The following is a 225,050-nucleotide window of genomic DNA, read 5'->3' as shown; positions in this document are numbered from 1 at the left end:
AGCAGGCCATGCGCCAGCAGCATGAACGCCAGGAGCGGCGCCAGGCGCATGGCCGGCAGCAAGGCCGGCACGCCAATCAGGCGGCCATTATCCAGGGCCGACAGAAAGAGCGCAGCGAGGGCTCGGCCGGCCGGTTGCGCCAGCAGCACACGGTGGCGCAACACCGTCTCGACCAGCAGGTGCGCGAAGCGGCGCTACAGGTCGAGGACTCTGCCCTGATTGCCTTGCAGGCGTTGCCGACCCCTCTGGTGACCCGTCGGTGTGTGGCAACACTCGAGGCTGTGACGCTGCCCTTTGTCAGTCTCGCCCTGCAGCGCATTGACCTGCTGCTGGGCGGCCAGCAGCGGATCGGTGTGGTCGGCGCCAATGGTTGTGGCAAATCCACCCTGCTCAAGGTATTGGCCGGCCACCTCATGCCCTTGGCCGGCACATGCCATGTCACGCCTGACACTGTTTATCTGGACCAGCAACTGACCCCGCTGGACCCGGCGCGCACGGTGCTGGAGCAACTACAGAGCGTCAACCGCCAGGCAAGTGTCAGTGAGCTGCGCACCCGCCTGGCGCAGCTTGGCCTGGGTGCGCGTAAGGCCGAGTCGCCCAGCGGCCGGCTCAGTGGCGGGGAGCGACTGAAAGCTGCGCTGGCCTGCGTGCTGTATGCCGACCCGGTGCCACAACTGGTGTTGCTGGATGAGCCGGGCAACCACCTGGACCTGCCTTCGATCCAGGCGCTGGAAATCCTGCTGCGCGGCTATCAGGGCGCGTTGGTGGTGGTGTCCCATGATCAGGCGCTGCTGGACAACCTCGGGTTGACCCATTGCTTGCTGGCGAGCGAACAAGGGTGGCGGCTTGACGCGTGGCAGGGAGCGTCGACCGCATGACATGAGGAGTGAGATAAAAGAGCGTGATCCCGGATACTGCTGCACGGACTCAACCCTGAGGCAGCCCGTCATGTTCGCCGAGTCGCTGGTGCCTGGCCGTCAGCGCCTGTTTGAACAGCGCATCGGCGCATTCCATCAACAGCCGCGCCAGATCGCTCAACGCGACCTCATCGCCTTTGTTCACGGCGGCCAGATCGATAACTTGCGTACGCCGGGTACGCTCGGACAGGGCTTCCCAACTGCGCATGACGCCGGCGTATAGCGCATTGGCCATGAACTGCTTGTCCTGCGCCTCATGTGCCTGGGCATTGTTGATGGGGCGTGAATGGGGAAGACGACGGCGTTGGATCAGGCGACATTTCCGGCACAGCGTTTTCAGCGGTGCAAGAGGGCGCTTGTGCCCGTTGGTCGGGGGAGGCTTGCGAATCATGAGCGTATCCAGTCCTTGCGACGGTGCCGTTGATGCAGCATGGGATAAACGCCTGCATTCAAGTGAACGCTATAGCGTGTAGTGCGATTGTACCCATTCAAGTGAAAACCCTTTGTTTTGTAAAGGGTCGCGTCATGGAGCTGAGCAAGGCAATTGGTATGGCGCTCAAAGAGGCCAGAGATACCAACAAGCTCACCCAGGAAGACTTTGTCGGCGTCAGCGGCCGGACCTACCTGTCTGAAATCGAACGAGGGCTGAAAAGCCCGACCCTTGAAAAACTCGATCAACTGGCCAGGCACATCGGTATTCATCCGCTGGAATTGCTGGTGGCCTGTTATGCCCGGGGCGACATCCTGGCGGCGACACAAGCGCTGAAACTGTGCCGGATCCGTGTGCTGTTACAGGGCCCTTTCCAGATTCATCGGCGTTGCTTGCTGCAACGTTGCAGGATTGATCTGGCGTTGAGCATTTACTGGCCTTGAGGGCAATGCCCTCGCACCGGGCGCCGTGTTCTGCTCCTGATGTCGACCGCATCACACAGGGCGATCAGGCACTGCCTGATCCCCCGGCCATGTCGCTTCAATGCGTCAGCATCAACACCTGATCAAGCTTGCACGAGGAAACCTGCCCGTCCAGGCCCCAGTGATCACAGGTATAGGTGCCGCTGCGCAGTGCCTTGCCTTCGTCGTCATGGACCGCGATCACGGCATTCCACAATGAGGCTTTCGGCGCTTCGCTTGCCGGGTCAAGGCAGAGCAGGTGAGTGGGCTGGTAGACGCCTTCAAGCTCATAACCCTGATGCCCGACGACCATCAACCAGTGTCCCTCAAGCTTTGACCAGCTCACGCTGAGCAAGGGAACGGCATGGTTCTCGATGGCCTCCTGTATGGCGGTCACCAGTTCGCGCTTGTTGCCCTTGACCAGCTCTGGCGCAATGCCTTCGGCACGAAAGTGCCAGCTCAGGTTGATCAGGTCTTCTGTAGAGGTGCCTTGAGAAATCAGCGCGCCGTGTTCCAGCAGCGCATTGCGGAAACGGCCCACACGGCTACGCCCATCCGAACTGCCCATATTGGCGACATCTTCGCGCTCCAGCGCTCCCAAGGTGATCAGCCCCATCATCAGGGCGTAAGGACCACAGGCCCCATCGGCGTCGCCCTGGCGCATGTGTACCAGCCCTGAGCCTTCTGCGGCACAGGTGGTGGGACCTTCGGGTGATACCAGCAGCCAGGGACTGACGAACATCGTGTTCATGAGCAATATCCTTGTTTCATCGTCTCGAGAAGAAATTCTGCCGGCCTCGGAAACACCACTGGCCGGGTGTTTTCCGGACCTTGTCCTTACGTCCTGAACACACTCAACCCGCCCTTGAGCGCCCGCGCGGTACTGCCCAGCGCCGTGGCCGAGTCATGGATTGCGGCAATGCCCTGATGGGTGTGCTCGAAGGTTTCGTGCATGCCGCCCAGGCGGCCCGAGATATCAGTGACGGCGTGCTGGATCTCTTCGCTGCTGGCCAGGGCGCGATCCATCGTGTCACTGACCTGGCCCATCTGCTGCACCAGTCCGTCAATCACATCCAGGGCGCCATCGGAAGTCACCGCCAGGGCGCGCGACTGTTCGGCCGTACTGCCCATGCGCTGGGCGATCTGGCGGATACCGTTGGTGACGGCATTGATCACCTGATTGGCATCGTTGAGCACGCGCTGGGTTTGTGCGGCCAGCGTGCGCACCTCGTCGGCGACCACGGCAAAACCACGTCCGGCTTCGCCGGCACGAGCGGCTTCGATGGCCGCGTTGAGGGCCAGCAGGTTGGTCTGGTCGGAAATGGCCGCGACCATCTGCAGCACCTTGCTGATCTGCTCGGCTTCACCGCTCAGGCGACTCAGGTCGCCGGCCAGTTCGATGTTGGCCGAGGTGCTTTGATGCACATCGCTGATCAACCGCTGCAGTTCCTTGTGGGTACGGCTCAGTTCGCCGATCGCCGACTCCAGGTCGACCCGTACCGTACCGGCCAGGCTGGAGGATTGCTCGGCGGACTGGCGGATCGAGTGGCCATCCTGGTTGATTTCGGCCAGTTGGCCACCGGCCTGCTGGATGCGCCGGGCAGTGGCATCGGCCAGTTGCAGGAAGGTGTCGGCCAACTGTTGATTGTTGTCAGCCATGCCCGAGGCACTGCCCAGGGTCTGGCGCAGGTCCTGCAACAGGCTGGAGAGGTGCTGGCCCATGCGGCCCATTTCGTCGCCGGTGAGCACTGTCACTGTGGTGGACAAGTCGCGCTGCTCGGCGATGTGGTTGAGCTGGCCGGTGAGATGGTTGATGCCATACACCAGCATGCGCGCTGCCAGCCACGACAGCAGTAAACCGACGATAAAGGTGGCCGCACCGATCAGCAGCAGGCTATTGAGGCTGTCACTGATCGCCTGCGCCAGCGCCGCAAGCGTCACATCCACGCCCACGACATAAGCCTGGCCGCTGGCGCTGCGCAGAGGCAGGAAAATCGAGCGGAAGCTGCCGTAGCTGTCGGTGTATTCATCAAATTGCACCTGCCCGCTGCGCGCGGCCTTGATCACGGCGGGGCTGGCGTCCTTGTAATGCTCCATGTGCTTTGAATAGGTGCCGCTGGCAATGTCCTGGGCACTGGCACCGTCGGCCAGGTAAAACACCCGGTCCTGATCATCGACCATCAGGCTGTAGGCGAACTTCAGGTCCACCTCGGCTGCATAGGCGCCCAGGTTGCGCACCTGGGCCAGGTATTCACCGTCCTTCAGCCCTGCGGTCTTGCGCGTACGCTCAAGGTAATCCTCTCCCAGCAGACGTGGCACCGCATAGGCGGCGGTGCGCAAGCGGCTATCGATCTGCTGGCGGATATCCTGGGACTTGGCGTACTGGGCGTAACTGATGAAGGAGGCAATGCTGATCAGATTGACCACGGTAAGCGCGAGCAACAGCTTGGTTTGCAAACGAACGTTACGCAAAAACATGGCGGTGAGATCCAATGGGTGCCTGGCAGTCCGAGCTGGGCAATTGTCATTGTGTCGTGCCGTTGATCGGAAACTTTAATGGCACTTTGCCAATATCCGGTTGTCGTGTCGTTTTGAGTGAGAATCAGCACTGTTTGCGACAGTTTCCTGATGCCGCCGATCGTGTCGGTGTGAGTATGGCGAACCTGGCCACCGTATTCATGGATGGCCTATGCGCTGAAGTTTCCGGGCCTGCCCGGTGTTGGCATCTTGCCGAGAGCGGCTTGTACGCGCCTGCGCCGGGCCGTATCGTGGCCCCCTCGATGACTGCCCGACAGGAAGGACCCATGACTGTGCCCCATCGGCTCAACGCACCGGATCGGGATGAGCTGGAGACCCTCGCGCATCGACTGGCCAACGAGGCCGGCACGACCTTTATCGTTCAGTTTTCTTCGCCAGAGCAGTACCCGGCGGATGTGCTGCATCTGCTGGATGATCTGTGTGCACGTTACGCCGAACGTATCGATGTGCGTTTCTACGGACACTATGCGGATGCCTGCTTTGACGGCCACACCTTGCAGGCGTTGCCGCATGTGCGTGTCCTGACGCTCGACTGCCTGTATCAGTTCACCGGGCTTGAGGCGATCAAGGCGCTTGCGCACCTGAGCAGCCTGGCCATCGGCGTCGAGAAATTCGACCTGAACCCTGTCGTGGCTTTCGAGAACCTGCAAACGCTGTGTGAGCTCAGGCTTTCGCAATTCACCGGTCCCAAACTGGACCTTGCGCCGGTCAGCACTATGTCACGCCTGCATGCCTTGCACCTGAGCGCGCCTGCGCAAGGGCTTGAGCCGCTGCGCCAGCATGCCGCCCTGGCCACGCTGAGCCTGTATCGGCAGCCCGCGACCATGACATTCGAGGGGGTATCGACCCTGGCCGGTCTCAAAGACCTGTCGATTGGTTTCGGCAGCCGCAAAGCCATGCCGGAACTGTGCAGTGACAGCGTTGAGCGGATGTCGCTGCTGCGGGTTCGCGGCCTGGGCCAGTTCGATCCTGGCCGGTTTCCCGGGCTGCAGGCACTGGAGATCGAAGACCAGCCGCACCTTCAGGACCTGGTGATCGAGCACACCCCTGGCTTGCACACGCTGAAACTGTCCAATCTCAAGGCTTTGTCGAACCTGCAGGGCCTGGGCCAGTCGTCGCTGGCACACCTTGAGGTCTACAAGACACCGGCACTGGATCTGCTGGGGCTGCTGAACGGTCCGCTGCCCGCACTGGAGTCGCTCAAACTGATCTCAGGCAAGCGCAAGCTCGACGAGCAGATCATGGCCCGGCAGAACGCACTCGGTATCCCCAGGCCGGTGTTCGGCCCTGCCTGAGCCTGTTTGCACCACGACTCGCCAGCTGATGCAGGCCCGCCCGGCACAGCCCCAGGCCGCCTGCTGACCTGCGGAAAATGGCGGATTGCCGGTAAATTTTACGCCGAATTTACAGAGTCTCCGGAGCAGGCATCCGATACTGGGCGGTCATGATCTGAAATGCTCTGTTATGTCCCTCGCCGCACTTCGGCTTATCGGTTTTATCCTGGGTATTTTTCTGATCACGCTGTCCATCAGCATGGTTGTTCCCCTGATCACGCTTGTGGTCCATGCGCGTAGCGACGACGTGTCGGCCTTTCTCTGGTCCGGTCTGATTACGCTCATCTGTGGGCTCCTGCTGATCGTGCGGGGGCGCCCGCAGAGCGGCCAGCTTCGTCCGCGGGATATGTACCTGCTGACCACTGGCAGTTGGGTGGTGGTGTGCACCTTCGCGGCATTACCCATGGTGTTCATCAGTGATATCAGCTACACCGATGCATTCTTTGAAACCATGTCCGGCATCACGACCACCGGCTCGACGGTGCTCACCGGCCTGGATAGCGCTTCTCCGGGCTTGTTGATCTGGCGCTCCATGCTGCATTGGTTGGGAGGCATCGGTTTTATCGGCATGGCGGTCGCGATCCTTCCCCTGTTGCGGGTGGGCGGCATGCGTCTGTTCCAGACAGAGTCTTCTGACTGGTCCGAGAAAGTGACGCCGCGCTCGCATGTGGCCGCCAAGTACATCCTGCTGCTGTATCTGGGGCTGACCGGTATCGGTACCCTGGCGCTGTGGCTCGCGGGCATGACGCCGTTTGAGGCGGTCAACCACGCCATGTCGTTGATCTCGACCGGGGGCTTCTCGACGTCGGACGCCTCGCTTGGGCATTGGACGCAACCCTCGATTCACTGGGTGGCCGTGGCAATCATGATCCTGGGCAGCCTGCCATTCACCTTGTACGTCGCGACGCTGCGTGGCCATCGGCGCGCGCTGATCAACGATCACCAGGTGCGCGGGTTCCTCGGGTTCTTGCTCGTTACGTCGCTGGCGGTGGGAACCTGGCTGTGTGTCCATAGCGATTACGGATGGTGGGATGCGTTTCGTATCGTGGCTGTCAATGTGACCTCGGTCGTCACCACCACGGGCATTGCTGTTGGCGACTACACCTTGTGGGGCAGCTTCTCGGTCTTGCTGTTTTTCTATCTGACCTTTGTGGGCGGCTGTTCCGGCTCTACGGCGGGCGGTCTGAAAATCTTTCGCTTTCAGCTTGCTGGCGCGCTGCTGGTCAGCAGCTTGAAGCAATTGATCCACCCCCGTGCGGTGATTCAGAAAAAATACAACGGTCATCCCATCGACGAGGAGGTCTTGCGCTCGCTTTTGACCTTCTCGTTTTTCTTTACCATCACCATTGCCGTCATTGCCTTGGGCCTGGCCCTCATCGGGCTCGACTGGACCACCGCCTTGAGCGGTGCCGCCACGGCGGTGTGTAACGTCGGGCCGGGGCTTGGGACGATCATCGGGCCGGCCGGTAATTTCTCGACACTGCCCGATGCAGCCAAATGGCTGCTGACCGTGGGCATGTTGCTGGGGCGGCTGGAAATCCTGACGGTGCTGGTGCTCATCACGCCGGTTTTCTGGAGGTATTGAGCCTGCTTGTCGCATGCAGGCGCGTCCGGCGACGGCCCGTCCAGGCCGTTACTGCGCGCTGTGCACCACCACCAGCAACTCGGCCTGTTCGTCTGAAACGGTGCGCAGCCGGTGGGATTTCTGCGCATTGAAATGCAATGCGTCGCCCTCATCCAGCGTCTGTCGCTCGTGACCAAAGTCGATTTCGACACGGCCTTTGACCACGTAAATGAATTCCTCGCCGAGGTGTTCCTTGAACGCCGAATGGCCAAACGAGCGGGGCGGATAGACCAGAAACGGCAACAGCGCCCGATGGCCGATATGGCGCGCCAGCGGTACATGAGCCGGTGATACCCCCGCATCATTGGGCTCACGCTGCTGGCGACGCACCAGGCTGTAACCTTCGGCCGGCAAGGCTTCGGTGCTGAACAGTTCCTCGGCCTGAGCGTTCAGCGCCTTGGCCAGCCTGAGCGCCACCGCAATGGACGGCGAGCTCAAGCCTCTCTCCACCTTGGACAGGTAACTCTTGGTCAGCCCGGTCTGCTCGGCCAGTTGCTCCAGGGTCATGCCCATCTTCTTACGCAAGATTCTCAGCTGTACCGCCATCCAACGCAGTTCCTTGAAAAATGACACAAGGGTTGTATATGACACAAAGTGTCATTATGATTGTTTTGTGTCCTGAGCAGTCGTTGCCGCGACTGCCCGGAAATTGTGACTTGCCTCGATCAGGTACTGACCATGTCCACGACCTTGCAAACCCCAAAAGACCAACTCGTCAAACACGCAGAACAACAGATGCAGAGCGCGCTGGTCGACAACGATTACAGCGTAAGACAAAAGCTTGCACTGACTTGTCGGATTCTGTTCGACGGCGGCCATGATTCGGGACTGGCCGGCCAGATTACTGCGCGGGCCGAGACGGCCGGGACCTATTATACGCAGCGCCTGGGCCTGGGCTTTGACGAGATTTCAGGCTCCAGTCTGCTGGTGGTCGATGAAGACCTCCAGGTGCTCAAGGGCCAGGGCATGGCCAACCCGGCCAATCGCTTTCACAGCTGGCTGTACCGCGCCCGTCCGGACGTGAACTGCATTATCCACACGCATCCGCTGCACAGCGCCACGCTGTCGATGCTGGAGGTGCCGCTCGCCATTTCCCACATGGACACCTGCCCGCTGTTCGATGACTGCGCCTTTCTCAAGGACTGGCCGGGCATTCCGGTGGGTAACGAAGAGGGCGAAATCATTTCCAGGGCCATCGGCGACAAGCGCGCCATCCTGCTGGCTCACCACGGCTTGCTGATTGCGGGCGGCTCGGTCGAGGAAGCCTGTGTGCTGGCCTTGTTGTTCGAGCGCGCCGCCAGAATGCAGTTGCTGGCCATGGGTGCGGGGGAGATCCGTCCCATCCCCGAGGCATTGGGCCAGGAAGCTCACGACTGGATCTCCACCGCCAAACGTCACGGCGCCGCCTTCAACTACTACGCGCGGCGCGCACTGCGTGCCCACGGTGATTGCCTGGCCTGATTCCTCTCTACTCACTGATCAAAATGACCAAGGTGCCTGCATGTCTACTTCCGTAATTCGTGGCGTTATCGGCTACACCATCACCCCGTTCAAGGCCGATGGTTCACTTGATCTGCCTGCCCTGGGGTTGTCCATCGACACACTGATCGCTTCTGGCGTGCATGCCATTGCGCCTCTGGGCAGCACCGGGGAGGGGGCTTACCTGTCGGACGCCGAATGGGAATCGGTCGTGCGTTTCAGCCTGGAGATCGTGGCCGGCCGCGTCCCGACCGTCGTCAGCGTTTCAGACCTGACCACGGCGCGCACCGTACAGCGCGCCCGCTTGGCCGAATCCTGCGGTGCCACAGCGGTCATGGTGCTGCCGGTGTCGTACTGGAAGCTGACCGACGCGGAAATCGTCGATCACTACAAGGCCATCGGCGCGGCCATCGAGCTTCCGATCATGCTCTACAACAACCCGGGCACCAGCGGCACTGACCTGTCGGTGGACCTGATCCTGCGCATTGTGCGTGAAGTGAGCAATGTCACCATGGTCAAGGAAAGCACAGGCGACATTCAGCGCATGCACCGCCTGTTCAAGGCTACGAACGGTGAGGTGGCCTTTTATAACGGTTGCAACCCGTTGACGCTCGAAGCGCTGGTGGCCGGCGCGACCGGGTGGTGCACGGCGGCGCCCAACCTTATCCCCGAGTTGAACCTGGCACTGTGGGAGGCGGTTCAGAGCGGCCAGATGGAACAGGCGCGGACGCTGTTCTACCGCCAGTACGACATGCTGGAGTACATCACGCGCCGCGGTTTGCCGACCACGATCAAGGCCGGTCTGAAGATGCAGGGCCTTGAGGTCGGTGCTCCGCGCCTGCCACTGCAACCGCTCGATGCTCAAGGGTGTGGCTTGCTCAAGGGGTTGCTGGACGAGTTGGCGTCGCAAGTCTGATGAACCTGAATCGGCAAGCGAGGGTAAAACCGTGAACGTCCATTTCGTGATGCATGAATCGTTTGAAGCGCCCGGTGCTTTTGCAGACTGGGTCAGTGCCCGAGGCTTCCAGGCGAGTTATTCGCGTGTTTATCAGGGCGATGCACTGCCCGGTGATGCCGGCTCGTTTGATTTGCTGGTGGTGCTGGGCGGTCCGCAAAGCCCGGCCACGACGCAGGCGCAGTGCCCGCACTTCAATGCCTTTGCCGAACGTGAGCTTATCAACAAGGCCATCGCGGCAGGCCGGATCGTTATCGGGGTCTGCCTGGGAGCGCAGTTGATCGGTGAAGCACTGGGGGCCGCGTTCAGCCACAGCCCTGAAAAGGAGATTGGCAAGTTCCCGATCTTCCTGACCGAGGAGGGCCTGGCTGACCCGAAGTGTTCACACTTCGGGAAGACCCTGGACGTCGGCCACTGGCACAGCGACATGCCAGGGCTTACGCCGGACGCCAGGATCATTGCATACAGTGAGGGGTGTCCGCGCCAGATCATCGCTTACAGTGATCGGGTGTACGGTTTTCAGTGCCATATGGAGCTCACCCGGCCTGTCGTGGAACGGTTGATCCAGGCGTCTGGCCACGAATGGCTGACATCAAGGCACGCACGTTTCGTACAGCAGCCAGAGGCACTGCGGGCCAATGATTACGCGCAAATGAATCAGAAGCTGTTTGTCTTTCTCGACAGGCTGGTCGAGCAGTCCCGGGCGGTATGAAGCGACCGGCACCTCTCGACGGCGTGTGCCCGGTTTCAAGTCACAGCGGGCTGCCTCACCTTGCGACTCAAGCCGGGCGTGTTGCCCGTAATGCGCTTGAATGCACGGCTGAAAGCAGCCTGGGAGGTATAGCCCAAACGCTGCGCTACCTCTTCGATCGGGAGCCTTTCGAGGGTCAGCCACTGGCTTGCAAGCCGCATTCGAAGTTCGGTGACATAGCGCAGCGGGGCCATGCCAATCGTCATCTGGAAGCGGTCCGCGAAGGCCGAGCGTGAGGTATTGCAGTGCTCTGCCAACTGCGCAACGGTCCAGTCGCGGCCCGGTTGTTGATGCAGCGCCAGCAGTGCACCGGCCAGGCGTGGATCGCGCAAGGCGGCGACCAGTCCAGAAGCATTCCCGCAGGCGCACTCCACCCAGCCGCGCACAACCATGGCGGCCACCACGTCGGCCAGACGCGCAAGGATACCGGCGAAGCCGATACGTGCAGCGCTTACCTCGCGTTCCATGGTGGCCAGGATCGGCACCAGCCCGGGGTAACGCTGGCCACCGGCATCAATCAGCATCAGGCCCGGCATCAGCCTGCCAAGGCCGTGGATACTGCCCAGTTCAAATTCCATACAAGCACTGAACAAAAGGGTACTCGGCGTGGGGCTGGCATCGGTTCCGGTCTCCACCGCGCTGACGGTGTCACCGAGGGGGGCGCCGTCCAGATCGTCGATGTCTTGAACAGGCTGGTCTGCATGAGAAAACAGCTGATGGGCCGCGCCGTGGGAGATAAACACGGCGTTGCCGGCAGACAGCGCGTAGGTGGTGTCGTCCTCCATTCGCAGCACCGCATTGCCAATGGCCATGAAGTGGAACCAGGCATGCCCGGGTTTTTCCGTGAAGCCCAGACCGAAGGCAGGGCCCGCCTGGATACGCCGGTACTGGACACCACGCAGGCGCATGCCGCGCAACAGTTCGTTGATGAGATCCGAGGAGAGAGCAAATTGATCATCAGGCATCGGTCAGGTGTTTCGGTCAAAAACCAGAGATTTTCGATCATAGATCATCCAGCTTTCGGCGCCTAGACTTCGGTTCGCAATGAAGATTGGGAGATTCGTGCAATGACCGATTGTGTATGTAATGCCGTACCCGACCGCCATCCCGGCATCGATTCGGATGTAGAGCCTGCAACCCCCGCGTGGATGGCCGTCTTCTCGTTGGCCTTGGGGGTGTTCGGATTACTGACCGCTGAGTACCTGCCAGCCAGTTTGTTGACGCTGATGGCGACTGACCTGGGCGTGTCCGAAGCGCTGGCTGGCCAGGCGGTAACGGTAACGGCAGTGGTAGCGCTGTTCGCCGGCTTGTTGGTGCCAGGCCTGACCCGCGGCATCGACCGACGTTGGGTGTTGCTGGGATTTTCCATGTTGATGGTCGCGTCCAATCTGTTGGTCGCCATTTCCTCCAGTTTCGCGGTGCTGTTGCTGATGCGCATCTTGCTGGGTATCGCCCTTGGCGGGTTCTGGAGCATGGCGGCGGCGGTCGCGATGCGTTTGGTGCCGAGTGCTCTATTGCCCCGGGCGCTATCGATCATTTTCAGCGGCATTGCCGTCGGGACGGTCGTGGCAGTGCCGCTGGGCAGCTATCTGGGCGGGCTGTATGGCTGGCGCAGCGCATTCTTTGCAGCGGCGGCGGTGGGCATGGTGACCCTGGTGTTCCAGTCGCTCACGCTGCCGCGCCTGGCGCCGCGCCGGCCGGCAAGACTGCGCACTGTTTTTGAGGTGTTGCAGCGCCCAGGCATCGCCATGGGGATGTTCGGTTGTGTGCTGGTGCACAGCGGGCACTTTGCGATGTTCACCTATGTTCGGCCCTTCCTTGAAGGGACTACCGGCATTGGCCCGCAAGGACTGTCACTGATGTTGCTGGGGTTCGGGGTGGCGAACTTCGTCGGCACGCTGTTGGCCGGGAAGCTGCTGGAGCGCCACCCGCTGGCCACGCTGGTGTTGATGCCCGCCCTGGTCGGCGTTGCAGCCCTGGCGCTGGTGCTGTTGCCGGCCTCGCTGCCAGGGCAGGCGCTCCTGCTGGCGATCTGGGGCCTGGCCTTTGGTGGTGTGCCGGTCGCGTGGTCGAACTGGGTCGCCAGCGCGGTACCTGATCAGGCGGAAAGTGCCGGAGGCATGGTGGTGGCATCGGTGCAGTCGGCCATCGCCACGGGCGCCGCCGCAGGCGGTGCACTGTTCAGCCTCGGTGGCAGCACAGGCGTATTTATAGCGGCGGCTGTGCTGATGCTGCTGGCCGCGTTGCTGATTGCGCTGCGCGTCCGCGTCCCGGCCCCTTCTGTCCAGGGGGCTCACCCGCCCAAGCCCGCGTTGCACGTTTGATCCGGTTGGTCCAACCGCTTCGATCCCGTCACCAGGAGATACTCCATGAACAATACGACGTCTCATCAAGGACGCCTCAAGTCGTTGCGCGCAGCCGGTATCGGCAATGCGCTTGAATGGTTCGACTGGACCCTGTACGCCACCTTTTCGGTGTACCTGGCCCGCAATCTGTTCGACAAGACCGATGCGCGCTCGGCGATGCTCGCGACGCTTGCGGTGTTTGCGGTTGGCTTTGTCGCACGCCCTGTCGGCGGATGGTTGTTTGGCCGACTGAGCGACCGACTGGGGCGCCGGACCATCATGGTGCTCACCATGCTGCTGCTTGCGATCAGCAGCCTGGGTATCGCGCTGATCCCTGACTATCAAAGCATCGGCCTGTATGCCTCGGTCGCGTTGCTGTTTTTTCGGCTTATGCAGGGGCTCGCCCATGGTGGCGAGACCGGCGTCTCCTACACCTATGTCGCCGAGATCGCTCCAAGCAAACACCGGGGATTATGGTCGAGTTCGGTCTATGTGGGGGTGACGCTCGGGGTGATGGCGGCGACGGCCGTGGCGGCGACACTCACCTGGCTGCTGGGTGCGCAGGCCATGGGCGACTACGGCTGGAGGATTGGCTTCGCCATTGGTGGCGTACTTGGCATTTATGCGCTGTTTCTGCGCCGCAGTGCGCAGGAATCCGATGTGTTCGTCGCGCAGCAGGGGCAAGCGCAGCCGTCGCGCAAGCTGACCACCGCAGAGGTGCTACGCGTCGCGCGTAACATCGTCATGCTGGCAGCCGCAGCCAATGTCACTTACTACGCCTGGGTCACGTTCGGCGCTTCGACCGCGATTGCGCAGGGCATGGACGCCACGGGTGCTTATGTCGCCAGTCTTCTCGCACAGATCCTCTGTGTGTGCTGGTTGCCGGTCTGCGGCATGTTGTCCGATCGGGTAGGCCGCCGACCCATGGTCATTGCCTGGGGGCTGGGCGTGATCGTGCTGACCTATCCACTCTCGATCATGGTGACCACTGAGCCCTGGACGCTGTTCCTGGCCCAGGTGCTGGGGCTTGGTGCCTGGTCGTTGATCGCGGCGATTTTCCCTGCGGTGCTGTCCGAGCAGGTCCCTACCCAGGCACGGGCCCAGGGCGTCGGCTTGGTCTCGTCGGTGTCCGTGGCGATCTTTGGCGGCACGGCCCCCTATCTGCACAACTATCTGGGTGGCGCCGACCTTGGCTATCTGTACGTCAGCTATGTCATCGGGTTGGGCGTAGTCACCGTCCTGGCAGGGGTGCTGATCGACGAAACGGCGGGCATCGATCTTGCGCAGATCAAGGCGCCTGGTACTCGACTCAGCGTAAACCCATTGGCTTGTCGAGCCGCAGAATCAGCCGATCAAGGGAGTGCACATTAATGAACGCAACCGACCTGAAAAAAGCCGCTGCGCGAGGTGAGCGACCGGGCGCCGGCGTGACGGTCAGCCAGATTTCAGGACCGCGCCAGGCCGCACGCGAGACCTGGGTTGAAGTCCCTTCAGCGTCCGGCCCGGCGGCCGCCTGGTGCTACTCGGATCGCCGCGCCTATAGCCCGGGTGATTCGGTTTGCCTGTATCTGTCGTCGAACTGCCCGCAAGTGAGGCTCAGGATCTATCGCGATGGCGCCATTGCCCGCACGCTGCACACCACCGACAGCCTTGATGCGCGATTCCACCCCCTGCCTGAACGGGCCTATGAGCATGGCTGCCAGTGGCCCGTCTTCATGCAATGGTCAATCCCGGCGGATGCCGAGCAGGGCGGCTATATAGTGGAAGTTCAGGACGGTACTGGCAGCGTCCTGGGGCATCATCTGTTTATCGTCAAGGCGCTGCGCAAGCGTATCGATGCCTTGGTGCTCGTCGCGGCCACATCGACGTGGGCCGCTTATAACGACTGGGGCGGTGCCAATCATTACTTTGGCCTTCACCCCGGTACGCCGCGCGGCCGCTCACCCTTGCTGTCGGCACAGCGTCCCTGGGCGCGAGGGCAGGTGTGGCTGCCTGAGGATGCACCACGTTGCGTCAACGCGAACCGGCCCCGCCAGCCAGGCCCGGCGCGCTATGAATTCATCGAGTGGGCGGGCCTTAACGGCTACGCCAAGTACTACGCGCTGGCGGGGTGGGCGTCTTACGAGAGGCCCTTTCTGATCTGGGCCGAACAGCAAGGTTATCCGGTGCATATCCTGACCCAGGACGACTTGCATCATGATCCGCATGCGCTTGAGGGCTACGCCTGTGCCGTCTTCGTCGGGCACGATGAGTACTGGACGCGGGAAATGCGCGACCATGTCGATGCCTTTGTCGAGGAGGGCGGCAAGGTCGCGCGCTTCGCCGGCAATTTCATGTGGCAGATTCGCCTGGAGGATGAGGGGCGCCGGCAAGTGGCCTACAAGTACGATGCCGGTGCGCTCGATCCTGTGGCGGCTACCGAGCCTCACCGGCTGACGGGGGCCTGGGAAGATCCGAGGGTCAATGACCCCGGGGCAACGACTTTCGGGGTGAATGCGCTGCGCGGGATATACGGCAGCTTTGGGGGCATGGCGCCGCGCAACCCGCGCGGGTACACGGTCTTCAGGCCTGGGCACTGGGCGTTCATGGGGACGGGCCTCGGCTACGCGGACATGTTCGGAGACGAAGCCAACATTTTTGGCTATGAGGTCGATGGCCTGGAATACACCTTCATCAACGGCCTCCCGGAACCGCTCGGCACAGACGGGGCGCCCTGCGGGTTGCAAATTCTCGCCATGGGCTGGGCGACCAATGCCGAGCATGGCCGGTCCGAGGATGTCTATTCATTCATGCTCGGCGATGGCGATGCTAGGTTTCGTGCGTCCATCCTGGCGCCCGACCTGAGCGACGCCAGCATCGATGTGCATAGCCGCGGGGCCGGCATGGTGGTGCACTTTCACAAAGGTCGAGGTGAAGTCTTCACCGCCGCCACGTGCGAATGGGTACATGGGCTCAAGCAGGCAGACGTTTACACGGTGACGATCACAAAAAATGTGCTTGAGCGTTTCTTGCGTACTGCACAGGAGGTCCGCTGAACACCTTGAATCCGAGCCACGGGGCCTGAATGGGTGAGCGGCCTGGGCCTGAAACGAAAGGCGCTGCCCTGAAACAGTAAAACCGCGCAAAGGCGCGGTTTTACTTGGGGTTCTCAGTGTTTCAGAACACACCCTGAAACTTGATGGACCGATCAGACGTTGAAACGGAAGTGCAACACGTCACCGTCCTTGACGATGTAGTCCTTACCTTCCAGACGCCATTTACCGGCTTCTTTGGCCCCGGCCTCACCCTTGAACTGGATGAAGTCGTTGTACGCCACGCATTCGGCGCGGATGAAGCCTTTCTCGAAGTCGGTGTGGATCACACCGGCTGCCTGTGGCGCGGTGGCGCCGACCTTGACGGTCCAGGCGCGTACTTCTTCAACGCCAGCGGTGAAGTAGGTCTGCAGGTTGAGCATTTCGTAACCGGCGCGAATCACCCGGTTCAGGCCAGGCTCTTCCAGGCCCAGGGCTTCCAGGAACATGTCCTTTTCTTCGCCGTCATCGAGTTCGGCGATTTCCGCCTCGATCTTGTTGCACACCGGCACCAGCATCGCGCCTTCTTCTTCGGCGATGGCGCGAACCACATCCAGCAACGGGTTGTTCTCGAAACCGTCTTCGGCGACGTTGGCGATGTACATGACCGGTTTGGTGGTCAGCAGGTGGAAGCCGCGGATGACGGCTTTCTCGTCAGCGCTCATGTGCTTCATCAGGCTGCGCGCAGGCTTGCCTTCGGTGAAGTGGGCGATCAACTGTTCCAGCAGGCCTTTCTGGACCACGGCTTCCTTGTCGCCGCCCTTGGCGTTGCGCGTGACTTTCTGCAGTTGCTTCTCGCAGCTGTCGAGGTCGGCGAAGATCAGCTCAAGGTCGATGATCTCGATGTCGCGCTTGGGGTCGACGCTGTTGGAAACGTGAATCACGTTCTCGTCTTCGAAGCAGCGCACCACGTGGGCGATGGCATCGGTTTCGCGGATGTTGGCCAGAAACTTGTTGCCCAGGCCTTCACCTTTGGACGCGCCAGCCACAAGACCTGCGATGTCGACGAATTCCATGGTGGTCGGCAGGATGCGCTTGGGGTTGACGATCGCCGCCAGGGCCGCCAGGCGTGGGTCCGGCATAGGCACGATGCCGCTGTTCGGTTCGATGGTGCAGAAGGGAAAGTTCTCTGCCGCGATGCCGGATTTGGTCAGGGCATTGAACAGGGTGGACTTGCCGACGTTAGGCAGGCCGACGATGCCGCAATTGAATCCCATGGTGTTCCCCTCGTGTGATGTCAGGCCTTCTGGCTGTGCAGGTTTTTCATCGCGCGGTTCCATTCACCGGCGAGGATGTCCGGCAGCACGCCGAGGGCAAAGTCGATACTGGCGTCGATTTTTTCCTGTTCGGCGCGTGGCGCACGACCCAGGACAAAACCGGACACCTTGCTCGCATCGCCCGGGTGGCCGATGCCGACCCGCAAGCGATGGAAAGTATTCTGGTTACCGAGCTGCGCGATGATGTCGCGCAGGCCGTTGTGGCCGCCATGACCGCCGCCAACCTTCAGTTTGGCAACGCCTGGGGGGAGATCGAGTTCGTCGTGGGCCACCAGGATTTCATCGAGACCGATGCGGTAGAAGCCGGCAAGGGCTGCCACGGCCTGGCCGCTGCGGTTCATGTAGGTGGTGGGGATCAACAGACGAACATCCTGACCCTGGTGCGAGAAGCGCCCGGTCAGGCCAAAGAATTTGCGCTCGGCGACGAGATTGACCCGTTCAGCCGCAGCCATACGCTCAACGAAAAAAGCCCCTGCGTTATGCCGGGTCTGTTCGTATTCGGCGCCTGGATTTCCCAGGCCAACGATCAGTTTTATGGCGCTCACGACAGGGGCTCTTCCTTGGAGTTGTGGATAACATCGGCCGCGCGGGGCGGCGGTGGACAAAAATGGCTCATTTACCGGTGTAAACGCTGCGATTCAGGCCCGCGATGTTATCAGAGCAACTCGGCGTTACCAGGTAATGAAAATTACTCGGCAGCGCCTTCTTCACCTGCTTCTTCTTCAGCAGCAACACGTGGCGCGTGAACGTTGGCGATTGCCAGGTCGGTGCCGTGTGCCAGTGCTACGAACTCGACGCCTTTAGGGGCCTTGAGGTCGGACAGGTGAATGATGGTGCCGATTTCAGCGTTGCCCAGGTCAACTTCGATGAACTCAGGCAGGTCTTTCGGCAGAACGCTCACTTCCAGCTCGGTGGTAGTGTGCGAGATCTCGCCGCCTTTCTTGACCGGGGCTTCTTCGTTGATGAAGTGAACCGGAACCAGAGCGGTCAGTTTCTGACCGGCAACGACGCGGACGAAGTCAGCGTGCAGTACGTGACCCTTGGCCGGGTGACGTTGCAGGGCCTTGATCACGATGTCCTGCTTCTTGCCGCCGACGTTCAGCGAGATAACGTGGCTGAAAGCAGCTTCGTTCTCGATCAGTTTGGCGAGTTCCTTGGCCAGCAGGCTGATGGACTCAGGGGCCTTGTCACCACCGTAGATAACGGCAGGAACCTGGCTGGCGAGACGACGCAGGCGGCGGCTCGCACCTTTCCCCAGGTCGGAACGCACTTCAGCATTCAGAGTAAAATCGTTCATGTTGTATCTCCAAAATAGCCATATTCACCCTGGCGTTTGCGACCAGCGCCAGGGCGATACGGGCAAAAAAGCCCCGCCCTGACCGAATGTCAGGGCGGGGCGCTTTTCGAGGCGGGATGCAGGCTTCGGGCAGGGCCCTTAGCGGAACATCGCGCTGATCGATTCTTCGTTGCTGATGCGGCGAACCGCTTCAGCAACTACCGGCGCGATATCCAGTTGACGGATACGGCTGCAGGCTTGTGCGGCGGCGGACAACGGGATGGTGTTGGTCACCACCAGTTCGTCGAGCACGGAATTTTCGATGTTCTCGATCGCACGGCCCGACAGCACAGGGTGTGTGCAGTAGGCGAAGACCTTGGCCGCGCCATGCTCTTTCAGAGCCTTGGCGGCATGGCACAGGGTACCGGCAGTGTCGACCATGTCGTCGACCAGGATACAGGTGCGCCCTTCGACGTCGCCGATGATATGCATCACTTCGGAGTGATTGGCTTTCTCACGGCGTTTGTCGATGATCCCGAGATCGACACCCAGTGACTTGGCAACAGCACGTGCACGCACGACGCCACCAATGTCCGGGGAGACAATCATCAGGTTTTCAAAGCGCTGGTCTTCGATGTCGTCGACCAGTACGGGCGAACCGTAGATGTTGTCGACCGGGATATCGAAGAAACCCTGGATCTGGTCAGCGTGCAGATCAACCGTGAGCACACGATCGATCCCCACCACGGTGAGCATGTCAGCAACCACTTTGGCGCTGATGGCAACACGTGCGGAACGCGGGCGGCGATCCTGGCGGGCATAACCGAAGTAGGGAATCACAGCAGTGATCCGGGACGCTGATGAACGGCGGAAGGCATCTGCCATCACGACGAGTTCCATCAGGTTATCGTTGGTCGGTGCGCAAGTCGGCTGGATGATGAAGACGTCTTTACCGCGAACGTTTTCATTGATCTCAGCGCTGATTTCGCCGTCGGAGAACTTGCTGACGGAGACATCACCCAGAGGGATATGCAGCTGACGTACTACACGCCGAGCCAGATCGGGGTTGGCATTCCCCGTAAAGACCATCATCTTGGACACGCGCAGTACCTGGAGGCTGAGGGTAACCTGGATGAGTATAGAGAAAATGGCAGGGGCGGCTGGATTCGAACCAACGCATGGCAGGATCAAAACCTGCTGCCTTACCGCTTGGCGACGCCCCTGTAGGTGATGCTGATGAGTGCCTGGCACTCTGTTCCTGTTACAAATTTTGCAGTGTCCGGTGCAATAACGAAGTATTGCTGCCTTTGGCTACAAACCCTGTAAGGGTATCTGCAAGAAGGGCCGAGACTTTATCAGCTTCAGCTTTGTTTGGGAAGGCCCCAAACACACAACTTCCAGTTCCAGTCAGTTTTGCATCGGTATATTTACCGAGCTGTTTCAATGCGTTAGACACTTCTGGATAACGCCTTTCAACCACTGCCTGACAGTCATTTCGACCGTTTCCCTCGGGAACGGGGCGCACTTTAATGGGCTTGGAATCACGTGTCAACAAAGGATCTGAAAATATTTCTGCAGTACTTACAGCCACTTGTGGCACCAGTACCAGATACCACGGTTCTTCGGGGGTTACCGGGGTCAGGATTTCGCCCACGCCTTCGGCAAAGGCGGCCTGCCCGCGAATGAACACCGGCACGTCTGCTCCCAGGCTCAGGCCCAGTGCAGCGAGGCGGTTTTCATCCCAGCCCAGTTGCCACAGATGATTGAGGGCGAGCAGGGTGGTGGCGGCATCCGAGCTGCCGCCACCGATGCCGCCGCCCATGGGCAGGCGCTTGTCGAGCCAGATGTCGATGCCCTGTGTGCAGCCCGATTGCTGTTGCAGGGCACGGGCGGCGCGCACGATCAGGTTGCTGTCGTGGGCTACGCCTGCGATGTCGCTGTGCAGGACCACCTGGTCGTCTTCACGCAGGGCAAAGCCCAGTTCGTCGCCATGGTCGAGAAACTGGAAGATCGTCTGCAGCTCGTGGTAACCGTCGGTACGACGGCCGAGGATGTGAAGCATCAGGTTCAGCTTGGCCGGGGCCGGCAGGATCAGTTGCGGTGCAGCCATGCTCATTGCCCCAGCTTGCGCGGTTGCCAGTCCTTGACCACCAGGGTCACGTCCAGGTCCTGGCCATGCAGCTTGACCCGCTCGGGCAGCCAGTAGCCGTTCTGCTCGATATAGCTCAGGTATTCGACCTGCCAGCCATCCTGCTCAAGGCTGGCCAGGCGACTGTCGTCGTCCAGTGTCAGGCGGCTTTTGCTGTCGGGGGCCGGCAGCCCGCGAATCCACCACACCAGGTGCGAGACGGGCAGTTTCCAGCCCAGTTGCGCTTCAAGCAGGCTTTCCGGGGTGGTGGCTTCAAAGCGGCCCTGGTTGGCCACTTCCAGGCTCACTGCGCCTTCACGGCCGGTGAGGCGGGCGGCGCCGCGACCCAGGGGGCCGGACAGGCGAATATCGTAGTACTCCTGGCGCTGCAGCCAGAACAGCGTGCCGCTGCCGGAGTCTTTCGGCGCACGGATGCCGACCTTGCCGTTGATCTGCCAGCCGTCCAGGCCTGTCAGTTGCTGTTTGTGCACCCGCCATTGCGCGGGGTCGCCCTTGCCTTGCAGGGCTTCGCGAGAGCCCAGGCCGGTACAGCCGGCGAGCAGGGCAATGAGGGTGACAACGATGAAGTGGCGCAAATACATGGATTCAAAGGGTCTCTGAGCCGGTCAGGCGCAGCAGGGTACTGCGCAGGATCGGGCTGTCGGGTTGTTCTTCAAGGGCCTTGGCCCAGACCTTGCGGGCTTCGCGCTGTTGACCTTTGGCCCACAGCACTTCGCCCAGGTGGGCGGCCACTTCATGGTCGGGGAAACGTTCCAGCGCCATGCGCAGCAGGCGTTCGGCTTCGTCCAGGTTGCCCAGCCGGTAGTTGACCCAGCCCAGGCTGTCGAGCACGGCCGGGTCATCGGGGTTGAGCTGATGGGCTTTTTCGATCAGGTCGCGGGCTTCGGCATAGCGGGTGGTGCGATCGGACAGGGTATAGCCCAGGGCGTTGAGGGCCATGGCGTTTTCCGGCTCACGCGCCAGGATCGCGCGCAGGTCGGTCTCCATCTGCTTCAGATCGTCACGCTTTTCCGCCAGCATGGCGCGGGTGTACAGCAGGTTCAGGTCGTCCGGGTACTGCTTGAGCGCCTTGTTCAGCACTTGCCAGCCACGGTCGGCGAGGTTGTTGGCGGTCAGGGTCTCGGCTTCGATCAGGTACAGCTGAATGGCGAACTCCGGCTGTGCGTCACGGGCTTCACCCAGGCGGCGCGAGGCTTCGGCGGCGTTGCCGTTGCTGATCAGAATGTCGCTCTGACGCAGTTGTGCCGGCAGAAAGTCCGTGCCGGGGCCGACCTGCTCGTACTCGTTCAGCGCGCCCTGCGGATCATTGCGCTCTTCCTGGATGCGGCCAAGGTTCAGGTGTGCGGTGTCGACATGTGCATCGCGTGCCACCAGTTCCTCAAGATAACCGGCGGCCTCGTCCCAGGCCCTGGCTTCCAGGCAGACCAGGGCCAGCGACAGGCGCAGGTCATCGTCGTCCGGGTATTGCTTGAGCAGGTTGGCGAACTGGATCTTGGCGTCATTCATGCGGTCCTGTTCGACCAGCATGCGTGCATACGTCAGGCGCAAGCGCTTGTCGTCGGGGTATTTCCTGATGCTTTTTTCCAGGATCGGCAAGCCTTCGTCGCCGCGCCCCAGGCTTTGCAGCAGGCGGGTGCGCAGCAGGATCGGTGCGATCTCGCCCTCTTTGGGCGGGTTGTCTTCCAGCAGCTTGAGCGATTGCTCGGACTCGCCGTTCTGTTGCAGCAACAGAGCCTTGCCGAAGATCAACTGGCCGTTACTGGGGTACTTGGCCAGCAGGCGGTCGAAGCTCTTGATCAGGCCGTTGCGGGTGCCGGTGTCGGTTTCGGCGGCCGCCAGGGCGAGAAAGTCGAAGTGCGTGTCGCCCTGGCCTTGCAGGACGCGCTCCATGTACAGCATCGAGTCGTCGTAGCGGCCGGCACGGGCCAACTGGATGGCAGCCGCGCGCTGCGACTCGAGGTTACCCGGATCGTTGCGGGCCCAGATCAGGGCGGTGTCGAGTGCGGCCTGGTCGGCGCCCAGGTATTCGGCAATGCGAAAGGCCCGCTCGGAGACCGCCGGGTCTTGCGTATTGACCGCCTGGGTCACGTAATTGTCCAGGGCGATGTCAAAACGATTGCGTTGGCCGGCCAGCTCCGCACTCAGCAGGCTGAACATGGCCTCCTGGGTGAACGAGCCGTAGACCGTCGGCTTGGCTTCGGGCGCTGGAGTCGAGTCTTTCTGGGCCTGCGCCGGCGTTTCGGGTGTGGCCATGGACTGGCAACCGCCGAGCAGAACGAGGGCGAGGAACAGCGCTGAAGATCTAGTCATATAAGGAGGAGCGGCTACCTGCGGTTTGGCGCATCATGACACAAGGCTGTCGGCAAAACCCACAGCCGCCTGAAAATCTGCTGGTGGGACCGGCGAGCGGCGTTGCGGGTGCCATCAGCTGTGCCATCCGGCCCCGATTCTAGTGGGACAATAATATGCGGTGGTTGTTCTAAGTCTATCGAAGTAGGACAATTGCCGGCTTCATGTCACAACCAGCGACCCTGAATGGCCTTCCTTGCACTTGGTATCAACCATAAGACTGCCTCGGTAGACGTCCGCGAGCGCGTGGCCTTTACGCCCGAGCAGTTGGTTGAGGCTCTGCAACAGCTTTGCCGCCGCACCCACAGCCGGGAAGCGGCGATCCTGTCGACCTGCAACCGCAGCGAACTGTATATCGAGCACGAGCACCTGGCCCCTGATGCGATCCTGGCCTGGCTGGCCGATTATCACCAGCTCAGCCTTGAAGAGTTGCGCGCCAGTGCCTACGTGCATGAAGACGACGCCGCCGTGCGGCATATGATGCGCGTGGCCTCGGGGCTCGACTCGCTGGTGCTGGGCGAGCCGCAGATCCTGGGGCAGATGAAATCGGCCTATGCGGTTGCCCGTGAGGCCGGTACGGTGGGACCCTTGCTGGGGCGTCTGTTCCAGGCCACGTTCAGTTCGGCCAAGCAGGTGCGCACGGACACGGCCATTGGCGAGAACCCGGTGTCGGTGGCGTTTGCCGCCGTCAGCCTGGCCAAGCAGATCTTCAGCGACCTGCAACGCAGCCAGGCGCTGCTGATCGGGGCCGGTGAAACCATCACGCTGGTGGCGCGGCACCTGCACGACCTGGGGGTCAAGCGCATCGTGGTCGCCAACCGCACGCTCGAACGCGCCAGCATCCTGGCGGCCGAGTTCGGTGCCCATGCGGTGCTGCTGTCGGATATTCCGGCCGAGCTGGTCAACAGCGATATCGTGATCAGCTCCACGGCCAGCCAGTTGCCGATCCTGGGCAAGGGCGCGGTCGAGAGCGCGCTCAAGCTGCGCAAGCACAAGCCCATTTTCATGGTCGACATTGCCGTACCGCGCGATATCGAGTCCGAAGTCGGCGAACTGGACGACGTTTACCTGTACACCGTCGACGACCTGCATGAAGTGGTCGCCGAGAACCTCAAGTCCCGCCAGGGCGCTGCCCTGGCCGCCGAGGCGCTGGTCGAGGTCGGTGCCGGCGAATTCATGTCGCGCCTGCGCGAACTGGCTGCGGTGGATGTCCTCAAGGCCTACCGCCAACAGAGCGAACGGCTGCGCGACGATGAGCTGAGCAAGGCCCAGCGCCTGCTGGCCAACGGCGCCAATGCCGAGGATGTGCTGGTCCAGCTGGCGCGTGGCCTGACCAACAAATTGCTGCATGCCCCCAGCGTGCAGCTCAAGAAACTGTCTGCCGAGGGCCGCGTCGATGCGCTGGCCATGGCCCAGGAACTATTTGCCCTCGGTGAGGGCTCGACGGATAAACCCCCGCAATGAAAGCTTCACTGCTCAATAAACTGGATGTGCTCAGCGACCGCTTCGAGGAACTGACCGCGCTGTTGGGTGACGCGGAAGTGATCAGCGACCAGACGAAATTTCGTGCCTATTCGCGCGAATACGCCGAGGTCGAGCCGGTCATCGAAGTCTACCGGCAACGCGTCAAGGTCCAGGCCGACCTGGAGGGCGCCCAGGCGCTGCTCAAGGACAACGACCCGGACATGCGCGAGATGGCCGCCGAGGAAGTGCGCGAGGCCAGACAGCAACTGCAGGCGCTTGAAGCGGATCTGCAACGCATGCTGCTGCCCAGGGACCCCAACGACGGTCGCAACGTGTTCCTGGAAATCCGTGCCGGCACCGGCGGTGACGAGGCGGCGATCTTTTCCGGCGACCTGTTTCGCATGTACTCGCGCTACGCCGAGCGACGGGGCTGGCGGGTCGAGGTGCTGTCGGAGAACGAAGGCGAGCACGGTGGCTATAAAGAGATCATTGCCCGGGTCGAAGGCGACAGTGTCTATGGCAAGCTCAAGTTCGAGTCCGGCGCCCACCGCGTGCAGCGCGTGCCGGAAACCGAATCCCAGGGCCGGGTGCACACCTCGGCCTGCACCGTGGCGGTTTTGCCCGAGCCCGATGAACAGCAGGCCATCGAGATCAACCCGTCCGACCTGCGGGTCGACACCTATCGGGCGTCGGGCGCCGGTGGCCAGCACATCAACAAGACCGACTCGGCGATCCGCATCACGCACTTGCCCACCGGCATTGTCGTGGAATGCCAGGAAGAGCGTTCACAACACAAGAACCGCGCCCGTGCGATGTCCTGGCTGTCTGCCAAACTCAACGACATCCAGACCAGTGCGGCGGCCAATGCCATTGCCTCCGAGCGCAAGCTGCTGGTGGGCTCGGGCGACCGTTCCGAGCGCATTCGTACCTATAACTACTCCCAAGGGCGAGTGACGGATCACCGCATCAACCTGACCCTGTATTCGCTGGATGAAGTCCTGAGCGGTGGTGTCGATGCAGTGATAGAGCCGCTGCTGGCCGAATATCAGGCAGATCAACTTGCGGCACTGGGTGAATAAATGACGATCATTGCCAGCCTGTTAAGAAGCGCCGAGCTTCCCGATTCACCGACCGCGCGCCTGGATGCCGAGCTGCTGCTGGCCGCCGCGCTGGGCAAGCCGCGCAGCTTCCTGCACACCTGGCCCGAGCGCATCGTCAGCACCGAGGCGGCCCTGGCCTTTTCCGGCTACCTGGCGCGGCGGCGCAACGGTGAGCCGGTGGCTTACATTCTGGGCCTGCAAGGCTTCTGGAAGCTTGACCTGGAAGTGGCGCCGCATACCTTGATTCCGCGCCCCGAGACCGAAATGCTGGTCGAAGCGGCCCTGGAGCACGTGCCGGGCTTTGCCGCAGCGCGGGTGCTGGACCTGGGCACCGGCACAGGCGCCATCGCCCTGGCCCTGGCCCATGAGAAAAGCACCTGGCAGGTGACCGCCGTGGACCGCGTGCCGGAAGCGGTGGCCCTGGCCGAGCGCAATCGCCAGCGCCTGCGCCTGGACAATGCCCGGGTGCTGCAAAGCCATTGGTTCGACGCCCTGCAAGGTGAGCGTTTCGACCTGATCCTGAGCAACCCGCCGTACATTGCCGACACCGATCCGCACCTGAGCCAGGGCGATGTGCGCTTCGAGCCCAGCAGTGCGCTGGTGGCCGGTCGCGATGGCCTGGACGATCTGCGCCTGATCATCGAGCAGGCGCCCGGCTACCTGAAGGCCGGCGGCTGGCTGATGCTCGAACACGGTTACGACCAGGGGGCGGCCGTGCGAGCGCTGCTGTTGCGCCATGGCTACGAGCGTATCCAGACTCGCCGCGACCTGGGCGATCACGAGCGCATCACCTTCGGGAGCCTGCCGTGCTGAGTGACGAGGAACTGCTGCGTTACAGCCGGCAGATCCTGCTGCAACACATCGATATCGACGGCCAGTTGCGCCTCAAGGCCAGCCGCGTGCTGATCGTCGGCCTGGGCGGGCTCGGCTCGCCGGTGGCGCTGTATCTGGCCGCCGCCGGGGTCGGGGAACTGCACCTGGCCGACTTCGACAGCGTCGACCTGACCAACCTGCAACGCCAGGTCGTGCATGACAGCCACAGCGTCGGCCGGCCCAAGGTCGACTCGGCGATGACCCGGCTGGCGGCGCTCAATCCCGAGGTGCGCCTGGTGGCGCACCGGCAAGCGCTGGATGCCGACTCCCTGGCCGCGGCCGTGGCGGCGGTCGACCTGGTGCTCGATTGCTGCGACAACTTCTCGACCCGTGAGGCGGTAAATGCGGCCTGCGTCGCGGCACGCAAGCCTCTGGTCAGCGGCGCGGCGATTCGCCTGGAAGGGCAGTTGTCGGTATTCGACCCCAGGCAGGCGCACAGTCCTTGTTATCACTGCCTCTACGGGCATGGTGTCGAGGCTGAATTGACCTGCAGCGAGGCGGGCGTGGTGGGGCCGCTGGTCGGGCTGGTGGGCAGCCTGCAAGCCCTGGAAGCCTTGAAATTACTGGCCGGATTCGGTGAGCCCATGGTGGGTCGGTTGTTGCTGATCGACGCCCTGGGCACCCGTTTCCGGGAACTGAAAGTACGCCGTGACCCGGCCTGTGCAGTGTGTGGCGGAGTGTCCTGAATTCATGACCGACGTGCAGATGAGCCATGGCCGCGAAGCGCCGGTGGCGGTGTTCGATTCCGGTGTCGGCGGGTTGTCGGTGCTGGCCGAGATTGGCCGGCAACTGCCGGCCGAATCGCTGTGCTATCTCTCCGATGGCGGGCATGTTCCGTACGGCGAAAAAACGCCGGATTTCATCATTCAGCGCTGCATGGCCATTGCCGGTTTCTTTCATGCCCAGGGTGCCAAGGCGCTGGTGCTGGCTTGCAACACGGCCACGGCAGCGGCCGCAGCCCCACTGCGCGAGCGCTACCCTGATTGGCCGATCGTGGCCATGGAACCTGCGGTCAAACCGGCGGCCGAAGCCACGCGCAGCGGCATCGTCGGTGTACTGGCGACCACTGGCACCTTGCAGAGCGCACGGTTTGCCGCCTTGCTCGACCGGTTTGCCGCCGATGTCCGGGTAATCACCCAGCCTTGCCCCGGGCTGGTCGAACTGATCGAGACCGGCGACCTGCACAGCCCGGCCATCCGGCAATTGCTTCAGGGCTATGTCGAGCCCCTGTTGGCCCAAGGTTGCGACACGCTGATTCTGGGCTGTACCCACTATCCCTTCCTCAAGCCCCTGCTGCGCCAGATGGTGCCCGACAGCGTGACGCTCATCGACACCGGTGCCGCTGTGGCCCGGCAACTGCAACGGTTGCTGGCTCAGCGTGATCTGGCAGCCAGTGGGCCTGCGCGGGACACGCTGTTCTGGACGAGCGCCGATGTAGAAAATTTCAGAAAAATCCTACCGACTCTGTGGAAAAGTTCTGACAGTGTGCGAAGCTTCGATTTGTAAAAAAAATGTGAAATTCTTTGCACGAACTTGAACTAATGTTCTGTAACAGATTTCTATAAATCCGTGGTGAGCAAGCTTCAAAACTATAACGGTGTGATCGATACAGGGTGTTTCTGATGAAGCGACTTTTTTGCGTGGCTGCGTTTGTGGCCGCAACGATGGGGCAGGTCGCCGCAGCACAGGCTGACGGTGTAGAGTTTTCGGTAGGTCAAACGAGCGATTCGACCATGACGTATCGTCTGGGCGTGCAGTTTGACTGGGACAAGAGCTGGCTGCAGAGCGACGTGGGTCGCCTGACCGGCTACTGGGATGCGGCCTATACCTTCTGGGAAGGTGACAAGACCTCCAGTAACCATTCGCTGTCGTTCTCGCCAGTCTTTGTCTACGAGTTTGCCGGTGACAGCGTGAAGCCTTACATCGAGGCCGGTATTGGTGTATCCGCCTTTGCCAATACGCAGCTTGAAGATAACAAGCTGGGCAGTTCGTTCAACTTCGAAGACCGTATCGGTTTCGGCCTGCGCTTCAAGGGCGGCCACGAAGTGGGCATCCGTGCCACTCACTACTCCAATGCCGGCATCAAGCAGCCCAATGACGGCGCTGAAAGCTTTGCCCTGCATTACAAGATGCCGTTCTGAAGCACCTTTTGCAGGTATCCCCGTAGGAGCGCGCTTGCCCGCGACCGAGTGCGGAGCGCTCGCAAAAATGTGTGAAACGCTGAAATTTTACGACTGCTGACGCAGCCGGTCGCGGGCAAGCGCGCTCCTACAAATCGGGTGTTTGCTATGCGACGGCGCCGCGCCTGGAGTGCGTAGCGCTCGCAAAAATGTGTGAAACGCTGAAATTTTACGACTGCTGACGCAGCCGGTCGCGGGCAAGCGCGCTCCTACAGATCGGGTGTTTGCTGTGCGACGGCGCCGCGCCTGGAGTGCGTAGCGCTCGCAAAAATGTGTGAAACGCTGAAATTTTACGACTGCTGACGCAGCCGGTCGCGGGCAAGCGCGCTCCTACAGATCGGGTGTTTGCTGTGCGACGGCGCCGCGCCTGGAGTGCGGAGCGCTCGCAAAAATGTGTGAAACGCTGAAATTTTACGACTGCTGACGCAGCCGGTCGCGGGCAAGCGCGCTCCTNAGCGCTCGCAAAAATGTGTGAAACGCTGAAATTTTACGACTGCTGACGCAGCCGGTCGCGGGCAAGCGCGCTCCTACAGATCGGGTGTTTGCTGTGCGACGGCGCCGCGCCTGGGCAGGTTCTTGAATGCCTCCAATGCCCGGGCGCGGCTCGCGCTCAGGTCGACGATGGGGCGCGGATAGCCCTCTACACCGAACAACCCGCCATTTGCAGACGGGTCATGCACTTCCTTCTTGTTCAGCCCCGCCAGTTCCGGCAGCCACTGCTTGATGAAGCGGCCTTCAGGGTCGAAGCGTTGTGACTGTGACAAAGGGTTGAAAATGCGGAAGTAAGGCACCGAGTCGGTGCCGGTCGAAGAGCTCCATTGCCAGCCGCCATTGTTGGCCGCCAGGTCGCCGTCGATCAGGTGACGCATGAAAAAGCGCTCGCCTTCACGCCAGTCGATCAACAGGTTCTTGGTCAGGAACATGGCCACGACCATGCGCAGGCGGTTGTGCATCCAGCCGGTTTCCAGCAACTGGCGCATGGCCGCGTCGATGATCGGCAGTCCCGTGCGCGCCTCCTGCCAGGCTTGCAGGTCCTTGGGCGCATCACGCCAGCGCATGGCTTCGGTTTCACTGCGAAACGCCCGGTGCATCGACACCCGCGGGTAACCGACCAGCGTGTGTTTATAGAATTCACGCCACAACAGCTCGTTGATCCAGGTCACGCTGCCAGTGTTGCCGCTGTCGAATTCGCCCTGGTTGCTGTTCAGCGCGGCGTGCAGGCACTGGCGCGGCGAAATCACCCCGGCGGCAAGGTAAGCCGAAAGCTGGCTGGTGCCCGCCTTGGCCGGAAAGTCGCGCTCGGTCTCGTAATAATGAATCGGTTCGTCGACAAAGGCGTCCAGGCGCCTTTTGGCTTCGGCTTCACCGGCAGGCCACAGCGCGCGCAACGTCTCGCTGGGTGCGTCGAAGCCCTTCACGGTGGCCGGTACCTGGTCGCTTTTGATCGACAGCGCTGCCTGGGCGCCGTGCAGCCGCTGCGGGTGTGGCGTTGCCGTGTGCAAGCGCGAATAGCAGACCTTGCGGAACTGGCTGTAGACCTGAAAGTACTGGTCGCTCTTGGTCAGGATGCTGCCGGGCGGGAACAGCAACTGATCCAGGTGGCTGTGCCAGTGGATACCAGCCTTTTCCAGTGCTTGCTGCACGGCCTGGTCGCGGCGGGTTTCGTTGACGCCGTATTCTTCATTGACGTGCAGCGCTTCGACCTTCAGTTCATGGCACAGCGCGCCCAGGACGCCGGGGGCCTTGTCCCAGGTATCCGCTTCGCGGATCAGCAACGGCACATTGAGCTTGCCCAGGGCCTTTTCCAGCGCTGCCAGGTTGCGCAACCAGAAGTCGACCTTGCAGGCTGCATCATCATGGCGTTGCCACTGGGCCGGGCTGAGCAGGTACACCGCCACGGTCGGCCCTTTGCCAAGGGCGGCGTTCAGGGCGGTATTGTCGTGTATGCGCAAGTCGCTGCGCAGCCAAAGCAATTGCATGGGCGGTGGGGTCCTTGGGTCAGATGATCCCGAGTCTGTTCAGCTCGCTCTGCGCTTCAAGCGGGTCGCGGGTCAGGCTCAGGTTGGCAATCGTGCCGATGCAATCAGGCAGTTCGTCATGATGGATCATCACCGCCGGGCCGCTGATCACGATCGGGCAATGGATATTGCTCAGCAGCCTGGGCAACTGGCCGAGGTTAAGAGCTTTGCTGGCATACAACAGGACCGCACGCGGGGCGAGGTATTCGGCCGCCAGCGCCAGTTCGCCTGTCGGCAGCGGTCCATCGAACACTTCGACCGGGCAATCGGCGCTGCTGATCAGCCAGGCCGCCAGCCACAGGTGCGGCTCAAAAGGCAGGTCGGACTGATTGACCAGCAGCAGCGGTGCGCCACTGAGCTGGCGGTTGTTGTGATAGATCCGGGCGCCGAATTTGCTGCGCAGCCAACCGTGGAAAAACAGCCGTTCCATCTGGCTGCCGAACTGGTTCTGCCAGCGCAGGTCCAGCTCGGCCAGCAGAGGCATCAATAATTGCTCACACAGGGTGCGGGGCGGGTAAAGGGACATGGCCTGGTTGAAGAGATCGTCCACACGGCGTTCGGCCAGCGCGGTGATGGCTTGCAGCAATGACTGGCGCAACTGGTCCCAGTCGCTGCCGGGTGCCAGCGGGATGACGCTGTCGGTGTTGTCCAGCAGGGCCTTGACCTGGCTGACCGAGACGCCACGGTTGAGCCAGGTCAGGATTTTCATGACCCGCTGCACGTGCTCGTCGGAATACAGGCGATGTCCCTTGGCGGTGCGGTGCGGGACGATCAGCCCGTAGCGGCGTTCCCAGGCACGCAGGGTCACAGCGTTGACGCCGGTCTGGCGGGCGACCTCGCGGATCGGCAGCCAGCCGTCTGGCAGGGTGTAAGGAAGAGCGGGGTCCTGAGGTTCAGGTGCCGCTTTGTAGGCTGGGTTCATGTTCAGATCGCATTTCGCAGGCTGAGAGGTTCCGGGTGCGGCTGCATGTAGACCTGCAAGGCCACATAAGGGTCTGGATGATGACGGAAATGGTGCTTGAGCAAGGTCAATGGCACGACCAGCGGTACGATGCCGTTTCGGTATTGAGTAATCAACGCCTGCAATTCCTGTTTGTCATCACTGCTGAGGGTCTGCTTGAGGTAGCCACTCAGATGGTGCAGCACATTGGTATGCCCGCGCCGTGTGGCGCATTTCTTCAGTGCCTGCATCAGCTGGCTGAAATAGACCGGGGCGACCTCATTCGGATCGTCGCGTCCCATGCTGCCCAACAGCTTGCCCAGTGCATGGTATTGAACCACGTCGCTGGCCATCACCTGGTATTTATAGCGTGAATGAAATTCGGTCAGGGCACGACGGGTGATGCCGGTCTTGAGCAAACGTTGCCAGGCAGCGTAGGCATAGACACGGGTAATGAAATTTTCGCGCAGCACCGGGTCGTTGAGGCGGCCGTCTTCCTCGACGGGCAGGTCGGGGTGGCGCGCACAGAACGCCTGCGCGTAGATGCCCCGGCCGCCACTCTCGAACGGCACGCCGTTGTCGCGGTACACCTTGACCCGCTCCAGGCCGCAGGAGGGTGACTTCTGCATGAAGATATAACCGCTGATGCCGCCCAGCGCACCGGCCATGTGCTCGCCGTAATCGGCCAGGGCCTGGGTTACATCCAGGTCGGGACGCACGGTTCCCACCGCCCTGGGATGATCGACATCGCCCACCAGCCGGATCGGCTCACGGGGAATGCCCATGCCGATTGCCACTTCAGGGCAGGTGGGAATGAAATCGAAGTAGGTGTCCAGGGACTGGGTGCAGAGGTCGGACTGCTTGTGCCCGCCATTGAAGCGGACCTCAATGCCCATGAGGCAGGCACTGACGGCCAGTTTGGGCTTTTCGATCACGGGCTGGAGCATTGCACACCTCGGTTCAGGAACTTGTACAGATGACCATCGTTGTACAATTGAAGTTCATGATAGATGCGAGGTTGTACAAGTCAATTTTTTTGTACAAGGCTGTTCAGTGGGTGTGAGCCTTATTTCCAGCCCATCCGCCAGCAGTCGGCATCCTGCAATGCCTGCCAGGCGAGCCGCTCGTTGCGACCGGTCAATACGGCCTGCAATTCGATCTCCAACACCACGCCTTCGTCGTCGCAAAACAGTTCGGTCACCAGGAAGTGCTTTTCGCGGTTTTTCGGCACCGCCGCTGTCCATTTCGACAGCAGCAGTTTCCTGGGGTTGAGGCGGTTCAATTGAGGTGCTCGAGCAGGCGGCGTGCGGCTTGCTGGCCGCTGAGCCAGGCGCCTTCCACGCGCCCTGACAGGCACCAGTCGCCGCAGGCATAGATGCCCAGGTCGGCGTCCGACAGCACGCCCCACTCGTGGGCGCCGGCCGGGCGGGCATAGAGCCAGCGGTGGGCCAGGCTGAACGCTGGCGCCGGCATGCTGCAGTCGAGCAGTTCGGCAAAGGCGCCGTGCAGGTGTTCGATAACCGTTTCTCTGGGCAGGTCCACATGCTCGCGGCTCCAGGCGCTGGTGGCATGCAGCACCCAGGTGTCGAGGGCGCCATCACGCCCCGGTTTGCTGCGGTTGCAGGCCAGCCAGTCGAGCGCACTGTCCTGGACGAAGCAGCCTTGCATCGAGGTCTGCAACGGCGTGCTGAACGCCAGGGCCACCGCCCAGGTCGGGTCCATCTTGACGCCTGCGGCCACCGCCGCCAGTTTGGGCGCAGCGGCCAGCAAGGTGGTGGCCTGGGGCGCCGGCGTGGCGACGATGACGTGGCTGAACGGCCCGTGACCCTGGCCTTCGGCATCCTGCAGGTGCCAGTGCTCGGCCCCGCGGAAGACTTCGGTGATGCGGCACGAGAAGGTCACCGGCAGGTCGCCCAGCATGGCACGGGTAATGGCGCTCATGCCCGGGGTGCCGACGTAGCGAACCTGTTCGTCCGGCGAAGGGCTGAGCCGCCCGCCCTGGTAGTTGTACAGCGACGGCGTCCACTCAGCCACCCAGCCACTGGCCTGCCATTGGTTGACGGTGGTCACGAAACGACGATCACGGGCGGTGAAGTATTGCGCGCCCATGTCCAGCGAGCCTGCGTCGCTGCGCTTGCTGGACATGCGTCCGCCGCTGCCGCGACTCTTGTCGAAAAGATGAACAGTGTGGCCGGCGGTGGTCAGCGCCTGGGCCGCGGAGAGTCCGGCGATACCGGTACCGATGATTGCGATGGGTACAGTCATAGGGGCCTCGTTACCTTGTCTGCACAGACTACGCCGTCCTTAAAACCTGTACAATCTTGTTCTTCGGTATAAGTTGCAGTCGTTCACATTCCCGCGATGAAGGGGGGCTGCAACTCGTACGGTCCATGACGGTCAGTCTTTAGCTGATAGACAATGGGGCCAGTTGCCCGGTTTGGGCAGCTGGGCTCCAAATATGTTCAGGTGTGGCCTATGTTTCAGCTAAGGGTCTCGCTTGACGGATAAGCACAACCTGCAACAAATAGACTACTCATTGGCCGCAAACGCCACTCAAGGATACCTGCCATGCACATCTTGCTGACCGGCGGTACAGGGTTGATCGGTAAAGCGCTTTGCCAGTTCTGGCAGGACCAGGGGCATCAATTGACGGTGTGGAGCCGTCACCCTGATCAGGTGCAACGACACTGTGGCGCGCACGTACATGCCGTCGCCTCACTGGCGCAACTGGACGGCCAGGCGGTGGATGCCGTGGTCAATCTGGCCGGTGCGCCAATTGCCGACCGGCCCTGGACCCGCAAGCGCCGCCTGCTGTTGTGGGAAAGCCGGATCAACCTCACCGAGCAATTGCTGGCCTGGATCGAGCGCCAGCCGCAACGACCCCGGGTGCTGCTGTCCGGCTCGGCGGTAGGTTGGTACGGCGACGGTGGCGAGCGCGAGCTGGACGAGACTGCCCAGCCGGTAAAAGAGGACTTTGCCAGCCACCTGTGCCTGGCCTGGGAGGAAACCGCCCAGCGCGCCGAAGCCCTGGGTGTGCGGGTCGTGCTGCTGCGCACCGGTCTGGTGTTGTCTGGCCAGGGCGGTATGCTCCAGCGCCTGTTGCCACCGTTTCGCTTTGGTCTGGGTGGGCCGATCGGCAATGGCCGGCAATGGATGCCGTGGGTGCACATCGATGATCAGGTCGGTGCGATCGATTTCCTGCTGAACCACAGCGAGGCGCGCGGCCCCTACAACCTGTGCGCCCCTCATCCTGTACGCAATCGCGAACTGGCCAAGACCCTGGGCCGTGCGCTGCACCGGCCGGCGATCATGCCGCTGCCGGGCCTGGCGCTGCGCATCATGCTCGGCGAAATGTCCGGCCTGCTGCTGGGCGGCCAGCGTGCCCGGCCGGTGCGCCTGCAAGAGGCTGGCTACACCTTCCGCTTTACCGAATTGCACGACGCCCTGCGCAACGTGCTGGGCTCCCACTGAAATAGGATCTTGCATGACCGATCATGCGCTGTTGCTGATCAATCTGGGCTCGCCCGCGTCTACCAGCGTCGCGGACGTGCGCCGTTACCTCAATCAGTTTTTGATGGACCCGTATGTCATCGACCTGCCGTGGCCGGTGCGCCGCTTGCTGGTGTCGCTGATCCTGATCAAGCGCCCCGAGCAGTCGGCCCATGCCTACGCCTCGATCTGGTGGGAGGAGGGCTCGCCGCTGGTCGAGATCAGCCGCCGCCTGCAGACGCAGATGCATGCGCAGTGGACGCAAGGGCCGGTAGAACTGGCCATGCGCTACGGTCAGCCCTCCATCGAGTCGGCACTGCAGCGTCTGGCCGGGCAGGGCATTCGCAAGGTCACCCTGGCGCCGTTGTACCCGCAGTTTGCCGACAGTACGGTCACCACGGTGATCGAGGAAGCCCGGCGCGTGGTGCGCAAGCATGGGCTGGACATGCAGTTTTCACGGGTCCAGCCGTTCTATGACCAGCCTGAATACCTCGACGCGCTGGTGCAGAGCGTGCGCCCGCACCTGGAAAAGCCATACGATCATTTATTGCTGAGTTTTCACGGCTTGCCGGAGCGGCATTTGCGCAAGCTCGACCCGACCGGCAGTTGCTGCCTGCAAAGCGATGATTGCTGCCTCAAGGCCCCGCCCGAAGTCGTCGCCACCTGCTACCGTGCGCAGTGCATCCAGTCAGCGGCGGCCTTTGCCCGGCTCATGGGGCTGCCTGATGGCAAGTGGTCGGTGTCGTTCCAGTCGCGCCTGGGCCGGGCCAAGTGGATCGAGCCCTACACCGAACAGCGCCTGGACGAACTGGCCGCCCAGGGCGTCAAGCGCCTGCTGGTGATGTGCCCGGCGTTCGTCGCCGACTGCATCGAGACGCTGGAGGAGATTGGCGATCGCGGTGCCGAACAGTTCAAGGAAGCCGGTGGCCATGAACTGGTGCTGGTGCCCTGCCTGAACGACGACCCGAACTGGGCCGCCGCGCTCAATACTCTCTGCGAGCGCGCGCCAGCGCTCTAGGGCACCTCTAAAAACTACCTGCGTTGTCATTGCTGCGTTAAAAACAGGCTCGGAATGCTCATTGACAACCAGTCAACTCCGCTTCCTCGCCTGTTTTTGCCTTGCACTGACTGCCTCGCCTACGTTTTTAGAGGCACCCTTCAGAACATGGTGTAGGTATCATCCAGAGCATCACCTAGGCATCATCGGCCTGCTTGTGCTTCCACCCGTCATTGCCCGGCAGAATCAGGTTCAGGGCAATGGCGGTGATGGCGCACAAGGCAATGCCTTTGAGGCCGAAGTCATCGGGCCCGGTGCCGGTGCCGATCAACACGCCGCCGATGCCGAATACCAGCGTGACCGAGACGATCACCAGATTGCGCGCCTCGCTCAGGTCTACCTTGTGGCGGATCATGGTGTTCAAGCCTACCGCGGCGATAGAGCCGAACAGCAGGCACAGGATGCCGCCCATCACCGGCACCGGAATGCTTTGCAGCAAGGCACCGAACTTGCCGACAAACGCCAGGCTGATGGCGAAGATCGACGCCCAGGTCATGATTTTCGGGTTGTAGTTCTTGGTCAGCATCACCGCCCCGGTGACCTCGGCATAGGTGGTGTTGGGCGGACCGCCGAACAGACCGGCCGTGGTGGTGGCGATGCCATCGCCCAACAGCGTGCGATGCAGGCCGGGTTTTTTCAGGTAGTCACGGCCCGTCACGCTGCCCACCGCAATCACGCCGCCGATGTGCTCGATGGCCGGTGCCAGTGCCACCGGCACAATGAACAGAATGGCCTGCCAGTTGAATTCCGGTGCCGTGAAGTTCGGCATCGCCAGCCAAGGGGCGGCAGCGATTTTGGCCGTGTCGACCACGCCAAACCAGAACGCCATGCCAAAGCCCACCAGCACGCCGGAAATGATTGGCACCAGCTTGAAGATGCCACGGCCGAATACGGCCACCACCAGCGTGGTGAGCAGTGCAGGCATGGAGATCCACATGGCGGTCTGATAGGGTATCAGTTCGGCACCGTCGCCGGATTTGCCCATCGCCATGTTCGCCGCAATCGGTGCCATGGCCAGGCCGATGGAAATCACCACCGGGCCGATGACCACTGGCGGCAACAGGCGGTCGATGAAGCCGGTGCCCTTGATCTTCACCGCCAGCCCCAGGAAGGTGTAGACAAAGCCCGCCGCCATGATGCCGCCCATGGTCGCGGCCAGGCCGAACTGGCCCTTGGCAAGAATGATCGGGGTGATGAAGGCAAAGCTGGAGGCCAGGAACACCGGCACCTGACGGCCCGTCACCACCTGGAACAGCAAGGTGCCCAGGCCTGCCGTGAACAGCGCGACATTGGGGTCAAGCCCGGTGATCAGCGGCATCAATACCAGCGCGCCGAACGCCACGAACAGCATCTGCGCCCCTGACAGCACCGTGCGCCACAGAGGATCGTTGAACTCGTCGGGCTTCATCGGATCAGGCGTCCTTCTGCTTGGTGCCGAAGATCTTGTCACCGGCATCGCCCAGGCCCGGAATGATGTAGCCGTGTTCGTTCAGACGTTCGTCGATGGACGCGGTGTAGACCTGCACGTCCGGGTGCGCCTTTTCCACGGCGGCAATGCCTTCGGGTGCAGCCACCAGGACCATGGCGCGGATTTCCCGGCAACCGGCTTTCTTGAGCAGGTCGATGGTGGCAACCATGGAACTGCCGGTGGCCAGCATCGGGTCGATGATCATGGCCAGGCGTTCGTTGATTTCCGGTACCAGCTTTTCCAGGTAGGTGTGGGCCTGCAGGGTTTCTTCGTTGCGCGCCACGCCCACGGCGCTGACCTTGGCACCCGGGATCAGGCTGAGCACGCCGTCGAGCATGCCGATACCGGCGCGCAGGATGGGCACCACGGTGATTTTCTTGCCGGCGATTTTCTCGACCTGCACGCTGCCGGCCCAGCCCTGGATTTCGTAGTTCTCCAGCGGCAGGTCGGCGGTGGCCTCATAGGTCAGCAGCGCGCCGACTTCCTGCGCCAGCTCACGGAAATTCTTGGTGCTGATATCGGCGCGGCGCATCAGGCCGAGCTTGTGGCGAATCAACGGATGACGGATTTCACGGACGGGCATGGGCAAGGACTCCTGGGATACGGGCAAAAAACGGCCTAGATTAATCGATTGTCCGATAACTGTCCCGCGGGCACTGCGCCTGACTGCCAGCACGGTACAATCGCGCAGCCAGCACCGCGCCTGCATCAGCCATACTGGCAACGTTAGTCCATATCCACTTGCCCTGAGTGCAACGGATGCGTACCTTTGCCGGTTTTTCCCACGTTACCTGGAGTCACTGATGTCCGCTGATCTCGAGCATATCCGTCAAATCATGCACGAGGCTGACTGCCTGTATACCGACGCCGAAGTCGAGGCGGCCATTGCCCGTGTCGGCGCCCAGATCAATGCCACGCTGGCCGACCGCAACCCGGTGGTGTTCTGCGTGATGAATGGCGGCCTGATCTTTTCCGGCAAGCTGTTGACCCACCTGAACTTCCCGCTGGAAGCGTCCTACCTGCACGCCACACGCTATCGCAACGAAACCAGTGGTGGCGAGCTGTTCTGGAAGGCCAAGCCGGAAGTGTCGTTCATCGATCGCGACGTGCTGATCATCGACGACATCCTCGATGAAGGCCATACCCTGGGGGCGATCATCGATTTCTGTCGCCACGCCGGTGCCCGTGCAGTACACACCGCGGTGCTGATCAACAAGGAACACGACCGCAAGGCGCGTCCTGATCTCAAGGCCGACTATGTGGGCCTGCCCTGCATCGACCGCTTCATCTTTGGCTACGGCATGGACTACAAAGGCTACTGGCGCAATGCAGCCGGTATCTTCGCGGTCAAAGGCATGTAACAGTCGTCCTGCGGCAAGCACGCCCGGCAGGCTCATGGAATGGGATAGTGGTGTTGATGAAAGCATTGATGATACCCGGCGCCCTGGCGCTGGCCCTGTCGGGCGAGGCGGCCCTGGCCGGGCCGATGCACGAGCAATACCTGCCGGCTGACGAGCAGAACCTGCGCGTCGGCGCACCAGAGCAGCAACAGCTGCTGCTGGTGACCGAGTATTCGGTGGTGGTCGGCAACCAGCGGCCCTCCAACCTGCAGCCGATTCCGGTCACCTCGCCGTTGTCGATCCTGCTCAAGGGCAAGCCGCTCAACAAGGGCGCGACCGTCACCCAGGTACAGATTCACTTCGATGGCGCTGAAAGCAAGAGCCTGAAAAAGCCCGGTTATGATGACGCCAGCCGGACCTTGACGCTGTACTACCCGCAGTCGCATTACCCGGTGCTGGTCGACCTGCTGCGCAATGAAAAGGTCTATTGCCAGTTCCTGACCTACGCCAATGGCCACGTCTGGGCCGACCTGCACACCGCCGGCTCAAAGCCGCGTTGAGCTGACCGGGCACTGGCGATAGACTGCCCGACCCTGATGAGTGACCGCGACCCGCTGGAGTCCGTAATGCGTAAAGACAAGAAGCAGATCATTGGCGATGAGATCGGCGACGATCAGATCAAGCTGTTCCTGGCGTTCGAGCCGGTCGACGCCACCTCGCCGTCGCTGCACAAGCTGATCAAGGCTTACCGCGGCCTGCGCATCGATGATTTCGAGCGTTTCCTGGGGTTCTTCCTGGAGGCCGGCCATGACCTTGATGGCCAGGACGAGAAGGGCAACACCTTCGTGACCCTGATCAAGGACCAGCGCAATGCCGAAGACTACATTGCGCTGATCGAACAGGCTCGCAGCAAGGCCTGACATCGCAGGAGCGACCCTCGGTCGCGAAGGCTTCGGCACAGGCACCACAGGTGTGCCGGCCTGACTGGCCTCTTCGCGACCGTTGGTCGCTCCCACGGGATGTCGGGCTTACTGCCGTGGCTGGTACGCCTTGCCGTAATGCCGCTCCATGCGCGCCTGCAGCAGTTCCAGGCCGATCGACATGATCCAGTACAACACCGCTGCGGTGGTCAGCATCTCGATGTAGCGGTAGCTGGAGCGCCCATACGATTGCGCCAGGAACATTACCTCCCAGACCCCCATCACGGAAATCAGTGACGAGTCCTTGAGCATCGAGATGAACTGGTTGGTGGTCGGCGGGATGATCGTGCGCATCGCTTGCGGCAGGGTCACCAGCCAGAACACCTGCACCGGACGCAGGGCCATGGCCATGGCCGCTTCACGCTGCCCGGCCGCCACGCCGATGATGCCGGCGCGAAAGATCTCGCTCAGGTAGGCACCGTAGTTCAGCGACAGGGCAATGATGCCGGCGACGATCGCGCCCGGCACCACGCCGATCTGCGGCAGGCCCAGGTAGATCAGCAGAATCTGGATCAACAGCGGCGTGCCCCGAAAGAACGAGGCATAGAAGCTGGCGATGCCAAACGCCACCGCACTGCGCGACAGGCGCGCCAGGGCGGCGACAAAGCCCAGTAGCACTGACACCCCGATCGAGCACAGGCACACGAACAAGGTGAGCGCGGCGCCCTGGAGAAAGCCGTTGGGCGCCAGGTGCAGGCCCACCAGGTTGGGCAGCTTGTCGAGGATGATCGAGAACTTCAGGTCAAAGCTCAGGAAAAACCCGGCAAACAAGGCGAACATGGCCGCCCACGTCAGGTACAGCCGGGTGCGAAAGCCGAACACGCGCTTGAGCAGACTGGCCCTGGCCGGCGCCGGTGGACGTTGTGAAGGAGTGCCGGTCATTTGCTGATGTCGGCGCCGATCCACTTCTGCGACAGCGTGCTCAGGGTGCCGTCCTTCTTGAGTTCGGCGAACACTTCACGCACTTTGGCGTTCCACTCGGCATCGCCTTTTTCCACGGTCACAAAGTTCGGTTCTTCGTACAGCGAAGCACCCGCCAGCTTGAAGCGCTTGTCCTGGTCCAGGCGAGGCTGGGCGGTGACCAGGTTGGTCAGTACCGCATCCAGGCGCTTGCCGGCGCCCAGGCCCAGGTCCTGGAAAGCCACGTTGTCATTGTCGTAAGGCGCGATCTGTACATTGTCGAACGGGTACTCCAGCGGCTTGCCGGTAGCGCCCTCGATCACCAGGTTCTTGTTCAGGTAACTTTCGTAGCTTGAGGCGCTGGTCAGGCCGACTTTCTTGCCGCTCAGGTCCTTGGCCGACTGGATGCGATCGTCCTTGGCATTGACCACGATCACCGCTGGCGAAGCGTAGTACTCGACCGGGAAATCGAACACTTCGGCACGCGACTGGCTTGGCGTCATCGAGCAGATGCAGATGTCGTAGCGCCCGCTCCAGCGACCGGCGGCGATCACATCCCATGACGGTGTTTCCAGGCGCAGCTTGACGCCCAGCTTGGCGGCAACGGCCTTGGCCACGTCGACGTCGAAGCCGTCGAGCTGGTTCTGGTCATTGAGGAACGAGAAGGGCGGGTAGCTTTCCATCAGGACGTTGACCAGCTCTTTTTTCTCTTCCACCCGTTGCAGAGTGGCGCCCGCCAGGGCCTGGCTGGAAACAGTCAAAGCAAACAGGCCAAGGCCCAAAAGCGCACGAATTTTCACTTCACATCCTCGAAAAATCTGTTGTAGTGGGGCCAAAGGGGCGTATTTAATACGTTATATAAGACTCAATTCTAATGAGTCTTTTTCATATGTATATAAGTAGACCGAATATGACTCAGAAAACAACGGTAATCCTCGATGGTGGTATGGGCCGAGAACTGCAGCGCAGAGGCGCGCCGTTCCGCCAGCCGGAGTGGTCGGCGCTGGCGCTGACCGAGGCGCCCGAGGCCGTTATTGCCGTGCATGCCGCCTACATCCAGAGCGGCGCGCAGATAATTACCAGCAACAGCTACGCCGTGGTGCCGTTCCATATTGGTGAAGAACGCTTTGCCCGCGAAGGCGAGGCCCTGGCCGCCACCGCCGGCCAACTGGCGCGCCAGGCCGCCGATGCCCAGGGTTCGGGTGTGCAAGTGGCCGGTTCGCTGCCGCCGCTGTTCGGTTCCTACCGCCCCGACCTGTTCGATGCCGAACGCGCCGGGCAAATCCTGGCACCGCTGGTGCGCGGCCTGGCGGCCCATGTCGACCTGTGGCTGGCCGAGACCCAGAGCAGCATCGTCGAGGCGCAGACCATTCGTGCCGGCCTGCCCAACGATGGCAAGCCGTTCTGGCTGTCCTTCACCTTGCAGGATGAAGAAGTCGATGCGACCCCACGCCTGCGCTCGGGCGAGACCGTAGCCGACGCCGCCCGTGCCGCGGCCGAACTGGGTGCTGCAACATTGCTGTTCAACTGCAGCCAGCCTGAGGTGATCGGTGCGGCCATCGATGCGGCCCGTGCCGTATTTGCCGAGCTGCACGTGGACATCGGCGTGGGGGCCTACGCCAACGCCTTCCCGCCCCAACCCAAGGACGCCAAGGCCAACGACGGCCTGGACGAACTGCGCGAAGACCTCGATCCCGAAGGCTACCTGCAGTGGGCGGCCAACTGGGTGCAACGCGGCGCCAGCCACATCGGCGGCTGCTGCGGCATCGGGCCCGAGCACATTGCAGTGCTGGCCAAGGGGCTCTGATTGATTGGATTCACTCCCCGGGGGTAGGAGCGCGCTTGCCGGTATGCCGGACCACCGCGACCGGCTGCGTTAGCAGTCGTAAATTTGTGGCGTTTCCGAGATTTCTGCGAGCGCTACGCACTCGGTCGCGGGCAAGCGCGCTCCTACACCGGTCCTGTGTTGGGGGGGCTACAGCAATCGGGTTGATGCGGTAAAAATAAAACCCCGTGGCTTTGCAAGCCCACGGGGTTTTTGTTTATCCGCCGTTCAGGGCATCAGGCGATGCTTTGTGCCGCATTCTGCGGGTGCTCGGCCAGGCCGAGGTTTTCGTCGCTCTGGCTGCTGATGCGCTGGTACAGCTGCGCGTCGGTGGCCAGGGCCTTTTCACGGGCCGGGAAGATTTCGTCGAGCTTGGCGGCCCACTGACCCTTGGTCTGTTCCGGGAAGCAGCGCTCGATCAGTTCCAGCATGATCGACACGGTTACCGAGGCGCCCGGAGAGGCCCCCAGCAAAGCCGCCAGCGAACCATCGGCGGACGAGACCAGCTCGGTACCGAATTGCAGTACGCCGCCCTTCTTGGCGTCTTTCTTGATGATCTGCACGCGCTGGCCGGCAATCTCCAGGCGCCAGTCCTCGGCCTTGGCCTCGGGGTAGAAGCGACGCAGCGAGTTCAGGCGCTGCTCCATCGACTGACGCACTTCACTGACCAGGTACTTGGTCAGGTCCATGTTGTCGCGGGCCACGGCCAGCATCGGTTTGATATTGCCCAGGCGCACCGAGAACGGCAGGTCCAGGAACGAGCCGTGCTTGAGAAACTTGGTGGTAAAACCGGCGTACGGTCCGAACAGCAGGGATTTCTTGCCATCAACCACGCGGGTGTCCAGGTGCGGCACCGACATCGGCGGCGAGCCCACGGCGGCCTGGCTGTAGACCTTGGCCTGGTGACGCTTGACCACCTCGGGGTTGTCGCAACGCAGCCACTGGCCGCTGACCGGGAAGCCGCCAAAGCCCTTGCTCTCGTCGATGCCCGACATCTGCAGCAGCGGCAGGGCCGCGCCGCCGGCACCGAGGAATACGAAGCGGGCGTCGATATCTCGGCTGCTGCCGCTGTTGACGTCCTTGATGGTCACGGTCCAGCCCTTGCCGTTGCGGGCAAGACCGGTCACGCGCTTGTTGTACTTGACCTGCGAGTCGGGCGTGCTGGCCAGGTGCTTGAGCAACTGGTTGGTCAGGGCGCCGAAGTTGACGTCGGTGCCGTTGCTCATGAAGGTGGCGGCCAGCTTTTCGTCGGGCTTGCGGCCGGACATCATCAGCGGCATCCACTCGGCCAGCGTGGCCTTGTCCTCGGTGTACTGCATGGCTGCAAAGGCGTGGTGCTGGCGCAGGGTTTCGAAGCGCGCCTTGAGGAACGACATGTCCTTCTCGCCCTGTACATAACTCAGGTGCGGGACGGGATTGATGAATGTACGTGTCGTTTCGAAGCTGCCCTTGCGCACCAGATAAGCCCAGAATTGCTTCGAGACTTCGAACTGGGTATTGATGTGCACGGCTTTCTTGATGTCGACGGAACCGTCGGCTGCCTGCGGCGTGTAGTTCAGCTCGCACAGGCCGGCGTGACCGGTGCCGGCGTTGTTCCAGGGGTTGGAACTCTCTGCGGCACCGGAATCCATCAGCTCGACGACTTCCAGCTTCAGGCTGGGGTCAAGCTCTTTGAGCAGTACTGCCAGGGTGGCACTCATGATGCCTGCCCCGACCAATACCACGTCGACTGCTTCGTTATGCGCCATTAACGCGTCTCCAAAATCTGCAGCACCCAATTGACGGCCTGCGATCCCGAGGCTGGATGCCAGTGTGCGGGGGGTGGATCAAGGTTATACCCCACAGTGTCTGGCCGGGATCGAGTGTCCGATTCTTCGCAATGTTTTGCATCTCAAGCGCAGGTCCGGTCGGGCTGTTCAAGGGTTCATCAGTCTGTCATGAACGCATTTTGCAGCCCGCAGGGCCATTCGACCATCGTCAGGACGATGGCCCGGGCTCAGCTCCTGGACGTTGCGCCGCGACGTTCGACCCTGCCGGGTGAAGCCGATGGGGACACCAAGGGTGCATCTTCAAACCTATTCATGTGCTCGCCACACTCTTGTGAAGTTGTGAAACCCGTTATTTCGCGCTCTTTTGGACACGCGAACCAAACCTCAAAAAGGGCTGCAATGCAGCTCTGGCCAGTGCTGTCTTCATGGGTAGGCGTCGAGGGTCGGCAAAGGTTCGCCCGGATGCGAGCGATCGCACACCGTCCATCGAAAACTGCATGAAGCAGACTGCGTGGGCGGCTCTCTGTGGGCATGGCGGGGAGCTAATTTCGTGGATTAGCGATGCTGCGAGGCCCGATCAGGAGACGTCCTTATAATCGGGGGGAGATTATAGCGATGAAATATCAGGAATTGATCGGCTTGATTGACTTTTATTCGCGAAGAAATCACGCAGCCAGCATTGGACGCAGGCGAGAACGTGATGCACGCGGCGCAATCCGGGCGCTGGCGGGCAGTGGCTGGCCGAGCCAGGCGAGGCGTTGTTCGGTGACCTGGACCCAGTCTTTACCCTCCGGGGCCTGGCGGCAGTGCTTGAATGCGCGGCAGACACCGGCCTGATCGAGGCGGGCGTAGTGGCAAAGTGCATGACGTGCGCTGAAGAGCGAGCGGAGAAATTCCATGACAGGGCTCCTGTACCGTTGATGCGCCCAGCTTGAGCGGCACAGGTGACACCCTGATTACAACCCGGGCCTGGCTGAACCATCACAGCCTGCCAATGGTCGGATTTTCAGCTAGTGAGGTGGTCAGCGTCGCCGCTATACTGCCGCCCATCGAGTGCCTGGCCCATGGAGAATTGAGCATGCTGCGTCGCGTTTTGTTTGGTCTGCTTGCTGTAAGCAGTTTGACTCTGGTCGGTTGTGCCCACAGCCCGCAACAACTGAGCCCGCAACCGCGGCTTACCGCGCAACTGGCGCCGGTCGGTCATGGCCAGCCGGTGGTGGTGCGTGTGGTCGATGGTCGTCCGGGCCCTACACTGGGCACCCGCGGTGGCCTGTACCCGGAAACGAGTGCCATCAGCGTCAATGGCGCCGACCTGCTGCCCAAGCTGCAGGCCCAGGCCGAAGCGGCGGTGCGCCTGCTGGGCTTCACGCCTTCCCAGGGCGGCAACGCGCCGCAGCTGACCGTGACCCTGGCCGAACTGCGTTACCAGTCGCCCAAGGAAGGCATGTACGTCACCGAAGCCACCATCAGCTCGACCTTCCGCGCCGATGTGCGCAACAACGGGCGTACCTACAGCGGCCGCTATGCGGCTTCCCTGGACCAGCGCTTCGGCATGGCGCCCAACCAGGAAACCAACACCAAGCTGGTCGGCGATGTCCTGAGCGATGCGCTGACCCGCGTGTTCCAGGACCAGACCGTCGCCACCACCCTGGCGCAGTAAACCTGGCGCCAACAAAAAGCCCGGCTTGCAGGCCGGGCTTTTTGTTGTCTGCTGTTGGCCAATGGCGGGTCAGGCCACCTGCTGGGAAAAATCCAGGAAACTCAGGCCGGTGTCGGGGTCCTGCTCAGGCAGGTCCTGATGCTGATGGCCGCCCAGCGCGCAGTAGACCAGCCAGCGACGGTCGTGGACATTGAAGGCCAGCGCGTCGATGAGGTCTTGCTGTTCTTCGTTCTGGGCAATCAGGTAAAGACGGTCCTGGTTATTGGCGTGCAGCATGGTGGCTCCGCAATGTGGGCGATCCTTGCAAGCTGTGGCAGCGCTGCTGCGCTGCCACACTCCGTTCGAGGAGCCATACAATGCCCGGACATCATGACGATCGCGTGACGACAGGCGCCGGTCAAGGCAGGGCCAGGCCGGCCTTGATGCGGTACTGGTTGCGCACCGGCGTGGCGTACTGCTGGATCAGATAGGGGCGGTGCTCGGCCGGGCAGCCGGCCAGGCGGCTTTCCCACTCGGCCTGGGCCTTGTCCAGCTCCTGGGTGCCGAACAACTCGCTGGCGGTGGGCACATTGAGGCTGGCATCGGCTTCGCTCCACTGTGCCCAGGCCAGGTAGTGCACCGGAAACAAGCGATAGCCACGCAGGATCTGCCGGTCCATTTCCTGGGCCAGCAGCTTGGTGTCTTCGAAGTGTCCAGTGATCGGTGGTGCAAAGTTGATATGCACCCGGCCTTTGTAGCCTGTGATGCCCAGCGCGATACTGATGTCGTCTTCGCCCTCGGTCTTGGTGTAGCCGCCGGTAGTGGCGCGGATGTACAGCTCACGGGCCTTGGCGTGGTCGCAGGGGTCGTATTCGTAGCTGATCGACACCGGGGTCAGGTTCAGCGAACGGATCACCTCGGCGAACGGCTCGTCCTTGCGGCTCATGTGAAACATCTTGAGGATCGCCGATTCGGTACGGTCGTCACCATCCTTGGCGCGGCCTTCGGCCTGGGCGATCCAGATTGATTGCCCGTCCTGGGTGATGGAATGATTGATGTACGCTGAAAGCAACTGGTAGGCGGCCAGTTTTTCCCGGCGGCCGCTGAGCGAGCGGTGCACAATGAAGCTCTTGTTCAGGCGCATCAGGTCGCTGACGAAGGGCTTTTGCAGCAGGTTGTCGCCAATGGCAATGCGCGGGGTCGGCAGGCCGGCATGGTACACCGCATAGTTGACGAAGGCCGGGTCCATGACGATGTCGCGGTGGTTGGCCAGAAGCAGATAGGCGCTGCCGGACTTGAATTGCTCGACGCCGGTGTAGGTCACGCCGTCGGTGGCGCGCTCGATGGTGTGGTCGACGTAGACCTCGACCTTGTCCTGCAGGCTGGCGACCGAGTCGATGCCTGTAAACTCCCGGCGCAGCTTGCGCGCCAGGGCCGGTTGCAGAAACCAGCCCAGGGTACCGGCCAGGCGCGGGAAACGAAACTTGGTCAAAGTGGCAAGGAAGGCCTTGTCGCTGAGCAGGCGTGCCAGCACAGCGGGGACTTCTGCATCGTTGTAAGGTCGGATGGCATCGAATTCGCCCATCATGCTCTCTTGTAGGGAACGGATAGAGTTAAGGGAAGGCCGGTCTGAAATAAGACGGATAGCAGATTCCGGTTTCAGCAAAAAGGCTCGGCCTTCGAACAGGCGGCCGATTATACGCAAAAACATCAGAGGCAGACCCGATGCAGGAATTACAGGATTATCAATGCCCGTATTGTGGCGAATCAGTCGAGACCCTGCTGGACCTGTCCGGTGGCGATCAGCAGTACATAGAGGATTGCCAGGTGTGTTGCCGACCCATCGTGTTCGACCTGCGCACCGACGGCGAACAATGGAGCCTGGATGTACGCAGCGAGAACGAATGATGCAACGAATCTACGAGCCCGAACACCTGCTTGAAGGCGAACTGCTGCTGGCCATGCTGGCCAGCGAAGGGGTCCAGGCGCACCTGACCGGGCAGGACCTGCTGGGCGGCATGGGGCATTTGCCGGTGAGCGGCCTGCTGGGCATCGTGGTCGACGATGCTCAGGTCGACCGGGCGCTGGCGCTGATCAGCGCGTACAATGCCGCCCTGCCTGTGGACGGCGATGAGCCGGACAGTTATCCCGATGTACTGGTGTGCTGAACAATGTGTGGACGTTATGCGCTGTTTCGCTGGACCCCCGAGTTTGCCGCCTTGCCGGGCTTCCCGCAGGGCCAGCGGGCGCAATGGAATATCTGCCCGGCCGACTGGGTGCTGATGCTGCGCAGTGTCGAGGGCGAGCAGAGCCTGGCGCGAGCCCGCTGGGGCCTGACGCCGCCCTGGCTGACCGACCTGACGCGCACACCGGCCCATGCCCGCGCTGAAACCGTCGCCGAACAACCGATGTTTCGCGAGGCGTTCAACCTGCGGCGCTGCCTGTTGCCGGCCAACGGCTTCTACGAATGGCGCGGCGGGGTGCGCAAGCGGCCTTTCTGGCTGAGCCCGGGTGAGGGCGGGACGCTGCATTTCGCCGCGATCTGGGAAGCGTACCCGGTGCAGGAACAGATCTGGCTGAGCGTGGCGCTGGTGACCCAGCCGGCCATGGACCAGCGCCGGCCGCTGATGCTCGATGCGCAAGGCCAGCAAACCTGGCTTGACCCGAAAGCTGGCGAGGAGGCCCTGCAGGCACTGCTGGTCTCACGGCAGATCCCGCTGCGCGAACGGCCGTTGAGCAACCTGGTCAACGACCCGACCCTCAACGGCCCGCAATGCCTGACGCCCTTGTAAGTCAAACCCGCCGTTTCACGTCCGACGTCGACCACTCAAGCGTTGGTGCGAACGTGCAGGTCATGCATGGCCTGCAGATACCTGTCGGAGCACTGCCCGCTGTGGGAGGCACTGCTGGCGATGGCTGTGTGACAGGCGCAGCAGGTGTATGGGCCTTGCTGGCCTCATCGCCGGCAAGCCGCCTCCCACCGGATTGATGTCGCCCAGAATCTCGTGCCTGGCACCAGACTGTGGGAGGCAGCTCTGCTGGCGATGGCGATGGCGATGGCTATGGAGCAGGTGCAGCAGATGTGTTGGCCTTGCTGGCCTCATCGCCGGCAAGCTGCCTCCCACGGGATTGATGTCGCCCAGAATCTCGTGCCTGGCACCAGACTGTGGGAGGCAGCTCTGCTGGCGATGGCTATGGAGCAGGCGCAGCAGATGTGTTGGCCYTGCTGGCCTCATCGCCGGCAAGCCGCCTCCCACRGGATTGATGTTGTTCTGGATCTCKTGCCTGGCACCAGACTGTGGGAGGCAGCTCTGCTGGCGATGGCTATGGAGCAGGCGCAGCAGATGTGTTGGCCTTGCTGGCCTCATCGCCGGCAAGCCGCCTCCCACGGGATYGCCTCCCACGGGATTGATGTTGTTCTGGATCTCKTGCCTGGCACCAGACTGTGGGAGGCAGCTCTGCTGGCGATGGCTATGGAGCAGACGCAGCAGATAGATCGGCCTTGCCGGCCTTATCGTCGGATCGCCGCCCGGAGCAAAGCCCCCCTCCCACCCGTCAGATGTGCGGCTCAAGAGAAGCGTATGGGCTTTACACCCGGAACTGATTGATCAGGCGGCGCTGCTGTTCGGCCAGGCGTGTCAGTTCGGCGCTGGCCTGGCTGGCTTCGTCGGCACCGCCGGCGACTTCCCGGGCCACTTCGCCGATATTGATCACGTTGCGGTTGATGTCGTCGGCCACTGCGCTCTGTTCTTCGGCAGCGCTGGCAATCTGGGTATTCATGTCGTTGATCACCGACACTGCCTGAGTAATGCTCCCCAGTGCTTCGGCGGCCTGGGTGGCATGGGTAACGCTTTCGTCCGTCCGGTTCTGGCTGTCCTGCATGACCTGCACCACCTGGCGGGTGCCGGATTGCAACTGCTGGATCATGCTCTGGATTTCCTGGGTGGCCTGCTGGGTCTTCTGCGCCAGGTTGCGCACCTCGTCGGCAACCACGGCAAAGCCGCGACCCTGCTCACCGGCGCGTGCCGCCTCGATGGCAGCGTTCAGGGCCAGCAGGTTGGTCTGCTCGGCAATGCCACGGATGGTGGTCAGGATGGCGTTGATGTTCTCGCTGTCGCGCGACAGGGTCTGCACCACTTCCACGGCATGCCCGATCTCCCGTGCCAGGTGGCTGATCGAATCGGAGGTTTCCTGCACGATGCTCATGCCCTGGTGCGCGGCACTGTCGGCATGGCTGGCGGCCTGTGCGGCCTGGGTGGCGTTGCGCGCCACGTCCTGGGCGGTGGCGGTCATTTCCTGCACCGCCGTGGCCACCTGGTCGATCTCGGCCAGCTGTTTCTGAATGCCCTGGTGCGTGCGGATGGCAATGTCGGCGCTGTGCTCCGAAGAATCGCTGACCTTCTGCACCGAGCTGACCACCTGGCTGATCATGGTCTGCAGCTTGCCCAGAAACGTATTGAAGCCCAGCGCGATGCTGCCCAGTTCGTCGGCGCGGTCGCTGTGCAGGCGACGGGTCAGGTCGCCTTCACCCTGGGCGATGTCATCGAGCATGGCAACCATCTGCTTGAGCGGCCGGGCAATGCCACGCGCCGTCAGCCAGATCACCAGCAGGCCGACCGCGGCGATCAACAGGCCGACCAGGGTCATGGCGAAGATGTCACTGCTGCGTTGTGCCTGCAGGTCCTGCTGGAGTTTTTCCTGGTCAGCCATCACGGCACTGAGCGGCAGTTGCATCATCAGCGTCCAGCGGGCATTGGTGGCGCCAATGTTGAAGGGCATGTATACCTCGATATGCCCGTGTTCTTCGTCCAGGTCATAGCTGACCTGATCAGTGACCAGCTTGCTCAGGTTGGCGACTTCGTTGGCGTCCAGCAGCTTGCTGGCCTTCTGGCCCAGCAGGCTCTTGTCCTTGGTGTAGGCCACCACGCCACCATTGTTGGCAATCAGTGCGATTTCGCCGGCACCGTCATACAGGCTGCGATCGACGGTTTCGAGCATTTCCTGGACGAAGTCCACCGACAGGTCGGCCCCGACAATGCCCTGGAAGGTGCCGTTGACCATGATCGGCGCGATGAACGACGACAGCATGATGGTGCGGTTGCCGATCGGGTAGGGTGCCGGGTCCACCACGCAGCCCTTGCCGGTCTCCTTGGCGCACTGGTAGTACTCGTTGGCGCGCACGCCAGTCGGCAACAGGGCGCTGTTGTCCAGGTCGGTGAGCTTGTCCAGCGACAGGCTGCCATCAGCGTTGCGGAACCACAGCGGGATGAAGCGCCCGTTCGTGTCCATCCCGACCTGGCCGCTGTTGGCATATTGAGCGTCATTGCGCTGCAGGCCGTTGGGTTCCCAGCCGACGTAGGCGTCGACCAGTTTGGGATTCTTGTCCAGCACATCGCGGGTCAGGTTGATCATGTCTTCACGGCTCATCTGCAGCGCCGCACGCCCCTGGCTGTCGGTCGTGCCGAGCAGGGCGTTGGTCTGGGCCAGGCTGGTGGCCGCTTGCAGCGGCAGCTCCAGCGCCTGGCGAATCGCACTGGCCTGGCTCTGGGCCAGCGCTTCGAGACGCTGACGCACAGCGATTTCCGACTGCTGGCGAGTGCGCTGCTCGACCAGCGCCTGGGTCCGGGCCCCGGAATACAGGGCATAGCCGATCAGGGCCGCGGCCACACCCAGCACGATCGTGCCGGCCAGAAACGCAATGGAGAACTGGATCGACTTGAATTTCATACCGGCTCCGGACAGAAAGAAGGCTCGCTCTATAGAGCGCTATCGCCCGCAATCCGAAAATCATGAGCCGCTTGAAGCGACAGGATTGGGAGGATTGCAAGAACATGGCATGACGGTCTTTGTTGCCGGCAGGGAACCCGGGGCGCTCGACAGGGACCAACAAGGCGCTTGCAGTGCGGCTGCAAGGTTCAGGATGACCATCACTTTCAGAAGGAGCGCGCCGTGTTGCGTCAGATGTGGGTTGCAGGTGTGTTCAGTGCCGTTTTGCTGGTAGGCGGTTGCCATACGAATACGATCGATGTCAATCAGGTGTATGCCCGCACCTATCAGCAAACGCTGGATGAAGCAGCCAGCCGTCAGGCGCTGGACACCACCAGCCCCAGTGCCCGACGGGTGCAGGGCATTGCCGAGCGACTGATGACCCAGGCACCGAAGTTGTACCCCGATGCCGCACAGTGGCAGTGGCAGGTCAGCCTGATCAAGGACGATGAACTCAACGCCAAGGGCGGACCGGGTGGCAAGGTCATGATTCATACCGGAGTGCTCGATCAGCTTCAACCGACCGATGATGAGCTGGCGGCAATTATTGCCGGTGTCATTGCCCGTGCCGATAGCCCGCAGAGCCATGAAGCGATACGCAGGCGCCATGCCCCGGCGGTTATACCCGCGACGTCGAGAGCCCTGGGCATGAACGAGGCCGGCATGGCCTTGGCCGAGCAAGTGACTGAAGCCAAAAGCCAGGCGCGGATGGAAGCGCGGGTCGATGTGCAAAGTCTGGAATGGCTTGCCAGGTCAGGCTATAACCCCAATGCGGCGGTGACGATACTGGAAAAAATGTTGCAACGTGAAGGGCTCTCGGCCACTGAGCTCAATGGACTGCGCCGGCTGGTCGAGCCCCGGACCCAACGCCTGCGCGAAGCGATTCCCAAGGTCATGCCACTGTATGAGCAGGCCAGCAAGCCTTGACTACCACTGGCCAGGGAACCAAGGCCCTGCAATGATGACCAATAGCTCGAATCGGCCGGTCTCTGGCGCAGGATTGCTGCAGGACCTGGCATGACCGCCACGTTTTTAAGGAGTGTCCCGTGATGCGCCAGTATTTTGCTTTATCTGCCTTGAGCGCCACTTTATTGCTGGCTGGCTGCCAGGCGGTCAATACCACCACAGGCGACTCGGTGGGTGTTGAACGCAAGCAGTACATGTTCAGCATGCTGTCGACTGAGCAAGTCAACCAGATGTATGCCCAGTCTTATCAGAAGACCGTGGGCGAGGCGACCAGCCAGGGCGTGCTTGACACCACCAGCAACAACGCCAAGCGCGTGCGTGCGATTGCCAATCGGCTGATTGCCCAGGCGCCCAAGCTGCGTCCTGACGCCGCGCAGTGGCAATGGGAAGTGAACCTGATCAAGAGTGATGAACTCAACGCCAATTGCGGTCCTGGCGGCAAGATCATTGTCTATTCCGGGCTGATCGATCAGCTCAAGCTCAGCGATGATGAGCTTGCGGCCGTCATGGGCCATGAGATCGCCCATGCCCTGCGCGAGCACGGCCGCGAAGCGATGTCCAAGGCCTATGGCCTTGAAATGGGCAAGCAGGGCGCGAGCGCCTTGTTCGGCCTGGGCGAGACCAGCCTGGCGATGGCCGACACCGTGGTCAACTACGCCATGACCCTGCCCAACAGCCGCAGCAACGAAAACGAAGCCGACCTGCTGGGCCTGGAACTGGCCGCCCGCGCCGGCTACAACCCCAATGCCGCGATCACCCTGTGGCAGAAGATGACCCAGCAATCGGGTGGCTCGCCGCCTGAGTTCATGAGCACCCACCCGGCCTCGCAGAGTCGCATCGCGTCGCTGGAAGCGGCGATTCCGAAAGTCATGCCGCTGTATCAGCAGGCCCCCAAGACCTGAGGCCATTCGCACCGCAAGCGCGAGCAAGCTCGCCAATGCAGTCTGTCAGGCACTGAAGTTTTTGCATGCATCCTGCTTGCGCTACACCCAGCCGCTGACCTGCATGGCCTTGTAGACTGCCACCAGCGCCAGCACGAAAAAGGCGCTGGCGGCCAGGCGGCGGATCAGGGTCAGCGGCAGTTTGTCGGCGGCGAAGTTGCCAGCCAGCACCACCGGCACGTTGGCAATCAGCATGCCGACCGTGGTGCCGATGATCACCAGCCACAGGTGACTGTACTGCGCGGCCAGCATGACCGTGGCGATCTGGGTCTTGTCGCCGATCTCGGCAATGAAAAACGTGATCAGCGTGGTCATGAACGGGCCGAACTTGCGGGCCGTGCTCGCCTCATCCTCATCCATCTTGTCGGGCACCAGCGTCCACAACGCAGTGGCGGTAAAGCTGGCAGCCAGCACCCAGTGCAGCACCACATCCGAAAAGAACTGGCTGAACCAGGCGCCCACGGCACCGGCGGCGGCATGGTTGGCCAGTGTGGCGGCCACGATACCGGCGATGATCGGCCAGGGCTTGCGAAAGCGGGCCGCCAGAATGAGCGCCAACAGTTGGGTCTTGTCGCCGATTTCGGCGAGCGCCACGACGGCGGTAGGGATAAGCAATGATTCCAGCATCAGGTTTCCTGGGGGCGGGTCGACACGGCTATGACACGTACAGCCTTCCCGCCCGGTAAGGTGTGCGTGTCATAGGTCTGGTCAAACCGCTGATCCGTCTGATGCGGATTCCGGGTCGCACGCACCATGGCCTGTTGGCCAAGTATGTTGATGCATGCCGCTCGAGCAGGGTGCTCGTGGGAGACTACTCCCCTAGGACGGGGCGGATTCTGCCTTCACCAAACGCTTTGGGCAAGCGCTTATTTTCAACTGCGCCGGGCCTTGTAGATCTTGAAGCCATTGCCTTGGGCCAGGACGTCACAGCTGCCGAACTGGCTTTCGATTACCGGTTGATAGCGCAGGAAGTTGTTGGCTACCAGGCGCAGTTCGCCACCGGATCGCAGATGTTCGCGTGATTTTTTCAGCAGGTTTTCCGTGGCCTTGTAGTCGGTGTGCACCCCGACATGAAACGGCGGGTTGCTCAGGATCGTACTCAGGCCCTTGGGGGCGGCATCAATGCCGTCGCCGGTGATCACCTGCGCCTGCAAGCCATTGGCGGCCAGTGTCAGCACCGAACTGGCGGTGGCGAACGCATCCACGTCGAGCATGACCACGTCGGTCTGCGGGTTGCGACGCTTGATCGCCGCGCCAAGCACACCGGCACCGCAGCCAAAATCCAGCAGCGAACCGCCCGGCAGTTTGTCCAGGTGCTCCAGCAACAATGCCGTGCCGCGATCAAGCCGGCCGTGGCTGAAGACACCGGGCAGGCTGATCACAGTCAGTGGACCGTCAGCCAGGGCGATTTCATAGGTCTTGGCCAGGTCGTTCAGGGCGGTGGCCTGGGGGGCCTGCTCCACGCTCACCTGCCAGAGCTGGCAATGCCGGGCGCTGTCGAGCTTGCGTGGCCTGCCGAAGGGGTGCAACTGCTTGGCCGCCGCCTCAATCCCGCCGCGTTTTTCGCCGACCAGGAACAGCTCGCGCCCAGCCAGGCGCGAGGCCAGGGCATTGAGCAGGTAGTCAGTCAGGTCGCGGGCCTTGGGCAGAAACAGCACCACGGCCTCGAAGTCATCGGCCGGATGCTCGACGCCAAAATGCGTGCGGCCTTCGAAACGCGCCTCCAGCGTAGCCGACTCGCCGGCATGCCAGGACCAGCCATGCGCATCGGGCAGCTTGCCCATCAGGTCATCGGCGGGCAGGCCGGCCAGCAGGACCTTGCCCTGAAACAGCTCGGCCTGCCGGAGTATCACTTCACTGCGCGGGTCCATGTCCTGGCTCCTGAAAAAAGGGCGCAGTCTAACAGGGGGACAGGTGTAGGAGCGCGCTCTGCCCGCGACCGGCTGCGTAGCAGTCGTAAAATTGCAGCGTTTCGCCAATTCTGAAAGCGTTCGCAGTCATGATTTTGTGGCGTCTCGACAATTTTGCGAGCGCTACGCACTCGGTCGCGGGCAGAGCGCGCTCCTACGGGCCCTGTGTCTGTTATGTGTCAGCGCGCCATTTCATTCAGGTCACGACACGCTTGGGCGTACCGTCAGCGAACGCCTGGGCATTTTCGGTGATCTGGCCGACAATCCGTTGCCGGGCTTCGCGGGCGCCCCAGGCGCTGTGCGGGGTGACGATCAGGCGCGGGATGTCGCCGGCCAGCAACGGGTTGCCGTTGGCCGGCGGCTCGACACTGAGCACATCGGTCGCCGCGCCGCCCAGGTGGCCATTGCGCAGGGCCTCAGCCAAAGCCTGTTCATCGATCAAGCCGCCGCGGGCGGTGTTGACCACCAGCACATGGGGCTTGAGCAGGCCCAGTTCGCGGGCGCCGATCATGTGCCGGGTCTGTTCGTTGAGCGGGCAGTGCAGGGTCAGGGCATCGACCTGTGGCAGCAGCGCCTCCAGCGGCAGACGATCGGCGCGGGCCGGACGGCCCGGAATCTGGCCGATCAATACGCGCATGCCGAACGCCTCGGCCAGTCGCGCCACGGCACCGCCCAGTTCGCCATGACCGAGCAGCCCCAGGGTCTTGCCCTCCAGCTCCATGATCGGAAAGTCGAGCAGGCAGAACTGCGCCGATTTCTGCCACAGCCCTTGCTGCACCGCACGCTGGTAATCGGGCAGGCGTGTGGCCAGTGCCAGCAGCAACAGCAGCGTGTGCTGGGCCACCGAGGCGGTGCCGTAGCCCTGGCAGTTGCACACCGTCACGCCATGCTCGCGGGCCGACACCAGGTCGACGTTATTGGTGCCGGTGGCCGCGACCAGCACCAGCTTGAGTTGCGGGCAGGCCGCGAAGGTCGCCGCATCGATCCGTACCTTGTTGGTGATTGCGACCTGCGCGCCCTGCAGACGCTCGCTGACCTGATCGGCCGGCGTGCCGGCATGCAGCACCAACTCGGCAAAGCTGCCTTGCAGGGGGCTCAGGTCGAGGTCGCCCAGGTCCAGCGAGGTGTGATCAAGAAAAACTGCTCTGCCGACATTGCTCATCGCTGTACCTTTCAGGGGGAGAAGAGGGGTTGTATGTTTAGAGGCCTTTTTTCTATCACAGCCTGTGCGTGACGCAGACAGTTTTTGTCAGCTGGCGCCAGACTGCCTGCCCCCGGAGAACCTCATGTACTGGGCTGAATTTCTGACCGTCGCACTGATTCACCTGCTGGCCGTGGCCAGCCCCGGCCCTGACTTTGCCGTGGTGGTGCGCGAGAGCGTGACCCACGGGCGCAAGGCCGGCACCTGGGCGGCGCTGGGCGTGGGCTCGGCCATTTTCGTGCACGTTGGCTACTCGCTGCTGGGCATCGGCATCATCGTTTCCCAGTCCATCATGTTGTTCAATGCGCTGAAATGGGCCGCGGCCGCTTACCTGCTGTACATCGGCATCAAGGCCCTGCGCGCCAAACCGGCCAGTGCTTCGCCTGAGGCGATCAAGGGCCAGGCTGTCGAACGTTCGGCGCGCGGCGCCTACGTCAGCGGGTTCGTCACTAACGGCCTGAACCCCAAGGCGACGCTGTTTTTCCTGTCGTTGTTCACCGTGGTCATCGACCCGCACACCCCGTTGCTGGTGCAGGGTGGCTATGGCGTGTACCTGGCCATCGCCACGGCGCTGTGGTTCTGTCTGGTGGCGCGGCTGTTCAGCCAGACGCGTGTGCGCGAAGGTTTTGCCCGCATGGGCCATTGGTTTGATCGTGCCATGGGCGCGGTGCTGGTCGCCCTGGGCGTCAAACTGGCGTTTACCCAGGCCGGTTGAGTCACCGGCAGCCTGTACGGGCGTGCAAGGCGCCCGTGCACCGGTCGGCAAATCGTCCCTTTGACCGATGCAACTGGCGAGACGGCAGATCAACGTCCATATTGGTGCTTCGCCTGTGAACTCTGGAAAGGGACTCTTATGTTGCAGACTCGCGTTCTTGCGCCAGCCGAAGGCGCCTATCGGTATCCGCTGTTGATCAAAAGCCTGCTGGTTTCCGGCAGCCGCTATGAAAGAACCCGCGAGATCGTGTACCGCGATTCAGTCCGCTATGACTATCCCACCCTCAACCAGCGCGTACGCCGCCTGGCCAATGTCCTCACCGAAGCCGGGGTCAAGGCCGGCGATACCGTGGCGGTCATGGACTGGGACAGCCACCGCTACCTTGAGTGCATGTTTGCCATCCCGATGATCGGTGCGGTGGTGCACACCATCAACGTGCGCCTGTCGCCAGAGCAGATCGTCTACACCATGAACCACGCCGATGACCGCGTGGTGCTGGTCAACAGCGAGTTTGCCGCGTTGTACCAGGGCATCGCCCCGCACCTGAGCACGGTCGAAAAGACCCTGCTGTTGACCGACACCCCCGACCAGCCTGTCGAGCTGCCCGACCTGATCGGCGAGTACGAAGCGCTGCTGGCCGCCGCCAGCCCCGAATACGAATTCGCCGACTTCGACGAGCACTCGGTGGCCACCACCTTCTACACCACCGGCACCACCGGCAACCCCAAGGGCGTGTACTTCACCCATCGGCAACTGGTGCTGCACACCCTGGGCGTGGCCACCATCATGGGCAGCATCGACAGTGTGCGGCTGCTGGGCACCAATGATGTCTACATGCCCATCACGCCGATGTTCCATGTGCATGCCTGGGGTGTGCCCTATGCTGCGACCATGCTGGGCATCAAGCAGGTCTATCCGGGGCGCTACGACCCCGAGATGCTGGTGCGCCTCTGGGAAACGGAAAAGGTCACCTTTTCGCACTGCGTGCCGACCATCCTGCAGATGCTGCTCAATGCCAAGGGTGCCAGGGACAAGGATTTCGGTGGCTGGAAGATCATCATCGGCGGCAGCTCGCTCAATCGCAGCCTGTACCTGGCCGCCAAGGCCAAGGGCATCCAGTTGACCGCCGCCTATGGCATGTCGGAAACCGGCCCGCTGATTTCCGTTGCCCATATCAACGAAGAGCTGCTGGCCAGCTCCGAGGACGAGCGCATTCGCTACCGGATCAAGGCCGGGGTGCCGGGCATGCTGGTTGATGCCGCCATCGTCGACGAACAGGGCAACTTCCTGCCCGCCGACGGCCAGACCCAGGGCGAACTGGTGCTGCGTGCGCCGTGGCTGACCGAAAGCTATTTCCGCGAACCGGAAAAGGGCCGTGAACTGTGGGCTGGCGGCTGGCTGCACACCGGTGATGTGGCGACCCTGGACGGTTATGGTTTCATCGATATTCGCGACCGTATCAAGGACGTGATCAAGACCGGCGGCGAGTGGCTGTCCTCGCTGGCGCTCGAAGACCTGTGCAGTCGTCATGCGGCGGTGCGCGAAGTGGCGGTGGTGGGCATTCCCGATGCGCAATGGGGCGAGCGCCCCTTTGCCCTGGTGGTGGCGCACGAAGGTCAGCATTTCGATGCCGCCACGCTCAAGGAACATCTGACGCCGTTCGTCGAGCAGGGGCACCTCAACAAGTGGGCGATCCCGCAACAGATTGCCGTGGTGCCCGAGATTCCCAAGACCAGTGTCGGCAAGCTCGACAAGAAGCGCATGCGTGTGGATATTGCCGAATGGCAAAGCAGTAATAGCGTTTTGCTGTCTACACTCTGATTGAGCACTCTGTCGCGTTCCTGGAACGCGACAGATTTTTCTGTCGGACAGGTCCTGTGTCCGGCTTGCCAAATCGCCAGATTCAGCCATTCTCCCTCGAAGCCTGTCGCGCTTTCGAGCGGGAATGGGCGAGCCAGAGCATCTGTTTGTTTATTCAAGAGGAATCAGACGTTAAAGATTGCTGACTTGAGTCGGCACCATGACCTGGCACTACGTGTTCATCAGGCGTGCGGTGGAGCCCGCGCAGTCGCCCGGTGAAGACGGCCAACCGGTTTTGTCTGGAACACCGGCGTCCTGAGTGCCATAACAATAAAAGCACACGGAGTAGCGACGATGACCACAGCAACCCCCTTCTGGCGGCGGGCACGCTTGCCCCTGGCTGTCAGCCTTGCCTCGACCCTTGCCGGCCCTGCCTTTGCCGTCAGTTTCAACATCGGTGAAATCGAAGGCAGTTTCGACTCTTCGCTCTCCATCGGCGCGAGCTGGTCGACGGCCAACCCTGACAAGAACCTGATCGGCGCCAACAATGGCGGTCGCGGCCTGTCGCAGACCTCCGATGACGGTCGCCTGAATTTCAAGCGCGGCGAGACCTTTTCCAAGGTGTTCAAGGGCATTCATGACCTTGAGCTCAAGTACGGCGACACCGGGGTCTTCCTGCGCGGCAAGTACTGGTATGACTTTGAACTGAAGGATGAGGGGCGTGAGTTCAAGGACATCAGCGACTCCAACCGCAAGGAAGGCGCCAAGTCGTCCGGCGCGCAATTGCTCGATGCCTTTGTCTATCACCGCTACACAGTCGGCGACGAGCCGGGCACCGTGCGCTTCGGCAAGCAGGTGGTCAGTTGGGGTGAAAGCACGTTCATCGGCGGCGGCATCAACAGCGTCAACCCCATTGATGTCTCGGCCTTTCGCCGGCCCGGCTCGGAGATCAAGGAAGGCCTGATCCCGGTCAACATGTTCTACCTGTCGCAAGGCCTGACCCAGGACCTGTCCGTCGAAGGCTTCTATCAGCTCGAGTGGGACCAGACGGTGGTCGACAACTGCGGCACGTTCTTCTCGCAACCGGACGTGATCGCCGATGGTTGCAACAGCAACCTGGCGGTACTGCGCAGCCAGAGCGGCCTGAACTCGGCCCTGACTGCTGCCGGCCTGCCTGCGGCGGCCCGTGGCGCGGCGTTCAATGCGCTGGCCCAGCAGGGCGCCACGTTCGGGTCCCCGGATGAAGGCGTGATCGTGCGCCGCGGGCCGGATCGCGACGCCCGGGACAGTGGCCAGTTCGGCTTTGCGATGCGCTATAACTTTGCCCCGCTGGACACCGAGTTCGGTGCCTACATGATGAATTATCACAGCCGCCTGCCGATCTTCAGTGGTCGTGGCGGCCCGGCCAGTGCCTACAGCGCCTCTTCGCTGGTCGGCTCGCTGGTGCGCAACGGACTGCCGGCCGGCACCGCTGCGGCCCTGGCCCCGACCCTGTTGCCCGTAGTGGTGGCAGGCAACTCCAGCTACTACGTCGAATACCCTGAAGACATCCGCCTGTACGGCCTGAGCTTCTCCACCACCTTGCCCACCGGCACGGCCTGGAGCGGGGAAATCAGCTACCGGCCCAATGCCCCGGTGCAGCTCAACACCACCGACATCCTGTACTCGGGCCTGTCGCCGCTCAACCCCAGCGTCTCGGTGCTCAACGGCCGGCCCGACACCGACCAGCCCGGTTACCGGCGCAAGGAAGTCACCCAGCTGCAGACCACCTTCACGCATTTCTTCGACCAGGTCATGGGCGCCGAGCGCATGACAGTGGTGGGCGAGGTGGGCTGGACCCATGTCGGCGGGCTGGAAAGCAACGCCGAGCTGCGCTATGGCCGCGACCCGGTGTATGGCCCGGGACCTTTGCCAAACGGCCAGTGCGCAGCGCTCAATGCCGGCTCGCTGACCGGCACGGCGCAGAACAACCTGAGCCGTTACTGCGAAAACGACGGCTTCACCACCAGCAACTCCTGGGGCTATCGCGCCCGGGCGATCTGGGATTACAACAACGTACTGGCCGGGGTCAACCTGCGGCCCAGCGTGGCCTGGTCGCATGACGTCAAGGGTTACTCGCCAGGTCCTGGCGCCAACTTCGAAGAAGGCCGCAAGGCGGTCAGCCTGGGGCTCGATGCCGAGTACCAGAACACCTACACCGCCAGCCTGTTCTACACCAACTTCTTCGACGGCAAGTACACCACGGTCGATGACCGTGACTTCGTGGCGCTCAGCTTCGGCGTGAACTTCTAACGCATCGGTTCTCAGGACGACGAATATGAAAAAGACCAAAGGCCTGTTGCAGGCCGGTGTATTGGGGTTGTCGCTGCTGGCAACCGGCGTGATGGCGGCGGTGTCGGAATCGGAGGCCGCGAAACTGGGCACCTCGCTGACGCCCATGGGCGCCGAGAAAGCCGGCAATGCCGACAACAGCATCCCGGCCTGGAGCCCGATGCCGAAGACTGCCGGCGCCGTGGATGCCAAGGGTTTCCTGGCCAACCCCTATGCCAGTGAAAAGCCGCTGTTTGTCATCACCGCCAGCAACGTCGAGCAATACAAGAACAAGCTGGCGCCGGGGCAGTACGCCATGTTCAAGCGTTACCCGGACAGCTACCGGATTCCGGTCTACACCAGCCATCGTGGGGCGACGGTGCCAGACAACGTGCTGGCCGCCATCAAGCGCAATGCCATCCAGACCAGACTGACCGATGGGGGCAATGGCCTGGAAAACTTCGAGACGGCCATTCCGTTTCCGATACCCACCAGTGGCGTGGAAGTGGTCTGGAACCACATCACCCGTTATCGCGGCGGCACCGTCAGGCGCCTGATTACCCAGGCCACGCCACAGCCCAACGGCTCTTACCAGATCGTGAAGTTCAACGACGAGTTTGTATTCCGTGACCGGATGAAGGACTACGATCCGAAGAACCCGGGCAATATCCTGTTCTACTTCAAGCAGCAAGTGACCGCGCCAGCACGCCTGGCCGGCAGCGCGCTGCTGGTTCACGAGACCCTCAATCAGGTCAAGGAACCACGCTCTGCCTGGGTCTACAACACCGGCCAGCGTCGCGTGCGCAAGGCGCCGGAAGTGGCCTATGACGGACCGGGCACCGCCTCCGACGGTACCCGTACTTCCGATAACCTCGACATGTACAACGGCGCGCCGGACCGCTATGACCTCAAGCTCATCGGCAAGCAGGAAATGTACATCCCGGCCAACAGCCACAAGCTTGACGACACCTCGATCAAATACGCCGATGTCGTCAAGGCCGGGCATATCAATCCCGACCTGACTCGCTATGAACTGCGCCGCGTCTGGCATGTGACCGCCACGCTCAAGTCCGGGCAGCGGCATATCTACGCCAGGCGTGACTTCTTCATCGACGAAGACACCTGGCAGGCAGCGGTCATCGACCACTACGATGGCCGCAACCAGCTGTGGCGCGTGGCCGAGGCGCATGCGGTCAACTACTACGACAAGCAAGTGCCGTGGTACGTGATCGAAACGCTCTACGACCTGCAGTCGGGGCGCTACATGGCCCTGGGGATGAAAAACGAAGAAGCACGGGCCTATGAGTTCGGCTTTGAAGCCAACACCAGCGAATTTACTGCCAATGCCTTGCGCCAGGGTGGGGTGCGCTGATCCTGTAGAGGGCAGGGCTGCGTGCTTGGCGCAGCCCTGCCGCTGTCGAACTGTTCATCGAGTGCTGCGTGCGGTCACCGGTTACCGACGAGGAGCGGGTCGAATAGAGACCCTCAATGCGTCGTAGCCCCTGTCCATGCCTCATTGACATTATCCAGGCCCCAGTCGCCGGGACATTCAATCCTGACGATGCTGTCGGCTTCCCGGCATTTACCCAGTTGAATGACCCGCGGTTCGATGGGCTTGCGAGTGCGCACTGACATGAGCACCTTGACCTTGGGCATCAGCAGCGACTGTTCGCCCTGCTCCATGACCACCGCCAGGCGCTCGCTTTCCAGACGCACCAGCGCGCCCACCGGATAAATGCCCACGGTCTTGACGAAGTGCTGGAAGATCCGCTCATCGAAGTGGCCTTTCCAGGACGCCATTTCGCGAATGGCCTGCGCCGCTTCCCAGGCTTTCTTGTAGGGCCGGTCGCTGGTCACGGCATCGTAGACATCGCAGACTGCGCTCATGCGTGCCATCAGGCTGATCTGCTCGCCTGCCAGGCCATGCGGGTAGCCCGAGCCGTCGAACTTCTCATGGTGATGCAGGCACACATCCAGCACGGCCGTGATCACTTGATGGTTCTGTTGAAGAATCTTCAGCCCGGCTTCGGGATGAGCCTTGATGGCCATGAACTCCTCGTCGGTCAGGCGTCCGGGCTTGTTGAGGATCTCGGGGTCCATCAGCATCTTGCCGACATCGTGCATGAGCCCGGCGACGCCCGCGTCACGCACCTGCTCTTCATTCAGGTTCATGCGCCTGGCCAGGGCCACCATCAGCGCGCAGACCGCGACTGAATGCATGTAGGTGTATTCGTCGGAATTTTTCAGGCGTGACAGGCTGATCAGCGCATGCGGGTGGCGCAGGATCGAATTGGAAATCTCCTCGACCATCAGCCCGACATTGGCCATGTCCATGGCCCGCCCCATCTTCGCTTCGCCGAACATGGTCATCACGGCCTGCTTGGCACGCCCGCAAATCAGCCGTGCACGGTGCAGCTCCTGTTCCAGGCTGGTGGGCGCGGTGTCCTGGTCCGGGGCGCTGACGACACTGCCGGGCGCCTTGCCCTGGCAGGTGTCGATCCAGACTTCACGGGTGTCGGAGCGCTGGATGCGCTCCAGGACCTGAGGGTCATGCAAGACGGATTCGACATGGGCAATCCAGAAGGGATCATCACCCTTGGGGCAACAGAATTTGTGAATGTGCATGCCCAGGGCAAGCTCGCCAACCGTTATTTTTCTTAGCATGGTCGGTCACCGCTTTATTGTTCGAAAGGTGCGCTGGCAATCCTTGCCAGACCAGTAATGAGTGAGGCGGGGAAAACGCAGTCGGTGAGCGGGAGGGCAGTGTTGGGCATGGTGTCGACCTCTGGAGCGGCATCAGGGAAGCGCTGATGTGGTAAGGCCAGTATAGGGCGCACGTTTGTCATCGTGCATGACATTAAAAAAGCGTCATTAACCTGTTGTGCGGGCTTTTTTCAGGCAAATCAGGTTGTTGGGGTTTTGCGCTTTTTTGACGCCGGAAATGGATTTAAAAAATATTTCATTACGGTCTTTCAAGGCCTGTTTTAAGGTGGCGGGCAAGCCGTAACGCTTATTTGCCTGGAGGTGTCCTGTCCATAAAACCGGACGCCTGAACAGGCACTTCTTCGGCAGGGCGTGACAGGGCAGCGCCGGGGCAAGGAATTTTTGCCGCTATCGACGCTCTATAATGGCCATGAGCGTTCATTGAAATCAGGAGTTCCTCCCATGTTGACCTCGCCCCGTCTGATTATTGCGGCCACAGCCGTCGCTTTGCTGGCCGGCTGCGCCTCGCCCAACCCGTATGACAATCAGGGCCAGGGAGGCTATGGCAATAACGAGCAACAAGGCATCAGCCGTACCGCCAAATACGGAGGCCTGGGGGCGCTGGCCGGTGCCGTGGCCGGTGCCGCCATCGACCATAACAACCGGGGCAAGGGCGCGCTGATCGGCGCTGCCGTGGTGGGGGCTGCTTCAGCCGGCTATGGCTACTACGCTGACCGCCAGGAAGCTGAACTGCGCGCCAAGATGGCCAATACCGGTGTCGAAGTGCAGCGTCAGGGCGATCAGATCAAGCTGATCATGCCGGGCAACATCACCTTCGCCACCGACTCGGCCGCCATCTCCAGCAGCTTCTATACGCCGCTGAACAACCTGGCCGGTTCCCTGCGTCAGTTCAACCAGAACAACATCGAGATCATCGGCTACACCGACAGTACCGGCAGCCGCCAGCACAACATGGACCTGTCGCAGCAACGTGCGCAGAGCGTGGCCACTTACCTGACCTCGCAGGGCGTCGACCAGAGCCACCTGTCCGTGCGCGGCGCAGGCCCCGACCAGCCCATTGCCAGCAACGCCGACGCCAATGGCCGTGCGCAAAACCGTCGGGTAGAAGTCAACCTCAAGCCGATTCCAGGTCAGCAGTACTGAGTTTGTCGCTCTCATCAAGTCCAAGATAAGTTACTGATTTACCGAATATTAAATCCACCACTTGTAGGAGCGCGCTTGCCCGCGACCGGCTGCGTTAGCAGTCGTAAAATTGTGGCGTTTCATCTATTTCTGCGAGCGCTACGCACTCGGTCGCGGTGGTCCGGCATTCCGGCAAGCGCGCTCCTACCCAGCCTCGTGTTTGCTGCGCGTTTCTACGTCTTCAACTGGTCCAGCAGCTGGTCTTTCTCTTCCCACCGGGTATTGATCCACTGCTGGAATTCCCGGCGGTACGCCTCGTCCTGGTCGTAGTTCTTGCCGATGAACTGCACCGGGATACGGATTTCCTCGATGTGCGCCACGACTTCGTTCAGTTCGCCGCTCAGCAGGGTCCAGAAGCCTGGACGCCCTTGCGGGTAGTGCAGCGTGACGTTGACAATCGACTCCAGTTGTTCGCCCATCGCATCGAGCACGAACGCAATGCCGCCGGCCTTGGGCTTGAGCAAATGGCGAAAGGGCGACTGCTGCTCGGCATGCTTGGCCGGTGTGAAGCGCGTGCCTTCGGCAAAGTTGAAAATGCTCACCGGGTTGTCACGAAAGCGCGCACAGGTACGCCGCGTGGTTTCCAGGTCCTTGCCGCGCTTTTCCGGGTGTTTGGCCAGGTAGGCCTTGGAGTAGCGCTTCATGAACGGAAAACCCAGTGCCCACCAGGCCAGGCCGATCACTGGCACCCAGATCAGCTCCTGCTTGAGAAAAAACTTCAGCGGGCGGATTTTGCGGTTGAGCAGGTATTGCAGGACGATGATGTCGACCCAGCTCTGGTGGTTGCTGGTCACCAGGTACGAATGCTGATAGTCCAGTTTTTCCAGGCCGCTGACCTGCCAGCGGGTGCGGCCCAGCAAACGGATCCAGAGACCGTTGTTGCTGATCCAGGTTTCCTGGATGTGGCTCATCAGCCAGTCGCTCAGGCGCCTGGCGGCGGGGAAGGGCAGGCACAGCTTGAACAGGGTGACCACAAACAGCGGAATGCAGCAGGCCACTGTGTTGAGCGCCAACAGCAGCGAAGCGATAACGCCGCGCAAGGGAGCAGGCAAAAAAGCCATGACGGTGAATGACTCCAGGTAATGGAAAGTGCCGGGCCTTGGCCCGGCAGCGACAAGGGTATCAGGACAGTGTGTCGGCCTGAATCGCGGTCAGCGCAATGGTGTGCACGATGTCGTCGACCTGTGCGCCGCGTGGCAGGTCGTTTACCGGCTTGCGCAGGCCCTGCAGCATCGGCCCCAGGGTGACGCAGTCGGCACTGCGTTGCACCGCCTTGTAGGTGGTGTTGCCGGTGTTCAGGTCGGGGAACACGAACACCGTGGCGCGGCCGGCCACCTGGCTGTCGGGAGCCAGTTGCCGGGCGTCATTCTCGTTGGCGGCTGCATCGTACTGCAGCGGTCCGTCGATCAGCAGGCCACGGCGTGCCTCGCGTGCCAGCTGGGTGGCTTCGCGCACCTTTTCCACTTCTTCATCGCTGTGGTCGGCATGGCTGCTGGAGTAGCTGATCATGGCCACCCGGGGGGCGATGCCGAAGGCCTGCGCGGAGTCGGCGCTCTGCAGGGCGATTTCCGCCAGTGCCTGCGCATCGGGGTGCGGGTTCATGATGCAATCGCCGTAGATCAGCACCTGCTCGGGGAACAGCATGAAAAACACCGATGACACCAGTTGGCAACCGGGTGCGGTCTTGATCAGTTGCAGGGCCGGGCGAATGGTATTGGCCGTGGAGTGCACCAGGCCCGAGACCAGGCCATCGACTTCATCAAGCGCCAGCATCATGGTGCCGATCACCACCGGGTCTTCCAGTTGCTGCTCGGCCATCGGCGCATTGAGGCTCTTGCTCTTGCGCAACTCGACCATGGGCGCGACGTAGCGTTCGCGCACCAGGTCGGGGTCGATGATCTCCAGGCCCGGTGGCAGGACAATGTCCTGTGCCTTGGCCACCGCATGAACCTCTTCGGGCCGGGCCAGCAAGACACAGCGGGCAATGCCGCGTGCCTGGCAGATGGCGGCGGCCTGGATGATCAGCGGTTCGCTGCCTTCGGGCAGCACGATGCGTTTGTTGGCGGCCTGGGCGCGCTGGATCAGTTGGTAGCGGAAGACCGCGGGTGAAAGGCGCAGCTCGCGGGGGGTGCCGCAGCGCTGGTGCAGCCAGTCGGCATCCAGGTGCCCGGCCACGAAGTCGGTGATGATCTGCGCCCGCTCGCGGTCGTCGACCGGAATTTCCTTGTTGAGTTGATTGAGGCGGTTGGCGGTGTCGTAGGTGCCGGTGGTGACCGCCATGACCGGCAGGCCGGCCTGCAGGGCGCCCTTGCACAGCTCCATGATGCGCGGGTCCGGCACGATTTCGCTGGTCAGCAGCAGGCCGGCCAGGGGCACGCCGTTCATGCTCGCCAGGCTCACGGCCAGGATGATGTCGTCGCGGTCACCCGGCGTCACCACCAGCACCCCGGGCTTGAGCAGGTGCACGGTGTTCACCACGGTGCGCGCACAGATGATGATCTTCGACATGCGCCGTTGTTCGTAATCGCCGGCGTTGAGTACCTCGGCCCCCAGCAGCTCGGCCACATCGCGGGTGCGCGGGGCGTTGAGGTCGGCCTGGTAGGGAATGCAGCCCAGCAGGCGGAAGTCGCCGCTGCGCAGCAAGGGCGAATGCTCTTTGAGGCGCGCGGCGAAGTTCTGCATGCTTTCATCGGTGCGCACCTTGTTGAGGATCACTCCCAGCACCTTGGGGTCCTTGGGACCGCCAAACATTTGTGCCTGCAGCTCGACGCGTCCTGACAGCTCGGTCAGCACTTCGTTTTCCGGCGCCGACACCAGGATGACCTCGGCATCCAGGCTTTTGGCCAGGTGCAGATTGACCCGTGCCGCGTAGCTGGCGCTGCGCGTGGGCACCATGCCTTCGACGATCAGCACGTCCTTGCCCACCGCCGCTTCCTGGTAAAGGCTGATGATTTCTTCGAGCAACTCGTCAAGCTGGCCGTCGCCCAGCATGCGTTCGACATGGGCCAGGGCCAGTGGTTTGGGCGGCTTGAGTCCGTGGGTGCGGGCGATCAGCTCGGTCGAGCGCTCAGGACCGGTATCGCCCGGATGGGGCTGGGCGATGGGCTTGAAAAAACCGACCTTGAGGCCTGCGTGTTCCAGGGTGCGGACCAGGCCAAGGCTGATGGAGGTCAGGCCCACACCAAAATCTGTGGGCGCAATGAAAAAAGTCTGCATGCGGGCTTCCGAAATGAGCAGTGCAAGGGTCGGCATGGTGCGGCTACAGCGCCTGGCCACCGGCTGACCGTTGAAAACAGGGCGCTGTCTGTGGCAGCGCCTCAACTGCGCTCAAGACTATCGCTATCGATGCCCTTTGCGCACCATCCGCAATCAAAGGGCTGGCCAATTTTTTTCAGGCGCAGCTCAGGGTCCAGCACCCAGGCGCGCGATTGCCAGGGCGGCTGGTGGCGCAGGTGCTGGGTGTGGCCACAGGCCAGGACGGCGACCCAGTGGCCGTCCTCATCCTGGCGCCAGCCGATCAGGGTTGTCGCATGCACAGGGGCCACCGGTCGGTGTTGCGTTCGCTTTCGGGCGATGGCTTGGTTAGACTTGCCCATTCATTCATATCAAGCAAAGGTTTTGCCCTCATGCCTATCGCTGCCAAAAAGGCTGTCTCCATCGACTATACCCTGACCAACGATGCTGGTGAGGTCATCGACAGCTCGTCCGGCGGCGCGCCGCTGGTGTACCTGCACGGTGCCGGCAACATCATCCCGGGTCTGGAAAAGGCGCTGGAGGGCAAGGACATCGGCGATGAGCTGAACGTTTCCATCGAGCCTGAAGATGCCTACGGCGAGTACTCCGCCGAACTGGTCAGCACCCTGAGCCGCAGCATGTTCGAAGGCGTCGACGAGCTCGAAGTCGGCATGCAGTTCCACGCCTCCGGCCCTGATGGCAGCATGCAGATCGTGACCATCCGCGATCTGGACGGCGACGATGTCACCATTGACGGCAACCATCCCCTGGCCGGCCAGCGCCTGACCTTCCAGGTCAAGGTCGTGGCGATCCGTGAAGCCAGCGAAGAAGAAATTGCCCATGGCCACGTCCATGGCGAAGGTGGCCATCACCATTGATTTGTGTCCGGCAGCGATCCGCTGCTAGGCTCGAATAACCGCCAGGGCGTCCAGGCGAGTCTGCGTAATGCGCAGCTTGTCGGGCGCCTTTTTTTGCGGCCATGGTCTGAAGGGGGTGAGACATGAGTGCTTTTCACGGCATTAAGCTGAACGGGCTGGATGGCAAGGAACTGCCATTGGCGCCGCTCAAGGACAAAGTGGTGCTGGTGGTCAACGTTGCATCCAAATGCGGCCTGACACCCCAGTACGCAGCACTTGAAAGCCTGTACAAGCAGTACAAGGACCGAGGGTTCAGTATTCTGGGGCTACCCTGCAATCAGTTTGCAGGCCAGGAACCGGGCAGTGAGCAGGAGATCCAGTCGTTCTGCGAGCTCAATTACGGCGTGACTTTCCCGCTGGGCGAAAAACTCGACGTCAATGGCCCGCATCGTCACAAGCTCTATGTGCAACTGGCCGGCGAGGGGGCCGAGTTTCCCGGCGATATCACCTGGAATTTCGAAAAATTCCTGATAGGTCGCAATGGTGCCGTCATCCACCGGTTTTCGCCGCGTACCACCCCGGATGATCCGGCCATCATTGCGGCGATCGAAAAGGCGCTGGGCTGATAACCGGTGCTGTACCGGGTTGGTTGTTTTCAGGCGGGCACACCGCGTACAGCTGCCGCTCGAACTGCTCGATGATGCTGTTCCAGCCCTGGCGGCTGGCGTGTTGCCTGGCATTGAGCCGCACCCGGCGCAGGGTTTCGCTGTCCTCGAGCAGCCAGCGGGCGGCATCGATGAACGCCTCTTCATCACCGGGCATGGCCAGCGCACCGTTGTGGCCATGACGGATGTGCTGCCCGGCGGCGGCTTCGTCGTAGGCCACCACCGCCAGCCCTGACGCCAGTGCTTCAAGTACCACGTTGCCAAAGGTTTCGGTCAGGCTGGGAAACAGAAACAGGTCGCCTGAGGCGTAATGGGTCGCCAGCACCTCGCCGCGCTGTATCCCGCAAAAGATCGCCTCGGGCAACTGCGCCTGCAATGTGGCCCGCTGGGGCCCGTCGCCCACCACGATCAATTTCAGACGATGCTGCGGGTAGCTGTCGCTCAACGCTTCGAAGCTGCTTTTAAGCAGTCCCAGATTCTTTTCCGATGCCAGCCGGCCAACATGCAGCACGGCGATTTCATCCGCGTGCAGCCCCCAGTGTTCACGCAAGGCCTGGGAGCGTTTTGACGGCGTGAACAACTGGCTGTCCACCCCTCGCGACAACAGCTCGACGCGCTCGAAGCCGCGGCGCTCCAGTTCCAGTTTCTGACTGACACTGGGCACCAGCGTGGTCCGCGAACGATTGTGAAACCAGCGCAGGTAATGGGTCAGCAGACGCGTCACGAAGCCCATGCCGTACTGCTGGCTGTATTGCGGGAAGTTGGTATGAAAGCCACTGATGACCGCAATCCCCAGCCGCCGCGCCGCCCGCAATGCCGACAGTCCCAAGGGCCCCTCGGTGGCGATGTACAACACATCGGGCCGGCGTCGCTGCCAGCGTCGCAGCAACTTGTGCATCGACGCCTGGCCCCATTGCAGGCCCGGATACCCGGGGATCGGCCAGCCACGGCACAGCATCAGATCCTGCGGCGCCTCGGGCGCCGGCTCATTGCCCTGGCGCGGACGAATCAACTCCACCGTATGCCCGCGCAGCCGTAACCCATCGCACAACCGCCCCAGCGTGTTGGCGACGCCATTGATCTCGGGGCCATAGGTTTCAGTGATCAGGGTGACATGCAGGAATGTGCTCATGAAAACCAGTGTCGGCAGGAAGGGTTGCGGTTGCGTGGCGGTTTTGTGATGGGTTTGTGACGCAGAGGGGCGTTGGCGCAACAGGTTACTTTGATAGGCGGCATGACGGGTGGAGGTGCATGGCGTGCACGTTAAACATCATGCCGGTCTGAGCAAGGGACAAACGCTTTGTTACTTCCAATGAAGGTTGATTGTCTCAAGCGCGGCAGGTGCAGGCACAAAGTCCGGCGCCTGCACGGCTGACGTTCGTTGTTCAGCGCTCATGGTGGGAATGAACACTTCCCCGCGCTGTAACTGCAAAGGTGCCAATGTGGCCGCTGCAGGTTGGGGGGCAACGGCAGGTTCGGTTGTGTTCAGGTTTCTCAGGATCTGGCTGAAACCGGCTGCACGGGAAATGGGGGCAGCTTCAAGAGCGGCGGGGAGGCGAGAAGCGGGGGCAGGCAGAGTGGTGATATTCATGGCATTGCGCTCTGGTTTGTTTCTACTGCAAGAGCAAGCGAGATGCCAATAATTGAAATCAGGCCTGGGTTGACCGTCAAGGCCCGTAATGGCTGGGGTGAGAAACTTATTCTTCTGGCCGGCTTTCCGCGCGTTAAATACGATAAAAGGCAACGTGTTACCGGTTGAGGAAATCGATGGCCGGTGCGCATTTAAAATGAATAAAGCATGTTTCTTTTATGTTTGTAGGAGATTTCTTTAAACTCTGCTTTTCATGGCAATTAGTTGTCAAGTGTGCGGGGTAAAGATAGAAAGTCTTTCCCCGCTTTATTAACATTCAACCCCGCACGCCCGCCACTTCTTGCGCGCCTCGCTCGCGCACCCAGAACAGCGTGGCCCCGGCCACCGCCGCCGGCATCATGAAGATATTGACGAAGGGCACCAGCAATGCGGCATACACGCAACCGCCGAAGCTCAGGCTGGCCCAGCGCTTGCTGCGCAGCCAGGCGAGCATGTCCTGCCAGCTCATCTTGTGGTTGTCGGCCGGGTAGTCGATGTACTGGATCGCCATCATCCACACCCCGAACAACAGCCAGAGCGGTGCGGCGATGATATTGACCACCGGGATGAACGACAGGATGAACAGGGCGATCATCCGCGGCAGCATGTAGCCCAGCTTGCGCAGTTCACGCGACAGGGTACGCGGGATCATGGCCAGCAGTTCGGCCCAACTGAACGGTGGCGAGTCGTCGATGCCACGCACCACCGCTTCGACTTTTTCGGACAGAAAACCGTTGAACGGCGCAGCAATGATGTTGGCCAGCATCGTGAAGGTGAAGAACACCATCAGCAGCACCAGCACCACGAACAGCGGCCAGAGGATATAGCTGAGAAAGCTCAGCCAGTGCGGCAGGGTCGGCATGAAGGTGTCGACCCACATACTGAACTGGTGCAGCGACAGATAGACCAGGCCGCTGAACAGCAGCAGGTTGATGCTCAGGGGCAACAGCACGAACAGGCGCAGGCCCGGACGCATGATCAATTGCAAGCCTTGAACCAGGTATTGCGGGCCGGTGAGGGCAGGTGCGGGCATTATGCTCTCCGAAAGGTGCAGACCGTTTGACCTTACCGGCTTTGGCAGTGCGGTAAAAGGGGTACACACATGACCCTGACCACTCGTTGATAGCCATTCGCGATTGCTGCGCGCCTGGCGTAAAATGATGCTTCGGCGTTTTGTGCATAGGCGAAGTCTATGAGGTGGATTGTGAAACGAAATTTCCTTAATCTTCGCCACCCCGATAGGCTAGCGATCACTTTCCTCTCCTAGCCTTCCCACTTCTGATTTGGAGCCCATCATGAGCGTACTGGTCAACAAGCAAGCCCCTGATTTCGATGCCGCCGCTGTTCTGGGTGACGGTTCGATCGTCGACAGCTTTACCCTGTCTTCGCTGCGCGGCAAATACGTCGTGCTGTTCTTCTGGCCGCTGGACTTCACCTTTGTCTGCCCGTCGGAAATCATTGCTCACAACAACCGCATCGCCAAGTTCCGCGAGCTGGGTGTTGAAGTGGTCGGCGTGTCCATCGACTCGCAGTTCACCCACCACGCCTGGCGCAGCACGCCGGTCGAGAAGGGCGGCATCGGCGAAGTCGAATTCACCATGGTTGCCGACGTCAAGCACGAGATCACTCGCGCCTATGGCATCGAGCACGACGCCGGCGTGGCCCTGCGTGCCTCGTTCCTGATCGACAAGGCCGGTGTGGTTCAGCACCAGGTGGTCAACAACCTGCCACTGGGTCGTGATGTCGACGAGATGGTCCGTCTGGTCGAAGCGCTGCAGTTCACCGAAGAGCACGGCGAAGTCTGCCCTGCCGGCTGGCGTCCGGGCCAGAAAGGCATGAAGGCCGACGCCCAGGGCGTCGCCGACTACCTGGCCTCCAACGCCACCGCCTTGTAAGGCCTGCGGCTGCGGTAACGACCGCAGCCGCCCCATTTTGCGATCCGCGCACAGGCTGCGCGGGTCCATCCCGCTAAACCGTTGCGACGTCGGCGTAAATGGCCGGTCGCCAGGAGTGTGTCATGTCTGATGTACGTCATTCCCGAGTGATTATTCTCGGCTCCGGCCCTGCCGGCTACAGTGCGGCGGTCTACGCTGCCCGCGCCAACCTCAAGCCGCTGCTGATCACCGGCATGCAGGCAGGCGGTCAATTGACCACCACCACCGAAGTCGACAACTGGCCGGGCGACCCCCATGGCCTGACCGGTCCTGCTTTGATGGAGCGCATGCGCGAGCACGCCGAGCGTTTCGAGACTGAAATCGTCTTCGACCACATCAACTCCGTGGACCTGGCCGGCAAGCCGTTCAGCCTCAAGGGCGACAGCGCGACCTACACCTGTGACGCGCTGATCATCGCCACCGGTGCCAGCGCCCGTTACCTGGGCCTGCCCTCGGAAGAGGCGTTCATGGGCAAGGGCGTTTCGGCGTGCGCTACCTGTGACGGTTTCTTCTACCGCAACAAGCCGGTCGCCGTGGTTGGCGGTGGCAACACCGCAGTGGAAGAGGCACTGTACCTGGCCAACATCGCCAGCAAGGTGACCCTGGTGCACCGCCGCGAGACCTTCCGCGCCGAGAAGATCCTGATCGACAAGCTGCATGCCCGCGTGGCCGAAGGCAAGATCGAACTCAAGCTCAATGCCACGCTCGATGAAGTGCTGGGCGACAACATGGGCGTGACCGGCGCGCGCCTGAAGAACAACGATGGCAGCAGCGACGAGCTGAAAGTCGACGGCGTGTTCATCGCCATCGGCCACACCCCGAACACCACGCTGTTCGAAGGCCAACTGGCGCTCAAGGACGGCTACATGGTCGTGCAGGGTGGCCGTGAAGGCAACGCCACCGCCACCAGCGTGGACGGCGTGTTCGCCGCCGGCGACGTGGCCGACCACGTCTACCGCCAGGCCATCACCTCGGCCGGCGCCGGTTGCATGGCGGCCCTGGACGTCGAGCGTTACCTGGACGGCCTGGCCAACGCCTCGTTCTGATAGCGTTCCATGCCCAACAAAAAACCGGCCTCGGCCGGTTTTTTGTTGGGTCAGGCTTGGCGTTTACACGCGCACCAGCGGCTCAGCCTCGAATTTCACGCCGGCCAGGCCATGCTTGATCAAGGCACGAATGTTGGCGTGGTCATGGCCTTCAGGCGTGGCCTGAACCGAGCGGTAGTGCTCGCCGAAGGCCAGCAGCGCTTCTTCGTCGCTCAGGCCTTCAAGCAGGGCCAGGCCCAGGGTCTTGCACGAGCCTTCGTTCTGGCCGGCGGCGTTATCCACCTCACCGTTGCGAAAGGCTTGCGGTTGGTACGCATACCCCTGGGCAATAAAGGCCAGGGTATCGGCAAAGGCGTGTTGGCCACTGCGCAGGCTGGCGCGCAGGGTGGTCAGGTCAGTCATGCTTGGGTTCCTTGAAGGCGGCCAGTTGCTCGGCGCTGGCTTCTTTCTGGTAGAGCGATTTCCACTCGTTGTAGGGCATGCCGTAGACGACTTCGCGGGCGTCGTCGAGGCTGACGTCGATCTGGCGCTCGTCGGCGGCGGCCTTGTACCACTTCGACAAGCAATTGCGGCAGAAGCCGGACAGGTTCATCAGGTCGATGTTCTGCACGTCCTTGCGGCTGTCCAGGTGCGCAACCAGTCGGCGAAAAGCGGCAGCTTCAAGTTCCAGGCGTTGTTGGTCGGTCATCTCAAATGCTCGCTCGATGCGTTGGGGCTTGCCATGATAAAGCGGTTCAACGCTGGGCGGCGAGGGTGATCGACACCGACTCGGCGAAGCGCAAGGCATGCGGCTTGTCGACTTCGACCTCGGCGTAGGTCACCGCCGTGTGGCTCATGACCAGGTCGAGCACTTCCTGGGTCAGGCGTTCCAGCAGCGCGAAGCGATTGCCTTCGACATGCTGGATGATGGCCTTGGTGATGGTGCGGTAGTTCAGGGCGTGATCGATGTCGTTATCGCGCACCGCCTCTTGGGCGGCATAGCAGATCGTCAGGTTGATCAGCACATCCTGCTTGTTGAGGATCTCGTCTTCATTGATGCCGATAAACGTGCGCAGGCGCAGGTCCTTGACCCGAATGCGCGCAGTACCTGGTTCAAGCTTGGCCATTAACCCTTGCTCCGTCCGATCAGTTGCAGAAATTCCATGCGCGTGGTGCTCGATTCACGGAACGCGCCCAGCATCACCGAGGTGTTCATGGTCGAATTCTGCTTTTCGACACCGCGCATCATCATGCACATGTGCTTGGCTTCGATGACCACCGCCACGCCGGCGGCCTGGGTCACGCCCTGGATGGCCTCGGCGATCTGCCGGGTCAGGTTCTCCTGGATCTGCAGGCGGCGGGCAAACATGTCGACCACCCGGGCGATCTTCGACAGCCCCAGCACCTTGCCGGTCGGAATATAGGCCACATGCGCCTTGCCAATGAACGGCAACAGGTGATGCTCGCACAGCGAATACAATTCGATGTCCTGGACGATCACCATCTCGTCGCTGTCGGAGGAGAACAGGGCGCCGTTGACGATTTCATCAAGGCTCTGCTTATAGCCGTGACACAGGTATTGCATGGCCTTGGCAGCGCGCTTGGGGGTGTCCAGCAGACCTTCGCGCTCTGGATCTTCACCCAGACCCACGAGAATGTCTCGGTATTGCTGTGGCAGGGATTCGCTCATTATCGGGATCCTCGGGGGCGGCCTACTTGAGATGCCGTCCACCGTTTACGGTCAGGGTTGTGCCGGTCACATAAGGTGTGTCGAGCAGGTAGCGCAGGCTCTGGTAGATCACCTCGGCACCGGGCTCGATCCCCAGTGCCGACTTGGCCAGGGTCTTGGCGCGGTACGCCGCGTCGTCGTCGGGTTGGAACATCAGCAGGGCCGGGGCGATGCCATTGACCTTGATGCGCGGCGCCAGGCGCGCAGCGAACGACAGGGTCAGGCTTTCCAGGCCGGCCTTGCTGGCGCAATAGGCGGTGTGTTTGCTGCTGCCCTTGCGGATCACGTCATCGCTGATATGCACAATGTCGGCAACCTGGCTGCGTTGCAGCAGTTCGGCACCGTGCAGGTTGATCAAATAGGGCGCCAGCATGTGGATACTGAACATCCGGGTAAAGACTTCTGCTTCATGGCCCGGGGTCTCCGCCAACCATTCAGAGGCGTTGTGCACGATGGCGCGCAGGCAGTCAGTGTGCGCTTTCAATTGGTCGATAAATGCCATGATCCCGGCTTCGCTGGCAAAGTCGGCAGGCAGGGCGATGGCGCCCGCCGCGCGCAGTTGTTCAACGCCAGGGCGCAGGGTGCGGTAACTGATGATCACCGGCTGGCCTTCTTCGAGCAGGCGCTGCGCACAGTGCAGGCCGACGCGCTGGCTGGCGCCGGTGATCAGGATCGGTGCAGGGCTGGAGGCCATCGACAGTTCACGAATTCAATCAGGCGGGAAAATGGGAACAGCTTCCTGATACGTGCAGGAAGTCGGCAATCAGTGGCAAAGTTATACCAATGCCGAACGCTGTACAACCTTGGCACCGCGTGTCGAGCGAGGGGCCGAGATCTGTTGCCGGTATCGGATCCGATACCGGCCAGATGAGCGCTGTCAGCGTGGAGAGGCTGGCTCGGTACGATTGCGCGGCAGGGAGGGCGTGGCGTTCAGCCAGGGTGCCAGCAGGCGGGTCGACAGCGGGATGAACAGGTACACCATCAACGGGGTGAGAATCAGCGTACTGAACATGATGCGGGGCATCAGCTCCAGTTGGCTGAGGAGCGGCCCCAGGATGAAATTGAACAGCAGCGACACCGGAAAGAACGCCAGCCAGATGGCCACCGCCTGCTTCCAGCGTGGCGGACGTGAACCGGCCGCGCCAAACCAGCCGGCAATGCCGCTGGCACGATGCTCCGAGGGTTGGTCGAACAGGCCATTGCCACGCACCAACCAGGCGCGTCGTGAAGCCGAATGCTCCCAGGCGTGCAAGGTGTGCGCATCGGCAAAGCGGAAAATCATCTGGAATTCGTTATCGCCAGGCGGTGGGGCCAATACACCCGAGCCCAGATAACCGGGAAAGTCGGTGGCAAGGCGTTCGCCTTCATGCAGCCAGGCAAGGAGTTCCTGATAGCGGCCGTGGGCAACACGGCGGGCCACCAGCAAGGTGACAGGAGCGGTAGACATTGTGTATCTCCATGGCGGTATGAGGCTCCCGGGTAGGGAACTCATCAGGCACGGCGCCGGGGTGGTGGCAACGTGTCAGCTTCGGACAGGAAGCAAGCAAGGATTATTCCTGAAATCCTGCAACAAGCCATGAAAATTTAAATGCCCGGCCAGAAACAGCCTGTATCAACCCACTAGCGTATGCACGGCCGGGTGCAGCCGGCGATGTTCGCCCAGCATGTACTGGCGCAGGCGCTCGCTGTCTTCGGGGTATTTTTCACTGAGGTGATAGGCCGCCATGCCTTTTTCGGTCATGCGTTCAAGGCGCCCGCGCATGGCGATGGGTGGATGGCCTGCCGGATTGAACCAGGCCGAGAAGTGCCGTGGCGGGTTGCCCTTGCGGCGGTACTCGATCAGGACGCCCTTGAACGACACCTCATGCACCCACAGGGCGGTCAGCACACCCTCGTCGGTTTCCAGCGGAATCGGCGTGGGCAGCACCAGGCGCCAGGGACGAATCTGCGGGCCTTCTTCATAGATGCTGGGCGTGCCGACCTGCAAACGCTGGGCATGAAACTCATCCTCCACCATTTGCAGTGGAAAGCTGATTTTCTGATTGTTGAACCGGGCCTGGATCGTCACCTGTTCACTGGCCGCCAGCCGGGCCAGCAGGTCCTGGATCTGGATGCCGCCGTTGACGACCAGGTTGCGTGTCGAGTCGCGCACGTTCAACTGGGGGTTACGCTGCATGCCCAGAATGAAATCCAGTTCGTCCTGGGTCAGAATTGTTTCAGGCTGCATGATGAAACCCGGATCGATCCGTAAGATGGGAAAGAGACCACGAAATGACGATCATGTTAGAACCGTTGGTCATTTTGTCACGGCGATTTTTCAAGACATGCGCTTCGGCCCAGGGGGCGCGATGTACAGGCATGTGCACCGCTGCCGTGGCGGATCATCCTGTTGCACGAGCCGGTCAGGCGAATGGTGCATAATATGCCTCAATTTTTAGCCTGGCACGGGAATCCTCAATGAAAATCGCCATCCTTTCCGGCACTGTCTTTGGCTCGGCAGAAGATGTCGCCCGGCATGCCGGCGCGCTGCTGCGCAAGGCCGGTCACGACGTGTTATTCAACACGCGCCTGACCCAGGCCGAGCTGCTGGCTTTCGAGCCCCAGGCGTTGCTGGCGGTGACGTCGACCACCGGCATGGGCGAGCTGCCCGATAATCTGCAGCCGCTGTACTACCAGTTGCGCGACACCCTGCCGGCCGCGCTGCGCGGTTTGCCCGGCGGCGTGATCGCCCTGGGCGACTCCAGTTACGACGACACTTTCTGCGGCGGCGGCGCGCTGATGCGCGAACTGTTCGGCGAACTCGGCATAAACGAAGTGCAGGCCATGCTGCGCCTGGACGCCAGCGAGAGCGTCACCCCGGACACCGACGCCGAGCCCTGGCTGGCCGGGTTCATCGCCGCGCTCGGCTGAGGCTGACCGAATCAGGGCCTGCGCACCCGGCCCTGGGTTTTCATTTTCATGAACAGGTAGTCGAACAGGGTGAGCAGGCGGGGCCTGGCGGGTTTGCCGCCGATCAGGCCTTCGAAGGGGTTGCTGGAGGCTTTTGGTTCGGTCGTATTTTCGGGTGTTTTCTCGATCTGTTCCGGGATACCGGTGACAGGGTTCATGACATAGCCTGCGGCTTTGCCGGTGGCGGTAATCGTCCAGACGCCTTGCCGGTTAATGAGCACAGGCTCCTCACGTGGCTGAAGCCTTATCGTCTCGCAAGCGTGGACGATCTTGTCTGTGACTTTGGGGTCTCGGGTATAGGTTTTGAAGCGCGTGTCGAGCGCGTAGTCTTCGCCAGTGTCGGCGGAGAATTTCATTACCATGGCTTCAAGAAAGCCGGGGTCACCGCTATAGCTGTAGGGACGAAAGCCCGGATCAAGAGTGAAGCGCACAAATCCCTTGTCCAGCAACGTGCTGTTAATCGCCGTGCCGCCCAATACGCGCTGGGCAGTGGTGGCATGGGCTGCGGTGAAGGTAACGCTTAATTGTCGGCCCTCACCATCGTACCTGTGACCATCATTCATGTTACGCAGAACACTGCCATTGTCATGCCTGCGATAAACAGCAATATCCCTGGCCAGGTCGTCGACATACCTTAAGTCTGCACCTTGTACCTGAGCGTAAGCGTATACATGAGAAATCAGACGACGATCCAGTAAGGTAAGAAAATCGACGTCCGGATGACTGATGTTTTCCAGAAGATAACCGTCCGCCTTATCGCGCACCGGACCTTCGTGTGCGTCGTACAGACGTGAGACCAAGAGGTCATGGCCCGCCTGATTCATGTCATCTGTAAGAAGGCTTGTTCGATGCGGGGTGTTCGCTATCTGGAGCGCCTGCCAGGCCGCCCGGCGTTCATTGACCGTAAAGGTATTGTTGGCATCAAAGGCAATCAGAGTCAGTTGATCCACTGGCATGGCTTTGAATGGGTTGCTGTCCAGACCATTACTGAAATCAGTGGCCTGTCTGGCACGGGCTAGCAAACCGATATCTTGAGTGGCAGGTTGCTCTGCGTCATGCCGGGCCTTGTTGGCTTGATAGCGGTCGCCTGTGAGTTGTTCCAGTAATGCAGCCCGCTCATCGAGGCTCAACGCTGTGTCACGGACGGCGGCGCGAGTAGAGGCCTTGCTCATTTGAAGTGCTGTGGCAGAGAGTGATTCTTGAGGGGCAGGAACGTTTTTTTCTGTGCCGGAAGGACTGGCGACAGGAGGACGTGTGACCTGTGAGAGACCAGGGGCAGGCAGAGTATTGCGGTTGGTAATAATCATGGATTTTTCATCCGCGTTATTGAATGCTTCCAGGAACCTGAAGGATTCATGTAGGCCCAAAGGCACTCCCATCTTGGTATGAGCAAGGAGTGCCCGGCGTCATTGATAAGCAATACGGAGCGAGATCATGTCGTTGCCAGCAGGGCTGATGGTTTGTCGATCCCCCTGAATTTTATGGATAATCTGGACAGTCGACTCATGGCCAAACCGTAATGAATTGAATTTGCTGGATGTTCCTGCTGCGCCCGGGAGTGCATCGTCACAGATTTTTACTTGGCCTCTTCCTTCCCCATAGGGGTAATAGCACACCTCTAGTTGTTCAGTAACGTTCGCGTAAGGGTAGCGTGTAGCGTTCCAGCTTAGCTGCTCAAGCTTCATAGGGGCAGCCGATAGCGTTCTTGGCAAGTCTGCGAACTTCACCCGGAAATAAGAAGCTGCGCTGTCATGATTGACGAGTCGAATCGTTCTCGGCGCAGAGACTTCGTCGATAGTAATTTCCTGCCCATGGCTATAGGCAGATACCAGAATGAGTGCGGTGCAGAGTAAAGCTTTCATGATGTATTCCTTTTTTGTTTTTGGCTTTTTTCGCAAAGCGACGGGCCTGGTTTCAATCCATGACACTGATGTGTCTACGCATTGGAAAACTTTAAGCATACTCTTGGTGACTTTGCTGTAGGTCTTGAGCTGAAAGTTATGTAGGATTATTCAAAGGGGCTTCTGGGCGTGAGCTACTGTTGTTATGTCGAAAAATTTCGATGCTGTACCTCTTTGTGTTAAAAAATCTTAAGGGCATTCGGTCAGGTTTGTTGTAGTCCCTACTCCGTAAGTGGTATGGGAATCTTCTGTTTGTTCATGGGTTTTGAACGGGTCATCATCGTAGCGCTTGGCTGATGCCGACTGAATCAAGGCCTGCGCACCCGGCCGTGGGTTTTCATTTTCATGAACAGGTAGTCGAACAGGGTGAGCAGGCGGGGCCTGGCAGGTTTGCCGCCGATCAGTCCTTCGAAGGGGTTGCTGGGGATTTTGGGTTTGGCGGGTGTTTCGACGGCGCTTTCGATCTTTTCCGGAATGCCGGTCACTCGGTTCAATACATAGCCTTCAGCCTTGCCGGTGGCGGTGATTGTCCAGACGCCCTCTTTATTGATCAGCGCAGGCTCCCCTCGTGGCTGGAATCTTATTGTCTCGCAGGCGTGCACGACCTTGTCCTTGATTTTGGGGTCTCGGGTGTAAGTCTTGAAACGACTGTCAAGTACGTGCTCTTCGCCGTCTGTGCCGGAGAACTTGAGGATCATCTGCTCCAGAAAGCCCGGATCGCCCCCATTGTGGTAAGGCCAGATACTCGGGTCGAGGTTATAGCGTACAAACCCCTTGTCCAGCAGCGTGACGTTGATCGCAGCGCCTCCCAGCACGCGCTGGGCGATGGCAGCATTGGGGGCGGTAAAGCTGAAGCTCAATTGGCGACCCTGTTCATCATAGCTGTGCCCTCCATTGCTGTTGGCCAGGACACGCCCATCGTCATGCCGGCGATAGTCGGCAAGATCCCAGGCCAGATCATCCACGTACTTCAAGTGCGCACCTTGTTCCTGGGCATAGGCATACATGTGGGAAAGCAGGTAGCGATCCTGGCGTGTCAGAAAATCAACGTCGGGAACACTGATGGTTTCTCTGAGCAGGCCATGGGTCTTGTCGCGCTCGGGTCCTTCATGCCCGTAGAACAGGCGTGAGACCAGCACATCATGACCCTGCTGATGCTTGCGGGTCGTGAGATTTTCTCGAGGCAGCGTGTCGTTGGGCTCAAGGGCCTGCCAGGCCGCCCTGCGCTCGTTGACGGTAAAGGTGCTGCTGTCGTCATGGGCAATCAGCTTCAATTGATCCGGTGCCATGTTCTTGAACGGATTGACGGCCAGTCCGTTACTGAAGTCGGTGGCCTGCCTCGCACGGGCCAGCAGGCCACTGTCCTGTGTGTCAGGTTGCTCGGCATCATGCAGGGTCTTGCGGGATTGATAGGCCGCGCCTGTGAGTGGCCGTAATGTCGCAGTGATTCGCGAGTTCCGTTCATCAAGTGTTGCCGTCTTGTCACGTTCAGCCGCACGAACGGCGGCTTCGCTCAGTTGCTGAGCCGTAGCAGAGAAGTTTTCGGTGACCACGGGTGTTGTGGTGTGAGGCAGCAGGGATGTTTTCGCACTCGCGTCTGGCGATACGGCGGGCAAAGAAGAAACGACAGGCAAGGTAGAGCCAGAGGTGATAAGCATAGAGTTTCTTCATCCTTTAATTGGATCTTCAGGAAGACTGATCGAACAAGCAGAATGCCGTGATATCCAGGGCACTCCGATGGCTCGGGAGTGCCCTGTGTTATCAATAACTGAAACGGATGGTTTTCCAGCTGATGTTTTCAACTTTCATGGGGGGCGACAGCGGCACCACTGGCAAGTCCGAGAATTTTACATGGAAATAGGGGGCTGCATTGTCATGGTTGACGAGCCTGATGGTTCTGGGTGCAGAGGATTTTTCAAACATGGACTCTCCCGCATAACTGCAAGCAGAAGCCAGAATGAGTGCGGTGCAAAGCAAGGTTTTCATGATCTATTCCTTTTTGTTCGGGATGGCCTTTTACGCGCAGCGTAAGGCCTGGGTTTCAAAAGGCGACACCAAGGTTCGGCGTATTAATAAACCTTTAAGCATGTCTGAAAGTTTTTGTTGTAGGGGCTGCGCTGAAAAGTGTGTAGGAATATTCTTTGCGGATGATAAGTGTGCGCTATTTGGCTTTTTAAGCGGCGTGGTGGGCTGTCTGGTCTCTATACGAAGTGGGCGTAAGCCGGGCAATTAATTGTTGTTCAGGGTGGGGTGTGTAGGTGTTTTCTTTTTGTTTTGTAGGTTTCGTATGGTTTTTGGTTTCGCCATTAATTAGTTCGAAGAATCTCCGATAGTCCTGATTGCCATCCGCGTATTCATCAGGAGTCATCACCATGTCAAAACCCCTCTGGGGCGATCTTCCGCCCGTGCTTATCAAATCATCCTCAGTCAAGAAAAGCCCCGTCATGCCCTCCAGCGGACAAGCTCTGCAAGTGCTCAGTGAAGTAGGCGAAAACGCCATTGCGCTCAATGCGCAGGCCATGGAAAAGCTGAACATGAAGCCCCTGTTCAAGGGTTTCAATCCCGAGCACATCACGCCCCGGGATCTCAGCCGGGCAGGGATGCTGTTGTACAAGTCCGGCTTCATCGACAATCTCACCGCCGATCTCATGAGCCGCACCGGCGCCGAGTTCGACCCGAGCGGCAAGGTCATCAATGCCGATGAGCCGATCAATGCACTGGAGTTTCTCGCCAACCAGATCGTGGTCATGAAAGAGAAGGGGTTATGGGGCGACGCGTATGCGCAGACATTGATGCCTGATTACGTGCGCGCTATCCATGTCATCCAGAACCTGCAGGTCTTCGCCCAGTCTGGCGACAGTTATGAAATGCAGAAGGCCAGGATGGCCCAGAGAAACGGCACCGCCTAGCGGGTGCCTCAGTGCAGCGCACGGCTGCCGGGTAACTGGCTCAGCCGGGCACTCAGCCGCAGGCGCTGCAACGGGTCGTCGCTCAGCAGCAGGGCGTGTTCGAGGTCGAAGCGTTCGGCCTGGGGACAGTCGAGGGTCTGGTACAGGCTGGCGCGGGCCATGTGGTCGCTGCTGGTGGCTTCGCCGAGTTCGACGATGCGGTTGGCGTCCTTGAGCGCCGAGAGAAAGTCGTCGTTGATCTGGTGCAGATGACGCAGGTTGCGCGACATGCGCTGCAGCAGGCTCAAGGGGCTGGCGCGCTGCATGTGTTCGACGCGCAAGGTCATGTCGGGGCCGTACTGGCGCACCAGCAGTTCACGGCAGTCCCTGGGGTACAGGCGCCGGCCGCTGCAGGGGTCCAGTACATGATCGGCGCCGGGCACGCGCAAGAGGAAATGGCCCGGAAAATTCACCCCCTCCATGGGAATGTCCAGGCGCCTGGCAAGTTCCATGGCCACCAGCGCCAGGCCCAGCGGCTGGCCGCGACGGCGCTGGACGATCTTGTGCAACAGGGCTGATTCGGGCCTGGGCGGGTTCCACTCATCCTGCTGAAAGCCCAGGCTGCTCAGTTCACGCAGCAATGGCTGGGCCAGTTCGGTGACCGGCAGCACGGGCAACCGGGCGTTGATCTGGCGGTGCAGCCGGTCCATGTCTTCATGGATGTGCGGTGGGCTGAAGCTGGAATCGTGCTCGGCACCGATCCATAGCGCGGCTTCGAATACAGCCATTGGCGTGCGTTGCGCACAGGCCAGGCATTGTTGACGTGGAGTCATGATTTGCCCCCGCTCTTTCCCTGTTCAAACCACTGTCAAGTCGACACGCTCATGTTGTAGCCCTCTGGCCGGGTTTCGTCCAGCGCTGGCCGTATCGGCATGTGTACAGCTCTGTTCAAGCCACATACACGTCAGCCAGGCCGGGCATATTTTTTGAACCCGGCTACGATTGACAGAAGGTCCATGGCCAATCTCGGGCGCACCTGGTGCTTATCCATGCCACGCGTTCGAGCCCTGGCAAAGAGTCCCTTGAATGTCGGCCAGCGCACCATTATCCGGTGCCGCCCGGCGGTTCCATGCAGCCACAAGCTGCGAACCATGAGATCACGCCCCCTGCGTGTCTGGAGTCGGTAATGCCCAATAACAACAATGAGCTTGCGTACACCCGCTACCTGGCCCCCGATGGCCGCCTTATCGGACCGCTGCCCGGCTGGGCCGATGATTTCAACCTGCTCACCCGGCTGTATCGGCACATGGTGCTGACCCGGCTGTTCGACCAGAAAACCGTCGCCCTGCAACGCACCGGCCGCATCGGCACCTTTGCCCCGACCCTGGGCCAGGAAGCGATTGGCGTGGCCATCGGCAGCCTGATGCAGGCCGAAGACGTGCTGGTGCCTTACTACCGCGACACCGCCGTGCAATTGATGCGCGGCGTGCGCATGGACGAGATCCTGCTCTATTGGGGCGGCGACGAGCGTGGCAGTGCCTACGCCGAGCCTGCGGTGGCCCAGGATTTCCCGCTGTGCGTGCCCATTGCGACCCAGGCCTTGCATGCCTGCGGCGTGGCCAGTGCCTTCAAGGTGCGCGGTGAGCACCGGGTGGCGGTCACCACCTGTGGCGACGGCGCGACCAGCAAGGGCGACTTTCTTGAAGCGCTCAACGTCGCCGGCGCCTGGCAGTTGCCGGTGGTGTTCGTGATCAACAACAACCAGTGGGCCATTTCCGTGCCGCGGCGCATCCAGTGCGGTGCCCCGACCCTGGCGCAGAAGGCCATCGGCGCCGGCTTTCATGGCGAGCAGGTCGATGGCAACGACATCCTGGCTGTCTACGACCGCATGCGCATTGCCCTGGACCGGGCCCGCAAGGGCAAGGGGCCGGTGTTGCTCGAATGCCTGAGCTACCGGCTGGGCGACCACACCACTGCCGACGATGCGACCCGCTATCGCTCGGCCGAAGAAGTGCGCCAGGCCTGGCAGGAAGAGCCGATCAAACGCCTGCAAAGCTTCATGGCCAGCCAGGGCATCTGGGACGAGGGGCGCGAACAGGCGCTGATCGCCGAGTGCCAGGCCCAGGTGCAGGACGCCGTCAGTGCTTACGAAAGCCGCGCCCCTCAGCCACCCGAATCGGCCATGGACCATGTCTATGCCCAATGGCCGGCCGCCCTGGCCGAGCAGCGCGAGTGGTTCATGGAACGGGTCGCACGGCGTGAAGGGGGGCAGTCGTATGAACAATGACAAGATCACCTTGCTCGAAGCGGTCAATATGGCCTTGCACCGGGCCATGGCCGAAGACGAAAACGTGGTGGTGCTGGGCGAGGATGTCGGGGTCAACGGCGGGGTGTTCCGGGCCACCCAGGGGTTGCGCGACAGTTTCGGCTTCAAGCGGGTGATTGACTCGCCGCTGGCCGAAACCATGCTCGGCGGCCTGGCGGTCGGCATGGCTGCCCAGGGCCTGAAACCGGTCATGGAAATCCAGTTCCTGGGCTTTATCTATGCGGCCATGGAGCACCTGGTGTCACACGCCAGCCGGCTGCGTAACCGCACCCGTGGCCGCCTGACTTGCCCGATGGTACTGCGTGCGCCGATGGGCGCCGGCATTCGCGCGCCCGAGCATCACAGTGAAAGCACCGAAGCGCTGTTTGCCCATATCCCGGGTCTGCGCGTGGTCATTCCCTCATCGCCGGCCCGGGCCTATGGCCTGCTGCTGGCGTCCATCGACGACCCGGACCCGGTGATTTTCCTCGAGCCGACCCGGCTCTACCGCATGAACCCGCAACCGCTGCTCGACGATGGCAAGCGCCTGCCGCTGGACACCTGCTTCACCTTGCGTGAAGGCAGCGATATCACCCTGATCAGTTGGGGCGCCAGCGTGCACGAAACCCTGCAGGCGGCCCAGGCGCTGGCCGAGCGGGGCATTTCGGCAGAAGTCATCGACGTCGCCTGCATCAAGCCACTCGACCTCGACACCCTCGAGGCCTCAGTGCGCAAGACCGGGCGTTGCGTGATCGTCCACGAAGCGCCGCGCTCGTGCGGGGTGGGTGCCGAAATCGCCGCCAGCCTGTACGAGCGCGCCTTGCTCGACCTGCAGGCGCCGATCCAGCGCGTGACCGCCCCGGACATCCCGCCGCCGCTGTACCGGCTGGAGCAGCTGTACATGCCCGGCGTCGAAGACATTCTGCACGCCTGCGATACCGCGCTGGACTACGCCTGAACCCGAGGAGGTTGCAATGAAATTTTTCAAACTGCCCGACCTGGGCGAAGGCCTGCAAGAAGCTGAAGTGGTGCAATGGCACGTCAAGGCCGGCGACAGCGTCAAGGCCGACCAGTTGCTGGTGTCGGTCGAAACGGCCAAGGCCCTGGTCGATATTCCCGCGCCGTATGACGGGGTGGTGGCCAAGCTGTTCGGCAGCGACGGAGAAGTCCTGCATGTGGGCGAACCGTTGATTGCCTTCGAAGGCGAGGGCGACAACGGCACGGTGGTCGGCAAGCTCGAAGGCGGTGGCAGCCATGCAGACCAGTTCTTCGTGGGCGCGGCGCCCTCGACCCGCGAACACCTGGCCGCCCGTGCCACGCCAGCGGTGCGGCAACTGGCGCGCCAACTGGGGGTTGAACTCAATGGCCTGAGCGGCTCGGGCAGCGACGGGCTGATCACGCGCAGCGACGTGGAGGGTGCCGCCCAGGCCGAGCGTGATCGTTTTGGCGGCCAGAAGCTGCGCGGGGTGCGGCGCAGTATGGCCATCAACATGGCTCGCTCGCATGCCGAAGTGGTGCCGGTCACCCTGTTTGCCGATGCCGACCTGCACGCCTGGGGCCAGGCCCGCGACCCGCTGATCCGCATCGGCAAGGCCATGGCCGAGGCGTGCAAGGTCGAGCCGGTGCTCAACAGTTGGTTCGAAGGCAAGTCGCTGTCGATTCGTCAGCACGAAAAGCTGGACCTGGGCATTGCCGTGGACACGCCCGACGGCTTGTTCGTGCCGGTGCTGCGCGACGTTGGCAATCGCAGTGCGCAGGACCTCAAGGACGGCCTGAACCGGTTGCGCAACGATGTAAAGGCCCGCTCCATTCCACCGCAAGAGATGATGGGCGCGACCATTACCCTGTCTAACTTCGGCACGTTGTTCGGGCGTTATGCCAATCCGGTGGTGGTGCCGCCGCAAGTGGCGATTCTCGGTGCCGGTGGCATTCGTGACGAGCCGGTGGCGGTCAACGGCGAAGTGGTGATTCATCCCATCCTGCCGTTGTCCCTGACCTTCGATCACCGGGCGGTGACCGGCGGCGAGGCGGCGCGCTTCTTCAAGGCACTGGTGCAGGCCCTGGAACAACCCGAGTAAAGGCGGGCGAGGTGCAGCTGTCGGGTGTGCAGGTTCGACAGCTGCGCGGGTCACGCCCCCCACCACGGCGGATTCGTCCAGTTTCGGCAACAGACCTGGACAGAATCCGGCGTTTTTCAGCGCGCCTGTTTTCTCTACGCTCACCCGTCTGAACAATGCGACGCCTTACCTAGGGTCGCTCAAGACCATTGAAAGGGTGAAGCCTGTGCAAAATCCGCCTGCTCGACTGCCTGAACCGCTGCACATCAACTACCTGTTCGATCCGCTGTGCGGCTGGTGCTACGGCGCCTCTCCGGTGCTTGAGCAACTTGTCGGCCTGCCGGGCTTGACGGTCGAATTCTGCCCGACAGGCCTGTTTGCCGACCGGCAGTCACGCGAGATGAATGCAGGCTTTGCCGACTATGCCTGGTCGAACGATCAGCGCATTGCCCGGCTGACCGGGCAGCGTTTTACCGAGGCGTATCGGAGCCAGGTGCTGGCCGATCACGCCACGCGGTTCGACTCGGGGCCTGCGACACGGGCATTGACCGCCGTGGCGGTTACGGCACCGGCGTTTGAATATGCGGCCTTGAACGCCATCCAGCAGGCGCGTTATGTCGACGGGCTGGATATCACCCGGGAGAAGGTACTGGTTCAGGTGCTCAATGAGCTGGGGCTGATGCAGGCGGCCGACCTGTTGTGCACGCAGGCCGATACGCTGTTGACGCTCAACGCGGCACGCCTGGCGAAGGGCCGCTCGATCATGACCACGCTGGGCATCAATGGTGTGCCGGCACTGGTGGTCGGCCAGGGCGAAAACCTGCGAGCGGTGGACACCAGCGGGCTGTTTACCCGCCTGGAGGCCGTGCTGGAGACCCTGGCTGTGAGCAGTGGATCGGCAGGGCCCGCGCTTATCAGACACACCGTATGATCGGCCTGGAATCACTCCCATAGGCGCGACCAGCGGTCGCGAATGCAATCTTTCAGGCCCTGACGATTTTGCATGAACCAGCCCTTTCGCGACCGCGAAATTGTCACTCGGCTTTGGCACCATTGATCAGCTCGTTCAAGGCATCGGGCTGGCTCTTGAATGCACGGGCGAAGACATCGCGGTTCTTGGCCATGTAGATCCCGGCCTCTTCAAGCTGCTCTTCGCTTAACGAAGGTACGGCGTTTTTCAGGACTGATCCAAGCAACTCGGCGAGTTCCAGCATCTTGTCATGACGGTCAGCTTCGGCTTTATCCATGAACAAACGCTCCAGATCTCGGCTGCTGCGGTATACCACTTCGACGGCCATTCACCACCTCACAAGCCTTCCAGATGAAAATACGATAACTGTGTTTTTATACAGTGCCGAGCATACGCCATTCTGCCCCCCCATGCATAGTGGCTCATGAGGTTCTTTTCAGTGGCGAGGGTGCCCTTGCGACAACTGGCCGCGCCTGCGGCACTGGATCTGGCCTTGATCCTGCTTTACAAACCCCGCACGAATCAGGGTCTTGAGGAAACAGAAAATGAAGTGGGCAAACAACAGCCGCAAGCGCATGCACGATGGCGCCAATTCCATCGGGAACCTGCTGGTCGAGGGGTTTCACTATATGGGGCTGTTTGCCATTGGCGGGGTCACCGCCTGGGCCTCGGTCATGGCCTTCATGGAGATGCTCGACAAGGGGCATGCCAGTATTGATGACATCCTGCTGCTGTTCATCTACCTGGAGCTGGGGGCGATGGTGGGGATCTATTTCAAGACCAACCACCTCCCGATCCGCTTTTTGCTGTACATCGCCATCACCGCGCTGACCCGCTACCTGATCGGTGATGTCTCGCACCACAAGGCACCGGAAGTGGGCCTGCTGTATATGTGCGGCGGGATCTTCCTGCTAGCGCTGTCGGTCGTGGCAGTGCGCTATGCCTCGTACAAGTTTCCGTCCAGCAAGGCGATCGACTCGACCGGCGAGTACGTCGGCGATAACGTCTCGGAAAAATGAGGGCGGGGTGAGTCACTGCGCCAGATAACAAAATGCCCCGTCATTGTGCGGGGCATTTTTGTCTGTGCGGCGTGTTCAGTCAGAGACCGGCCGCCAGGTTGGGGCGGCTGCGCAGCCACTGGTGCGGCGTGGCAGGGACGGTCAACTGTTTGATCCGGTCGCTGTCGGTCATGGCCGCCAGGAGGCTCACGGCGCTGTGCCCTTGCTCTATCGCAATGCCGAACTGCACGCTCTCGATCAGGCGGCGCAAGCGCTTGGGTTCATTGCGCTGCTCGGGGCTGATCAGCCGTTTGGCGACCACGCCGGCATCGTTGGACAACGTCAGCATGATGCTGCCGTCCAGTCCTTGAATACTGAGGTTCACCCGGTAGTCGGGGTGAAAGGTGTCAGTGATCATCTGAAAAGGATTGTCCGGGTTGTCCATGGTTGATACCTGCTCATGAGTTCTGCATAACGTAGGTTCTGCATAAGTTGACCGGGTACTGCTCCCTTTGGTTCTCGATGGCAGATAAGCGGTCACGGATGGATCGGGTTCGATACAGCGTAGTCGTCCGGCTCGTGTTGCGGTGGTACATCCGCGACGGTTGTGGCGTCAGGGGCGACGTCAGGGTTCATGCACGCTTCAGGCCACAGCTGGCTTTACAAACACCCGGACACAAAAAAGCGGGCCATCAAGGCCCGCTTTTGTCAGTACTCAGGGATGCAGATCAAACCAGGCGTGCGACTTCCTGCTCCTGCTCTTTTTCCAGAAATTCTTCTTCCAGCAGCGCGTCGGCGCTCTCGACCTGAATGTCATCGGCCGGGGTCAGCGCGACATTACGTTGCTTGTCGCGCAGCTTGCCGACCAGATGCTCCAGGGCGTGGTCCATCTTGACTGCTGCGCCGTCGATGGCCAGTTCAAGCGTGTCAGCCTTGTGGGTCACCGAGATCGGCTGGTGGCCTTTGGGGCGGGCTTCAAGCTGGCAACGAATATCGTTCGGGCCGGTTTTGTCGCCGTTTTCGTCGCGCAGATAGACTTCAACGCGGGTCAGGTAATCGTCATAACGTTCGAGCGTGCTTTCAAGGGTACTACGAACCCAATTCTCCAGTCGGATGCTGCTTTCGATGTGGTTATCGCTGTTGACCTGGATTTGCATAATTAATCCTTACTAAGGCTTGGCTCGTTCGAGGGAAGACGCAGGGCTCCTGAGCAGCCCAGGCGTTTATTTCCCCTCTCGATTACAGTGTTGGCGCCAAACGTTTGATATTTCAAGCCCCCTCATGGAAGAAATATTTCGCAGTAAAAATTTCATATCCTCATTCGTAGAAGCGGCTTCAGCCGCGAAAATCGGTGAAAAAGCCTGTTTCGCGGCTAAAGCCGCTCCTACGGTGGCGAATGGCATGCATCAAAATGCCACAGAGGTCTGCACATAAATGGTGCGTGGCTCGCCCACATATTTACCTTTGTTGTTGTCATCGAACGAGCGGGTGAAGTATTCGCGGTTAAACATGTTCTTCACCCCGACCGCCACATTCAGGTCCGACAGCTGGGGGCCGAAATCGTAGGCGGCACGTGTGCCGACGACCATGTAGCCCGGAATCTTGCCGGTGCTGCCGTCGGCGCTTTCGGCGCGGGTGTTGGCATTGTCGGCGAACTGAGCGCTCTGGAAGGCGCTGTCGAGGTTGAGCTTCCAGGGTCCTTCGGTGTAGCTCACGCCCAGCGTGCCCTTGTGGCGGGACGAGAAGGGCACGCGGTTGCCCTTGTTTGGACCGTCTTCGCGAATGGTCGCATCGACAAAGGCATAGCTGGCGTACACATCGAAGCCGGTCAAGACCGGGCTCAGGCCGTCCAGGGCGTAGTTGATGCTGGTCTCGACGCCCTGGTGCCGGGTTTCGCCGCGGGCAATCACGCTGTCATTGGTCTGATTGCTTTCGTACTGATTGTCGAAGTTGATCAGGAACACGCCGATTTCGGCGCGCAGGCCGCCATTGTCGTAGCGCGTGCCCAGTTCCCAGGTGCGGGCCTTCTCGGGTTTGACTTCGCCGCCGCTGACCCGGTTGGGCATCTGGCTGTACTGCACGCTGCCGAACGAGCCTTCGGTGTTGGCGTACAGGTTCCAGCTGTCGGTCAGGTGATACAGCACGTTGAGCGCCGGCAGGGCGGTGGTGTAGTCGCCCTGGTACTTGACGTTGGTCAGGTTGTTGTTCTGCGCGGTGTCGATCATCTCGTAGCGAACGCCCGGGGTGATGGTCCATTTGCCGATGTCGATGCGGTCGTCGATATAGAACGCATGGGCCTCGGTGGCGCCACGGGTGTCGCGGTCGTTGCGGCTGGCCGTGGTCGGCAAGTCGCCGGTGACCGGCTCGCGAAAGCGCAGTTCATGACCTGCTTCATTGATGTAGCGGTAGCCCATGCCGACTTCGTGCCAGCTTTCACCCAGCGCAAACCCCTGCGAGAAGCGGGTTTCCAGGCCGCGCACCCAGTATTCGCGTGGCGACAGCGACACGAACGACGCCTGGTCCAGGTAACCGCTGCGCAGGGTCTTGGTGAAGAAGGTGTTGGCGGTGAACACCCGGGCGTCCTGTTCGTAGCGGTAACCGAAGTTCACCAGCGTACGCCGGCCCCAGAACTTGTCTTTCGGGCGCGTGGACTGGTACGGGTCTTCCTTGTAGGCAGCCACGCTCAGGCCGCCGGGCATGTCGGCTTCGCCCTCGTAATACTGGGCCATGGCATTGAGGCTGTTGGCCTCGTCGATCTGGTATTTGCCCTTGAGAATCAAATCGTCGATCTGCGTGTCGCTGTGCTCGCGCCAGTCACCGCCGCGCACGCCGGAGTACAGGATAGCGCCGCCCAGACCGTTGTCGGCGGTGCCGCCGGCCAGCAGGTTGCCGGTGCTCTTGAAGCCGTCCTGGCTGGACGACGGGCTGACCTGGGTCTGCACGCTGCCCTTGACGGTCGGCTCATCGGGGATGGCGCGGGTCACGAAGTTGACCACGCCGCCGACGTTCTGCGGGCCGTAGCGCACCGCGCCACCGCCGCGCACCACATCCACCGCGTCCATGTTGCCCAGGCTGAGCGGCGCCAGCGACAACTGCGGCTGGCCGTAGGGGGCGAAGGGCACCGGGATGCCATCCATCAGCACCGTGGAGCGCGACGCCAGGCGCGGGTTGAGACCCCGGATGCCGAAATTCAGCGCCATGTCATGGCTGCCGGTGCCGTTGTTTTCCGGGGCGTTGACGCCTGGAATACGATTGAGCACGTCGCGCGCGCTGCTGGCGCCTGAGCGCTCGAATTCTTCACGGCGGATCACATCACGGGCGCCGGGGTGTTCAAAAACGTTGTCCTGCTTGGCCTCGCCCAGCCAGTCACCGACGATGCTCGAAGCGCCCAGCTCGATCGGTGCGCTGACCGCCGTGCTGGCGACCGGCTGCAGGGTGAAGCCTTCCTGGCCATCGGCGCGGGCCTGCAGGCCGGTGCCTTCCAGCAGCGCCGCCAGGCCTTGCTCGGGGGTGTACTGGCCTTGCAGGCCGCGGCTGCGCAAGCCCTGGGTCAGTTGCGAGCCATAGGAAATCAGCACGCCCGACTCGCGCCCGAACTGGTTCAGCGCCGCTTCCAGCTCGCTGGGGGCAATCTGGTACGCCTTGACCGCCTGGGCATCGGCCTGTGCCAGCGGCAGGCCGGCCAGCGACAGGCCGCCGGCAAAGATGACATGGCGCAGGGTGCGGACCAACGGCGACAAGTGAAGAGGGCGAGCAGACATTCGGGCGTCCTTTGACGTAAGGGGAGAGGTGCTTTTCCTGTCTGTCACGCGAGCGAGGCAAAACGGCTCAGCAAATGTGAAAAATGTTTACCGTCCGCCGGTGGTTGCTGCCAGGGCAGCCAGTCATTACCGTGAAGGCCGTTGCCCCGTGCACATCAAACCCCGAGGACGCATGCCCCGTATCGAACGCCTGACCTTGTCCAATGGCCTGAACCTGATGCTCTGCCACGCACCGTGGCTGACCCGCAGTGCGGCGGCGCTGCGGGTGATGGCGGGCAGTCATGATGCACCACCGGCCTGGCCTGGGCTGGCGCATTTTCTCGAGCATCTGCTGTTTCTCGGCACCGAGCGATTCAGTCGCGAGGACGGTTTGATGGCCTTTGTGCAGCGCCACGGCGGGCAGCTCAACGCCAGCACCCGCGAACGCGCCACCGACTATTTCTTTGAGCTGGCGCCTGCCGTGTTCGAGCCGGGCCTTGAGCGTTTGTGCGACATGCTCGCCCACCCGCGCCTGGCCGTGGCCGAGCAGTGTCGCGAACGCGAAGTGCTGCATGCCGAGTTCATCGCCTGGGCACGCGACGCCGAGTCATGTCATCAGCATCACCTGCTGCAACCGCTCAACCCGGCCCACCCGCTGCGCGGCTTCCATGCCGGCAACCGTTATAGCCTGCCGGTGCCGAACCCGGCCTTCCAGCGCGACCTGTGGGCTTTTCATCGGCAGTTCTATCAAGGCGCACAGATGACCCTGTGCCTGAGCGGCCCGCAGTCATTGGCAACGCTGCGCCGGCTGGGCGAGCGCTACGGTGCGCTGTTCGCCATCGGTACGCGCGGCCTGCAACGGCCAGCGCCGCCATTGCTCGGCCACACCTCAGTACCGTGTTCGCCGCCGGACCCGCAACGCCTGCACCTGCTGTTTGCCTGCGAAGACCTGCCCGTTGGCAGCGATGAAGCGGTGGCGTTTCTCTGCCATTGGTTGCACGGCATCGAAGGCTTCAAGGCCACGGCACGCTATCACTTCCAGGGCCAGTTACTGCTGGAGATCGAATGCCATCCGGCGAGCGCTGATACCGCCGCGCGCTTTTTCGATTGGCTGAGGTTTTTTGCCGGGCACTGGCCGCAGCGGGTCGAGCAATACCGCCTGCTGCACCAGCGCCAGTGGCAGACCGGCAGCGCCCTGACCCTGGCCCGGCACTTGAGCGAACGCCAGCCGGCTGACTTGAGTGAGCCCGGCCAACAAGCCTTGCGCGTACTGCTCGGAAAACTGAGCCCCGATGTGCTGTTATGGCCTGTGCCGCTGGTAACGGTGCCCGCCAGCGACTGGCCTCTGCCGCTCGCCAATCCGTTTCTGAATATCCCGATTATCGACCACCGATCTGTCAGTCTCTACCTGCACTGGCGCTTGTCCGGCGCGCACCCGGCGCTGTGGCGCAGGCTCGACGCCGGTCTTGAAGGCTTGCGCGAACAGGCCCGCCAGGCCGGGGTGCGCTTGCAATTCAGCGCCGAGGCCGACAGCTGGCAACTGCGGCTTGGCGGTTTGCAGGCGCCGCTGCTCGCCGTGGCCCGGCAAGCGCTGGATAACCTGCGCTCCGCCGATAGCGTCGCCCGGCCGGCACCGGCATTGATGCCCATCCGCCAGTTGCTCAAACGCTTGCCCGAGCTTTACCCCGACGCGCGCCCATCGCCGGCCGGCGATGACGTGCAAGCGCTGTGGTCAGCCTCACGCTGGACCTCTCTGGCACTGGACCTGAATGACCACAAGGCGCTCGGCGAACTGCTCCGGCACATGCCCGGCCAGCCGGCCGCTGCGCCTCATGCCGTGCCCGCGCCACGGCCCGGGCAGCATTGGCACGTTGAGCCATGCGAATCATCAGAACACGCGCTGCTGCTGTTTTGCCCGACGCCTTCGTCCACCCTGCGCGACGAAGCGGCCTGGCGTCTGCTCGCCCACCTGTTGCAAGCGCCTTTTTACCAGCGCCTGCGGGTCGATCTGCAACTGGGTTATGCGGTGTTCAGCAGCCTGCGGCAACTGGACGGGCACACCGGCCTGCTGTTCGGCGTGCAGTCACCCGCCACTCCGGTCGCTGAACTGCGGGTCCATATCCAGGCGTTCATCCACGACCTGCCCGCCTTGATCATGGCCGCCGATCTGCCTGCCCAACGCCAGGCGCTGCTCGATCAACTGGGCATGGATGACGAGCAGACCCGCGAGTGGCAATGGCAGGCGCACCTGGCGGGGCGCGGGGCCGGCTATCTTGATGAGTTGGCTCTGGCGCTGGACGCGCTGGACAGCGATGCCTTGGTCCATGCCGCCGGGCAGTTGCGCAGGGGTGATGGCGGTGCATGGGTCATCGCCAGTCAGGTCATATCAAAACATTACCGAGCATGAACGTCTGCGCCAATCAGCGGACTAAACCTTACGACACCCACCCCAACCAAGGAGTCTGTTATGTGGACCAAGCCTGCCTACACTGATCTGCGCATCGGTTTCGAAGTCACCATGTACTTCGCCAACCGTTGAGTCTGTGCTTCAACAAGCCTCGGTTCGCCGGGGCTTTTTCGTTTTCCTGATGGCCCGGAACCTCCATGTTCATCCAGATTCTAGGATCGGCCGCCGGTGGCGGCTTTCCCCAGTGGAACTGCAACTGCGCCAATTGCGCCGGCTTTCGCGATGGCAGCCTGCGGGCCACGGCGCGCACCCAGTCGTCGATTGCCTTGTCCGATGACGGGGTCAACTGGGTGCTGTGCAACGCCTCGCCGGATATCCGCGCGCAACTGCAGGGTTTTGCCCCGATGCAACCGGGCCGGGCGCTGCGCGACACCGGCATCAGCGCCATCGTCTTGATGGACAGCCAGATCGACCACACGACGGGGCTTTTGAGCCTGCGCGAGGGCTGCCCGCATCAGGTGTGGTGCACCGAGATGGTTCATCAGGACCTGAGCACCGGTTTCCCGCTGTTCGAAATGCTCAAGCACTGGAACGGCGGCCTGCAATGGCACCGCATCGACTTGCAGGCCCCGTTCACCATCCCGGCCTGCCCGAACCTGCGCTTCAAGCCGTTTGCCCTGCGCAGCGCCGCACCGCCGTATTCGCCGCACCGTTTCGACCCGCACCCCGGTGACAACATCGGCCTGCTGGTCGAGGACGTCCGTACCGGCGGCACGCTGTTCTATGCGCCGGGCCTGGGCCAGGTGGATGCGGCGCTGCGCGAGAAGATGCACAGCGCCGACTGCCTGCTGGTCGATGGCACGCTGTGGCACGACGACGAGATGCAACAGCGCGGCGTCGGCACCCGCACCGGTCGCGAAATGGGCCACCTGGCCCAGAGCGGTCCGGGCGGCATGCTGGAGGTGCTTGAAGGCTTCCCGCAGCAGCGCAAGGTGCTGATCCACATCAACAACACCAACCCGATCCTCGACGAAGACTCGCCACAGCGCGCCGAACTGGCACGGCGCCAGGTAGAGGTCGCATTCGACGGCATGAGCCTCGCGCTTTAGGACATGACCATGACCCAGGCCACGGCCCTGACCCCCGCTGAATTCGAACAGGCCCTGCGTGCCAAGGGCGCCTACTACCACATTCATCACCCTTACCATGTGGCGATGTACGAAGGCCGTGCCAGCCGCGAGCAGATCCAGGGCTGGGTTGCCAATCGCTTTTACTACCAGGTGAATATTCCGCTCAAGGATGCGGCGATCCTCGCCAATTGCCCGGACCGCGAAATACGCCGCGAGTGGATCCAGCGCTTGCTCGACCACGACGGCGCACCCGGCGAAGACGGCGGTATCGAAGCCTGGCTGCGCCTGGGCCAGGCGGTGGGGCTGGACCCGGACCAGTTGCGCTCGCAAGAACTGGTGCTGCCCGGCGTGCGCTTTGCGGTCGATGCCTACGTCAACTTCGCCCGCCGCGCCAGTTGGCAGGAAGCGGCCAGCAGTTCGCTGACCGAACTGTTCGCGCCGCAGATCCACCAGTCACGCCTGGACAGCTGGCCGGCGCATTACCCGTGGATCGACCCGGCCGGCTATGACTACTTTCGCACCCGCCTGGGCCAGGCCCGCCGCGATGTCGAGCACGGGCTGGCCATTACGCTTGAGCACTACACCACTTGGGAAGGGCAGCAGCACATGCTGGAAATCCTGCAGTTCAAGCTCGACATCCAGTGGAGCATGCTCGACGCCATGAGCATGGCCTATGAGCTCAAGCGCCCGCCCTATCACAGCGTCACCCATCAACGTGTCTGGCATAAAGGGATCGCCCCATGAGTGACGCATCGTTCGATCGCAGCCTCACGCCGCACTGGCAGCGCGGCTATCGGTTCCAGTACGAGCCGGCGCAAAAAGGCCATGTGCTGCTGTACCCTGAAGGCATGATCAAGCTCAACGAAAGCGCCGGCCTGATCGGCGAACAGGTCGATGGCCAGCGCACGGTCGCCGACATCATCCAGGCCTTGCAGGCGCGCTTCCCCGACGTGCCCGAACTGGGCACCGACGTGGTGGAGTTCATGCAGGTGGCCGAGCACAAGCACTGGATCACCCTTGACTGACCTCAGGCCGGATGTACCGCCCACGCCCCCGGTGGGCCTGCCGCTGTGGCTGCTGGCCGAGCTGACCTACCGCTGCCCGCTGCAATGCCCGTACTGCTCCAACCCGCTGGATTTTGCCCGGCAAGGTGAGGAATTGAGCACCACGCAGTGGTTCAAGGTCATGGCCGAGGCCCGCGAGATGGGCGCCGCGCAGATCGGCTTTTCCGGCGGTGAGCCGCTGGTGCGTCAGGACCTCGCCGAACTGATCGCCGAGGCGCGCCGGCTGGGCTATTACACCAACCTGATCACCTCGGGCATTGGCCTGACCGAGCAGAAGATCATCGACTTCAAGCAGGCCGGGCTCGACCATATCCAGATCAGTTTCCAGGCCAGTGACGAGCAGGTGAACAACATGCTCGCAGGTTCCAGGAAAGCCTTCGCGCAGAAGCTGGACATGGCCCGTGCGGTGAAGAAGCACGGCTACCCGATGGTGCTGAACTTCGTCACCCACCGGCATAACATCGACCGCACCGACCGCATCATCGAGCTGTGCCTGGCCCTGGAAGCCGACTTCGTCGAGCTGGCGACCTGTCAGTTCTATGGCTGGGCACAACTGAATCGTGTCGGCCTGCTGCCGACCAAGGCACAACTGGTGCGTGCCGAAGCGGTCACCAATGAGTACCGCGCCCGCCTGCAAGCCGAAAACCATCCGTGCAAGCTGATCTTTGTCACCCCCGACTACTATGAAGAGCGTCCCAAGGCGTGCATGAACGGCTGGGGCAATCTGTTTCTGACCGTGACCCCGGACGGCACCGCGTTGCCGTGCCATGGCGCACGACAGATGCCGATCGCTTTTCCCAACGTGCGCGAGCACAGCCTGCAGCACATCTGGTATGAGTCGTTCGGCTTCAACCGCTTCCGTGGCTACGAATGGATGCCCGAGCCGTGCCGCTCCTGTGACGAGAAAGAAAAGGACTTCGGCGGCTGTCGCTGCCAGGCCTTCATGCTCACCGGCGACGCCAGCAATGCTGACCCGGTGTGCAGCAAGTCGGCGCATCACGGGCTTATCACCCAGGCCCGGGACGACGCCGAGACCACCTCCCTGACCATCGAGCAACTGGCCTTTCGCAATGAACGAAATTCTCGCCTCATCGCCCGCTCATCCTGAACCGCTCAGCGCCGCACAGGCGGTCGCTGCCGGTATCGACTTCGCTGAACTGGAGGTCAACGCGCACGGCGTGTTCTGGATTCAACTGCACCCTGAAGACGGCACCTGTCGCCTCTGGCGCCGGCACGCCGGGCAGACGCATTGCCTTACACCGCCGGGTTTCAGCGTGCGCAGCCGGGTCTATGAATACGGCGGCGGCGCCTTCTGCCTGGCCGCTGACAGCGCGATATTCGTCAATGACCGCGACCAGCAGCTATATCGCCAACCCCTCGATGACAGCGCCCCGCAGGCCCTGACCCAAGGCGAACGGCGTTATGGCGGGCTGTCCTTCGCACACGGCCAGGTGCTGGCGGTGGAAGAGGAGGGCGCGGTGCATCGAATCGTCGCCTTGGGCCTGCCTGCCGGTGAGCGTCAGGTGCTGGCCGAAGGCGTTGATTTCTATGCCGCGCCGGTTGTCAGTGTCGATGGCAGGCGCCTGGCCTGGGTCGAGTGGCAGCGCCCGCATCAGCCGTGGACCTGCACCCGGCTGATGGTCGCCAAGCGTGGCGATGACGGCCAATGGTCAGCGCCACGCTGCATCGCCGGTGATCACGATGACCAATCCCTGCAACAGCCGCGCTTCGATGCCCGGGGTGTACTGCATTGCCTGAGCGACCTGAATGGGTTCTGGCAGCCGTGGGGCGAGTCTGGCTCGGGGTTTGTGCCCTTGCCGGCGGTCGAGGCCGACCATGCGTCCGCGCCCTGGCAATTGGGCAGTTGCACCTGGCTGCCGCTGGACGGCGGTTACCTGGCCTGCTGCCTGGATAACGGTGCAGGGCAACTGCGCCGGCAGTTTGCTGATGGCACGAGCGCAGACCTCAGTGGCGAGTTCAGCCGTTTCCGCAACCTGGCGCTCGACGAGGCATTTATCTATTGCATCGCGGCTTCAGGCACGCGACCGTCGGCGGTGCTGGCCATTTCGCGTGCCGATCAGGCGGTGCAGGTGCTGGCCGGCGGGGTCTCGCCGTTACCCGCAGCGGCGATCAGCCGTCCGCAGGCGATGAGCTATCCCAGCGGCGGTGCCCAGGCCCATGCGTTCTTCTATCCGGCGCTGAACGCCGAGGGCCCGGCGCCGTTGCTGGTGTTCGTGCATGGCGGTCCGACCTCGGCCTGTTATCCGGTGTTCGAACCACGGATCCAGTTCTGGACCCAGCGCGGCTTTGCCGTGGTCGACCTTAACTACCGCGGCAGCAGTGGCTATGGCCGCGCTTATCGACAAAGCCTGCACGCGCAATGGGGCGTGGCGGACGTCGAGGATGCCTGCGCCGTGGTGGGTCATCTGGCCGGGCAGGGCCTGATCGACCCGCAACGGGCGTTTATCCGCGGCGGCAGTGCCGGTGGCTACACGGTGCTGTGCGCCCTGGCGTTCCATAAGGTGTTTCGCGCTGGCGCCAGCCATTACGGTGTCAGCGACCCGCTGGCCTTGAGCAGGGCCACACACAAGTTCGAAGGCGATTACCTGGACTGGCTGATCGGCGACCCGCACACCGAGGTCGAGCGTTACCACGCCCGCACGCCGTTGCTGCATGCCGGGCGCATCAAGGTGCCGGTGATTTTCTTCCAGGGTGAACTGGACGCGGTGGTGGTGCCGGCCCAGACCCGCGACATGCTCGACGCCGTGCAGGCGCAGAGCATTGCCGCCGAAGGGCACTTCTACCCCGATGAGCGCCACGGCTTTCGCCAGCCGGCCAACCAGGCCGATGCGCTGGAAAAGGAATGGCAGTTCTACCGAAACATCATGGCGCCGAGGCCTTGAGCAACCCATCAGGTCCACTACGGATTGCAAGGACAGCGGGGTCACTCGGAGCGCGCTTGCCGGAATGCCGGACCACCGCGACCGAGTGCGTAGCGCTCGCAAAATCTGCGAAACGCCACAAATTTACGACTGCTGCGCAGCCGGTCGCCGGCAAGCGGGCTCCTACGGGTGTGAATTTTAAATCCAGTAAAACCGATAACTTGCTTTGTGCTTGATGAGCGAAAGGGCCGGTGCAGACTCAACACCTCTTGCGTAGGCCCTACGCCCTGGCCTGCACCGTCACCCAATACCGGGTCAGGCGCTGCACCTTCACCGGCAAGGCCACTTCCAGCATGTCCAGGATGCGCTCGCTGTCGGCCAGCGGGTAGCTGCCGGAAATCAGCAGGTCGGCGACCCGGTCATCGCATTTCAGGCGGCCATGGCGATAACGGCCCAGTTCTTGAAGAAAGTCCGCCAAGCGCATGCGCGAGGCCACCAGCAGGCCGTCGGTCCAGGCACCGCTGCCGGCATCCAGCGCTTGCACGCGGTCCCAGGCATGGCGGTCGAAGCTCACCTGCTGGCGCGCTTGCAGCACCAGCGCGGCGCCGGTGTGTGCCGCCGGTTGCAACTGCACAGTGCCTTCCAGCAGCGCCAGGTGCGTGCGGCCTTGCAGCTGGCGCAGGTTGAAACGGCTGGCCGTGCTGCCCGCCTGAATCCGGCCTTCGCCGGTCAGCAGCTCGAGCGGACGCGGGTCAGCGGCGGCGGTCATGAGGATTTCGCCCTGCAGCAGGCGAATCAAACGCTGTTGGCCGTCGAAGCGCACATCCACGGCGCTGGCGGTATTGAGTTGCAGCCGGCTGCCGTCGTCCAGCGCCACCTGGCGTCGCTCGCCCACGCCGCTGCTGTAGTCGGCCAGCAACGATTGCATGGCCTGCTCGTCGCGCAGATTCCAGCCCAGCGTACCGCCCACCCCCAGCAGCACCAGCAATTTGACAGCATGTCGACGCCCGGCCGACTTGGGGGCGCCGAGTGCCGCATGGGCCAACGGCGAAGACAGACCGCTCAGGCGTTGATTGACCCGCTGGATATGCGCCCACGCCCGCTGGTGCTCGGCATGGCCGTTCAACCATTGCTGCCAGGCGTGCTGGCGCGAGGCGCTGAGGGTGCCTTCCTGCATCTCGATCAGCCAGGCCACGGCCTGACGCGCCACGGCAGGGGCGATATCGGATTTGTTCAGCGACTCGTTCATGACCGGTTCACAGGGCGAAATAGCAACGCAGAGCGGCCTTGTTCAGATGGCGCTTGACCGTGGCGATGGAGATCCCCAGTTGCGCAGCAATTTCGCCGTGGCTGAGGCCATCGACCTGCGACAGCACAAAAGCCCGCTTGACCGGCAGGGGCAAGCCGTCGAGCAAGCGGTCCAGCTCGACCAGGGTCTCGAAGATGATCGCCCGCTCCTCTTCGGACGGCGCCACGCTTTCAGGCAGCTCGGCCAGGGCCTGATACCAGGCGCGCTCCAGGTCCTGACGGCGGTAATGGTTGCTCAGCACCCGCTTGGCGATGGTGGTCAGGAACGCCCGTGGCTCGATCAACTGCGGCGTATCACGCGCCATCAGCACCTTGACGAAGGTGTCCTGCGCCAGGTCAGCGGCGTTGTCGGGGCAGCCCAGGCGCCGGCGCAGCCAGGTGGTCAGCCAGGAATGATGCGCCTGATACAGGCCTTCGACGGTCGGGTACACGGCAGGCTGGGCGGTGGGCATGGCGGGGTGCGATCCACGACGTGGGTAGAAGAGGGCGCCAATTCTGGCAGAGTCTTTTGCGCGTGAGAATATTTATCATTACTATTGGCGTCACTTTCTTCCTTTTCTGATTGTCAATCGCGAGTCTCCCGATGGACGGCACGGTTACCCCTTCTTCTACATCCTCTACGGGTCGCAAGCCCAAGGTCAGGCCAGCGGGTGTTTCGCTGGCCTATCGCCTGGCCGTGGCCTCGCGTTTCATGGCCGCCACCTTCGGGGGCTACCTGCTGGCTTCGCTGTTCAGCGTGTGCATCACCCGGTGGGTGCCGTTGCCGCGTGCCGAGGCGGTGATGACCGGCATGATGCTGTCGTTCCTGGCCTACCTGGGGGCGTTTATCTGGTGTTTTGCCTGCCGCACGGCCTGGCGGGCCTGGAGTGGTGTGTTGCTGCCCTGCGCCTTGCTGGGCGCCGCCTACGGCTGTGACCGGTGGCTGCCATGAAAGAGGGCTTTCGCCAGGCGATGGCCTGGCTGCACACCTGGCTGGGGCTGATCTTCGGCTGGTTGCTGTTTGCCATTTTCCTGACCGGCACACTGTCGTACTTCAGGGCCGAGATCACCCACTGGATGACCCCGGAAGTCACCGCCCATACGCTGGATGCGCAAAACAGCGTGCGCCTGGCCCAGGACTACCTGCAACGCAACGCGCCCACCGCTTCACGCTGGGTCATCAACCTGCCCGATGCCCGCGAGCCGGGCCTCGGGGTCATCTCGATGATGCCGGGCAAGCCGGGCGAGCGCGGCAAGTTCGAGCGCAAGACCCTGGATGCCCGCACCGGGGCCGAGGTCGAGGCGCGCAAGACCCGGGGCGGTGATTTCTTCTACCGCTTTCATTACCAGCTGGAAATGCCGTACCCCTGGGGGCGCTGGCTGGCCACGATCGCGGCCATGGTCATGTTCATCGCGCTGATCACCGGCATCATTGTGCACAAGAAGGTTTTCAAGGAGTTCTTCACCTTCCGGCCGGGCAAGGGCCAGCGTTCATGGCTGGACGGGCATAACGCGCTGGGCATCCTGGTCTTGCCGTTCCACCTGATGATTACCTACAGCAGCCTGCTGTTCTTCATGTCGATGGTCATGCCGGCGAGCCTGCTGAGCACCTACGGCAGCGACACACGGGCTTATTACGACGAACTCTATCCGTCCCTTGTAAACCCGAAACCACAGAACGTACCGGCACCCATGGTCGCCTTCGACTCACTGGTGCCGCAGGCCGACGAGCGCTGGGGTGAAAACCGGATCGGGCGGCTCATCATCAACAACCCCGGCGATGCCAGTGCCTCGGTGCTGATCTACCGCGACACCCACGACCGTGTGGTCAGGCCCAGCGGCGACATCCTGACCTTCAGCGCCAGCAGCGGTGCACTGCAATCGGACAGCTCGCCGGACAAGGCGGTGCCTGCGGTGGTGACCGAGGCTTTCTACGACCTGCACATGGGCCAGTTCGCCGGACCGCTGCTGCGCTGGCTGTACTTCATTTTCGGCATCGCCGGCACGGCCATGATCGGTACCGGGCTGGTGATGTGGCTGGGCAAGCGGGCGCTCAAGCATGCCAAGGCCGGTGTACTGCCGTTCGAGTTGCGCCTGGTGCAGGTGCTGAACATCGCCAGCATGGCCGGGCTGATGATGGCTGTGGCCGCCGTGTTCTGGGCCAACCGCCTGCTGCCGGCGGGCCTGGCCGGGCGCGAGCACTGGGAGGTGCGGGCGTTCTTCGTGGTCTGGGGGCTGTCGGTGCTGCATGCGCTGCTGCGCAAGGGGCAGACAGCCTGGCGTGAACAGTTGGGCAGTGGCGCGCTGTTGTTCGCCGGCCTGCCGGTGCTGGACCTGCTCACCAGTCGGGAGTACCTGATGGCATCACTGCGCGCCGGCGACTGGGTGCTGGCCAGCTTCGACCTGACCGCACTCGGCACCGGATTGCTGCTGGGCCGGGCTGCCTGGAAATTTCGCCAGCGACCGGTTGTGGTCAAGCCGACCCGCAAAGAGGTCCAGGACAATGCCACCCAGGTGACTGTGCAGGAGGTCAACTGATGCTGCTGCCTGCCCTGTTGTGCTATGGCGGTTTTACCGCGCTGTGCCTGTCGATGGAGCGCCACTACAGCGACCTGCTGGCCGGCAAGCCGAGCCTGCGCCGCCGGCGTGTGCTCAAGGTCGTTGGCTGGCTGCTGCTGTGCGTATCGGCCTGGGCGGCGGTCAGTGCCGAAGGCTGGACCTTAGGCCTGGTGAAGTGGAGCGCGGTGCTGATGGCCAGTGCGGTATTGCTGGTGTTCCTGCTGCCTTACCGACCGCGCTGGGTGCTGGGCCTGGCCGGTGCCGCGCTGCTGCTCAGCCCGCTGGCGGCGTGGCTGTGAACACGCCGCGATAGTCCCCCGGTGTGGCGCCCATGTGCTGGCGAAAACGATTGGTGAAATGACTGGCGCTGGCAAATCCGCACTCCAGGGCAATGTCGCCCAACGGCTGCAGCGTCTCGCGCAGCAACTGGCGAGCACGCTCCAGCCGCCGGGCCAGCACATAGCGGTGTGGCGGCAGGCCGAAGCTTTCACGGAACATCCGGGCAAAATGGTATTCCGACAAGGCGCACAGCCCGGCCAGTTGACCCAGGCTCAGGGCTTCACTCAGGTTGGCCTCGATGAACGCCACCAGCCGCCGCCTTGCATGCGGCGCCAGGCCACCCTTGAGGCGCAGGCCGTCGCGCAGCCCGACCTGACTGAGCAGGGCATGGCTGAGCATTTCATGGGCCAGGCTGCTGGTCAGCAGGCGCTCGCCCGGTTCATGCCAGTTGAGGTTGATCAGGTGGCGAAAACGCTCGGTCTGGCGGGCATCGTCCAGAAAGGTGTTTTCCCGCAATTGCAACTCGCGAGGCTCGCGGTCGAGCAGGGTGACGCAGCCCTGGGCGAACTGCTCGGGACTGACGTACAGGTGCGCCAGGCGGATTTCCCCGTTGATGACCCACGCCGATTCGTGCCCGGCCGGCAGCACGCACAGCTTGCCGGGTGCGCCTTTCTGGTCGGGCTGGTCGCGGCGGAACGTACCGGTGCCGTCGGCGATGTAGCACGACAGGGTGTGGTGTGTGGGCGAGTGGTATTCACGAATGTCGTGATGGTTGTTCCACTGCGCGGCGATCAGACCATCACCCAGCAGGGCGCTCTGCTCCAGGCGGGCGTGGGGTGAGCTGTTCAGGCATTGGAAGACCTGGATGGATTCGAGCGCGGACATGGTGGTTCCTCTGACGGCTCCATCCTACGCCGCCAAAGGCCGTTTGCCAGCGCTGCCCGGTGCAAATGCGCAAGATTGTGCAAGCGGCCGGGCAGGCGGCGCAGCAGACTCAAGGCTCATCAGGAGCCGCATCATGAACCTCTCGCTTTATCTGCTTACTGTCGTGATCTGGGGCACCACCTGGATTGCCCTGAAACTGCAACTGGGCGAAGTCGCCATTGCGCTGTCGATCGCCTACCGTTTCGGCCTGGCGGCGCTGGTGCTGTTTGTGGCGCTGTTGCTTACCCGCCAGCTGCAACCGATGAACCGGCGTGGCCAGCTTATCTGCATGGCGCAGGGCCTGTGCCTGTTCTGCCTGAACTTCCTGTGCTTCTACACGGCCAGCCAGTGGATTCCCAGCGGCCTGATCGCCGTGGTGTTTTCCACCTCCACGCTGTGGAATGCGCTCAATGCCCGGGTGTTCTTCGGCCAGCGTATCGCCCGCAATGTCCTGCTCGGCGCCGCCCTCGGCATGGCCGGGCTGGCGTGCCTGTTCTGGCCGGAACTGGCCGGCCACACCGCCAGTCGCGAAACCCTGCTGGGCCTTGGCCTGGCACTGATCGGCACGCTGTGTTTCTCGGCTGGCAACCTGCTGTCGAGCCTGCAACAGAAAGCCGGCCTGCGGCCGCTGACCACCAATGCCTGGGGCATGCTCTACGGCGCACTGCTGTTGAGCCTGTATTGCCTGGTCAGTGACGTGCCGCTGCAGTTTGAATGGAACACCCGTTATGTCGGCTCGCTGCTGTACCTGGTCATCCCCGGTTCAGTGATTGCCTTCACCGCCTACCTGACGCTGGTCGGGCGCATGGGCCCGGAACGCGCGGCCTACTGCACCGTGCTGTTTCCGGTGGTGGCGCTGAATATCTCGGTGTTTGTCGAAGGCTACCAATGGACACTGCCGGCACTGTTCGGGCTGGTGCTGGTGATGCTGGGCAATGTGCTGGTGTTCAGAAAACCGCGTGCACTGCCGCAAACCGGACAAGGAAAACTGGCGTAATGACGACGGCCCTGCGTAGGAGCGCGCTTGCCCGCGACCGGCTGCGTTAGCAGTCGTAAAATTGTGGCGTTTCGCAGAGCTCTGAAGGTATTCACAGTCATCAATCTGTGGCGTTGCACAGATTTTGCGAGCGCTACGCACTCGGTCGCGGGCAAGCGCGCTCCTACACCAGGCAAGCGCGCGCCGGCACCGGGCAGCGCGCTTGCCAACCGGTGAATCAGCCTTTCCAGGCCTGGGTGTTGACCAGGTTCTGCGGGCGCTCGCCCAGCAGGGCGCTGCGCAGGTTGGTGCAGGCCAGGTCCGCCATTGCCTGACGGGTTTCATGGGTGGCCGAGCCGATGTGCGGCAGGGTCACGGCGTTGCTGAGCTGGAACAGCGGCGAGTCGGACAGCGGCTCTTTTTCGTACACATCCAGGCCGGCGCCGCGAATCGTGCCGTTCTGCAAGGCCTGGATCAGGGCCGGCTCGTCGACCACCGGGCCACGGGAAATATTGACCAGGATGGCGCCAGGCTTCATCAGCGCCAGTTCGCGCGCGCCGATCAGGTGATGGGTCTTATCGCTCAACGGCACCACCAGGCAGACAAAATCAGCCTCGGCCAGCAGTTGCTCCAGGCTGCGGAACTGCGCGCCCAGTTCCTGTTCCAGCGCGGTCTTGCGGCTGTTGCCGCTGTACAGGATCGGCATGTTGAAACCCAGGCGGCCGCGACGGGCCACGGCGGCGCCGATATTGCCCATGCCGACGATGCCCAGGGTCTTGCCGTAAACGTCGGTGCCAAAATGCGGCGGCTCGATGCTGCGTTTCCAGTTGCCGGCCTTGGTGTAGGCGTCCAGCTCAGCGACGCGGCGGGCACTGCTCATGATCAGCGAAAAGCCCAGGTCAGCGGTGCTTTCGGTCAGCACGTCCGGGGTGTTGGTCAGCAGGATGCCGCGCTCGGTGAGGTAGTCGACATCGTAGTTGTCGTAGCCTACCGAAATGCTTGAAACCACTTCGAGGTGCTTCGCGCCGGCCAGTTGCTCGCGGCCCAGCTTGCGGCCCGAGCCGATCAGTCCGTGGGACTCGGGTAGCGCTTCGTTGAACTGCGCGTTGATGTCGCCATGCTTCGGATCGGGCACGATCACGTTGAAGTCCTGCGCCAGGCGCTCAGCCATTTGCGGATTGACACGGCTGAAGGCGAGTACGGTTTTTTTCATTGTGCTGTCACTCTTGACCGGATGAATGAGTAGCACGCTAACATTTCGCTCCTGATCGGTCAGCCGTTTTCTTGTCGTACAACTGTCCAGGCCAGGCTATGCAAGGGTGTGCGCCTGCAGGTCGGCTTCATCGGCGGCGAGGATGTCCGGCAGGGTGCTGCGCAGGTATTCGACCCAGGTCTTGATCTTGGCATCCAGGTACTGGCGCGACGGGTACACCGCATACAGGTTCAGTTCCTGGAAGCGATAGCGCGGCAGCACCCGCACCAGCGTGCCGTCGCGCAGGCCGTCGATGGCCGAATAGATCGGCAGGATGCCGACACCCATGCCGCTGGCAATGGCGGTCTTCATCGCTTCGGCGGAGTTGACCAGGAACGGCGAATGGTTGAGGGTCACGGTTTCCTGGCCTTCGGGGCCGTTGAACTGCCATTTGTCCAGCGGGAACACTGGACTGACCAGGCGCAGGCAGGCGTGCGTCAGCAATTCGGCCGGCTTGTGCGCCATGCCGCGGGCCTTGATGTAGGACGGCGAGGCACAGACGATGCTGTAGGTGATGCCCAGGCGCTGCGACACAAAGCCCGAGTCGGGCAGTTCGCTGGCCAGCACGATGGACACGTCATAGCCGTCTTCGAGCAGGTCCGGCACCCGGTTGGTCAGCGTCAGGTCGAACGACACATCCTGGTGCTCGCTGCGGTAGCGGGCGATGGCATCGATCACGTAATGCTGGCCGACTCCCGGCATCGAATGCACCTTGAGCTGCCCGGCCGGGCGCGCATGGGCGTCGCTGGCCTCGGCCTCGGCTTCTTCGACATACGCCAGGATCTGCTCGCAGCGTTGCAGGTAGCGCTTGCCGGCCTCGGTCAGGGCAATGCGCCGTGTGGTGCGGTTGAGCAGGCGGGTCTGCAGGTGCGCCTCCAGATTGGAGACGGCTCGCGAGATATTGGCAGTGGTGGTGTCCAGTTGTATGGCAGCCGCAGTAAAACTGCCTGCTTGCGCCACACAACTGAAGGCGCGCATGTTTTGCAGGGTGTCCATGGTGATCTCTGGAGGGTACGACGGTCACGGTTGGCAAATTGTGACATGAAGTTACCGCTCCCTGTCCATCCCGACGACAGCGATTATCTCTGAATCTGTAACAAAGATTCACATTCGGCCCCGCTTATCGCCACCTTGGGCGCCGCCTAGAATCGCAGCACTTCTAGCCGCGTCATTGCCTTCGGGAACCTGCAACCGTGCTGCGTCGCATCATCAGGGGGGCCAAGGCCCTCAGTGTCCTGGCAATCTCCATCTTGATCGGCGGCTGTATTTCCCAACGGGGCATTGCGCCTCATACCGAGCATTTGCCCACGCAAGACCTGGCCATCGAACTGGCGCAGCGCGACGCCGGCTGGCCACGTGTGCAGTGGTGGCGTGCCTATGGCGATCCGCAACTCGATGCCTGGGTCGAACGGGCCGGGCAGGGCAGCCCGAGCCTGGCCGCCGCTGCCGCCCGTGTGCGTGAAGCGCAGGCCATGGCCGGCCGGGTCGAGTCGCGCGAGGCGTTGCAGGTTGACGCCAGTGGCCGGGCCGCACGCCGCCAGTGGCCTGACGACGGTTTTTATGGCCCCGGCGACCTGGCCGAGAGCCGCACCTGGGACAACAGTGCCGGGCTGGCCCTGAGCCTGGACCTGGACCTGTGGGGGCGCGAACGCAGCGCCAGTGAGCAGGCCATGGACCTGGCGCACCAGCGTGCCGCCGAACAGCGCCAGGCGCAACTGGCCTTGCAGGCCAATGTGGTGCGCGCCTATATCCAGCTGGCCCTGCAGCATGCCCGGCTGGACATTCTCGAATCGACCCTTGAGCAACAGACGCAGATCCTTGAACTGGCCCGGCGGCGCCTGGCGGCGGGCATCGGCACCCAACTGGAGGTCAGCCAGGCCCAGGCACCCTTGCCGGAAACCCATCGGCAGATCGATGCGCTGCATGAGGCGATCACCCTGCACCAACATCAACTGGCAGCCCTGGCCGGGCTGGCACCGCAACAGGGCGAACAGCTCCAGCGTCCGGCCCTGGCCTTGCAGCAGCCGCTCTCTTTGCCGGCCGCCCTGCCGGCGCAATGGCTGGGTCAGCGCCCGGATGTGGTCGCCAGCCGCTGGCAGGTGGCGGCCCAGGCCCGGGGCATCGAGGTGGCACAGGCCGGCTTCTACCCCAATGTCGACCTGACCGCCAGCCTCGGCTACATGGCCACCGGCGGCAACCTGCTGGGGTTTCTGGCTGGGCGCAAGCTGGCCTGGAACGCCGGCCCCGCCTTGAGCCTGCCGCTATTGGACGGCGGTCGCCTGCGTGCCGAACTCGGTCAGGCCAGCGCCGGCTATGACCTGGCCGTGGCGCATTACCAGCAGACGCTGGTCAGCGCGCTGCAAGACGTTGCCGATCAACTGCTGCGTCGCCAATCGCTGGACACCCAGCAGGCCCTGGCCCGTGAGTCGGTGGCCGCCGCCCACAACAATTGCGAACTGGCGCGCCTGGCCTGGCAGCGTGGGCTGGTCGACTACCTGGACGTGCTCCAGGCACAGACCCAACTGTGGCGCCAGCAGGACATCCAGCAACAGGTCGAAGCGGCGCGGTTGCAAGCCTATGCCGGGCTGGTGGTGGCGCTGGGCGGCGGCTTGCAGGCGGGCGCCGACACCCCGCCCGAACCGACCCTGCAACCCCGGTAGGAGCGCGCTTGCCGGTGTGTGTTTTGCGACAGCGGGTGATTTTTCTACGGAGAGCACACATGAACCTTGCCCTGCAACGCCTGATCACCTTGCCCTGGCGGCGTGAGTACCAGGCCTGGCTGCGCAGCGATGGCGTGACCTGGGTGTACATCGCCAAGGTCCTGCTGGCGGCCTTCACCACCTATTGGCTGGCCTTGCGCCTGGAGCTGCCGCAGCCGCGGATCGCAGTGATCACCGTGGTGCTGGTCATGCAGCCGCAAAGCGGGCAGGTGTTCGCCAAGAGCTTCTATCGTTTGCTCGGCACCCTGGCCGGCTCGACGATGATGGTGCAGCTAATGGCCTTGTTCGGCCAGGACTCGGTGCCGTTTCTCGGCTGCCTGGCGCTGTGGGTGGGCCTGTGTGCAGCGGGCGCGGCGCGGTTTCGCAACTTTCGCGCCTATGCCTTCGTGCTTGCCGGCTACACCGCCGCCCTGATCGGCCTGCCGGCGCTGGCGCACCCTGAGGGTGCCTTCATGGCGGCGGTATGGCGGGTGCTGGAAATCGCACTCGGCATCGCCTGCGCCACTGTCGTCAGCGCCGCGATCCTGCCGCAGAGCGCCAGTGCCGCGATGCGCAACACGCTGTTCCAGCGCTTCGGCCGCTATGCGCGGTTTGTGGTCGACGGCTTGCGCGCCGGCCATCCACAGTCGGCCTTTGAAGCCTGCAACCTGCAGTTCGTCGCCGAGGCCATTGGCCTTGAAGGGCTGCGCAGCGTCACCCTGTTCGAAGACCCGTCCATGCGCCGGCGCAATGGCCGGCTCAATCGCCTCAACAGCGAATTCATGGCCATCACCACGCGTTTCAATGCGCTGCATCAGTTGCTTGAAAGGCTGCGCAGCCAGCCCCCGCAACGGGTGTTGCAACAGCTTGAACCAGGGTTGGCCAGCCTGGTGTCCGTGCTGGAGCACTGCGCCGACCACGCCTTGAACCTGGAAGATGCCGCGCGTCTGGCGCTGCGTCTGGAACACTGGAAAAACCAGTGGCCGCCCCTGGTGCGCCAGTGGCGCCGAACGCTGGAAGAGGGCGGCCCCAGTGACGCCGAGCGCCTGGATTTTCATACCACGTTCGAGCTGCTGTACCGGCTGGCCTGCGAGCTGCACAACTACGCGCTGACCCATGCGTCGCTCGCCGATCACAACCATGTACGCGAACAATGGGAAGAGCCTTTCGTCAACCGCACCCATGGCATGGCCGTGCTCGGCGCCGGGGTGCGCGCCACGCTGGTGGTGGGGTTGATGAGCGCCTGGTGGGTGCTGACCGCCTGGCCCAGTGGTGCCACGATGATTCTGGTGTCGGCAATCACCGTGGCCCTGTCGTCGATGAATGCCAACCCGTGGCGCATGTCGTTGCAGATGGCCGGCGGCACACTGCTCGCGGCCCTGTTCGGTTTTGTCGAAACCTTTGTGATCTACCCGCGTATCGACGGCTTTCCCTTGCTGTGCCTGGTGCTGGCGCCGGTGTTGGTGGTCGGCACCTTCCTGTCCTCAAGGGCGCGCTGGGCCGGCTATGGGCTGGGGCTGATGCTGTTTTTCTGCATGGGCGCGCTGCCGGACAACCTCACCCGCTACGACCCGAGCCTGTTCATCAACGAATACCTGTCGATGGTCATCGGCATGCTGCTGTGCGCCGCTGCCGGGGCCATCATCCTGCCGCCCAACAGCCGCTGGATGTGGCGGCACCTGGAGGCTGACCTGCGTCGCCAGGTGGTGTTTGCCATCAGCGCGCCATTGGCACGGCTGGGATCGAGTTTCGAAAGCCAGACCCGCGACGTGATGCACCAGGCCGACACGCTGGCCGCCGGCCAGCCCGAGGTGCAGCGTCAGGTGCTGCGCTGGATGTTCGTGGTGCTGGAAATCGGCCACGCCATCATCGAGCTACGCCGTGAGCAGGCCCTGCTGCCGGTGCACCCCAGCTATGCCGAACACCGCGCCTGGCGGGTGTCGATCCGGGTCATGGGCCGCTCGTTGATCCGTCTGTTCATCCAGCCCGATACGCGCAATCTCAGGCGCAGCCAGGCCGCCGTCGAACGGGCCATCGGCCGGGTGCGCCAGACCGAAGAGCCCTTTGCCTCGCACTTCGATACCTCGCCGTTGCGCCGGGTCGAGAGCTACCTGCACTTCATCCGTACCTGCCTGCTGGACCCGCAGTCGCCACTGGCGGCCTGTGGCACGAAGGCACGAGGAGACGCCGCGCATGCCGCGTGAAATAGCCATTCACGGCCTGTACCTGCCGACCATGAGCCTGATGTTTGTATTGGCCCTGCTGCTGGCCTGGGCGCTGGACCGGCTGTTGTCGGGCCTGGACCTGTACCGCCTGTTCTGGCACCCGGCGTTGTTGCGCCTGAGTCTTTTTGTCTGCCTATTCAGCGCCCTGGCGCTGCCCCTTTACCGTTGAGAGTGCGTGGATGAAAAAGCTGTTCAGTGTGGGCGCGACCTTGTTGATTCTGGCGCTGGCGATCTTTCTGGGGCACAGCTTGTGGGTGCATTACATGGACACCCCCTGGACCCGCGATGGGCGGGTGCGCGCCGACATCATCAACGTTGCACCGGAAGTGGCCGGTACGGTCATCAACGTTGCCGTGCGTGACAATCAGCAGGTCAGCAAAGGCGACCTGCTGTTGCAGATCGACCCGGAGCACTACCGGTTGGCGGTCAAGCAGGCCAGGGCTGATCTTGCGGCGCGCCAGGCCGCCTGGCAGATGCGCGCCAGCAACGCCAGGCGCCGCGCCGACATGGACACACGGGTGATCTCGGCCGAGAACCGCGACGACGCCGGGCACCTGGCGCTGGCCGCCCAGGCGGACTATCAACTGGCCCAGGCGCGCCTGGAAAGTGCCGAACTGGATCTTGCGCGCACCCGCGTGCTGGCCTCGGTGGACGGCTACGTCACCAACCTCAACGTGCACCGCGGCGACTACGCGCACATTGGCGAGGCAAAGCTGGCCGTGGTCGATATGAACTCGTTCTGGGTCTATGGCTTTTTCGAAGAAACCAAATTGCCGCACCTGCGCATCGGTGATGCCGCCGAGCTGCAATTGATGAGCGGCCAACGTATCACCGGCCAGGTCGACAGCATCGCCCGTGGCATCTACGACCGCGACAACCCTGAAAGCCGCGAACTGCTGGCCGACGTCAACCCGACCTTCAACTGGGTACGCCTGGCCCAGCGCGTGCCGGTGCGTATCCGGCTCGATCCGCTGCCGGACGGGGTGCTGCTGGCGGCGGGAATGACGTGTACGGTGGTGGTGAGGGCGGGGTTGTGATGAAGCGGCAACAGACCCTATAGGGTCAGATTCAAACCAAAACGCTTTTTCAACACCCTGTCCAGCACCCCCTTGGGCACCAGCCACGCCACCAGTGGCATCAGCCGCGAGCCGTTGCCCAGGCGCAGCAGGCGCGGTGGGCGTTGCAGGGCGGCGACCACCTCCCGGGCAAACTCCTCGGCCGAGGTCGGGTTGTCCTGCGAGGCGCGGGCACGGGCGCGGATGCCGTCGCGGATCGGCCACCAGGGTGAGGTTTGATCGAGCAACTGTTCGGCCTCCTGCGTGGCGTGGCTGGCAAAGCGTGAGGCGATGGCGCCCGGCTGGACTTCCATCACCCGGATGCCGAAGGGCGCAAGCTCCAGGCGCAGCGCTTCGCTCAGCGCATGCACGGCAGCCTTGGAGGCGCAGTAGGCGCCGGCGAACGGGGTGACCAGCACGCCGGACACGCTGCCGATATTGACCACCAGTCCCTTGTTGCGGCGCAGGGCCGGGAACAGGGCGCGGGTGACGCCGATCACGGCAAAGACGTTGGTTTCGAACTGGCGTTGCAGGGCCGGCACGCCGCCGTCTAGCAAGGGCCCCATGGCACCGTAGCCGGCGTTGTTGATCAGCATATCCAGCCCGATCGGCGCCAGGCGCTGGCCCAGTTGCTCAAGGGCGACGCTGTCGTTGACGTCCAGTTGTACGGCCGTGAAGCCGGCGGCACTGAGCGCGGCGACATCCTCGGCCTTGCGGGCCGTGGCCCAGACCTCATGGTCGGCGGCGCGCAAGGCGTCGGCCAGGGCGCGGCCGATGCCGCTGGAACAGCCGGTGATCAGGGTGACGGGCATGAAGGCTCCTTGGGGAAGAAACAGCTTTGATTGCACGGCTGTACGGTTAAGGGCAACGCGATCCTGGGGCGCAAGCTTGCACCAGGCGGCGATCTTTTTCAGTTGCGGTGCGGGCTTCTTCGCGGTTGAGGCCGCGCTCATCAAACACAAAATAACTTACTGACTTTATTGGCTATTGAATTCACCGCTTGTAGGAGCGAGCTTGCCGGAATGCCGGACCACCGCGACCGGCTGCGTTAGCAGTCGTAAATTTTCAGCGTTTCCGAGATTTTGCGAGCGCTACGCACTCGGTCGCGGGCAAGCGCGCTCCTACAACCTCCCGGCGGTTATCAAACGTGGTTCAGTTGGAAAAACGGCCTTGCAGGTGTTCGGCGCGAAACTCCAGGGTCCCGGGACGGTAGCCGCTGCGCAGGGCCGGCAGCGGCAGGCATTCCTGCCAGGTGGCACCGGCCTGCAGTTCACCGGGGCCGCGATAGCGCGCCGAGGTGTAAGTATTGTCCGCCAGGTTCACCGTGTCGCCGGGTACATACGCCGCCACGCGCCAACGCAATTCCAGCAGCGGCACCGCATTGGTGTTGGTCAGGCTGACCTGCAAGGGCCGGTCGGCCGGGCAGGTCTGTGGGGCATGGCTCAGGCGCAGGTCCAGGCGTTCGAGCTGGCGGGTTTCGCGGCTGTCCTGCCAGATCACAAAGGTGGCGACCAGGCCCAGCGCCACGGCAGCCACCAGCGAGACCGGCAGGGCCTTGGCCGGGTAGCGCAGCAGCAGGATCAGCCAGGTAAGGACAAGCAGGATGCCGATCAGCATAGGGTGAATGCTCCGCGTAAAGATGCGCGTCATCCTACCCCAAAGCGAACCAGACCTGCCCGTGCCCGAAGTTTTCAGAAACTGTACAGGTCCGAGTCAGGCGCCATGACCCAGCGATCCTTGTCGTGTCGATGCAGGTAAGCCCTGGCACAGGCCTGCATCTGTCGATCAAAGGGGCACATCAGGTGCTGATTGTTGAAGTGCGCCTGTGTCGGCTTGCCATGCTTGAACCTGGCTTCCTTGATGGCCCAGGCCCGCAACTGGGTGCCTTCGGTGCAGACCAGGGCCAGGACCACGGCATCGTAGTATCGGCTGTTCAAAGCCGGCAGTTCGACACAGAAGGGGGCGTCCAGGTCGATGACCTGTTCGTGGCTTTCAACGACACAGGGTGCCGGTAGCGACGCGTCCACCTGGGCAAGCAGAATGCTCATCTCGACTCCTCACTGACATCGTTGCTGGCAATCGTCGACTTTAGTCACGCCAGGAAGTGGGTATCTACTGTCATTTATGACAGGTGCAGACCAATGGTCATGGCTTCCGATTCAGATAACAGAAGGGAGCAGATACCTGGGCAACGATGGCGTGCAACAGGCTGTTCTATCAGTGAAATGTTTATTCGGCTACTGGTAGATCTACGAGTGGTGTGACGGATCAAACGCTTTATAGTCGAGGCGACACGGAAGTTTTTATCGCATGAAAAAAGGAGTTATGTCATGAGTCAAGACAATCAGTCATCTGGCCTCCAGGAAAAGCGCTTCGTTGTAACAGTCTCTGCCGAGGTGGACAGTCAGTTGCCAGCCCCCTATGCGAAGGACGCGACATCAGACAACAAACTCAAGGTCGGCCAGGAAGCGTTCACTCTGGTATTGCCTGGCCTGGAAAGTGACAGGTACGGACACGTTCTGATGCATATGCAAACCGAAAACTTGAGCAGTCAGACCGAGGCCAAAATCAAAAAGTTCATCAGCGGGAAAGATACGGGGGCCTCGTTTGAAATAATCCCCAATAAGCCCTTCAAGGAGGGTGATGTCGCCACAATAACAGCCGCCGTCTATGCCCCATCGCTTGATCGGTGGTTTTTCGCGCCAGAATCCTTGAAGTACACCTTTGAAGCGCCATGAGCAAGTTGCAACACCTGTACTGAACCGACAACCCTGTTCCCCACAGGGTTGTCGTCGTTCCAGCTACCTCTTCAACGCGCCAGCGTCTGGGTCTTCACGCCGGCCTCAATGGGCCCGGAACGCCCATAGACATCCTCGAAGCGCTCGATATCGTCTTCGCCCAGGTAGCTGCCCGACTGCACCTCGATGATTTCCAGCGGGATCTTGCCGGGGTTTTTCAGGCGGTGCACCGAGGCGATGGGGATGTAGGTCGACTGGTTCTCGGTGAGCAGAAACACGTTCTCGTCGCAGGTCACCTGCGCGGTGCCGGACACCACGATCCAGTGCTCGGCGCGGTGATGGTGCATTTGCAGCGACAGGCTGGCGCCGGGCTTGACCGAGATGCGCTTGACCTGGAAACGCCCGCCCATGTCCACCGAGTCGTAGGAGCCCCACGGGCGGTAGACCTCCAGATGATTCTGGGTCTCACTGCGGCCCTGGGTGGTGAGGGTGTTGACCATCTGCTTGACGCCCTGGACCTTGTCCTTGTGCGCGATCAGCATCGCATCCTTGGTTTCGACCACCACGATGTTGTCCAGGCCAATCACCGACACCAGCTTGCCGTTGCCGTGGATCATGCAGTTGCGGCTGTCTTGCAGCACCACATCGCCCTTGGTCACATTGCCGTCGGTGTCCTTGTCATGCACCGCCCACAGCGAGGCCCAGCAGCCCACGTCGCTCCAGCCGGCGCTGAGTGGCACCACGCAGGCGCGCTGGGTCTTTTCCATGACCGCGTAGTCTATCGAGTCATCCGGGCAGCAGGCGAACGTGGCCTGGTCAATGTCAACGGTGCCGTCTTCCTGCAGGCTGCGTTCCAGGGTCAGCAGGCAGGTGTCGTAGATGTCCGGATCGTGTTTTTTCAGCTCTTCGAGGTAACGGCTAGCGCGGAACAGGCACATGCCGCTGTTCCAGAAGTAACCACCGTCCTCGACGAACTCGACCGCGCGTTTTTCATCGGGTTTTTCGACAAAACTCTGCACCCGCTGCACACCCTCGGGCAGCAGCGAGTCGGGGCCTGACTTGATGTAGCCGTAGCCGGTTTCCGGGCGGGTCGCCGGCACGCCGAACAGCACCATTTCGCCACGCTCGGCGGCCACGGTGGCCAGGGCCAGGGCGCGTTGCAGGGCCTTCTGGTCGTCGATCACATGATCGGCCGGCAGCACCAGCAACAGCGGGTCATTGCCCTGGTTGACCTGCGTCATCGCCGCCAGCGCCACGGCCGGGGCCGTGTTGCGCCCGAATGGCTCCATGATGATGGCCTGGGTGTCCAGCTTCAGCGCGCTCAACTGCTCGTTGACGATAAAGCGATGATCCTTGTTGCACACCACGATGGGTGCCTGCATGCCGTCGAACGCCAGGCGTTGCAGGGTCTGCTGGAACAGCGTGTGCTCGCCGGTCAGGGCCAGGAACTGCTTGGGAAACTGCTTGCGCGACAGAGGCCAGAGTCGAGAACCGCTACCGCCTGACAGGATTACCGGGATCATGTTGTGTCTCCAATCGTTTTCAATAAGGGCTGCAGGGCGTGGCTGACGCGTTGTGCGTCGTGGGCCGGTACTGCGTCGTGTCGTCATGGGTGTTGCTCCTCATCGCACGACCGTGAGGCCGCCGATCGGTCTTGCTCAGTTGTTCGCCTGGGGCTTGACCCACACCGGCGACAGGTTGCTGCCGGTGCCGGTGACATACAGCACCGCAGCCTCGCCGCGCTCCAGGGCAATGGGCTTGAGGTCGCTGACTTTCTTGTCGCCGCTGTACAGCGCCAGCCCGACCTTCACCGGGTTGACCTCACGCTCGCCGGTGCCCTTGGCCGCCACGGTCTTGACCACCTCGGCACTGCCGTCGGCGGTTTTCAGGCTCAGCGCCTGGTCGCTGAGGTTCTGCACGCGCACCAGGGATTTCTGCTTGTTCTTGAACGGTGCTTCCTCGACCAGTTGCGGCTTGCCATTGGCAGGGTTGACCAGGGTGTAGTAGTGATCGCTGGCCAGCTTGACCGGCAGGCTCTGGCTGCCCAGCCGGGCGGTGTAGTCGCCCTGGGGCATGAAGCTGAACGCGGTGCTGCCCAGGGGCGCGACGTCCTTGAGGTTGGTGTTGCCGACGGTCGCGCTGATTTCGCTGTTGCTGGCGTTGTAGACCCGGATGAAGGTCGAACCCTTTGGTGCGGTCGGGTACAGCGCGGCATCGCCGGCGGCCATGACCTGCAGCGAAGCCATGCCCAGGCCCAGCGCCAGGGCGGCGCTTTTGAGCAGGCGATTGGCAGTCGAACGAGTGGCAGTGTTCAGTAGGGTCATAAGGCAGTCCTCTTTCAGGGGTGCGCCCGCACGGGCGACTCGGATGATCCAGCCGTCGCGGCCAGGTTCTCTTGGGTGTTGCGGGGTTTCTTCAACCCGGCGATCCACTGGGCGTCGAATTCGCCCAGGTCGTTGTGCACCGGCAGGTAGCGCTCGGGAAATTCCCAGATCACCACCGACGGCGGGTTGTGCTTGAAGCCTTCGCTCTGCAGGTACTTGAGCATCGGCAAGAGCGGCCCGTGGCCGTCCTCGGCGTAATTGACAACATCGCTGTGCAGCGCCTGCTTGAGGGCACCGGCAAAGTTCCAGTTGGGGTTGGCGCTGTAGCTGGTGCCGACCAGGCCCACGGCAATCTCGGCGTCGGCAAACAGAGCGTCGTCGCTTTCTGTGCCCGTGCCTGCCGCTTCGGTGCTGCGTTTTTGCAGGGTGTCGGGCCGGGGCAGCAGGTGGCTGAACAGCGGGTCCAGGGGCAGGAAGTTGGTCAGGTCGCCCTTGTAGTCCGAGGTGCCAAGATCCGCGGTGACAAATGCCTGCGGCTCGACGTTCAGCGGCGCCTGGCGGGCAATGCTCTGACTGAGTTGCTGAGCGACCACTTCCGCGCCCAGCGGCGTCCAGTGGGTGTCGGTGCGCAGGAACACCTGGCCGCGTTGTTTGGCCTGTTGCAGCGGGGTGAGCAGGTCCGGCGCGACGATCCCGGCCTGCGCCACTTGTTGATGAAAACGCTGGTACAGGTCGCGGTGCAGACGCGCCGGGGTGTGTTCGCCGATATGCTCGGGGTACAGGCGGGTCTTGGCCGGGACAATCGCCAGCACCAGGCGCGAACCTTGCGTGCGCAGCGCTTCCTGTACGCCGCGCACCAGGGCCAGGTTCTCCTGCAGGTTGTGCTCGCCGCCGGCAATGGCGTCGAACTCCTCATCGCTGAACAGCCACTGGTCTTCACCGACCACCACGCCGGGGCGGCCTTCGTTGAACAACTGGTAGTCCAGCGCCGCCCACAGGTTGGTGCCCAGGCGCTTGATCGGGAACTCATCGTCGTAATGGGTCTCGGCCGCCTTGGTCCATTTGCCGTCGAGCACCGTAGTGCCGGGCGGGGGCGAAAAGTGCATGAAGCTGCGCAGCGACCAGAGGCCCAGCACCAGCAACAGGCCCATGAACACGGCGATGTAGAGGATGCGTAATGAACGGGTCATCTCGGGCGCCTCAGAACTGGAAGTACAGGAATGGCGAGAAACTCTGCGCCGACAGTTTCAGGATCGAGGCCACGAACAGCAGCAGGATCAGCCCGCGCATGGCATAGCGTGGCCAGTCGGCCTGCCAGTACGCCGGTTGCACCTGCGCTTCGCGGCCCACGGTGTAGCCGGGCTGATGCAGGCTGCCGGGGGCATCACCCGGTACGGCCTTGAGCGTGCCGGGCTGATCGCTGGCCGGGCCGTCGGCACAGGTTGTGGCCGGCCGTGCCGGGCGCCGGGTGTAGAAGTCGCGCAGGCCGAAGAACGCCAGGGTCGCGTAGGCCAGCGCCAGGGTGGCCACTTGCAGGCCGGTGAGGTTGGCGCGGGTCAGTTCCGACAGCTGCCAGTCGCCGAAGCTGAACATGGCGCCATACATGCGCATCGCCACGTGCAGGTTTTCGGCGCGGAAGATGACCCAGCCGATCACCACCAGCAGAAAGGTCAGCGCCCAGCGAACGGGGTTGAATACCCAGGGTTTTGTATTGATGCCCACGGCTTTTTCGATGGCCAGCCAGAGGCCGTGCCAGGCGCCCCAGATCACGTAGGTGATATTGGCGCCATGCCACAGCCCGCCCAGCAGCATGGTCAGGAACAGGTTGCGGTAGGTGGCGAACTGGCCACCGCGGTTGCCGCCCAGGGTGATGTACAGGTAGTCGCGCAGCCAGGTCGACAGGCTGATGTGCCAGCGCCGCCAGAACTCGGTGATCGACTGGCTGATGTAGGGCTGCTGGAAGTTTTCCATGAAGCGAAAGCCCATCATCAACCCCAGGCCGATGGCCATGTCGCTGTAGCCGGAGAAATCGAAATACAGCTGCGCGGTGTAGGCCAGTGCGCCCAGCCAGGCGTCGCCCGTGGTGGGGTTTTGCAGGGCAAAACAGTGGTCGGCGACCACCGCCAGGGTGTCGGCGATGAACACTTTCTTGATGAAGCCCTGCATGAAGCGCGTGCAGCCTTCGGAGAACTTGTCCAGCGTGTGGGTGCGGTTGTTGAACTGGTCGACCAGGTCGCGAAAGCGCAGCACGGGACCGGCGATGAGGTGCGGGAAGATCGCCACGAACGCTGCGAAATCGATCAGGTTGCGGGTGGCCGGGGTGTCGCCGCGATAGACATCGATGATGTAGCTGATGGACTCGAAAATGTAGAACGAGATGCCGATCGGCAGCAGCACATGGGTCAGGATGAAGGGCTCCAGGCCCATCGAGGTCATGATCGCGTTGAGGCTGTCGACGCCGAAGTTGGCGTACTTGAAATAGCCCAGGATGCCCAGGTCGACCGCCACGCCCAGCAACAGCCAGCGCTGGGCCGGTCGGGTGCGCACGCCAGCGGCGCCCACCTTCAGGCCGATCCAGTAGTTCCACACGGTGACCGCAATGAACAGCGCGAGGAAATCGACCCGCCACCAGGCGTAGAAGAGGTAGCTGGCCAACAGCAGCAACAGGTTGCGATAGCGTTGCCCGCTCAGGTAGTACAAGCCGAGAAAGACCGGCAGGAACAGAAACAGGAACACATTGGATGAAAAGACCATGTCTTTGTCTCCGAGGGTGCAACAAACATCCAAGGGCCAAAGCCCCCCCAAACCCCCCCACGCAAATGGGGGGTTGAAACTCACTCGCTGCGTAGGAGCGCGCTTGCCCGCGACCGGCTGCGTTAGCAGTCGTAAATTTTCAGCGTTTCCAAAATCTTGAATGTGTTCACAGTCAAAATTTTCAGCGTTTCCGAGATTTTGCGAGCGCTGCGCACTCGGTCGCGGGCAGAGCGCGCTCCTACCTATCGTCGCGGTCGTGACGGGGGTCGTAGACCCGGGTCAGGTCGCCGCCCAGGCGAAAGGTCTTGAACGGTTGTTTCTCGTGCTTCTTTTCCAGCACCCGGGCATCACAGGTGTAGAGCGAGCAGTACGGTTCCAGCCAGGCGAATTTCGGGTCCTTTTTCAGGTCGGTCATGTCCTGCTTCTGGCCGCCGCGCTCGGCGAAGGCGTCCGGGTCCTCGACGCCGGCCAGTACCCGGTCGCCCAGGCGCTTGAGCGCGCCGTTGTTTTCCGGGCGCAGGTCGACACCGTTGGCCTGGGCGAAGCTGGCGATCATGGCCAGCGGTGGCAGGGCGTAGTTGTGATACGCCAGGGCACGCTCACGGCGCTTGAGTTCGTTGGGCAAGAAGCCCTCGGCGTCCACTTGGTGGGCGGCGACCTTGAACTCCTGCACCGACCAGTCGAACAGGTCGCGGCGGTTGGTGGCCACGGCGGTGGCCATGACCGACCAGGCGGCCCAGTAGGAGTGGTTGTTGATCTTCTCCAGCGGCAGGTTGCTCCAGTCGCGCACCACTTGGTCGGCCAGCGTGCTGAACCAGGCTTCGATCTCGGCCGCTTGCTGGGTGTGGTTGGCCAAGGGGCGCGAGTCGGAAAACTTCAGGCGCAGGTAAGCGGCCGACAGGCTGCCCAGTGCCCATTTGCGCATCGACTTGCCGGTGTGGTTGTACTGCTGCGACTCCAGCGCCCCGGCCCGTGCCCAGGCGGTGAGCATGTTCAGCGAGCAGTCCAGCTGTTCCGGCCGGCCGTCGCGCATGTATTGCATCACCACCTTGCTGATGCCGCGTTCCAGGTCGGTGATGTCCTGGGTGGCCGAGCGGAAGGCCTTCTCGGCCACTTCGTTGAGGGTCGAGCGGGCCTTGTCCGAGCCTTCGTACTTGCTGCGAAACACCAGCTCGCCGGTATAGGGCGTGGGGATCGGGGCGCAGTTGAACGTATGTTCGCCGGTCTTCATCTGCTCGATCGGTGCCGAATAGCCGGCCGGCGGGCTCAACGCCGGCGCTGCGCCCCCGTTCCAGGCGTGGGCGGGCAGCGAGGCCGACGCCAGCAAGGCCAGCGACAGCAGGGCAGGGCCCAGGGTTTTGCGCGTCTGCATAAAAGTCCTCATTGTCCGGCTTGCGCCGTCTGTTGCGCAGGGCTGGCGAAGCCGTTGCGTTTGCACACCTGGGCCTTGATCTTCTGGGCCGGCGTACCAGGGTTCGGTCCCTGGATTTCCACCGCCAGCAATTGCTGGTCGGCCCAGTCTTCGTCTTCGCGCAACTGGAAGGCGAAGCGGCCGTCGGTGTCGGTGGTCTCGGGTTTTTCAAGCTTCAGGTCTTCGTGGCGGCCGTTCATGTACCAGAGGCGCGCCTGCAATACCTTGACCGAAGGGTCTTCGAAGCGGATGTCGATCTGGTTGTCGCCGTTGCGAATGGTCTTGATGCCATGGGTGCCGTTGACCAGCACTTCATTGTTGCCGGGCTTGAGGCTCATCTGGCGGCTGAGCAGCGCCGGCCTGTCTTCGCAGCCGTTGTCGAGCAGCGCGAGCATCTGCCGCCAGACGCTTTCCTGGTCCAGGCGGTACAGCGGCGAAAACTCCCAGATGAGTACCTTGGGCGGGTTGTTGCGAAACTCCTCGCTGCCCAGGTACTGGATCATCGAACCTTCCAGGCCGCCGCCGGGGAATGCCACGTTGAGCACGTCGGCGCTCAGGTACTCCTGCAGGAAACCGCCGAAGTTGTAGTTCTTGCCACTGTGGCTGGTGCCCACCAGGGTGATCTCGGGGTTGCCGCCATCGCCGAACAGATCGCTGTCGCCGGCCTCGCCCTTGGGTTCGGTGGCGAACTGGTCCATGTACTGGATCGCGTAGCTGGTGCCGCACAACTGGCCGGCCATGTTATGCAGGGTGCCGGTCTTGCCCATGCGCCCGGATTTGCTGCTCTCGAACTCACGCTTGGGAATGTCGGCGTAGGCCGGGATCTGCTTCACAGTCTCGGCCACTCGCCTGGCGGTGCGCTGGGCGCCATAGGGAGTCCAATGCTGGTCGCCGCGAAAGTAGAAATCGTGGGCTTCGTTTTCATTGGCCAGCGGCGACAGGTCCGGCACCCAGTAGCCCATCTTGCTAAAGCGCCCGAGCATGGCCTGGTAGTTTTTCAATGCGGTGTCGTAGGCGAACTTCTCGCGGTCGGCCGGCAGCAGCTTGTTGCGGTCTACCAGCCCGCGCGTGGGCTGGTAGACCACCACCAGTTCGACGCCCCGGCGCTTGAACGCACGTTGCAACTGTTGCAGGCGCTTGTAGCCCAGCGCGCTGGTGTCGAAATCAGTGCGCAGGTCTTCACGGGTGCGAAACAGCCAGTCGCCTTCGGCCTGGATCAGTGTGGTGAAGTTCTGCTGGTAGCGGGTGGTGTAGTTTCTGGCGTCATGGGCGGCCGGGCACAGCTGGCAGCAGGGCTCTGCGGTAAAGGCCGGCACCTGGGCATCGGCCCGGGCGCTGCCGGCGGCCGCCAGCAGCGCTGCAGTCAGGCCCGACAGGCCGAGCCATTTGATCAATGGGGTGTGCATGACAATTCCTCGGCTCATTCGCGCAGCTCGGTCTGGTTTTCAACGGGGTCGATCAACACGGCTTTTTTCTGGCGCACCAGCAGGTCGAGAATCTGCGCCTGGTTCTCGCCCAGGATGCCGTTGAGGGTGATGCCGTTGGCCTTGGTCGGCGCCAGCATGGCCACGTCGTAAAGCTCGATGCTCAGCGGCGAGTCGATCGACAGGGGGCCTGAGCCATTGCCGGCCAGTTCGCCGCCGACCACCAGCAACGACACCTGGGTGTCGAACGGGTCCAGCTGGATGTCACGGTCGGTGTCGCTCAGGTCCTTGATGTGGCCATAGACACCCACCAGGCCGTTGCCCATGGCGAAGTTGTTGTAGAGCTTGATATTGGTGCTGTTGCGCACGCGGATGCCGTGGCGGCGGTTGGCAACGACACGATTGCCCCACAGCAGGTTGTCGCCGCTTTCGTACAGGGTGATGCCGTCGGTGTGATTCTGGTAAATATCGTTGTCGGCCACGATGTTGTTGACGCTGTTGCGGTCGAGCATGACGCCGGAGAGCTGGTTGTCGTAGCTCTTGTTGCGAAAGATGAAACTGTCGTTCACCTCGCGCGAGACGATGATCCCGTGCTTCTTTTTCGTGCCGTGCACGGTGTTCTCGGCAATGATCAGGCCGTGCGAGCGGTCGTGCGGGTCGATGCCGTAGACGATGTTGTCGCGGTAGGTATTGCCCTTGATGACGAACCCCTGGGTTTCATAGCAGTAGAAGCCGTACCACAGGTCGACAAACTCCGAATCGACGATCCAGCCGGTGGGCTCGGGGCGCTTGAGCACCCTGGCGGCATTGGGGGTGTATTGCGAAATGCTGACCCCGTAGGACTTGCTCTGGTCGTAGCCGAGGCTGGTCATGCGGGTGCTGGCGATCCAGGTGTGCGAACCGCCCCAGGCCAGCAGGAACGGCCGGAATTCCCGGGGTTTGCGCCAGGTCGCCAGCGCATTGCGGGTTTCGTTCCAGCCATTGATCTGTGAGCGGGTGACCAGCAGCTTGCCTTCGTTGACGATGAACGCGCCGCGCTCCTGCGACAGGCGCAGCTCGCGGGTGCGTTGGTCGATCTCCAGGGTGCCGGTGTCCTTGACCAGGATCGGCACACGGGCGATGAACACGCCGGGCGACACTTCGCTGAGCAGGTGCTTCGGCACCTGGCGCGCCACGTCCTGCAGGCTGGCATAACCGTCCTGCACCACGATGATCTGCGGAATGCCGCGCTGGCGCGTCACCCACTCGGCCATCTTGTTGTCGCCGCCGACAAACTCTTTCATGCCGTTGGCTTCTTCCATCATCCGCGTGACCCGCACCTTGCCCGGCGTGCTGCGCTGGATCTGTTGCAGGGCCGCCTCGGTGGTGTAGCCGGACAGGTCAGGCAGCACCGGCTTGCGCAGGGCCAAGGGTTCCACCGGCGGGCTACTGATGGTGTAGGTCTTGGCCTGTTGCAGTTCCTTGGCCACCGCCTTGGCAGGCTCCGACACGGCAGGGGTGCTCGCCAGCGCCACGCCGGCCATCAGCAGCGCGCTGCCCAGCACGGCGCTTTCGAGCAGGGCCTGCGACCAGGGCCGGTGACGGGCATTGCTTGGGTGACTGTTCATCTCATCGCACTCCTTGGAGACCGCTGGCATCAGAAGCGCCAGATGACATCGACGATGGCCCGGTGCATGTAGCTGTCCACATCGCTGTGGTAGGCATCGCCCGGTTTGAACACCCCGGCGCGCAGGCGGATCAGTGCCGAAGGCTCATCGACCGACTGACTGATGGCCGCCGGCAACAGGCCCTGCTTGAAGTACTTGGTGACCACCAGGTCCATCTCTTGGCCGAGGTCCTTGCGCCCGTCTTCAAGGGGCAGCGAACTGAAGGTGTTGGTCGGGAGGCCGCTGGCATCGAACTGTTCCTGGGTCGGATTGATCCCGGCGCCGCCGATCCGTGCATGGCCGTCGACGCGGCGGAACTTGTGGTAGATCAGCGAGGCGTCGTACTCGTCATTCATCTGCCAGGAGGCGAACAGCGAGCCGGTCTCGACGTTGGCCATTTCGCCCTGGAAGGCTTCGCCGAAGCGATGCACCCGCGAGCGCGTGCCGGTCCAGTTCGAGCGGTTGCTTTCCAGGCCGGTCTGCTCATAGTGCTTGCTGGCCCGCGAGTAGGCCGCGCCGACCTGCCATTGGGGGTCCAGGCGCAGGCGCAGGCCCAGGTCGGTGGCCCAGCCATCGACGTTGCGGCTGCGTTTGTCACCGGCCAGGTACTGGTCGGTGTTGGCGTCATAGGTGGCGCCGATTTCGTCGCGGTCGCCGGTCAGCCAGGTCAGGCTGCCCCAGTAGTTGAGGGTGTGAGTGTTGCGGTGGTTGAAGGCGTCGCTGTCAGCCTGCAGGCCCAGCCAGGTCAGGTCGCCATTGGCGGTCTTGTCCAGGTCGTCGAGCACTTCACCGCTGCGCTTGAGCTTGCCGTCGTCATGGCTGTGGTGCGCGCGAATGCCGGCCCAGTGCCCCGGTGTCCACTGGTAGCTGGCCGAGCCGAACAGGTGCTGGCGGTCTTCGTCTTCCGGGGCCAGTTCGGTCAGGTCGGTGCGGTACTCACTGAAGCGTTGGGCAGCGCCGAGGTCGGCGCGCAGCAAGGTGGTGTCGAAGGTCCAGTTGATGGCCTCGATGTTTACGTCGCGCCACTGGCCGTCGTCGTTGCGCAGGCGCTGGCGACCGACCTTGAGGATCTCGCCGGGGTAGGGGGTCAAGCCGCTGTAGCCGACCCAGAACTCGCGCAGGGCGGCGTAGCTCTTGTCGACCTCGCGCTCGCTGGCGTTGCCACGGGCCACTTGCGTGCCTATCTGGCCGCGGCTGTTGGTGGCGGTCTGCTCCAGCGGGTCGGTCTGGATGGTGTCGGTGGCGGTCACCAACTGGCCCATCGCATAGCCGCTCCAGGCGCCACGCTCGCCATACACCCACGGGCGCAGATCCAGGCCGATGCCGTTGACGTCACCGCCTGAGCGGGTGCCCAGGTCGCGGTCGTCTTCGCTTTGTGCGGTGATCTTGGCTTCCAGGCCGACGTTCTGTTCTTCGGTCAGGGCGGCCAGGGTCGGGCACGCCCAGAGCAGGGTAAAGCCAAGACCCATGCCGGCAGCCATCAGGGGGTTGAGCTTCATAGGGCTTCCTCAGCGTTGTCGTTTTGCAGGGTTTGCAGGACCAGCGCGCTCTGGCTGGCGGTCGCACCCCGGACGTTCTGTTCGCGTTCGAGCAAGGCTTGGGCTGTGGCGAGGCGTTCCGGTGGCAGTTGCTGGTTGATGTGCTGGATCAGTTCGCTGTCGGGCGCCGTGCCACGGGCCAGGGCCAGTTGACTGAAGACCCAGGCGTTGACCGGATCGGGGCGGATGCCACGGCCCTGCGAGAACAACTGCGCCAGGGCGTAGTCGGCGCTGGTCTGGCCGCCACGGGCGGCGATCAGCAGTTCGTCCACGGCTTTTTGCGGGGCGACCCGGCCCAGGTAACCGCGCCGGTACAGTTGCCCCAAGTAGTAGTGCGCCGAGATCTCGGTGGCGGTGGCCTTGATGAGGTGCTGCTCGGCCTTGGCGGCATCGGCCGGCAACCACTTGCCTTCGTAGTAGAGCCGTCCCAACAGCAGTTCGGCTCGTGGCTGGTCGGCAGCGCGGCCGTTGTCCAGGTACTCCATCAGTGTGTCGACGTCACCCAGCTCGGGAAAGTCGTAGACCAGTTTGGCCAGTGTCACCCATGAGGCCGGGTAGCCGGGCGCGATGCCTTCGAGCAGTTGCTGGGCGCCTTGCGGGTCAGGCGTGCCGATCTCGGCATCGCCCAGCACTCGCGCCACGCTGTCGACCCGCTGGGCGTCGACGCGGCCGGCGGCGTGGGCGCGGCGCAACTGTTCGAGCAGCGCTTTTTGCGGCTCGGCCTGGCCACGGGTCTGGTACACAGTGGCCAGCTCGACATAACACGTGTCGGCGCTGGCCAGCGCCGGCTTGCAGATGCCTTCGATTTCGTCCAGATGCTGGGCGTAGGTGCCCTGGGTGCGGTACAGGGCAATCTGCGCCAGGCCCGCCTCGGCGTAGCCTTGCTCGCGCCACTGGCTGATCTGCTGCTGCACATCGATATCGGGAAAGCTCTGCGGCGATTGCAGGTAGAGCGTGGCCAGGGCCATCAGCGCGCCGGATTCCCCGTGGGCAAAGGCTTGCTTGAGCAGGCGTTCGGCTTCCTGGTGTTCGGCCTGGGTGGCCGCCGGCTTGGCCACCAGCAGGCGGCCCAGGCGCGACTGGGCGCGGGGCAGCCTGGCCGCCGCCTCGCGGTAGGTGGCTTCGGCCTGCACAAGCGCCGCCGGCTCACGGCTGGCGACCTGGATATCGGCCAGCCCGACCTTGGCCTCGTCATAGCCCAGGTCGGCCAGTTGCCGGTAATTGTGCTCGGCCAGGGTGGTGTTGCCGTTTTGCAGGGCCTCGTTGGCCAGGCGCAGATCGGGCAGGCCGACGCAGCCGCTCAGGCCCAGGCTCAAGGCGACGGCCAGGCCCAGCGTCGAAGGGGGTAGCCAGGTAGGAGTCGACGGACGTCGAGGCGCACGGTTCATGATTACAGACCTGCGGCCATGGCTTTGTCGATCAGCCAGTTCATGGACGGGCCGCGATCGCTGATCACGTCCACCGGACGGCCTGCCAGCGCGCTGCTGAGGGCCTCGTCAGGCTTGATCTGCACGCGAATGTCGCTCGACAGTTCGGTGTTGGTCAGGTTGCTGCTGCTGACTACGCGGCCGGTGCGCATGCGCTCCTCACCGGCCACCTGGAAGCTGACCGGCATGCCGGGCTTGACGTCCTTGAACTGGCGATAGGTGAAGCGCGCCTCGACACTGGCCTGGGTGTCGCGCGGCACCAACTGGAAGATCACCTGGCCCTTGGCGGCATACTGGCCGTCGGCAACCAGCTGGCGGGCCACGATGCAATCGCACGGGCTGGTCAGGGTGCCGCTCATCTGCCGGCCGTACAGCTGTTCGATCCTGGCCGGGTCCAGGTCTTCGCCGGTCAGGCCGCCCTTGAGCATTTCCAGCATGTTGGTGTTGAACGAGGCCAGGGGCGCGCCTTTTTGTACCGCCTGTTCAGACGCCACCAGGCTTTGCAGCGTGCCTTCGCGGGGCATGGTCACTTCCATGCCCGGTACGCTGACCAGGCCGGCGGTGGCATGGCTGACGAAGTACAGGTCGTACACGGTCTTGAGCACGAAACCGGCGGCGCCCAGGCCGACGATGAAAATCCCCAGGCTGAAAGTCACTGCCCGCAGCCGGCCGAACACACCCATGCCGCTGTCGCCGGCCTTGTGCTTGCGTGCCTGGGTGAAGTTGTCACGCTGCAGGGTGGCCAGCACTTCACCGACACTGACAATGTCGCCGGCCAGGTGCGAGGTGATCAGGTGCCGCAGGGTGGCGATGTCCCGGGGTTCGAGGTTCTGGAACTGACAGCCGACGCGGTGGGTGGCGGGATTGATCGAGCGGATCTGCAGCTCGACGTCCATGGCCAGCCCCAGGTTGTCGATCAGAAACTGCAGGCGCGCCTTGATCACTTCGCCGACCTTCAGTTTCTCGCAGGCGGGTGCGATGTAGCTCAGGCCACCGGCCGACAAGTCTTCGACGCGCACCAGGGGCGCATTGGGGGCACCGTTGAGCAGGCGCAGCCTGGCCGGCAGCTTGACCCGGGCGTGTTGGCGCTGAGCTTCGGATTCATGCACGACGTTGGCATTCACGGCTGTATTCATGGTGAGGCTTCCTGATTGATCGATGGCTTCAGAGGTCCGGTCAGACCATGGTCAGCAGCACGGCGACAAAAATGCTGCCGGCCGAAAAGGTCATCGTTCGCGATGACCAGGTGTTGAACCAGCCTTGAAAGCTGGCCATGTCGCGGCTGAGCCGGGTGTCCTGACGCGTCCAGGACTGGCGGTCGAGGCGGAAGAACACGTAGATCTTCATCAGCGCGCCGACGATCTGGTTGTAATAGAGAATCAGCGGGTAGGCCGGGCCGATCCGGTGCCCCGAACAGGCCAGCAGCAGGGTGAGGATCAGGCGCGTGATGCCGATCCACAGCAGGTACACCAGCAGGAAGGTGCCGCCGTACTTGAGGCTGGCGAGGATCGCCACGGTCAGGCCCAGCAGCGAGGTCCACATCGACACGCGCTGGTCGAACAGCACCACGCTGGTGAACAGCCCGAGGCGATTGACCCCCAGGCCCAGGGCTCGGGAGTTCTGCCGCAGGTTGTTGCCGTACCAGCGGTACATCAGTTTGCGGCTGGCCTTGAAAAAGCTCTTTTCCGGCGGGTGCTCGACGGTATTGATCGCCGCATCCGGCACATAGAAGGTGTCGTAGCCCAGGCGCATGAGGCTGAACCAGCTGGACTTGTCGTCACCGGTCAGAAAACGGAAGGTGCCCAGGCGCCAGTGGTGCAGTGAGTCGCTTTCGACGTCGGCGATGAACTCCGGGTTGGTGACCACCGAGGCGCGAAACACCGACATCCGTCCGGTCATGGTCAGCACCCGGCGCGACAGGGCCATCGAGCACATGTTGATGTGCCGCTGGGCGAAGCGCAGCTTGTGCCATTCGCTCATGATGTAGCCGCCGCGCACTTCGCAGAACTCGTTGGTGGTCAGGCCACCAACGCTGTCGAACAGCTGGAACCACGGCACGGTCTTGTTGACCACCCCTTCACTGAGCACGGTGTCGCCATCGATCACCGCCACCACGGCGCGCGCGTCGGGCATGTGTCGGGAGATGGCGCGAAAGCCATAGGCCAGGCCGTCGCGCTTGCCGGTGCCGGGAATGCGCACGAAATCCAGGCTGACCCGCCCGGGTGGGTTCATGCGTGCCCACAGGCTCTTGACCAGCAGTTCGTCGCTCATTTCCACCAGCGAGCAGACCACTGTGGTCGGCAGGCCACAGTCGATCGCCTCGCGGATCACCGAGCTGTAGACCTGGGCGGTGGTCAGCGCGTCGATACGAAAGCTGGTGACCATCAGGAACACATGCGACGGATCGGCTGCGCGACCCAGCTTGCGCACCTTGCGTCGCAGGTGCGGGTACACCACATAGAGAAACAGCATGCCGCGCACAAAGTGCGTGGCGCCCATCGAGTAGCGCCAGAGGCCGACGATACCGATCAGGAAAATGAAGTGCTTCGATTGCGAATCGAAAATACTGGCGGGCAACACGGTGACCAGTGCCAACAGCAAGGTCAGGTAAAACAGCCAACCGGCGGCCTGCAGCAAGCCGTACTTGAGCCTTTGCATAATCCACATCCTTGAATCAGTTGCAAGCTGCAAGTAGAAGCACCATGGCTTGAACTTGCAGCTTGCCGCTTGCCGCTGCTTACCAGCAGATGCCTTCGCTGCGACCGCTTTGCGCGGTGGCCCGGGTCATGAAACCCACCAGGTCGACGACGTGCTTGCCTTCCGGGGCCTTGTCGGCCAGGGCGCGGAAGCGCTCGTCACGATTGCCCAGGATGATCACGTCCGAGTGGTCGATGACCTGGTCGAAGTCGGCATTGAGCAACGAGGACACGTGGGGGATCTTCGACTCGATGTACTCCTTGTTGGCGCCGTGCATGCGAGCGTATTCGACATTGCTGTCGTAGATGCTCAGTTCGAAGCCCTTGCCGATCAGCATTTCGGCCAGCTCCACCAGCGGGCTTTCGCGCAGGTCATCGGTGCCGGCCTTGAAGCTCAGGCCCAGCAGGGCGACCTTGCGGGTATCGTGACTGGCGACGATGTTGAAGGCGTTCTGCACCTGTTCGCCGTTGCTGCGCATCAGCGAGTTGAGCAGCGGCGCCTCGACATCCAGGCTGCTGGCGCGGTAGGTCAGGGCGCGCACGTCCTTGGGCAGGCAGGAGCCGCCAAAGGCGAAGCCGGGGCGCATGTAGTACTGCGAGAGATTGAGGGTCTTGTCCTGGCAGACCACATTCATCACCTCGCGGCCGTCGACGCCCACCGCCTTGGCAATGTTGCCGATCTCGTTGGCGAAGGTCACCTTGGTGGCGTGCCAGACGTTGCAGGTGTACTTGATCATCTCGGCCACGGCGATGTCCTTGCGGATGATCGGGGCGTCGAGTTCGGCATACAGCGACTGCAGCAGGTCGCCGGAGAGCGTGTCGTATTCGCCGATGACGGTCATCGGTGGGTGGTCATAATCACTGATGGCCGTGCTTTCACGCAGGAACTCCGGGTTGACCGCCACGCCGAAGTCGACGCCGGCCTTCTTGCCCGAGCAGTCTTCGAGCACCGGAATGACCACATTGGCCACCGTGCCGGGCAGCACCGTGCTGCGCACCACGACCGTGTGGCGTGAGGTCTTGTCACGCAGGACAAAGCCGATTTCGCGGCACACCGATTCGATGTAGTCCAGTTCCAGGTCGCCGTTTTTCTTGCTGGGGGTGCCGACGCAGATCATCGACAGGTCGGTGGCACGGATGGCCTCGGCAAAGTCGGTGGTGCCGCGCAATTTTCCGGTGGCGATGCCCTGTTGCAAAAGGCCCTCCAGGCCCGGTTCGACGATGGGTGATCGACCGCTGTTGATCAAGGCAATCTTGTCGGCGGAAATATCCACGCCGACCACATCATGACCCCGTGCAGACAGGCAACCGGCACACACGGCACCGACATAACCCAAACCAAAAATACTGATCCGCATCGTACTCTCCTCGAACATTACGACTGACGCCACAGAGGGCGGAATATAAATAGGGCTCGCAGTTTTCTGCGTCAGTCAGTGCCGGTTTTTATGCGCGGCTGCCTAACTAACGAACGTCTGTTTAATGTAATGAGTTGCCAAATACAGGGAGGGCTAACTCAGTTTAAGTCTGATACAGATGGCAAGTTGCCTGCCCTTGAAGGCGGCGCTTGTTCCGGGCGTTCTGTATCACTGCTGAACCGCGCTCAGTGGCAGGCGTGATCACGCACGGCAAGGCGCATGGCCTTGTCCTGTCACGGTCTGGCTGAAACAGCCGGGTCAGTGCTTTCCCTTGTGGCTTTGATGAGAAGGTTCATTAACTACCTACAGCATTGGTCATCCCAGAGACCAAACTTCGTTGTGGTAACGCCCTTTACCAACCTGCTTTATTCTTACCCTGTACGTCATGCCTTACACAGTGACCGTCATTTGTTACGGGATGTAGGAACATACTTGCAACACAATAGTTCCGGTCCATTCATCTTGTTGTGTTCAGGGTGATAATTGATTTTCCCTGTGTCCGGTAGTTGCACAATGATAGCGATTCTCATGGCCGCCTTTATATTCGGGCACTCAACCTGTTTATAGCCTTAATGGCAATTACCCATAAGCGGCAAGGTGCCATCGGTTAAAAAAACATTTATTTTTTCGTCGGTCGGTAACTGCAAGGAAGTGTATGTCCTAACTGCCGATATTTCGACGCCATTTATCTGACTGTTTCGGGCGCTTGCTTGACAGGGGCGATGCTGCCGCCGCTTCGCTGCAGCCTGGGAGTGGGTTTTTGCCGTTTCAGCACGGCTCGTACTGAAACGGCAACAGCCCCTGTGGGGTATCACTCAGGTGGGGTGTCGCGCAAAAAAACCAGTTTGTCCGGTGCCGAGTGGTCGGCGCTGTAATAGTAGCCCTGGGCATCGAACTGTTTGAGGGCTTCAGGGGCGTTGATCCGTTCGTCGATGACGAAGCGGCTCATCATGCCGCGCGCTTTTTTCGCGTAGAAGCTGATGATCTTGTACTGGCCGTTCTTGTAATCCTTGAACTCGGTGTTAATGATCCGTGCTTGCAAGGCGCTGCGCTTGACCGCTGAGAAGTATTCGGTCGAGGCCAGGTTGAGCAGCAGGTCGTCGCCCTGGTCGGCCAGTGCCTGGTTCAACCATTCGCTGAGGCGCGTGCCCCAGAAGGCGTACAGGTCCTTGCCACGCGCGTTGGCCAGTTTTGTACCCATCTCCAGGCGATACGGCTGCATCAGGTCCAGCGGGCGCAACAGGCCGTACAGGCCCGACAGCATGCGCAGGTGCTGCTGGGCGTAGTCAAGCCCGGCCTGGTCGAGGGTCTCGGCCGCCAGGCCGGTGTACACATCACCCTTGAAGGCCAGCAAGGCCTGCTTGGCGTTGTCCGGGGTAAAGTCCGGCGTCCAGCTGCCAAAGCGTGCAGCATTCAGGCCGGCCAGCTTGTCAGACAGGTGCATCAGTTCGGCGATCTGCTGGGGTGCCAGTGCGCGAAGCTGGGTGATCAGCGCTTGTGAGTGGTCCAGATACTGCGGCAGGGTGTGGCGGGTGGTCGTGGGCGGGGTCTCGAAGTCGAGGGTCTTGGCGGGGGAAATCACCATCAGCATGCGCGTGTCTCCTGAAGTCGTGGCGCGATTCTAGGGGGTCATGGCAGATCACTCCAGCAAACAAGGCAGTCAGTTGCAGGGCAAGGCATAAGGCAGCAGGGTGATCGGCTATAGTGCCGGCTCGCCCCGGACAGGGATCGGTAGAGAAGGAGCATCGGGTTTGCGTATCGTTCTGGCAGTGTGCATGTGTCTGTTGGGGTTCAAGGTGCAGGCGGCCGTGCCGCCGGTGGCGACGGTCGATCGCAGCCTGTGGCCTGAGCGCCTGGAAAATCCGGCACTGTTCGATGTCGCCTCGCGTGCCGAGATCCTGGCATTTGCCCATGCCCTGTGGGCCAGCGAACAGCTCGATGAAGACAGCCTCAAGCGGCGCCTGGGGCTGCGCTACATCAACGTGGCCTCGCTCAACCTGGTGCGCAACCGTCTGTGGGAGCGCCTGCTGGTCAACTTTCGTCATGCGCGCAAGAGCTGCACCGAGGATGCCAACTTCTGTGTCTATGCCAGGGACATGGAGCAACTGCGCCAGCGCGCCGAGGAATTCAGGATCGGCGATGATTCGTTCTATGCCGCCTGGGCCGCGCCCAGCGCCATCTTCCACAAGCTGTACCTGGACGAGCTGCTGTACAAGGCCGCGTTGTTCCCGCAGACCAGCAGTGAGATCGCCCGCTACAACTCCGATGAAATGAGCGGCGACGAACTGCCCGACCGCACTTTCATGCTCAACTTCGAAGGCGGCCCGAGTGCGGCCAATGGAGACACCGACTGGCTGGCCGATTTCATGCGCCAGCAGAACATGACCGCGACCTTCTTCGTGCTGGGCAAGGCCTTGCAGGCGCGCCTGGACGGCAGCTCCACCGGGGCGATCCAGAACCTGTACCGCCAGCAGTGTGTCGGCATCCAGGGCTGGGAATACCGCTCGCACAGCCAATGGCGCGACTGGCAAGGCTCGGTGCAGCGCAGCGCCGCACTGGTCGAGCGGCTGCTGCCGGACAATCTGGTGCCGCTGTTTCGCCCGCCCTACGGGCATCGACGTGCCGACAGCGGCGAGTTTTTCCGCTCACACAACCTTCGCGTGTCGCTGTGGACCATCGACGCCCATGACCAGTTGCCGCGCATGACCTCGGCACAGATCAGTGACCGTGTGCAGACCCTGATGCTGCTGTGGCGCCGGGGCACGGTGGTGTTTCACGATTCCGGCGCGCAGGCGCAGTCGGCGCTGCCGCTGTTACTGGCCAACAGCGCCCAGAGCGAGCTGACCTGGGAAGACTGCCGTAACCTGTCGCGTGAACCGGAGCCCGAGCTGGAACCCGAGCCTGAACCCGAGCCCGTGAATGAACCCGAGCCGACGCCGGAGCCTGAGCCGCAGGACGGGCAGCCATCCACGCAGCAAGAAGGCGTGCAGGAACCGGCGCCACAACCGTCTGCGCCTGAGCAGGAAAATGCGCCGAAAACCGAGTCAATGAAGGCGCCCGAGGCGGCGCAGCCAGTACAGCGCGTGGACCCTGCGCAGTTGCAGGAGCCGGAAAATCAGGAGGAGCCCGAGGCAGGCAATTAATGAATGTAAACGTGCTTGCACCGACCGCCAAGCGCTATTCGTCATACTGTGAAATAAACTTCAAAAAACTGTCAAAGTGCTTTTTTCTGTCATCTGTTTTGCGGTATTACCTGAGTCAGACCGCCGAAACCTGCAACACAGGTGGCGTCGCACAAGACCCACCTTGAGCCCCGGCTCCCCTGCCTCAAGGGAAGCCCCCGGCGGTCCCCCAGTGGCACGGATCTCAATGATGCCGTGTCCAGGCTTCTACAAAGGTGAGCGAGTATGGATGACCACGGACGCAGCCCCTCCACCAACCAGCCTATCCTTTACGTGCTCGATACCAATGTATTGATCCATGATCCCAATGCACTGCTGAATTTCGAAGAACACCACGTTGCCATTCCGATGACGGTCCTGGAGGAGCTGGACAAACTCAAGGATGGCAAGCACTCGGTCGCCGCCGAATGCCGCCAGGCCATTCGCCTGATTGACAAGACCCTGGGCGAGGCCTGCCCTGAAGACGTCGAGCAGGGCGTGCCCATCGACCGCGGCACCGGCGTGTTCAAGGGCTATCTGTCGATCCTGATGAGCAAGCGCCAGGAACCGACCAGCCTGCTGCCCGAACACCTCAACGACAACATCATCATCAACCAGTTGATCGACCTGCACGCCCGCCAGAAAGACCGTGCCGTCGTGCTGGTGACCAAAGACATCAACATGCGCCTCAAGGCGCGCGCCTGCGGCATTGCCGCCGAGGACTACAGCACCGACCAGTTGGTCGATGACGTCTCGCTGCTGTCGCGTGGCTATCACGAGATGACCGGCTCGTTCTGGGACCGGGTCAACAAGGTCGACACCCGTCAGGACCACGGCCGCACCTGGCACCGTGTGCAGTTGAATGAAAACATTCCCGCGGTGCACCTGAACGAATTCATCATCGATGAGCAGGGCTTCGTCGGCTGGGTCAAGGGCGTCAAGAACGACGAGCTGATCATTCTCGACATGCACCAGGAGCCCTTGCTGCACCAGGAAGCCTGGGGCCTCAAGCCACGCGACATCCATCAGGCCCTGGCCCTGTTCGCCTTGCTCGACCCGGACATTCACCTGGTCAACCTGACCGGCGCGGCCGGTTCCGGCAAGACCATCCTGGCGCTGGCCGCCGCCATCGAGCAGACCATGGTCAGCAAGCGCTACCGGCGCATCATCGCAACCCGCAGCGTGCAGGGCCTGGACCAGGAGATCGGTTTTCTGCCCGGTACCGAAGCGGAGAAGATGGAGCCCTGGCTGGGGGCGATCACCGACAACCTCGAAGCCTTGCACATGGATGACGAAAACACCCATGGCAGCGTCGACTACATCCTCAGCAAGGTGCCGTTGCAGTTCAAGTCGCTCAACTACATTCGCGGGCGCAGCTTCCAGCAAAGCCTGATCCTGATCGATGAATGCCAGAACCTGACGCCGCACCAGATCAAGACCATCATCACCCGCGCCGGCGCAGGCTCCAAGGTGGTCTGCCTGGGTAACCTGGCGCAGATCGACACCCCCTACCTGTCGGCCACCAGTTCCGGGCTGACCTACCTGACGGAGCGCTTCAAGGACTTCCCCAACGGCGTGCACATCACCCTGCAGGGCGTGCCACGCTCCATCCTGGCCGAATACGCCGAGGGCCATCTGTAGCTGCAGGACAGGGTCAACATCGCCATTTGCGTTTACAATCGTGCTCCTGCAAAGGAGTAACGATTGTGCTGACTCATCTCGATTCCCAGGGCCGCGCCAATATGGTCGATGTGACCGACAAGGCCGTGACCTTCCGCGAAGCGGTGGCCCAGGCGCGGGTGCGCATGTTGCCCACCACCCTGCAAATGATCGTCGCCGGCGGCCACCCCAAAGGCGATGTGTTTGCTGTGGCGCGCATTGCCGGCATCCAGGCCGCCAAGAAGACCAGTGACCTGATTCCGCTGTGCCATCCGCTGATGCTGACCGGCGTCAAGGTCGAACTGACGGCCGAGGGCGATGACGCGGTGCTGATCACCTCGCGCTGCAAACTGTCCGGGCAGACCGGCGTGGAAATGGAAGCGCTGACCGCTGCCAGTGTCGCGGCGCTGACAATCTACGACATGTGCAAGGCCGTTGACCGCGGCATGGTCATCGAGTCGGTGCGCCTGCTGGAAAAACTCGGCGGCAAGAGCGGCCACTACCAGGCCGATGCCGAGGAGGGCGCCCCATGCGCCTGACCGTGCAGTATTTTGCCCGTTACCGTGAAGTGCTGGGCCTGGACAGCGAGTCGCTGGAGGGTACGTTCAGCCACCTGGACGACGTGCGTCAACTGTTGCTGGGGCGGGGCGAGGCCTGGCAAGTGCTGGCCGAGCAGGGCTTGATGTGCGCGCGCAACCAGGCACTGTGCACGCTGGCCGAGCCGGTCGAGAGCGGTGATGAGGTGGCCTTCTTTCCACCGGTGACCGGAGGATGAGCATGAACGTTCGGGTCCAGGTCGCCGCCTTCGATGCCGGCGCCGAGGTCAACGCCCTGCATGCGGCCAACCGCGGTGTCGGGGCGGTCGTGAGTTTTGTCGGCTATGTGCGCGACTTCAATGACGGCCAGCCGGTGTCAGGCATGTTTCTGGAGCATTATCCGGGCATGACTGAAAAGGCGCTGGGCACGATCATCGACCAGGCCGGCGAGCGCTGGCCGTTGCTGGGTGTCGAGGTGCTGCACCGGGTGGGTCACCTGGCGCCGGGCGAGCCGATCGTGTTCGTGGGGGTGACCAGCGCGCACCGGCAGGCCGCGTTCGAGGCCTGCGAGTTCATCATGGATTACCTCAAGACCCGCGCACCGTTCTGGAAGCGCGAGGACACCCCCGAAGGCCCCCGCTGGGTCGAAGGCCGCACCAGCGACCAGCAAGCGGCCCGGCGTTGGGATTGATCCTGGGCAGAGGCATGATCGGCGGGGGCTGAAAAGGCCGAATGTGCCGGCCCTTTCGCGACCGTTGGTCGCTCCCACGGGTGTGCCGCACCCTTGCAGGAGCGACCAGCGGTCGCGAAGGCAGGTCTCTCAGGTGCGCTTGCGTTCCACCGGGCGCAACAGGACGGTCGGTGGCATTTCGCAGCTGATCTTGCGCCCCAGCTTCTCTTCGATGGCCGGCAACTGGTAGGAATCGTCTTCGCCGGCAAAGCTGATCGACACGCCGTCGGCACCGGCCCGACCGGTACGGCCGATACGGTGAACATAGTCGTCGGGCATTTCCGGCAGGGTGAAGTTGATCACATGGCTGATGCCGTCGATGTGGATCCCGCGCCCGGCCACGTCGGTGGCCACCAGCACGCGGATCTTGCCTTCGCGAAAGCCTTCCAGGGTCTTGATGCGCTTGTGCTGCGGCACGTCGCCTGACAGCTGAGCGGCATTTACGCCGTCGCGTACCAGGCGTTCCTCGATGCGCCGCACCTCGTCCTTGCGGTTGGCAAAGACCATGACCCGCTCCCAGCCGTTGTCGTTGACCAGGTTGTACAGCAACCGGTACTTGTCGGCCGAAGCCACGGCATAGATGTGCTGTTCGACATTGGCGTTGGCCAGGCCCTCGGCCTCGATCTCGACAATGGCCGGGTCTGTGGTCCACTGCTTGGCCAGGTTCATCACGTCTTCGGTGAAGGTGGCCGAGAACAGCAGGGTCTGGCGCTCGCCCTTGTGCGGGGTCTGGCGGATGATCTGGCGCACCTGCGGAATGAAACCCATGTCGAGCATGCGGTCGGCTTCGTCCAGCACCATCACCTCGACCATGTCCAGGTGCACTTCGCCGCGCTGGTTGAAGTCCAGCAGGCGGCCCGGCGTGGCCACCAGAATGTCGCAGTAGCGCGCTTCGAGGTGCTTGAGCTGCTTGTCGAAGTCCATGCCACCGACGAAGCTCATCACGTTCAGGCCGGTGTAGCGGGTCAGGTCGGCGGCGTCCTTGGCGATCTGCACCACCAGTTCGCGGGTCGGGGCGATGATCAGTGCCCGCGGCTCGCCCATGTAGCGCTCGGCGGGCGGCGGGGTCTGCAGCAACTGGGTGATGGTCGAAATCAGAAAGGCCGCGGTCTTGCCGGTGCCGGTCTGCGCCCGGCCGATGGCGTCGCGGCCCTTGAGGGTGTAACCCAGCACGCCGGCCTGGATCGGCGTGCAATAAGGAAAGCCCAGGTCGTGGATGGCATGCATCACCGACGGTGCAAGGTTGAAATCATGAAAGCGGGTCTTGCCTTCCTGGGGCTCGACGCTGAAGTCTTCGGGCTTCCAGGTGTCGACCGGTCTGGGCGGGCGTTCGCGGCGCGGGCGTTCGGCCCGGGGCGGCTTGGCCTGAGGCGTCTCTGCCAGTGCAGAGGGTTCGCTGGTCGTCGGCAGGGGTGAAACAGAAGGCGGTGTCGCAGCCACGGGCTGGACGGGGAGGGTGTCGTCGGTCATCACTGGAGCGGGGGTCGATGCAGTCGGAAGGGGCGCGAGCGGCTCGGCCTCGTCTTTACCGAACATCTTCTTGAGTGCTTTGAGCACGGTCATCTCGTCAATTGGTCAAGGAATGTACGCCGAGCAGTGTAAAGCAAGTTTCATGCTCGGCGTAGTGTCATCCATACAGGGCTACAAGACCTGGGGATAAATGCGCAAGCACGGGTGTTACCGCAGCTTGTCGCCGAGCCAGGTCCTGATGTCGGAAATCTCCTGGGGTAACACTTGGTGACCCATGGGGTATTCCTGCCACTGCACGTCGACGCCCAGCGACTTGAGGTACTCATAGACGGTACGGCCCATGGCATTGAGCACCACTTCGTCGTGATAGCCATGCAGGCAATAGGCCGGAATGCGCTGCTGGCTGGCCGACAGGGTCATCTGGTCGGTGAAGGTCGGCGCGTAGGTCGACAGCGCCAGGACCCCGCCCAGCGGCCCCTGCCAGCGGCGGTAGGCGGTGTGCAGCACCACGGCGCCACCTTGCGAGAACCCGGCCAGGAAGATCCGCGCCGGATCGATGCCGCTGTCGCGCTGGGCTTCGATCAGGTCGAGTACGGTCTGTGCCGATGCCTCGAGTTCTTCATGGCTGATGGCCCGCGCCGGGCTCATGGCGATGATGTCGTACCAGCTTGGCATCTGATAGCCGCCATTGATGGTGACAGCGCGCATGGGCGCCTGCGGTAACACGAAGCGGGTGGTGGTCAGCGTGGTCTGCAAGGCTTCGGCAACCGGCTCGAAATCAGTGCGGTCGGCGCCCAGGCCATGCAGCCAGATCACACAGGCATCGGCGTCTTTGGTGGGCTCAAGTATCAATGGGTGGGTCATGGTTGCTCCAATCTGGTGCGCTACGGTATCAACCGTGCATTCAATAAGTGCCGGGCCTGGCGCGGCCCATTCAAATCTGAACGAAGATGTCGCAAGGGTACAACTTTTGCGCTTGACCTGTAGGTTTATCGAATCAGCCAGCAGTCTGGTACGCGCTTTGCTATGGAACAAGCGGAGTCAGAGCGCTCACGTCGTCCGGTAACACTATTTGGCTATCACCGGTCGGCGCAGCACGCGAATCCCAGCTACAGGATTCACGGCACGATTCATTCCGTCACTCAAGATACGGAAAAATCATGGGGCTTTGGTTCGCGAGGCGAGGGGGTAACCGTTACAAGCGGGCAACAGGAGGATCCTGGGCCCGTTTAATGAACAGACCCAACGTCGCATGACCCAAAAAAATGCCAGCACGGGTCGTTGATGCCCCACAAGGGTGCGGCGTGACTAAAGCTCCCACACAACAAAGAGCAAACTGGAGGTTATGAATGAAGATGTTGAAATCCACCCTGGCCGTAGTGACCGCTTTCGCTGCACTGGGCATCACCAGTGTCGCCAATGCCGGCGCAACGCTTGATGCAGTCCAGAAGAAGGGCTTTGTCCAGTGCGGCGTCAGCGACGGTTTGCCAGGCTTCTCCGTTCCAGATGCCAAGGGCACCATCACCGGTATCGACGCTGACGTCTGCCGCGCCGTAGCCGCCGCTGTCTTCGGTGACGCCACCAAGATCAAGTTCAGCCAGCTGAACGCCAAGGAGCGCTTCACCGCACTGCAATCGGGCGAAATCGACGTGCTGTCGCGCAACACCACCTGGACCAGCTCGCGTGACTCGGGCATGGGCCTGACCTTTGCCGGCGTGACCTACTATGACGGCATCGGCTTCCTGGTAAACAACAAGCTGGGCGTCAAGAGCGCCAAGGAACTGGACGGCGCCACCGTGTGCATCCAGGCCGGTACCACCACCGAGCTGAACGTTTCCGACTACTTCCGCGCCAATGGCCTCAAGTACACCCCGATTACCTTCGACACCTCCGACGAAAGCGCCAAGTCGCTGGAAAGCGGCCGTTGCGACGTACTGACCTCCGACCAGTCGCAGCTCTACGCACAGCGCAGCAAGCTGGCCAACCCGGACTCCTACGTCGTTCTGCCGGAAGTGATCTCCAAGGAGCCACTGGGCCCGGTCGTGCGTAAAGGCGACGAAGAATGGCTGGCCATCGTCAAGTGGACCCTGTTCGCCATGCTCAACGCCGAAGAAGCGGGCGTGACCTCCAAGAACGTCGAAGCCGAAGCCAAGTCGACCAAGAACCCTGACGTGGCCCGTATGCTCGGCGCCGACGGCGAATACGGCAAGGACCTGAAGCTGCCGAAGGACTGGGTCGTGAAGATCGTCAAGCAAGTGGGTAACTACGGCGAAGTCTTCGACCGTAACCTGGGCGAAACCACTCCTCTGAAAATCAAGCGTGGCCTGAACGCACTGTGGAACAACGGCGGCATTCAGTACGCTCCTCCGATTCGCTGATCTGACCCTGCGCCGGGCGGCCTGAACGGGCCGCCCGGCGTTTTGCACGGTTCCATCTTTTCCGGGGCATTTCATGCAAAAACATATCGACGCACCCAAACAAAAGCTCACCCTGAGCGACCCCAAAGTGCGCGCCTGGCTATTCCAGATCATCACCATCGTGGCGGTGATCTCTCTGGGCTGGTTCCTGTACGACAACACCCAGACCAACCTTGAACATCGCGGCATCACCTCCGGTTTCGACTTTCTCGAGCGCAGTGCAGGCTTCGGTATCGCCCAGCACCTGATCGACTACACCGAAGCCGACAGCTATGCCCGTGTCTTTCTGATCGGCTTGCTCAACACCTTGCTGGTGTCGTTCATCGGCATCATCCTGGCGACCCTGCTGGGCTTCAGCATCGGTATTGCCCGCTTGTCGTCCAACTGGATGATCAACAAGCTGGCGACCGTCTACGTCGAGGTATTTCGTAATATCCCGCCGTTGCTGCAGATCCTGTTCTGGTACTTTGCCGTCTTCCTGACGCTCCCTGGTCCACGCAACGCCCATGGCTACCTCGACATGTTCTATGTCAGCAGCCGCGGCGTGAACATGCCCCGGGCGATGGCTGCCGAAGGCCTGACTGCGTTCCTGGTCAGCCTGGTGGTCGCGGTGATTGCCACTGTGCTCATGACCCGCTGGGCCAACAAGCGCTTCGAGGCCACCGGCGAGCCGTTCCACAAGTTCTGGGCAGGCCTGGCCCTGATGCTGGTGATCCCGGCGTTGAGCATCCTGGTCGCCGGTGCCCCCGTGCACTGGGAAATGCCCGAGCTGCGCGGTTTCAACTTCGTCGGCGGCTGGGTACTGATCCCTGAACTGCTGGCGCTGACCCTGGCCCTGACGGTGTACACCGCGGCGTTCATCGCCGAGATCGTGCGTTCCGGCATCAAGTCGGTCAGCCACGGCCAGACCGAGGCGGCTCGCTCGCTGGGCCTGCGCCAGGGGCCGACCCTGCGCAAGGTCATCATTCCGCAGGCCTTGCGGGTGATCATTCCGCCACTGACCAGCCAATACCTGAACCTGGTGAAGAACTCTTCCCTGGCCGCCGGTATCGGTTATCCGGAAATGGTTTCGCTGTTCGCCGGCACCGTGCTCAACCAGACTGGCCAGGCTATTGAAGTCATTGCCATCACCATGAGCGTGTACCTGGCAATCAGCATCAGCATTTCCCTGTTGATGAACTGGTACAACAAGCGCATTGCGCTGATCGAGCGGTGAGGAAACGCGCATGAGTACACATACGTTCAAACCCAATCTGGCGCCGCCGAAATCCACCGTGGGTGTGGTCGGCTGGATGCGCAGCAACCTGTTCTCCGGCTGGTTCAACACCGTACTGACCCTGTTTTCGTTGTATCTGGTCTGGCTGATTCTGCCACCGATCATCAACTGGGCCATTCTGGATGCGAACTGGATCGGCACCACCCGCGCCGACTGCACCAAGGCCGGCGCGTGCTGGGTGTTCATCGAGCAGCGCTTCGGCCAGTTCATGTACGGCTACTTCCCCGGCGACCAACGCTGGCGTGTCGACCTGACCGTGATCCTGGCCATCGTCGGCATTGCACCGCTGTTCATCAAGGCCTTCGAGCGCAAGGTCGCCTACGGCCTGAGCTTCCTGGTGCTGTACCCGATCATCGCGTTCTACCTGCTGCATGGTGGCGCGTTCGGCCTGACCACCGTGGCCACCAGCCAATGGGGCGGCCTGATGCTGACGCTGGTCATCGCCACCGTCGGTATCGCCGGCGCCTTGCCGCTGGGGATCCTGCTGGCACTGGGACGGCGTTCGAACATGCCGGCGGTGAAGGTGGTCTGCGTGACCTTCATCGAGTTCTGGCGCGGCGTGCCGCTGATCACCGTGCTGTTCATGTCCTCGGTCATGCTGCCGCTGTTCCTGCCCGAAGGCATGAACTTCGACAAGCTGCTGCGGGCGTTGATCGGCGTGATCCTGTTCCAGTCGGCCTACATCGCCGAAGTGGTGCGTGGCGGCATGCAGGCCATCCCCAAGGGCCAGTACGAAGCCGCTGCGGCCATGGGCCTGGGCTACTGGCGCTCGATGGGCCTGGTGATCCTGCCGCAAGCCCTGAAGCTGGTGATCCCCGGTATCGTCAACACCTTCATTGCCTTGTTCAAGGACACCAGCCTGGTGATCATCATCGGCCTGTTCGACCTGCTCAACAGCGTCAAGCAGGCTGCGGCCGACCCGACCTGGCTGGGCATGGCCACCGAAGGCTATGTCTTCGCGGCCCTGGTGTTCTGGATTTTCTGTTTCGGTATGTCCCGCTACTCCATGCATCTGGAGCGCAAGCTGGACACTGGCCACAAGCGTTAGGAGTTTCGTGATGAGTGAAGCAGTCAAAAAGCCGCTGGGCGCCGAAGGCATGATCCGTCTGGAAGGCGTACACAAGTGGTACGGCCAGTTCCATGTGCTCAAGGACATCAACCTCAACGTGCGTCAGGGTGAGCGTATCGTGCTGTGCGGGCCTTCGGGCTCGGGCAAATCGACCACCATCCGTTGCATCAACCGCCTGGAAGAGCACCAGCAGGGGCGCATCATTGTCGATGGCACCGAGCTGACCTCCGACCTGCGGCAGATCGAGACCATCCGCCGTGAAGTGGGCATGGTGTTCCAGCACTTCAACCTGTTCCCGCACCTGACCATTCTGCAGAACTGCACCCTGGCGCCCATGTGGGTGCGCAAGATGCCGAAGAAGCAGGCCGAAGAAATCGCCATGCACTACCTGGAACGTGTGCGCATTCCGGAGCAGGCCAACAAGTACCCAGGCCAGCTGTCTGGTGGCCAGCAGCAGCGGGTGGCGATTGCCCGTGCGCTGTGCATGAAGCCCAAGATCATGCTGTTCGACGAGCCGACCTCGGCCCTGGACCCGGAAATGGTCAAGGAAGTGCTCGACACCATGGTCAGCCTGGCTGAAGAGGGCATGACCATGCTGTGCGTGACCCACGAAATGGGCTTTGCCCGTACCGTGGCCAACCGCGTGATCTTCATGGACAAGGGCGAAATCGTCGAGCAGGCCGCGCCAAACGACTTCTTCGACAATCCGCAAAGCGACCGCACCCGGCTGTTCCTCAGCCAGATCATTCATTGATCGGGTTGCTGCTTTAAAGAAATAATCAGGCCTTGTGTCTAATGCCAGTCAGTCAAGCTGACTGGCATTTTCATTTTCGGCAGGGGTACTTTGCCGCTTTCGGAAACGATCGATCAGGCAGGGACGGCCCATAAGCGGCGGCCCCCTGAGTAATGCCGGAAGGAGGGAACCCCGAAGGGGCCGGAATCAGGAGCAAACGGTTTGCGCCACTTTGCCAAGACAAAGTGGCCCGGCCCGAAGAGGGTCGCAACCTCTATCACAGGCTACCCCGGCCCGCAGGAACACCTCGGTCTGGCGGGTACAGCCGATCGCGGGCAGAGCCCCCTCCCACATTCGATTGCGTTTCAAGCCGGCATGGGCGAACCCCGTCTTGACTGACTGGCACGAATACGTGAGGTCCACGCCACTCGCTTGCAGCAGGCTGAACCTTGTAATCCCCGGGCGTCTCCAACAGGATATTCGGCCCTCCCTGCGACGAGGGCGATACCTGATACCTGAGGACCCAATGACTGCCAAGGCACCGCGCGACCCTTCACCTTCCAATGACACCTTGATCCACTCCCCGGATGGCCCTGCACCGGCGCGCCTGCGTACCTGGCTGTTGCTGCTGGGCCTGGTGCTGGTGGCCATCAATCTGCGTCCGGCGCTGTCGAGCGTGGCGCCGCTGCTCAATGACGTCTCGAGGGCGCTGGGGCTTTCGGCAGCGCAAGCCGGCCTGTTGACCACCCTGCCAGTGCTGTGCCTGGGGCTGTTTGCACCGTTGGCACCCTGGCTGGCCCGACGCTTTGGCAGTGAGCGGGTGGTGCTGGGCATTCTGTTCGTCCTGGCGCTGGGCATCGGCCTGCGCAGCACCCTGGGCACTGTCGGGCTGTTTGCCGGCAGCCTGCTGGCCGGAGCCAGTATCGGCGTGATCGGCGTGTTGTTGCCCGGTATCGTCAAGCGCGACTTTGCGGCCCAGGCCGGCGCGATGACCGGGGTCTACACCATGGCGTTGTGCCTGGGCGCGGCCCTGGCAGCCGGGGCCAGCGTGCCGCTGAGTCAGCTGTTCGGCGACCGCTGGGATGCCAGCCTGGCGTTCTGGGCAGTTCCAGCCTTGCTGGCGGCGCTGTTCTGGTGGCCACAGGCGCGTCCGTCCCACGATACGCAGCGCACACAAGTACGTGTGCGCGGCCTGCTGCGTGATCCGCTGGCCTGGCAAGTGACCCTGTACATGGGCCTGCAATCGTCGCTGTCGTACATCGTGTTTGGCTGGCTGCCCTCGATCCTGATCGGTCGCGGCCTGGAGCCGACCGAGGCCGGCCTGCTGCTGTCCGGTTCGATCATCTGCCAGCTCATCAGCGCCTTGAGCGCGCCCTGGCTGGCCACCCGTGGCAAGGATCAGCGCCTGGCGATCGTGGTGGTCATGGGCATGACCCTGACCGGCCTGTTCGGTTGCCTGTATGCCCCGGTCGAAGGCTTGTGGGGCTGGGCGATCATTCTGGGTATTGGCCAGGGCGGGACTTTCAGCCTGGCCCTGGCGCTGATCGTGCTGCGCTCCAGCGACTCGCACGTGGCCTCGAACCTGTCGGGCATGGCCCAGGGCATCGGCTACACGGTCGCCTCTATCGGGCCGTTTGCCGTAGGTGTGGTGCATGACGTCACCGGCACCTGGGGGCCGATCGGCTGGATTTTCGGCCTGCTGGGCCTGGGTGCGGTCATCGCCGGTCTTGGAGCGGGACGGGCGCGGCAGGTTCAGGTCACCCGCGATACGCCCTGAGCAACAGTCCTGAGCCGCAAGGGCTGCATGAGGCAGTTGGCAAGCAGGCCGTTTGCCGCTTATCGTGCAGCCACCTTTCCGCCAGGACGTCTGCCCGCATGGACTACGAAGAACAAAGCCAGCTCAACAGTGCCGTGATCAGCCGTTTCTACGAGGCTTTCCAGCGCCTCGATGCCGAGGCCATGGCCGAGTGCTACAGCGAGGATGTGCTGTTCAGCGACCCGGTGTTCGGCACCCTGCGCGGCGCCCAGGCCGGCGACATGTGGCGCATGCTCACCGCCCGTGCCCAGAACTTCTCGGTAACCTTTGATCAGGTCCGTGCCGACGACCGCACCGGCAGCGCGCACTGGGTGGCGACTTATCTGTTCAGCCAGACCGGACGCACCGTGGTCAACGCCATTCAGGCGCGCTTTGTGCTGCGCGACGGCAAGATCTGCGAACACCACGACCATTTCGACCTGTGGCGCTGGTCACGCCAGGCACTGGGCTTCAAGGGCCTGTTGCTGGGCTGGTCGCCCCTGGTGCAGAACGCCATTCGTGCCCAGGCGCACAAGGGCCTCAAGGCGTTTGGCGAGAAACGGCGTGGCTGAGGTCACGCCCGAGGACGTGCCGGCAAAACCCTGGTACGTCTATCTGGTGCGCGCGGCCAACGGCTCGTTGTACTGCGGCATCAGCAACGACCCTTATCGCCGGTTTCTCATGCACCAGAGCGGCAAGGGCGCGCGCTATTTCCACTCCAGCCCGGCGGTGGCACTGGTGTACGTGGAAGCCTGGCCGAGCAAAGGCGAGGCGTTGCGCCACGAGCGGCTGATCAAGAAGCTGCGCAAGCGTGCCAAGGAAGCCTTGGCCGACTCTGCGGGGCTTTTGGCCATTTCCGGGACCGCAGCAGAGGCGTACTGAGATCGCGGTAGGCGCGGCTGTTGTGCACGCGCTAAGCTCAGGACTTTTCCACGCAAGGAATCGATCCATGTCCGAGCTGATCCTGCACCATTACCCGGCCTCGCCCTTCGCTGAAAAAGCCCGCCTGATGCTGGGCTACAAGGGCCTGTCGTGGCGTTCGGTATTCATCCCGGCGGTCATGCCCAAGCCCGACCTGACCGCGCTGACCGGCGGTTACCGCAAGACCCCGGTGCTGCAGGTGGGCGCAGACATCTACTGTGACACCGCGCTGATCGCCCGGCGCCTGGAACAGGAAAAAGCCTCGCCGGCGTTCTACCCCGAAGGCCAGGAATTTGCCGTCACCGCCCTGGCCGCCTGGGCCGATGCGACCCTGTTCCAGCACGCGGTCAGCCAGGTGTTCCAGCCCGAGTCGATCGCCCTGCGGTTCGCCAAGCTGTCACCTGAAGCGGTAGAAGCCTTCAAGGCCGACCGCGCTGCGCTGTTTGCCGGTGGCGCAGCCTCGCGACTGCCCTTGCAGCAGTCGTTGCACCAGTGGCCGACCTTCATGGCGCGCCTTGAGCAACAGCTGCAGCGTCATGGCGACTACCTGTTTGGCGAACCATCGATTGCCGACTTCGCCGTGGCTCACCCCATGTGGTTCCTGCGCCAGACCCCGGTGACGGCACCGGCGGTGGATAAATACCCGGCCGTGGTGGCATGGCTCAAGCGCGTCGAAGGGTTTGGCCACGGTGCCGCCAGCCCCATGAGCGCAGAAGACGCCATTCAGGCTGCTTTCAATACCACCCCTATTGAATTGCCGACTGAAGAATTCAACGATCCCAACGGTTTCAAGGCGGGTGATCAGGTCATGATTTCTGCTGTTGATTACGGTGTGGACGGGGTGGAAGGGCAACTGGTGCATGCCGGCACTGAAGAACTGATCCTGCGCCGCGAAGATGATCGCGCAGGCACCGTGCATGTGCACTTCCCGCGGCTGGGGTTCAGGATCGAGAAGCGCTAGACGCGTTGTCGCGCAGCAAACATGGGGCTTGTGTAGGCGCGCGTTTACCGGAATGCCGGACCACCGCGACCGGCTGTGCAGCAGTCATAAATTTGCAGCGATTTCTGCGAGCGCTTCGCGCTTAATCGCCGGCAAGCCGCCTCCCACAAGTAGTGAATTTTAAACTTAATAAAATCGATAATTTATTTTGCGTTTGAAGGGCGCGCTCCTGCATCGGGCAAGTGTTGGCTGCGCGCCAGGTCACTGCAATGCCGCTTCGATTTGCTGGTCGGAAAAGTCGCGCAGCAGGGTGCCGTTGACATCGAGCAGCGGGATGCCACGCCCGCCCAGTGCTTCATAGGCCTGGCGGCCTTCGGCGCTGGTTTCGATGTCGTATTCTTTGAAGGCAATCCCTTTGCTGTCGAGCAGGCGCCGTGCCTGCTTGCAGTAGCCGCACCAACTGGTCGAGTACATCACCACCCGCGCCTGGCTGTAGCGCTGCGCCTGCTGGGCCGTGGGCGGGTTGATGAAGTGCTCGATCTGCCCCCGGTTCTGGTAGATGACCACCACCAGCAGAATCAGCGCGACCTTCTTGAGGGTCCGTTGCAGCATCGGTTCAGCGTCGTTTCAACTGGTCGGTGAGCTGGGTGGGCAGGCCCTTGATGATCAGGGTGCCGGCTTCCTCGTCGTACTCGACCTTGTCACCCAACAGATGGGCTTCAAAGCTGATCGACAGGCCCTCGGCACGGCCGGTGAAGCGGCGGAACTGGCTCAGGGTGCGTTTGTCGGCCGGGATCTCCGGCGACAGGCCGTAGTCCTTGTTGCGGATATGGTCGTAGAACGCCTTGGGGCGTTCCTCGTCGATCAGTTCGGACAGCTCGTCCAGGGCGATGGGCTCGCCCAGCTTGCTCTGGCTGGTGGCATAGCTCACCAGGGCCTTGGTCTTTTCGCGGGTGGCTTCTTCGGGCAGGTCTTCGCTTTCGACGAAGTCGCTGAAGGCCTTGAGCAGCGTGCGGGTTTCGCCGGGGCCGTCGACGCCTTCCTGGCAGCCGATGAAGTCACGGAAGTACTCCGAGACCTTCTTGCCGTTCTTGCCCTTGATGAACGAGATGTACTGTTTAGACTGCTTGTTGTTCTGCCACTCGGAGATATTGATGCGCGCCGCCAGGTGCAACTGGCCCAGGTCCAGATGCCGCGACGGGGTGACATCGAGCGAGTCGGTCACCGCCACGCCTTCGCTGTGGTGCAGCAAGGCAATGGCCAGGTACTCGGTCATGCCTTGTTGGTAGTGGGCGAACAGCACGTGGCCGCCGACTGACAGGTTGGATTCTTCCATCAGCTTTTGCAGGTGCTCGACCGCGGTGCGGGTAAAGGCGGTGAAGTCCTTGCTGGTCTCCAGGTACTCTTTCAGCCAGCCGCTGAACGGGTAGGCCCCGGACTCGGGATGAAACAGCCCCCAGGCTTTGCCCTGTTTGGCGTTGTAGCTTTCGTTGAGGTCGGCCAGCAGGTTTTCGATGGCAGCGGATTCGGCCAGTTCGCTGTCGCGCGCATGCAGCACTGCAGGCGTGCCGTCGGGTTTCTTGTCGATCAGGTGGACGATGCAATGACGGATCGGCATGGATTTCTCGGCTCGTGAAAGTGAAGAGCGGTGCGGCTCGTGGCAAGGCCGCCAGTGTACCGCAGGGTCGGCGCGAATGGCCGATGCGGCTGTTTTTCGTCCAACCAGCGATTTTCAATCGCTTTTTTTGCGCCAAAGTCCGCAAAACCTGACCAAAAGGATAGGCAGAGGCGGATATTTGCCCGGCTCTGTGCTAGTTTTGCGCGGTCCTGCGCACTCCAGCGCGTCAGGCATGCAGTTTGTGCGCGTGCTGGCGAACCAAATCATGGTTTCAGTATCTACAACTTCGCGATTGATCGTGGCTGCCAATGGCCGACGTTGCACTCTGCAATCCATATGAATTTTATAGGGAAGGAACACTACATGGCTCTTACCAAAGACCAGTTGATCGCCGATATCGCAGAAGCTATCGACGCGCCGAAATCCACCGCGCGTAGCGCCCTGGAGCAATTGGGCCAGATCGTTGCTGATCAACTGGAAAACGGCGCTGAAATCACCCTGCCAGGTATTGGCAAGCTGAAAGTCACCGAGCGTCCAGCGCGTACCGGCCGCAACCCTTCGACTGGCGCTGCCATCGAAATCGCTGCCAAGAAAGTGGTCAAGTTCGTTCCAGCCAAAGTGCTGACCGACTCGATCAACAAGTAAGCTCACGCTTGCTTGAAAAAGCCGTGTACGGGTTCACCCGACACGGTTTTTTTATGCCTGCTGTCCGGCCCTCAGGCCTGGATCCAGCGCCCGGCGCGCCACGCAGCCTGCTCGGCGGCATCATGAAAGGTCCAGGCGACAAAGCGGCTCTGCTTCTGCCCCTGGCCCATCTCTACCACTCGCACCTCGAAGGCGCCGCTCTTTTTCAGGCGTTGCTGGATCTCGGGCAGGTTCGCAGCCTTGGACACCAAGGTGCTGAACCACAGCACTTGCTCAGGCAGTTGCGCGCTTTCGTCGATCAGGCGGGTGACAAAGCCGATCTCTCCACCCTCGCACCACAGTTCCTGCGCCTGGCCGCCGAAATTGAGCACCGGCAGTTTGCGCTTGGGGTCGGCCTTGCCCAGGGCCCGCCATTTGCGCTGGCTGCCGCGCGTGGCTTCGTCCAGCGAGGCATGGAAGGGTGGGTTGCACAGGCTCAGGTCAAAGCGTTCGGTACTGTCGAGCAGGCCGTGCAGGATGTGCTGGCGGTTGCCTTGCTGGCGCAGGCTGATGGCCTTGTCCAGACCGTTGGCCTTGACGATGGTGGTGGCGGCCGCCAGGGCCTTGGCGTCGATCTCCGAACCCAAGAAGTGCCAGCCGTAGTCGGCATGCCCCAGCAGCGGGTAGATGCAGTTGGCGCCAGTGCCGACGTCCAGCACCTTGACCGCGGCACCGCGTGGAATCACCTGCTGGTTATGCTCGGCCAGCAGATCGGCGAGAAAGTGCAGGTAGTCGGCGCGTCCCGGAATCGGTGGACACAGGTAGTCGGCCGGGATGTCCCAGTGTTTGATGCGGTAGTGCGCCTTGAGCAGCGCCCGGTTGAACACCCGTACCGCTTGTGGGTTGGCAAAGTCGATGCTCTGCTTGCCATAGGGGTTGAGGATGACGAATTCGGCCAGCTCCGGGCTGCTTTTGATCAGCGCCGGGAAGTCATAGCGACCCTGGTGGCGGTTGCGCGGGTGCAGGGTGGCTTTTTCTTTAGGCGCGGCCGGCTTGGCCGGGCGTTGGGGTTTCTTGCGTGCAGGCTTGGGCGTGTCGGTCATGGCCGTATCCGATGGCAATTGGTACGTGCATAAAAAAGCCAGCCCGCGAACGGGCTGGCTGATCGTAACGCCGCTTCAGAGGCTGCTGATGCGGGCGTGTTGCTCGGCCAGCTTGCCCAGCGCCTGTTCGGCTTCAGTCAGCTTGGCGCGTTCCTTGGCGATCACCTCAGGCGGCGCCTTGTCGACGAAGGCGGCGTTGGACAGCTTGCCGCCCACGCGCTGCACTTCGCCTTGCAGGCGCTGGATTTCCTTGTCCAGGCGTGCCAGTTCCGCGCCCTTGTCGATCAGGCCGGCCATCGGCACCAGCACTTGCATCTCGCCCACCAGGCCGGTGGCCGACAGCGGCGCCTCGGCACCCGGCGCCAGGACGGTGATCGATTCGAGTTTGGCCAGCTTCTTGAGCAGGTGCTCGTTGTCGCCCAGGCGGCGCACGTCTTCGGCACTGGCGTTGTTGAGGAACAGTTGCAGCGGCTTGCCTGGGCCGATGTTCATTTCGCCACGAATGTTGCGTACCGCCAGCATCAGGCCCTTGAGCCATTCGATATCGCCTTCGGCGGCTTCATCGATACGGGCTTCGTTGGCCACCGGCCACGGTTGCAGCATGATGGTCTTGCCTTCGGCACCGGCCAGCGGCGCCAGGCGCTGCCAGATTTCCTCGGTGATGAACGGCATGAACGGGTGAGCCAGGCGCAGGGCGACTTCCAGCACGCGCACCAGGGTGCGACGGGTGCCGCGCTGGCGCTCGACCGGAGCGTTCTCGTCCCACAGCACCGGCTTGGACAGCTCCAGGTACCAGTCGCAGTACTGGTTCCAGATGAACTCGTACAGGGCCTGGGCGGCCAGGTCGAAGCGGAACTGGTCCAGTTGGCGGGTCACTTCGGCTTCGGTGCGTTGCAGCTGCGAGATGATCCAGCGATCCGGCAGCGACAGCTCATAGGCTTCGCCGTTCTGGCCGCAGTCCTCGCCCTTGTCCAGCACGTAGCGGGCGGCGTTCCAGATTTTGTTGCAGAAATTGCGATAGCCTTCGACGCGGCCCATGTCGAACTTGATGTCGCGGCCGGTGGAGGCCAGCGAGCAGAACGTAAAGCGCAGGGCGTCGGTGCCGTAGCTGGCGATGCCTTCGGCGAACTCCTGGCGGGTCTGTTTCTCGATCTTCTTGGCCAGTTGCGGTTGCAGCAGGCCGGTGGTGCGTTTCTGCACCAGGGTTTCCAGGTCGATGCCGTCGACGATGTCCAGCGGGTCCAGGACATTGCCCTTGGACTTGGACATTTTCTGGCCCTGGCCGTCGCGGACCAGGCCGTGCACGTACACGGTCTTGAACGGCACTTGCGGGGTGCCGTCTTCATTTTTCACCAGGTGCATGGTGAGCATGATCATCCGGGCGACCCAGAAGAAAATGATGTCGAAGCCGGTGACCAGCACGTCGGTGGAGTGGAAGGTCTTGAGCGCTTCGGTCTTTTCCGGCCAGCCCAGGGTGGAGAAGGTCCACAGGCCCGAGCTGAACCAGGTGTCCAGTACGTCATTGTCCTGTTGCAACGCCACGTCGCTGCCCAGGTTGTGCTTGGCGCGCACTTCGGCTTCGTCGCGACCGACATAGACCTTGCCCGAGGCGTCGTACCAGGCCGGGATGCGGTGGCCCCACCACAGCTGACGGCTGATGCACCAGTCCTGGATGTCGCGCATCCACGAGAAGTACATGTTTTCGTATTGCTTGGGCACGAAGGCGATACGGCCGTCTTCGACCGCGGCAATGGCAGGCTCGGCCAGCGGCTTGGTCGACACGTACCACTGGTCGGTCAGCCACGGCTCGATGATGGTGCCGGAGCGGTCGCCCTTCGGCACTTTCAGGGCGTGGTCGTCCACGCTGACCAGCAGGCCGGCGGCGTCGAACGCGGCGACGATGCGCTTGCGTGCCTCGAAACGGTCCAGGCCGGCGTACTCGGCCGGCCATTGACCGTCGACGTCTGTATTGAGCGTGCCGTCGAGGTTGAACACCTGGGCGGCCGGCAGCACGGCAGCGTTCTTGTCGAAGATATTGAGCAGTGGCAGGTTGTGGCGCTTGCCGACTTCATAGTCGTTGAAGTCGTGGGCCGGGGTGATCTTCACGCAGCCGGTGCCGAACTCGGGGTCGCAGTAGTCATCGGCGATGATCGGAATGCGGCGACCCACCAGCGGCAGCTCGACGAATTTGCCGATCAGGGCCTTGTAGCGTTCATCTTCAGGGTTCACGGCCACGGCCGCATCACCGAGCATGGTTTCCGGGCGGGTGGTGGCCACGACCAGGTAGCCATTGCCTTCGGCGGTGGTGGCGCCGTCAGCCAGCGGGTAGCGCAGGTTCCACAGGTGGCCTTTCTCGTCGTGGTTCTCGACTTCCAGGTCAGAAATGGCCGTGTGCAGCTTGGTGTCCCAGTTGACCAGGCGCTTGCCGCGATAGATCAGGCCGTCTTCGTGCAGGCGCACGAAGGCTTCCTGCACGGCGGCCGACATGCCGTCGTCCATCGTGAAGCGCTCGCGGCTCCAGTCCACCGAGGAGCCCAGGCGGCGAATCTGGCGACTGATATTGCCACCGGACTCGGCCTTCCATTCCCAGACCTTGTCCAGGAACTGCTCGCGGCCCAGGTCATGGCGGCTCAGGCCCTGGGCCTCGATGCGACGCTCGACCAGCATCTGGGTGGCGATGCCGGCGTGGTCGGTGCCCGGTTGCCACAGGGTATTGCGACCTTGCATGCGCCGGAAACGGATCAGGGCGTCCATGATCGCGTTGTTGAAGCCGTGGCCCATGTGCAGGCTGCCGGTCACGTTTGGTGGCGGAATCATGATGGTGTACGAGTCACCTGCGCCTTGCGGAGCGAAGTAGTTCTCGGACTCCCAGGTCTGGTACCAGGAAGTTTCGATGGCGTGCGGCTGGTAAGTCTTGTCCATGCGCGGCGGGAACCCTGTGACATTGATTCGGAAACCGGCAAGTATAGCCCTGCCGACCTGCGACAAGCCATAAGTGCCACGCGACAGGTTCGGCGGACCTCGCAGATCTGTTAGTTGGCGGCCGACAGGCGAGGGGGGATCATGCGGTGCATGAGCATGTTTACCGAGGCTGCACCATGAGCACTCTTGCTTCTACCATGACTGCTTACTGTCAGTATCGCTATGACGCGCTGGACCGTCTGGCCAGTACCGCAATAGAGGCACAGGCGCCGGTATGGCCGTTCTATCAAAGAAGCCGCTTGAGCGTCGAGATACAAGGCGCGCTGCACCGGCGCGTAGTCCGTGTTCAGGACCGGTTACTGGCCGAGCAGCATGTTGATGGTTCGGTGGGTCAGGTGGTTTTACTTGGCACTGACGTGCAAGACAGTGTGTTGCAGGCGCTGGATGGGCACGGTTCACAGCCGTTCGGCTACAGCCCTTATGGGCATCGGCCGCCGGCAAATACGTTTCTGGGTTTTAACGGAGAGCGTCCTGATCCGTTGACCGGGCATTACTGGCTGGGCAATGGTTATCGTGCGTTCAATCCGGTGTTGATGCGTTTTAACCAGCCGGACAGTCTGAGTCCGTTTGGGCGGGGTGGGCTGAATGCGTATGCGTATTGCCTGGGGAATCCGGTTAACCGGCGTGATCCAGAAGGACATGTGTCCCTGGCGCTGTATGACCTGCCAGACGTGGTGCTTTCAAACATATTCAAGTCGCTTTCCATGTCCGATGTAAGCAATTTGAGGTACGTGTCGGTGCGCCTGAATGATCGCGTGATGGGGCTGTCGAAAATCCCCGACCTTGATATCAATAATTCAGGGGCGCTTGCGCAAGTAAAACGGCATTTACAAGGTTGGACACACAATGTTTTACCCCATGCACTCAGGCGTCACGATGGGTATAAAGCCGCATTTGAGCGGCTTGCACAACATCGAAAAACTGAAGCGGCTCTCAAGGTCAGGAATGCTGAAGCTCGCATGCAATCAATCATTGAACGTGTTGCGGGTAAAGGTGCAGACGTTCTTAAATTCGATCGTTATATCCAGGATGCCATGCAGATAAACGCAGGATCCCCTGGCACCTTGGGTGACATTGCGGCAGTAAAAAAAACCTACAACGATTCCTTTTCTGAGCATTACCAGTTGAGGGTGGCTCAAGAGAATTTGAAATCCGATATCCGTGCGATCCGCTTCAACCTGAATCGTTGAGTCGCGACTATCAGTTCATGTTCAGGCAGCATGACGGGGGTGGCTTAAAGCTTGTTGCCTGAAGCCGCGATGATTCTTTCAAGCCGCGCCTCAAGCCGCCGCTTGATCTCGGTCTCGATATGCGGCGCAAAGTCGTTGATCACATCCTGCATGATCAGTTGCGCGGCCGAGCGCAGTTCGGTGTCCAGGTGCAGGAGGGCATCGACACTGGGCGCTGCAGGTTTTGCCGGTGCCGGTGCAGCAGCCACGGGCGGTGGTGCGAGCTGGGCAACCGGTGCGGGCGCCGGAGCCGGTTGTGGCGAGCGTTCGACCTTGTCGGACAGCATCGGGATCTGCGTGTCGCTGAGCACCGTTTCGGTCAACAGCGGCGGTTGCAGGTTTTCATCTTCCAGCAGCCTGCGGATCGATTCAAGGTCGTTCAACAGGTGTGCCGATTCTGCTTTTTTTGAAGTGTCCATCGTGTGCTCAAAGACGCTGTAGTCGGTGATCTTGCGGAGCATAGCCTTGTTTGCGGTATTCCCGGAAGCTCTCGCGGGCCGCCAGGCGGATCGTCGGTTCTTCGGTCACCACTTCGGCCACGCGGGCAAAACGCTTGAAAAAAGGGGCGATGCGTAGGTCGAGGTTGATCAGCAGATCCTGATGCGCGCCCGGATCATCGCCCAGGCCCAACACCACAGGGGCGTGTGCGTCGGTTTCGGCATCGCCGTGCGGCACGAAGCTTTCACCCTTGAAGCGCCACAGCCGGGCGTCGAGGTCGGCACGCTGGGCGGCGTCGCTGCAATGCAGGTAGACCCGGTGGCCGAGGCGCCAGGCTTTCTCGGTGAGCTTGCAGGCAAAGTCCAGCCGCGCCTCGAGGGTGGGGCTGGGCAGGATATAGAAGTCGATCTGGGTCATAGGCGGTTACCGGCTGCGCCTTGCCGGCCAGGCAAGGCGCAGTGCGCGGTCAGGCTCCGGCGCGGTCGAGCAGGTACTGGGTCAGCAACGGCACCGGACGGCCCGTGGCGCCCTTGTCCTTGCCGCCGCTGAGCCAGGCGGTGCCGGCGATGTCCAGGTGCGCCCAGTCATAGGCCTTGGTGAAGCGCGACAGGAAGCACGCCGCCGTGATGGTGCCGGCCTTCGGGCCGCCGATGTTGCCGAGGTCGGCGAACGGGCTGTCCAGTTGCTCCTGGTATTCGTCGAACAACGGCAGTTGCCAGGCGCGGTCGTCGGCTTGCTTGCCGGCGTCGAGCAACTGGTTGATCAGCGCATCGTTGTTGCCCAGCAGGCCCGAGGTATGGGCGCCCAGGGCCACGACGCAGGCGCCGGTCAGGGTGGCGATGTCGATCACCGCCTGTGGCTTGAAGCGCTCGGCATAGGTCAGGGCATCGCACAGGACCAGGCGGCCTTCGGCGTCGGTGTTGAGGATCTCGACCGTCAGGCCGTTCATGGTGGTGACAATATCGCCCGGGCGGGTTGCGGTGCCGCTGGGCATGTTCTCGGCGGCGGCGATGATGCACACCAGGTTGATCGGTAATTGCAGCTCCAGCACCGCACGCAGGGTGCCGAACACACTGGCCGCGCCGCACATGTCGAATTTCATTTCGTCCATGCCGGCGGCCGGCTTGATGCTGATGCCGCCGGTGTCGAAGGTGATGCCCTTGCCGACCAGCACGTAAGGCTTCTCGCTCTTTTTGCCGCCCTGATACTGCATGACGATCAGGCGCGGTGGCTGGGCGCTGCCCTGGGCCACGGCCAGGAACGAGCCCATGCCCAGTTCCTTGAGTTTCTTCTCGTCGTGCACCTCGACCTTGAGGTTCTTGTGCGCCTTGCCCAGCGCCTTGGCCTGTTCGCCCAGGTAGGTGGGGTGGCAGATGTTCGGCGGCAGGTTGCCCAGGTCGCGGGTCAGGGCCATGCCGGTGGCGATGCCACGGGCGTGAGTGACGGCGCTTTCGACTTCGGCGGTGCTGGCCTTGGCGGTCAGCAGGGTGATTTTCTTCAGGGCCGAAACCGGTGCCTTGGTGGTCTTGAACTGGTCGAAGACGTATTCGCCGTCGAGCAGGGTCTCGGCCAGCAGGCGGGTCTTGCCATAGGTTTCACGCTGCTTGACCCGTACTTCGTCCAGCGCGATGGCCGCATCGCTGCCACCCAGGCCCTTGAGGCTGGACAGGATGCCCGCGATGACTTTCTTGAACTGGCGATCAGACAGCTCTTCGTCCTTGCCCACGCCCACCAGCAGCACGCGTTCGGCCTTGAGGTTGGGCAGGCTGTGCAGCAGCAGGCTCTGGCCGACCTTGCCGGCCAGGTCGCCACGCTTGAGCACCGCTGTCAGGGCGCCGCCGCTCAGGGTATCGACGCTTTTGGCCGCTGCACCCAGCGTGCGGCCTTCGCCGACGGCCAGGATCAGGGTGGCGGTTTTCAAGGTTTCTGGGCTGACGCTTTTAACAACCAATTCCATGTAGGGTCCCCGAATGACTGTGAGCTTTGCAATTGCATGAATGAAGGATCAGCGCGCGGCAGGGCCGGGCGGGTTCCAGGCATATGCAAGCGACTGCATTTGCACAGGCCTGGATTGAAGTCGACCCGCAGTTTGACCCTGTGCGGCAACGGCTGACAACCCCGATCGAGTGCTGTAGGACATGGATGTGAGAACTATCCGGGCCGCGCAGTGACAGAAGCAGTCAATCACAGGATAATGCCGCATCTTTTTCGCCTGTACCGTGGCTCGTCTTTTCCCTTGTCCGGCCAAGTGCGCCTGGCAAACCTGGAGTGTCTGGTTTGATTGTCTTTCGTTATCTGTCCCGGGAAGTGCTGGTCACATTGAGTGCGGTCAGCGCCGTGCTGCTGGTCATCATCATGAGCGGGCGCTTCATCAAGTACCTGGCCCAGGCGGCCTCGGGTGCGCTCGACCCTGGCGTACTGTTCCTGATCATGGGCTTTCGCCTGCCGGGCTTTCTGCAACTGATCCTGCCGCTGGGGCTGTTTCTCGGCATCCTGCTGGCGTACGGCCGGCTGTACCTGGAAAGCGAGATGACCGTGCTGGCGGCCACCGGCATGAGCCAGCAGCGCCTGCTGGCCATTACCCTGGCGCCGGCGGCGCTGATCGCCCTGCTGGTGGCCTGGCTGAGTTTCAGCCTGGCACCGCAGGGGGCTGCGCAGTTCTCGGTGCTGATCAACAAGCAGGATTCGCTGACCGAGTTCGACACCCTGGTGCCCGGACGTTTCCAGGCGCTGCGTGACGGTACCCGCGTGACCTACACCCAGCAATTGTCCGAAGACCGTACCCAACTGGGCGGCATCTTCATTTCCGAGCGGCGCCTGTCCGGCGACAAGAGCAAGGAGAGCGGCATCACCGTGCTGGTCGCCGAGAAGGGCCGCCAGGAAGTGCGTCCCGACGGCAGCCGCTTCTTGGTGCTGGAAAACGGCTATCGCTACGACGGCAACCCGGGCGAGGCCAATTACCGGGCCATCCAGTACGACACCTACGGTGCCCTGCTGCCCAAGCCTGAAATCAGCGCCGAAGTCACCGAGCGCGATGCGATCCCCACCGCCGAGCTGTTCGGCAACGACACCCCGCGTTACCAGGCCGAACTGCACTGGCGCATGTCGCTGCCGATCCTGGTGTTCATCGTGACCCTGATGGCCGTGCCCCTGTCGCGGGTCAACCCGCGCCAGGGCCGTTATCTGAAACTCTTGCCGGCGATTCTTCTGTACATGGCCTACCTGACGATTCTGATTGCCGTGCGCGGCGCCCTGGAGAAGGGCAAGCTGCCCATGGCCCTGGGCATGTGGTGGGTTCATGGGCTGTTCCTGGCGATCGGCCTGCTGCTGCTGTACTGGGAGCCGCTGCGCCTGAAGCGGGCGGCTCGCCGCAGCGCAGGGGAGGTGGCTCATGGGAATGCTTGATCGCTACATCGGCAAGAGCGTCTTCGTGGCGATCCTGGCCGTGCTGGGCATCATCCTCGGGCTGGCGTCGCTGTTTGCGCTGATCGACGAGATGGGCGACATCAGCGACAGCTACACGTTGATGGACGCCGGCGCCTTCGTGCTGCTTACCGCCCCGCGCCGGGTCTACGAAATGCTGCCGATGGCCGCACTGATCGGCTGCCTGATCGGCCTGGGCAGCCTGGCCAGCAGCAGCGAGCTGACCATCATGCGCGCCGCCGGCGTGTCCATCGGCCGCATTGTCTGGGCGGTGATGAAGCCGATGCTGGTGCTGATGCTGGTCGGTGTGCTGGTGGGCGAGTACGTGGCGCCGGCCGCGGAGAACAAGGGCCAGGCCGACCGCTCGCTGGCCCAGGGCACCGGCGAGTCACAAAGCGCCAAGCATGGCCTGTGGCACCGCCAGGGTGATGAGTTCATCCATATCAACAGCGTGCAGCCCAACGGGCTGATGTACGGCGTGACCCGCTACCGTTTCGACGAGCAGCGCCACATGCTGACTTCCAGCTTTGCCCGGCAGGCCAACTACCAGCAGGATTACTGGGAGCTGAGCGATATCACGACCACGCATTTCCGCAATGGCCAGACCGATATCGTCAAGACACCGACCGAGCGCTGGGACGTCTCCCTGAGCCCGCAGTTGCTGAGCACGGTGATCATGCCGCCGGAATCGTTGTCGATCACCGGCCTGTGGAGCTATGCCCATTACCTGGGTGACCAGGGCCTGAACAACGGCCGCTACTGGCTGGCGTTCTGGACCAAGGTGCTGCAGCCGTTGGTGACCGTGGCGCTGGTGCTGATGGCCATTTCGTTCATCTTCGGCCCGCTGCGTTCGGTGACCCTGGGCCAGCGCGTATTCACCGGCGTTCTGGTGGGCTTCATCTTCCGCATCGCCCAGGACCTGCTGGGGCCTTCGAGCCTGGTGTTCGGCTTCTCGCCACTGTTCGCCGTGCTGGTGCCGGCCGGCATCTGTGCCGTGGCCGGAGTGCTGCTGCTGCGCCGGGCCGGGTAAGGAATCTGTTGGAGCGACCAACGGTCGCGAATGCCCCACTGCGGGTCTTTTCGCGACCGTTGGTCGCTCCTACGGGCACGCCAATCATGCGTTGTGTTTGATCAGCGGCGCTTCGCTTCAGCCGCGAGCAGGCAAGCGCACCAGCACGCTGTTGGAATACCGGTCGTGCCAGGTGCGACCCTGTCGGTCGTACAGGCTCCAGAAGAATCCCGCGCCAAAGCACAACGCCGAAGCGATGGCGACCATGAAGCGCAGCAGCGCCTGAGTCAGGCTGATGGCGCTGCCATCGGCGTTCTGCACCCTTACGCCCCAGGCTTGCATGCCCAGCGTCTGGCCGCTGCGGGTCCAGAACCCGCCATAAAAGGCAAAGGCCGCCAGCAACAGCAACGTCGACAGCACCGGGTCGCCATCCATGGCGCCTGAATCGCTCAACTGGCGCAGGCGCGCCTGACCGACAAAGACCATCCAGATCAATTTATAGATAAAAGCCGTGACGATCAGGATCGCCAGGCACAGCAGCAGGTCATAGCCGGCAGCGGCCAGGCGTCGCAACAGCGGGGCGGGGGCAAAGGCACCTTGCGGCTGGAGCAGGTGTGTGGGCATGGCGGAGCCTCGTTGAATCAGGCCGGTGGCGCGACATGACGCCCACAAAAAAGCCCCTGATAACTGAATATCAGGGGCTTTCGGCGATCACGCAGTGATCAGGCTTCGGCTTGTACTTCGTCAGCCTGCAGGCCTTTCTGGCCTTGAACAGCGACGAAAGTCACTTTCTGGCCTTCTTTCAGGCTCTTGAAGCCGTTGCCCTGAATCGCGCGGAAGTGCACGAACAGATCCGGACCGCTTTCAGGAGTGATAAAACCAAAACCTTTTTCGTCGTTGAACCACTTGACGGTACCGCTCTGACGTTGAGACATGTTCTTATTTCCTTGACGCTTGAATTTAATGACAGACTCTTTCGACGGGTTAATGGAAGTCGAAAAAGTACTGGGGCTGGTTGCAGGAAGTAAGAAACGTAGAGCGGGATGTAGCGATACTTAGAGCTACTGCCCAGGTCCCGATTCAGCGACCTTTGCAAACACAGTTCGAGAACTCTACGCCAACTCTCGTTACAAAAACAAGCCCCGCAGAGCCCCTATTTCAAAGGGGTTGAGCAATGCCCAATGATTGTTCATGGCGCAAGGGTTTATCCCGGCGCCGGCCTGCCCGTGCACTTTGTCAGTGCAGTGTGTCAGGCGATCGAGACCGCATTGCCGCCTGATGAAAAAAGACCGACCACGCTGTTTTTTTGCCATCAGGCGGAATATTGACGTCGGTCGTCAGCCCCGGAAGTAACGCGGTGCCACGAAAGGCATTTTGCTGACTCGCAGGGGGACTTTCTTGCCCCTGACCAGCGCAAAGACCTCGCTGTCCAGCGCACTGAAACGGCTCTCTACATAACCCATCGCCAAGGGGCCGCCCAGGCTTGGTCCGAAGCCACCGCTGGTGACTTCGCCGACAGGGTGGTCGTGCTCATCGACGATCACTGCCCCTTCACGCACAGGCGTTCTTTCCTGTGGCAACAGGCCGACCCGTTTACGTTGAGTGCCCTCCTGCTGCCGGGCGAAAATGCGTTCGGCGCCCGGGAAGCCACCGGCTCGCGCGCCGTCGACGCGACGGGCCTTGGAAATGGCCCAGAGCAGGCTCGCTTCCACAGGAGAAGTGTCACCATTCATGTCATGGCCATACAGGCACAGGCCTGCTTCCAGACGCAACGAGTCACGGGCACCCAGGCCGATGGCCTCGACTTCCGGCTCTGCCAGCAGGCGCCGCGCCAGGGCATCGGCCTCGGCGGCCGGCACGGAAATTTCGAAGCCGTCTTCACCGGTGTAGCCGGAGCGGCTGACGAAGCAGTCGCTGCCCTGGATCGATACACGGGCGAACTGCATGAAGGTCATGCCGGCCACGCTCGGCGCCAGCCGGGTCAGCACTGCAGCGGCCTGGGGACCTTGCAGGGCGAGCAGGGCGCGCTCTGCGAACAGCGATTCGATCTTGCACTGCCCGGCCAGGTGCTGACACAGGTGCGCCAGGTCCTGGTCCTTGCAGGCGGCGTTGACCACCAGCAACCACTGCTCGTCGCCAAGCCTGGCCACCATCAGGTCATCAAGGATGCCGCCCTCGGCGTTGGTGAACAGCGCATAGCGCTGCATGCCCACCGGCAGGTCGATGATGTCCACCGGCACCAGGGTTTCCAGGGCGCTGGCCGCATCGGGACCGCTGAGCAGGATCTGGCCCATGTGCGAGACATCGAACAGTCCGGCCTGGGCACGGGTGTGCAGGTGTTCCTTCATGACCCCGAGCGGGTATTGCACAGGCATGTCGTAACCGGCGAACGGCACCATCCTGGCCCCCAGTTCGCGGTGCAGGGCGTGCAGCGGTGTAACCTGCAAAGATTCGTCAGACATGGTCGATTCCTTGGACATAAGGCGTACGAGATGTACGAGAGGCCCGGCCCCGGCATCGGGGCGGACCTGGCAAGAGGGGGATCAGGCAGCGATCAAGCCTGCTGATAGCTCTCGATGGACGGGCAGGCGCATACCAGGTTGCGGTCGCCATACACGTTGTCGACACGACCCACCGGCGGCCAGTACTTGCCCTCGACCAGCGAGGCCACCGGATAGACCGCCTGTTCGCGGCTGTACGGGTGTTCCCAGTGGCCGGCCAGTTCGGCAGCGGTGTGCGGGGCGTTCTTGAGCGGGTTGTCGTCCTTGTCCAGCGTGCCGTTTTCCACCGCGCGGATTTCTTCACGGATGGTGATCATGGCCTCGCAGAAGCGGTCCAGCTCTTCCTTGGCTTCACTCTCGGTCGGCTCGATCATCAGCGTGCCGGCCACCGGGAAGGACATGGTCGGGGCGTGGAAGCCAAAGTCGATCAGGCGCTTGGCCACGTCATCGACGGTGATGCCGCTGCTGTCCTTGAGCGGGCGCAGGTCCAGGATGCACTCGTGGGCCACCAGGCCGTTGCTGCCGCTGTAGAGCACCGGGTAATGCTCTTCGAGGCGCCGGGCAATGTAGTTGGCATTGAGGATCGCGATCTGCGAGGCGCGCTTGAGACCTTCGCCGCCCATCATGCGGATATACATCCAAGTGATTGGCAGGATGCTGGCGCTGCCGAATGGCGCCGCGCACACCGCGCCTTCCTGGCGGTCCATGTTGCGATGGCCGGGCAGGAAGGGCGCCAGGTGCGACTTGACGCCGATCGGGCCGACGCCCGGACCGCCACCGCCGTGGGGGATGCAGAAGGTCTTGTGCAGGTTGAGGTGCGAGACGTCGCCGCCGAACTTGCCCGGTGCGCACAGGCCGACCATGGCGTTCATGTTGGCGCCGTCGATATACACCTGGCCGCCGTTGTCATGGACGATGGCGCAGATTTCGCGAATGCCTTCCTCGAACACGCCGTGGGTCGACGGGTAGGTGATCATCAACGCGGCCAGTTGCTCGCTGTGCTGCAGGGCCTTGGCGCGCAGGTCGTCGATGTCGACGTTGCCACGGGCATCGCAGGCAGTGACCACCACACGCATGCCGGCCATCTGCGCGGTGGCCGGGTTGGTGCCGTGCGCCGAGGACGGGATCAGGCACACGTCGCGGTGCGTGTCGCCACGGCTCTGGTGGTAGGCGCGAATGGCCAGCAGGCCCGCGTACTCGCCCTGGGAGCCGGCGTTGGGCTGCAGCGACACGGCGTCATAGCCGGTGGCGGCGCACAGCATCGCTTCCAGTTCTTCGGTCAGCAACTGGTAGCCTGCGCTTTGCCCGGCAGGGGCGAACGGGTGCAGGTTGCCGAACTCGGCCCAGGTCACCGGGATCATTTCGCTGGCGGCATTGAGCTTCATGGTGCACGAGCCCAGCGGGATCATGCTGCGGTCCAGCGCCAGGTCCTTGTCGGCCAGCTTGCGCAGGTAGCGCATCAGCTCGGTTTCGGAGTGATAGCGGTTGAACACCGGGTGTTCCAGGATCGCCGACTGGCGCAGCAGGCCGTGCGGCAAGCGCGAGGGTGTGCCGGTGGCCAGGGCCTCGAAGTCCGGCAGGTCCTGGCCGTCGCTGACCAGCACGGCCCACAGGGCCTTGATGGCATCGGGCGAGGTGGTCTCGTCGAACGACACCCCGAGGCGCTCGTCGTCGATGACCCGCAGGTTGATCTGGTGGGCGCGGGCCCTGGCATGCAGTTCGGCGGTGCGGCTGCCGGTGGCCAGGGTCAGGCTGTCGAAGAAGAATGCCTGCTCGGCCTTCAGGCCCAGCAGGCGCAGGCCTTCGGCGAAGATAGCGGTCAGGCGATGGGTGCGTTGGGCGATGCGGGTCAGGCCTTCAGGGCCGTGGTACACGGCGTACATGCTGGCGATGTTGGCCAGCAGCACCTGGGCGGTGCAGATGTTGCTGGTGGCCTTCTCGCGGCGGATGTGCTGTTCGCGGGTCTGCATGGCCAGGCGCAGGGCCTGCTTGCCATGGCGGTCGACCGACACGCCGACCAGGCGGCCCGGCATGTCGCGCTTGAACGCATCGCGGGTCGAGAAATAGGCGGCATGCGGGCCGCCAAAGCCCAGCGGCACGCCAAAGCGCTGCGCGGTGCCGATGGCCACGTCGGCACCGAATTCGCCCGGTGGTGTGAGCAGGGTCAGGGCCAGCAGGTCGGCGGCCACAGCCACCAGTGCATGGGCGCCATGGAAGCGCTCGATCAGCTCGGCATAGTCGAACACGTCGCCGTTGCTGGCCGGGTATTGCAGCAGGGCGCCGAAGTAGTCGCTGACATCGCCCAGCTCGGCTTCATCGGCCACCACCACCTCGATACCCAGCGGCTCTGCGCGGGTGCGCAGCACATCCAGGGTCTGCGGGTGGCAATGGGCCGAGGCGAAGAACTGCTGGCTGCCCTTGTTCTTGCTCAGGCGCTTGCAGAAGGTCATGGCTTCGGCGGCGGCAGTGGCCTCGTCGAGCAACGAGGCGTTGGCAATCGGCAGGCCGGTCAGGTCGCTGATCAGGGTCTGGAAATTCAGCAGCGCCTCGAGGCGGCCCTGGGAGATTTCTGGTTGATACGGCGTGTAGGCGGTGTACCAGGCCGGGTTTTCCAGCAGGTTGCGCAGGATCGGCGCCGGGGTGTGGGTGTTGTAGTAGCCCTGGCCGATGTAGCTCTTGAACAGCTGGTTCTGGCTGGCGATGGCCTTGATCGAAGCCAGGGCGTCGGCTTCGCTTTGTCCGGCCGACAGGCCGAGCACGCTGGTGCCCTTGATGCTTTCAGGGATGACGCTGGCGGTCAGGGTGTCGAGCGAATCGAAGCCCAGGGTCTGCAGCATGGCGTGTTCGTCCGCCGCACGCGGGCCGATGTGCCGGGCGATGAATTCATTGGCGGTATCAAGCTCGATACGATCGGTCATGGCGCGCTCCTCAGGCTTGGTCATTGGCTTGGATCAGGCGGTCATAGGCGTCCTGATCGAGCAAGGTGGCGATGGCACCGGCGTCGGCGGGTACGAAGCGGAAAAACCAGCCGGCGCCCAGCGCATCCTCGTTGACCAGCTCAGGCGTGTCGGCCAGGGCGTTGTTGACCTCGACCACTTCGCCTTCAAGGGGCATGTACAGGCTGCTGGCGGCTTTTACCGATTCCACGACCGATACTTCGGCGTGTTGAGTGTAGGCCTGTAATTCGGGAAGCTGGACAAACACCACATCACCGAGCGAGTTCTGGGCGTAAGGCGTGATGCCGACGGTGTAGCTGCCATCGGCTTCGGCTTTCAGCCATTCGTGTTCCACGGTGAATCGCAACTCGCTCATAAAGACTCCTCAGGGGATCGGGATGGGCCGCCAGGGCGCGCCGTATGCAAAGTCCTTAGCAAGTTTGTGGCCAAGTCCATTTTTCCCTTTATTTATCAGGTGGTTGCAGGGTTTTCCGGCTTTTGTGAAAGTGACGTGTGTAACGAATTCGCTACGGTAATCCAGGGGGGTATTCGCCACCTGGGTGGCAAAGCCTTGCAGGGCGCCTTGCACAGTGGCTTGTAGTGAAATCGTTACGATGGAACGAAATCGCTACATGAAATGGCGTGCGCGGCGATCAGGGCTTTGCGCCGATGCCATACTTGCGCAAGCGATGGGCAATGGCCGTGTGTGAGGTGTGCAGGCGAGCGGCCAGCAGGCGGGTCGAAGGGTGCTTGGCATACAGCCGTGTCAGCAGGTCGCGCTCGAAGTCCTCGACCGCCTGCTCCAGGCTGTCGACCACGTCATTGGGCTGGCGCGCCAGGGCGGTGCCGGCAATGTCCAGGTCGGCAACCCCCACCTGGGTGCCTTCGCTGACGGCGGCGGCGCGGAAGATCACGTTCTGCAACTGGCGTACATTACCCGGCCAGCGGTAGCTCAACAGGCTGGCATGGGTGCCGGGTGCCAGATGGCACAGCGGGCGCTGGATCTGTGTGCAGGCCTGCTGCATGAAAAACCGTGCCAGCAGCATGATGTCCTGGCCGCGCTCGCGCAGGGGCGGCACCGACAGGTTGAGCACATTGAGGCGGTAGAACAGGTCTTCACGAAAGCTGCCCTCAGCGACCATCTTTTCCAGGTCGCGGTGGGTGGCGCTGATGATGCGCACATTGACCTTCACTTCGCGCTCACCCCCCACCCGGCGAAAGCTGCCATCGTTGAGAAAGCGCAGCAGCTTGGCTTGCAGGTACGGCGACATTTCGCCGATTTCGTCGAGAAACACCGTGCCCTTGTCGGCCATTTCCATCAGCCCTGGCTTGCCGCCGCGCTGGGCGCCGGTAAAGGCCCCGGGCGCATAGCCGAACAGTTCGCTCTCGGCCAGGCTTTCGGGCAGGGCGGCGCAGTTGAGAGCCAGGAACGGCTCACCATGCCGGGCACTACTGGTGTGACAGGCGCGGGCGACCAGTTCCTTGCCGGTGCCGGTCTCGCCACGAATCAGCAGCGGGGCGTCCAGGGTAGCGATGCGCTGGGCGCGGACCTTGAGGGTATTGATGGCGGGCGATTCGCCCAGCAAGGCATCGAAGCCTTCGGCGTGGTCGTGGTGCAGCGCCGACAGGCGCTCGCCGATCCGGCTCGGCGGATAGAGGGTCAGCAGCGCACCGGCCTCGGTGATCGGGGTGGCTTCGAGCAACAGCGGCTGGCCGTCAAGGGTGATCTCGCGCAGCGGCAGGCGAAAGCCGTTGTCCAGCAAGGTGGTCTGCAAGTCCGGGTCGGCCAGAAGCTCGCCCACCGGTTCCCCGGCCGGCTCCCGGCCGATCAAGGCCACCAGCGCCGGGTTGGCCAGCAGCACCAGGCCTGCACTGTCCAGCGCCAGCACCGGGTCGGTCATGGCCGCCAGCAAGGCATCGAGTTGCAGGTGCCGGCGCTGGCCGGGGAGAATGTCGACCACGGTGATCGCCACCACGCCGCGCACCCGGAACAGCGCATCCTTGAGCTCTTCGAGCATCCTGGGACTCAGGGTCGGCGCATCGATATACACGTTCGGCGGCACCATCTCCACGGCATCGAGGTTCAGGTTGCGGCTGCCGAGTATCGCCAGCACTTCTTGGGTGATACCGACGCGGTCGATGAAGCAGACATGGATGCGCATGGTGAAGAGACAGGTCTGGAAAGAGGTCGCCAGTATGCCTCATGGCCGCTGAAGCTGCGCGCCGGGCCGTTCTTCGCAAGGCGGCCAGGCGTTTCAGTCGCGGTGGGGGCGTTCCCGGCTGAAGCCGGTCCTACACCAGGTGTTCGGGCTTTATCGGTTCGCCGGACCTGGCGTCCAGTTGCTCGCGGATGTCCTCGAACATGCGGTCGTAGTCCTTGTGCTGGGCAAGGGGCAGTCCTGCGGTATTGGGCAGGCCGTGCTTGATGGCGATACGGCTGGCATCGTGGGCAAAGTTGAAAGCCAGGTCGCGGGGCAGCTGGAAGCTGTCGCTGAAAGCCTTGCCGTCGATTTCGCCCTGCATGTCGAAGTTCATGCCGGTGCCATGCGCCGGGTCTTCGGTGCGTTGGTAGCGAATGTGAATATCGAAGCTGTGATCGGTTTTTTGCAGTGCGCTATGCGTGATGTGCAGATGGCCGGGCTCGAACATGGGAAGCACTCCAGCAAATGAGGGTGTGTGCGGATAGACCCTGCCACGTTGCGCCGGTTCAGCCCTTGTCGTCGGTCAAGGCGGGCGCGCTTTCGGGCTCGGGGCGTGACCACAGCCACAGATTGCCCAGGGCCATGCCGGCCAGCGCCAGGTACAGCCACCAGATATGGTGGAACAGGCTGAGCATGACAATGGCGCACACCAGCATGCTCACCGTCGCGCTGATCTTGGCCTTGCGCGCCACCCGCCGGCCATTGCGCCAGTTGTAGAGCATCGGCCCGAACACCCGGTGGTTTTCCAGCCAGGCATTGAGCCGCGGCGAGCTGCGCGTGGCCGCCCAGGCCGCCAGTAGAATGAACTCGGTGGTCGGCAGGCCGGGAATGAAAATCGCAGCGATGCCAATGCCCAGGCTCGTGTAGGCGAGCAGGCCATAGAGCAGGCGAGAGAGTCGTGAGCCGGGTGGTCTGTAGGTCATGGCCATGCTTGAGGGGATCGAAAGCACGGCCAGCTTAACAGGCGAGCGGCCAGCTACAAGCAACAAGCTGCAAGAAAGAGCCAGGTAATGTGAACCTGACCGCGAGGTTCACACCACTCTTTATTGCTGCCTGAGGCGGATTGCTTGCCGTTACCGAGCGACGTCAGGCCGCGCGGTGCAGTGCCAGGCAGTTGTCCAGCATGCGGTTGGAGAACGCCCATTCGTTGTCGTACCAGGCCAGCACCTTGAGCAGCTTGCCGCTGACCTTGGTGTGGTTGGCGTCGAAGATCGACGACAGCGGGTTGTGGTTGAAGTCATGGGAAACCAGCGGCAGTTGGTTGTAGCCCAGTACCCTGGAATGCTGGCTGGCCTGTTTCATCAAGGCATTGACCTCGTCGGCCGTGGCTTCACGCTTGAGCTGCACGGTGAGGTCGACCAGCGACACGTTGATCACCGGCACGCGCACGGCCATGCCGGTCAGCTTGCCGGCCAGTTCCGGCAGCACCAGGCCGACCGCTTCGGCGGCTCCGGTCTTGCTCGGGATCATCGACTGGGTGGCCGAGCGGGCGCGGTACGGGTCGGTGTGGTAGACGTCGATCAGGTTCTGGTCGTTGGTGTAGGCGTGGATGGTGGTCATCAGCCCGCTTTCGATGCCCAGTTCGCGATGCAGCACCTGGGCCACCGGCGCCAGGCAGTTGGTGGTGCACGACGCGTTGGAAATGATCTGGTGCGAAGCGCGCAGGATGTCATGGTTGACGCCATACACCACCGTGGCATCGGCACCGCTGGCCGGGGCGGAGATGATCACCTTGCCAGCGCCGGCCACCAGGTGGGCAGCGGCCTTCTCGCGGCTGGTGAACAGCCCGGTGCATTCGAACACCACATCGACCTGCTGGGCCTTCCACGGCAGGTCGGCCGGGTTGCGGATGGCGCTGACGGCAATGCGGTCACCGTTGACGGTCAGGCTCTCGCTGTCGCACTCGACGCTGCCGTCGAACGGCCCGTGCACCGTGTCGAAGCGCAGCAGGTGCGCGTTCATCTCACTGTCGCCCAGGTCGTTGATGGCGACGACCTGCAGGTCTTGCCTATACCCTTGGGTATAGAGTGCGCGCAGGACATTGCGGCCGATGCGGCCGAAACCGTTGATTGCGATGCGAAGCGTCATACAGCCGTCCTCGGTAAAAAATTTGTTGTTGGAATTACAAGATTATTCTCATAAAAATAGAAAACAAGCCTTTTTAGTGGCAATATTTTCTTAAACCTACAAATACAATCCTGAAAGTCCTGACGTTTTGATCAAGGTCACATGGTTTCAATACAGGTTGATGACCCTGATCGTTCAGTGCCTTTACGGGTGACCATAGACCTTAGCCTGGAGTTCACCACATGCATCCCCGCATCCTAGAGGTCACCGAGCGGCTGATCGAACGCAGTCGCCCGACCCGTGAACGCTACCTGCAACTGATCCGCGATGCCGCCAGCGACGGCCCGATGCGCGGCAAGCTGCAGTGCGCCAACTTCGCCCACGGCGTGGCCGCCTGCGGCCCCGAAGACAAGCAGACGCTGCGGCTGATGAATGCCGCCAACGTCGCAATTGTTTCGTCATATAACGACATGCTCTCGGCGCACCAGCCCTACGAGCAGTTTCCCGAGCGCATCAAGCAGGCCCTGCGTGAGATCGGCTCGGTGGGGCAGTTCGCCGGTGGCGTGCCGGCCATGTGCGATGGCGTCACCCAGGGCGAACCGGGCATGGAGCTGGCCATTGCCAGCCGTGAAGTGATCGCCATGTCGACGGCGGTGGCGCTGTCGCACAACATGTTCGACGGTGCGCTGATGCTCGGCATCTGCGACAAGATCGTGCCGGGGCTGATGATGGGCGCGCTGCGCTTCGGTCATTTGCCCACCGTGTTTGTGCCCGGCGGGCCGATGGTCTCGGGGTTGTCGAACAAGGAAAAGGCCGATGTGCGCCAGCGCTACGCCGAGGGCAAGGCCAGCCGCGAGGAGCTGCTGGACTCGGAAATGAAGTCCTACCACGGCCCGGGCACCTGCACCTTCTACGGCACCGCCAACACCAACCAACTGGTAATGGAAGTCATGGGCCTGCACCTGCCAGGTGCTTCGTTCGTCAACCCCTACACGCCGTTGCGTGACGCGCTGACCGACGAAGCTGCCCGCCAGGTGACACGCATGACCCGCCAGAGCGGCCAGTACATGCCGCTGGGCGAAATCGTCGACGAGCGCTCGATCATCAACTCCATCGTGGCCCTGCACGCCACCGGCGGCTCGACCAACCACACCCTGCACATGCCGGCCATTGCCCGTGCCGCCGGCATCCTGCTGACCTGGCAGGACATGGCCGAGCTGTCGGACGTGGTGCCGACCCTGAGTCACGTCTACCCCAACGGCAAGGCCGACATCAACCACTTCCAGGCCGCAGGCGGCATGTCGTTCCTGATCCGCGAACTGCTCGGCGCCGGGCTGTTGCACGACGACGTCAACACCGTGGCCGGGCGCGGCCTGAGCCTCTACACCCGCGAGCCGTTCCTGGACAACGGCCAACTGGTCTGGCGCGAAGGTCCGTTGCAAAGCCTGGATGAAAACATCCTGCGTCCGGTGGCGCGGCCGTTCTCGCCCGAGGGCGGGCTGCGGGTGATGGAAGGCAACCTGGGCCGTGGCGTGATGAAGGTTTCGGCGGTCTCCCCTGAGCACCAGGTGGTCGAGGCTCCGGCGCGGGTGTTCGAAGACCAGCAGGCGCTGGCCGATGCGTTCAAGGCCGGCGAGCTGGAATGCGATTTCGTTGCCGTAATGCGTTTTCAGGGCCCGCGTTGCAATGGCATGCCCGAGCTGCACAAAATGACGCCTTTCCTGGGCGTGTTGCAGGACCGTGGCTTCAAGGTCGCGCTGGTGACCGACGGGCGCATGTCCGGGGCCTCGGGCAAGGTACCGGCCGCCATCCATGTATGCCCGGAAGCGTTCGATGGTGGCCCTCTGGCCCGCGTGCGCGATGGCGATATGATCCGCGTGGATGGCGTCAAAGGCACGTTACAAGTGCGGCTGGAACCGGCAGAATTGGCCGCCAGGGAATTGGCAACCGTGCAGATCGACAGCAGCGCAGGCTGTGGTCGTGAATTGTTCGGTTTCATGCGCCAGGCTTTCAGCTCCGCCGAGCAGGGGGCCAGCGCCTTTACTGCAAGTCTGGAGGGGCTCAAGTGAAATTGGCTTTGGTCGGTGATATTGGCGGCACCAACGCGCGCTTCGCGATCTGGGAAGATAACCAGCTGCATTCGATCGAGGTCTTCCCGACCGTCGACTACACCGGCCCCCAGCAGGCGATCGAGGTCTACTTGCAGAACCTCGACCTGCAACGCGGCGATGTCAGCCATGCCTGTCTCGCTGTGGCCGGCCCCGTCGACGGCGATGAATTCCAGTTCACCAACAGTCACTGGACGTTCAGCCGCTCGCGTTTCTGCACCGACCTCAAGATCGAGCACCTGCTGCTGATCAACGATTTCAGCGCCATGGCGCTGGGCATGACCCGCCTGCAGGACGATGAATACCTGACGGTGTGCCATGGCCTGGGCCAGCCCGAGCGGCCGCGTGCGGTCATCGGTCCCGGCACCGGCCTTGGGGTCGGGACCCTGATCAGCAGCGGAGCCAATCACTGGACGGCGCTGCCGGGTGAGGGCGGACATGTCAACCTGCCGATCGGCACCGCCCGCGAGGCGCTGCTGTGGACACGGCTGATGGCCGAGCATGAGCATGTCAGCGCCGAAACCGTGCTCAGCGGCGCCGGGCTGCTGTTGCTGTACCGGGTCAGTTGCGAGCTCGACGGTCTTGAGCCGGTGCTCAAGTCGCCGGCGGCGATCACCCAGGCGGCACAGGGCGGCGACCCGGTGGCCTGCGCGGTGCTGGAACAGTTCTGCGTGTTTCTGGGCCGTGTGGCTGGCAACAATGTGTTGACCCTGGGCGCGTTGGGCGGGGTGTACATTGCCGGTGGCGTGGTGCCGCGCTTTGTCGATTTCTTCATGAACAGCGGTTTCAAACGCGCCCTCAAGGAAAAGGGCGTGATGAGCGATTACTTCGACGACCTGCCGGTGTGGCTGGTAACGGCCGAATACCCGGGCCTCAATGGCGCAGGCGTGGCGCTGCAACAGGCGTTTGGCGCGTAGGAGCGCGCTCTGCCGGAATGCCGGACCACCGCGACCGGCTGCGTTAGCAGTCGTAAATTTGTGGCGTTTCGCAGATTTTGCGAGCGCTACGCACTCGGTCGCGGGCAGAGCGCGCTCCTACAGGGGGGAATTTAAAAACCAATAAAGTCAGTCATTTATTTTGTGTTTGATGAGAGCGATTTTAACCGCGAAGGGCGCTTTACGGGCTGAAGCCGGTTGCGCCTCATCCGTCCCATAACAATAAAGATCCACTGCACAAGGACGACCCGCGTGAGTGCTGCCAACAAGACCATCCTGCTGGTCGATGACGATCAGGACATCTGCGAGTTGCTCGACGCCTACCTGAGCCGCGCCGGTTTTCAGGTGCGCGCCACGTGCAACGGTGCGCAGTTTCGCCAGGCGTTCAATGAAACACCGGTCGACCTGTTGATTCTCGATGTGATGCTGCCCGACGAAGATGGCTTCAGCTTGTGCCGCTGGGTGCGTCAGCATCCGCGCCAGCCGCATGTGCCGATCATCATGCTCACTGCCAGCTCCGACGAAACCGACCGGGTCATCGGCCTGGAGCTGGGCTCGGACGACTACCTTGGAAAACCCTTCAGCCCCCGTGAACTGCTGGCCAGGATCAAGGCCCTGTTGCGCCGTGCGCAGTTCGGCCAGGAGCGTTCGGGCAGTGGCGAGGTGTGGCAGTTCGACGAGTGGCGGCTGGACATGGTCAGCCACCGCTTGTTTCACCTCGATGGCGAAGAAGTGATCCTGTCGGGCGCCGACTTTGCCCTGCTCAAGCTGTTTCTCGATCATCCACAGCAGATTCTCGACCGCGACACCATTGGCAATGCCACCCGTGGCCGCGAGCTGATGCCGCTGGAGCGCATCGTCGACATGGCGGTCAGTCGCCTGCGCCAGCGCCTGCGCGACACCGGCAAATCGCCAAGGCTGATCCGCACCGTGCGCGGCAGTGGCTACCTGCTGGCGGCCAGCGTCAACACCCGTGGGGAGTCGGCGTATTAAGCGCCAGGGCAAGCGGCGCGTGCCGCTGCCCCGTTCCCTGCTGGGCAGGATGCTACTGCTGACGCTACTGGCCATCCTGCTGGGCCAGGCCCTGTCCAGCGTCATCTGGGTGGCGCAATTGCGGGCCACGCAGATGGAGGGGCTGGTCAACAGCGCCCGCAGCCTGGCCTATTCGATGTCGGCCAGTGTCAGTTACTTTCGCTCGCTGCCGGTCACCTACCGGCCCCTGGTGCTGGACCAGTTGCGCAGCATGGGTGGCACCCGCTTTGTGGTTTCGCTCAACGACCATCCGTTGCAGATGCAACTGCTCGACCTCACGCCGCGCAAGCAGGCGGTGGTGGAGGCGGTGGGCGAGGTGTTGCGCAAGTACCTGGGTGACGAGCCGCAGATCGCCGTGTGGTTCGTGCGCCCCGATGACCTGCGCATCTTCAACAGCGGCCTGAAGCTCGATGAGCTGCCGCGTTCCTGGGCGCACTACGCCCTGACCCTGGAGCCGGTCGACCCGCCGGTGCTGGTGACCCAGATCGAACTGGCGCCGGGCGAATGGCTGTACATCGCCTCGCTGCTGCCCGAACCCTACACCACCCTCGAAGAGCCGCAATTGCCGGTGCAACAGGTGTGGGCGATTGCCCTGACCAGCGCGTTCCTGTTGCTGTTCATCGGCCTGCTGGTGCACTGGCAGAGCCGGCCGCTCAAGCGCCTGGCCCGTGCCGCGCGTAACCTGTCGCTGGACGGCGACAGTGAGCCGCTGCTTGAAAGCGGCAGCAGCGAAGTGCAGGAAGTCAGCCGCGCCTTCAACAGCATGCGCATTCGCATCAGCCGCTACCTGACCGAGCGCGGGCAACTGTTCAGCGCCATTTCCCACGACCTGCGCACGCCCATCACCCGCTTGCGGCTGCGCGTCGAACTGCTCGAAGACCCGGCCCTGCAACGGCGTTTCGAGCGCGACCTGGACGAGCTGGAACTGCTGGTCAAGGGTGCGCTGCAATGCGTCAAGGACACCGATATTCACGAAAACATCGAGCCGGTAGACCTCAATTACCTGCTCGACTGTCTGGTCGAGCCCTACGTGTTGCCCGGCGGCGACGGGCGGGTGACCCAGTATGGCGTGGCCGAGGCGCCGTATCCGGGCAAGGCCCTGGCATTGCGGCGCTGCATCGGCAACCTGATCGACAATGCCCTCAAGTACGGCCATCGCGCGCACCTGCGTATCGAAGACAGTCGTCTGGCGTTCGTCCTGCATGTGGACGATGAAGGGCCGGGCGTGCCGCAGCAACGCATGGAGGAGGTGTTCGAACCCAATGTGCGCCTGGCCGGCAGCGAGCGCCAGGGCTACGGCCTGGGCCTGGGCATCGCCCGCAATATCGCCCACAGCCACGGCGGCGAAGTGACGATGCAGAACCTGCGCGACGGCGGCCTGCGCGTGACCCTGCATCTGCCACGCACAACAGCGTAGGCGCTCAAAACACAACGCATGATCGTCATGGGAATCAGCCCTGCGTAGGAGCGCGCTCTGCCGGAATGCCGGACCACCGCGACCGGCTGCGTTAGCAGTCGTAAATTTGTGGCGTTCACACATTTTTCGGTCATTCGCTGCAGATTTTCAGCGTTTCCGAGATTTTGCGAGCGCTGCGCACTCGGTCGCGGTGGTCCGGCATTCCGGCAAGCGCGCTCCTACCGGGGCCCAGGTTTGTCGGGTGAAGATGCCATTGCATTGCTACTGAATGTCACCAGTCTGTGACCAATCAGCATCCCTTCGTTACCGAGCAACCATCGGGCTTGGTTATGCTGCTTTCAAGCGCAGGCATCAGACCTGCAATGCACCCCATAACAACAAGAAGGTTTTATCGATGAATGCTCTGTCACCGCTCGCTGTGATTATCTCCCTCGCTTCGTTACTCCCTCTTGCCGCGGTTGCCGATGAGTCCAAAGGCTCGGTCGAAGTCGTGCACTGGTGGACGTCCGGTGGCGAAAAGGCGGCAGTCGATGTGCTCAAGGCGCAGGTCGAAAAAGATGGCTTTGCCTGGAAGGACGGCGCCGTGGCCGGTGGGGGCGGTGCGACAGCCATGACCGTGCTCAAGAGCCGTGCGGTGTCCGGCAACCCGCCGGGTGTGGCGCAGATCAAGGGCCCGGACATTCAGGATTGGGGCTCCACCGGCCTGCTCGGCACCGATGTCCTGAAGGACGTCGCCAAGCAGGAAAAGTGGGATGAACTGCTGGACAAGAAAGTCTCCGACATCGTCAAGTTCGACGGTGACTATGTGGCCGTGCCGGTCAATGTCCACCGGGTCAACTGGCTGTGGGTCAACCCCGAGGTCCTGAAAAAGGCCGGGGTCGCCCAGGCACCGACCACCCTCGAAGAGTTCTATGCCGCCGCCGACAAACTCAAGGCCGCCGGCTTCATCGCCCTGGCCCATGGCGGCCAGCCATGGCAGGACAGCACCGTGTTCGAGAACGTGGTGCTCTCGGTCATGGGCCCCAAGGGCTACCAGCAAGCGTTCGTCGAGCTGGACGAAAAAACCCTGACCGGTCCCGAAATGGTCAAGTCTTTCGAGGCACTCAAGAAAGTCGCCACCTACATGGATGCCAACCGCGCCGGGCGCGACTGGAACATCGCCGCAGCCGATGTCATCAACGGCAAGGCCGGCATGCAGATCATGGGTGACTGGGCCAAGAGTGAATGGACCGCAGCCAAAAAGGTGGCCGGCAAGGATTACCAGTGCGTGCCTTTCCCGGGCACGGCCAACGCCTTTACCTACAACGTCGACTCGCTGGCCGTGTTCAAGCTCAATGCCGATCGCAAGGGTGACATCGCCGCCCAGCAGGACCTGGCCAAGGTCGCGCTGGGTGAGGACTTCCAGAAGGTCTTCAGCATCAACAAGGGGTCCATCCCGGTGCGCAAGGACATGCAGGCCAACATGGAAAAGTACGGTTTCGACGCCTGCGCCCAAGCCTCGGCCAAGGACTTCCTGAAAGATGCCGGCAATGGCGGCCTGCAACCGAGCATGGCGCACAACATGGCCACCTCGCTGGCCGTGCAGGGCGCCATCTTCGATGTGGTGACCAACTACATCAACGACCCGCAGGCCGACCCGGCCAAGGCGGCGCAACGGCTGAACTCGGCGATCAAGTCCGCCAAGTAAGACCCTGACCTGGCCGCCCGCACGGGCGGCACTGCCCGCCGTGCATGCCGATGAAACCCGATAACGGTTTCACGGCGCCCTGCGGCCCGAATTCGACCCGACTGGATGCTTACAATGAGTTCTGTCGCAGTTTTCACCAAGGCCTCGCCCTTCGATGCCCTGCAGCGCTGGCTGCCCAGGCTGGTGCTGGCGCCGAGCATGCTCATCGTACTGGTGGGCTTCTACGGCTACATCCTCTGGACGCTGGTGCTGTCGTTCACCCGCTCCACCTTCCTGCCCAACTACCAGTGGGCGGGGCTGAGCCAGTACGCCCGGCTCATGGACAACGACCGTTGGTGGGTGGCAAGCAAGAACCTGCTGGTGTTCGGCGGCTTGTTCATCGTCATCAGCCTGGTCATCGGCGTGATCCTGGCGGTGCTGCTCGACCAGCGCATTCGCCGCGAAGGGGCGATCCGCACCATTTACCTGTACCCCATGGCCCTGTCGATGATCGTCACCGGCACCGCCTGGAAGTGGCTGCTCAACCCTGGCCTGGGCCTGGACAAGATGCTGCGCGACTGGGGCTGGGAAGGCTTTCGCATGGACTGGCTGGTCGATCCCGACCGGGTGGTCTACTGCCTGGTGATCGCGGCGGTGTGGCAGTCATCCGGGTTTGTGATGGCGCTGTTTCTGGCCGGCCTGCGCAGCGTCGACCAGTCGATCATCCGCGCCGCACAAATGGATGGCGCCAGCCTGCCGCTGATCTACTGGCGGGTGGTGCTGCCCAGCCTGCGGCCGGTGTTTTTCAGTGCGGTGATGATCCTGGCGCACATCGCCATCAAGAGCTTCGACCTGGTGTCGGCGATGACCGCCGGTGGCCCCGGCTACGCCTCGGACCTGCCGGCGCTGTTCATGTACGCCTTTACCTTCAGCCGCGGGCAGATGGGCATGGGCTCGGCCAGCGCCATGCTGATGCTGGGCGCCATCCTGGCGATCCTGGTGCCGTACCTGTATTCCGAACTGAGGACCAAACGCAATGGCTAACCCTGTCGGATTCAATTCAGGCTTGAGTGCCAGCCGCGTGTTGATCCATGCCGTGCTGCTGCTGGCCTGCCTGGTTTACCTGGTGCCGCTGGTGGTCATGCTGCTGACCAGCCTCAAGACCCCTGAAGACATCGGCAGCGGCAACCTGCTGAGCTGGCCGACGGTGGTCACGGTGATCGGCTGGATCAAGGCCTGGGACATCGTCGATGGCTACTTCTGGAACTCGATGCGCATCACCATTCCGGCGGTGATCATTTCCACCGCCATCGGCGCGCTCAATGGTTATGTGCTGTCGATGTGGCGCTTTCGCGGCTCGCAGCTGTTTTTCGGCCTGCTGCTGTTCGGCTGCTTCCTGCCGTTCCAGACCGTGCTGCTGCCGGCGTCCTTCACGTTGGGCAAGATGGGCCTGGCCAACACCACCACGGGCCTGGTGTTCATCCATGTGGTGTATGGCCTGGCCTTTACCACGCTGTTCTTCCGCAACTTCTACGTGACCGTGCCCCAGGCGCTGGTCAGCGCGGCGCGACTCGATGGCGCGGGGTTCTTCACCATCTTCTGGCGCATCGTGCTGCCGATGTCGACGCCGATCATCATGGTCTGCCTGATCTGGCAGTTCACCCAGATCTGGAACGATTTCCTGTTCGGCGTGGTGTTCTCCAGTGGCGATTCGCAGCCCATCACCGTGGCCCTGAACAATCTGGTCAACACCAGCACCGGGGCCAAGGAATACAACGTAGACATGGCAGCGGCGATGATCGCCGGGCTGCCGACACTGCTGGTCTACATCCTGGCCGGCAAGTATTTCCTGCGTGGGCTCACAGCCGGCGCGGTCAAGGGCTGAATCAAGGGATCAACCATGGCGACTCTCGAACTTCGAAATGTAAACAAGACCTACGGTGCCAGCCTGCCGGACACCCTGAAAAACATCGAACTGAAAATCAGGGACGGCGAGTTCCTGATCCTGGTCGGCCCGTCCGGGTGTGGCAAGTCGACCCTGATGAACTGCATCGCCGGGCTGGAAGGCATCAGTGGCGGGGCGATCCTGATCGACGGCCAGGACGTCAGCAACACCAGCCCCAAGGATCGTGACATCGCCATGGTGTTCCAGTCCTATGCGCTGTACCCGACCATGAGCGTGCGCGAGAACATCGAGTTCGGCTTGAAGATCCGCAAGCTGCCCAAGGCCGAGATCGATGAAGAAGTCAGCCGCGTGGCGCGCCTGTTGCAGATCGAGCACCTGCTCGAACGCAAGCCCGGTCAGTTGTCCGGTGGCCAGCAACAGCGCGTGGCCATGGGCCGGGCCCTGGCGCGGCGGCCGAAGATCTACCTGTTCGACGAACCGTTGTCCAACCTCGATGCCAAGCTGCGGGTCGAGATGCGCACCGAAATGAAACTGATGCACCAGCGCCTCAAGACCACCACGGTGTATGTCACCCACGACCAGATCGAGGCCATGACCCTGGGCGACAAGGTGGCGGTGATGAAGGACGGCATCGTCCAGCAGTTCGGCACCCCGCGTGAGATCTACAACGACCCGGCCAACCAGTTCGTGGCCAGCTTCATCGGCTCGCCGCCGATGAACTTCATCCCCCTGCGCCTGCAACGTCGCGACGGGCGCCTGATCGCGCTGCTCGACAGTGGCCAGGCGCGTTGCGAGCTGCCCCTGGCGTTCAATGAGCCGGGGCTTGAAGACCGCGAAGTGATTCTGGGTGTGCGGCCCGAGCAGATCGCCCTGGCCGGCAGCGAGACCAACGGGCAGCCCGGCATTCGTGCCGAAGTGCAAGTGGTCGAGCCCACCGGACCTGACACCCTGGTGTTCATCACGCTCAACCAGACCAAGGTCTGCTGCCGCCTGGCCCCGGATCAGGCACCCCTGCCTGGCGAGAGCCTGGACCTGCAGTTCGATCCGTCGCGGGTGTTGCTGTTCGACGCCGCCACCGGCGAGCGCCTGGGCGCGTTGGGCGCGCCGGCCGCTGCCGAGCGCGCCGGCAACGTGACCCAGTTGAACCGCAAGTGATTGTTGCGCTGCCGGGCAGTGCCTGCTCTGCCCGGCAGTGACGTCGAGCAAGTCTGTCGAACGTTGTAAACCTAAAAAAGCCAATAACAATAAATCGAGGATCGAAGGGATGAAGAACATCAACACAGCCGCGCGCTCGCGACTCTATTGGGCCTGCAAACTGTCGGTGCTGGGCACGCTGGCCCTGGCCGGCAGCGCCCAGGCGGCCGGTGCCTTCAGCGCCGACTCGCCATGGATGACCGGCGACTGGGGCGGGCTGCGTACGGAGTTGCTCGACAAGGGCTATGACCTGTCGCTGGAGTACGTCAGCGAAACGGCCAGCAATATCAACGGCGGCTATAACGATGATGTCACTGCACGCTATGCCGATCAGTTTGCCTTTGGCCTGAAGGTCGACCTGCAAAAGGCCTTTGGCTGGCAGGGCGCCGAGTTCAAGCTGGCGATCACCGAGCGTAGTGGCCGTAACATTTCCAATGACCGCATCGGCGACCCGCGTGCCGGCACCCTCAGCTCGTCGCAGGAAGTCTGGGGGCGTGGCCAGACCTGGCGCCTGACCCAGATGTGGATCAAGCAGAAGCTGTTCGATGGTGCCCTGGACGTCAAGTTCGGCCGCTTCGGGCCGGGTGAAGAGTTTGCCTCGGCACCGTGCGACTTCCAGAACCTGACCCTGTGCGGCGCGCAGCCGGCCAACTACGTCAGTACCTGGTACAACTGGCCGGTCAGCCAGTGGGCACTGAGCGCCAAGTACAACATCACGCCGGAGTTCTTTGCCCAGATCGGGGTCTTCGAGCAGAACCCGTCCAACCTGGAAATCGGCAACGGCTTCAAGCTCAGCGGCAGTGGCAGCCAGGGCACCATCGTGCCGGTCGAAGTGGTCTGGAGTCCGAAGGTCAACTCGCTGCCCGGCGAGTACCGCCTGGGTTACTACCACAGCAGCCCGGACGCCGACGATGTCTACGAAGGTGCCAACGGCCAGCCGCAGCCGATCAGCGGCGGGGCCTTCAAGTCGCATGGCAGCAAGCACGGTGGCTGGATCATGGCGACCCAGCAACTGACCGCGCACAACGGCGATGCCTCGCGCGGCCTGACCGTGTTTGCCGCGGCCACCGTGCACGACAAGGACACCAACTACATCGATAACTTCCAGCAGATCGGCCTGGTCTACAAAGGCCCGTTCGACTCGCGACCCAAGGATGACATCGGCATCGGTGTGGCGCGTATCCATGTCAACGACGACGCCCAGGACCGCCGCCGGCTGGTCAACCAGCTCAATAACATCAACGATTACGACAACCCGGCCTTCCTGCCCGTGCAGGACACCGAGTACAACTCTGAAATCTACTACGGCTTCCATGTCACCAACTGGCTGACCGTGCGTCCCAACCTGCAATACATCCGTCATCCGGGCGGTGTCGACAAGGTGGACGATGCGCTGGTGGCCGGCCTGAAGATCCAGACCAAATTCTGATCGGGTCGTGTGTGCTTTGCGGGCAGCCAGGCTGCCCGTTTTTTTTGGCTGCCAATATTTCCGGTTCAGGTCATGCTATGAACCATTCGATGGCCTGATGCGTCATGTTGATCAAGGAAGTGCCGATGCACGAGCATCCATTGCAGCGGTTTTTCACGGCGCAGCGTCCGCGTGCGACCTTTGAATGGGAACGCTTTCAGGCGCGTGAGGTGCTGGTGATCGAGCACCCGCATTGCCAGGCGGTGTTCAGCCGCCAGGGTGCGCAATTGCTGCATTTTCAACCGCGTGGGCAAAAGCCGTGGTTGTGGTGTGCGGCGCAATGGCCGCAAGTCGGGGCAATTCGTGGCGGTGTGCCGGTGTGCTGGCCCTGGTACGGACGACACCCGGAGGAGGGCGGCTGGCCGGCGCATGGCTGGGCGCGTCTGCTGAACTGGACACTCATCGACAGCCAGAGCGATGAAGACTGCGTGCAGATGCACTGGCAATTGCAGCTATGGGACTGGCAGGTGGATCTGCATGCCGAGCTGGGCCAGGGCATGAACCTGCGCCTGAGTACCCGTCATCAGGACAGCGAGCCCTGTCATTTCAGCCATGCGCTGCATGCCTACTGGCAGATCAGTGATGTGGCTGAAGTCGCCCTGCAAGGCCTGGACGGTGCGCAAGGCTACGATCAATTGCGGCGTCAGGCGTGCCGGCAGCATGGCGAACTGCGTGTGCTGGGCGGCTGTGAGCGATTGTTCGAGCATGAAGGCGCGGTGCAGCTTCAGGACCTGGCCTGGCAGCGCCGGTTGAACATCGACACCGGCAGCAGCGCCGGCACCGCTGTCTGGCACCCCGGCAGCCGCCCGCTGCTGGGCGTCAGTGGTATTGAAAGCACAGGTTTCGTCAGGGTCGAAGCGGTGTGCGGCTCCGGCGAAGGCCAGGGCCTGCGCCCCGGCCAGCAGGCCAGCCTGAGCCTGCAGGCACAACTGGCGCACTGAACTCCACGGGCGCCGCCTTGGCGCGCCGCAACCCCCTGATCTGGCAACACCCTGATCTGTAGGAGCGCGCTTGCCGGAATGCCGGACCACCGCGACCGAGTGCGAAGCGCTCGCAAAATTTCGGAAACGCCACAAATGTATGACTGCTAACCCATCCGGGATCTATGAAACGCCACAATTTTGCGAGCGCTAGCGCACTCGGTCGCGGGCAGAGCGCGCTCCTACACCGCAGGGATACCGATCATGGGGTCCCGGCCAAAGCCGGTCCTACCCTTGGTCATCCAGCGGGTAGCGGCTGTCGTTGAGGCTTTCCTTGATCTTGCGCAAATGCGGCTGGAAGTCCACGCCACGGCGCAGGGTCATGCCGGTGGCAAGCACGTCCAGCACGGTGAGCTGGATGATGCGCGAGGTCATGGGCATGTAGATGTCGGTGTCTTCGGGCAGCGGGATGTGCAGGCTGACGCTGCACGCCTGGGCCAGCGGCGAGCCGGCGGCAGTCAGGCCCAGCACCGAGGCGCCGCTGCTGCGTGCCAGGCGGGCGACTTCGACCAGATCACGGGTGCGGCCGGTGTAGGAGATGATCACGAACAGATCGCCCGTGTGCGCCACCGAGGCCAGCATGCGCTGCATCAGCACGTCGGCATGGGCGCTGACCGCCAGGTTGAAGCGGAAGAACTTGTGCTGGGCATCCAGCGCCACCGGCGCCGAGGCGCCCAGGCCGAAAAAGTGGATCTGCCGGGCCTGGATCAGCATGTCCACGGCGCGGCTGATCTGCGCCGGATCCAGTTGCTGGCAGGCGCTGTCGAGCGAGGCGATGGCACTGCCGAAAATCTTCTGGGTGTAGGCTTCCGGATTGTCATCGGGCTCGACCGCACGGCTGACATAGGCCGCACCACTGGCCAGGCTCTGGGCCAGTTGCAGCTTGAGTTCAGGGTAACCGCTGACGCTGAACGAACGGCAGAAACGATTGACCGTCGGTTCGCTGACCTTGGCCGCCTGGGCCAGGGCGGCAATGCTCAGTCGGGTGGCCATCTGCGGGTTGAGCAGGATGACTTCGGCGACCTTGCGCTCGGCCTTGTTCAATTCCAGGAGTCGGTTCTGGATCTGCTCCAGCAAATTTCGTGTGCGGTCCATTCCTGATCCTTGTGGGGGCTAGCGGGCAGCGTTTTGTACAGGGGACTCCAAATGCCCCCTTTAGCCTGTAGCAAAGGTGGCCTATCGTACTCAGAGGCTGTGTGAATCACCACTGGTATGAGGTTTTCGATAAAATGTTGTGGTTATTACTACATATGGCCTTGAGAAACGCCTTTAAAAAAGGTATTTGTAGTCTAACTTGATAAAAGAACCAACATTATGCCCCTGATTACGGTTGAACCGTGCACATTCGCCTTGTTTGGTGCCCTTGGCGACCTGGCTGTGCGCAAACTGTTCCCGGCTCTTTATCAGCTCGACCGTGCCGGCCTGTTGCATGAAGACACCCGCATCATCGCCCTGGCGCGCGAGGCTGGCGAGCCGGCCTCGCACCTGGCCGCCATCCATGAGGCCATGCGCCGCTTCATTCCCGATGCCGAACTTGAAGGCGAGCATGTCACCCGTTTTCTGGCGCGCCTGAGCTACTTGCACCTGGACTTTCTCAAGGTCGAGGGCTATCACGACCTGGCCGGGCAGGTGGCCGATGTCGACACCCTGATCGCCTACTTCGCCACGCCCGCGGCGGTCTATGGTGCCATCTGCGAAAACCTGGATGCCGTGGGTCTGAGCGCCCGCACCCGCGCCGTGCTGGAGAAGCCCATCGGTCATGACCTGGCCTCGTCCAAGCGGGTCAACGATGCCGTGGCGCGGTTCTTCCCGGAGAACCGTGTCTACCGTATCGATCACTACCTGGGCAAGGACACGGTGCAGAACCTGATCGCCCTGCGCTTTGCCAACAGCCTGTTCGAAACCCAGTGGAACCAGAACCACATCTCCCACGTGGAAATCACCGTGGCCGAGAAAGTCGGCATCGAGGGGCGCTGGGGCTATTTCGACCAGGCCGGCCAGTTGCGCGACATGATCCAGAATCACCTGTTGCAGTTGCTGTGCCTGATCGCCATGGACCCGCCCAGCGACCTGTCGGCCGACAGCATTCGTGACGAAAAGGTCAAGGTGCTCAAGGCCCTGGCGCCGTTCACGCCCGAGCGCCTGGCGACCCAGGTGGTGCGTGGCCAGTACGCCGCCGGCTACAGCGAAGGCAAATCGGTGCCCGGTTACCTGGAGGAAGAAAACTCCAACACCGAGAGTGACACCGAGACCTTCGTCGCGCTGCGCGCCGACATTCGCAACTGGCGCTGGTCGGGCACGCCGTTCTACCTGCGTACCGGCAAGCGCATGCCGCAGAAGTTGTCGCAGATCGTGATCCACTTCAAGGAGCCGCCGCACTACATCTTTGCCCCCGAGCAGCGCCTGCAGATCAGCAACCGGCTGATCATCCGCCTGCAGCCCGACGAGGGCATTTCTCTGCAGGTGATGACCAAGGACCAGGGCCTGGACAAGGGCATGCAGCTGCGCAGCGGCCCGTTGAACCTGAATTTTTCCGACACCTACCGCAGCGCGCGGGTGCCCGATGCCTACGAGCGGTTGTTGCTGGAAGTGATGCGCGGCAACCAGAACCTGTTCGTGCGCAAGGATGAAATCGAATACGCCTGGCAGTGGTGCGATCAACTGATCGCCGGCTGGAAGAAAGCGGGCGATGCGCCCAAGCCCTACGCCGCCGGGTCCTGGGGACCGATGAGTTCCATAGCCCTTATTACGCGAGACGGGAGATCCTGGTATGGCGATATGTGAATTGCAACTGCCGGCGGGCCTGACAGCCCACGACTTCGACACCCCCCAGCAACTGGCGCAAGCCCTGGCGCTCAATGTCGCCGAGCGCCTGCGTACCGCCATTGCCCAGAACGGCACGGCCACCCTGGTGGTGTCCGGCGGGCGCAGTCCGGTGGCCTTTTTCGAGCACCTGGCCGTGCAACCGCTGGACTGGGCGCGGGTGGTGATCAGCCTGGCCGATGAGCGCTGGGTGCCGGTCGAGCACCCCGACAGCAATGCCGCTTTGGTGCAGCGTCACCTGCTGCAAGGCGCGGCGGCCGAGGCCAGATTCATCGGCCTGTATAACGTGGCGCCCAACCTTGAGGTCGCCGCCGAGCAGGCCGACCGCCTGCTGGCCGAACTGCCGCCGATCGATGTCCTGGTGCTGGGCATGGGCGATGACGGCCATACCGCCTCGCTGTTCCCCGGCAGCCCGAACCTGGCCGAAGCGCTGGACGAGCAGGGCGAGCGTCGCTGCCTGCCCATGCTGGCGCCGAGCGTACCGCACCAGCGCCTGACCCTGACCCGTCGCCTGCTGGCCTCGGCCCGTGCACCGATCCTGTCGGTGTCCGGCAAATCCAAGCTCCACACCCTGCGCGTGGCGCTCGACGGCACTGACCTGGCGCAAATGCCGGTACGTGCCTTTCTTAACCTGTCCCTAGAGATCTATTGGTGCCCGTAGGGCCTGAGGAAACCATCGCCATGACCCATTATGAAAACAATCAGCCGCTTGACAGCATGGCGAGCAAGACGGCCCGGATCGATGCACTGTGCGCCAAGGCCAAAATCCTGCCGGTGATCACCATCGCCCGTGCGCAGGATGTCCTGCCGCTGGCCGATGCGCTGGCCGCCGGTGGCCTGACGGTGCTGGAAGTGACCCTGCGTTCGGCCTTCGGCCTGGACGCCATTCGCGTGCTGCGCGAGCAACGCCCTGAACTGATCGTCGGTGCCGGGACCATTCTGGACCGTCATTCGCTGGCCGAGGCCGAGGCGGCCGGTGCGCAGTTCATCGTGACCCCTGGCAGCACGCTGGAGCTGTTGCAAGCGTCGGTGCCAAGCACGGTGCCCCTGTTGCCGGGTATCAGCAGTGCCTCGGACATCATGATCGGCTATGGCCTGGGTTACCGGCGCTTCAAGCTGTTCCCGGCCGAAGTCAGCGGCGGCGTGGCCGCGCTCAAGGCCTTGGGCGGTCCTTTCAACGAAGTGCGCTTCTGCCCGACCGGCGGGGTCAATGCCCAGAACCTGAAGAACTACATCGCCCAGCCCAACGTCATGTGCGTGGGCGGCAGCTGGATGATCGACAACGCCTGGGTGAAGAATGGTGACTGGGGCCGGATTCAGGAAGCCACGGCAGAGGCGGTGGCGTTGTTCGCCTGAACCTTGTTGGCCCCTCCCGGGATATTGCCCGCCGCCAAGGCGGCGCGCCAAGTCGGCACGCCAAGGCGGCGCGCTGTCTGTAGGAGCGACCAACGGTCGCGAATGCCGCTGTGAATCAGGCGGCCCTTTTCGCGACCGTTGGCCGCTCCTGCGGAGGTGATTTCCATGTCGCTCGCACGTCTGTTTTCTTCTGCGGCTTACGGGCCGAATTGCCGGGGGCGGGTGCGCAGGGGGTCGAGCAGTTCGCTCAGGCCGTTGTGGTCGATCTCCTGCATCAGCGCCAGCAGCGCGCCCAGCTCGCCCTTGGGAAAGCCTTCGCGGGCAAACCAGTTCAGGTAATGCCCCGGCAGGTCGGCCAACAGCCGGCCCTTGTATTTGCCGAAGGGCATTTCACGGGTGACCAGCAGTTTGAGTGTTTCCGGGTTCATGCTTCAGGTTCCTGGCAAAACGAAAAACGGTAGGGCTTATCCAGTGACACGACGTCGATGGCAATCCTGCGGCGCCAGCCGCTTGCCGTCGACAGACCTGACTTCAAGGCGGGTCACCGGCTGGTCACTGTCCTTGTCCAGCAGCACCGAGTGGGTTTCACCGGCCTTGAACAGGTGCTGTTCGCCCCACTGGCGCAGGCCCACCACAATCGGGAAAACAGCCCGGCCACGCTCGGTCAGCACGTATTCCTTGTAGGCACTGCCGTCCGAGGCCGGACAGATCTCGAAGATTCCCAATTCAACCAGCACTTTCAGGCGTGCGGCCAGGATGTTTTTGGCCAGGCCCAGGCTTTTCTGAAAATCACCGAAGCGGCGAATGTCGTCGAACGCGTCGCGGATGATCAACAGTGTCCAGCGCTCGCCAATCGCTTCCAGGGTCCTTGCTACAGGGCATTCGCTGGTCTGCAGCGTCGCTTGCCGGGCCATGCACATCACCTTGGCTTGAAAAAACAGGTTGCAGATTAAAACCGGAAACGATAGAAATCAAATAACCGGTTTTAAAATGAAACCACATTTTCATTCAGAGACGAATGCATGACGGCCCGCCATGAGTTCCAGCCCCCCACCCGTGTCACACCTGAACAGTCCGGACCTGCACTTTCACGCGCACTGACCTGGCTGTTCTCGGTCACCTGCGCACTGGCTGTGGCCAATGTGTATTTCGCCCAGCCGCTGCTCGCGTCAATGGCCCGCAGCCTGGCCGTCAGCCCCGGCCTGATCGGCGTTGTCGTCACTGTCACCCAGATCGGCTATGCCGCCGGCCTGTTATTGATTGTGCCGTTGGGTGACCGGCTCGATCGCAGGACGCTGATCCTCGGCCAGTTGCTGCTGTCGGCGGCGGCACTGACGGTCGTGGCGTTGGCGCAGCACTGGACGATACTGCTGGGGGCGATGCTGCTGGTCGGCCTGTTGGCCGTGGTGGTTCAGGTGGTGGTCGCGTGTGCAGCGACCCTGGCTGAGCCTGCGCAACGTGGCCAGGCGGTGGGCACGGTCACCAGCGGCGTGGTGCTGGGCATCCTGCTGGCGCGCTTTACCAGTGGCGTGATTGCCGACCTGGCCGGCTGGCGGGCGGTGTATGGGGTGTCGGCAGGGCTGATGCTGGTCATGGCTGCGGTGCTGTACAAAAAGCTGCCAGTTACCGCCGCCGCGCCCGTCAGGCACTCCTGGTGGGGGCTGGTGGCATCGACCTGCAGGTTGTTCATCTCCGAGCCGATGCTGCGTACGCGTGGGGTGTTCGCCTTGCTGATCTTTGCCGCCTTCAGTGTCCTGTGGACCGCGATGGTCCTGCCGCTGAGTGCGCCGCCGCTGTCGTTCTCGCACACCCAGGTCGGTCTGTTCGGCCTGGCGGGCCTTGCCGGCGCGCTGGCGGCCAGTCGTGCCGGGCGCTGGGCCGATCAAGGACTGGGGCAGCGGGTGACCGGTCTTTCTCTGGTGCTGCTGTTGTTGTCGTGGCTACCCACGGCCTGGGCCGAAACCTCGTGGCTGGCGCTGGTGGCAGGGGTTATCCTGCTCGACTTTGCCGTGCAGGCCGTGCATGTGACCAATCAGAGCCTGATCCTCGCCGTCCGCCCCGAGGCGCAGAGTCGCCTGGTGGGTGCGTACATGTGCTTTTATTCAACCGGCAGCGCGCTGGGTGCAGTCACCGCCACCCAGGTCTACGCGTTGTGGGGCTGGCTTGCGGTGTGCCTGCTGGGCGCGGCCATCAGTGCCGCTGCCCTGGTGTTCTGGTGGCATGACGCTGGCCGAAGCCGATAAAAACAATGAGTCACTGACCAACGTTTCATGACCTGACGTGCGGAAAAAGCCCTTATGAAAGTGCACCACTTGCTGCTTGCCATCCTGATCACTGCCCTGTGGGGGCTGAATTTCTCCATCATCAAGCTGGGCCTGGCCACGGTCGATCCGTTCATCCTGGCCGGGCTGCGCTTCACACTCTGTGCCGTGCCGGCCATCCTGTTCATTCCAAGGCCCGATGTGCCGTGGCGCTACCTCATCGGCTACGGCCTGATATTCGGCACCGGCATGTGGGGGACGGTGAACCTGGCCATTCAACTGGGGTTGTCGGCGGGTATTGCTTCGCTGGTGCTGCAGTTCAGCGCCTTCTTTACCTTGCTGCTGGGCGGCTGGGTGTTCAAGGAGCGCGTCAGCCGTTATCAACTGGCCGGTATCGTCATCGCCCTGGGCGGCTTGCTGAGCATCATTTTCGTGGCTGACGGTTCGGTGACCCTCCTTGGCCTGCTGCTGGTACTGCTGGGCGCCTTTGCCTGGAGCATCACCAATATCATCATCAAGAAGGCCGGAACCACCCAGGTGCTGGCCTTTCTGGTCTGGTCCTGCGCCTTCGCGCCCCTGCCGCTGTTCCTGCTCGACTACCTGGTCAATGGCACCCAGGGGTACGTGATGCTGGTCAATCACATCGACCGGACGACGGTGCTGTCGATCCTGTTCCAGGTGTACCCCAACACCCTGTTCGCCTACTGGGTATGGAACTCGCTGCTGCGCCAGTACCCGGTCTCTACCGTGGCGCCGTTGTCGCTGCTGGTGCCCATCTTCGGCATGCTGGGCTCGATGCTGATGTTCGGCGAACAGTTGTCGACGACAAAAGTGATGGCCGTGATTCTGATCCTCTCGGGCCTGGCCACAGGTCTGTACGGGGCGCGACTGGCGAGCGTGCTCAAGCGACGGATACGTCCGTTGGCCTGACCCTGCCACCGACTTGCATTCTGCATGCAGGCAAAACGACACTTCATGCAGAACGCAACGCCAGGTTTTTTTATTTGTTTTATAAATGATTGATTAATAAGAGAAATATTATTTCCTTAAAGCTGGCACGGGCGCTGCAATTGATACCTCAGTTGCAAACATTGGTATCAACTGCCTAGGAAGGAAATGGAAAATGACTGACATCAACAAAGAATCGATCGACCTGCTCAACGACCTGATCGAGACCAGCAAGGATGGTCAGAAAGGCTTTGAGACCAGCGCCGAAGACCTGAAAAACCCTGAACTGAAGCGCTTCTTCCAGGCCCACGCCGCCGATTGCGCCACTGCGGTACGTGAGCTGCAAGCCGAAGTGCGCGCCTTGGGCGGCGATCCGGAAACCTCGTCCAGCGTCAGTGGCACCCTGCACCGCGCCTGGGTCGACCTGAAATCCCTGGTCACCGGCAAGAGCGACGAGGCTATCCTGAACGAAGTCGAGCGCGGTGAAGACCACGCCCTGAAGGCCTACCGTGAAGCACTGGTCAAGGCGCAGGAAAAAGCCCTGCCGCATAACGTGACCAGCCTGATCCAGAAACAACTGGACGGTACCCAGCGCAACCACGACCAGGTCAAGGCACTGCGCGACCAGGTTCGCGCTCAGTCCTGAGACTGGCCTGAGACTTGTAAGCAGCGCCTGACAGACGCCTGAGCCGTTCTCTCAAGCGCGCTTCAAGATAGCAATGAAAACCGCCAGCCGCTTATGCAGGGCTGGCGGTCTGCGTTTGTGCGTACTCAAGAAACTCGACCCGGTTGCGGCCACGGTTTTTTGCGCTGTACAACGCCTTGTCAGCCGCTTCGATCAGCGATTCGAGGGTGTCGCCCTTGCCGACCCGGCCGGTGGTCACACCGATGCTGACGGTGAGGGCCTGTTGTTCGTGCTCGAAGGTGGGCAGTTGCATGACGGTCTGGCGAATGGCCTCGGCCATCGCGTGTGCGCTGGCGTGATCGGTGTCGGGCAGCAACACGGCAAACTCCTCACCGCCATAGCGCGCTGCCAGGTCGCTGGTACGACGTACATGGGCGGCAATGCTGTCGGCCACCTGACGCAGGGCCTGGTCACCGCCCAGGTGGCCGTGACGTTCGTTGAAGCGACGGAAATGATCGACATCCAGCAACAGCAGCGACAGCGGCTCGCCCGAGCGCTGGGCCCGTGCCCATTCGATGGCCAGGGTGCGGTCGAGCTGGCGGCGGTTGGGCAGGCCGGTCAGCCCGTCGGTGGCCGCCAGGTTGGCCAGGACGCCCTCCGCTTGCTGGCGGCGGCGCAACTCGCCAATCAGCAGAAAGGTCAGCCACAGGATGCCCAGGCACAGAGCACCGGTGGCGCTGCCGACCAGCAGGGCATTGCGCCGCCAGGTGGCATAGACCTCCGACACCGGTTGGGCGATGACCACGATCAGCGGCAAACCCGAGACCCGGGAAAAGGTATAGAGCCGCTCACTCTCGAACTTCATCGACAGCCCGACAAAGCTGCCTTCAGGCAACTCGAGAATGTGCTGGAAGTTGGCCAACTGGCTCAAATCGACACCGGTCTGGTCGAGTGGGCTCAGTTGCGGTTCGCGCACCAGCAGGATGCCGCTGGCATTGATCAGGCTGATGCTGCTGTCGCGGTCCAGCGACTGGCTTCTGAACAAGGGCCTGAAGTACGCCAGGCGCATGGCGGCGATGGCGACCCCCCGAAACTCGCCGTTGGGGCCCGACAGCCGTCGGCTGAAACCCAGGTTCCAGTCATTGAAGCCCCAGCGTGCCTTGAACGGCTCGCTGATGTACAGGCCGGGCAGGGGGCTGTCGCGGTGGTGCATGAAAAAACGGCGGTCGGCAAAGTTGTCCTGGCGCGCCGTGCCGGGCAGCGGGTCGGCCAGTACATCGCCCTGGGCGTCCAGCAAGGCCACATCACCTTTGTAGGGCGCGGCACTGGCACGGTCGAACAGCAGTCGTTGGCGCAGTGCCGGCGACAGTAATGGCAGGTCCGGGCTGTTCCAGGCGCTGAGCATGCCGGTCAACGAGGCGTCATACAGTTCGACGTTGCGCTGTATGTCGGCCTCGATCAGCTTGATGGTGTTAGTGGCCGCCCGCGCGGCGCTCTGCATGGCATCGTTGCGTTCACGGGCCAGCAGGTACACGACAATGCACAGGATCGCCAGCATCGACAACAGGCTGCCGCCGATCAGCAGGCGTTCGGAGCTTGTCCATCCAGATGAGGTTGAAGACTGGGCTGCGGGAGCGTTCATGACTGCACTCTGGGGCCGATGACAAAGACCCTTTATGACCTGCGGCGTTTGGTTTTGTCCTCAAGGGTATAACAGGTTTTCCTTCGCACGGCGGCTAACGTTGCGAACCTGACCGGTCCTGAATGCATTCAGGGGCGTGGCAGGTTGATGCCAAACGTATTGCAACCGCCCCGGCTGTCGACGAAGACCGTACCGCCGTGCATCAGGGCGATGGCCTTGACGATGGCCAGGCCCAGGCCATGGTTGGCGCCGCTGTTGCTGCGCGAGGCATCGACCCGGTAGAAGCGCTCGAACAGTTGCGGCAGGTGTTCGGCGGCGATGGGCGGGCCCGGGTTGCTCACGCCGATGCGCACCTGTTGTCCAAGGCTGTCGATGGCCACCTGGATCGTCTGACCGGGCGCGGTGTGTTGCACGGCGTTGTGCAGCAGGTTGATCAGGGCACGACGCAACTGGGCTTTCTCGATGGGCATATGGGCATCACCGTGCACCTGCACCTCGACCTGGGCGTCTTCGAGAATGAAATCCAGGTAATCCAGGGTGGTGGCGACTTCTTCGGCCAGTGAAGCGCAGGTCAGGGGCGTGGCCTTGCTGCCCTGGTCGGCGCTGGCCAGAAACAGCATGTCGTTGATGATCGAGCGCAGGCGTTCCAGTTCTTCAAGGTTCGATTGCAGCACTTCGAAATAGTGCTCGGCCGAACGCCCGCGGGTCAGCGCCACCTGGGTCTGGCCGATCAGGTTGGTCAGTGGCGAGCGCAGTTCGTGGGCGACGTCGGCATTGAACGACTCCAGCCGCGAATACGCCTGTTCGACCCGGCCCAGGGTCGAGTTGAAGGCGGTCACGAATTGCGCCAGTTCCGGCGGCAACGGCGAGAGCTGCAAGCGCCCGGACAGGCGCGGTGGCGACAGCTTGTGTGCTTCCAGCGACAGCTGGGTCAGGGGCCGCAGGCCGATACGCGCCACCCAGTAACCCAGCACCGACGCCAGCAGGATGCCGATGATCGCCAGGCTGATCAGCGCGACCAGCAAGGCATGCTGGGTCTGCCTGAATGTCTCGGTGTCGATGCCGATCAGAAAGCGCAGGGCAGGGCGCTGATCCCTGGCGATAAACTCACTGATCAGCACCTTGTACGGGAACGGCTCGCCGGGCAACAGCAGGTCGCGCATGCCCGGCGCACCCTGAGCAAAGCGGCGTATCTCGGGGCCGGGGTTGCCGTATTCATAGGCGGGGTCTGCACTGACCACCCAGAAGCGAATGCGTTTGTCTTCCTCGCTGAGCAGGTGCAGCTTGTTCCTGATCTTGCCCCAGTGCTCGGCATTGCCAAAGCGGTTGACGGTCGATTCCAGCACGCTGTAGCGCGCCTCGACTTCGGCTTCCGGCAGCAGGTCCAGGTGCTTGTCGACCTGCAGGTACAGCGCCCAGCCGATCAACAGGAACACCCCGGAGGCCACCAGCGCAAACAGACCGGCCAGGCGCCAGGCAATCGAATCAGTGCGCACGCCGGTCTTCCAGCACGTAGCCCATGCCACGGATGGTGTGCAGCAGCTTGTGTTCATGCGGGCCGTCGAGCTTGGCGCGCAGGCGCTTGATGGCCACCTCCACGACATTGGTGTCGCTGTCGAAATTGATGTCCCAGACCTGCTCGGCAATCGAGGTCTTGGACAGAATATCGCCCTGACGGCGGGCCAGCAGGCTGAGCAGTGAAAACTCCTTGGCCGTCAGCTCCAGGCGTATGCCGGCACGGCTGGCCTTGCGACTGATCAGGTCGACCCAGAGGTCGGCAATGCCGATCTGCACCGGCTCCTGGGCGGCGCTGCGCCGGGTCAGGGCCTGCAGGCGGGCAACCAGTTCGAGAAACGAGAAGGGTTTGCCCAGGTAGTCATCGGCCCCTTCGCGCAGGCCGCGGATGCGGTCGTCGACCTGCTCGCGGGCGGTCAGCATGATCACCGGGGTCTGCTTGCGCGCCCGCAAGGCCCGCAGCACGCCGAAGCCATCCAGGCCCGGCAGCATCACATCGAGGATGATCACCGCGTACTCGTTTTCCAGCCCCAGGTGCAGGCCCTCGATACCGTCGGCGGCCAGGTCCACGCTGTAGCCCTGTTCGCTGAGGCCGCGGTGCAGGTAGTCGGCGGTTTTCTGTTCGTCTTCGATAATCAGCACGCGCATGCGAAAGGCCTCATGTGGGAATTGCCTGGCGAGTGGCAGGCGCCTTCTGGCGGCGGTGGAACAGGTGCTCCAGTTGCAGGTAGATCACCGGCGTGGTGAACAGGGTCAGCACCTGGCTGACCAGCAGGCCGCCCACCACGGCGATGCCCAGCGGCTGGCGCAACTCGGCCCCGACACCGTAGCCGAGCATCAGCGGCAAGGCGCCGAACAGCGCTGCCAGGGTGGTCATCATGATCGGCCGAAAGCGTGTCAGGCAGGCTTCGTAGATGGCTTCGTCGGGGCTCAGCCCCTGGCTGCGCTGGGCCTCCAGGGCGAAGTCGACCAGCAGGATACCGTTCTTCTTGACGATGCCGATCAACAGCACCACGCCGATCAACGCCATGATCGAGAAGTCCTGGCCCATCAGCCACAGCAGCAACAAGGCGCCGATGCCGGCCGAGGGCAGGGTCGAGATAATCGTCAGCGGATGGACGAAGCTCTCGTAGAGCACGCCAAGGATGATGTACACCGCCACCAGCGCGGCGAGGATCAGCCACGGCTGGTTGGCCAGCGAGCTCTGGAAGGCCTGGGCGGCGCCCTGGAAGCTGCCGATGATGGCCGCCGGCATGCCGATCTCTTCCTTGGCCTGGTCGAGCATGCGCACCGCATCGCCCAGTGCCACGCCGGAGGCCAGGTTGAACGACAGGTTGGCGGCCGGGAACATGCCGTCATGGCTGATCGACAGCGGGCCCATGGTCGGCGCGCTGACGCGGGCCAGGGCCGACAGCGGCACCATCTCGTTGGTCAGGGGCGAGCGCAGGTAGAAGTACGCCAGGCTTTCGGCGCGCCCGCGCTGACGGGCATCGAGTTCGAGGATGACTTTGTACTGGTTGGTCTCGGTCTGGTACTCGCTGATCTGCCGCTGGCCGAAGGCGTCGTACAACGCTTGGTCGACATCGGCAGTGGTCAGTCCGAAGCGCGCCGCAGCGCGTCGGTCGATATCGATATGGGTGACGCTGCCGCCCAGTTGCAGGTCGTTGGACAGGTCGCGAAACGAAGGGTTGCTGCGCAGTTTGTCGGTCAGGCGCTGGGTCCAGGTATTGAGCAGGTCGCCGTCGTTGCTCTTGAGCACGTACTGGTACTGGCTGCGGCTGGGACCGGGGCTGAGGTTGATGTCCTGCCCGGCACGCAGGTACAGGGCGATGCCGGGAAGGGTGCTGACCTGCGGGCGCAGGCGGTCGATGAATTCGCTGGCCGACACATCGCGCTCAGCGCGTGGCTTGAGCGAAATCCAGAAGCGCCCGCTGGCCAGGGTCTGGTTGGTGCCCGAGGCGCCCACCGAGTGCGAGAACGCCTGCACGGCCGGGTCGGCATTGATGATCTTCGCCAGTGCCTTGTGTTTCTCGACCATGTCCGGGTACGAGATATCGGCCGCCGCATCGCTGGTGCCCAGCACCATGCCGGTGTCCTGCACCGGAAAGAAGCCCTTGGGAATCAGCACGTAGCCGGCCACCGCCATGGCCAGGGTCAGGCCGAACACGCCCAGTGTCAGGCGCTGATGCGCCAGCGCCTTGCGCAGGCCGCGTTCATAGACGTTGAGCAAGCGCTCGCCAAAACCGGGCTTGCCGTGGCTGCCATGGTTGGGCGCACGCATGAACATCGCAGCCAGGGTGGGGGCGAGCGTCAGCGAGACCACCACCGAAATCAGAATGGTGGCCGTGGCGGTCAGGGCAAATTCCTTGAACAGTCGGCCGACCACACCGCCCATGAACAGCAGCGGGATAAAGGCGGCCACCAGCGAGAAGCTGATCGAGACCACGGTAAAGCCGATTTCCGAGGCGCCCTTGATTGCCGCCTCGCGCATGCCCTGGCCGGCCTCAAGATGGCGGTGGATGTTTTCCACCACCACAATGGCATCGTCGACCACAAAGCCCACCGCCACGACAATGGCCACCAGGGTCAGGTTATTGAGGCTGAAGCCAAACAGGTACATCAACGCGAAGGTGGCCACCAGCGACACCCCCAGTACGGCCGTGACGATCAGGGTCGCCGACCATTGGCGCAAAAACAGCGCCATCACCGCGACCACCAGCAGCACGGCAATGCCCAGGGTCAGTTCCACCTCATGCAGCGAGGCGCGAATGGTGCGCGTGCGGTCGTTGAGCACCGAGACTTCCACCGAGGCCGGCAGCATGGCGGTCAGGCGCGGCAACTGGCCGAGTACCCGGTCGACGGTGTCGACGATATTGGCCCCCGGCTGGCGGAACACCACCAGGTTCACGCCCTGTTGCTGGCCGGTCCAGGCCTGGACGTAAGCGTTTTCTGCGCCATTGATGACCCGCGCCACATCACTTAGGTGTACCGGCGCGCCGTCCTTGTAGCTGACGATCAGTTTGGCGTAGTCCTGTGGCTTGAACAGCTGGTCGTTGGCCGACAGGGTCGAGACGCTGTCCTTGCCATACAGCGCGCCCTTGGCCAGGTTGAGGCTGGTCTGTTGCACGGCCTGGCGGATATCAGCCAGGGTAAGGCCCAGGGCTGCAAGTTTTTCCGGCGCGGCCTGGACGCGAATGGCCGGGCGCTGCTGGCCGACCAGGAAAACCTGGCCAACCCCTTCGATCTGGCTGAGCTGGCGAGCCACCAGGGTTTCGGTCAGGTCGCTCAGTTCGGTGCCGGGTATCAGCCCGGAGCTGACGCTGAGGATCAGCACCGGGCTGTCGGCCGGATTAATCTTGCGCCAGGTCGGCAGGTTCGGCATGTCGGCCGGCAGCCGGCCGGCGGCGGTATTGATCGCCGCCTGCACTTCTTGTGCGGCGGTGTCGATGCTTTTGGTCAGGGCGAACTGCAGGGTCAGGTTGGTCGAGCCCAGCGCGCTGCTGGAGGTCATCTGGGTCATGCCGGGGATGGCACTGAACTGCACTTCCAGCGGCGTGGCCACCGAGGAGGCCATGGTCTTGGGGCTGGCGCCGGGCAACTGCGCGCTGACCTGGATGGTGGGGAATTCCGCCTCCGGCAGCGGCGCCACCGGCAGGCGGGTAAAGGCGATCATCCCCAGCAGCACCAGGGCAAAGGTCAGCAGCAGGGTGGCCACCGGGTGATCGATGCACCAGGCCGAGAGCGAGCCCTTGCCCTTGTGCGCCGGGCTGTTCATGGGGGGCTTTGGCTGGGAAGCGTCATTCATGGTTGCACCGTCGCCTGGACCGTGTCCGGCGTCTGCGCGGGCACCGGAGTGATTTCGACCCGGCTGCCGGCCTTGAGCCGCGACTGGCCGTCCTGGACCAGCACATCGCCGGGCGCCGGGCCGCTGATCAGGGTCATGTCACTGTCCTGGTACAGCACCTTGACCGGCACCACCTCGGCCTTGTTGTCGCGGATGCGAAACACGAAATGCTGGTCCATGCCGCGTTGCACCACTTGCGGCGGGACTTTGAGTGCGTTGCGCTCAAGGCCGGTCTGGATTTTCACCGTCACCAGCTGACCTGGCCACAGGATGTGCGCCGGGTTGTCGAAATGTGCCTTGGCACGAATGGTGCCGGTGGTCGGCGACACCTGATTGTCGATCAGGCTCAGCCGGCCTTCGCCCAGCAGCGTGCCATTGTCGTCATCACCCAGCCATGCCTGTACGGCCGCCTGATCGGTTTGCGCGGTGAGTTTCTGTAACAGGGGCAGCATCTGTTGCGGCAACGAGAACTCGACCGCCACCGGATCGATGCGGGTGACTGTGAACAGCCCGTCGGCATCGTTGACTCGCAGGAAATTGCCCTCATCGACATTGCGAATGCCGACCCGGCCGGTCACCGGCGACTGGATGCGGGTATAGGACAGTTGCACCTGGGCCGCTTCAAGGGTGGCCTTGTTGCCCTGGACGGTAGCGCCCAGTTGCACGACCTGCGCCTGTTGTTGATCGTAGGTCTGGCGGGAAATGCCGTTGTCGCGGGTCAGTTCCTTGTAGCGCGCCAGGTCCAGGCGGGCCAGGTCCAGTTGCGCCTGGCTTTGCGCCAGTTGCGCACGGGCCTGTTCCATGGCCGCGCGGATCGCCCGGTCGTCGAGGGTGGCGAGCAGATCTCCGGCCTTGACCTGCTGGCCTTCGACGACATGCACCTTGTTGAGGATGCCGTCGACCTGCGCGCGAATGACCACGCTTTGCAGCGACTGCACGGTGCCGATGCCGGTGACAAAGCGCGGCACATCGGCGCTCTGGAGACTGACCACCTTGACCGGGATGGCCGCCGCTGCTGCCACCGGCCTGGCCGCAGGACGCTTGAGCTGCCAGAAGGCGCCAGCGGCCAGCAGCACCATGCAAAGAATGGCCAGAACGATTCGAGTCGATGTACGCATGCGATGGAAACGCCGAAGGGTCATGGAAGGAAGAACAGCAATCGTGGGCGTCTTTATAGCCGGTTGGCCGGGTCAGCAGAATGACGTCTCGCTGTCAAAATTGTCAGCAAAGCTTGCGCCAGTTGGCAACGCCAACACTCAACCTTGAGCCGCTATCAAGAAACGCTCCACCCCGGCGATAGCCCGTTGACGGTCGGACGTTGGACGGCAGGCACGCAATATAGCGTGTGCTGGCAGGCATCAGTGCAAACTTCTAGGAAATGTCCTACAGAAGTTGTAGGCAAGTTCTGGCGAATATTCCTACGCTCGACTTAACTTTGCAGAGTGATCCCGATGTAACGGAGCAAGGCGATGAGCAGCGATACGTCAAGGTGGGAAACACGAGCCAGCCATTCGGTAAAGCGGGTTGCGGGGCAATTGATCGTGTTGTGGGTTACCGCTATCACGCCCATGCAGGCCATGGCACAAGAAGGTGTACTGGTTTTTCGCGGGCAAGTGGTTAATTCAACCTGTGATATGAAACAGTCGAGGCGACAAGGCGCGTCCGGCACGATGTTTCAAGTCCAGGTGCAACCGGGTGTATTCCTGGATGTGAATACGCAAGACAACGCCTGCACCGGTGAAGCGGTGCCGTTTACCACGCATTTCCAGGCACTGCCCCACGCCAAGGACGCTCCGCGCACGCTGTCCACCAGCCCGGCCGGGGTGGTCACCATTACCTATCAATAAGGCTGTCACAGCCCCGGCCTTCATGCCGTGACTTGAATTTGCAGCGTGAAGGTCGACACTTTACGTGCAGGTCCGCCACGACCTCGGTGTAAGGTTTACTTGAGCTTTTTACTCGGTCTTTCTAGGAAAGTTCACCAATTCAAGAGGTTAAGCGTCTGGCATTTTCTTCTTACAGAAATATCCTGCAATTTATATTGCTGATTCTGTCACGGCAAATGGAAGCGCCTGACATCGGTTATAGAGTCCGGGCTCTATAGTGCTCGCCGTCCACTAGCGGGCACACACGAAATAACACAAGGAACGTTGTTAACATGAAAAAGCTGTCTATTACTCTGGCCGTCTTGGGCGCACTGGGTTTGACGGGTGCTGCCAATGCCGCCAACAACGGCAAGCTGATCTTCAATGGCACCCTGACCAACATGACGTGTGATGTGGCGCCGGGTACGGGTGTCAGCCCGGGTACCAATCCAGGTGAGATCAATGTCGATCTGGGCAATGTATCGTTTTCCGATATTGGTCTGTCGAGCGAAGGCAAACTGCAAACGGCCACGCCGATTCAGTTGCTGGTCAATTGCAGCGCCGGTGCCGATCAATACAACACCGTCAAGATGCGCTTTGCCGCCCGCAACGGCAGCGGGCTGGACAATAACGATCAAAGCCTGTTGCGCACTACGGGGGCTGCCGATGGTGTGGGCATCGGCCTGATCAATGCAGCCAACCGGCTCATGGATCTGTCCGGCGTCGAAACCATCGACAAGCCACTGGTCAAGGACGGGGTGGGCGGCGCCACGGCGCAGCTCGACTTTGCGGCGGTCTATGTGCTCAACGGCACGGCCACCAACCCGGGCAATGCTGACGGCTTCATGCCTTTTGTAATGGACTACGAGTAACACCCCAGGCAGGGCGGGCCTGCTCGCCCTGCCGTTTCCAGCCGAGGCCCATGCCAGCATGCTTGTTCTTTTTTTTCGCAGTGCGCTGCTCGCGCTCGGGTGCCTGTCTGTCTTCAGCGCCCAGGCCGGTATCGTGCTCAATACCACGCGCGTGATCTATCAGGGCAAGGACAAGGAAGTCAGCCTGGGCGTGCACAACAGTGGCGCCGGCGAGATTCTGCTGCAGTCCTGGCTCGAACCGTACGACCCCACCGGCGTCAGTGCGCAGCCGCAAGACAGCGACCTGCCGTTCATGGTCACTCCACCGCTGGCGCACCTGCAAGGTGATGGCAAGCAACTGGTGCGCATCATCCATGCCGGCCACGGCATGCCGTCCGAGCGAGAATCGGTGCTGTGGCTCAATGTCCAGGAAATCCCCCGCAGCGCGGCGGAAAACACCCTGCAGATTGCCGTGCGCCAGCGTATCAAGCTGTTTTTCAGGCCGGCCGGCCTGAGCGGCGATCCCGCCCTGGCCGCCCGGCAATTGCAATGGCAATGGCTGCCCGGTGGCGAGCTTGAAGTGTTCAACCCAGGGCCGTTTCACGTGTCGATGCTGCGCATCGGCGCGCACCAGGGTGCCAGGGAGCTGGCCAGCCAGGACAGCCGCATGGTCGCCCCCGGGCAACGCTGGCGCCTGCCCCTCAAGTCGCCCTCGACCAGTGCACCGTTGGAGCTGCGCTTTACCAGCATCAACGATTTTGGCGGTCAGGAAACGTACCGGGCCACGTTGAAAGGGGCGCAGGCGGTGTCGGCCAGTCTGGTCGATTCGCCCTAGGCGCTGTACGTAAAGGGACTGCGCTCGGCCATGCTGCGTTAAAAAGCGACTCGCAATGCTCATTGACACGTGTCAACTGCGCTTGCTCGCCGCTTTTTGCCTTGCCTGACCTTCGCTCACCGACTTTTCGTACAGAGCCTGGCCGTCGGTTGCCCGTACCCAGGCACCCACTCGCTGAACCTCGTATGTGCGAGGGCTCGGCCGTCATGCGTTGTGCAAAGGAGTGCGCGACGCGCCAGAGACACCAAGTAGAGTAAAAACAGCTAATGGAATGGCTTATAAAAAACAACAAGGGATTCAGGGCCCGGGCCGCTCGCTGCCCGGGCAAACGCCTGGCCGGGTCTATTGCCGCAGGATCGTTTGCATCGCATCGGCTGCCGTGGGGGGTCGGCCTGGGGTTGAGCCTGTCGGTCAGTGCCCTGGGCGCGCAGGCGGCCGGCAATCACGAGACCGGGGCCGGACGTTTCAATACCGCGTTCATCCAAGGCAGCGACCAGCCGCCGGACCTGGAAGAATTCCTGCGCGCCAGCGCTGTGCTGCCGGGCGTCTATCGGGTGGACATTCATGTCAATCGATCGCTGGGCGGGCGCCGCGATGTCGAGTTTGTGCGCAACACGCATACCGGCCGGGTCGAACCCTGCCTGAGCCTGGACATGCTGCGCGAACTGGGCCTGGACCTGCAGAAGCTGCCACAACAGACCGAACCTTTGCCTGGCTGTTTCGACCTGGCCGCACAGGTCGAGTTTGCCCGTGTCGAGTACCAGCCCGGCGCCTTGCGCCTGAATATCAGCGTGCCCCAGGCGCTGATGGCACGCAGTGCCCGGGGTTATGTGTCGCCGCAGCTGTGGGATCAGGGCGAGACCGCAGGCTTCATCAACTACAGCTTCAACAGTGGCCTGCGCACCCAGCGCGGCCAGCGTCACGAACAGCACTATCTGGGGTTGCGCAACGGCTTGAACCTGGGCGCGTGGCGGTTGCGCAACGAGTCTTCGCTGGTGCAGGGCGACGACCAGCCCTACCGCTTTCGCAGCAACCGCACCTTTGTGCAGCGTGATATCACAACGCTCAAGAGTCAGTTGACCCTTGGCGAGACCTTCAGCGACGGGCAGATCTTCGACAGCGTGCGCTTCAAGGGTGCGGCCCTGATGTCGGACGACGGCATGCTGCCCGACAGCGAGCGCAACTATGTACCGGTGGTGCGTGGCATCGCCGAAACCAACGCGACCGTGGAGGTGCGCCAGAACGGCTTTTTGCTTTACAGCGGTAACGTTTCGCCAGGCCCGTTCGAGGTCACCGATATTTACCCCAGTGGCTCCAACGGCGACCTGCTGGTCACCGTCATCGAGGCCGACGGTCGGCGTCGCAGCTTTACCCAGGCGTATGCCTCGTTGCCAATCATGCTGCCGGCCGGTGCCTTTCGCTACAGCCTCAGCGGTGGCCAGGTGGATGACAACGAGGGGGCTTACCGAACGACCCGTTTTCTCAGCGGCGCCTGGATCCACGGGTTAGGCGAAAACCTCACCGACTTTGGCGGTGTGCAGTTGGCCAAGGACTACCAGGCTGTCAACCTCGGTGCGGGGATCAATACCGGCCTTGGCGCGCTGTCGGCCGACCTGACCCATTCGAGCAGTGAGCTGCGTGGCCAGCGCCGGGGCGGGCAAAGCCTGCGGCTGCGCTATGCCAACACCCTGGACCTGACCCACACCACGCTGGCCGTGGCAGGGTATCGCTATTCCACCGCGCAGTACCGCACGCTGGGTCAGCATGTCGAGGCGTCCGACGAGCGCGAGGGCGTGTCGATCGTTGGCCGCGCCCGTGACCGGGTTGAAATCAACGTGACCCAGACCCTGGCCGACCAGGCGGCCTCGCTGAGCCTGACCGCCTCCGAGCAGCGCTACTGGAACCTGCCGGGCAAGACCCGCCAGGCCTACCTGTCGTGGAATTCGATGTGGGGGCGGCTGACCTACAGCCTGTCGATCGAGCGCAACCAGAGCTATAGCCGTTCTGGTGAAAGCAGTGCCGACAACCGCGTGGTCCTGAGCCTGACCCTGCCGCTGGGCGAGACGGCCAGTGCCTCGCGGCTGTTTTTCAATGCCGTGCGTGACAGCCAGGGTGGCTACAACCTGCAAAGCGGGCTCAATGGGCAGGTTCTGGATCAGCGCGACAGCTTCTACTCGGTGCAGGCCGGCCACGACAGCCAGTCTGGCAGCTTTGGCGCCGGCAAGCTCAATACCGTGGTGCCGTACGGGCGCTTCGAGGCCGGCTACAGCCAGGGCCGCGATTACCGCAGCCTGCAATTGGGCGGCACCGGATCGCTGGTGGCACATGCGGGCGGGGTCAACTTCGGCCAGCCGCTGGGCGAAACCTTCGCCCTGGTCCAGGTGCCCGAGGTGCGCGGTGCAAGCCTGGCCACGTATCGCCAGGTCGAGACCGCCGGCAACGGCTATGCCGTGCTGCCGTTTGCCCAGCCCTACCGCAGCAACTGGATCAGCCTGGACACCCGGCAACTGGGTGCCGATGTCGAACTGGACAATGCCGTCGGCCAGGTGGTGCCTCGGCGCGGAGCGATGCCGGTGTTGCGCTTCAAGGCGGCGGTCGGGCGTCGGGTGCAGTTTTCGCTGGTGCGCCCCGATGCCGGCAGGCTGCCACTGGGGGCGACGGTCGAGGATGCCCAGGGCAAGGTGCTGGCCACGGTCGACCCGACCAGCCAGGCACTGGTGCTCAGTGAACAGGACAGCGGCATGCTGTATGTGCGCTGGGCCGATCAACGCTGCGCCGCGCCGTTCCAGTTGCCACCCCGCGATCCCTCGCGCGCTTATGAGCGGCTCAGGGTGGTGTGCCAATGAAGCGTTTGTACCGATTGGCCGTATGGATGCTGGCGATGGTCGGCATGGCCTGTGCCCAGGCCGCCGTGTCGCTGGGCGGCACGCGCCTGGTGTTTCCCGGTGCCTTCAGCGAGGTGGCCATTGAAGTCAGCAATAGCAGCGGACGCGAGGTGCTGCTCCAGGCCTGGCTGGGCACGCCGGGGGACGACGACGATCCGGCCAGCACGCAACCGCGTGTCGAGCTGCCGTTTGTGGTCACCCCGGCGCTGGTGCGGTTGCCGGCGCAAGGGCGGCAGGTGCTGCGGGTGCTCTATCACGGCGTCGGCATGCCGACCGGGCACGAGTCGCTGGTGCACTTGTACGTGCTGGAGGTGCCGCCGCGCAGCGAGGCCGGGCAGCAACTGAATATCGCGGTGCGCCAGCGCATCAACGTGTTCTATCGCCCCGCCGGGTTGCCCGGCGATCCGGCCGGGGCCGCTGCTGCATTGCGCTGGTCGTTGCGCCAGGTGCCTTTGGAGGGCCTGCGTCTGCAGGTCAGCAACCCGACTGCGTTCCATGTCGCGTTGCAAGCCTTGCGCCTGGACCAGCAGGTTGTGAGCGATCACCTGTTGCTGGCGCCGGGGGCGCGATTTGAATGGCCGGTGACCGTCGACCGGCCCCGGCGCTTGTCATTCGAGGCGCTGACCGATTACGGCGGCCAGCGGGCTTATTGCGCGCCCGCCACAGGGCAGGGGCCATTTTCGGCGCGCCTGCTGGACACTTTATCGATTGCGGAATCCTGCTGATGTTCGACTTCATGCTCCTGCTCAAACGGCTCTCGGCCGTGTTGCTTTTATGGCTGTCGGGGCCTGCCACCTGCTTTGCCCTGGTCTGTTCGGTGCAGGGTTCCGCCGAACAGGTGCTGCGCGGTGACCTGGGCAGCACGGTGGCGATTCCGGCGTCCTTGCCCAACGGCGAGGTGGTCTGGCGCTCCGAGCGCCACACGGTACAGGTCGAGTGCGCGCGCGAAGGGCAACAGGCCATTGCCCAGGAAGTGTTCGTGTACCTCAATCCGGACAACCTCAGTATCGGCCAGGGTATCCGGGCTGGCCTGACCCTGGAAGGCGTCGATCATTTTGCCGGGCGGATCCCGACCGGACAGGTGCTACCGGTCTGCCATGAAGGCGACAGCAACATTGAGGCCTGTCCGAGGGTGCGCTTCACCCTGGGCTTTTCGGTGTTTATCCAGAAATTCGGCGCTACACCGCCTTCGGGGATGCCGGGCGAGTTGCCGGACTACCGCATGTTCCAGCTGGGCGGCAGCGCGCCCGGTCCGTTGCCCGGGCGCAGCTTGAGCTATGTGATCAATAACCTGCGCGGGCTGCGTTTCATCGCGTGTGATGCCGAGTTGCAGGTCAGCCCTGAAACCCTTGAATTTGGCGGCTTGCCGATTCGCCAGGTGGTGGTCGGCAAGGTGTTCGAGCGTCGGCCGTTCACATTGACCACCCGGCGCACCTGCGACTCGCCCTTCAGCCTGGACGCACGCTTTCGGCCCGTGACCGGCAGCCTGGAACGTGAATTGCTGGTGCCCACGGCCAACCCTTCGCTGGGTATTCGTATCGTGCGGACGGCCAATAACGAAATCGTGCGCTACAACCAGCTCTTTCACCTGGCCGACCTGCCCGGCGACACGCCGACGGCCACGGCCGAGTTCAGTGCCGAGCTGCTGTGGCAGACTACTCGCACCGTGCCTGGCCCTTTCGACGCCGATGTCATGATCGACCTGTATTACAAATGATCAGGCTTGTTGCAGCGGGATGAACAGGTAAGGCGGTGCCTCGCTGCCGGTCAGGCGTGCGCCGGCCTGCTGCAAGGTGTCGACCACCTGCTCACCGGCGACATGAAACGTCCACTGGGCAGTGGAGGGCAGAGTCCGCGGTGCGCTCAGGGCGGCACCGAAGGCGGTCATGTCGGGTAGGTAGGCAACAAAACCATTGCCCTTGAGCGCGGTGGTATGAATGCCCAGTTGCTGGCAGATGGACTCTTTGGCCGCGATATCATCGCGGTCAGCCTGGCGCGACTGCTCGATCAGGTCGCGTAGCGCAGGATCGGCCACGGCATTACCGACAATCAGCAGCGGGCCCTGGTCCCAGGATTCGGGCGGGCAGTCCTTGGCCTGCGGACGCAACGGAATGTGCGGATTGATTTCCATCGGGTAGATACGACAGACCAGCGGCCGACGCTCATAGATGCGGCACAGCTTGTCGGCGTCAAGATTCCGGCAAGGGCCGACGTTATAGGCGGCAAAAGTGATCGCCACCCAGGCGACGGCCTGGCCGCTGGCCACCCGGATGGAACGGCGAGTGGCATGCTGCAGCTGCTCGGGGGGAACGCCATAGCCCGTGTCGAGAAAGGCTTCGGTCAACACGATGATGCTGCCACCATCGGCCGCCCACTGCACGGCTTCGCTGAGGGTCAGGGGCACGTGATGGTCGGTGCAGCATCCGCCGCAACCGACGCAGTTAAACCGGGTATTCATTGTCTTGGGGGCTCATCCATGTCAGCGCAAGATTGCCTGTTTCTTGACCTTGCCGGTCAGGAACGAGAGCGACGCAAGACATGTGCCAGCGTCGATTCAACGCGGCTGGATGCTGTCCCATTCGGTGACGCTGGCGGTGCCGGTCTTGCGCTCATAGAGGCACAGCTCACGGCCCTGACGGTTGTTCATGTGCTTTTGCGGGTAATGTCCTTGCAACAGCACGGCATCGAACCCTGTGCGGTCATCGAAGCGGGCACTGTTGCCGACAGGCTTTACGTCCTTGAGCTGGCTGGCTTTCAGGCAGCCGGCCAGGACGGCCTTGTCGAGGTCTTTCCAGGCTTGTGCGCTGGACGCCTGGGCCTGGCCGATGGCGCAGGCGGCGGTCAGCAATACGACAAAGGCGGTTTTCATTGCAGTCTCCATGCACGGTCTATGGAGGGTGATGGTAACCCGGTGTGGGTGGGGCGAATACCGAGAACTGTAGCGATAAGACTTCCGGCTAAAGCGGATCGCCACCCGCAGCAGAGCAGCCTCCCAGAGGTTTGATGTGACCCTGAATTTCGGGCCTGGCACCAGGCTGTGGTAGGCGGCTTGCCGGCGATGGCTGTGTGACAGGCGCAGCAGGTGTATGGATCTTGCTGGCCTCATCGTCGGATCGCCGCCCGCAGCAGAGCAGCCTCCCACCCAGATTGATGTCGCCCAAGGTCTCGGGCCTGGCACCAGACTGTGGTAGGCAGCTTGCTGGCGATGACTATGGGGCAGACGCAGCAGGTGTATGGTCCTTGCTGGCCTCATCGTCGGATCGCCGCCCGCAGCAGAGCAGCCTCCCACCCCAGATTGATGTCGCCCAGAATATCGGGCCTGACACCGGACTGTGGGAGGCGGCTTGCCGGCGATGGCGATGGGACAGGCGCAGAAGATGGTTTGGCCTTGCCTTATCGTCGGATCGCCGACCGGCCCCGCCCACACGTTCAGCATTCGACCAGATTTGGCTTGACTGATTCGGCGTCAGTCCTGCCGTGCAGCCGTTATGCGTCGGCCTGCACGGCGCGTGCGGCCTCGACCAGGCAGCGGGTCAGTTCCGGTGACGAAAACTTGGTCAGGACCGCATCGGCCCCGGCCGCCCGGGCCTTTTCACTGTTCATGGCGCTGTTGAGCGAGGTGTGCAACAGGATGTACAGGTCCTGGAAGTCCGGGGTTTCACGCAAGGTGCGGGTCAGCGCGTAGCCGTCCATCTCGGACATTTCGATGTCCGAAACCAGAATGTTGATCTGGCCGGGTGTGCCTTGCAGTTCCAGCAATACATCCATGGCCTCGCGCGCACTGCGCGCGGTGTGGCATTCGATGCCCAGTGTGCGCAGCGTAAGGATCGATTGCTGCAGCGCGACCTGGCTGTCGTCGACCACCAGGATGCGCGCCGTGTTCAGCAGTTCGGTTTCTTCGCTGCTCAACTGGTCCGGCTCGGCGATGATCTGCGCCGGCGAGATGCCATGGATCACTTTCTCGATGTCCAGTACCTGCACGAGGACGCCATCGACCTGGGTGACACCGGTGATGAAGGAGCGATTGCTGGAGCCATAGGGCGGGGGGCGAATGTCGGTGCTCAGGCAATGGACAATGCGCACCACAGCCTGCACATGCAGGCCTTGTTTGCTGCGACTCACATCGGTAACGATCAGGCAGCCGGCATCCGGGTCGGCCAGCGGTTGGCCGCCAATGGCACGGCTCAGGTCGATCACCGACAGTGAGACACCGCGCAGAATGGCGATGCCTTTGACGTGAGGGTGCGACTCGGGCAGGTGGGTCAGGGGAGGACAGGGGATGATCTCGCTGACCTTGAGCAGGTTGATTGCCATCAGCTTGCCGCTACGCAAGGTGAACAGCAGCAACGAGAGAGAGTCTGCCCGCACGTTCCTGGTGGACATAAGAACCTTCTGAATGGAGTGGCGTCGACCACGGGATAACGGCTGCAGGCAGGAAATACATCTCTGCGCAGCTGACCGTGGGCCATGGACTGAGAATAGCGGGTTGGCATGATTTGGCCCGCGAGCCGGTTCACGCTTTTGGCACAGGTCGGTGGCGCAGGTCGACAAAAATGTAGATCTATACTGGCAGTTTGGCTTTGTTGACGTCAAATCCAGTGCCGATATCAACGTTCCGGTGTGGCAAAAGATCGCAGGCTTCTTTATAAAGGCAGGCCTGCGACAAATGACCACGCGCCGTTCGGGGTGCAAAACCTGCGGCAAATCACCGCATCCTTCATAGGGTCGGGTGTGCGACAAATCAGCGCATTAAGGCCTTTATAAGGGGTGTGCGACAAAAGGCCGCAGCCTTCTATATATAAGGAAGAAATCTGCGTCCGATGGTCGCACCCAAAAGGGCGCCAACTGCGGTGCCATCCAGCCGGAAAAAGCGCCCGCAGAGCGCCCAACCCCTTGAGTTGTCGGCAGATGACGCCGATCATCGCGGCCAACACCGCACTCCAATTCGAAAGGTAAGTGAATGAGCGACAACATGTTGTACCTGAGGCGCGAGAAACGCTTTCTGGTTCTGCTGGGAATCATCTGCCTGTCGCTGATCGGCGGCGCCCTGTACATGCAGGTGGTGCTTGGCGAAGCGCCTTGCCCGCTGTGTATCCTGCAGCGCTACGCCTTGCTGGGCATCGCCTTGTTCGCCTTCATCGGTGCGGCAATGCCCGGCCGACGCAGCCTGACGCTGCTCGAAACGCTGGTCGTGCTCAGTGCCATCGGCGGCATTGCGGCAGCTGGCCGGCATGTCTGGGTGCTGGCCAATCCGGCGGTCAGTTGTGGTATCGACACCCTGCAACCGATCGTGGATGGTCTACCCTTGGCTTCAATGTTTCCGTTGGGGTTTCAGGTCAGCGGCTTCTGCTCCACACCCTATCCGCCAGTTCTGGGACTGTCCCTGGCGCAGTGGGCTCTGGTAGCATTCGTTCTGACGGCTGTGCTGGTTCCCTTGGGGATCATTCGTAACCGGCGTAAGCCTTATGGTTTACAAGGACTTTAGTCAGGAATGCCCCGTTTGACGGGGCGTTTTACCAGGCTCGGAGACAACAATATGTTGCAATTGTTACCGTGCCTGAGATTAACTGTTACAAAATAAGGCATAGTCAATAAAAACTTACATATCTACAATCGCCCGCAGTTATCGTCCGGCCCGGCTTGGCGATTAGCTGTTTTTGAGGCCCGGAGCGCCGCTGTGTACCCTACAGGCCGCGCAACGCTTGCCTCAGAGCGCACCGAATGGCCGCGCTGAAGAAGACTGTCGTGCACCACAGGCAGCCTTCAGCCATTCAGGATAAGAGACTCCAAGCTAAAACCGGATTTGTCGTTTCGCTACCGCGTTCTGGCAGGCCCTTGTTCAATTTTAAAAAATATGCCGGCACTGGCAGGGTGAAGTGTTGGCGGTCGAAACCCAACAGCACCGCGCAAGCTGCTTTTAGAGGTCGTGAGATGAGTAAAAATAGGTACCCCAGGTTTTTTGGCTACTTGGCCCTGTTGAGTATGCTTTTACTCAGTGGTTGTGAAGGCTTCCCGCTGCTCGACCCGAAAGGGCAGGTGGGTATCGAGCAACGCAACCTGATCGTTATCGCCACGTTGCTGATGCTGATCGTGGTCATCCCGGTCATTTTCATGACCTTCATCTTCGCCTGGAAATACCGCGCCACCAACAAGGCTGCCAAGTACACGCCTGACTGGTCGCACTCCACCAAGATCGAAGTGGCTGTCTGGGGCGTGCCGATCATCCTGCTGATCTTCCTGGGCTATTTCACCTACGTGTCGACGCACAAGCTCGATCCGTACCGTCCTCTGGATTCCGACGTCAAGCCGGTGGTCATCCAGGCCATCTCGCTGGACTGGAAATGGCTGTTCGTCTACCCGGAACTGGGCATTGCCACGGTCAACAAGATCGTCTTCCCGGCCAATACCCCGATCAATTTCCAGGTCACTTCCGACAGCGTGATGAACTCGTTCTTCATCCCGGGTCTGGGCGGCCAGATCTACGCGATGGCGGGCATGCACACCAAGTTGCACCTGATCGCCAACGAAAACCACGAGTTCAACGGTATCTCGGCCAACTACAGTGGCGCGGGCTTCACCGGCATGAAGTTCAAGGCTATCGCAACCAGCCAGGCTGATTACGAGGCCTGGATCAACGAAGTCAAGAATTCACCTAAACAGCTTGACTCGGCTGAATACGCAGCATTGCTCAAACCTAGCGAGCGCAACCCTGTCGAACTCTACTCCACTGTCACGCCTGGTCTGTTCCAGATCATCATCGACAAGTATGAGGGGATGAACCACGGGCCAAGCAAGCAGAGCATCCGTGACCAGAAACAGGTCACCGGTACCGATGGTGCGGTCAAGAGCGAACGTTCAGCTGCCGGGGCAGAGGAGTAAACAATGTTAGGCAAATTAAGTCTGGAATCAGTACCGTTCCACGAGCCGATAGTCATGGTGACCCTTGCCATGATCGCTCTGGGCGGTCTGGCCGTGGTCGGTGCAATCACCTACTTCAAGAAGTGGAACTACCTGTGGACCGAGTGGCTGACGTCGGTCGACCACAAGAAAATCGGCGTGATGTACATCATCGTGGCCATGGTCATGCTGCTGCGCGGCTTTGCCGACGCCATCATGATGCGTACCCAGCTGGCGATGGCGCAGAACGGCGCCGAAGGCTTCCTGCCGCCTGAGCACTATGACCAGATCTTCACCGCCCACGGTGTGATCATGATCATCTTCATGGCGATGCCTTTCTTCACCGGCCTGATGAACATCGTCCTGCCACTGCAGATCGGTGCGCGTGACGTTGCCTTCCCGTTCCTGAACTCCCTGAGCTTCTGGCTGCTGGTCGCCGGCATGCTGCTGATCAACATCTCCCTGGGTGTCGGTGAGTTCGCCAAGACGGGCTGGGTCGCCTATCCACCGCTGTCGGGCCTGCAATACAGTCCTGGCGTGGGGGTTGACTACTACATCTGGGCGCTACAGCTATCCGGACTGGGTACGACACTGACGGGTGTGAACTTCCTGGTCACCGTTCTGAAGATGCGTACGCCTGGCATGAAACTGATGGACATGCCGATCTTCACCTGGACCTGCACCTTCGCCAACGTCCTGATCGTGGCTTCGTTCCCGATCCTGACCGCGTGTCTGGCCCTGCTGACCCTCGACCGTTACCTGGACTTCCACATCTTCACGAACGAGTTGGGCGGTAACCCGATGATGTACGTGAACCTGTTCTGGGCATGGGGTCACCCTGAGGTGTACATCCTGGTCCTGCCAGCGTTCGGTGTGTTCTCCGAGGTCATCTCGACGTTCACCGGCAAGCGCCTGTTCGGCCACAAGTCGATGATCTTCGCGTCCGGCGGTATCTGCGTACTGGGCTTTGTGGTCTGGCTGCACCACTTCTTCACCATGGGCGCCGGCGCCAACGTCAACGCCTTCTTCGGCCTGGCGACGATGCTCATCGCGATCCCGACGGGTGTGAAGTTGTTCAACTGGCTGTTCACCATGTACCAGGGCCGTCTGCGCTTTACCGCGCCGGTCATGTGGACCCTGGGCTTCATGGTGACCTTCTCGATCGGCGGCATGACCGGCGTTCTGCTGGCCATTCCGGGTGCTGACTTCGTTCTGCACAACAGCCTGTTCGTGATTGCCCACTTCCACAACGTGATCATCGGCGGTGCGGTCTTCGGTTACATCGCAGGTTTCGCGTTCTGGTTCCCGAAAGCGTTCGGCTTCAAGCTGCACGAAGGCTGGGGCAAGTCCGCGTTCTGGTTCTGGATCGTCGGCTTCTTCGTTGCGTTCATGCCGCTGTACGCCCTGGGCTTCCTGGGCATGACCCGTCGCCTGAACGCGACCGACATGCCAGAGTGGAACGTCTACCTGGACATCGCGCTGTTCGGTGCCGTGCTGATTGCCTGTGGTATCGCTTCGCAACTGATCCAGCTGTTCGTCAGTATCCGCGACCGCCACAAGAACCCGGACGTCACCGGCGACCCATGGAATGGCCACACCCTGGAGTGGTCCACTTCGTCGCCACCGCCGTTCTACAACTTCGCCGTGCTGCCTGAAGCCAAGGACATCGATGCCTTCACCGATGCCAAGCGCGCAGGTACTGCGTACCAGGTTCCGGCCAAGTATTCGGCGATCCATATGCCGAACAACACGCCGACCGGCATGTACATGGGTCTGCTGCTGACCGTCTTCGGTTTCGCATTCATCTGGCACATCTGGTGGCTGGTGGGCGCAAGCCTGGTGGCAACCATCGCAGTCTTCGTTGCTCACGCTGCGCGTGACGACCAGGGCTACATGGTGCCGGCCGAAGAGGTTGCACGTATCGAAGGTGAGCATCACAAGGTCCTGGCGGCCAACGGTGCCTACACTCCTGTCAAGTCTCCGCTGGAACAGGTTTAAACAATGTCTAATACCGCTATTCACTCCGGAGCCCATGGTCACGACCACGATGACCACGGGCATGACGATCACCACGACAGTGGTGGCATGACGGTCTACGGCTTCTGGCTGTACCTGATGACCGACTGCGTGCTGTTTGCCTCGTTCTTCGCGGTCTATGCCGTGATGGTAAACAGCGTCGCCGGTGGCCCGTCGGGCCAGGACATCTTCCTGCTGCCATTCGTGGCCGTGGAAACCGCGTTCCTGCTGGTCAGCTCGATCACCTACGGCTTTGCCATGCTGGCACTGTACAAGGGCAACAAGAGCCAGGTCCTGGCCTGGCTGGCCCTGACGTTCGTGTGCGGTGCGGCGTTCATCGCCATGGAAGTCTACGAGTTCCATCACCTGATCCACGAAGGCTACGGTCCAAGCAAGAGCGGCTTCCTGTCAGCCTTCTTCTCGCTGGTCGGCCTGCACGGCGTCCACGTGACCAGTGGTCTGATCTGGATGGGCATCATGATGTATCAGGTCCAGAAAAAGGGCCTGACCAACACCAACAAGACCCGCCTGAGCTGCCTGAGCCTGTTCTGGCACTTCCTGGACGTGGTCTGGATTGGCGTGTTCACCATCGTTTATCTGCTGGGGGCGCTGTAAATGGCTAATCCACATAACTCTGCCGGTGATCACGGCCACGCCGACGATCACAGCCACGGCTCGGTGAAGTCGTACATGATCGGCTTCGTACTGTCGATCATCCTGACGGCCATACCGTTCGCGCTGGTGATGTCTCCGGTTCTGCCGAAAGACACTACCATCATGATCATCATGGCCTTCGCGATCATCCAGATCCTAGTGCACCTGCATTACTTCCTGCACCTGGACTTCAGCAACACGCAGCGCAACAACGTGACGGCATTTGTCTTCACCGCGTTGGTGATCGTGTTCCTGGTCGGCCTGTCGCTGTGGATCATCTTCAGCATCCACCGTGAAATGATGGCGCAGTGAGGAAATCCTGATGTCGCTGAAGCACTTTATCCAAATCACCAAACCGGGGATCATTTTCGGTAATGTGCTTTCGGTGGCAGGTGGCTTTTTCCTGGCTTCCAAGGGGGATATCGATCTAGTCGTGCTTCTGGCGGCGATCATCGGGACCTCGCTGGTCGTAGCCTCCGGTTGCGTGTTCAACAACTGCATCGACCGTGACATCGACCAGCGCATGGAGCGTACGCGCAACCGTGTGCTGGTCCAGGGCCTGGTTTCATTGAAACTGGCCCTGCTGTACGGAACGATTCTCGGCGTGGCGGGCGTGGGGTTGCTGTACACCTACGCCAACCCGCTGTCGGCGCTGCTGGTGGTGATCGGCTTCGTGGTCTACGTCGGTCTCTACAGCCTGTACTTCAAGCGCAAGTCGGTGCACGGCACGCTGATCGGCAGCCTGTCGGGGGCCATGCCTCCGGTGGTCGGCTATTGCGCCGTGAGCAACAGCTTCGACTTTGCGGCCCTGACGCTGCTGGTGATGTTCAGCCTGTGGCAGATGCCGCACTCGTATGCCATTGCGATCTTCCGCTTCAACGACTATCGCGCGGCGAAGATTCCGGTCCTGCCGGTCGAGCGTGGCATCCTGGTCACCAAACGCCATATCCTGCTGTACATCCTGGCGTTCCTGGTGGCGACCCTGATGCTGACGTTCGGCGGCTATGCCGGTCTGAACTACCTCGCCGTGGCCGCCGGCATGGGCATGTACTGGCTGTACATGGCCTGGAAAGGCTACAAGGCCGCTGACGATACCGTCTGGGCGCGCAAGCTGTTCGTGTTCTCCATCGTCACCATCACCGCCCTGAGCGTGATGATGTCGGTGGACTTTCAGGTGACCGAGGAGTTGATGGTGACCTACGCGTTCTGAGGCCTGCCTGAGCGGTACCCAAAAGCCCTGTTCTGTGAACAGGGCTTTTTTATTGGTAACGATTTGTTAGATTGCTTTCAAAGCCGTGCATCACAGCCCGATAATCGCGGCACGCCACACGTCGTGAATCCGTACCTTGCGGCTTCAAGGTGTTTACATGTACAAGCGCTGTGTTGAAGTATCAGGGAATGGACAAGGATTTGCTTTTTGCAAGGAGTGCTTCAACGTCGTGCACTCACTTTTTTCGGGCTGCAGTTATCCTTGATGATGTGTGACTTACCATGATGTCAAATCAACAACAGGCCGCCACCCAAGCGCCGCTCGTCTCCATCATTGCTCCCTGCTACAACGCCGGGAAATACCTTGATTGTGCCATCGACAGCATTTTTGCCCAGGACTATGCACACTTCGAAGTCATCATCGTCGATGATGGCTCTACCGATGACAGCTACGCCAGGCTGCAGGCCCTTCAGGCCAGGTATCCTTTCCAGCTCTACCGCCAGCCCAATCAGGGCGTCAGTGCCGCGCTCAATCATGGCTTGCGCCATGCCCGTGGCGAGTACGTGGCCACGCCGGACCTGGACGACATCATGCTGCCGTTTTCGGTGCGTATTCGCGCCGAGTACCTGGACCAGCATCCGCAGGTCGGCATTGTCGGGGCATTGATCACCTACATGGACTGCGACGGCAAGGACCTCAAGTGCCAGCACCGCGATGAAGTCGAGTGCCTGCATTTCGATGAGGTGGTGCGCGGCGCCGTGGTGGTCGGCGCGCCGGTGGCGCTGTACCGCATGCAGGCGCTGCGCGACGCCGGCGGCTATGATCCGGCCATCAAGGTCCAGGACTTCCAGATCACCCTGCGTATTGCCGCCAAGGGTTATCGCATCGATGTGCTGCCGGTGAAGGTTACCCGTTACCGGCGCCATCCCAATAACCTGTCGCGCAAGTACAAGGTACTGCTCGATGCCGACCTGCAGGCGCTCTCGCCCTATGTCGATCATCCCGATTATCCCAGCGCCAAGGCCCGTGCGCTGCACAAGGCCCTCAAGTACGCGGTGGTCAGCGATAAGCCCTACGCGTGGAAACTCTTGCGCGACATTCCTTTCAAATACATGAACACCACCACCTGGCGTCGCTTCAAACGCCTGGTACTGCATCGCTGAGCCTCTTGTTCACTATCCGGAGTCCCATGAAATTCCTTGAGCTGTTGAAAGAACGAAAAACAAGAAAGCATCTGCGGCGCATGGACAAACTGGAGCGTTCGGCCGAAAAGATCAGGTTGCGGTATCCGCGCTATACGGTCGGTGTAGGGACGTACGGTATTCCCGAAGTGCTGGAGTTCGGCGATGACACGGTCCTGCGCATTGGCTCCTATACGTCCATCGCCGAAGGAGTGCGCATTCTGCTGGGCGGCGAGCATCGCACCGACTGGCTGACCACCTACCCGTTTCCGGCCATGGTCGACAACCTCGACGATATCAAGGACTACGCCCCCAGCAAGGGTGATGTAGTGATCGGCAGCGACTGCTGGATCTGCGCCGGGGCGACCATTCTCTCCGGGGTGACCATCGGTCATGGCGCGATCGTCGCGGCCGGTGCCATGGTTGCCCGTGACGTGGCCCCGTATTCGGTGGTCGGCGGCAATCCCTGCAAGTTCATCCGCTGGCGCTTTGACGAGGCCATGCGCGAAGAGCTGCTGCAGGCGGCCTGGTGGGACTGGCCGATGGACGAGGTCAAATCCATCGCCCGCGACCTGTGTACCCGCGACCCTGAAAGCTTCCTGACCTACATGCGCCAGCGACAGGCTGCCCAGGCCGTTCCGGTTGGTTGAGGCTGCGTGATTTCAGACTCAGAACGCTAATCATCTGGCAGAATACGGTCTTGGCCTGACTCATCCAGGCAGTCTGCTAAAAAGAAAGAGGGCGTTATGAGTCAAGAAAGCATCAACTGGGACAATCTGGGTTTCGACTACATCAAGACCGACAAGCGCTTTCTGTCCTACTGGCGCAACGGCGCCTGGGAACAGGGTTCGTTGACCGAAGACAACGTCTTGCACATCAGTGAGGGCTCCACGGCCCTGCACTATGGCCAGCAGTGCTTCGAAGGCCTCAAGGCCTACCGTTGCAAGGATGGTTCGATCAACCTGTTCCGTCCCGACCAGAATGCCCAGCGCATGCAGCGCAGCTGCGCACGCCTGTTGATGCCGCAAGTCCCGACCGATGCCTTCATCGAGGCCTGCAAAGAGGTGGTGAAGGCCAACGAGCGTTTCATCCCGCCGTACGGTTCCGGTGGCGCGCTGTACCTGCGCCCGTTCGTGATCGGCGTGGGTGACAACATCGGCGTGCGCACCGCACCCGAGTTCATCTTCTCGATCTTCTGCATTCCGGTCGGCGCCTACTTCAAGGGCGGCCTGAAGCCGAACAACTTCGTGATCTCCGGCTACGACCGCGCCGCCCCCAACGGCACCGGTGCCGCCAAGGTCGGCGGCAACTACGCCGCCAGCCTGCTGCCGGGTTCCGAAGCCAAGAAAAACAGCTTCGCCGACTGCATCTACCTCGACCCGCAGACCCATTCGAAGATCGAGGAAGTCGGCTCGGCCAACTTCTTCGCCATCACCCACGACGACAAGTTCCTGACCCCGCGCTCGCCGTCGGTCCTGCCAGGCATCACCCGCCTGTCGCTGATCGAACTGGCCGCCAGCCGCCTGGGCCTGACGGTCGAAGAGGGCGATGTGTTCATCGACCAGCTCGACACCTTCAAGGAAGCCGGCGCTTGTGGCACCGCCGCGGTGATCACACCGATCGGCGGCATTTCCTACAAGGACAAGCTGCACGTGTTCTACAGCGAGACCGAAGTCGGTCCTGTGACCCAGCGGCTGTACAAGGAGCTGACCGGCGTGCAGAAAGGTGATGTCGAGGCGCCACAAGGCTGGATCGTCAAGGTCTGACCCCTCCGCTGTCGACGCATGGAAAAGGCAAGCATGGCTTGATGTCGATCAGCTAAGTCTCGATGCATACCTGTGGGAGGCAGCTGCTGGCGATAGCTGTGTGACAGACGCAGCAGGTGTGTTGGCCTTGCCGGCCTCATCGTCGGCTCGCCGCCCGCAGCAAGCCGCCTCCCACAGGATTGATGTCGCCCGGAATCTTGAGCCTGACACGGGACTGTGGGAGGCGGCTTGCCGGCGATGGCGATGGAGCAGACGCAGCAGACATATCGGCCTTGCCGGCCTCATCGTCGGCTCGCTGCCTGCAGCAGAGGCCCCTCCCACAATGCAGAATGGCGTCCTTCTTTCACTCTTCGGCAGATGCCGCGTCCTCCCTGGCCGGCCCGAGCACAATCGCCAAATGCCGCAGGTCATCGACCTCCAGGCTAAGGCTCTTGCCCGAAGGGCTCATGACCAGGTTGCCCAGAGCAAAAAAAGTGAAGAACTTCACTTCATCGGCGTGGCTGAGCAGTTCGTTGATGTAGCGGCTGGAGCGATAGGCCTGCATCCTCGCCGGCGAGACGTACAGGCTGACCCGCTTGCCGTCGATGCGATCGAAAAACACGAACTTGAAGCCGACACCATAACGCTCCACCAGTCCGCCACCGAACATCACCCGGTCCTTATCGCCGGCCTGCGCATACTTGATATGCCGAAAGTACGAACGCAGCGTGACCTCGCCTTGCCCTGCAACCCGTAGCGTCAGGTGCTTGAAATCCTCAGGCGACAGCTCGGCCCTGGCCTGACGGTAGAAATCCACCAGGCGCTCCAGGTTATTGGTGCGGGTCTCGCTGTAGCGCGGCGTGGCCGGCTCCCTGGGTGGCAGCACGAGGCCTGCGGGGGCAGGCTGTTCTGACGGTTTACCAACCATCTCGCGCGTCGCGGCTTCCTTGACCGGCTCCTTCGGGTTCGGATCGAAGACATCGATGGCATCGTCGAGCTTGCGCTTGAGCTGGCGTAGCCGGGTCTGCGGATCGCTTGAGGATGTCAGTTCGGTCTCAGGGTCGCTGTCATCGACCCATTCGCAATCGGCGTGGTGGTCATAATGTGGATTGGCACGGAAGTGCGCCGAGACAAATGTCGGGTTGTCCTGGGGTTTGACGTCGTAACGCACCCCGGTGACCTTTACGCCCTGCGCGCGGCACGGCTCGCTTGAGCACAGAAACTCAAAGCGGGCGCGGGGTGGTTCCTGGGAGAAGTATTCACGCCGCGCAGCGACAATCGACAGCTCCTGCTGCAGTTCGACACAAAAGGCGCGGGTGATGGGCTTTGTGGGTTTCATACGATACATCCCTGATGCCGTGTGCGTTGACAGCTTACTGGTTCTCGATATGGGACAAGTGATTTCAAGAGATGATGCATTGAGAGCGAGGGGAGGATAGGCGTTTGATTACCGGTGCCTGTATCAGGCGTCTTGGGCCTCTGGAGTGAGTGGGTTGGTCAACGGCATTTTTGGCGGGTAAGACCCTCTTTTTGGGGTGAAAGCCTGGCCCATATAAATCAAAGGGTTAGGCGTGTGAAAGAAAAATGGTTAATTAGATGAAAAGGAGTATTTTTCTTTTAAAACGAGAGGTTGTCGAGCAAAGTGTCTACTTCACTGCCGTATAGGCAGCTCAGAAAGTGAATGGCGCCGCAATATCCACGCCGCTCTGCTTCACTGCCGTATAGGCAGCTCAGAAAAGGAGCTGGTGAATAACCGCCTCAAAAAGGGCCTTCACTGCCGTATACGCAGCTCAGAAAATGAAGTCGCAGCGAGCAGGGCCGCAAGCAAAACTCCACTGCCGCACAGGCAGCTTAGGGTGTGCCGACCGGATGAAGGTGGCAGCGTATGAAGCAATATTCATACACCGCCCCATCCTTTACTGAATCACACCACATGCCGCACGATCGCCGCCACCACCCAAGGGTTTGGGGTGGTCCGAGTGGTTATCGCCGCCTGCATGAATCATCAGTGCGTGTCCCTTGATTTGCGAAAGCTCTTTAATGCGGGGTGCCAGCACCGGGTAGTCGGCCGTGCCGTCTGCGTTCACGTAGATTGCCGGCAAGTCGCCCAAGTGGCCGTCCTTGTCATAAGGTCCCAGATGCTTTCCGGTCTTCTCTGGATCGAAGTGACCGCCTGCTGCCAGCGCGGCAACTTTGGCGCCGTCTTTAGTGCCAGCATCGCAACTGCCATTTTCGTGCACGTGAAAGCCATGCACTCCAGGCGGCAGCCCGGTCAGTTTTGGCGTGAAAACCAAGCCATAAGCCGTTTCTTCGATATTGACGCTACCAATCGATTTCGGCGCTCCGTCGGCACTGACCAGATTGACAGGCACATTCAATGACGCCGCATGAGCGTTGAGCGAAAATGCGCCGAGAAGGCCGAGCCAGAGAGTTTTGTTAAATATCATTCAACACATCCTGTCGTTTTCTGATTCGAAGTGAGAAGCAATCAAGAGTAGGCGTCTGCAGTGATGCCGTCCATCGTCCGCTACCCGTTGCATTCATGATTCTGGCAACGTTCGGAGCGTGTGGTTCCACTCGTCCTGCTGTCGCATAGCGTGTGCATCTGGAGGACAAAGCTGCAGAGCCTTGACTATTCTCAGATCAATCATTTGTGCTGTAGATCGATCCAACCTTTTGATGAGTGCAGCGGGCGTACCATGAAAGACCCCTACGCCTATGGTTTTTACAGCGCTTGCCTTGCGTTGACCGTCCTTGTGTTCGCTGCTTTTTTCAGCGTCAAAGTCGGTGCGGTGCAAGCCTGGCAAATCATTCAATCGACTTCGGCATTGCTTGAAGCACTGGCTGCAATCGGCATTGCTGGCGTGGCTTTCGCAGCGTACAGCACTTGGAAGCATGACGTTCGCCAGCAAAAAACCTTGAGCATCGTTTGGGATGCGAGCGTGGCCTTTCGTGAGATCGAAATTGGTTTCAGCGAGTGGTTTTTTGGTCCTGATGCGGAACAAAGAGCGGGCTCTGACAGTGAGCGGCTCAATGCCCAGCTCAGTACCAGCTCTCTAGGCCTGGCCATACGAGCATTCAGGAAACAGTGCATGCTGATTGATAAAGTCGTGTTGAGGCACAACTGGCGGTGGATCAATTATGCATCTGAGCTGGATATGCTTGTGCATGCATTGACTCGTCAGATTTTCGAGAAGACCAATAAAGATCGAGTCAGCTCAGGAATTGTCGATTTTCTTTACAGTGCCAAAGGGGGACAGCAATGTACTCAAGCACAATGGGAGGCTTTGCTGAGTGTTATTGAGCAAGAGCTCACAGCTCTAGAGGAGTTGTACGCGTAGCCTCTTTAATGCGGTCTGTACAGAATGAAAGGATGGGATGACGCAAGTAAAAGCTGCCCGTGCGGCAGTGAAGGAGCTGCATTGCAGCTACGCTGTAACTCTATTTTTTAAGCTGTCTACACGGCAGTGAAGTCGCATCAGTGTGTGACAGTGCCGCTCAACACCTTTCTGAGCTGCCTGCACGGCAGTGAAGGCCACGGAAGATGCTTTCCGCGACATGCTCAATTTCTGAGCTGCCTACACGGCAGTGAAGGCGAAGACGATAGCCAGCCTGGACGCGACGATTTTCTGAGCTGCCTACACGGCAGTGAAGCAGACCCTAAAACCGGCGTCCCGGATCGTGTCCCAGGAAGTGGTGTAACTCATCATGGCTCTGGCCACTGAGTTTGCCGTTTAGTTGATCACGGCCGACAGCTTGGCCTGCGGATTATCGCTGACTGCCTCGAAGGCCTCCAGTTGCATGTAGCGCCGTTGCAGGCACCACTCGTCGTTCTGTTCCAGC

At 62.2% G+C, this 225,050-nt stretch carries 210 protein-coding genes, 1 tRNA gene, 4 pseudogenes and 1 riboswitch (1 of these 216 running past the window's edge); of the genes and pseudogenes, 109 read left to right on the top strand and 106 right to left on the bottom strand.

Annotation, left to right across the window (positions count from 1 at the left end; all coding sequences use genetic code 11):
* On the top strand, positions 1–878 hold the 3' portion of the coding sequence (locus ASF84_RS25760) for an ABC-F family ATP-binding cassette domain-containing protein (RefSeq protein WP_056841728.1). The gene continues 754 nt to the left of window position 1, outside the view; the window shows 878 of its 1,632 coding nt (coding positions 755–1,632); the start codon falls outside the window, past its left edge; it ends in the stop codon at positions 876–878.
* 49 nt (positions 879–927) lie between these two features.
* On the opposite strand, the gene ASF84_RS25755 is transcribed toward ASF84_RS25760, so the two are convergent.
* Positions 928–1,308 (bottom strand): hypothetical protein, encoded by a 381-nt coding sequence (locus tag ASF84_RS25755; protein WP_056841727.1) that lies wholly within the window; start codon positions 1,306–1,308, stop codon positions 928–930.
* Between the two features lie 32 nt (positions 1,309–1,340).
* Here ASF84_RS25755 and ASF84_RS28810 point away from each other — a divergent pair, with 32 nt between their 5' ends.
* Positions 1,341–1,790 carry a helix-turn-helix domain-containing protein gene (locus ASF84_RS28810; protein ID WP_236709480.1) on the top strand — a complete coding sequence of 150 codons (450 nt, stop codon included), beginning with the start codon at positions 1,341–1,343 and terminating at the stop codon, positions 1,788–1,790.
* Between the two features lie 97 nt (positions 1,791–1,887).
* On the opposite strand, the gene ASF84_RS25745 is transcribed toward ASF84_RS28810, so the two are convergent.
* On the bottom strand, positions 1,888–2,559 hold the full coding sequence (locus tag ASF84_RS25745; RefSeq protein ID WP_056841726.1) for a hypothetical protein: 672 nt from the start codon (positions 2,557–2,559) through the stop codon (positions 1,888–1,890).
* An 86-nt stretch (positions 2,560–2,645) separates the two neighbouring features.
* Positions 2,646–4,286, bottom strand: coding sequence for a methyl-accepting chemotaxis protein (locus ASF84_RS25740; protein ID WP_056841725.1), 1,641 nt, complete (start codon positions 4,284–4,286; stop codon positions 2,646–2,648).
* Positions 4,287–4,612: 326 nt separating this feature from the next.
* Between ASF84_RS25740 and ASF84_RS25735 the strand changes: the two genes are divergently transcribed.
* The gene (locus tag ASF84_RS25735; RefSeq protein WP_056841724.1) at positions 4,613–5,641 is read left to right on the top strand and encodes a hypothetical protein; all 1,029 of its coding nucleotides are present in this window, start codon (positions 4,613–4,615) and stop codon (positions 5,639–5,641) included.
* 169 nt (positions 5,642–5,810) lie between these two features.
* Positions 5,811–7,265 carry a TrkH family potassium uptake protein gene (locus ASF84_RS25730; RefSeq protein WP_056841723.1) on the top strand — a complete coding sequence of 485 codons (1,455 nt, stop codon included), beginning with the start codon at positions 5,811–5,813 and terminating at the stop codon, positions 7,263–7,265.
* A gap of 48 nt (positions 7,266–7,313) precedes the next feature.
* On the opposite strand, the gene ASF84_RS25725 is transcribed toward ASF84_RS25730, so the two are convergent.
* Positions 7,314–7,850, bottom strand: coding sequence for a helix-turn-helix domain-containing protein (locus ASF84_RS25725; RefSeq protein WP_056841722.1), 537 nt, complete (start codon positions 7,848–7,850; stop codon positions 7,314–7,316).
* 132 nt (positions 7,851–7,982) lie between these two features.
* Here ASF84_RS25725 and ASF84_RS25720 point away from each other — a divergent pair, with 132 nt between their 5' ends.
* From ASF84_RS25720 to ASF84_RS25710, 3 genes are read left to right on the top strand one after another with little or no spacing between them, the layout of a single operon-like run.
* On the top strand, positions 7,983–8,765 hold the full coding sequence (locus ASF84_RS25720) for an aldolase (RefSeq protein ID WP_056841721.1): 783 nt from the start codon (positions 7,983–7,985) through the stop codon (positions 8,763–8,765).
* 40 nt (positions 8,766–8,805) lie between these two features.
* Positions 8,806–9,699 (top strand): dihydrodipicolinate synthase family protein, encoded by an 894-nt coding sequence (locus tag ASF84_RS25715; RefSeq protein ID WP_056841720.1) that lies wholly within the window; start codon positions 8,806–8,808, stop codon positions 9,697–9,699.
* Positions 9,641–10,450 carry a type 1 glutamine amidotransferase gene (locus tag ASF84_RS25710; protein ID WP_236709479.1) on the top strand — a complete coding sequence of 270 codons (810 nt, stop codon included), beginning with the start codon at positions 9,641–9,643 and terminating at the stop codon, positions 10,448–10,450. Before ASF84_RS25715 ends, ASF84_RS25710 begins: the two co-directional genes overlap by 59 nt.
* Positions 10,451–10,485: 35 nt before the next feature.
* Here ASF84_RS25710 and ASF84_RS25705 read toward each other — a convergent pair whose 3' ends face one another.
* Positions 10,486–11,454 carry an AraC family transcriptional regulator gene (locus ASF84_RS25705; protein ID WP_056841718.1) on the bottom strand — a complete coding sequence of 323 codons (969 nt, stop codon included), beginning with the start codon at positions 11,452–11,454 and terminating at the stop codon, positions 10,486–10,488.
* Between the two features lie 102 nt (positions 11,455–11,556).
* On the opposite strand from ASF84_RS25705, the gene ASF84_RS25700 reads away from it, so the two are divergent.
* Genes ASF84_RS25700 through ASF84_RS25690 form a run of 3 tightly spaced genes read left to right on the top strand, consistent with a single transcriptional unit; the run spans position 11,557 to position 15,869 of the window.
* Positions 11,557–12,813: an MFS transporter gene (locus ASF84_RS25700; RefSeq protein ID WP_056841717.1), complete on the top strand. Its 1,257-nt coding sequence runs from the start codon at positions 11,557–11,559 to the stop codon at positions 12,811–12,813.
* 45 nt (positions 12,814–12,858) lie between these two features.
* Positions 12,859–14,205: an MFS transporter gene (locus ASF84_RS25695; protein ID WP_056841716.1), complete on the top strand. Its 1,347-nt coding sequence runs from the start codon at positions 12,859–12,861 to the stop codon at positions 14,203–14,205.
* Entirely contained in the window at positions 14,205–15,869 is a 1,665-nt protein-coding gene (locus tag ASF84_RS25690; RefSeq protein WP_056841715.1) for a N,N-dimethylformamidase beta subunit family domain-containing protein, read from the top strand. Before ASF84_RS25695 ends, ASF84_RS25690 begins: the two co-directional genes overlap by 1 nt.
* 152 nt (positions 15,870–16,021) lie before the next feature.
* Here ASF84_RS25690 and ychF read toward each other — a convergent pair whose 3' ends face one another.
* The 8 genes from ychF to ASF84_RS25650 all read right to left on the bottom strand — a co-directional run bounded on the left by ychF (position 16,022) and on the right by ASF84_RS25650 (position 22,917).
* Positions 16,022–17,122, bottom strand: a complete 1,101-nt coding sequence (gene ychF, locus ASF84_RS25685) for a redox-regulated ATPase YchF (RefSeq protein WP_056841714.1) — start codon at positions 17,120–17,122, stop codon at positions 16,022–16,024.
* A gap of 20 nt (positions 17,123–17,142) precedes the next feature.
* On the bottom strand, positions 17,143–17,727 hold the full coding sequence (gene pth, locus ASF84_RS25680; protein ID WP_056841713.1) for an aminoacyl-tRNA hydrolase: 585 nt from the start codon (positions 17,725–17,727) through the stop codon (positions 17,143–17,145).
* Positions 17,728–17,870: 143 nt separating this feature from the next.
* A complete protein-coding gene (locus tag ASF84_RS25675; protein WP_056841712.1) occupies positions 17,871–18,479 on the bottom strand; it encodes a 50S ribosomal protein L25/general stress protein Ctc in 609 nt (202 codons plus the stop codon).
* 138 nt (positions 18,480–18,617) lie between these two features.
* Entirely contained in the window at positions 18,618–19,559 is a 942-nt protein-coding gene (locus tag ASF84_RS25670) for a ribose-phosphate pyrophosphokinase (protein WP_056841711.1), read from the bottom strand.
* Positions 19,560–19,606: 47 nt separating this feature from the next.
* Positions 19,607–19,681: transfer RNA gene (locus ASF84_RS25665), tRNA-Gln, on the bottom strand.
* 38 nt (positions 19,682–19,719) lie between these two features.
* A complete protein-coding gene (gene ispE / locus ASF84_RS25660) occupies positions 19,720–20,568 on the bottom strand; it encodes a 4-(cytidine 5'-diphospho)-2-C-methyl-D-erythritol kinase (RefSeq protein WP_056841710.1) in 849 nt (282 codons plus the stop codon).
* 2 nt (positions 20,569–20,570) lie between these two features.
* A complete protein-coding gene (gene lolB, locus ASF84_RS25655; protein ID WP_056841709.1) occupies positions 20,571–21,188 on the bottom strand; it encodes a lipoprotein insertase outer membrane protein LolB in 618 nt (205 codons plus the stop codon).
* A 4-nt stretch (positions 21,189–21,192) separates the two neighbouring features.
* On the bottom strand, positions 21,193–22,917 hold the full coding sequence (locus ASF84_RS25650) for a tetratricopeptide repeat protein (protein ID WP_082481833.1): 1,725 nt from the start codon (positions 22,915–22,917) through the stop codon (positions 21,193–21,195).
* Positions 22,918–23,142: 225 nt separating this feature from the next.
* Here ASF84_RS25650 and hemA point away from each other — a divergent pair, with 225 nt between their 5' ends.
* The 6 genes from hemA (at position 23,143) to ASF84_RS25620 (ending at position 28,534) form a co-directional block, all read left to right on the top strand.
* Positions 23,143–24,420 (top strand): glutamyl-tRNA reductase, encoded by a 1,278-nt coding sequence (gene hemA, locus ASF84_RS25645; RefSeq protein WP_056841707.1) that lies wholly within the window; start codon positions 23,143–23,145, stop codon positions 24,418–24,420.
* Entirely contained in the window at positions 24,417–25,499 is a 1,083-nt protein-coding gene (prfA, locus tag ASF84_RS25640) for a peptide chain release factor 1 (protein ID WP_056841706.1), read from the top strand. The genes hemA and prfA overlap by 4 nt, the downstream gene beginning before the upstream one ends.
* A complete protein-coding gene (prmC, locus tag ASF84_RS25635) occupies positions 25,500–26,333 on the top strand; it encodes a peptide chain release factor N(5)-glutamine methyltransferase (protein WP_056841705.1) in 834 nt (277 codons plus the stop codon).
* Positions 26,327–27,079 (top strand): molybdopterin-synthase adenylyltransferase MoeB, encoded by a 753-nt coding sequence (locus tag ASF84_RS25630; protein WP_056841704.1) that lies wholly within the window; start codon positions 26,327–26,329, stop codon positions 27,077–27,079. Before prmC ends, ASF84_RS25630 begins: the two co-directional genes overlap by 7 nt.
* Positions 27,080–27,083: 4 nt before the next feature.
* The gene (murI, locus tag ASF84_RS25625) at positions 27,084–27,899 is read left to right on the top strand and encodes a glutamate racemase (protein ID WP_056841703.1); all 816 of its coding nucleotides are present in this window, start codon (positions 27,084–27,086) and stop codon (positions 27,897–27,899) included.
* A 116-nt stretch (positions 27,900–28,015) separates the two neighbouring features.
* Positions 28,016–28,534 carry an acyloxyacyl hydrolase gene (locus ASF84_RS25620; protein ID WP_056841702.1) on the top strand — a complete coding sequence of 173 codons (519 nt, stop codon included), beginning with the start codon at positions 28,016–28,018 and terminating at the stop codon, positions 28,532–28,534.
* A 566-nt stretch (positions 28,535–29,100) separates the two neighbouring features.
* On the opposite strand, the gene phrB is transcribed toward ASF84_RS25620, so the two are convergent.
* From phrB to ASF84_RS25595, 5 genes are all read right to left on the bottom strand, one after another.
* Entirely contained in the window at positions 29,101–30,552 is a 1,452-nt protein-coding gene (phrB, locus tag ASF84_RS25615) for a deoxyribodipyrimidine photo-lyase (RefSeq protein WP_056841701.1), read from the bottom strand.
* A gap of 19 nt (positions 30,553–30,571) precedes the next feature.
* Complete coding sequence (locus ASF84_RS25610; RefSeq protein ID WP_056841700.1) at positions 30,572–31,513, bottom strand: MerR family transcriptional regulator; 942 nt, start codon at positions 31,511–31,513, stop codon at positions 30,572–30,574.
* Between the two features lie 2 nt (positions 31,514–31,515).
* A complete protein-coding gene (locus ASF84_RS25605) occupies positions 31,516–32,478 on the bottom strand; it encodes a YbgA family protein (RefSeq protein WP_056841699.1) in 963 nt (320 codons plus the stop codon).
* Positions 32,479–32,597: 119 nt separating this feature from the next.
* Positions 32,598–32,813, bottom strand: coding sequence for a TIGR02450 family Trp-rich protein (locus ASF84_RS25600; protein ID WP_056841698.1), 216 nt, complete (start codon positions 32,811–32,813; stop codon positions 32,598–32,600).
* Positions 32,810–33,796, bottom strand: coding sequence for an NAD(P)/FAD-dependent oxidoreductase (locus ASF84_RS25595; RefSeq protein ID WP_056841697.1), 987 nt, complete (start codon positions 33,794–33,796; stop codon positions 32,810–32,812). The genes ASF84_RS25600 and ASF84_RS25595 overlap by 4 nt, the downstream gene beginning before the upstream one ends.
* A 303-nt stretch (positions 33,797–34,099) precedes the next feature.
* Between ASF84_RS25595 and ASF84_RS25590 the strand changes: the two genes are divergently transcribed.
* Positions 34,100–35,002, top strand: coding sequence for a TIGR01777 family oxidoreductase (locus ASF84_RS25590; protein ID WP_056841696.1), 903 nt, complete (start codon positions 34,100–34,102; stop codon positions 35,000–35,002).
* 13 nt (positions 35,003–35,015) lie between these two features.
* A complete protein-coding gene (gene hemH / locus ASF84_RS25585; protein WP_056841695.1) occupies positions 35,016–36,038 on the top strand; it encodes a ferrochelatase in 1,023 nt (340 codons plus the stop codon).
* Between the two features lie 175 nt (positions 36,039–36,213).
* Here the strand turns inward: hemH and ASF84_RS25580 are convergent, their stop codons facing one another.
* Both ASF84_RS25580 and upp read right to left on the bottom strand, forming a co-directional pair.
* Positions 36,214–37,485: a uracil-xanthine permease family protein gene (locus tag ASF84_RS25580; protein WP_056841694.1), complete on the bottom strand. Its 1,272-nt coding sequence runs from the start codon at positions 37,483–37,485 to the stop codon at positions 36,214–36,216.
* Between the two features lie 4 nt (positions 37,486–37,489).
* Positions 37,490–38,128 (bottom strand): uracil phosphoribosyltransferase, encoded by a 639-nt coding sequence (gene upp, locus ASF84_RS25575; protein ID WP_056841693.1) that lies wholly within the window; start codon positions 38,126–38,128, stop codon positions 37,490–37,492.
* Positions 38,129–38,348: 220 nt separating this feature from the next.
* On the opposite strand from upp, the gene ASF84_RS25570 reads away from it, so the two are divergent.
* From ASF84_RS25570 to ASF84_RS25560, 3 genes are all read left to right on the top strand, one after another.
* The gene (locus tag ASF84_RS25570; RefSeq protein WP_056841692.1) at positions 38,349–38,906 is read left to right on the top strand and encodes a hypoxanthine-guanine phosphoribosyltransferase; all 558 of its coding nucleotides are present in this window, start codon (positions 38,349–38,351) and stop codon (positions 38,904–38,906) included.
* A 56-nt stretch (positions 38,907–38,962) separates the two neighbouring features.
* On the top strand, positions 38,963–39,445 hold the full coding sequence (locus ASF84_RS25565) for a hypothetical protein (protein WP_056841804.1): 483 nt from the start codon (positions 38,963–38,965) through the stop codon (positions 39,443–39,445).
* Between the two features lie 66 nt (positions 39,446–39,511).
* Complete coding sequence (locus ASF84_RS25560) at positions 39,512–39,805, top strand: PA4642 family protein (protein ID WP_056841691.1); 294 nt, start codon at positions 39,512–39,514, stop codon at positions 39,803–39,805.
* 108 nt (positions 39,806–39,913) lie between these two features.
* On the opposite strand, the gene ASF84_RS25555 is transcribed toward ASF84_RS25560, so the two are convergent.
* Both ASF84_RS25555 and ASF84_RS25550 read right to left on the bottom strand, forming a co-directional pair.
* Positions 39,914–40,747 (bottom strand): amino acid ABC transporter permease, encoded by an 834-nt coding sequence (locus tag ASF84_RS25555; RefSeq protein WP_056841690.1) that lies wholly within the window; start codon positions 40,745–40,747, stop codon positions 39,914–39,916.
* Positions 40,744–41,565, bottom strand: a complete 822-nt coding sequence (locus ASF84_RS25550) for an ABC transporter substrate-binding protein (protein ID WP_056841689.1) — start codon at positions 41,563–41,565, stop codon at positions 40,744–40,746. The genes ASF84_RS25555 and ASF84_RS25550 overlap by 4 nt, the downstream gene beginning before the upstream one ends.
* Before the next feature lie 110 nt (positions 41,566–41,675).
* Between ASF84_RS25550 and ASF84_RS25545 the strand changes: the two genes are divergently transcribed.
* Positions 41,676–42,572 (top strand): homocysteine S-methyltransferase family protein, encoded by an 897-nt coding sequence (locus tag ASF84_RS25545; RefSeq protein ID WP_056841688.1) that lies wholly within the window; start codon positions 41,676–41,678, stop codon positions 42,570–42,572.
* 254 nt (positions 42,573–42,826) lie between these two features.
* Here ASF84_RS25545 and mqo read toward each other — a convergent pair whose 3' ends face one another.
* Both mqo and ASF84_RS25535 read right to left on the bottom strand, forming a co-directional pair.
* Positions 42,827–44,338: a malate dehydrogenase (quinone) gene (mqo, locus tag ASF84_RS25540; protein WP_056841687.1), complete on the bottom strand. Its 1,512-nt coding sequence runs from the start codon at positions 44,336–44,338 to the stop codon at positions 42,827–42,829.
* A 686-nt stretch (positions 44,339–45,024) separates the two neighbouring features.
* Positions 45,025–45,258: a hypothetical protein gene (locus ASF84_RS25535; RefSeq protein ID WP_056841686.1), complete on the bottom strand. Its 234-nt coding sequence runs from the start codon at positions 45,256–45,258 to the stop codon at positions 45,025–45,027.
* Positions 45,259–45,437: 179 nt separating this feature from the next.
* On the opposite strand from ASF84_RS25535, the gene ASF84_RS25530 reads away from it, so the two are divergent.
* A complete protein-coding gene (locus ASF84_RS25530) occupies positions 45,438–46,019 on the top strand; it encodes a YajG family lipoprotein (protein WP_056841685.1) in 582 nt (193 codons plus the stop codon).
* Between the two features lie 69 nt (positions 46,020–46,088).
* Here the strand turns inward: ASF84_RS25530 and ASF84_RS25525 are convergent, their stop codons facing one another.
* Complete coding sequence (locus ASF84_RS25525; RefSeq protein ID WP_056841684.1) at positions 46,089–46,295, bottom strand: hypothetical protein; 207 nt, start codon at positions 46,293–46,295, stop codon at positions 46,089–46,091.
* A 121-nt stretch (positions 46,296–46,416) separates the two neighbouring features.
* Positions 46,417–47,586: a 1-acyl-sn-glycerol-3-phosphate acyltransferase gene (locus ASF84_RS25520; protein ID WP_056841683.1), complete on the bottom strand. Its 1,170-nt coding sequence runs from the start codon at positions 47,584–47,586 to the stop codon at positions 46,417–46,419.
* A gap of 137 nt (positions 47,587–47,723) precedes the next feature.
* Between ASF84_RS25520 and ASF84_RS25515 the strand changes: the two genes are divergently transcribed.
* The 3 genes from ASF84_RS25515 to ASF84_RS25505 are packed head-to-tail and all read left to right on the top strand — an operon-like array spanning position 47,724 to position 48,790.
* Positions 47,724–47,906: a CPXCG motif-containing cysteine-rich protein gene (locus tag ASF84_RS25515; RefSeq protein WP_056841682.1), complete on the top strand. Its 183-nt coding sequence runs from the start codon at positions 47,724–47,726 to the stop codon at positions 47,904–47,906.
* Positions 47,906–48,166, top strand: a complete 261-nt coding sequence (locus ASF84_RS25510; protein WP_056841803.1) for a putative signal transducing protein — start codon at positions 47,906–47,908, stop codon at positions 48,164–48,166. The genes ASF84_RS25515 and ASF84_RS25510 overlap by 1 nt, the downstream gene beginning before the upstream one ends.
* 3 nt (positions 48,167–48,169) lie before the next feature.
* Complete coding sequence (locus ASF84_RS25505) at positions 48,170–48,790, top strand: SOS response-associated peptidase (RefSeq protein ID WP_056841681.1); 621 nt, start codon at positions 48,170–48,172, stop codon at positions 48,788–48,790.
* Positions 48,791–49,586: 796 nt separating this feature from the next.
* Here the strand turns inward: ASF84_RS25505 and ASF84_RS30370 are convergent.
* Entirely contained in the window at positions 49,587–50,429 is an 843-nt protein-coding gene (locus ASF84_RS30370; RefSeq protein ID WP_442963090.1) for a methyl-accepting chemotaxis protein, read from the bottom strand.
* A 15-nt stretch (positions 50,430–50,444) separates the two neighbouring features.
* Positions 50,445–50,645, bottom strand: a pseudogene (locus tag ASF84_RS30365) (HAMP domain-containing protein); the annotation flags it as partial.
* A 1,302-nt stretch (positions 50,646–51,947) separates the two neighbouring features.
* Between ASF84_RS30365 and ASF84_RS25490 the strand changes: the two are divergent.
* Entirely contained in the window at positions 51,948–52,691 is a 744-nt protein-coding gene (locus tag ASF84_RS25490; protein WP_156684396.1) for a M48 family metalloprotease, read from the top strand.
* A 122-nt stretch (positions 52,692–52,813) separates the two neighbouring features.
* Entirely contained in the window at positions 52,814–53,632 is an 819-nt protein-coding gene (locus ASF84_RS25485; protein ID WP_056841677.1) for a M48 family metallopeptidase, read from the top strand.
* Between the two features lie 81 nt (positions 53,633–53,713).
* Here ASF84_RS25485 and ASF84_RS25480 read toward each other — a convergent pair whose 3' ends face one another.
* The 3 genes from ASF84_RS25480 to ASF84_RS25470 all read right to left on the bottom strand — a co-directional run bounded on the left by ASF84_RS25480 (position 53,714) and on the right by ASF84_RS25470 (position 56,743).
* Positions 53,714–54,298, bottom strand: coding sequence for a TMEM165/GDT1 family protein (locus ASF84_RS25480; RefSeq protein ID WP_056841676.1), 585 nt, complete (start codon positions 54,296–54,298; stop codon positions 53,714–53,716).
* Between the two features lie 17 nt (positions 54,299–54,315).
* Positions 54,316–54,503, bottom strand: a riboswitch (yybP-ykoY riboswitch).
* A gap of 40 nt (positions 54,504–54,543) precedes the next feature.
* Entirely contained in the window at positions 54,544–55,542 is a 999-nt protein-coding gene (locus tag ASF84_RS25475) for a class I SAM-dependent methyltransferase (RefSeq protein ID WP_056841675.1), read from the bottom strand.
* Positions 55,543–55,777: 235 nt separating this feature from the next.
* Positions 55,778–56,743, bottom strand: coding sequence for a 2-hydroxyacid dehydrogenase (locus ASF84_RS25470; RefSeq protein ID WP_056841674.1), 966 nt, complete (start codon positions 56,741–56,743; stop codon positions 55,778–55,780).
* 124 nt (positions 56,744–56,867) lie between these two features.
* Between ASF84_RS25470 and ASF84_RS25465 the strand changes: the two genes are divergently transcribed.
* The 4 genes from ASF84_RS25465 to ASF84_RS25450 all read left to right on the top strand — a co-directional run bounded on the left by ASF84_RS25465 (position 56,868) and on the right by ASF84_RS25450 (position 62,979).
* Positions 56,868–57,497, top strand: a complete 630-nt coding sequence (locus ASF84_RS25465) for a LysE family translocator (RefSeq protein ID WP_056841673.1) — start codon at positions 56,868–56,870, stop codon at positions 57,495–57,497.
* A gap of 138 nt (positions 57,498–57,635) precedes the next feature.
* Entirely contained in the window at positions 57,636–59,318 is a 1,683-nt protein-coding gene (locus ASF84_RS25460) for a fatty acid--CoA ligase (RefSeq protein WP_056841672.1), read from the top strand.
* Positions 59,319–59,651: 333 nt separating this feature from the next.
* Positions 59,652–61,589: a DUF1302 domain-containing protein gene (locus tag ASF84_RS25455; protein ID WP_056841671.1), complete on the top strand. Its 1,938-nt coding sequence runs from the start codon at positions 59,652–59,654 to the stop codon at positions 61,587–61,589.
* Between the two features lie 25 nt (positions 61,590–61,614).
* A complete protein-coding gene (locus tag ASF84_RS25450; protein WP_056841670.1) occupies positions 61,615–62,979 on the top strand; it encodes a DUF1329 domain-containing protein in 1,365 nt (454 codons plus the stop codon).
* A 113-nt stretch (positions 62,980–63,092) separates the two neighbouring features.
* Here the strand turns inward: ASF84_RS25450 and ASF84_RS25445 are convergent, their stop codons facing one another.
* Positions 63,093–64,271, bottom strand: coding sequence for an HD-GYP domain-containing protein (locus ASF84_RS25445; RefSeq protein ID WP_056841669.1), 1,179 nt, complete (start codon positions 64,269–64,271; stop codon positions 63,093–63,095).
* Between the two features lie 501 nt (positions 64,272–64,772).
* Here ASF84_RS25445 and ASF84_RS25440 point away from each other — a divergent pair.
* Positions 64,773–65,474, top strand: coding sequence for an OmpA family protein (locus ASF84_RS25440; protein ID WP_056841668.1), 702 nt, complete (start codon positions 64,773–64,775; stop codon positions 65,472–65,474).
* A gap of 212 nt (positions 65,475–65,686) precedes the next feature.
* Here ASF84_RS25440 and ASF84_RS25435 read toward each other — a convergent pair whose 3' ends face one another.
* From ASF84_RS25435 to ASF84_RS25425, 3 genes and pseudogenes are all read right to left on the bottom strand, one after another.
* Positions 65,687–66,574, bottom strand: a complete 888-nt coding sequence (locus ASF84_RS25435) for an acyltransferase (protein ID WP_056841667.1) — start codon at positions 66,572–66,574, stop codon at positions 65,687–65,689.
* A gap of 61 nt (positions 66,575–66,635) precedes the next feature.
* Positions 66,636–68,729 (bottom strand): phosphate acetyltransferase, encoded by a 2,094-nt coding sequence (pta, locus tag ASF84_RS25430; protein ID WP_056841802.1) that lies wholly within the window; start codon positions 68,727–68,729, stop codon positions 66,636–66,638.
* 101 nt (positions 68,730–68,830) lie between these two features.
* Positions 68,831–69,126, bottom strand: a pseudogene (locus tag ASF84_RS25425) (DUF3565 domain-containing protein).
* A 13-nt stretch (positions 69,127–69,139) separates the two neighbouring features.
* Here ASF84_RS25425 and ASF84_RS25420 point away from each other — a divergent pair.
* Both ASF84_RS25420 and ASF84_RS25415 read left to right on the top strand, forming a co-directional pair.
* Positions 69,140–69,625, top strand: coding sequence for an FKBP-type peptidyl-prolyl cis-trans isomerase (locus tag ASF84_RS25420; protein WP_056841666.1), 486 nt, complete (start codon positions 69,140–69,142; stop codon positions 69,623–69,625).
* A gap of 122 nt (positions 69,626–69,747) precedes the next feature.
* Positions 69,748–70,230 carry a glutathione peroxidase gene (locus tag ASF84_RS25415; RefSeq protein WP_056841665.1) on the top strand — a complete coding sequence of 161 codons (483 nt, stop codon included), beginning with the start codon at positions 69,748–69,750 and terminating at the stop codon, positions 70,228–70,230.
* Here the strand turns inward: ASF84_RS25415 and ASF84_RS25410 are convergent.
* The 3 genes from ASF84_RS25410 to cysZ all read right to left on the bottom strand — a co-directional run bounded on the left by ASF84_RS25410 (position 70,199) and on the right by cysZ (position 72,932).
* On the bottom strand, positions 70,199–71,401 hold the full coding sequence (locus ASF84_RS25410; protein WP_056841664.1) for a glycosyltransferase family 4 protein: 1,203 nt from the start codon (positions 71,399–71,401) through the stop codon (positions 70,199–70,201). The genes ASF84_RS25415 and ASF84_RS25410 overlap by 32 nt on opposite strands.
* Positions 71,402–71,572: 171 nt before the next feature.
* Positions 71,573–71,860 carry a hypothetical protein gene (locus ASF84_RS29330; RefSeq protein WP_156684395.1) on the bottom strand — a complete coding sequence of 96 codons (288 nt, stop codon included), beginning with the start codon at positions 71,858–71,860 and terminating at the stop codon, positions 71,573–71,575.
* A gap of 316 nt (positions 71,861–72,176) precedes the next feature.
* Positions 72,177–72,932 carry a sulfate transporter CysZ gene (cysZ, locus tag ASF84_RS25405; RefSeq protein ID WP_056841663.1) on the bottom strand — a complete coding sequence of 252 codons (756 nt, stop codon included), beginning with the start codon at positions 72,930–72,932 and terminating at the stop codon, positions 72,177–72,179.
* A gap of 262 nt (positions 72,933–73,194) precedes the next feature.
* Here cysZ and ASF84_RS25400 point away from each other — a divergent pair, with 262 nt between their 5' ends.
* Together ASF84_RS25400 and trxB are read left to right on the top strand one after the other, a co-directional pair.
* Entirely contained in the window at positions 73,195–73,794 is a 600-nt protein-coding gene (locus ASF84_RS25400; protein ID WP_056841662.1) for a peroxiredoxin, read from the top strand.
* Between the two features lie 122 nt (positions 73,795–73,916).
* On the top strand, positions 73,917–74,879 hold the full coding sequence (gene trxB / locus ASF84_RS25395) for a thioredoxin-disulfide reductase (RefSeq protein WP_056841661.1): 963 nt from the start codon (positions 73,917–73,919) through the stop codon (positions 74,877–74,879).
* 63 nt (positions 74,880–74,942) lie between these two features.
* On the opposite strand, the gene ASF84_RS25390 is transcribed toward trxB, so the two are convergent.
* The 7 genes from ASF84_RS25390 to ASF84_RS25360 form a co-directional block, all read right to left on the bottom strand.
* Positions 74,943–75,281: a HopJ type III effector protein gene (locus ASF84_RS25390; protein ID WP_056841660.1), complete on the bottom strand. Its 339-nt coding sequence runs from the start codon at positions 75,279–75,281 to the stop codon at positions 74,943–74,945.
* Entirely contained in the window at positions 75,274–75,567 is a 294-nt protein-coding gene (locus tag ASF84_RS25385; RefSeq protein ID WP_056841659.1) for a DUF1244 domain-containing protein, read from the bottom strand. The genes ASF84_RS25390 and ASF84_RS25385 overlap by 8 nt, the downstream gene beginning before the upstream one ends.
* 46 nt (positions 75,568–75,613) lie before the next feature.
* A complete protein-coding gene (gene folX / locus ASF84_RS25380) occupies positions 75,614–75,985 on the bottom strand; it encodes a dihydroneopterin triphosphate 2'-epimerase (protein WP_056841658.1) in 372 nt (123 codons plus the stop codon).
* On the bottom strand, positions 75,985–76,548 hold the full coding sequence (folE, locus tag ASF84_RS25375; protein WP_056841657.1) for a GTP cyclohydrolase I FolE: 564 nt from the start codon (positions 76,546–76,548) through the stop codon (positions 75,985–75,987). Before folE ends, folX begins: the two co-directional genes overlap by 1 nt.
* Before the next feature lie 22 nt (positions 76,549–76,570).
* Positions 76,571–77,281 (bottom strand): dihydromonapterin reductase, encoded by a 711-nt coding sequence (gene folM, locus ASF84_RS25370; protein WP_056841656.1) that lies wholly within the window; start codon positions 77,279–77,281, stop codon positions 76,571–76,573.
* Positions 77,282–77,464: 183 nt separating this feature from the next.
* On the bottom strand, positions 77,465–78,034 hold the full coding sequence (locus tag ASF84_RS25365) for a hypothetical protein (protein ID WP_056841655.1): 570 nt from the start codon (positions 78,032–78,034) through the stop codon (positions 77,465–77,467).
* A 165-nt stretch (positions 78,035–78,199) separates the two neighbouring features.
* Positions 78,200–78,814 (bottom strand): hypothetical protein, encoded by a 615-nt coding sequence (locus ASF84_RS25360; protein ID WP_056841654.1) that lies wholly within the window; start codon positions 78,812–78,814, stop codon positions 78,200–78,202.
* Between the two features lie 230 nt (positions 78,815–79,044).
* On the opposite strand from ASF84_RS25360, the gene ASF84_RS25355 reads away from it, so the two are divergent.
* Positions 79,045–79,497: a flavodoxin gene (locus tag ASF84_RS25355; protein WP_056841653.1), complete on the top strand. Its 453-nt coding sequence runs from the start codon at positions 79,045–79,047 to the stop codon at positions 79,495–79,497.
* Positions 79,498–79,508: 11 nt separating this feature from the next.
* Here ASF84_RS25355 and ASF84_RS25350 read toward each other — a convergent pair whose 3' ends face one another.
* The 4 genes from ASF84_RS25350 to ASF84_RS25335 all read right to left on the bottom strand — a co-directional run bounded on the left by ASF84_RS25350 (position 79,509) and on the right by ASF84_RS25335 (position 83,423).
* Positions 79,509–80,843: a hypothetical protein gene (locus ASF84_RS25350; RefSeq protein ID WP_156684393.1), complete on the bottom strand. Its 1,335-nt coding sequence runs from the start codon at positions 80,841–80,843 to the stop codon at positions 79,509–79,511.
* Positions 80,844–80,942: 99 nt separating this feature from the next.
* Positions 80,943–81,398, bottom strand: a complete 456-nt coding sequence (locus ASF84_RS25345; protein WP_056841651.1) for a hypothetical protein — start codon at positions 81,396–81,398, stop codon at positions 80,943–80,945.
* Between the two features lie 347 nt (positions 81,399–81,745).
* Positions 81,746–82,990 carry a hypothetical protein gene (locus ASF84_RS25340; RefSeq protein WP_056841650.1) on the bottom strand — a complete coding sequence of 415 codons (1,245 nt, stop codon included), beginning with the start codon at positions 82,988–82,990 and terminating at the stop codon, positions 81,746–81,748.
* Positions 82,991–83,198: 208 nt separating this feature from the next.
* The gene (locus ASF84_RS25335; protein WP_056841649.1) at positions 83,199–83,423 is read right to left on the bottom strand and encodes a hypothetical protein; all 225 of its coding nucleotides are present in this window, start codon (positions 83,421–83,423) and stop codon (positions 83,199–83,201) included.
* 386 nt (positions 83,424–83,809) lie between these two features.
* Here ASF84_RS25335 and ASF84_RS25330 point away from each other — a divergent pair, with 386 nt between their 5' ends.
* Complete coding sequence (locus ASF84_RS25330; protein ID WP_056841648.1) at positions 83,810–84,346, top strand: hypothetical protein; 537 nt, start codon at positions 83,810–83,812, stop codon at positions 84,344–84,346.
* An 8-nt stretch (positions 84,347–84,354) separates the two neighbouring features.
* Here ASF84_RS25330 and ASF84_RS25325 read toward each other — a convergent pair whose 3' ends face one another.
* The gene (locus tag ASF84_RS25325; RefSeq protein WP_056841647.1) at positions 84,355–85,158 is read right to left on the bottom strand and encodes a SirB1 family protein; all 804 of its coding nucleotides are present in this window, start codon (positions 85,156–85,158) and stop codon (positions 84,355–84,357) included.
* Between the two features lie 353 nt (positions 85,159–85,511).
* On the opposite strand from ASF84_RS25325, the gene pdhA reads away from it, so the two are divergent.
* From pdhA to ASF84_RS25305, 4 genes are all read left to right on the top strand, one after another.
* Complete coding sequence (pdhA, locus tag ASF84_RS25320) at positions 85,512–86,612, top strand: pyruvate dehydrogenase (acetyl-transferring) E1 component subunit alpha (RefSeq protein WP_056841646.1); 1,101 nt, start codon at positions 85,512–85,514, stop codon at positions 86,610–86,612.
* The gene (locus tag ASF84_RS25315) at positions 86,602–87,588 is read left to right on the top strand and encodes an alpha-ketoacid dehydrogenase subunit beta (protein WP_056841645.1); all 987 of its coding nucleotides are present in this window, start codon (positions 86,602–86,604) and stop codon (positions 87,586–87,588) included. Before pdhA ends, ASF84_RS25315 begins: the two co-directional genes overlap by 11 nt.
* A 16-nt stretch (positions 87,589–87,604) precedes the next feature.
* Complete coding sequence (locus ASF84_RS25310) at positions 87,605–88,708, top strand: dihydrolipoamide acetyltransferase family protein (protein ID WP_056841644.1); 1,104 nt, start codon at positions 87,605–87,607, stop codon at positions 88,706–88,708.
* Positions 88,709–88,913: 205 nt separating this feature from the next.
* Entirely contained in the window at positions 88,914–89,618 is a 705-nt protein-coding gene (locus tag ASF84_RS25305; RefSeq protein WP_201783690.1) for a DsbA family protein, read from the top strand.
* A gap of 103 nt (positions 89,619–89,721) precedes the next feature.
* Here the strand turns inward: ASF84_RS25305 and ASF84_RS25300 are convergent, their stop codons facing one another.
* A complete protein-coding gene (locus tag ASF84_RS25300) occupies positions 89,722–89,985 on the bottom strand; it encodes a YebG family protein (RefSeq protein ID WP_056841643.1) in 264 nt (87 codons plus the stop codon).
* Between the two features lie 217 nt (positions 89,986–90,202).
* Between ASF84_RS25300 and ASF84_RS25295 the strand changes: the two genes are divergently transcribed.
* Positions 90,203–90,676 (top strand): phosphate-starvation-inducible protein PsiE, encoded by a 474-nt coding sequence (locus tag ASF84_RS25295; RefSeq protein WP_056841642.1) that lies wholly within the window; start codon positions 90,203–90,205, stop codon positions 90,674–90,676.
* Positions 90,677–90,755: 79 nt separating this feature from the next.
* Here ASF84_RS25295 and ASF84_RS25290 read toward each other — a convergent pair whose 3' ends face one another.
* From ASF84_RS25290 to fecA, 3 genes are all read right to left on the bottom strand, one after another.
* Positions 90,756–91,100, bottom strand: coding sequence for a DUF3509 domain-containing protein (locus ASF84_RS25290; RefSeq protein ID WP_056841641.1), 345 nt, complete (start codon positions 91,098–91,100; stop codon positions 90,756–90,758).
* A 283-nt stretch (positions 91,101–91,383) separates the two neighbouring features.
* Entirely contained in the window at positions 91,384–91,812 is a 429-nt protein-coding gene (locus ASF84_RS25285) for an HPF/RaiA family ribosome-associated protein (protein ID WP_056841640.1), read from the bottom strand.
* Positions 91,813–92,061: 249 nt separating this feature from the next.
* Complete coding sequence (gene fecA / locus ASF84_RS25280) at positions 92,062–94,416, bottom strand: TonB-dependent Fe(3+) dicitrate receptor FecA (RefSeq protein WP_056841639.1); 2,355 nt, start codon at positions 94,414–94,416, stop codon at positions 92,062–92,064.
* A gap of 172 nt (positions 94,417–94,588) precedes the next feature.
* Here fecA and pqqF point away from each other — a divergent pair, with 172 nt between their 5' ends.
* The 7 genes from pqqF to ASF84_RS25250 all read left to right on the top strand — a co-directional run bounded on the left by pqqF (position 94,589) and on the right by ASF84_RS25250 (position 101,899).
* On the top strand, positions 94,589–96,802 hold the full coding sequence (gene pqqF, locus ASF84_RS25275) for a pyrroloquinoline quinone biosynthesis protein PqqF (RefSeq protein ID WP_056841638.1): 2,214 nt from the start codon (positions 94,589–94,591) through the stop codon (positions 96,800–96,802).
* Between the two features lie 60 nt (positions 96,803–96,862).
* Positions 96,863–96,934, top strand: a complete 72-nt coding sequence (gene pqqA / locus ASF84_RS28805) for a pyrroloquinoline quinone precursor peptide PqqA (protein WP_003243383.1) — start codon at positions 96,863–96,865, stop codon at positions 96,932–96,934.
* A gap of 65 nt (positions 96,935–96,999) precedes the next feature.
* Positions 97,000–97,911 carry a pyrroloquinoline quinone biosynthesis protein PqqB gene (gene pqqB / locus ASF84_RS25270; RefSeq protein ID WP_056841637.1) on the top strand — a complete coding sequence of 304 codons (912 nt, stop codon included), beginning with the start codon at positions 97,000–97,002 and terminating at the stop codon, positions 97,909–97,911.
* 9 nt (positions 97,912–97,920) lie between these two features.
* Complete coding sequence (gene pqqC / locus ASF84_RS25265; RefSeq protein ID WP_056841800.1) at positions 97,921–98,676, top strand: pyrroloquinoline-quinone synthase PqqC; 756 nt, start codon at positions 97,921–97,923, stop codon at positions 98,674–98,676.
* The gene (gene pqqD / locus ASF84_RS25260; protein WP_056841636.1) at positions 98,673–98,957 is read left to right on the top strand and encodes a pyrroloquinoline quinone biosynthesis peptide chaperone PqqD; all 285 of its coding nucleotides are present in this window, start codon (positions 98,673–98,675) and stop codon (positions 98,955–98,957) included. The genes pqqC and pqqD overlap by 4 nt, the downstream gene beginning before the upstream one ends.
* Positions 98,950–100,104 (top strand): pyrroloquinoline quinone biosynthesis protein PqqE, encoded by a 1,155-nt coding sequence (gene pqqE, locus ASF84_RS25255; protein ID WP_056841635.1) that lies wholly within the window; start codon positions 98,950–98,952, stop codon positions 100,102–100,104. The genes pqqD and pqqE overlap by 8 nt, the downstream gene beginning before the upstream one ends.
* Positions 100,067–101,899 carry a S9 family peptidase gene (locus ASF84_RS25250; RefSeq protein WP_056841634.1) on the top strand — a complete coding sequence of 611 codons (1,833 nt, stop codon included), beginning with the start codon at positions 100,067–100,069 and terminating at the stop codon, positions 101,897–101,899. Before pqqE ends, ASF84_RS25250 begins: the two co-directional genes overlap by 38 nt.
* Before the next feature lie 259 nt (positions 101,900–102,158).
* On the opposite strand, the gene ASF84_RS25245 is transcribed toward ASF84_RS25250, so the two are convergent.
* Both ASF84_RS25245 and ASF84_RS25240 read right to left on the bottom strand, forming a co-directional pair.
* Positions 102,159–103,127, bottom strand: a complete 969-nt coding sequence (locus tag ASF84_RS25245; protein WP_056841633.1) for a FecR domain-containing protein — start codon at positions 103,125–103,127, stop codon at positions 102,159–102,161.
* A gap of 7 nt (positions 103,128–103,134) precedes the next feature.
* Positions 103,135–103,638 (bottom strand): sigma-70 family RNA polymerase sigma factor, encoded by a 504-nt coding sequence (locus tag ASF84_RS25240; protein ID WP_056841632.1) that lies wholly within the window; start codon positions 103,636–103,638, stop codon positions 103,135–103,137.
* 131 nt (positions 103,639–103,769) lie between these two features.
* Here ASF84_RS25240 and ASF84_RS25235 point away from each other — a divergent pair, with 131 nt between their 5' ends.
* From ASF84_RS25235 to ASF84_RS25225, 3 genes are read left to right on the top strand one after another with little or no spacing between them, the layout of a single operon-like run.
* Positions 103,770–104,117 carry a DUF3649 domain-containing protein gene (locus tag ASF84_RS25235; RefSeq protein WP_056841631.1) on the top strand — a complete coding sequence of 116 codons (348 nt, stop codon included), beginning with the start codon at positions 103,770–103,772 and terminating at the stop codon, positions 104,115–104,117.
* Positions 104,114–105,703, top strand: a complete 1,590-nt coding sequence (locus ASF84_RS25230; RefSeq protein WP_056841630.1) for a PepSY-associated TM helix domain-containing protein — start codon at positions 104,114–104,116, stop codon at positions 105,701–105,703. Before ASF84_RS25235 ends, ASF84_RS25230 begins: the two co-directional genes overlap by 4 nt.
* Positions 105,703–106,023, top strand: coding sequence for a DUF3325 domain-containing protein (locus ASF84_RS25225; protein ID WP_056841629.1), 321 nt, complete (start codon positions 105,703–105,705; stop codon positions 106,021–106,023). Before ASF84_RS25230 ends, ASF84_RS25225 begins: the two co-directional genes overlap by 1 nt.
* Here ASF84_RS25225 and ASF84_RS25220 read toward each other — a convergent pair.
* Complete coding sequence (locus ASF84_RS25220) at positions 105,998–106,888, bottom strand: helix-turn-helix domain-containing protein (RefSeq protein ID WP_056841628.1); 891 nt, start codon at positions 106,886–106,888, stop codon at positions 105,998–106,000. The genes ASF84_RS25225 and ASF84_RS25220 overlap by 26 nt on opposite strands.
* 133 nt (positions 106,889–107,021) lie before the next feature.
* Here ASF84_RS25220 and ASF84_RS25215 point away from each other — a divergent pair, with 133 nt between their 5' ends.
* Positions 107,022–107,924: a DMT family transporter gene (locus ASF84_RS25215; RefSeq protein WP_056841627.1), complete on the top strand. Its 903-nt coding sequence runs from the start codon at positions 107,022–107,024 to the stop codon at positions 107,922–107,924.
* Positions 107,925–108,141: 217 nt separating this feature from the next.
* Here the strand turns inward: ASF84_RS25215 and ASF84_RS25210 are convergent, their stop codons facing one another.
* Positions 108,142–109,116, bottom strand: a complete 975-nt coding sequence (locus ASF84_RS25210) for a 2-hydroxyacid dehydrogenase (RefSeq protein WP_056841626.1) — start codon at positions 109,114–109,116, stop codon at positions 108,142–108,144.
* Positions 109,117–109,212: 96 nt separating this feature from the next.
* A complete protein-coding gene (locus tag ASF84_RS25205) occupies positions 109,213–110,151 on the bottom strand; it encodes a LysR family transcriptional regulator (protein WP_056841625.1) in 939 nt (312 codons plus the stop codon).
* Positions 110,152–110,348: 197 nt separating this feature from the next.
* On the opposite strand from ASF84_RS25205, the gene ASF84_RS25200 reads away from it, so the two are divergent.
* Genes ASF84_RS25200 through ASF84_RS25185 form a run of 4 tightly spaced genes read left to right on the top strand, consistent with a single transcriptional unit; the run spans position 110,349 to position 115,116 of the window.
* The gene (locus ASF84_RS25200) at positions 110,349–111,815 is read left to right on the top strand and encodes an efflux transporter outer membrane subunit (RefSeq protein ID WP_056841624.1); all 1,467 of its coding nucleotides are present in this window, start codon (positions 110,349–110,351) and stop codon (positions 111,813–111,815) included.
* Positions 111,816–111,874: 59 nt separating this feature from the next.
* Positions 111,875–114,058, top strand: a complete 2,184-nt coding sequence (locus ASF84_RS25195; protein ID WP_056841623.1) for an FUSC family protein — start codon at positions 111,875–111,877, stop codon at positions 114,056–114,058.
* Positions 114,048–114,248, top strand: coding sequence for a DUF1656 domain-containing protein (locus tag ASF84_RS25190; protein WP_056841622.1), 201 nt, complete (start codon positions 114,048–114,050; stop codon positions 114,246–114,248). Before ASF84_RS25195 ends, ASF84_RS25190 begins: the two co-directional genes overlap by 11 nt.
* 10 nt (positions 114,249–114,258) lie before the next feature.
* Positions 114,259–115,116, top strand: coding sequence for an efflux RND transporter periplasmic adaptor subunit (locus ASF84_RS25185; RefSeq protein ID WP_056841621.1), 858 nt, complete (start codon positions 114,259–114,261; stop codon positions 115,114–115,116).
* Positions 115,117–115,133: 17 nt separating this feature from the next.
* On the opposite strand, the gene ASF84_RS25180 is transcribed toward ASF84_RS25185, so the two are convergent.
* The 3 genes from ASF84_RS25180 to ASF84_RS25170 form a co-directional block, all read right to left on the bottom strand.
* Positions 115,134–115,946 carry an SDR family oxidoreductase gene (locus tag ASF84_RS25180; RefSeq protein ID WP_056841620.1) on the bottom strand — a complete coding sequence of 271 codons (813 nt, stop codon included), beginning with the start codon at positions 115,944–115,946 and terminating at the stop codon, positions 115,134–115,136.
* Positions 115,947–116,286: 340 nt separating this feature from the next.
* On the bottom strand, positions 116,287–116,751 hold the full coding sequence (locus ASF84_RS25175; RefSeq protein WP_056841619.1) for a hypothetical protein: 465 nt from the start codon (positions 116,749–116,751) through the stop codon (positions 116,287–116,289).
* A 74-nt stretch (positions 116,752–116,825) separates the two neighbouring features.
* A complete protein-coding gene (locus ASF84_RS25170; RefSeq protein ID WP_056841618.1) occupies positions 116,826–117,182 on the bottom strand; it encodes a hypothetical protein in 357 nt (118 codons plus the stop codon).
* A 282-nt stretch (positions 117,183–117,464) separates the two neighbouring features.
* Between ASF84_RS25170 and ASF84_RS25165 the strand changes: the two genes are divergently transcribed.
* Entirely contained in the window at positions 117,465–117,872 is a 408-nt protein-coding gene (locus ASF84_RS25165) for a hypothetical protein (RefSeq protein ID WP_056841617.1), read from the top strand.
* Between the two features lie 71 nt (positions 117,873–117,943).
* On the opposite strand, the gene ASF84_RS25160 is transcribed toward ASF84_RS25165, so the two are convergent.
* The 13 genes from ASF84_RS25160 to yaaA form a co-directional block, all read right to left on the bottom strand.
* Positions 117,944–119,395 (bottom strand): mannose-1-phosphate guanylyltransferase/mannose-6-phosphate isomerase, encoded by a 1,452-nt coding sequence (locus ASF84_RS25160; RefSeq protein WP_056841616.1) that lies wholly within the window; start codon positions 119,393–119,395, stop codon positions 117,944–117,946.
* 135 nt (positions 119,396–119,530) lie between these two features.
* Positions 119,531–120,196 carry an alginate O-acetyltransferase AlgF gene (locus ASF84_RS25155; RefSeq protein WP_056841615.1) on the bottom strand — a complete coding sequence of 222 codons (666 nt, stop codon included), beginning with the start codon at positions 120,194–120,196 and terminating at the stop codon, positions 119,531–119,533.
* Positions 120,197–120,210: 14 nt separating this feature from the next.
* Complete coding sequence (locus tag ASF84_RS25150) at positions 120,211–121,386, bottom strand: alginate O-acetyltransferase (RefSeq protein ID WP_056841614.1); 1,176 nt, start codon at positions 121,384–121,386, stop codon at positions 120,211–120,213.
* Positions 121,387–121,396: 10 nt separating this feature from the next.
* Positions 121,397–122,950 (bottom strand): MBOAT family O-acyltransferase, encoded by a 1,554-nt coding sequence (locus ASF84_RS25145; RefSeq protein WP_056841613.1) that lies wholly within the window; start codon positions 122,948–122,950, stop codon positions 121,397–121,399.
* A 238-nt stretch (positions 122,951–123,188) separates the two neighbouring features.
* Positions 123,189–124,322 carry a mannuronate-specific alginate lyase gene (locus ASF84_RS25140; RefSeq protein ID WP_056841612.1) on the bottom strand — a complete coding sequence of 378 codons (1,134 nt, stop codon included), beginning with the start codon at positions 124,320–124,322 and terminating at the stop codon, positions 123,189–123,191.
* A gap of 8 nt (positions 124,323–124,330) precedes the next feature.
* Positions 124,331–125,767 (bottom strand): alginate O-acetyltransferase, encoded by a 1,437-nt coding sequence (locus tag ASF84_RS25135; RefSeq protein WP_056841611.1) that lies wholly within the window; start codon positions 125,765–125,767, stop codon positions 124,331–124,333.
* Positions 125,768–125,781: 14 nt separating this feature from the next.
* Positions 125,782–127,392: a mannuronan 5-epimerase AlgG gene (gene algG / locus ASF84_RS25130; RefSeq protein WP_056841610.1), complete on the bottom strand. Its 1,611-nt coding sequence runs from the start codon at positions 127,390–127,392 to the stop codon at positions 125,782–125,784.
* A 29-nt stretch (positions 127,393–127,421) separates the two neighbouring features.
* The gene (locus tag ASF84_RS25125) at positions 127,422–128,930 is read right to left on the bottom strand and encodes an alginate export family protein (RefSeq protein ID WP_056841609.1); all 1,509 of its coding nucleotides are present in this window, start codon (positions 128,928–128,930) and stop codon (positions 127,422–127,424) included.
* Entirely contained in the window at positions 128,927–130,357 is a 1,431-nt protein-coding gene (algK, locus tag ASF84_RS25120; RefSeq protein WP_056841608.1) for an alginate biosynthesis TPR repeat lipoprotein AlgK, read from the bottom strand. Before algK ends, ASF84_RS25125 begins: the two co-directional genes overlap by 4 nt.
* A gap of 2 nt (positions 130,358–130,359) precedes the next feature.
* Positions 130,360–131,532 (bottom strand): alginate biosynthesis protein Alg44, encoded by a 1,173-nt coding sequence (locus tag ASF84_RS25115; RefSeq protein WP_056841607.1) that lies wholly within the window; start codon positions 131,530–131,532, stop codon positions 130,360–130,362.
* 40 nt (positions 131,533–131,572) lie between these two features.
* Positions 131,573–133,054 carry a mannuronan synthase gene (alg8, locus tag ASF84_RS25110; RefSeq protein ID WP_056841606.1) on the bottom strand — a complete coding sequence of 494 codons (1,482 nt, stop codon included), beginning with the start codon at positions 133,052–133,054 and terminating at the stop codon, positions 131,573–131,575.
* Positions 133,055–133,133: 79 nt separating this feature from the next.
* A complete protein-coding gene (locus tag ASF84_RS25105; RefSeq protein WP_056841605.1) occupies positions 133,134–134,450 on the bottom strand; it encodes a nucleotide sugar dehydrogenase in 1,317 nt (438 codons plus the stop codon).
* 871 nt (positions 134,451–135,321) lie between these two features.
* Entirely contained in the window at positions 135,322–136,101 is a 780-nt protein-coding gene (gene yaaA, locus ASF84_RS25100) for a peroxide stress protein YaaA (RefSeq protein ID WP_056841604.1), read from the bottom strand.
* A 160-nt stretch (positions 136,102–136,261) separates the two neighbouring features.
* On the opposite strand from yaaA, the pseudogene ASF84_RS25095 reads away from it, so the two are divergent.
* From ASF84_RS25095 to moaE, 5 genes and pseudogenes are all read left to right on the top strand, one after another.
* Positions 136,262–137,434, top strand: a pseudogene (locus ASF84_RS25095) (polysaccharide deacetylase family protein); the annotation flags it as partial.
* A 483-nt stretch (positions 137,435–137,917) separates the two neighbouring features.
* Positions 137,918–139,312: a PhoH family protein gene (locus ASF84_RS25090; protein WP_056841603.1), complete on the top strand. Its 1,395-nt coding sequence runs from the start codon at positions 137,918–137,920 to the stop codon at positions 139,310–139,312.
* Between the two features lie 65 nt (positions 139,313–139,377).
* The gene (gene moaC / locus ASF84_RS25085; protein ID WP_056841602.1) at positions 139,378–139,869 is read left to right on the top strand and encodes a cyclic pyranopterin monophosphate synthase MoaC; all 492 of its coding nucleotides are present in this window, start codon (positions 139,378–139,380) and stop codon (positions 139,867–139,869) included.
* Entirely contained in the window at positions 139,860–140,105 is a 246-nt protein-coding gene (locus tag ASF84_RS25080; protein WP_056841601.1) for a MoaD/ThiS family protein, read from the top strand. Before moaC ends, ASF84_RS25080 begins: the two co-directional genes overlap by 10 nt.
* A 2-nt stretch (positions 140,106–140,107) precedes the next feature.
* On the top strand, positions 140,108–140,557 hold the full coding sequence (gene moaE, locus ASF84_RS25075; protein WP_056841600.1) for a molybdopterin synthase catalytic subunit MoaE: 450 nt from the start codon (positions 140,108–140,110) through the stop codon (positions 140,555–140,557).
* 129 nt (positions 140,558–140,686) lie between these two features.
* Here the strand turns inward: moaE and rhlB are convergent, their stop codons facing one another.
* Both rhlB and ASF84_RS25065 read right to left on the bottom strand, forming a co-directional pair.
* Positions 140,687–142,159 (bottom strand): ATP-dependent RNA helicase RhlB, encoded by a 1,473-nt coding sequence (rhlB, locus tag ASF84_RS25070; RefSeq protein ID WP_056841599.1) that lies wholly within the window; start codon positions 142,157–142,159, stop codon positions 140,687–140,689.
* Positions 142,160–142,273: 114 nt separating this feature from the next.
* Positions 142,274–142,930: an alpha/beta hydrolase gene (locus ASF84_RS25065; protein ID WP_056841598.1), complete on the bottom strand. Its 657-nt coding sequence runs from the start codon at positions 142,928–142,930 to the stop codon at positions 142,274–142,276.
* A 485-nt stretch (positions 142,931–143,415) separates the two neighbouring features.
* On the opposite strand from ASF84_RS25065, the gene ASF84_RS25060 reads away from it, so the two are divergent.
* The 8 genes from ASF84_RS25060 (at position 143,416) to ASF84_RS25025 (ending at position 151,238) form a co-directional block, all read left to right on the top strand.
* Positions 143,416–144,444, top strand: a complete 1,029-nt coding sequence (locus ASF84_RS25060) for an amino acid ABC transporter substrate-binding protein (RefSeq protein WP_056841597.1) — start codon at positions 143,416–143,418, stop codon at positions 144,442–144,444.
* A 73-nt stretch (positions 144,445–144,517) separates the two neighbouring features.
* Positions 144,518–145,699, top strand: coding sequence for an amino acid ABC transporter permease (locus tag ASF84_RS25055; protein WP_056841596.1), 1,182 nt, complete (start codon positions 144,518–144,520; stop codon positions 145,697–145,699).
* A gap of 10 nt (positions 145,700–145,709) precedes the next feature.
* On the top strand, positions 145,710–146,807 hold the full coding sequence (locus ASF84_RS25050; protein WP_056841595.1) for an amino acid ABC transporter permease: 1,098 nt from the start codon (positions 145,710–145,712) through the stop codon (positions 146,805–146,807).
* Between the two features lie 10 nt (positions 146,808–146,817).
* The gene (locus ASF84_RS25045; RefSeq protein WP_056841594.1) at positions 146,818–147,582 is read left to right on the top strand and encodes an amino acid ABC transporter ATP-binding protein; all 765 of its coding nucleotides are present in this window, start codon (positions 146,818–146,820) and stop codon (positions 147,580–147,582) included.
* A gap of 505 nt (positions 147,583–148,087) precedes the next feature.
* The gene (locus ASF84_RS25040) at positions 148,088–149,338 is read left to right on the top strand and encodes an MFS transporter (RefSeq protein WP_082481832.1); all 1,251 of its coding nucleotides are present in this window, start codon (positions 148,088–148,090) and stop codon (positions 149,336–149,338) included.
* A 98-nt stretch (positions 149,339–149,436) separates the two neighbouring features.
* On the top strand, positions 149,437–149,928 hold the full coding sequence (locus tag ASF84_RS25035; protein WP_056841593.1) for a nuclear transport factor 2 family protein: 492 nt from the start codon (positions 149,437–149,439) through the stop codon (positions 149,926–149,928).
* Complete coding sequence (locus ASF84_RS25030; RefSeq protein WP_056841592.1) at positions 149,921–150,238, top strand: GIY-YIG nuclease family protein; 318 nt, start codon at positions 149,921–149,923, stop codon at positions 150,236–150,238. The genes ASF84_RS25035 and ASF84_RS25030 overlap by 8 nt, the downstream gene beginning before the upstream one ends.
* Positions 150,239–150,305: 67 nt before the next feature.
* A complete protein-coding gene (locus ASF84_RS25025; RefSeq protein WP_056841591.1) occupies positions 150,306–151,238 on the top strand; it encodes a glutathione S-transferase family protein in 933 nt (310 codons plus the stop codon).
* A 240-nt stretch (positions 151,239–151,478) separates the two neighbouring features.
* On the opposite strand, the gene ASF84_RS25020 is transcribed toward ASF84_RS25025, so the two are convergent.
* Both ASF84_RS25020 and yejK read right to left on the bottom strand, forming a co-directional pair.
* Complete coding sequence (locus ASF84_RS25020) at positions 151,479–151,829, bottom strand: glutaredoxin family protein (protein WP_056841590.1); 351 nt, start codon at positions 151,827–151,829, stop codon at positions 151,479–151,481.
* A 4-nt stretch (positions 151,830–151,833) separates the two neighbouring features.
* Complete coding sequence (gene yejK / locus ASF84_RS25015) at positions 151,834–152,835, bottom strand: nucleoid-associated protein YejK (RefSeq protein WP_056841589.1); 1,002 nt, start codon at positions 152,833–152,835, stop codon at positions 151,834–151,836.
* A 363-nt stretch (positions 152,836–153,198) separates the two neighbouring features.
* On the opposite strand from yejK, the gene ASF84_RS25010 reads away from it, so the two are divergent.
* Positions 153,199–153,480, top strand: a complete 282-nt coding sequence (locus tag ASF84_RS25010) for an HU family DNA-binding protein (RefSeq protein WP_056841588.1) — start codon at positions 153,199–153,201, stop codon at positions 153,478–153,480.
* A 71-nt stretch (positions 153,481–153,551) separates the two neighbouring features.
* On the opposite strand, the gene rlmF is transcribed toward ASF84_RS25010, so the two are convergent.
* Positions 153,552–154,562, bottom strand: a complete 1,011-nt coding sequence (rlmF, locus tag ASF84_RS25005) for a 23S rRNA (adenine(1618)-N(6))-methyltransferase RlmF (RefSeq protein ID WP_056841587.1) — start codon at positions 154,560–154,562, stop codon at positions 153,552–153,554.
* 75 nt (positions 154,563–154,637) lie between these two features.
* Complete coding sequence (locus ASF84_RS25000) at positions 154,638–157,484, bottom strand: valine--tRNA ligase (protein WP_056841586.1); 2,847 nt, start codon at positions 157,482–157,484, stop codon at positions 154,638–154,640.
* A 176-nt stretch (positions 157,485–157,660) separates the two neighbouring features.
* Between ASF84_RS25000 and ASF84_RS24995 the strand changes: the two genes are divergently transcribed.
* Positions 157,661–158,734: an RHS repeat-associated core domain-containing protein gene (locus tag ASF84_RS24995; protein WP_056841585.1), complete on the top strand. Its 1,074-nt coding sequence runs from the start codon at positions 157,661–157,663 to the stop codon at positions 158,732–158,734.
* A gap of 44 nt (positions 158,735–158,778) precedes the next feature.
* Here ASF84_RS24995 and ASF84_RS24990 read toward each other — a convergent pair whose 3' ends face one another.
* Genes ASF84_RS24990 through ASF84_RS24980 form a run of 3 tightly spaced genes read right to left on the bottom strand, consistent with a single transcriptional unit; the run spans position 158,779 to position 161,168 of the window.
* On the bottom strand, positions 158,779–159,192 hold the full coding sequence (locus tag ASF84_RS24990) for a hypothetical protein (protein WP_056841798.1): 414 nt from the start codon (positions 159,190–159,192) through the stop codon (positions 158,779–158,781).
* Positions 159,193–159,199: 7 nt separating this feature from the next.
* Positions 159,200–159,628, bottom strand: a complete 429-nt coding sequence (locus ASF84_RS24985; RefSeq protein WP_056841584.1) for a DNA polymerase III subunit chi — start codon at positions 159,626–159,628, stop codon at positions 159,200–159,202.
* Positions 159,629–159,677: 49 nt separating this feature from the next.
* Positions 159,678–161,168, bottom strand: a complete 1,491-nt coding sequence (locus ASF84_RS24980) for a leucyl aminopeptidase (protein ID WP_056841583.1) — start codon at positions 161,166–161,168, stop codon at positions 159,678–159,680.
* Between the two features lie 320 nt (positions 161,169–161,488).
* Between ASF84_RS24980 and lptF the strand changes: the two genes are divergently transcribed.
* Both lptF and lptG read left to right on the top strand, forming a co-directional pair.
* The gene (gene lptF, locus ASF84_RS24975; protein ID WP_056841582.1) at positions 161,489–162,616 is read left to right on the top strand and encodes an LPS export ABC transporter permease LptF; all 1,128 of its coding nucleotides are present in this window, start codon (positions 161,489–161,491) and stop codon (positions 162,614–162,616) included.
* Positions 162,603–163,664, top strand: a complete 1,062-nt coding sequence (lptG, locus tag ASF84_RS24970) for an LPS export ABC transporter permease LptG (protein WP_056841581.1) — start codon at positions 162,603–162,605, stop codon at positions 163,662–163,664. The genes lptF and lptG overlap by 14 nt, the downstream gene beginning before the upstream one ends.
* 117 nt (positions 163,665–163,781) lie before the next feature.
* On the opposite strand, the gene ASF84_RS24965 is transcribed toward lptG, so the two are convergent.
* From ASF84_RS24965 to gap, 9 genes and pseudogenes are all read right to left on the bottom strand, one after another.
* On the bottom strand, positions 163,782–164,267 hold the full coding sequence (locus ASF84_RS24965; protein WP_056841580.1) for an RDD family protein: 486 nt from the start codon (positions 164,265–164,267) through the stop codon (positions 163,782–163,784).
* A gap of 98 nt (positions 164,268–164,365) precedes the next feature.
* On the bottom strand, positions 164,366–164,578 hold the full coding sequence (locus ASF84_RS24960) for a cold-shock protein (protein WP_056841579.1): 213 nt from the start codon (positions 164,576–164,578) through the stop codon (positions 164,366–164,368).
* Positions 164,579–164,980: 402 nt separating this feature from the next.
* Complete coding sequence (gcvT, locus tag ASF84_RS24955) at positions 164,981–166,105, bottom strand: glycine cleavage system aminomethyltransferase GcvT (protein ID WP_056841578.1); 1,125 nt, start codon at positions 166,103–166,105, stop codon at positions 164,981–164,983.
* Between the two features lie 92 nt (positions 166,106–166,197).
* Positions 166,198–169,062 carry an aminomethyl-transferring glycine dehydrogenase gene (gcvP, locus tag ASF84_RS24950; RefSeq protein WP_056841797.1) on the bottom strand — a complete coding sequence of 955 codons (2,865 nt, stop codon included), beginning with the start codon at positions 169,060–169,062 and terminating at the stop codon, positions 166,198–166,200.
* Positions 169,063–169,072: 10 nt separating this feature from the next.
* Complete coding sequence (gene gcvH, locus ASF84_RS24945; RefSeq protein ID WP_056841577.1) at positions 169,073–169,456, bottom strand: glycine cleavage system protein GcvH; 384 nt, start codon at positions 169,454–169,456, stop codon at positions 169,073–169,075.
* Between the two features lie 277 nt (positions 169,457–169,733).
* Positions 169,734–171,242: a sigma-54-dependent transcriptional regulator gene (locus ASF84_RS24940; RefSeq protein WP_056841576.1), complete on the bottom strand. Its 1,509-nt coding sequence runs from the start codon at positions 171,240–171,242 to the stop codon at positions 169,734–169,736.
* Between the two features lie 130 nt (positions 171,243–171,372).
* Entirely contained in the window at positions 171,373–171,729 is a 357-nt protein-coding gene (locus ASF84_RS24935) for a DUF5064 family protein (protein WP_056841575.1), read from the bottom strand.
* A 58-nt stretch (positions 171,730–171,787) separates the two neighbouring features.
* Positions 171,788–172,257, bottom strand: a pseudogene (locus ASF84_RS24930) (YbaN family protein).
* A gap of 110 nt (positions 172,258–172,367) precedes the next feature.
* Positions 172,368–173,369 (bottom strand): type I glyceraldehyde-3-phosphate dehydrogenase, encoded by a 1,002-nt coding sequence (gene gap, locus ASF84_RS24925; RefSeq protein WP_056841573.1) that lies wholly within the window; start codon positions 173,367–173,369, stop codon positions 172,368–172,370.
* 221 nt (positions 173,370–173,590) lie between these two features.
* Between gap and edd the strand changes: the two genes are divergently transcribed.
* From edd to ASF84_RS24875, 10 genes are all read left to right on the top strand, one after another.
* Entirely contained in the window at positions 173,591–175,417 is a 1,827-nt protein-coding gene (gene edd, locus ASF84_RS24920; protein WP_056841572.1) for a phosphogluconate dehydratase, read from the top strand.
* On the top strand, positions 175,414–176,373 hold the full coding sequence (locus tag ASF84_RS24915; RefSeq protein ID WP_056841571.1) for a glucokinase: 960 nt from the start codon (positions 175,414–175,416) through the stop codon (positions 176,371–176,373). The genes edd and ASF84_RS24915 overlap by 4 nt, the downstream gene beginning before the upstream one ends.
* 270 nt (positions 176,374–176,643) lie before the next feature.
* Positions 176,644–177,384 carry a response regulator gene (locus tag ASF84_RS24910; RefSeq protein WP_056841570.1) on the top strand — a complete coding sequence of 247 codons (741 nt, stop codon included), beginning with the start codon at positions 176,644–176,646 and terminating at the stop codon, positions 177,382–177,384.
* A gap of 49 nt (positions 177,385–177,433) precedes the next feature.
* A complete protein-coding gene (locus ASF84_RS24905; protein WP_056841569.1) occupies positions 177,434–178,840 on the top strand; it encodes an ATP-binding protein in 1,407 nt (468 codons plus the stop codon).
* A gap of 394 nt (positions 178,841–179,234) precedes the next feature.
* Positions 179,235–180,527 carry an ABC transporter substrate-binding protein gene (locus ASF84_RS24900; protein ID WP_056841568.1) on the top strand — a complete coding sequence of 431 codons (1,293 nt, stop codon included), beginning with the start codon at positions 179,235–179,237 and terminating at the stop codon, positions 180,525–180,527.
* A 114-nt stretch (positions 180,528–180,641) separates the two neighbouring features.
* Entirely contained in the window at positions 180,642–181,550 is a 909-nt protein-coding gene (locus tag ASF84_RS24895; protein WP_056841567.1) for a carbohydrate ABC transporter permease, read from the top strand.
* Complete coding sequence (locus ASF84_RS24890; RefSeq protein ID WP_056841566.1) at positions 181,543–182,391, top strand: carbohydrate ABC transporter permease; 849 nt, start codon at positions 181,543–181,545, stop codon at positions 182,389–182,391. Before ASF84_RS24895 ends, ASF84_RS24890 begins: the two co-directional genes overlap by 8 nt.
* Before the next feature lie 15 nt (positions 182,392–182,406).
* Entirely contained in the window at positions 182,407–183,567 is a 1,161-nt protein-coding gene (locus ASF84_RS24885; RefSeq protein WP_056841565.1) for an ABC transporter ATP-binding protein, read from the top strand.
* 109 nt (positions 183,568–183,676) lie between these two features.
* Positions 183,677–185,035, top strand: a complete 1,359-nt coding sequence (locus tag ASF84_RS24880; RefSeq protein WP_056841564.1) for a carbohydrate porin — start codon at positions 183,677–183,679, stop codon at positions 185,033–185,035.
* 125 nt (positions 185,036–185,160) lie between these two features.
* The gene (locus ASF84_RS24875) at positions 185,161–186,015 is read left to right on the top strand and encodes a D-hexose-6-phosphate mutarotase (protein ID WP_056841796.1); all 855 of its coding nucleotides are present in this window, start codon (positions 185,161–185,163) and stop codon (positions 186,013–186,015) included.
* A gap of 267 nt (positions 186,016–186,282) precedes the next feature.
* On the opposite strand, the gene ASF84_RS24870 is transcribed toward ASF84_RS24875, so the two are convergent.
* Entirely contained in the window at positions 186,283–187,149 is an 867-nt protein-coding gene (locus tag ASF84_RS24870) for a MurR/RpiR family transcriptional regulator (protein WP_056841563.1), read from the bottom strand.
* A gap of 219 nt (positions 187,150–187,368) precedes the next feature.
* Between ASF84_RS24870 and zwf the strand changes: the two genes are divergently transcribed.
* The 3 genes from zwf to ASF84_RS24855 are packed head-to-tail and all read left to right on the top strand — an operon-like array spanning position 187,369 to position 190,233.
* Positions 187,369–188,838 (top strand): glucose-6-phosphate dehydrogenase, encoded by a 1,470-nt coding sequence (gene zwf, locus ASF84_RS24865; RefSeq protein WP_056841562.1) that lies wholly within the window; start codon positions 187,369–187,371, stop codon positions 188,836–188,838.
* Positions 188,825–189,538 carry a 6-phosphogluconolactonase gene (pgl, locus tag ASF84_RS24860; protein ID WP_056841561.1) on the top strand — a complete coding sequence of 238 codons (714 nt, stop codon included), beginning with the start codon at positions 188,825–188,827 and terminating at the stop codon, positions 189,536–189,538. The genes zwf and pgl overlap by 14 nt, the downstream gene beginning before the upstream one ends.
* A 20-nt stretch (positions 189,539–189,558) precedes the next feature.
* Positions 189,559–190,233, top strand: a complete 675-nt coding sequence (locus tag ASF84_RS24855) for a bifunctional 4-hydroxy-2-oxoglutarate aldolase/2-dehydro-3-deoxy-phosphogluconate aldolase (RefSeq protein WP_056841560.1) — start codon at positions 189,559–189,561, stop codon at positions 190,231–190,233.
* A 197-nt stretch (positions 190,234–190,430) separates the two neighbouring features.
* Here the strand turns inward: ASF84_RS24855 and ASF84_RS24850 are convergent, their stop codons facing one another.
* Positions 190,431–190,661 carry a DUF3820 family protein gene (locus ASF84_RS24850; RefSeq protein WP_056841559.1) on the bottom strand — a complete coding sequence of 77 codons (231 nt, stop codon included), beginning with the start codon at positions 190,659–190,661 and terminating at the stop codon, positions 190,431–190,433.
* A gap of 36 nt (positions 190,662–190,697) precedes the next feature.
* The gene (locus ASF84_RS24845) at positions 190,698–191,147 is read right to left on the bottom strand and encodes a winged helix-turn-helix transcriptional regulator (RefSeq protein ID WP_056841558.1); all 450 of its coding nucleotides are present in this window, start codon (positions 191,145–191,147) and stop codon (positions 190,698–190,700) included.
* Between the two features lie 108 nt (positions 191,148–191,255).
* Here ASF84_RS24845 and ASF84_RS24840 point away from each other — a divergent pair, with 108 nt between their 5' ends.
* From ASF84_RS24840 to ASF84_RS24830, 3 genes are all read left to right on the top strand, one after another.
* Positions 191,256–192,476, top strand: coding sequence for an MFS transporter (locus ASF84_RS24840; RefSeq protein WP_056841557.1), 1,221 nt, complete (start codon positions 191,256–191,258; stop codon positions 192,474–192,476).
* 54 nt (positions 192,477–192,530) lie between these two features.
* Positions 192,531–193,424: an EamA family transporter gene (locus ASF84_RS24835; RefSeq protein ID WP_056841556.1), complete on the top strand. Its 894-nt coding sequence runs from the start codon at positions 192,531–192,533 to the stop codon at positions 193,422–193,424.
* A 193-nt stretch (positions 193,425–193,617) separates the two neighbouring features.
* Complete coding sequence (locus ASF84_RS24830; RefSeq protein WP_056841555.1) at positions 193,618–194,088, top strand: ferritin-like domain-containing protein; 471 nt, start codon at positions 193,618–193,620, stop codon at positions 194,086–194,088.
* A gap of 91 nt (positions 194,089–194,179) precedes the next feature.
* On the opposite strand, the gene ASF84_RS24825 is transcribed toward ASF84_RS24830, so the two are convergent.
* The 5 genes from ASF84_RS24825 to ASF84_RS24805 all read right to left on the bottom strand — a co-directional run bounded on the left by ASF84_RS24825 (position 194,180) and on the right by ASF84_RS24805 (position 202,186).
* Positions 194,180–195,709 carry a GGDEF domain-containing protein gene (locus tag ASF84_RS24825; protein ID WP_056841554.1) on the bottom strand — a complete coding sequence of 510 codons (1,530 nt, stop codon included), beginning with the start codon at positions 195,707–195,709 and terminating at the stop codon, positions 194,180–194,182.
* 128 nt (positions 195,710–195,837) lie between these two features.
* Positions 195,838–197,205, bottom strand: coding sequence for a heavy metal sensor histidine kinase (locus ASF84_RS24820; protein WP_056841553.1), 1,368 nt, complete (start codon positions 197,203–197,205; stop codon positions 195,838–195,840).
* Positions 197,195–197,872, bottom strand: a complete 678-nt coding sequence (locus tag ASF84_RS24815) for a heavy metal response regulator transcription factor (RefSeq protein WP_056841552.1) — start codon at positions 197,870–197,872, stop codon at positions 197,195–197,197. Before ASF84_RS24815 ends, ASF84_RS24820 begins: the two co-directional genes overlap by 11 nt.
* A 10-nt stretch (positions 197,873–197,882) precedes the next feature.
* A complete protein-coding gene (locus tag ASF84_RS24810; protein ID WP_056841551.1) occupies positions 197,883–200,999 on the bottom strand; it encodes a multidrug efflux RND transporter permease subunit in 3,117 nt (1,038 codons plus the stop codon).
* Positions 201,000–201,025: 26 nt separating this feature from the next.
* Positions 201,026–202,186 (bottom strand): efflux RND transporter periplasmic adaptor subunit, encoded by a 1,161-nt coding sequence (locus tag ASF84_RS24805; protein WP_056841550.1) that lies wholly within the window; start codon positions 202,184–202,186, stop codon positions 201,026–201,028.
* 351 nt (positions 202,187–202,537) lie between these two features.
* Between ASF84_RS24805 and ASF84_RS29325 the strand changes: the two genes are divergently transcribed.
* The 6 genes from ASF84_RS29325 (at position 202,538) to ASF84_RS24780 (ending at position 209,221) form a co-directional block, all read left to right on the top strand.
* Complete coding sequence (locus ASF84_RS29325; protein ID WP_152035016.1) at positions 202,538–202,915, top strand: hypothetical protein; 378 nt, start codon at positions 202,538–202,540, stop codon at positions 202,913–202,915.
* Between the two features lie 311 nt (positions 202,916–203,226).
* Positions 203,227–203,805 (top strand): fimbrial protein, encoded by a 579-nt coding sequence (locus ASF84_RS24800; protein WP_056841549.1) that lies wholly within the window; start codon positions 203,227–203,229, stop codon positions 203,803–203,805.
* Positions 203,806–203,863: 58 nt separating this feature from the next.
* Positions 203,864–204,619 (top strand): fimbrial biogenesis chaperone, encoded by a 756-nt coding sequence (locus tag ASF84_RS24795; protein WP_056841548.1) that lies wholly within the window; start codon positions 203,864–203,866, stop codon positions 204,617–204,619.
* A 266-nt stretch (positions 204,620–204,885) separates the two neighbouring features.
* A complete protein-coding gene (locus ASF84_RS24790) occupies positions 204,886–207,465 on the top strand; it encodes a fimbria/pilus outer membrane usher protein (protein ID WP_082481830.1) in 2,580 nt (859 codons plus the stop codon).
* On the top strand, positions 207,462–208,229 hold the full coding sequence (locus tag ASF84_RS24785) for a fimbrial biogenesis chaperone (RefSeq protein WP_056841547.1): 768 nt from the start codon (positions 207,462–207,464) through the stop codon (positions 208,227–208,229). Before ASF84_RS24790 ends, ASF84_RS24785 begins: the two co-directional genes overlap by 4 nt.
* Positions 208,229–209,221 (top strand): fimbrial protein, encoded by a 993-nt coding sequence (locus tag ASF84_RS24780; protein ID WP_236709478.1) that lies wholly within the window; start codon positions 208,229–208,231, stop codon positions 209,219–209,221. The genes ASF84_RS24785 and ASF84_RS24780 overlap by 1 nt, the downstream gene beginning before the upstream one ends.
* Here the strand turns inward: ASF84_RS24780 and ASF84_RS24775 are convergent, their stop codons facing one another.
* The 3 genes from ASF84_RS24775 to ASF84_RS24765 all read right to left on the bottom strand — a co-directional run bounded on the left by ASF84_RS24775 (position 209,222) and on the right by ASF84_RS24765 (position 211,887).
* Positions 209,222–209,962: a YkgJ family cysteine cluster protein gene (locus ASF84_RS24775; protein WP_056841546.1), complete on the bottom strand. Its 741-nt coding sequence runs from the start codon at positions 209,960–209,962 to the stop codon at positions 209,222–209,224.
* 96 nt (positions 209,963–210,058) lie between these two features.
* Complete coding sequence (locus ASF84_RS24770; protein ID WP_056841545.1) at positions 210,059–210,373, bottom strand: hypothetical protein; 315 nt, start codon at positions 210,371–210,373, stop codon at positions 210,059–210,061.
* 617 nt (positions 210,374–210,990) lie between these two features.
* Positions 210,991–211,887 carry a chemotaxis protein CheV gene (locus ASF84_RS24765; protein ID WP_056841544.1) on the bottom strand — a complete coding sequence of 299 codons (897 nt, stop codon included), beginning with the start codon at positions 211,885–211,887 and terminating at the stop codon, positions 210,991–210,993.
* A 577-nt stretch (positions 211,888–212,464) separates the two neighbouring features.
* Between ASF84_RS24765 and ASF84_RS24760 the strand changes: the two genes are divergently transcribed.
* The 9 genes from ASF84_RS24760 to ASF84_RS24720 all read left to right on the top strand — a co-directional run bounded on the left by ASF84_RS24760 (position 212,465) and on the right by ASF84_RS24720 (position 221,228).
* The gene (locus ASF84_RS24760; protein ID WP_056841543.1) at positions 212,465–212,989 is read left to right on the top strand and encodes a disulfide bond formation protein B; all 525 of its coding nucleotides are present in this window, start codon (positions 212,465–212,467) and stop codon (positions 212,987–212,989) included.
* 446 nt (positions 212,990–213,435) lie between these two features.
* Positions 213,436–214,383: a ubiquinol oxidase subunit II gene (cyoA, locus tag ASF84_RS24755; RefSeq protein WP_056841542.1), complete on the top strand. Its 948-nt coding sequence runs from the start codon at positions 213,436–213,438 to the stop codon at positions 214,381–214,383.
* Between the two features lie 3 nt (positions 214,384–214,386).
* On the top strand, positions 214,387–216,399 hold the full coding sequence (gene cyoB, locus ASF84_RS24750) for a cytochrome o ubiquinol oxidase subunit I (RefSeq protein WP_056841541.1): 2,013 nt from the start codon (positions 214,387–214,389) through the stop codon (positions 216,397–216,399).
* A 3-nt stretch (positions 216,400–216,402) separates the two neighbouring features.
* Entirely contained in the window at positions 216,403–217,032 is a 630-nt protein-coding gene (gene cyoC / locus ASF84_RS24745; RefSeq protein WP_056841540.1) for a cytochrome o ubiquinol oxidase subunit III, read from the top strand.
* Positions 217,033–217,383, top strand: coding sequence for a cytochrome o ubiquinol oxidase subunit IV (gene cyoD / locus ASF84_RS24740; RefSeq protein WP_056841539.1), 351 nt, complete (start codon positions 217,033–217,035; stop codon positions 217,381–217,383).
* A gap of 10 nt (positions 217,384–217,393) precedes the next feature.
* On the top strand, positions 217,394–218,281 hold the full coding sequence (cyoE, locus tag ASF84_RS24735; protein ID WP_056841538.1) for a heme o synthase: 888 nt from the start codon (positions 217,394–217,396) through the stop codon (positions 218,279–218,281).
* A 281-nt stretch (positions 218,282–218,562) separates the two neighbouring features.
* Complete coding sequence (locus ASF84_RS24730) at positions 218,563–219,444, top strand: glycosyltransferase family 2 protein (RefSeq protein ID WP_056841537.1); 882 nt, start codon at positions 218,563–218,565, stop codon at positions 219,442–219,444.
* 26 nt (positions 219,445–219,470) lie between these two features.
* On the top strand, positions 219,471–220,112 hold the full coding sequence (locus tag ASF84_RS24725; protein ID WP_056841536.1) for a CatB-related O-acetyltransferase: 642 nt from the start codon (positions 219,471–219,473) through the stop codon (positions 220,110–220,112).
* Between the two features lie 42 nt (positions 220,113–220,154).
* Complete coding sequence (locus ASF84_RS24720; protein ID WP_269084957.1) at positions 220,155–221,228, top strand: branched-chain amino acid aminotransferase; 1,074 nt, start codon at positions 220,155–220,157, stop codon at positions 221,226–221,228.
* Positions 221,229–221,571: 343 nt separating this feature from the next.
* Here the strand turns inward: ASF84_RS24720 and ASF84_RS24715 are convergent, their stop codons facing one another.
* Both ASF84_RS24715 and sodC read right to left on the bottom strand, forming a co-directional pair.
* A complete protein-coding gene (locus ASF84_RS24715) occupies positions 221,572–222,546 on the bottom strand; it encodes a hypothetical protein (RefSeq protein WP_056841534.1) in 975 nt (324 codons plus the stop codon).
* Positions 222,547–223,123: 577 nt separating this feature from the next.
* Positions 223,124–223,654 (bottom strand): superoxide dismutase family protein, encoded by a 531-nt coding sequence (gene sodC, locus ASF84_RS24710; RefSeq protein WP_056841533.1) that lies wholly within the window; start codon positions 223,652–223,654, stop codon positions 223,124–223,126.
* A gap of 252 nt (positions 223,655–223,906) precedes the next feature.
* Between sodC and ASF84_RS24705 the strand changes: the two genes are divergently transcribed.
* A complete protein-coding gene (locus ASF84_RS24705; protein WP_056841532.1) occupies positions 223,907–224,548 on the top strand; it encodes a hypothetical protein in 642 nt (213 codons plus the stop codon).
* Positions 224,549–225,050: the final 502 nt, after the last annotated feature.

Origin of the sequence: Pseudomonas sp. Leaf127 (genome assembly GCF_001423155.1) — a bacterium.
Classification (GTDB): Bacteria; Pseudomonadota; Gammaproteobacteria; order Pseudomonadales; family Pseudomonadaceae; genus Aquipseudomonas; species Aquipseudomonas ovata.
Note: the sequence above shows the minus strand (reverse complement) of the source record. Positions and strands in the feature narration are given on the sequence as shown.

Excerpts from the sequence above, each read along its gene's own strand:
- folE (WP_056841657.1), bottom strand. The coding sequence starts at position 76,548 with ATGAGCGAATCCCTGCCACAGCAATACCGAGACATTCTCGTGGGTCTG.
- alg8 (WP_056841606.1), bottom strand. The coding sequence starts at position 133,054 with ATGCAAAGGCTCAAGTACGGCTTGCTGCAGGCCGCCGGTTGGCTGTTT.
- fecA (WP_056841639.1), bottom strand. The coding sequence starts at position 94,416 with ATGTCTGCTCGCCCTCTTCACTTGTCGCCGTTGGTCCGCACCCTGCGC.
- ASF84_RS25580 (WP_056841694.1), bottom strand. The coding sequence starts at position 37,485 with ATGAAGCCCGACGAGTTCAACGATCCTCTGTGGCGCACGGTGCTGTCA.
- ASF84_RS25230 (WP_056841630.1), top strand. The coding sequence starts at position 104,114 with ATGAAAGAGGGCTTTCGCCAGGCGATGGCCTGGCTGCACACCTGGCTG.
- ASF84_RS25065 (WP_056841598.1), bottom strand. The coding sequence starts at position 142,930 with ATGACCCACCCATTGATACTTGAGCCCACCAAAGACGCCGATGCCTGT.
- pgl (WP_056841561.1), top strand. The coding sequence starts at position 188,825 with ATGGCGATATGTGAATTGCAACTGCCGGCGGGCCTGACAGCCCACGAC.
- ASF84_RS25485 (WP_056841677.1), top strand. The coding sequence starts at position 52,814 with ATGCGCCAGTATTTTGCTTTATCTGCCTTGAGCGCCACTTTATTGCTG.
- prmC (WP_056841705.1), top strand. The coding sequence starts at position 25,500 with ATGACGATCATTGCCAGCCTGTTAAGAAGCGCCGAGCTTCCCGATTCA.
- ASF84_RS25535 (WP_056841686.1), bottom strand. The coding sequence starts at position 45,258 with ATGGAATTTCTCCGCTCGCTCTTCAGCGCACGTCATGCACTTTGCCAC.
- ASF84_RS25390 (WP_056841660.1), bottom strand. The coding sequence starts at position 75,281 with ATGACTGACCTGACCACCCTGCGCGCCAGCCTGCGCAGTGGCCAACAC.
- ASF84_RS25420 (WP_056841666.1), top strand. The coding sequence starts at position 69,140 with ATGCCTATCGCTGCCAAAAAGGCTGTCTCCATCGACTATACCCTGACC.
- ASF84_RS24855 (WP_056841560.1), top strand. The coding sequence starts at position 189,559 with ATGACCCATTATGAAAACAATCAGCCGCTTGACAGCATGGCGAGCAAG.
- ASF84_RS25210 (WP_056841626.1), bottom strand. The coding sequence starts at position 109,116 with ATGAAAAAAACCGTACTCGCCTTCAGCCGTGTCAATCCGCAAATGGCT.
- ASF84_RS25335 (WP_056841649.1), bottom strand. The coding sequence starts at position 83,423 with ATGAAAACCTTGCTTTGCACCGCACTCATTCTGGCTTCTGCTTGCAGT.
- ASF84_RS25220 (WP_056841628.1), bottom strand. The coding sequence starts at position 106,888 with ATGTCCGCGCTCGAATCCATCCAGGTCTTCCAATGCCTGAACAGCTCA.
- ASF84_RS24905 (WP_056841569.1), top strand. The coding sequence starts at position 177,434 with ATGCTACTGCTGACGCTACTGGCCATCCTGCTGGGCCAGGCCCTGTCC.
- ASF84_RS24880 (WP_056841564.1), top strand. The coding sequence starts at position 183,677 with ATGAAGAACATCAACACAGCCGCGCGCTCGCGACTCTATTGGGCCTGC.
- ASF84_RS30370 (WP_442963090.1), bottom strand. The coding sequence starts at position 50,429 with ATGATCAGCCAGGTGGTCAGCTCGGTGCAGAAGGTCAGCGATTCTTCG.
- ASF84_RS24810 (WP_056841551.1), bottom strand. The coding sequence starts at position 200,999 with ATGAACAGCCCGGCGCACAAGGGCAAGGGCTCGCTCTCGGCCTGGTGC.
- ASF84_RS25510 (WP_056841803.1), top strand. The coding sequence starts at position 47,906 with ATGCAACGAATCTACGAGCCCGAACACCTGCTTGAAGGCGAACTGCTG.
- ASF84_RS25480 (WP_056841676.1), bottom strand. The coding sequence starts at position 54,298 with ATGCTGGAATCATTGCTTATCCCTACCGCCGTCGTGGCGCTCGCCGAA.
- lolB (WP_056841709.1), bottom strand. The coding sequence starts at position 21,188 with ATGTATTTGCGCCACTTCATCGTTGTCACCCTCATTGCCCTGCTCGCC.
- ASF84_RS25555 (WP_056841690.1), bottom strand. The coding sequence starts at position 40,747 with ATGACCGGCACTCCTTCACAACGTCCACCGGCGCCGGCCAGGGCCAGT.
- ASF84_RS25035 (WP_056841593.1), top strand. The coding sequence starts at position 149,437 with ATGGACTACGAAGAACAAAGCCAGCTCAACAGTGCCGTGATCAGCCGT.
- ASF84_RS24870 (WP_056841563.1), bottom strand. The coding sequence starts at position 187,149 with ATGGACCGCACACGAAATTTGCTGGAGCAGATCCAGAACCGACTCCTG.
- ASF84_RS25515 (WP_056841682.1), top strand. The coding sequence starts at position 47,724 with ATGCAGGAATTACAGGATTATCAATGCCCGTATTGTGGCGAATCAGTC.
- ASF84_RS25385 (WP_056841659.1), bottom strand. The coding sequence starts at position 75,567 with ATGACCGACCAACAACGCCTGGAACTTGAAGCTGCCGCTTTTCGCCGA.
- ASF84_RS25475 (WP_056841675.1), bottom strand. The coding sequence starts at position 55,542 with ATGGACCCGCGCAGTGAAGTGATACTCCGGCAGGCCGAGCTGTTTCAG.
- ASF84_RS24850 (WP_056841559.1), bottom strand. The coding sequence starts at position 190,661 with ATGAACCCGGAAACACTCAAACTGCTGGTCACCCGTGAAATGCCCTTC.
- edd (WP_056841572.1), top strand. The coding sequence starts at position 173,591 with ATGCATCCCCGCATCCTAGAGGTCACCGAGCGGCTGATCGAACGCAGT.
- ASF84_RS25140 (WP_056841612.1), bottom strand. The coding sequence starts at position 124,322 with ATGCAGACGCGCAAAACCCTGGGCCCTGCCCTGCTGTCGCTGGCCTTG.
- gap (WP_056841573.1), bottom strand. The coding sequence starts at position 173,369 with ATGACGCTTCGCATCGCAATCAACGGTTTCGGCCGCATCGGCCGCAAT.
- ASF84_RS24800 (WP_056841549.1), top strand. The coding sequence starts at position 203,227 with ATGAAAAAGCTGTCTATTACTCTGGCCGTCTTGGGCGCACTGGGTTTG.
- ASF84_RS24780 (WP_236709478.1), top strand. The coding sequence starts at position 208,229 with ATGTTCGACTTCATGCTCCTGCTCAAACGGCTCTCGGCCGTGTTGCTT.
- ASF84_RS24960 (WP_056841579.1), bottom strand. The coding sequence starts at position 164,578 with ATGTCTCAACGTCAGAGCGGTACCGTCAAGTGGTTCAACGACGAAAAA.
- trxB (WP_056841661.1), top strand. The coding sequence starts at position 73,917 with ATGTCTGATGTACGTCATTCCCGAGTGATTATTCTCGGCTCCGGCCCT.
- pdhA (WP_056841646.1), top strand. The coding sequence starts at position 85,512 with ATGCCCAATAACAACAATGAGCTTGCGTACACCCGCTACCTGGCCCCC.
- ASF84_RS25565 (WP_056841804.1), top strand. The coding sequence starts at position 38,963 with ATGAAAGCATTGATGATACCCGGCGCCCTGGCGCTGGCCCTGTCGGGC.
- ASF84_RS24705 (WP_056841532.1), top strand. The coding sequence starts at position 223,907 with ATGAAAGACCCCTACGCCTATGGTTTTTACAGCGCTTGCCTTGCGTTG.
- ASF84_RS25025 (WP_056841591.1), top strand. The coding sequence starts at position 150,306 with ATGTCCGAGCTGATCCTGCACCATTACCCGGCCTCGCCCTTCGCTGAA.
- pqqB (WP_056841637.1), top strand. The coding sequence starts at position 97,000 with ATGTTCATCCAGATTCTAGGATCGGCCGCCGGTGGCGGCTTTCCCCAG.
- ASF84_RS25730 (WP_056841723.1), top strand. The coding sequence starts at position 5,811 with ATGTCCCTCGCCGCACTTCGGCTTATCGGTTTTATCCTGGGTATTTTT.
- ASF84_RS25060 (WP_056841597.1), top strand. The coding sequence starts at position 143,416 with ATGAAGATGTTGAAATCCACCCTGGCCGTAGTGACCGCTTTCGCTGCA.
- ASF84_RS25285 (WP_056841640.1), bottom strand. The coding sequence starts at position 91,812 with ATGCAAATCCAGGTCAACAGCGATAACCACATCGAAAGCAGCATCCGA.
- ASF84_RS25415 (WP_056841665.1), top strand. The coding sequence starts at position 69,748 with ATGAGTGCTTTTCACGGCATTAAGCTGAACGGGCTGGATGGCAAGGAA.
- ASF84_RS25135 (WP_056841611.1), bottom strand. The coding sequence starts at position 125,767 with ATGCACACCCCATTGATCAAATGGCTCGGCCTGTCGGGCCTGACTGCA.
- ASF84_RS25345 (WP_056841651.1), bottom strand. The coding sequence starts at position 81,398 with ATGAAAGCTTTACTCTGCACCGCACTCATTCTGGTATCTGCCTATAGC.
- ASF84_RS25165 (WP_056841617.1), top strand. The coding sequence starts at position 117,465 with ATGAGTCAAGACAATCAGTCATCTGGCCTCCAGGAAAAGCGCTTCGTT.
- folX (WP_056841658.1), bottom strand. The coding sequence starts at position 75,985 with ATGGCCAAGCTTGAACCAGGTACTGCGCGCATTCGGGTCAAGGACCTG.
- ASF84_RS25195 (WP_056841623.1), top strand. The coding sequence starts at position 111,875 with ATGAACCTTGCCCTGCAACGCCTGATCACCTTGCCCTGGCGGCGTGAG.
- ASF84_RS24760 (WP_056841543.1), top strand. The coding sequence starts at position 212,465 with ATGAGCGACAACATGTTGTACCTGAGGCGCGAGAAACGCTTTCTGGTT.
- phrB (WP_056841701.1), bottom strand. The coding sequence starts at position 30,552 with ATGCAATTGCTTTGGCTGCGCAGCGACTTGCGCATACACGACAATACC.
- ASF84_RS25190 (WP_056841622.1), top strand. The coding sequence starts at position 114,048 with ATGCCGCGTGAAATAGCCATTCACGGCCTGTACCTGCCGACCATGAGC.
- ASF84_RS25590 (WP_056841696.1), top strand. The coding sequence starts at position 34,100 with ATGCACATCTTGCTGACCGGCGGTACAGGGTTGATCGGTAAAGCGCTT.
- ASF84_RS24790 (WP_082481830.1), top strand. The coding sequence starts at position 204,886 with ATGGAATGGCTTATAAAAAACAACAAGGGATTCAGGGCCCGGGCCGCT.
- ASF84_RS25400 (WP_056841662.1), top strand. The coding sequence starts at position 73,195 with ATGAGCGTACTGGTCAACAAGCAAGCCCCTGATTTCGATGCCGCCGCT.
- rlmF (WP_056841587.1), bottom strand. The coding sequence starts at position 154,562 with ATGACCGACACGCCCAAGCCTGCACGCAAGAAACCCCAACGCCCGGCC.
- ASF84_RS24980 (WP_056841583.1), bottom strand. The coding sequence starts at position 161,168 with ATGGAATTGGTTGTTAAAAGCGTCAGCCCAGAAACCTTGAAAACCGCC.
- rhlB (WP_056841599.1), bottom strand. The coding sequence starts at position 142,159 with ATGACCGTGCTCAAAGCACTCAAGAAGATGTTCGGTAAAGACGAGGCC.
- ASF84_RS25180 (WP_056841620.1), bottom strand. The coding sequence starts at position 115,946 with ATGCCCGTCACCCTGATCACCGGCTGTTCCAGCGGCATCGGCCGCGCC.
- ASF84_RS25715 (WP_056841720.1), top strand. The coding sequence starts at position 8,806 with ATGTCTACTTCCGTAATTCGTGGCGTTATCGGCTACACCATCACCCCG.
- ASF84_RS28810 (WP_236709480.1), top strand. The coding sequence starts at position 1,341 with ATGCAGCATGGGATAAACGCCTGCATTCAAGTGAACGCTATAGCGTGT.
- ASF84_RS24835 (WP_056841556.1), top strand. The coding sequence starts at position 192,531 with ATGAAAGTGCACCACTTGCTGCTTGCCATCCTGATCACTGCCCTGTGG.
- ASF84_RS25460 (WP_056841672.1), top strand. The coding sequence starts at position 57,636 with ATGTTGCAGACTCGCGTTCTTGCGCCAGCCGAAGGCGCCTATCGGTAT.
- ASF84_RS29330 (WP_156684395.1), bottom strand. The coding sequence starts at position 71,860 with ATGAATATCACCACTCTGCCTGCCCCCGCTTCTCGCCTCCCCGCCGCT.
- ASF84_RS24990 (WP_056841798.1), bottom strand. The coding sequence starts at position 159,192 with ATGGACACTTCAAAAAAAGCAGAATCGGCACACCTGTTGAACGACCTT.
- ASF84_RS25310 (WP_056841644.1), top strand. The coding sequence starts at position 87,605 with ATGAAATTTTTCAAACTGCCCGACCTGGGCGAAGGCCTGCAAGAAGCT.
- sodC (WP_056841533.1), bottom strand. The coding sequence starts at position 223,654 with ATGATATTTAACAAAACTCTCTGGCTCGGCCTTCTCGGCGCATTTTCG.
- cysZ (WP_056841663.1), bottom strand. The coding sequence starts at position 72,932 with ATGCCCGCACCTGCCCTCACCGGCCCGCAATACCTGGTTCAAGGCTTG.
- ASF84_RS25435 (WP_056841667.1), bottom strand. The coding sequence starts at position 66,574 with ATGGCTTTTTTGCCTGCTCCCTTGCGCGGCGTTATCGCTTCGCTGCTG.
- zwf (WP_056841562.1), top strand. The coding sequence starts at position 187,369 with ATGCCCCTGATTACGGTTGAACCGTGCACATTCGCCTTGTTTGGTGCC.
- ASF84_RS25090 (WP_056841603.1), top strand. The coding sequence starts at position 137,918 with ATGGATGACCACGGACGCAGCCCCTCCACCAACCAGCCTATCCTTTAC.
- ASF84_RS25520 (WP_056841683.1), bottom strand. The coding sequence starts at position 47,586 with ATGATGGGCGAATTCGATGCCATCCGACCTTACAACGATGCAGAAGTC.
- ASF84_RS24785 (WP_056841547.1), top strand. The coding sequence starts at position 207,462 with ATGAAGCGTTTGTACCGATTGGCCGTATGGATGCTGGCGATGGTCGGC.
- ASF84_RS25250 (WP_056841634.1), top strand. The coding sequence starts at position 100,067 with ATGAACGAAATTCTCGCCTCATCGCCCGCTCATCCTGAACCGCTCAGC.
- ASF84_RS25215 (WP_056841627.1), top strand. The coding sequence starts at position 107,022 with ATGAACCTCTCGCTTTATCTGCTTACTGTCGTGATCTGGGGCACCACC.
- yejK (WP_056841589.1), bottom strand. The coding sequence starts at position 152,835 with ATGCCGATCCGTCATTGCATCGTCCACCTGATCGACAAGAAACCCGAC.
- ASF84_RS25365 (WP_056841655.1), bottom strand. The coding sequence starts at position 78,034 with ATGTCTACCGCTCCTGTCACCTTGCTGGTGGCCCGCCGTGTTGCCCAC.
- ASF84_RS25155 (WP_056841615.1), bottom strand. The coding sequence starts at position 120,196 with ATGACCCTACTGAACACTGCCACTCGTTCGACTGCCAATCGCCTGCTC.
- ASF84_RS25560 (WP_056841691.1), top strand. The coding sequence starts at position 39,512 with ATGCGTAAAGACAAGAAGCAGATCATTGGCGATGAGATCGGCGACGAT.
- ASF84_RS25125 (WP_056841609.1), bottom strand. The coding sequence starts at position 128,930 with ATGAAGCTCAACCCCCTGATGGCTGCCGGCATGGGTCTTGGCTTTACC.
- ASF84_RS24995 (WP_056841585.1), top strand. The coding sequence starts at position 157,661 with ATGAGCACTCTTGCTTCTACCATGACTGCTTACTGTCAGTATCGCTAT.
- ASF84_RS25145 (WP_056841613.1), bottom strand. The coding sequence starts at position 122,950 with ATGGTCTTTTCATCCAATGTGTTCCTGTTTCTGTTCCTGCCGGTCTTT.
- algG (WP_056841610.1), bottom strand. The coding sequence starts at position 127,392 with ATGAACAGTCACCCAAGCAATGCCCGTCACCGGCCCTGGTCGCAGGCC.
- ASF84_RS25620 (WP_056841702.1), top strand. The coding sequence starts at position 28,016 with ATGAAGCGACTTTTTTGCGTGGCTGCGTTTGTGGCCGCAACGATGGGG.
- ASF84_RS25710 (WP_236709479.1), top strand. The coding sequence starts at position 9,641 with ATGCTCAAGGGTGTGGCTTGCTCAAGGGGTTGCTGGACGAGTTGGCGT.
- ASF84_RS25455 (WP_056841671.1), top strand. The coding sequence starts at position 59,652 with ATGACCACAGCAACCCCCTTCTGGCGGCGGGCACGCTTGCCCCTGGCT.
- ASF84_RS24885 (WP_056841565.1), top strand. The coding sequence starts at position 182,407 with ATGGCGACTCTCGAACTTCGAAATGTAAACAAGACCTACGGTGCCAGC.
- ASF84_RS25595 (WP_056841697.1), bottom strand. The coding sequence starts at position 33,796 with ATGACTGTACCCATCGCAATCATCGGTACCGGTATCGCCGGACTCTCC.
- hemA (WP_056841707.1), top strand. The coding sequence starts at position 23,143 with ATGGCCTTCCTTGCACTTGGTATCAACCATAAGACTGCCTCGGTAGAC.
- ASF84_RS24875 (WP_056841796.1), top strand. The coding sequence starts at position 185,161 with ATGCACGAGCATCCATTGCAGCGGTTTTTCACGGCGCAGCGTCCGCGT.
- ASF84_RS25355 (WP_056841653.1), top strand. The coding sequence starts at position 79,045 with ATGAAAATCGCCATCCTTTCCGGCACTGTCTTTGGCTCGGCAGAAGAT.
- ASF84_RS24775 (WP_056841546.1), bottom strand. The coding sequence starts at position 209,962 with ATGAATACCCGGTTTAACTGCGTCGGTTGCGGCGGATGCTGCACCGAC.
- pqqD (WP_056841636.1), top strand. The coding sequence starts at position 98,673 with ATGAGTGACGCATCGTTCGATCGCAGCCTCACGCCGCACTGGCAGCGC.
- ASF84_RS25695 (WP_056841716.1), top strand. The coding sequence starts at position 12,859 with ATGAACAATACGACGTCTCATCAAGGACGCCTCAAGTCGTTGCGCGCA.
- ASF84_RS24845 (WP_056841558.1), bottom strand. The coding sequence starts at position 191,147 with ATGGCCCGGCAAGCGACGCTGCAGACCAGCGAATGCCCTGTAGCAAGG.
- ASF84_RS25205 (WP_056841625.1), bottom strand. The coding sequence starts at position 110,151 with ATGGACACCCTGCAAAACATGCGCGCCTTCAGTTGTGTGGCGCAAGCA.
- ASF84_RS24815 (WP_056841552.1), bottom strand. The coding sequence starts at position 197,872 with ATGCGCGTGCTGATTATCGAAGACGAACAGAAAACCGCCGACTACCTG.
- ASF84_RS25295 (WP_056841642.1), top strand. The coding sequence starts at position 90,203 with ATGAAGTGGGCAAACAACAGCCGCAAGCGCATGCACGATGGCGCCAAT.
- ASF84_RS25040 (WP_082481832.1), top strand. The coding sequence starts at position 148,088 with ATGACTGCCAAGGCACCGCGCGACCCTTCACCTTCCAATGACACCTTG.
- ASF84_RS25235 (WP_056841631.1), top strand. The coding sequence starts at position 103,770 with ATGGACGGCACGGTTACCCCTTCTTCTACATCCTCTACGGGTCGCAAG.
- hemH (WP_056841695.1), top strand. The coding sequence starts at position 35,016 with ATGACCGATCATGCGCTGTTGCTGATCAATCTGGGCTCGCCCGCGTCT.
- ASF84_RS25720 (WP_056841721.1), top strand. The coding sequence starts at position 7,983 with ATGTCCACGACCTTGCAAACCCCAAAAGACCAACTCGTCAAACACGCA.
- ASF84_RS24840 (WP_056841557.1), top strand. The coding sequence starts at position 191,256 with ATGACGGCCCGCCATGAGTTCCAGCCCCCCACCCGTGTCACACCTGAA.
- ASF84_RS25650 (WP_082481833.1), bottom strand. The coding sequence starts at position 22,917 with ATGACTAGATCTTCAGCGCTGTTCCTCGCCCTCGTTCTGCTCGGCGGT.
- ASF84_RS24795 (WP_056841548.1), top strand. The coding sequence starts at position 203,864 with ATGCTTGTTCTTTTTTTTCGCAGTGCGCTGCTCGCGCTCGGGTGCCTG.
- ASF84_RS29325 (WP_152035016.1), top strand. The coding sequence starts at position 202,538 with ATGAGCAGCGATACGTCAAGGTGGGAAACACGAGCCAGCCATTCGGTA.
- ASF84_RS25350 (WP_156684393.1), bottom strand. The coding sequence starts at position 80,843 with ATGATTATTACCAACCGCAATACTCTGCCTGCCCCTGGTCTCTCACAG.
- pqqC (WP_056841800.1), top strand. The coding sequence starts at position 97,921 with ATGACCCAGGCCACGGCCCTGACCCCCGCTGAATTCGAACAGGCCCTG.
- cyoD (WP_056841539.1), top strand. The coding sequence starts at position 217,033 with ATGGCTAATCCACATAACTCTGCCGGTGATCACGGCCACGCCGACGAT.
- ASF84_RS25050 (WP_056841595.1), top strand. The coding sequence starts at position 145,710 with ATGAGTACACATACGTTCAAACCCAATCTGGCGCCGCCGAAATCCACC.
- ASF84_RS25115 (WP_056841607.1), bottom strand. The coding sequence starts at position 131,532 with ATGAATACAGCCGTGAATGCCAACGTCGTGCATGAATCCGAAGCTCAG.
- ASF84_RS25735 (WP_056841724.1), top strand. The coding sequence starts at position 4,613 with ATGACTGTGCCCCATCGGCTCAACGCACCGGATCGGGATGAGCTGGAG.
- ASF84_RS24940 (WP_056841576.1), bottom strand. The coding sequence starts at position 171,242 with ATGCGCATCCATGTCTGCTTCATCGACCGCGTCGGTATCACCCAAGAA.
- gcvP (WP_056841797.1), bottom strand. The coding sequence starts at position 169,062 with ATGACCGATCGTATCGAGCTTGATACCGCCAATGAATTCATCGCCCGG.
- ASF84_RS25300 (WP_056841643.1), bottom strand. The coding sequence starts at position 89,985 with ATGGCCGTCGAAGTGGTATACCGCAGCAGCCGAGATCTGGAGCGTTTG.
- ASF84_RS25725 (WP_056841722.1), bottom strand. The coding sequence starts at position 7,850 with ATGGCGGTACAGCTGAGAATCTTGCGTAAGAAGATGGGCATGACCCTG.
- yaaA (WP_056841604.1), bottom strand. The coding sequence starts at position 136,101 with ATGCTGATGGTGATTTCCCCCGCCAAGACCCTCGACTTCGAGACCCCG.
- ASF84_RS25690 (WP_056841715.1), top strand. The coding sequence starts at position 14,205 with ATGAACGCAACCGACCTGAAAAAAGCCGCTGCGCGAGGTGAGCGACCG.
- ASF84_RS24830 (WP_056841555.1), top strand. The coding sequence starts at position 193,618 with ATGACTGACATCAACAAAGAATCGATCGACCTGCTCAACGACCTGATC.
- ASF84_RS24935 (WP_056841575.1), bottom strand. The coding sequence starts at position 171,729 with ATGTTCGAGCCCGGCCATCTGCACATCACGCATAGCGCACTGCAAAAA.
- ASF84_RS24890 (WP_056841566.1), top strand. The coding sequence starts at position 181,543 with ATGGCTAACCCTGTCGGATTCAATTCAGGCTTGAGTGCCAGCCGCGTG.
- ASF84_RS25000 (WP_056841586.1), bottom strand. The coding sequence starts at position 157,484 with ATGGACAAGACTTACCAGCCGCACGCCATCGAAACTTCCTGGTACCAG.
- ASF84_RS25470 (WP_056841674.1), bottom strand. The coding sequence starts at position 56,743 with ATGAGCAATGTCGGCAGAGCAGTTTTTCTTGATCACACCTCGCTGGAC.
- ASF84_RS25290 (WP_056841641.1), bottom strand. The coding sequence starts at position 91,100 with ATGGACAACCCGGACAATCCTTTTCAGATGATCACTGACACCTTTCAC.
- murI (WP_056841703.1), top strand. The coding sequence starts at position 27,084 with ATGACCGACGTGCAGATGAGCCATGGCCGCGAAGCGCCGGTGGCGGTG.
- ASF84_RS25330 (WP_056841648.1), top strand. The coding sequence starts at position 83,810 with ATGTCAAAACCCCTCTGGGGCGATCTTCCGCCCGTGCTTATCAAATCA.
- ASF84_RS25245 (WP_056841633.1), bottom strand. The coding sequence starts at position 103,127 with ATGAACGAGTCGCTGAACAAATCCGATATCGCCCCTGCCGTGGCGCGT.
- ASF84_RS24770 (WP_056841545.1), bottom strand. The coding sequence starts at position 210,373 with ATGAAAACCGCCTTTGTCGTATTGCTGACCGCCGCCTGCGCCATCGGC.
- pqqF (WP_056841638.1), top strand. The coding sequence starts at position 94,589 with ATGCCCCGTATCGAACGCCTGACCTTGTCCAATGGCCTGAACCTGATG.
- cyoB (WP_056841541.1), top strand. The coding sequence starts at position 214,387 with ATGTTAGGCAAATTAAGTCTGGAATCAGTACCGTTCCACGAGCCGATA.
- ASF84_RS25530 (WP_056841685.1), top strand. The coding sequence starts at position 45,438 with ATGCTGCGTCGCGTTTTGTTTGGTCTGCTTGCTGTAAGCAGTTTGACT.
- ASF84_RS25020 (WP_056841590.1), bottom strand. The coding sequence starts at position 151,829 with ATGCTGCAACGGACCCTCAAGAAGGTCGCGCTGATTCTGCTGGTGGTG.
- ASF84_RS25505 (WP_056841681.1), top strand. The coding sequence starts at position 48,170 with ATGTGTGGACGTTATGCGCTGTTTCGCTGGACCCCCGAGTTTGCCGCC.
- ASF84_RS25440 (WP_056841668.1), top strand. The coding sequence starts at position 64,773 with ATGTTGACCTCGCCCCGTCTGATTATTGCGGCCACAGCCGTCGCTTTG.
- ASF84_RS25325 (WP_056841647.1), bottom strand. The coding sequence starts at position 85,158 with ATGACTCCACGTCAACAATGCCTGGCCTGTGCGCAACGCACGCCAATG.
- mqo (WP_056841687.1), bottom strand. The coding sequence starts at position 44,338 with ATGGCGCATAACGAAGCAGTCGACGTGGTATTGGTCGGGGCAGGCATC.
- ASF84_RS25450 (WP_056841670.1), top strand. The coding sequence starts at position 61,615 with ATGAAAAAGACCAAAGGCCTGTTGCAGGCCGGTGTATTGGGGTTGTCG.
- ASF84_RS25045 (WP_056841594.1), top strand. The coding sequence starts at position 146,818 with ATGAGTGAAGCAGTCAAAAAGCCGCTGGGCGCCGAAGGCATGATCCGT.
- cyoC (WP_056841540.1), top strand. The coding sequence starts at position 216,403 with ATGTCTAATACCGCTATTCACTCCGGAGCCCATGGTCACGACCACGAT.
- ASF84_RS25745 (WP_056841726.1), bottom strand. The coding sequence starts at position 2,559 with ATGAACACGATGTTCGTCAGTCCCTGGCTGCTGGTATCACCCGAAGGT.
- ASF84_RS24985 (WP_056841584.1), bottom strand. The coding sequence starts at position 159,628 with ATGACCCAGATCGACTTCTATATCCTGCCCAGCCCCACCCTCGAGGCG.
- ASF84_RS24900 (WP_056841568.1), top strand. The coding sequence starts at position 179,235 with ATGAATGCTCTGTCACCGCTCGCTGTGATTATCTCCCTCGCTTCGTTA.
- ASF84_RS25605 (WP_056841699.1), bottom strand. The coding sequence starts at position 32,478 with ATGCTCCAGCCCGTGATCGAAAAGCCCAAACTGGCCGTCAGTGCCTGC.
- moaE (WP_056841600.1), top strand. The coding sequence starts at position 140,108 with ATGAACGTTCGGGTCCAGGTCGCCGCCTTCGATGCCGGCGCCGAGGTC.
- ASF84_RS24765 (WP_056841544.1), bottom strand. The coding sequence starts at position 211,887 with ATGTCCACCAGGAACGTGCGGGCAGACTCTCTCTCGTTGCTGCTGTTC.
- ASF84_RS25570 (WP_056841692.1), top strand. The coding sequence starts at position 38,349 with ATGTCCGCTGATCTCGAGCATATCCGTCAAATCATGCACGAGGCTGAC.
- ASF84_RS25315 (WP_056841645.1), top strand. The coding sequence starts at position 86,602 with ATGAACAATGACAAGATCACCTTGCTCGAAGCGGTCAATATGGCCTTG.
- ASF84_RS25105 (WP_056841605.1), bottom strand. The coding sequence starts at position 134,450 with ATGCGGATCAGTATTTTTGGTTTGGGTTATGTCGGTGCCGTGTGTGCC.
- ASF84_RS25240 (WP_056841632.1), bottom strand. The coding sequence starts at position 103,638 with ATGCCCACCGCCCAGCCTGCCGTGTACCCGACCGTCGAAGGCCTGTAT.
- ASF84_RS25360 (WP_056841654.1), bottom strand. The coding sequence starts at position 78,814 with ATGCAGCCTGAAACAATTCTGACCCAGGACGAACTGGATTTCATTCTG.
- ASF84_RS25080 (WP_056841601.1), top strand. The coding sequence starts at position 139,860 with ATGCGCCTGACCGTGCAGTATTTTGCCCGTTACCGTGAAGTGCTGGGC.
- gcvH (WP_056841577.1), bottom strand. The coding sequence starts at position 169,456 with ATGAGCGAGTTGCGATTCACCGTGGAACACGAATGGCTGAAAGCCGAA.
- ASF84_RS25410 (WP_056841664.1), bottom strand. The coding sequence starts at position 71,401 with ATGAGCACATTCCTGCATGTCACCCTGATCACTGAAACCTATGGCCCC.
- ispE (WP_056841710.1), bottom strand. The coding sequence starts at position 20,568 with ATGGCTGCACCGCAACTGATCCTGCCGGCCCCGGCCAAGCTGAACCTG.
- ASF84_RS25055 (WP_056841596.1), top strand. The coding sequence starts at position 144,518 with ATGCAAAAACATATCGACGCACCCAAACAAAAGCTCACCCTGAGCGAC.
- cyoE (WP_056841538.1), top strand. The coding sequence starts at position 217,394 with ATGTCGCTGAAGCACTTTATCCAAATCACCAAACCGGGGATCATTTTC.
- ASF84_RS24715 (WP_056841534.1), bottom strand. The coding sequence starts at position 222,546 with ATGAAACCCACAAAGCCCATCACCCGCGCCTTTTGTGTCGAACTGCAG.
- ASF84_RS25185 (WP_056841621.1), top strand. The coding sequence starts at position 114,259 with ATGAAAAAGCTGTTCAGTGTGGGCGCGACCTTGTTGATTCTGGCGCTG.
- ASF84_RS25525 (WP_056841684.1), bottom strand. The coding sequence starts at position 46,295 with ATGCTGCACGCCAATAACCAGGACCGTCTTTACCTGATTGCCCAGAAC.
- ASF84_RS24825 (WP_056841554.1), bottom strand. The coding sequence starts at position 195,709 with ATGAACGCTCCCGCAGCCCAGTCTTCAACCTCATCTGGATGGACAAGC.
- cyoA (WP_056841542.1), top strand. The coding sequence starts at position 213,436 with ATGAGTAAAAATAGGTACCCCAGGTTTTTTGGCTACTTGGCCCTGTTG.
- ASF84_RS25150 (WP_056841614.1), bottom strand. The coding sequence starts at position 121,386 with ATGACCCGTTCATTACGCATCCTCTACATCGCCGTGTTCATGGGCCTG.
- ASF84_RS25740 (WP_056841725.1), bottom strand. The coding sequence starts at position 4,286 with ATGTTTTTGCGTAACGTTCGTTTGCAAACCAAGCTGTTGCTCGCGCTT.
- upp (WP_056841693.1), bottom strand. The coding sequence starts at position 38,128 with ATGCCCGTCCGTGAAATCCGTCATCCGTTGATTCGCCACAAGCTCGGC.
- ASF84_RS25225 (WP_056841629.1), top strand. The coding sequence starts at position 105,703 with ATGCTGCTGCCTGCCCTGTTGTGCTATGGCGGTTTTACCGCGCTGTGC.
- ASF84_RS25610 (WP_056841700.1), bottom strand. The coding sequence starts at position 31,513 with ATGAACCCAGCCTACAAAGCGGCACCTGAACCTCAGGACCCCGCTCTT.
- ychF (WP_056841714.1), bottom strand. The coding sequence starts at position 17,122 with ATGGGATTCAATTGCGGCATCGTCGGCCTGCCTAACGTCGGCAAGTCC.
- pta (WP_056841802.1), bottom strand. The coding sequence starts at position 68,729 with ATGCAGACTTTTTTCATTGCGCCCACAGATTTTGGTGTGGGCCTGACC.
- ASF84_RS25465 (WP_056841673.1), top strand. The coding sequence starts at position 56,868 with ATGTACTGGGCTGAATTTCTGACCGTCGCACTGATTCACCTGCTGGCC.
- ASF84_RS25445 (WP_056841669.1), bottom strand. The coding sequence starts at position 64,271 with ATGCTAAGAAAAATAACGGTTGGCGAGCTTGCCCTGGGCATGCACATT.
- ASF84_RS24965 (WP_056841580.1), bottom strand. The coding sequence starts at position 164,267 with ATGCCCACACACCTGCTCCAGCCGCAAGGTGCCTTTGCCCCCGCCCCG.
- folM (WP_056841656.1), bottom strand. The coding sequence starts at position 77,281 with ATGGCCTCCAGCCCTGCACCGATCCTGATCACCGGCGCCAGCCAGCGC.
- ASF84_RS25675 (WP_056841712.1), bottom strand. The coding sequence starts at position 18,479 with ATGAACGATTTTACTCTGAATGCTGAAGTGCGTTCCGACCTGGGGAAA.
- ASF84_RS24730 (WP_056841537.1), top strand. The coding sequence starts at position 218,563 with ATGATGTCAAATCAACAACAGGCCGCCACCCAAGCGCCGCTCGTCTCC.
- gcvT (WP_056841578.1), bottom strand. The coding sequence starts at position 166,105 with ATGTCTGACGAATCTTTGCAGGTTACACCGCTGCACGCCCTGCACCGC.
- ASF84_RS24805 (WP_056841550.1), bottom strand. The coding sequence starts at position 202,186 with ATGCGTACATCGACTCGAATCGTTCTGGCCATTCTTTGCATGGTGCTG.
- ASF84_RS25175 (WP_056841619.1), bottom strand. The coding sequence starts at position 116,751 with ATGCTGATCGGCATCCTGCTTGTCCTTACCTGGCTGATCCTGCTGCTG.
- ASF84_RS25545 (WP_056841688.1), top strand. The coding sequence starts at position 41,676 with ATGACTCAGAAAACAACGGTAATCCTCGATGGTGGTATGGGCCGAGAA.
- ASF84_RS25700 (WP_056841717.1), top strand. The coding sequence starts at position 11,557 with ATGACCGATTGTGTATGTAATGCCGTACCCGACCGCCATCCCGGCATC.
- ASF84_RS25170 (WP_056841618.1), bottom strand. The coding sequence starts at position 117,182 with ATGAGCATTCTGCTTGCCCAGGTGGACGCGTCGCTACCGGCACCCTGT.
- ASF84_RS25010 (WP_056841588.1), top strand. The coding sequence starts at position 153,199 with ATGGCTCTTACCAAAGACCAGTTGATCGCCGATATCGCAGAAGCTATC.
- ASF84_RS25705 (WP_056841718.1), bottom strand. The coding sequence starts at position 11,454 with ATGCCTGATGATCAATTTGCTCTCTCCTCGGATCTCATCAACGAACTG.
- ASF84_RS25755 (WP_056841727.1), bottom strand. The coding sequence starts at position 1,308 with ATGATTCGCAAGCCTCCCCCGACCAACGGGCACAAGCGCCCTCTTGCA.
- ASF84_RS25160 (WP_056841616.1), bottom strand. The coding sequence starts at position 119,395 with ATGATCCCGGTAATCCTGTCAGGCGGTAGCGGTTCTCGACTCTGGCCT.
- ASF84_RS24895 (WP_056841567.1), top strand. The coding sequence starts at position 180,642 with ATGAGTTCTGTCGCAGTTTTCACCAAGGCCTCGCCCTTCGATGCCCTG.
- algK (WP_056841608.1), bottom strand. The coding sequence starts at position 130,357 with ATGAACCGTGCGCCTCGACGTCCGTCGACTCCTACCTGGCTACCCCCT.
- lptG (WP_056841581.1), top strand. The coding sequence starts at position 162,603 with ATGGGAATGCTTGATCGCTACATCGGCAAGAGCGTCTTCGTGGCGATC.
- ASF84_RS24725 (WP_056841536.1), top strand. The coding sequence starts at position 219,471 with ATGAAATTCCTTGAGCTGTTGAAAGAACGAAAAACAAGAAAGCATCTG.
- prfA (WP_056841706.1), top strand. The coding sequence starts at position 24,417 with ATGAAAGCTTCACTGCTCAATAAACTGGATGTGCTCAGCGACCGCTTC.